Annotated in this window: 199 protein-coding genes and 8 tRNA genes (1 of these 207 cut by a window edge); 126 read left to right on the plus strand and 81 right to left on the minus strand. The window is 68.5% G+C overall.

Annotation, left to right across the window (positions count from 1 at the left end; translation table 11 throughout):
• From hslU to OZ403_RS15375, 5 genes are all read left to right on the plus strand, one after another.
• Window positions 1-1,186: the 3' portion of an ATP-dependent protease ATPase subunit HslU gene (gene hslU / locus OZ403_RS15355; protein ID WP_140790688.1), read on the plus strand. 212 nt of this gene lie to the left of the window's left edge; 1,186 of the gene's 1,398 nt are visible here — the last part of the coding sequence; the start codon falls outside the window, past its left edge; it ends in the stop codon at window positions 1,184-1,186.
• A gap of 37 nt (window positions 1,187-1,223) precedes the next feature.
• Entirely contained in the window at window positions 1,224-2,468 is a 1,245-nt protein-coding gene (locus OZ403_RS15360) for an acetylornithine transaminase (RefSeq protein ID WP_140790690.1), read from the plus strand.
• A gap of 109 nt (window positions 2,469-2,577) precedes the next feature.
• A complete protein-coding gene (locus OZ403_RS15365; RefSeq protein WP_268784513.1) occupies window positions 2,578-3,939 on the plus strand; it encodes a J domain-containing protein in 1,362 nt (453 codons plus the stop codon).
• Window positions 3,940-3,957: 18 nt separating this feature from the next.
• Window positions 3,958-5,799: a molecular chaperone DnaK gene (gene dnaK / locus OZ403_RS15370; RefSeq protein WP_140798201.1), complete on the plus strand. Its 1,842-nt coding sequence runs from the start codon at window positions 3,958-3,960 to the stop codon at window positions 5,797-5,799.
• Window positions 5,800-6,687: a hypothetical protein gene (locus tag OZ403_RS15375; RefSeq protein WP_268784514.1), complete on the plus strand. Its 888-nt coding sequence runs from the start codon at window positions 5,800-5,802 to the stop codon at window positions 6,685-6,687.
• A 3-nt stretch (window positions 6,688-6,690) separates the two neighbouring features.
• Here OZ403_RS15375 and OZ403_RS15380 read toward each other — a convergent pair whose 3' ends face one another.
• From OZ403_RS15380 to OZ403_RS15400, 5 genes are read right to left on the minus strand one after another with little or no spacing between them, the layout of a single operon-like run.
• Window positions 6,691-7,170, minus strand: coding sequence for an FAS1-like dehydratase domain-containing protein (locus OZ403_RS15380; RefSeq protein ID WP_140790698.1), 480 nt, complete (start codon window positions 7,168-7,170; stop codon window positions 6,691-6,693).
• A gap of 5 nt (window positions 7,171-7,175) precedes the next feature.
• Window positions 7,176-7,571, minus strand: coding sequence for a MaoC family dehydratase (locus OZ403_RS15385; protein WP_011553075.1), 396 nt, complete (start codon window positions 7,569-7,571; stop codon window positions 7,176-7,178).
• A gap of 39 nt (window positions 7,572-7,610) precedes the next feature.
• Entirely contained in the window at window positions 7,611-8,753 is a 1,143-nt protein-coding gene (locus tag OZ403_RS15390; protein ID WP_174258781.1) for an SDR family oxidoreductase, read from the minus strand.
• 23 nt (window positions 8,754-8,776) lie between these two features.
• Entirely contained in the window at window positions 8,777-9,373 is a 597-nt protein-coding gene (gene coaE / locus OZ403_RS15395; protein ID WP_140790702.1) for a dephospho-CoA kinase, read from the minus strand.
• Between the two features lie 10 nt (window positions 9,374-9,383).
• Window positions 9,384-9,851, minus strand: coding sequence for a hypothetical protein (locus OZ403_RS15400; protein ID WP_090492922.1), 468 nt, complete (start codon window positions 9,849-9,851; stop codon window positions 9,384-9,386).
• Window positions 9,852-10,014: 163 nt separating this feature from the next.
• Here OZ403_RS15400 and OZ403_RS15405 point away from each other — a divergent pair, with 163 nt between their 5' ends.
• From OZ403_RS15405 to OZ403_RS15430, 6 genes are all read left to right on the plus strand, one after another.
• Window positions 10,015-10,455: a cytochrome c family protein gene (locus OZ403_RS15405; protein ID WP_237078306.1), complete on the plus strand. Its 441-nt coding sequence runs from the start codon at window positions 10,015-10,017 to the stop codon at window positions 10,453-10,455.
• 4 nt (window positions 10,456-10,459) lie between these two features.
• The gene (yihA, locus tag OZ403_RS15410; RefSeq protein WP_268784515.1) at window positions 10,460-11,080 is read left to right on the plus strand and encodes a ribosome biogenesis GTP-binding protein YihA/YsxC; all 621 of its coding nucleotides are present in this window, start codon (window positions 10,460-10,462) and stop codon (window positions 11,078-11,080) included.
• Between the two features lie 35 nt (window positions 11,081-11,115).
• Entirely contained in the window at window positions 11,116-12,831 is a 1,716-nt protein-coding gene (locus OZ403_RS15415; protein WP_268784516.1) for a DUF6178 family protein, read from the plus strand.
• A 150-nt stretch (window positions 12,832-12,981) separates the two neighbouring features.
• Entirely contained in the window at window positions 12,982-14,262 is a 1,281-nt protein-coding gene (gene exoJ, locus OZ403_RS15420; RefSeq protein ID WP_140790710.1) for a spore coat polysaccharide polymerase ExoJ, read from the plus strand.
• The gene (exoK, locus tag OZ403_RS15425; protein WP_140790712.1) at window positions 14,252-15,406 is read left to right on the plus strand and encodes a spore coat polysaccharide biosynthesis glycosyltransferase ExoK; all 1,155 of its coding nucleotides are present in this window, start codon (window positions 14,252-14,254) and stop codon (window positions 15,404-15,406) included. Before exoJ ends, exoK begins: the two co-directional genes overlap by 11 nt.
• A 113-nt stretch (window positions 15,407-15,519) precedes the next feature.
• Window positions 15,520-16,194: a DUF4097 family beta strand repeat-containing protein gene (locus tag OZ403_RS15430; RefSeq protein WP_268784517.1), complete on the plus strand. Its 675-nt coding sequence runs from the start codon at window positions 15,520-15,522 to the stop codon at window positions 16,192-16,194.
• 99 nt (window positions 16,195-16,293) lie between these two features.
• On the opposite strand, the gene OZ403_RS15435 is transcribed toward OZ403_RS15430, so the two are convergent.
• From OZ403_RS15435 to OZ403_RS15450, 4 genes are read right to left on the minus strand one after another with little or no spacing between them, the layout of a single operon-like run.
• Window positions 16,294-17,385 (minus strand): quinone-dependent dihydroorotate dehydrogenase, encoded by a 1,092-nt coding sequence (locus OZ403_RS15435; protein ID WP_140874713.1) that lies wholly within the window; start codon window positions 17,383-17,385, stop codon window positions 16,294-16,296.
• Between the two features lie 8 nt (window positions 17,386-17,393).
• A complete protein-coding gene (locus OZ403_RS15440; RefSeq protein WP_140790716.1) occupies window positions 17,394-18,389 on the minus strand; it encodes an adenosine deaminase in 996 nt (331 codons plus the stop codon).
• 37 nt (window positions 18,390-18,426) lie between these two features.
• Entirely contained in the window at window positions 18,427-19,140 is a 714-nt protein-coding gene (locus OZ403_RS15445; RefSeq protein ID WP_268784518.1) for a Smr/MutS family protein, read from the minus strand.
• Between the two features lie 51 nt (window positions 19,141-19,191).
• Window positions 19,192-20,013 carry a TerB family tellurite resistance protein gene (locus tag OZ403_RS15450; RefSeq protein ID WP_140854350.1) on the minus strand — a complete coding sequence of 274 codons (822 nt, stop codon included), beginning with the start codon at window positions 20,011-20,013 and terminating at the stop codon, window positions 19,192-19,194.
• Window positions 20,014-20,066: 53 nt separating this feature from the next.
• On the opposite strand from OZ403_RS15450, the gene folD reads away from it, so the two are divergent.
• Complete coding sequence (gene folD / locus OZ403_RS15455; protein WP_268784874.1) at window positions 20,067-20,933, plus strand: bifunctional methylenetetrahydrofolate dehydrogenase/methenyltetrahydrofolate cyclohydrolase FolD; 867 nt, start codon at window positions 20,067-20,069, stop codon at window positions 20,931-20,933.
• Here folD and OZ403_RS15460 read toward each other — a convergent pair.
• Window positions 20,906-21,715: a class I SAM-dependent methyltransferase gene (locus tag OZ403_RS15460; RefSeq protein ID WP_268784519.1), complete on the minus strand. Its 810-nt coding sequence runs from the start codon at window positions 21,713-21,715 to the stop codon at window positions 20,906-20,908. The genes folD and OZ403_RS15460 overlap by 28 nt on opposite strands.
• A 182-nt stretch (window positions 21,716-21,897) precedes the next feature.
• On the opposite strand from OZ403_RS15460, the gene OZ403_RS15465 reads away from it, so the two are divergent.
• The 4 genes from OZ403_RS15465 (at window position 21,898) to OZ403_RS15480 (ending at window position 25,896) form a co-directional block, all read left to right on the plus strand.
• On the plus strand, window positions 21,898-22,848 hold the full coding sequence (locus OZ403_RS15465) for an ADP-ribosylglycohydrolase family protein (protein ID WP_268784520.1): 951 nt from the start codon (window positions 21,898-21,900) through the stop codon (window positions 22,846-22,848).
• A 93-nt stretch (window positions 22,849-22,941) separates the two neighbouring features.
• Window positions 22,942-23,520, plus strand: a complete 579-nt coding sequence (locus OZ403_RS15470; protein ID WP_268784521.1) for a carboxypeptidase-like regulatory domain-containing protein — start codon at window positions 22,942-22,944, stop codon at window positions 23,518-23,520.
• Window positions 23,521-24,099, plus strand: coding sequence for a carboxypeptidase-like regulatory domain-containing protein (locus OZ403_RS15475; RefSeq protein WP_268784522.1), 579 nt, complete (start codon window positions 23,521-23,523; stop codon window positions 24,097-24,099).
• A 273-nt stretch (window positions 24,100-24,372) separates the two neighbouring features.
• Window positions 24,373-25,896, plus strand: coding sequence for a sensor histidine kinase (locus OZ403_RS15480; RefSeq protein WP_140798213.1), 1,524 nt, complete (start codon window positions 24,373-24,375; stop codon window positions 25,894-25,896).
• Here the strand turns inward: OZ403_RS15480 and OZ403_RS15485 are convergent.
• The 3 genes from OZ403_RS15485 to metF form a co-directional block, all read right to left on the minus strand.
• A complete protein-coding gene (locus OZ403_RS15485; protein WP_140790733.1) occupies window positions 25,893-26,504 on the minus strand; it encodes a DUF2378 family protein in 612 nt (203 codons plus the stop codon). The two genes, OZ403_RS15480 and OZ403_RS15485, sit on opposite strands and share 4 nt — an antisense overlap.
• 259 nt (window positions 26,505-26,763) lie before the next feature.
• The gene (locus OZ403_RS15490) at window positions 26,764-27,186 is read right to left on the minus strand and encodes a hypothetical protein (RefSeq protein WP_140790735.1); all 423 of its coding nucleotides are present in this window, start codon (window positions 27,184-27,186) and stop codon (window positions 26,764-26,766) included.
• Window positions 27,183-28,055, minus strand: coding sequence for a methylenetetrahydrofolate reductase [NAD(P)H] (metF, locus tag OZ403_RS15495; protein WP_140790737.1), 873 nt, complete (start codon window positions 28,053-28,055; stop codon window positions 27,183-27,185). Before metF ends, OZ403_RS15490 begins: the two co-directional genes overlap by 4 nt.
• Window positions 28,056-28,151: 96 nt before the next feature.
• On the opposite strand from metF, the gene gcvT reads away from it, so the two are divergent.
• The 3 genes from gcvT to gcvP all read left to right on the plus strand — a co-directional run bounded on the left by gcvT (window position 28,152) and on the right by gcvP (window position 32,642).
• Complete coding sequence (gene gcvT / locus OZ403_RS15500) at window positions 28,152-29,234, plus strand: glycine cleavage system aminomethyltransferase GcvT (RefSeq protein WP_140790739.1); 1,083 nt, start codon at window positions 28,152-28,154, stop codon at window positions 29,232-29,234.
• A 30-nt stretch (window positions 29,235-29,264) separates the two neighbouring features.
• Complete coding sequence (gcvH, locus tag OZ403_RS15505; protein WP_140790741.1) at window positions 29,265-29,654, plus strand: glycine cleavage system protein GcvH; 390 nt, start codon at window positions 29,265-29,267, stop codon at window positions 29,652-29,654.
• Window positions 29,655-29,732: 78 nt separating this feature from the next.
• Entirely contained in the window at window positions 29,733-32,642 is a 2,910-nt protein-coding gene (gcvP, locus tag OZ403_RS15510) for an aminomethyl-transferring glycine dehydrogenase (RefSeq protein WP_140790743.1), read from the plus strand.
• A gap of 63 nt (window positions 32,643-32,705) precedes the next feature.
• Here gcvP and OZ403_RS15515 read toward each other — a convergent pair whose 3' ends face one another.
• From OZ403_RS15515 to OZ403_RS15525, 3 genes are all read right to left on the minus strand, one after another.
• Window positions 32,706-33,623, minus strand: coding sequence for a cation diffusion facilitator family transporter (locus OZ403_RS15515; RefSeq protein ID WP_140790745.1), 918 nt, complete (start codon window positions 33,621-33,623; stop codon window positions 32,706-32,708).
• 27 nt (window positions 33,624-33,650) lie between these two features.
• Complete coding sequence (locus OZ403_RS15520) at window positions 33,651-34,898, minus strand: energy transducer TonB (RefSeq protein ID WP_268784523.1); 1,248 nt, start codon at window positions 34,896-34,898, stop codon at window positions 33,651-33,653.
• 119 nt (window positions 34,899-35,017) lie between these two features.
• Window positions 35,018-37,000: a SpoIID/LytB domain-containing protein gene (locus OZ403_RS15525; RefSeq protein WP_328285531.1), complete on the minus strand. Its 1,983-nt coding sequence runs from the start codon at window positions 36,998-37,000 to the stop codon at window positions 35,018-35,020.
• 85 nt (window positions 37,001-37,085) lie between these two features.
• Here OZ403_RS15525 and OZ403_RS15530 point away from each other — a divergent pair, with 85 nt between their 5' ends.
• A complete protein-coding gene (locus tag OZ403_RS15530; RefSeq protein WP_268784524.1) occupies window positions 37,086-38,765 on the plus strand; it encodes a right-handed parallel beta-helix repeat-containing protein in 1,680 nt (559 codons plus the stop codon).
• Between the two features lie 72 nt (window positions 38,766-38,837).
• On the opposite strand, the gene OZ403_RS15535 is transcribed toward OZ403_RS15530, so the two are convergent.
• Window positions 38,838-38,909 (minus strand) — tRNA-Cys (locus OZ403_RS15535).
• Window positions 38,910-39,067: 158 nt separating this feature from the next.
• Here OZ403_RS15535 and OZ403_RS15540 point away from each other — a divergent pair.
• From OZ403_RS15540 to fdxA, 4 genes are all read left to right on the plus strand, one after another.
• On the plus strand, window positions 39,068-40,219 hold the full coding sequence (locus OZ403_RS15540; protein ID WP_268784525.1) for an acyl-CoA dehydrogenase family protein: 1,152 nt from the start codon (window positions 39,068-39,070) through the stop codon (window positions 40,217-40,219).
• A gap of 118 nt (window positions 40,220-40,337) precedes the next feature.
• Window positions 40,338-40,691 carry a rhodanese-like domain-containing protein gene (locus OZ403_RS15545; RefSeq protein WP_174260648.1) on the plus strand — a complete coding sequence of 118 codons (354 nt, stop codon included), beginning with the start codon at window positions 40,338-40,340 and terminating at the stop codon, window positions 40,689-40,691.
• A gap of 82 nt (window positions 40,692-40,773) precedes the next feature.
• On the plus strand, window positions 40,774-41,862 hold the full coding sequence (asd, locus tag OZ403_RS15550; protein ID WP_140798219.1) for an aspartate-semialdehyde dehydrogenase: 1,089 nt from the start codon (window positions 40,774-40,776) through the stop codon (window positions 41,860-41,862).
• A 111-nt stretch (window positions 41,863-41,973) separates the two neighbouring features.
• A complete protein-coding gene (fdxA, locus tag OZ403_RS15555) occupies window positions 41,974-42,309 on the plus strand; it encodes a ferredoxin FdxA (RefSeq protein ID WP_011553106.1) in 336 nt (111 codons plus the stop codon).
• 75 nt (window positions 42,310-42,384) lie between these two features.
• Here fdxA and OZ403_RS15560 read toward each other — a convergent pair whose 3' ends face one another.
• The gene (locus OZ403_RS15560; protein WP_268784526.1) at window positions 42,385-43,173 is read right to left on the minus strand and encodes a hypothetical protein; all 789 of its coding nucleotides are present in this window, start codon (window positions 43,171-43,173) and stop codon (window positions 42,385-42,387) included.
• Between the two features lie 130 nt (window positions 43,174-43,303).
• Window positions 43,304-44,353 carry a hypothetical protein gene (locus OZ403_RS15565; RefSeq protein ID WP_174258782.1) on the minus strand — a complete coding sequence of 350 codons (1,050 nt, stop codon included), beginning with the start codon at window positions 44,351-44,353 and terminating at the stop codon, window positions 43,304-43,306.
• Between the two features lie 148 nt (window positions 44,354-44,501).
• On the opposite strand from OZ403_RS15565, the gene OZ403_RS15570 reads away from it, so the two are divergent.
• Window positions 44,502-44,978, plus strand: a complete 477-nt coding sequence (locus tag OZ403_RS15570; protein ID WP_140790762.1) for a GNAT family N-acetyltransferase — start codon at window positions 44,502-44,504, stop codon at window positions 44,976-44,978.
• Between the two features lie 7 nt (window positions 44,979-44,985).
• Here the strand turns inward: OZ403_RS15570 and hrpB are convergent, their stop codons facing one another.
• From hrpB to OZ403_RS15590, 4 genes are all read right to left on the minus strand, one after another.
• Window positions 44,986-47,550, minus strand: coding sequence for an ATP-dependent helicase HrpB (hrpB, locus tag OZ403_RS15575; protein WP_140854381.1), 2,565 nt, complete (start codon window positions 47,548-47,550; stop codon window positions 44,986-44,988).
• Between the two features lie 13 nt (window positions 47,551-47,563).
• Window positions 47,564-48,949: a hypothetical protein gene (locus OZ403_RS15580; RefSeq protein ID WP_268784527.1), complete on the minus strand. Its 1,386-nt coding sequence runs from the start codon at window positions 48,947-48,949 to the stop codon at window positions 47,564-47,566.
• Window positions 48,950-49,020: 71 nt separating this feature from the next.
• Window positions 49,021-49,725 (minus strand): HAD family hydrolase, encoded by a 705-nt coding sequence (locus tag OZ403_RS15585; protein ID WP_140854383.1) that lies wholly within the window; start codon window positions 49,723-49,725, stop codon window positions 49,021-49,023.
• A gap of 53 nt (window positions 49,726-49,778) precedes the next feature.
• Window positions 49,779-50,312 (minus strand): HEAT repeat domain-containing protein, encoded by a 534-nt coding sequence (locus OZ403_RS15590; RefSeq protein ID WP_268784528.1) that lies wholly within the window; start codon window positions 50,310-50,312, stop codon window positions 49,779-49,781.
• A gap of 209 nt (window positions 50,313-50,521) precedes the next feature.
• Here OZ403_RS15590 and OZ403_RS15595 point away from each other — a divergent pair, with 209 nt between their 5' ends.
• The 29 genes from OZ403_RS15595 to OZ403_RS15735 all read left to right on the plus strand — a co-directional run bounded on the left by OZ403_RS15595 (window position 50,522) and on the right by OZ403_RS15735 (window position 75,795).
• On the plus strand, window positions 50,522-50,914 hold the full coding sequence (locus tag OZ403_RS15595) for a DsrE family protein (RefSeq protein WP_140790772.1): 393 nt from the start codon (window positions 50,522-50,524) through the stop codon (window positions 50,912-50,914).
• A gap of 218 nt (window positions 50,915-51,132) precedes the next feature.
• The gene (cglB, locus tag OZ403_RS15600; RefSeq protein ID WP_268784529.1) at window positions 51,133-52,383 is read left to right on the plus strand and encodes an adventurous gliding motility lipoprotein CglB; all 1,251 of its coding nucleotides are present in this window, start codon (window positions 51,133-51,135) and stop codon (window positions 52,381-52,383) included.
• 81 nt (window positions 52,384-52,464) lie between these two features.
• Window positions 52,465-53,466 (plus strand): ATP-grasp domain-containing protein, encoded by a 1,002-nt coding sequence (locus tag OZ403_RS15605; protein ID WP_268784530.1) that lies wholly within the window; start codon window positions 52,465-52,467, stop codon window positions 53,464-53,466.
• Window positions 53,467-53,528: 62 nt separating this feature from the next.
• Window positions 53,529-53,978: a hypothetical protein gene (locus OZ403_RS15610; protein WP_140790777.1), complete on the plus strand. Its 450-nt coding sequence runs from the start codon at window positions 53,529-53,531 to the stop codon at window positions 53,976-53,978.
• 6 nt (window positions 53,979-53,984) lie between these two features.
• Window positions 53,985-54,830 carry a 23S rRNA (guanosine(2251)-2'-O)-methyltransferase RlmB gene (gene rlmB, locus OZ403_RS15615; protein ID WP_140790778.1) on the plus strand — a complete coding sequence of 282 codons (846 nt, stop codon included), beginning with the start codon at window positions 53,985-53,987 and terminating at the stop codon, window positions 54,828-54,830.
• Window positions 54,831-54,962: 132 nt separating this feature from the next.
• Window positions 54,963-55,035, plus strand: a tRNA-Thr gene (locus OZ403_RS15620).
• Window positions 55,036-55,094: 59 nt separating this feature from the next.
• Window positions 55,095-55,178: transfer RNA gene (locus tag OZ403_RS15625), tRNA-Tyr, on the plus strand.
• A gap of 10 nt (window positions 55,179-55,188) precedes the next feature.
• Window positions 55,189-55,264 (plus strand) — tRNA-Gly (locus tag OZ403_RS15630).
• Window positions 55,265-55,289: 25 nt separating this feature from the next.
• Window positions 55,290-55,365 (plus strand) — tRNA-Thr (locus OZ403_RS15635).
• A 19-nt stretch (window positions 55,366-55,384) separates the two neighbouring features.
• Entirely contained in the window at window positions 55,385-56,575 is a 1,191-nt protein-coding gene (tuf, locus tag OZ403_RS15640) for an elongation factor Tu (RefSeq protein ID WP_140790779.1), read from the plus strand.
• 99 nt (window positions 56,576-56,674) lie between these two features.
• Entirely contained in the window at window positions 56,675-56,839 is a 165-nt protein-coding gene (rpmG, locus tag OZ403_RS15645; protein WP_011553120.1) for a 50S ribosomal protein L33, read from the plus strand.
• A gap of 23 nt (window positions 56,840-56,862) precedes the next feature.
• Window positions 56,863-56,938 (plus strand) — tRNA-Trp (locus OZ403_RS15650).
• A gap of 100 nt (window positions 56,939-57,038) precedes the next feature.
• Window positions 57,039-57,482 carry a preprotein translocase subunit SecE gene (gene secE, locus OZ403_RS15655; RefSeq protein ID WP_140790781.1) on the plus strand — a complete coding sequence of 148 codons (444 nt, stop codon included), beginning with the start codon at window positions 57,039-57,041 and terminating at the stop codon, window positions 57,480-57,482.
• Window positions 57,482-58,024, plus strand: a complete 543-nt coding sequence (nusG, locus tag OZ403_RS15660; RefSeq protein WP_090494984.1) for a transcription termination/antitermination protein NusG — start codon at window positions 57,482-57,484, stop codon at window positions 58,022-58,024. Before secE ends, nusG begins: the two co-directional genes overlap by 1 nt.
• Window positions 58,025-58,170: 146 nt before the next feature.
• Window positions 58,171-58,617: a 50S ribosomal protein L11 gene (gene rplK / locus OZ403_RS15665; protein ID WP_140790783.1), complete on the plus strand. Its 447-nt coding sequence runs from the start codon at window positions 58,171-58,173 to the stop codon at window positions 58,615-58,617.
• Window positions 58,618-58,653: 36 nt separating this feature from the next.
• Window positions 58,654-59,367: a 50S ribosomal protein L1 gene (rplA, locus tag OZ403_RS15670; RefSeq protein WP_140790785.1), complete on the plus strand. Its 714-nt coding sequence runs from the start codon at window positions 58,654-58,656 to the stop codon at window positions 59,365-59,367.
• Between the two features lie 396 nt (window positions 59,368-59,763).
• Entirely contained in the window at window positions 59,764-60,285 is a 522-nt protein-coding gene (rplJ, locus tag OZ403_RS15675; protein WP_140790787.1) for a 50S ribosomal protein L10, read from the plus strand.
• Window positions 60,286-60,387: 102 nt separating this feature from the next.
• Window positions 60,388-60,756, plus strand: coding sequence for a 50S ribosomal protein L7/L12 (gene rplL / locus OZ403_RS15680; RefSeq protein WP_011553126.1), 369 nt, complete (start codon window positions 60,388-60,390; stop codon window positions 60,754-60,756).
• 177 nt (window positions 60,757-60,933) lie between these two features.
• Entirely contained in the window at window positions 60,934-65,160 is a 4,227-nt protein-coding gene (gene rpoB / locus OZ403_RS15685) for a DNA-directed RNA polymerase subunit beta (protein ID WP_140790789.1), read from the plus strand.
• 135 nt (window positions 65,161-65,295) lie between these two features.
• Window positions 65,296-69,507, plus strand: a complete 4,212-nt coding sequence (rpoC, locus tag OZ403_RS15690; RefSeq protein ID WP_140790791.1) for a DNA-directed RNA polymerase subunit beta' — start codon at window positions 65,296-65,298, stop codon at window positions 69,505-69,507.
• 210 nt (window positions 69,508-69,717) lie between these two features.
• Window positions 69,718-70,245: a hypothetical protein gene (locus OZ403_RS15695; RefSeq protein ID WP_140790792.1), complete on the plus strand. Its 528-nt coding sequence runs from the start codon at window positions 69,718-69,720 to the stop codon at window positions 70,243-70,245.
• 172 nt (window positions 70,246-70,417) lie between these two features.
• Complete coding sequence (locus OZ403_RS15700) at window positions 70,418-70,768, plus strand: phasin family protein (RefSeq protein ID WP_140790794.1); 351 nt, start codon at window positions 70,418-70,420, stop codon at window positions 70,766-70,768.
• The gene (locus OZ403_RS15705) at window positions 70,765-71,505 is read left to right on the plus strand and encodes a lytic transglycosylase domain-containing protein (protein ID WP_011553131.1); all 741 of its coding nucleotides are present in this window, start codon (window positions 70,765-70,767) and stop codon (window positions 71,503-71,505) included. Before OZ403_RS15700 ends, OZ403_RS15705 begins: the two co-directional genes overlap by 4 nt.
• A gap of 129 nt (window positions 71,506-71,634) precedes the next feature.
• Entirely contained in the window at window positions 71,635-72,324 is a 690-nt protein-coding gene (locus tag OZ403_RS15710; RefSeq protein ID WP_418764019.1) for a hypothetical protein, read from the plus strand.
• A gap of 32 nt (window positions 72,325-72,356) precedes the next feature.
• Window positions 72,357-72,824 (plus strand): social motility and stimulation tgl protein, encoded by a 468-nt coding sequence (locus OZ403_RS15715; protein ID WP_140790797.1) that lies wholly within the window; start codon window positions 72,357-72,359, stop codon window positions 72,822-72,824.
• Between the two features lie 37 nt (window positions 72,825-72,861).
• Entirely contained in the window at window positions 72,862-73,623 is a 762-nt protein-coding gene (gene tgl, locus OZ403_RS15720) for a social motility TPR repeat lipoprotein Tgl (RefSeq protein ID WP_140790799.1), read from the plus strand.
• 22 nt (window positions 73,624-73,645) lie between these two features.
• Window positions 73,646-74,032 (plus strand): helix-turn-helix domain-containing protein, encoded by a 387-nt coding sequence (locus OZ403_RS15725; RefSeq protein WP_011553135.1) that lies wholly within the window; start codon window positions 73,646-73,648, stop codon window positions 74,030-74,032.
• Window positions 74,033-74,041: 9 nt separating this feature from the next.
• Window positions 74,042-74,776, plus strand: a complete 735-nt coding sequence (gene recO, locus OZ403_RS15730) for a DNA repair protein RecO (RefSeq protein ID WP_140790800.1) — start codon at window positions 74,042-74,044, stop codon at window positions 74,774-74,776.
• Entirely contained in the window at window positions 74,773-75,795 is a 1,023-nt protein-coding gene (locus tag OZ403_RS15735; protein WP_268784531.1) for a carbohydrate kinase family protein, read from the plus strand. Before recO ends, OZ403_RS15735 begins: the two co-directional genes overlap by 4 nt.
• 125 nt (window positions 75,796-75,920) lie before the next feature.
• Here the strand turns inward: OZ403_RS15735 and OZ403_RS15740 are convergent, their stop codons facing one another.
• Window positions 75,921-76,409: a GyrI-like domain-containing protein gene (locus tag OZ403_RS15740; protein WP_140874752.1), complete on the minus strand. Its 489-nt coding sequence runs from the start codon at window positions 76,407-76,409 to the stop codon at window positions 75,921-75,923.
• A gap of 54 nt (window positions 76,410-76,463) precedes the next feature.
• On the opposite strand from OZ403_RS15740, the gene OZ403_RS15745 reads away from it, so the two are divergent.
• The 5 genes from OZ403_RS15745 to OZ403_RS15765 all read left to right on the plus strand — a co-directional run bounded on the left by OZ403_RS15745 (window position 76,464) and on the right by OZ403_RS15765 (window position 86,075).
• The gene (locus tag OZ403_RS15745; RefSeq protein WP_268784532.1) at window positions 76,464-77,267 is read left to right on the plus strand and encodes a MerR family transcriptional regulator; all 804 of its coding nucleotides are present in this window, start codon (window positions 76,464-76,466) and stop codon (window positions 77,265-77,267) included.
• A 16-nt stretch (window positions 77,268-77,283) separates the two neighbouring features.
• Window positions 77,284-79,140, plus strand: coding sequence for an OPT family oligopeptide transporter (locus OZ403_RS15750; protein WP_174258784.1), 1,857 nt, complete (start codon window positions 77,284-77,286; stop codon window positions 79,138-79,140).
• A 15-nt stretch (window positions 79,141-79,155) separates the two neighbouring features.
• Window positions 79,156-82,980 carry a serine/threonine-protein kinase gene (locus OZ403_RS15755; RefSeq protein ID WP_268784533.1) on the plus strand — a complete coding sequence of 1,275 codons (3,825 nt, stop codon included), beginning with the start codon at window positions 79,156-79,158 and terminating at the stop codon, window positions 82,978-82,980.
• A 164-nt stretch (window positions 82,981-83,144) separates the two neighbouring features.
• Window positions 83,145-84,689: a hypothetical protein gene (locus OZ403_RS15760; RefSeq protein ID WP_268784534.1), complete on the plus strand. Its 1,545-nt coding sequence runs from the start codon at window positions 83,145-83,147 to the stop codon at window positions 84,687-84,689.
• 12 nt (window positions 84,690-84,701) lie between these two features.
• Window positions 84,702-86,075 carry a serine/threonine-protein kinase gene (locus tag OZ403_RS15765; RefSeq protein WP_268784535.1) on the plus strand — a complete coding sequence of 458 codons (1,374 nt, stop codon included), beginning with the start codon at window positions 84,702-84,704 and terminating at the stop codon, window positions 86,073-86,075.
• 3 nt (window positions 86,076-86,078) lie between these two features.
• On the opposite strand, the gene OZ403_RS15770 is transcribed toward OZ403_RS15765, so the two are convergent.
• On the minus strand, window positions 86,079-87,428 hold the full coding sequence (locus OZ403_RS15770) for a sigma 54-interacting transcriptional regulator (protein WP_174258785.1): 1,350 nt from the start codon (window positions 87,426-87,428) through the stop codon (window positions 86,079-86,081).
• A 459-nt stretch (window positions 87,429-87,887) separates the two neighbouring features.
• On the opposite strand from OZ403_RS15770, the gene OZ403_RS15775 reads away from it, so the two are divergent.
• Together OZ403_RS15775 and OZ403_RS15780 are read left to right on the plus strand one after the other, a co-directional pair.
• Window positions 87,888-88,283, plus strand: coding sequence for an MmcQ/YjbR family DNA-binding protein (locus tag OZ403_RS15775; protein ID WP_268784536.1), 396 nt, complete (start codon window positions 87,888-87,890; stop codon window positions 88,281-88,283).
• Between the two features lie 139 nt (window positions 88,284-88,422).
• Window positions 88,423-89,622, plus strand: coding sequence for a cyclic nucleotide-binding domain-containing protein (locus OZ403_RS15780; protein WP_140790818.1), 1,200 nt, complete (start codon window positions 88,423-88,425; stop codon window positions 89,620-89,622).
• 23 nt (window positions 89,623-89,645) lie between these two features.
• Here OZ403_RS15780 and OZ403_RS15785 read toward each other — a convergent pair whose 3' ends face one another.
• Window positions 89,646-90,818, minus strand: a complete 1,173-nt coding sequence (locus OZ403_RS15785) for a PAS domain-containing sensor histidine kinase (protein ID WP_140798231.1) — start codon at window positions 90,816-90,818, stop codon at window positions 89,646-89,648.
• A 225-nt stretch (window positions 90,819-91,043) separates the two neighbouring features.
• Between OZ403_RS15785 and OZ403_RS15790 the strand changes: the two genes are divergently transcribed.
• The 11 genes from OZ403_RS15790 (at window position 91,044) to polA (ending at window position 110,203) form a co-directional block, all read left to right on the plus strand.
• The gene (locus OZ403_RS15790; protein ID WP_268784876.1) at window positions 91,044-93,359 is read left to right on the plus strand and encodes a serine/threonine-protein kinase; all 2,316 of its coding nucleotides are present in this window, start codon (window positions 91,044-91,046) and stop codon (window positions 93,357-93,359) included.
• Between the two features lie 47 nt (window positions 93,360-93,406).
• Entirely contained in the window at window positions 93,407-94,399 is a 993-nt protein-coding gene (gene glyQ / locus OZ403_RS15795; protein WP_140790822.1) for a glycine--tRNA ligase subunit alpha, read from the plus strand.
• Complete coding sequence (gene glyS / locus OZ403_RS15800) at window positions 94,389-96,500, plus strand: glycine--tRNA ligase subunit beta (RefSeq protein ID WP_140854406.1); 2,112 nt, start codon at window positions 94,389-94,391, stop codon at window positions 96,498-96,500. Before glyQ ends, glyS begins: the two co-directional genes overlap by 11 nt.
• Before the next feature lie 137 nt (window positions 96,501-96,637).
• Window positions 96,638-98,116: a YncE family protein gene (locus tag OZ403_RS15805; protein WP_237078310.1), complete on the plus strand. Its 1,479-nt coding sequence runs from the start codon at window positions 96,638-96,640 to the stop codon at window positions 98,114-98,116.
• Window positions 98,113-100,179 (plus strand): hypothetical protein, encoded by a 2,067-nt coding sequence (locus OZ403_RS15810; RefSeq protein ID WP_268784537.1) that lies wholly within the window; start codon window positions 98,113-98,115, stop codon window positions 100,177-100,179. The genes OZ403_RS15805 and OZ403_RS15810 overlap by 4 nt, the downstream gene beginning before the upstream one ends.
• A 63-nt stretch (window positions 100,180-100,242) precedes the next feature.
• On the plus strand, window positions 100,243-101,121 hold the full coding sequence (locus OZ403_RS15815; protein WP_140798234.1) for an FHA domain-containing protein: 879 nt from the start codon (window positions 100,243-100,245) through the stop codon (window positions 101,119-101,121).
• Window positions 101,122-101,231: 110 nt separating this feature from the next.
• Window positions 101,232-101,768 (plus strand): A24 family peptidase, encoded by a 537-nt coding sequence (locus tag OZ403_RS15820; protein WP_140790832.1) that lies wholly within the window; start codon window positions 101,232-101,234, stop codon window positions 101,766-101,768.
• A 30-nt stretch (window positions 101,769-101,798) separates the two neighbouring features.
• Entirely contained in the window at window positions 101,799-103,247 is a 1,449-nt protein-coding gene (locus OZ403_RS15825; protein WP_140790834.1) for a type II and III secretion system protein family protein, read from the plus strand.
• 163 nt (window positions 103,248-103,410) lie between these two features.
• Complete coding sequence (locus tag OZ403_RS15830; RefSeq protein ID WP_268784538.1) at window positions 103,411-105,201, plus strand: ATPase, T2SS/T4P/T4SS family; 1,791 nt, start codon at window positions 103,411-103,413, stop codon at window positions 105,199-105,201.
• A gap of 7 nt (window positions 105,202-105,208) precedes the next feature.
• Window positions 105,209-107,431 (plus strand): FHA domain-containing protein, encoded by a 2,223-nt coding sequence (locus tag OZ403_RS15835; protein ID WP_268784539.1) that lies wholly within the window; start codon window positions 105,209-105,211, stop codon window positions 107,429-107,431.
• 45 nt (window positions 107,432-107,476) lie between these two features.
• Window positions 107,477-110,203, plus strand: coding sequence for a DNA polymerase I (gene polA / locus OZ403_RS15840; RefSeq protein WP_140790840.1), 2,727 nt, complete (start codon window positions 107,477-107,479; stop codon window positions 110,201-110,203).
• A 338-nt stretch (window positions 110,204-110,541) separates the two neighbouring features.
• On the opposite strand, the gene OZ403_RS15845 is transcribed toward polA, so the two are convergent.
• The 4 genes from OZ403_RS15845 to OZ403_RS15860 form a co-directional block, all read right to left on the minus strand.
• Window positions 110,542-111,084 carry a hypothetical protein gene (locus OZ403_RS15845; RefSeq protein WP_140790842.1) on the minus strand — a complete coding sequence of 181 codons (543 nt, stop codon included), beginning with the start codon at window positions 111,082-111,084 and terminating at the stop codon, window positions 110,542-110,544.
• A gap of 163 nt (window positions 111,085-111,247) precedes the next feature.
• A complete protein-coding gene (locus tag OZ403_RS15850; RefSeq protein ID WP_174258786.1) occupies window positions 111,248-112,447 on the minus strand; it encodes a peptidase MA family metallohydrolase in 1,200 nt (399 codons plus the stop codon).
• Between the two features lie 77 nt (window positions 112,448-112,524).
• Window positions 112,525-113,052: a DivIVA domain-containing protein gene (locus OZ403_RS15855; RefSeq protein ID WP_011553162.1), complete on the minus strand. Its 528-nt coding sequence runs from the start codon at window positions 113,050-113,052 to the stop codon at window positions 112,525-112,527.
• A gap of 105 nt (window positions 113,053-113,157) precedes the next feature.
• Window positions 113,158-113,676, minus strand: coding sequence for a HEAT repeat domain-containing protein (locus OZ403_RS15860; protein ID WP_140798238.1), 519 nt, complete (start codon window positions 113,674-113,676; stop codon window positions 113,158-113,160).
• A 102-nt stretch (window positions 113,677-113,778) separates the two neighbouring features.
• On the opposite strand from OZ403_RS15860, the gene OZ403_RS15865 reads away from it, so the two are divergent.
• Window positions 113,779-114,288, plus strand: coding sequence for a J domain-containing protein (locus OZ403_RS15865; protein WP_140790847.1), 510 nt, complete (start codon window positions 113,779-113,781; stop codon window positions 114,286-114,288).
• Here the strand turns inward: OZ403_RS15865 and OZ403_RS15870 are convergent.
• Window positions 114,222-115,214: a stage II sporulation protein M gene (locus tag OZ403_RS15870; RefSeq protein WP_268784540.1), complete on the minus strand. Its 993-nt coding sequence runs from the start codon at window positions 115,212-115,214 to the stop codon at window positions 114,222-114,224. The genes OZ403_RS15865 and OZ403_RS15870 overlap by 67 nt on opposite strands.
• A 1-nt stretch (window position 115,215) precedes the next feature.
• Window positions 115,216-115,980, minus strand: a complete 765-nt coding sequence (locus OZ403_RS15875) for an RDD family protein (protein ID WP_268784541.1) — start codon at window positions 115,978-115,980, stop codon at window positions 115,216-115,218.
• Between the two features lie 526 nt (window positions 115,981-116,506).
• Here OZ403_RS15875 and fruA point away from each other — a divergent pair.
• Window positions 116,507-117,196 carry a response regulator transcription factor FruA gene (fruA, locus tag OZ403_RS15880; protein ID WP_011553167.1) on the plus strand — a complete coding sequence of 230 codons (690 nt, stop codon included), beginning with the start codon at window positions 116,507-116,509 and terminating at the stop codon, window positions 117,194-117,196.
• Window positions 117,197-117,289: 93 nt separating this feature from the next.
• Here the strand turns inward: fruA and OZ403_RS15885 are convergent, their stop codons facing one another.
• On the minus strand, window positions 117,290-117,505 hold the full coding sequence (locus OZ403_RS15885) for an MbtH family protein (RefSeq protein WP_013939684.1): 216 nt from the start codon (window positions 117,503-117,505) through the stop codon (window positions 117,290-117,292).
• 111 nt (window positions 117,506-117,616) lie between these two features.
• Here OZ403_RS15885 and OZ403_RS15890 point away from each other — a divergent pair, with 111 nt between their 5' ends.
• On the plus strand, window positions 117,617-118,627 hold the full coding sequence (locus OZ403_RS15890) for an Lnb N-terminal periplasmic domain-containing protein (RefSeq protein WP_268784542.1): 1,011 nt from the start codon (window positions 117,617-117,619) through the stop codon (window positions 118,625-118,627).
• A 13-nt stretch (window positions 118,628-118,640) separates the two neighbouring features.
• Here the strand turns inward: OZ403_RS15890 and OZ403_RS15895 are convergent, their stop codons facing one another.
• From OZ403_RS15895 to OZ403_RS15905, 3 genes are all read right to left on the minus strand, one after another.
• Complete coding sequence (locus OZ403_RS15895) at window positions 118,641-119,360, minus strand: hypothetical protein (RefSeq protein ID WP_140790851.1); 720 nt, start codon at window positions 119,358-119,360, stop codon at window positions 118,641-118,643.
• 89 nt (window positions 119,361-119,449) lie between these two features.
• Window positions 119,450-120,406 carry a ketopantoate reductase family protein gene (locus tag OZ403_RS15900; protein WP_140790852.1) on the minus strand — a complete coding sequence of 319 codons (957 nt, stop codon included), beginning with the start codon at window positions 120,404-120,406 and terminating at the stop codon, window positions 119,450-119,452.
• Between the two features lie 152 nt (window positions 120,407-120,558).
• Window positions 120,559-121,881: a styrene monooxygenase/indole monooxygenase family protein gene (locus tag OZ403_RS15905; RefSeq protein WP_268784543.1), complete on the minus strand. Its 1,323-nt coding sequence runs from the start codon at window positions 121,879-121,881 to the stop codon at window positions 120,559-120,561.
• 212 nt (window positions 121,882-122,093) lie between these two features.
• Here OZ403_RS15905 and OZ403_RS15910 point away from each other — a divergent pair, with 212 nt between their 5' ends.
• Window positions 122,094-123,089 (plus strand): hypothetical protein, encoded by a 996-nt coding sequence (locus OZ403_RS15910; RefSeq protein ID WP_237081174.1) that lies wholly within the window; start codon window positions 122,094-122,096, stop codon window positions 123,087-123,089.
• Between the two features lie 10 nt (window positions 123,090-123,099).
• Here the strand turns inward: OZ403_RS15910 and OZ403_RS15915 are convergent, their stop codons facing one another.
• A complete protein-coding gene (locus tag OZ403_RS15915) occupies window positions 123,100-124,191 on the minus strand; it encodes a D-TA family PLP-dependent enzyme (protein WP_268784877.1) in 1,092 nt (363 codons plus the stop codon).
• 135 nt (window positions 124,192-124,326) lie between these two features.
• On the opposite strand from OZ403_RS15915, the gene OZ403_RS15920 reads away from it, so the two are divergent.
• Window positions 124,327-125,469: a winged helix DNA-binding domain-containing protein gene (locus OZ403_RS15920; protein WP_268784544.1), complete on the plus strand. Its 1,143-nt coding sequence runs from the start codon at window positions 124,327-124,329 to the stop codon at window positions 125,467-125,469.
• 9 nt (window positions 125,470-125,478) lie between these two features.
• Here OZ403_RS15920 and OZ403_RS15925 read toward each other — a convergent pair whose 3' ends face one another.
• The 4 genes from OZ403_RS15925 to OZ403_RS39715 all read right to left on the minus strand — a co-directional run bounded on the left by OZ403_RS15925 (window position 125,479) and on the right by OZ403_RS39715 (window position 127,388).
• Window positions 125,479-125,856, minus strand: a complete 378-nt coding sequence (locus OZ403_RS15925; RefSeq protein WP_140790856.1) for an ArsC/Spx/MgsR family protein — start codon at window positions 125,854-125,856, stop codon at window positions 125,479-125,481.
• Window positions 125,857-125,981: 125 nt separating this feature from the next.
• Window positions 125,982-126,668, minus strand: a complete 687-nt coding sequence (locus OZ403_RS15930) for a hypothetical protein (RefSeq protein WP_140790857.1) — start codon at window positions 126,666-126,668, stop codon at window positions 125,982-125,984.
• A 95-nt stretch (window positions 126,669-126,763) separates the two neighbouring features.
• Entirely contained in the window at window positions 126,764-126,928 is a 165-nt protein-coding gene (locus OZ403_RS39710; protein WP_140790858.1) for a PAN domain-containing protein, read from the minus strand.
• Window positions 126,906-127,388, minus strand: coding sequence for a PH domain-containing protein (locus tag OZ403_RS39715; RefSeq protein WP_442929781.1), 483 nt, complete (start codon window positions 127,386-127,388; stop codon window positions 126,906-126,908). The genes OZ403_RS39710 and OZ403_RS39715 overlap by 23 nt, the downstream gene beginning before the upstream one ends.
• 169 nt (window positions 127,389-127,557) lie before the next feature.
• Between OZ403_RS39715 and OZ403_RS15935 the strand changes: the two genes are divergently transcribed.
• Window positions 127,558-127,920 carry a hypothetical protein gene (locus OZ403_RS15935; RefSeq protein ID WP_237078313.1) on the plus strand — a complete coding sequence of 121 codons (363 nt, stop codon included), beginning with the start codon at window positions 127,558-127,560 and terminating at the stop codon, window positions 127,918-127,920.
• Between the two features lie 69 nt (window positions 127,921-127,989).
• Here OZ403_RS15935 and OZ403_RS15940 read toward each other — a convergent pair whose 3' ends face one another.
• Window positions 127,990-130,197: a prolyl oligopeptidase family serine peptidase gene (locus OZ403_RS15940; RefSeq protein ID WP_268784545.1), complete on the minus strand. Its 2,208-nt coding sequence runs from the start codon at window positions 130,195-130,197 to the stop codon at window positions 127,990-127,992.
• 153 nt (window positions 130,198-130,350) lie between these two features.
• A complete protein-coding gene (dacB, locus tag OZ403_RS15945; protein ID WP_140790861.1) occupies window positions 130,351-131,835 on the minus strand; it encodes a D-alanyl-D-alanine carboxypeptidase/D-alanyl-D-alanine endopeptidase in 1,485 nt (494 codons plus the stop codon).
• Window positions 131,836-131,984: 149 nt separating this feature from the next.
• Here dacB and rdgC point away from each other — a divergent pair, with 149 nt between their 5' ends.
• Both rdgC and OZ403_RS15955 read left to right on the plus strand, forming a co-directional pair.
• Window positions 131,985-132,629 carry a recombination-associated protein RdgC gene (rdgC, locus tag OZ403_RS15950; protein ID WP_011553181.1) on the plus strand — a complete coding sequence of 215 codons (645 nt, stop codon included), beginning with the start codon at window positions 131,985-131,987 and terminating at the stop codon, window positions 132,627-132,629.
• Window positions 132,616-133,305: a hypothetical protein gene (locus OZ403_RS15955; RefSeq protein WP_140798248.1), complete on the plus strand. Its 690-nt coding sequence runs from the start codon at window positions 132,616-132,618 to the stop codon at window positions 133,303-133,305. The genes rdgC and OZ403_RS15955 overlap by 14 nt, the downstream gene beginning before the upstream one ends.
• A 9-nt stretch (window positions 133,306-133,314) precedes the next feature.
• On the opposite strand, the gene OZ403_RS15960 is transcribed toward OZ403_RS15955, so the two are convergent.
• Window positions 133,315-134,019, minus strand: a complete 705-nt coding sequence (locus OZ403_RS15960; protein WP_268784546.1) for a TVP38/TMEM64 family protein — start codon at window positions 134,017-134,019, stop codon at window positions 133,315-133,317.
• Window positions 134,012-134,437: a GAF domain-containing protein gene (locus OZ403_RS15965; protein ID WP_140854423.1), complete on the minus strand. Its 426-nt coding sequence runs from the start codon at window positions 134,435-134,437 to the stop codon at window positions 134,012-134,014. Before OZ403_RS15965 ends, OZ403_RS15960 begins: the two co-directional genes overlap by 8 nt.
• A gap of 181 nt (window positions 134,438-134,618) precedes the next feature.
• Here OZ403_RS15965 and OZ403_RS15970 point away from each other — a divergent pair, with 181 nt between their 5' ends.
• Complete coding sequence (locus OZ403_RS15970; protein WP_140790865.1) at window positions 134,619-136,820, plus strand: hybrid sensor histidine kinase/response regulator; 2,202 nt, start codon at window positions 134,619-134,621, stop codon at window positions 136,818-136,820.
• Here OZ403_RS15970 and OZ403_RS15975 read toward each other — a convergent pair.
• Window positions 136,808-137,212, minus strand: coding sequence for a hypothetical protein (locus tag OZ403_RS15975; RefSeq protein ID WP_268784547.1), 405 nt, complete (start codon window positions 137,210-137,212; stop codon window positions 136,808-136,810). The genes OZ403_RS15970 and OZ403_RS15975 overlap by 13 nt on opposite strands.
• Window positions 137,213-137,503: 291 nt before the next feature.
• Between OZ403_RS15975 and OZ403_RS15980 the strand changes: the two genes are divergently transcribed.
• On the plus strand, window positions 137,504-139,804 hold the full coding sequence (locus OZ403_RS15980) for a PQQ-dependent sugar dehydrogenase (RefSeq protein WP_237078314.1): 2,301 nt from the start codon (window positions 137,504-137,506) through the stop codon (window positions 139,802-139,804).
• 43 nt (window positions 139,805-139,847) lie between these two features.
• Here OZ403_RS15980 and OZ403_RS15985 read toward each other — a convergent pair whose 3' ends face one another.
• A complete protein-coding gene (locus tag OZ403_RS15985) occupies window positions 139,848-141,131 on the minus strand; it encodes an endonuclease/exonuclease/phosphatase family protein (RefSeq protein ID WP_268784548.1) in 1,284 nt (427 codons plus the stop codon).
• A gap of 253 nt (window positions 141,132-141,384) precedes the next feature.
• Here OZ403_RS15985 and OZ403_RS15990 point away from each other — a divergent pair, with 253 nt between their 5' ends.
• Window positions 141,385-142,191, plus strand: a complete 807-nt coding sequence (locus tag OZ403_RS15990; protein ID WP_140790868.1) for a hypothetical protein — start codon at window positions 141,385-141,387, stop codon at window positions 142,189-142,191.
• A 4-nt stretch (window positions 142,192-142,195) separates the two neighbouring features.
• Here the strand turns inward: OZ403_RS15990 and OZ403_RS15995 are convergent, their stop codons facing one another.
• On the minus strand, window positions 142,196-142,987 hold the full coding sequence (locus tag OZ403_RS15995; RefSeq protein WP_140790869.1) for a hypothetical protein: 792 nt from the start codon (window positions 142,985-142,987) through the stop codon (window positions 142,196-142,198).
• 133 nt (window positions 142,988-143,120) lie between these two features.
• On the opposite strand from OZ403_RS15995, the gene OZ403_RS16000 reads away from it, so the two are divergent.
• Window positions 143,121-144,122: an AraC family transcriptional regulator gene (locus tag OZ403_RS16000; protein ID WP_237078315.1), complete on the plus strand. Its 1,002-nt coding sequence runs from the start codon at window positions 143,121-143,123 to the stop codon at window positions 144,120-144,122.
• Between the two features lie 30 nt (window positions 144,123-144,152).
• Here OZ403_RS16000 and xdhB read toward each other — a convergent pair whose 3' ends face one another.
• The 4 genes from xdhB to OZ403_RS16020 form a co-directional block, all read right to left on the minus strand.
• Entirely contained in the window at window positions 144,153-147,965 is a 3,813-nt protein-coding gene (gene xdhB, locus OZ403_RS16005; RefSeq protein ID WP_268784549.1) for a xanthine dehydrogenase molybdopterin binding subunit, read from the minus strand.
• 5 nt (window positions 147,966-147,970) lie between these two features.
• Complete coding sequence (gene xdhC, locus OZ403_RS16010; protein ID WP_268784550.1) at window positions 147,971-148,750, minus strand: xanthine dehydrogenase accessory protein XdhC; 780 nt, start codon at window positions 148,748-148,750, stop codon at window positions 147,971-147,973.
• A 261-nt stretch (window positions 148,751-149,011) separates the two neighbouring features.
• Complete coding sequence (locus OZ403_RS16015; RefSeq protein WP_268784551.1) at window positions 149,012-149,284, minus strand: PPC domain-containing protein; 273 nt, start codon at window positions 149,282-149,284, stop codon at window positions 149,012-149,014.
• Between the two features lie 43 nt (window positions 149,285-149,327).
• On the minus strand, window positions 149,328-150,035 hold the full coding sequence (locus tag OZ403_RS16020; protein WP_268784552.1) for a hypothetical protein: 708 nt from the start codon (window positions 150,033-150,035) through the stop codon (window positions 149,328-149,330).
• Between OZ403_RS16020 and OZ403_RS16025 the strand changes: the two genes are divergently transcribed.
• Window positions 150,028-150,420, plus strand: coding sequence for a hypothetical protein (locus OZ403_RS16025; RefSeq protein WP_237078318.1), 393 nt, complete (start codon window positions 150,028-150,030; stop codon window positions 150,418-150,420). The genes OZ403_RS16020 and OZ403_RS16025 overlap by 8 nt on opposite strands.
• A 16-nt stretch (window positions 150,421-150,436) precedes the next feature.
• Here OZ403_RS16025 and OZ403_RS16030 read toward each other — a convergent pair whose 3' ends face one another.
• The gene (locus OZ403_RS16030; RefSeq protein WP_140790873.1) at window positions 150,437-151,768 is read right to left on the minus strand and encodes a DUF418 domain-containing protein; all 1,332 of its coding nucleotides are present in this window, start codon (window positions 151,766-151,768) and stop codon (window positions 150,437-150,439) included.
• A 125-nt stretch (window positions 151,769-151,893) separates the two neighbouring features.
• Window positions 151,894-152,526 (minus strand): endonuclease III, encoded by a 633-nt coding sequence (nth, locus tag OZ403_RS16035; protein WP_140790874.1) that lies wholly within the window; start codon window positions 152,524-152,526, stop codon window positions 151,894-151,896.
• A gap of 486 nt (window positions 152,527-153,012) precedes the next feature.
• On the opposite strand from nth, the gene OZ403_RS16040 reads away from it, so the two are divergent.
• Complete coding sequence (locus OZ403_RS16040; protein WP_140874785.1) at window positions 153,013-154,353, plus strand: M6 family metalloprotease domain-containing protein; 1,341 nt, start codon at window positions 153,013-153,015, stop codon at window positions 154,351-154,353.
• Window positions 154,354-154,791: 438 nt separating this feature from the next.
• Here the strand turns inward: OZ403_RS16040 and OZ403_RS16045 are convergent, their stop codons facing one another.
• Window positions 154,792-155,679 carry a LysR family transcriptional regulator gene (locus tag OZ403_RS16045; protein ID WP_140798254.1) on the minus strand — a complete coding sequence of 296 codons (888 nt, stop codon included), beginning with the start codon at window positions 155,677-155,679 and terminating at the stop codon, window positions 154,792-154,794.
• 119 nt (window positions 155,680-155,798) lie between these two features.
• Between OZ403_RS16045 and OZ403_RS16050 the strand changes: the two genes are divergently transcribed.
• On the plus strand, window positions 155,799-156,203 hold the full coding sequence (locus tag OZ403_RS16050) for a RidA family protein (RefSeq protein WP_140790879.1): 405 nt from the start codon (window positions 155,799-155,801) through the stop codon (window positions 156,201-156,203).
• Between the two features lie 171 nt (window positions 156,204-156,374).
• On the opposite strand, the gene eutB is transcribed toward OZ403_RS16050, so the two are convergent.
• Entirely contained in the window at window positions 156,375-158,699 is a 2,325-nt protein-coding gene (eutB, locus tag OZ403_RS16055; protein WP_268784553.1) for an ethanolamine ammonia-lyase subunit EutB, read from the minus strand.
• A gap of 253 nt (window positions 158,700-158,952) precedes the next feature.
• Here eutB and OZ403_RS16060 point away from each other — a divergent pair, with 253 nt between their 5' ends.
• On the plus strand, window positions 158,953-159,846 hold the full coding sequence (locus OZ403_RS16060; RefSeq protein WP_002640507.1) for a 1,4-dihydroxy-2-naphthoyl-CoA synthase: 894 nt from the start codon (window positions 158,953-158,955) through the stop codon (window positions 159,844-159,846).
• Window positions 159,847-159,937: 91 nt separating this feature from the next.
• A complete protein-coding gene (locus OZ403_RS16065) occupies window positions 159,938-160,342 on the plus strand; it encodes a hypothetical protein (RefSeq protein WP_268784554.1) in 405 nt (134 codons plus the stop codon).
• A 16-nt stretch (window positions 160,343-160,358) separates the two neighbouring features.
• Here the strand turns inward: OZ403_RS16065 and trhA are convergent, their stop codons facing one another.
• The gene (gene trhA / locus OZ403_RS16070; RefSeq protein ID WP_174260044.1) at window positions 160,359-161,033 is read right to left on the minus strand and encodes a PAQR family membrane homeostasis protein TrhA; all 675 of its coding nucleotides are present in this window, start codon (window positions 161,031-161,033) and stop codon (window positions 160,359-160,361) included.
• Between the two features lie 199 nt (window positions 161,034-161,232).
• Window positions 161,233-161,451 carry a hypothetical protein gene (locus OZ403_RS16075; protein ID WP_328285532.1) on the minus strand — a complete coding sequence of 73 codons (219 nt, stop codon included), beginning with the start codon at window positions 161,449-161,451 and terminating at the stop codon, window positions 161,233-161,235.
• 14 nt (window positions 161,452-161,465) lie between these two features.
• Here OZ403_RS16075 and OZ403_RS16080 point away from each other — a divergent pair, with 14 nt between their 5' ends.
• From OZ403_RS16080 to OZ403_RS16095, 4 genes are all read left to right on the plus strand, one after another.
• A complete protein-coding gene (locus OZ403_RS16080) occupies window positions 161,466-162,464 on the plus strand; it encodes a hypothetical protein (protein ID WP_140790885.1) in 999 nt (332 codons plus the stop codon).
• Window positions 162,465-162,611: 147 nt separating this feature from the next.
• A complete protein-coding gene (locus tag OZ403_RS16085; protein WP_268784555.1) occupies window positions 162,612-165,923 on the plus strand; it encodes a C45 family autoproteolytic acyltransferase/hydolase in 3,312 nt (1,103 codons plus the stop codon).
• Between the two features lie 156 nt (window positions 165,924-166,079).
• Window positions 166,080-168,191 (plus strand): M13 family metallopeptidase, encoded by a 2,112-nt coding sequence (locus OZ403_RS16090; RefSeq protein ID WP_268784556.1) that lies wholly within the window; start codon window positions 166,080-166,082, stop codon window positions 168,189-168,191.
• A 53-nt stretch (window positions 168,192-168,244) separates the two neighbouring features.
• Window positions 168,245-168,469 carry a hypothetical protein gene (locus OZ403_RS16095; protein WP_140790891.1) on the plus strand — a complete coding sequence of 75 codons (225 nt, stop codon included), beginning with the start codon at window positions 168,245-168,247 and terminating at the stop codon, window positions 168,467-168,469.
• Window positions 168,470-168,493: 24 nt separating this feature from the next.
• Here the strand turns inward: OZ403_RS16095 and OZ403_RS16100 are convergent, their stop codons facing one another.
• Window positions 168,494-170,131 carry a fumarate hydratase gene (locus OZ403_RS16100; protein ID WP_174258790.1) on the minus strand — a complete coding sequence of 546 codons (1,638 nt, stop codon included), beginning with the start codon at window positions 170,129-170,131 and terminating at the stop codon, window positions 168,494-168,496.
• A 250-nt stretch (window positions 170,132-170,381) separates the two neighbouring features.
• On the opposite strand from OZ403_RS16100, the gene OZ403_RS16105 reads away from it, so the two are divergent.
• Window positions 170,382-171,695, plus strand: a complete 1,314-nt coding sequence (locus tag OZ403_RS16105) for an OmpA family protein (protein ID WP_261344620.1) — start codon at window positions 170,382-170,384, stop codon at window positions 171,693-171,695.
• A gap of 306 nt (window positions 171,696-172,001) precedes the next feature.
• The gene (locus tag OZ403_RS16110) at window positions 172,002-172,574 is read left to right on the plus strand and encodes a hypothetical protein (RefSeq protein ID WP_237078320.1); all 573 of its coding nucleotides are present in this window, start codon (window positions 172,002-172,004) and stop codon (window positions 172,572-172,574) included.
• Window positions 172,575-172,616: 42 nt separating this feature from the next.
• Here OZ403_RS16110 and OZ403_RS16115 read toward each other — a convergent pair whose 3' ends face one another.
• On the minus strand, window positions 172,617-174,275 hold the full coding sequence (locus tag OZ403_RS16115; RefSeq protein WP_140790897.1) for a M14 family metallopeptidase: 1,659 nt from the start codon (window positions 174,273-174,275) through the stop codon (window positions 172,617-172,619).
• Window positions 174,276-174,749: 474 nt separating this feature from the next.
• Window positions 174,750-175,481, minus strand: coding sequence for a DUF7873 family protein (locus OZ403_RS16120; protein ID WP_026114162.1), 732 nt, complete (start codon window positions 175,479-175,481; stop codon window positions 174,750-174,752).
• 238 nt (window positions 175,482-175,719) lie between these two features.
• Here OZ403_RS16120 and OZ403_RS16125 point away from each other — a divergent pair, with 238 nt between their 5' ends.
• Window positions 175,720-176,301, plus strand: a complete 582-nt coding sequence (locus tag OZ403_RS16125; RefSeq protein ID WP_140798262.1) for a hypothetical protein — start codon at window positions 175,720-175,722, stop codon at window positions 176,299-176,301.
• A 66-nt stretch (window positions 176,302-176,367) separates the two neighbouring features.
• Here the strand turns inward: OZ403_RS16125 and OZ403_RS16130 are convergent, their stop codons facing one another.
• The 3 genes from OZ403_RS16130 to OZ403_RS16140 form a co-directional block, all read right to left on the minus strand.
• Window positions 176,368-177,282 (minus strand): hypothetical protein, encoded by a 915-nt coding sequence (locus OZ403_RS16130; RefSeq protein WP_268784557.1) that lies wholly within the window; start codon window positions 177,280-177,282, stop codon window positions 176,368-176,370.
• A 69-nt stretch (window positions 177,283-177,351) separates the two neighbouring features.
• Complete coding sequence (locus tag OZ403_RS16135) at window positions 177,352-178,572, minus strand: J domain-containing protein (RefSeq protein WP_268784558.1); 1,221 nt, start codon at window positions 178,570-178,572, stop codon at window positions 177,352-177,354.
• A 92-nt stretch (window positions 178,573-178,664) separates the two neighbouring features.
• Window positions 178,665-179,504 (minus strand): hypothetical protein, encoded by an 840-nt coding sequence (locus tag OZ403_RS16140; RefSeq protein WP_268784559.1) that lies wholly within the window; start codon window positions 179,502-179,504, stop codon window positions 178,665-178,667.
• A 168-nt stretch (window positions 179,505-179,672) separates the two neighbouring features.
• Between OZ403_RS16140 and OZ403_RS16145 the strand changes: the two genes are divergently transcribed.
• On the plus strand, window positions 179,673-180,617 hold the full coding sequence (locus OZ403_RS16145; protein WP_140790901.1) for a DUF808 domain-containing protein: 945 nt from the start codon (window positions 179,673-179,675) through the stop codon (window positions 180,615-180,617).
• A 49-nt stretch (window positions 180,618-180,666) separates the two neighbouring features.
• On the opposite strand, the gene OZ403_RS16150 is transcribed toward OZ403_RS16145, so the two are convergent.
• Complete coding sequence (locus tag OZ403_RS16150; protein WP_268784560.1) at window positions 180,667-181,482, minus strand: alpha/beta fold hydrolase; 816 nt, start codon at window positions 181,480-181,482, stop codon at window positions 180,667-180,669.
• Window positions 181,479-182,525 carry an NADP-dependent oxidoreductase gene (locus OZ403_RS16155; RefSeq protein WP_140790905.1) on the minus strand — a complete coding sequence of 349 codons (1,047 nt, stop codon included), beginning with the start codon at window positions 182,523-182,525 and terminating at the stop codon, window positions 181,479-181,481. Before OZ403_RS16155 ends, OZ403_RS16150 begins: the two co-directional genes overlap by 4 nt.
• Window positions 182,526-182,770: 245 nt before the next feature.
• On the opposite strand from OZ403_RS16155, the gene hflK reads away from it, so the two are divergent.
• Together hflK and hflC are read left to right on the plus strand one after the other, a co-directional pair.
• Complete coding sequence (gene hflK, locus OZ403_RS16160) at window positions 182,771-183,748, plus strand: FtsH protease activity modulator HflK (protein ID WP_237080373.1); 978 nt, start codon at window positions 182,771-182,773, stop codon at window positions 183,746-183,748.
• A complete protein-coding gene (gene hflC / locus OZ403_RS16165; RefSeq protein WP_140790908.1) occupies window positions 183,745-184,683 on the plus strand; it encodes a protease modulator HflC in 939 nt (312 codons plus the stop codon). Before hflK ends, hflC begins: the two co-directional genes overlap by 4 nt.
• An 87-nt stretch (window positions 184,684-184,770) precedes the next feature.
• On the opposite strand, the gene OZ403_RS16170 is transcribed toward hflC, so the two are convergent.
• Window positions 184,771-185,205 (minus strand): hypothetical protein, encoded by a 435-nt coding sequence (locus OZ403_RS16170; RefSeq protein WP_268784561.1) that lies wholly within the window; start codon window positions 185,203-185,205, stop codon window positions 184,771-184,773.
• Between the two features lie 27 nt (window positions 185,206-185,232).
• Between OZ403_RS16170 and OZ403_RS39720 the strand changes: the two genes are divergently transcribed.
• Window positions 185,233-185,379 carry a hypothetical protein gene (locus OZ403_RS39720; protein ID WP_442929813.1) on the plus strand — a complete coding sequence of 49 codons (147 nt, stop codon included), beginning with the start codon at window positions 185,233-185,235 and terminating at the stop codon, window positions 185,377-185,379.
• Between the two features lie 68 nt (window positions 185,380-185,447).
• Here the strand turns inward: OZ403_RS39720 and OZ403_RS16175 are convergent, their stop codons facing one another.
• Both OZ403_RS16175 and OZ403_RS16180 read right to left on the minus strand, forming a co-directional pair.
• The gene (locus tag OZ403_RS16175; protein WP_268784562.1) at window positions 185,448-186,806 is read right to left on the minus strand and encodes a general secretion pathway protein GspE; all 1,359 of its coding nucleotides are present in this window, start codon (window positions 186,804-186,806) and stop codon (window positions 185,448-185,450) included.
• A 79-nt stretch (window positions 186,807-186,885) separates the two neighbouring features.
• Window positions 186,886-188,508: an LVIVD repeat-containing protein gene (locus OZ403_RS16180; RefSeq protein ID WP_140874814.1), complete on the minus strand. Its 1,623-nt coding sequence runs from the start codon at window positions 188,506-188,508 to the stop codon at window positions 186,886-186,888.
• A 524-nt stretch (window positions 188,509-189,032) separates the two neighbouring features.
• Here OZ403_RS16180 and OZ403_RS16185 point away from each other — a divergent pair.
• Together OZ403_RS16185 and OZ403_RS16190 are read left to right on the plus strand one after the other, a co-directional pair.
• A complete protein-coding gene (locus OZ403_RS16185; RefSeq protein ID WP_268784563.1) occupies window positions 189,033-189,944 on the plus strand; it encodes an endonuclease/exonuclease/phosphatase family protein in 912 nt (303 codons plus the stop codon).
• Between the two features lie 128 nt (window positions 189,945-190,072).
• The gene (locus OZ403_RS16190; protein ID WP_237078324.1) at window positions 190,073-190,612 is read left to right on the plus strand and encodes a hypothetical protein; all 540 of its coding nucleotides are present in this window, start codon (window positions 190,073-190,075) and stop codon (window positions 190,610-190,612) included.
• A 55-nt stretch (window positions 190,613-190,667) separates the two neighbouring features.
• Here the strand turns inward: OZ403_RS16190 and OZ403_RS16195 are convergent, their stop codons facing one another.
• On the minus strand, window positions 190,668-191,222 hold the full coding sequence (locus OZ403_RS16195) for a hypothetical protein (protein ID WP_140790920.1): 555 nt from the start codon (window positions 191,220-191,222) through the stop codon (window positions 190,668-190,670).
• Window positions 191,223-191,322: 100 nt separating this feature from the next.
• The gene (locus OZ403_RS16200; protein ID WP_237081892.1) at window positions 191,323-192,078 is read right to left on the minus strand and encodes a hypothetical protein; all 756 of its coding nucleotides are present in this window, start codon (window positions 192,076-192,078) and stop codon (window positions 191,323-191,325) included.
• 74 nt (window positions 192,079-192,152) lie between these two features.
• Here OZ403_RS16200 and OZ403_RS16205 point away from each other — a divergent pair, with 74 nt between their 5' ends.
• Both OZ403_RS16205 and OZ403_RS16210 read left to right on the plus strand, forming a co-directional pair.
• Window positions 192,153-192,461 carry a hypothetical protein gene (locus tag OZ403_RS16205; protein ID WP_140790922.1) on the plus strand — a complete coding sequence of 103 codons (309 nt, stop codon included), beginning with the start codon at window positions 192,153-192,155 and terminating at the stop codon, window positions 192,459-192,461.
• 225 nt (window positions 192,462-192,686) lie between these two features.
• Window positions 192,687-192,977 carry a hypothetical protein gene (locus OZ403_RS16210; protein ID WP_140790924.1) on the plus strand — a complete coding sequence of 97 codons (291 nt, stop codon included), beginning with the start codon at window positions 192,687-192,689 and terminating at the stop codon, window positions 192,975-192,977.
• On the opposite strand, the gene OZ403_RS16215 is transcribed toward OZ403_RS16210, so the two are convergent.
• The 4 genes from OZ403_RS16215 to hrpA all read right to left on the minus strand — a co-directional run bounded on the left by OZ403_RS16215 (window position 192,947) and on the right by hrpA (window position 198,625).
• Window positions 192,947-193,312, minus strand: coding sequence for a serine hydrolase domain-containing protein (locus OZ403_RS16215; protein ID WP_268784564.1), 366 nt, complete (start codon window positions 193,310-193,312; stop codon window positions 192,947-192,949). The two genes, OZ403_RS16210 and OZ403_RS16215, sit on opposite strands and share 31 nt — an antisense overlap.
• A gap of 123 nt (window positions 193,313-193,435) precedes the next feature.
• Complete coding sequence (locus OZ403_RS16220) at window positions 193,436-193,681, minus strand: hypothetical protein (RefSeq protein WP_174260046.1); 246 nt, start codon at window positions 193,679-193,681, stop codon at window positions 193,436-193,438.
• 285 nt (window positions 193,682-193,966) lie between these two features.
• A complete protein-coding gene (locus OZ403_RS16225) occupies window positions 193,967-194,623 on the minus strand; it encodes a DinB family protein (RefSeq protein ID WP_140790926.1) in 657 nt (218 codons plus the stop codon).
• Window positions 194,624-194,914: 291 nt separating this feature from the next.
• Window positions 194,915-198,625: an ATP-dependent RNA helicase HrpA gene (gene hrpA / locus OZ403_RS16230; RefSeq protein WP_268784565.1), complete on the minus strand. Its 3,711-nt coding sequence runs from the start codon at window positions 198,623-198,625 to the stop codon at window positions 194,915-194,917.
• A gap of 711 nt (window positions 198,626-199,336) precedes the next feature.
• On the opposite strand from hrpA, the gene OZ403_RS39725 reads away from it, so the two are divergent.
• Together OZ403_RS39725 and OZ403_RS39730 are read left to right on the plus strand one after the other, a co-directional pair.
• Entirely contained in the window at window positions 199,337-199,882 is a 546-nt protein-coding gene (locus OZ403_RS39725) for a helix-turn-helix domain-containing protein (protein WP_140874824.1), read from the plus strand.
• A complete protein-coding gene (locus OZ403_RS39730; RefSeq protein ID WP_140798274.1) occupies window positions 199,794-200,477 on the plus strand; it encodes an IS630 family transposase in 684 nt (227 codons plus the stop codon). Before OZ403_RS39725 ends, OZ403_RS39730 begins: the two co-directional genes overlap by 89 nt.
• On the opposite strand, the gene acpP is transcribed toward OZ403_RS39730, so the two are convergent.
• Window positions 200,467-200,835, minus strand: a complete 369-nt coding sequence (acpP, locus tag OZ403_RS39470; RefSeq protein ID WP_140790937.1) for an acyl carrier protein — start codon at window positions 200,833-200,835, stop codon at window positions 200,467-200,469. The genes OZ403_RS39730 and acpP overlap by 11 nt on opposite strands.
• A 103-nt stretch (window positions 200,836-200,938) precedes the next feature.
• On the opposite strand from acpP, the gene OZ403_RS16245 reads away from it, so the two are divergent.
• The 7 genes from OZ403_RS16245 to OZ403_RS16275 all read left to right on the plus strand — a co-directional run bounded on the left by OZ403_RS16245 (window position 200,939) and on the right by OZ403_RS16275 (window position 208,536).
• Entirely contained in the window at window positions 200,939-201,217 is a 279-nt protein-coding gene (locus tag OZ403_RS16245; protein WP_140790939.1) for a hypothetical protein, read from the plus strand.
• Window positions 201,218-201,585: 368 nt separating this feature from the next.
• Window positions 201,586-202,908 (plus strand): AHH domain-containing protein, encoded by a 1,323-nt coding sequence (locus OZ403_RS16250; RefSeq protein WP_268784566.1) that lies wholly within the window; start codon window positions 201,586-201,588, stop codon window positions 202,906-202,908.
• Window positions 202,909-202,911: 3 nt separating this feature from the next.
• On the plus strand, window positions 202,912-203,484 hold the full coding sequence (locus OZ403_RS16255) for an imm11 family protein (protein ID WP_174259279.1): 573 nt from the start codon (window positions 202,912-202,914) through the stop codon (window positions 203,482-203,484).
• 196 nt (window positions 203,485-203,680) lie between these two features.
• Entirely contained in the window at window positions 203,681-204,385 is a 705-nt protein-coding gene (locus OZ403_RS16260) for a hypothetical protein (RefSeq protein WP_140798276.1), read from the plus strand.
• A 185-nt stretch (window positions 204,386-204,570) separates the two neighbouring features.
• Window positions 204,571-205,434 (plus strand): DUF2381 family protein, encoded by an 864-nt coding sequence (locus OZ403_RS16265; RefSeq protein ID WP_268784567.1) that lies wholly within the window; start codon window positions 204,571-204,573, stop codon window positions 205,432-205,434.
• Window positions 205,431-207,224 (plus strand): serine/threonine protein kinase, encoded by a 1,794-nt coding sequence (locus OZ403_RS16270; RefSeq protein WP_140798278.1) that lies wholly within the window; start codon window positions 205,431-205,433, stop codon window positions 207,222-207,224. Before OZ403_RS16265 ends, OZ403_RS16270 begins: the two co-directional genes overlap by 4 nt.
• A 157-nt stretch (window positions 207,225-207,381) precedes the next feature.
• Window positions 207,382-208,536, plus strand: a complete 1,155-nt coding sequence (locus OZ403_RS16275; protein ID WP_268784878.1) for a serine/threonine protein kinase — start codon at window positions 207,382-207,384, stop codon at window positions 208,534-208,536.
• Window positions 208,537-208,675: 139 nt separating this feature from the next.
• Here OZ403_RS16275 and OZ403_RS16280 read toward each other — a convergent pair.
• Window positions 208,676-208,748: transfer RNA gene (locus OZ403_RS16280), tRNA-Glu, on the minus strand.
• A 23-nt stretch (window positions 208,749-208,771) separates the two neighbouring features.
• Window positions 208,772-208,844, minus strand: a tRNA-Lys gene (locus OZ403_RS16285).
• Between the two features lie 192 nt (window positions 208,845-209,036).
• Here OZ403_RS16285 and greB point away from each other — a divergent pair.
• From greB to OZ403_RS16310, 5 genes are all read left to right on the plus strand, one after another.
• Complete coding sequence (gene greB, locus OZ403_RS16290; protein WP_268784568.1) at window positions 209,037-209,567, plus strand: transcription elongation factor GreB; 531 nt, start codon at window positions 209,037-209,039, stop codon at window positions 209,565-209,567.
• Window positions 209,568-209,576: 9 nt separating this feature from the next.
• Entirely contained in the window at window positions 209,577-210,524 is a 948-nt protein-coding gene (locus OZ403_RS16295; protein WP_174258792.1) for a deacetylase, read from the plus strand.
• Between the two features lie 225 nt (window positions 210,525-210,749).
• On the plus strand, window positions 210,750-212,069 hold the full coding sequence (locus tag OZ403_RS16300; protein WP_268784569.1) for a PhoH family protein: 1,320 nt from the start codon (window positions 210,750-210,752) through the stop codon (window positions 212,067-212,069).
• A 15-nt stretch (window positions 212,070-212,084) separates the two neighbouring features.
• Window positions 212,085-212,390: an HP0495 family protein gene (locus tag OZ403_RS16305; RefSeq protein ID WP_140790954.1), complete on the plus strand. Its 306-nt coding sequence runs from the start codon at window positions 212,085-212,087 to the stop codon at window positions 212,388-212,390.
• Window positions 212,391-212,437: 47 nt separating this feature from the next.
• Window positions 212,438-213,199, plus strand: coding sequence for an SAM-dependent methyltransferase (locus OZ403_RS16310; RefSeq protein WP_140798279.1), 762 nt, complete (start codon window positions 212,438-212,440; stop codon window positions 213,197-213,199).
• Window positions 213,200-213,223: 24 nt separating this feature from the next.
• Here the strand turns inward: OZ403_RS16310 and OZ403_RS16315 are convergent, their stop codons facing one another.
• Window positions 213,224-214,315 (minus strand): diacylglycerol/lipid kinase family protein, encoded by a 1,092-nt coding sequence (locus OZ403_RS16315; protein WP_140798280.1) that lies wholly within the window; start codon window positions 214,313-214,315, stop codon window positions 213,224-213,226.
• 393 nt (window positions 214,316-214,708) lie between these two features.
• Between OZ403_RS16315 and dnaK (OZ403_RS16320) the strand changes: the two genes are divergently transcribed.
• The 6 genes from dnaK (OZ403_RS16320) to OZ403_RS16345 all read left to right on the plus strand — a co-directional run bounded on the left by dnaK (OZ403_RS16320) (window position 214,709) and on the right by OZ403_RS16345 (window position 223,592).
• On the plus strand, window positions 214,709-216,619 hold the full coding sequence (gene dnaK / locus OZ403_RS16320) for a molecular chaperone DnaK (protein ID WP_140790960.1): 1,911 nt from the start codon (window positions 214,709-214,711) through the stop codon (window positions 216,617-216,619).
• Between the two features lie 199 nt (window positions 216,620-216,818).
• Complete coding sequence (locus tag OZ403_RS16325; protein WP_268784570.1) at window positions 216,819-217,694, plus strand: hypothetical protein; 876 nt, start codon at window positions 216,819-216,821, stop codon at window positions 217,692-217,694.
• Window positions 217,694-218,104, plus strand: a complete 411-nt coding sequence (locus tag OZ403_RS16330) for a thiol-disulfide oxidoreductase DCC family protein (RefSeq protein ID WP_140798281.1) — start codon at window positions 217,694-217,696, stop codon at window positions 218,102-218,104. The genes OZ403_RS16325 and OZ403_RS16330 overlap by 1 nt, the downstream gene beginning before the upstream one ends.
• Window positions 218,105-218,154: 50 nt before the next feature.
• A complete protein-coding gene (locus tag OZ403_RS16335; RefSeq protein ID WP_268784571.1) occupies window positions 218,155-220,686 on the plus strand; it encodes an AAA family ATPase in 2,532 nt (843 codons plus the stop codon).
• A 49-nt stretch (window positions 220,687-220,735) separates the two neighbouring features.
• Window positions 220,736-223,018: a vWA domain-containing protein gene (locus OZ403_RS16340; RefSeq protein WP_268784572.1), complete on the plus strand. Its 2,283-nt coding sequence runs from the start codon at window positions 220,736-220,738 to the stop codon at window positions 223,016-223,018.
• A 16-nt stretch (window positions 223,019-223,034) separates the two neighbouring features.
• Window positions 223,035-223,592 carry a PspA/IM30 family protein gene (locus tag OZ403_RS16345; RefSeq protein ID WP_268784573.1) on the plus strand — a complete coding sequence of 186 codons (558 nt, stop codon included), beginning with the start codon at window positions 223,035-223,037 and terminating at the stop codon, window positions 223,590-223,592.
• A gap of 8 nt (window positions 223,593-223,600) precedes the next feature.
• On the opposite strand, the gene OZ403_RS16350 is transcribed toward OZ403_RS16345, so the two are convergent.
• Window positions 223,601-224,482, minus strand: coding sequence for a DNA integrity scanning protein DisA nucleotide-binding domain protein (locus OZ403_RS16350; protein ID WP_140790971.1), 882 nt, complete (start codon window positions 224,480-224,482; stop codon window positions 223,601-223,603).
• Between the two features lie 126 nt (window positions 224,483-224,608).
• On the opposite strand from OZ403_RS16350, the gene OZ403_RS16355 reads away from it, so the two are divergent.
• Window positions 224,609-224,971 carry a TraR/DksA family transcriptional regulator gene (locus OZ403_RS16355; protein WP_140790973.1) on the plus strand — a complete coding sequence of 121 codons (363 nt, stop codon included), beginning with the start codon at window positions 224,609-224,611 and terminating at the stop codon, window positions 224,969-224,971.
• A gap of 53 nt (window positions 224,972-225,024) precedes the next feature.
• Here OZ403_RS16355 and OZ403_RS16360 read toward each other — a convergent pair whose 3' ends face one another.
• Window positions 225,025-225,792 carry an FHA domain-containing protein gene (locus tag OZ403_RS16360; RefSeq protein ID WP_140790974.1) on the minus strand — a complete coding sequence of 256 codons (768 nt, stop codon included), beginning with the start codon at window positions 225,790-225,792 and terminating at the stop codon, window positions 225,025-225,027.
• A gap of 120 nt (window positions 225,793-225,912) precedes the next feature.
• Here OZ403_RS16360 and OZ403_RS16365 point away from each other — a divergent pair, with 120 nt between their 5' ends.
• The gene (locus OZ403_RS16365) at window positions 225,913-227,628 is read left to right on the plus strand and encodes a serine/threonine-protein kinase (protein ID WP_268784574.1); all 1,716 of its coding nucleotides are present in this window, start codon (window positions 225,913-225,915) and stop codon (window positions 227,626-227,628) included.
• Window positions 227,629-227,684: the final 56 nt, after the last annotated feature.

The raw sequence follows: 227,684 nt of genomic DNA on the forward strand, positions 1-227,684 counted from the left end.
GATTGCCCGCCGCCTGGCGAAGCTCGCCCAGGCGCCCTTCGTCAAGGTGGAGGCCTCCAAGTTCACCGAGGTCGGCTACGTCGGCCGTGACGTCGAGTCGATGATTCGCGACCTCGTCGAGGCCGCCATCGCGCTGGTCCGCGAGGAGGAGACCGAGAAGGTCGGCCCCCGCGCCGAGGAACTGGCCGAGGACCGCTTGATCGAGCTGATGCAGGGCGGCGGCGTGAAGTCGTCGTCCGCGACGCCGCCGTTCGGCTTCGCCCCACCGCCACCTCAACCGGCCCAGCGTGTCAGCGACACCGCGCGCGAGAAGTTCCGCGCCCAGCTCCGCGCCGGCACCCTGGATGACGTGGAGGTGGAGGTGGAGACCGCGGAGTCGTCGCCCACCTTCATGCGGGGCTTCTCCGGCCAGGGCATGGAGGAGATTGGCGTCAACCTCCAGGACCTCTTCAAGAACATGCCGGGCATGAACAAGACGCGCCGTCGTCGCGTGCGCGTGCCCGAGGCGCTTCAGCTCCTGCGCAAGGAAGAGGCCGCCAAGCTGGTGGACCCCGACCGCGTCCAGCGCGAGGCCGTGGTCCGCGCCGAGATGAACGGCATCATCTTCATCGACGAAATCGACAAGATTGCCAGCCGCGAGGGCGGCAAGGGTGGGGGAGGGCCGGACGTGTCCCGGGAGGGCGTCCAGCGGGACATTCTCCCCATCGTCGAGGGCTCCACCGTCAATACCAAGTATGGCGTCGTGAAGACGGACCACATGCTCTTCATCGCCGCTGGCGCCTTCCACGTCTCCAAGCCCAGCGACCTCATCCCGGAATTGCAGGGCCGCTTCCCCATCCGCGTGGAGCTGGAGCCCCTGACGGGCGAGGACCTGGTCCGAATCCTCCGTGAGCCGAAGAATTCACTCTTGCGACAGTACACGGCCCTGCTCAGCACTGAAGGTGTGCGTCTGTCCTTCACCGACGACGCGGTGACGGAGCTGGCGCGCATCGCCCAGCAGGCCAACGAGCGCACGGCGAACATCGGCGCCCGGCGGTTGCACACCATCCTGGAGCGACTGCTGGACGAGGTGTCCTTCTCCGCCAGTGAGATGGGCCCCCGGGATTTCCAGGTGGACGCAGCCTACGTGCGCGAGCGCCTGGCCGCCATCGTCCAGGACGAGGACCTGTCGCGCTACATCCTGTAGCGCGCTATATGCGGAGGGGCACCGTACCGCACGAAGGATGACTGCCTTGTCGCAATCCGAGCCGTCCCCCTCCGCATCGTCCGACTCCTCCACCGACGCCCTGGTCCAGAAGGCGAAGCGCCACCTGCTGCAGAACTACAAGCAGCCGCCCTTCGTCCTGGTTCGGGGCCAGGGAACTCGAGTCTGGGACACGGATGGCCGCGAGTACCTGGACCTGATTGGTGGCATCGCCACGTGCGCGCTGGGACACTGCCACCCGGACGTCGTGGCCGCCGCGAAGGCGCAGCTGGACTCACTGTGGCACGTCTCCAACGCGTTCTATTCGCAGCCCCAGATTGACCTGGCCGCGCAGCTCACCGAGTGGTCCGGCCTGTCGCGCGCGTTCTTCTGCAACTCGGGCGCGGAGGCGAACGAGGCGCTGCTCAAGCTGACGCGCAAGGTGATGAAGGACCGCGGCACGCCGGAGCGCTTCGAGGTCATCTCCTTCGACAGCAGCTTCCACGGCCGCACCCTGGCCACCGTCACCGCCACGGGCCAGACGAAGTACCAGAAGGGCTTCGAGCCGCTGCCCGCCGGCTTCACCCACGTGCCCTACGGCGACCTCGAAGCGGTGCGCAAGGCCGTGGGCCCGGCGACCGCCGCCATCCTCGTGGAGCCCATCCAAGGGGAGGGCGGGGTGCGAGTGGCGCCCCTGGGTTTCCTCGCCGGTCTGCGCGCGCTGTGTGACGAGCACGGGCTGCTGCTGCTGGTGGACGAAGTGCAGACGGGCATGGGCCGCACCGGCAAGCCGTTCGGCTTCATGCACGAGGGCATCGTCCCGGACGGCATCAGCGTGGCGAAGGCGCTGGGCAACGGCCTGCCCATTGGCGCCATGCTCTGCAAGGACGAGTTGGGCGCCAGCCTCACGCCGGGCACGCACGGCTCCACCTTCGGTGGCAACCCGGTGGCCGCGGCCGCCGCCAACGCCGTGGTGCGCATCCTCCGCCGTCCCGGCTTCCTGGACGAGGTCCAGGAGAAGGGCGCCTACCTCCTCGCCCGGGCGCGTGAGCTCCAGGGCCGGCTGCCCGCGGGCCGCATCCAGGCCGTGCGCGGCCAGGGGCTGCTGCTGGGCGTGGAGCTGGATCGCGAGGTGGCGCCCGTCATCGCCCAGCTGCGTGGGGAGGGGCTGCTGGTGAATGCCGCCGGCGACCGCACGCTGCGCTTCGCGCCGCCCTTCATCGTCACCGTGCGCGAGCTGGACGAAGGCCTGTCCATCCTCGAGCGCGTGCTCGCCGCCAACTGACCGGCGCGGCCGCGTTCCACCGCATGGGGGAAGGGTTCACGGGCGTTTGACGCCCTGCGTCCGGAACCCTAGTCTGGAAACTCCGGAAGTCTTTCCTCGGACCGCCACTGTGAGTGCGCCAAACACGATCATCGGGCTGGGGGCCCTGACGGATCACATTGCCACGGTGCCCCAACTGGATGCAGCGCGTCTCCAGCTCACCGCGGAAGAGGGCTCGGTGCTCCAGCTCGTGGGGCGCGTGGAGCGCATCGACCAGGTGCTGGCGCGCTCCAAGCTGGGCGAGCCGCGCACCATCGCCGTGCTGCTGGCGCTGCGGGCCAAGGGCGCCATCGTCCCCGCCCGGGTGGTGCCCCGGGGCGCGCCCGCGCCCGTGGTGGACGCGGCCATGGCCGAGCAGGTGGACCTGGAGCCGGAGCGGAAGAAGGAGATCATCGAGCTGGAGCGCTCGCTCGACGCGATGGACCACTTCGCCGTGCTGGGGCTGAAGCCCGGGGCTCCGGCGTCGGAGGTGAAGCAGGCGTACTACAACGCCTCGCGCCGCTTCCATCCGGACCGCTACTTCGGGAAGAACCTGGGCAGCTTCCGCGCCCGCATGGAGCGCATCTTCCGGCGCCTCACGGACGCGCACAACGTGCTCATGCAGCCCGACAAGCGCGAGGCCTACCTGCGCGCGAATCCGGCACTGGCTCAGGCCGAACGCGCCGCCGCGCCGCCGCCCCCCTCCGCGCCGCCTCCGTCCGCGCCTGCGCAGCAACTGCTGACGCCAGAGCCGCCGCCGGTGCATCAGGTTTCATCGCCACCCCCGGCGCCCCGTCCGCCCGTGGCGTCCAGCGGGCCTTCATCCATTCCGCCGCCGTCGCGTCCGCTGGCGCCACCGCCGGATGATGGCGCGTCCGAGGCGCGCCGGGCGGAGCGGCAGGCCCGGTTGGCCCGGCACCCCTACCTGGCGCGCACGGGCCGGCTGGCCGAGTTGATTGCCCGGGGCAAGGCCGCCATCGCCAGTGGCGACTGGGAGCGGGCCTATCACGACTTCCATCAGGTCCAGACGATGGACCCGAAGAACCGCGAAGTCGCGCTTCTCCTGGTCAAGGCGCGCCGGGGGCATGACTCGCAGCGGGCGACCATCGAAGTCGCTCGAGGGCGGGAGATGGAGCAGCACGGTGACACGCATGGCGCCATGTCGGCCTACCGGCTCGCCTGCTCCCTGGACGACCAGAACGCCGAGGCAGCCTGGCGCTGCGCCCGCCTGGGGCACCTGCTGGGGCAGGATGCCGCCGAAAGCCGAGGGCTGGCGCAGCGCGCCGTGGATCTGGACCCCGGCAAAGTCGAGCACCAACTGATGCTGGGAAAGGTGCTGTTGGACACCGGATCGAAGAAACTCGCGAAGCGGGCCTTCGAGGATGCGGCGAAGCTGGCCCCGGACAACGCGGAAGCGAAGGCCGCGCTCAAGAAGCTGCGCTGGACGTTCTAGGAGTAAGTACGGTTCCCCATGGCTGAGCCCGAACCCCTCATTGGCATCGACCTGGGAACGACGAACAGCATCGTCGCCACCGTCCAGGACGGCCAGCCCGTCGTCATCAAGAACCGCACGGGCCAGGGGCTCACGCCCTCCGTCGTGGCCATGGCGAAGAACGGCAAGCGGCTGGTGGGCAGCATCGCCAAGCGGCAGGCCATCACCAATCCGCAGGAGACGGTGTACGCGGCCAAGCGGCTCATCGGCCGGAAGTTCTCCTCGCACGAGGTGCAGGACTCGCTGCGCGCGCTGCCCTACGAGGTGGTGGCCGGGCAGCACGACGACTTGCGCATCTGCATGGGCGGCAAGGACCTGTCCGTCCCCGAAATCAGCGCCATGATTCTCCAGGAGCTGAAGGCGGACGCGGAGGCGCACTTCGGCCGGCCCGTCTCCAAGGCCGTCATCACGGTGCCGGCCTACTTCAACGACGCCCAACGCCAGGCCACCAAGGACGCGGGCCGCATCGCCGGGTTGGACGTGCTGCGCATCATCAACGAGCCCACGGCGGCGGCGCTGGCCTACGGCTTCGGCCGCACGGTGAACGGGCGCGTGGCGGTGCTGGACCTGGGTGGCGGCACCTTCGACGTGTCCGTGCTGGATATCTCCCAGGGCGTCTTCGACGTGGTGGGCACCGGCGGTGACACCTACCTGGGCGGCGAGGACTGGGACAACCGCATCATCGAGTGGCTCGTCTTCGGCTTCGCGAAGGAGCACGGCATCGACCTGCGCAAGGACCGCATGGCGTTGCAGCGGCTCAAGGACGCGGCGGAGAAGGCCAAGGTGGAGCTGTCCAGCGTGCGCGAGGCGGGGCTCAACCTGCCCTTCATCTGCACGCCGCCCGGCGGTGGTGCGGCGCTGCACCTGCAGGCCACGCTGAGCCGCGACAAGCTGGATGACCTGACGTCCGACCTGGCGGAGCGGGTGGTGGGACTCACCACCGAGGTGCTCGGCGAGGCGGGCGTGCGCGCCTCCGAGCTCAAGGAAGTCATCCTCGTGGGCGGCATGTCGCGCATGCCGAAAATCGTGGAGGCCGTGCGCGGCTACTTCCGCCGCGAGCCCTGCAAGGGCGTCCATCCGGACGAGGTGGTGGCGCTGGGCGCCGCGATTCAGGCCCACGCGCTGGTGCAGCCAGAGCACGAGCTGCTCTTGCTGGACGTGACGCCGCAGAGCCTGGGCGTGGCCATCGCCGGGGGCTCCGTGCGCCGGCTCATCCCGAAGAACACCACGGTGCCCACGTCGGCCACGGAGGTCTTCGCCACGTCGAAGGACCTCCAGCGCGTCGTGAAGATCATGGTGCTCCAGGGCGAGCACGACCTGGCGCACCAGAACGAGCTGCTGGGCGAGTTCGTCCTCACCGGCCTGCGGGAGGCGCCGCGGGGCCAGGTGGAGATCGACGTCACGTTCGACATCAACGCGGAGGGCATCGTCTCCGTGCACGCGAAGGACCGGGAGACGGGGCTTCGCCAGTCCATCACCGTCACCGCGTCCAGCGGCCTCACGGAGGAGGAGCTCCAGCGCATCATGGACGAGCAGCGCGGCTACCTCATCGCCGCGCGGGCGTCCGAGGAGCTGAAGACGCGGCGCGTGGAGCTGGACTCGCTGGCGCGCGACGTGGTGGACGCGCTGACGCGGGCGCGGCTGCTGCCGGGTGGGGGCGGTCTGGCGCCAGATGTGATGCCTCGCGCGGAGCAGGTGCTGGAGCACGCGCGCGCGGTCCGCGCGGGTGAGGATGTGGCGGCGCTGGGCCGCGCGTGTGAACTGCTCACGGGATGCCTGGCGCAGCTCAAGGGTCCGGCGCCCAGCGGCACGGGGCGGTAGATGAGCCGCCAGCGCGCGAACCAGCTCATCGAAGCAGGACTGTGGCTGCGCCTCAGTGGCGACACCCAGGGGGCGCAGCGTCTCTTCGAGCGCGCGCTGGAGCTGGATCCGACCAACACCCGCGCCCGGGAGTACCTGGCGGCCGCCGTGGGCGCGCCTTCGCGGGGCACGGCGACGCCGTTCGAGCGGCCTCCGGAGTTGGAGCCTTCGTTGGGGCGGCTGGCGCCCACCGACGCGGACCTGCCCGTCTCACCGGCGCTGGAAGGCGACTGGGGCGCATGGGCGGAAGGGCAGGGCGGCCCCGCGGAGGCCGGTGGCAGGTCGCCCCCGGTGCCCGTCGTCCTTCCGGAGGCGCTGGACGGCGGCACGCCGGCGGACGTGCTGGAGCTGCTGGCGCGCGACGTGGTCATCGAGTTCGACGAGCCCGTCAACCAGCCGAAGGGGGACACCGACGAGTACGGCATCCCCGAGGGCCACACCCAGGAGTTCGGTCTCCCCGCGGCGGAGAGCGAGCTGGACCTGCTTCTTCGCGGGGCCGAGGACCTGCTGGAGCTGGATGACCACTCCGGCGCGGTGGACCTGCTCTTCAAGGCGAAGGAGCTGGCGCCGTCGGACATCCGCGTGGAGTCGCTGCGCGCGCGCAGTGAGCGGATGCTGATGGCCCGGCTGGAGTCCAAGCTGGGCGACCTGGGCCGGGTGCCCGCGGTGCGCCTGCAGCCGGACGACATCATCTGGCTCAACCTGGACCACCGCGCCGGCTTCGTGCTGGCGCAGATTGATGGCTCAGTGAGCTACGAGGACCTCTTCTCGCTGTCGGGGATGACGCGCCTGGATACCGCGCGCATCCTCGTCCAGCTCATTGATGAAGGCGTCATCTCCGCGGGCTGACGGCTAGCCGCGGATGATGGCCGTCCACGTGCCCTTCACCACCAGGGTGCCGTGCTGGTTGCGCGACTCGCTGGTGACGATGACGAAGCCCATGCGGGCGCGCTCGTAGAGGTCCGCGATGCGGCCGGTGGTCGTCATCACGTCGCCGGGGCGCATGACGTCCAGGAACTCCAGGTCCTGTTCGCCATGCACCAGCATCTGCATGTTGATGTTCAGCGCGGGGTCCGCGATGGCGGCGCTGAAGGGGCGGATGGCGAAGACGACGGCGAAGCTGGGGAAGGCGATGAGGCCCCCGTGAGGCCCCGCCTTGGCGGTCTGCTCGTCGTAGAGGAGCGGGCTGACGTGCGCGGGGGGCTCGCCCGGCGTTCCGGCGCCCGGCTTCGCGCCGCCGACGGCGAGCGTGAACTCGCGCATCTTCTCCTCGCCCAGGGTGTAGCGGTACGGGCCGTACTCACGGCCGATGAATTGCTTGTCGAGGGCCATGGTCGTTACCCGATGAAGGCTTCGACGACGGCGCCCTTGAGGACGTCCTCGCCGCGCTGGTTGGTGGCGGAGACTTCCGCCGTGAGCCGCCCGTCCTGGACGGCGGTGACCCGGCCCTGGAAGGTAATCGTGTCCTCGGGCCGCACCGGGCGCGAGAAGCGCGCCTTCACGCGGCGGACCCGGCCCGGGTCCTCCACGAAACCGGCAATGGCTTCCACCACCCAGCCGAGGGTGCACAGCCCCTGGAGGATGTTGCCGTTGAGTCCGGCGGCGGAGCCCGCCTCCGGGTCGATGTGGATGGGGTTGTAATCCCCCGAAGCGCCCGCGTAGTAAATCGGCCGGTACCGGTCGCACTCGCGGACGTGCGTGAACGTGTCGCCTGGCTGGTAGGTGCGTGGCATGGGAACCGTGGATTTACCACGGCTGGCCGCCGCGCGTGTTCAGGGACGCTCCACGTCGGGTGCTGCGCCCTGATCCAACGGGTCGTCCTCGTCCGAGCCTTCACGGCGCTTGCGGTACTGGTCCCGCACGTAGGCCACGAGCTGATCCAGATAGGACGACAGGGGAGGGCACCGCACGCCGGTGCCGTCCAGCAGCTCCAGCGTGTTGTGGCAGTTGTAGATGGCCAGGTGGTTGACGTAGCTGATGGCGGCGCGCTGTGGGCGGGCCAGCTTCTCCAGCAGCGGAAGCCGCAGCATGACGTCTGCCGCCCGCGCGGAGAGGTTGAAGCGCGGCAGCTTCTTGTTCGACTTCTCCGCGATGAGCTCGTACACGCGGCGCGCGCTCATCGGGTTGGGGTCCACCAGGTGGAAGGTGTTGCCCTGGGCGCGCGGGTCCTTCGACAGGCGCCACACCGCCTCCACCACGTAGTCCACCGGCACCACGTTCAGCGGCGCCACGCCGTTGCCCGGCAGGGGCAGGGGCACCACCAGCGGCGAGGTGACCAGGAGGATGCCCAGGTAGTAGGGCCCCTCGAAGCGGTCGATTTCTCCCGTGCGGGAGTCGCCCACCACGCTGGAGGGCCGGAAGACGGTGATGGGCAGGGTGGCGCCCGCGCGCTGCACCAGCCGCTCCGCCTGGAACTTCGTCTCCTCGTAGGCGTTGCGGAAGCCTTGGCCCCGGTCCAGCTCGTCCTCGGCGATGACGCCCAGGCGGTCACCGGACACGTAGCAGGTGGAGAAGTAGTTGAAGCGCGTGAGCTTCCCGCAGTCCCGGGCCAGCTCCAGCATGTTGCGGGTGCCATCCACGTTCACCCGCCAGGCCGTCTCCTTGGCCACGCCCAGCTGGGCCACCGCCGCCAGGTGGAAGATGTCCGTCACCCGCTCGCACAGGCGCTGGTACTCCTCGCCCGACAGGCCCAGGTGCATGTCCACCACGTCGCCGGTGAGCAGCTCCACCTTGGCGCCCTTCACGCGGGCGGCGTGCTGCTGCGCTTCCTTGAACGACTTGGGCTGCACCAGCGCGTAGATGTGCCCCTTCGGGTCCTCGCGGGCGATGTGCTCCACCAGCCGCTTGCCGATGAACCCCGGGTAGCCGGTGAGGAAGTACGTTCCGGCCGTGGCCTTCTTGCGCGTCTCGCTCATGCGGCGCGCAGCATACCCGGCGCTCAGCCGCGCGCGAGCATGGCGCGCCACATCGCTTCAACCTGGGCGCGGGTGGAGGCCAGGTCCCCACTGTTGTCGATGACCCAGGTGGCATGGGCGCGCTTGTCGTCCAGGGGGAGCTGGGCGGCCAGCCGGGCGTCGGCGGCGTCGGAGTCCAGCCCGTCGCGCGACATCAGCCGGGCCTTCTGTAGCGCGCGGGGCACCCACACCACCGCCACGGCCTCCATCCAGGCGTGCATGCCGCTTTCGATGAGCAGGGGCACGTCATAGATGACGCGCGCCACGCCCCGTTCCTCCAGCGCCTGGAGCTTGTCCATGAAGGCCTGGCGCACCAGCGGGTGGGTGATGTCGTTGAGCGCGGCCCGCTCGGCGGGGTCCCCGAAGACGCGGGCGCCCAACTTCACCCGGTCCAGTCGGCCGTCCGGGCCCACCACGCCGGGGAAGCGCGCCGCCACCGCAGCCAGCCCAGGGGTGCCAGGTTCCACCACCTCGCGGGCAATCACGTCCGCGTCCAGCACCTCCGCGCCCAGCTCCCGCAGGACGCGCGTCACGGTGCTCTTCCCGGAGGCGATGCCCCCCGTCAGTCCGAAGACGTGCACGGGCGTGGCCCTACTTGGCGGCCTTCTGCGTGGTGAACGTCAACGACTGAACCGTCTTGCCGTCCTCGTTGAAGAAGATGGCCAGGCCCAGGCGGGGGTAGAGAAAGTAGGTGCGGAAGTCGTCCGTCAGCTTGCGCAGGTAGCAGGGCGTGGCGGGCGCGGCGCCGGAGGGGCAGGAGGGGCCGTAGCTGTTCTCCACCGTCTCCTTGTCGATGATGGGTCCGGGGAACACGTCGATGCGCTCCACCAGTTGCGTGTCCGGATCCACCTTGAACTGGGCCTGGGTGGTGCCCTTGATGGCCTCCTTGGCCAGGTAGGCGATGATCTCCTTGCCGTCCTGTTTGACGGTGCGCGAGGGCTCACCGAACTTCTTGATGATTTCGTCGCGCTTCGACACGCCCGGCTCGATGCCCTGCCAGGGCTTGGCGGCGGCGGGGACGGCGAAGGTGAGGACGGCGAGGACGGTCAGGATGCGCATACGGCTCCTCCCTGCTGGAACGGGCGGGCAAGGCTCTAGCAATCCCCTATGCCCGACGGAAGTTTCTGCCGGTCATTCAACCACGAGACGCCTTGCCCCGTCCGGGGGGCTCTGCTACTCCGGCTCCATGCGCGTTCCTGGCATCAGGATCCTCTCCCTTCTCGTGCTGGCCGCCGCTGGGGCGGCCGGGGGCGCCGACTTCGTAGGCCCGGACAGCTGCAAGGGCTGCCACCCCGAGGCCTACGACGCCTGGATGCAGTCGAAGCACGCCCGGGCGGAGAGTTCGCTCACCGAGCAGCAGAAGAAGGACGGGCGCTGCCTGTCCTGCCACTCGCCGGAGCAGGTCACCCAGGCGACGGTGAATGTCACCTGTGAGACGTGCCACGGCGGTGGGCAGTACTACTCGCCCGAGTACGTGATGAAGGACTCGGAGCTGGCGCGCCTGGTGGGCCTGGTGGACCCCTCTGAGAAGCAGTGCCGCTCCTGCCACGACGCTTCCTCGCCCTCCCTCCGGCCGTTCGACTTCAAGGAGTCGCTCAAGGCCATCGACCACTGGTCCGCCGAGCGCGCCCGCCGCGCCGCGGATCCGTCGGCCAAGAAATGATGTCGTGATCAAGGTCCTCGACGCACGCTTCGTCACCACCGCCGTGGAGCCCAAGGGCTACCCGACGGACCACATTGCGGAGGTGGCCTTCGTCGGCCGCTCCAACGTGGGCAAGTCTTCCATGATCAACGCGCTCACCGGCCGCAAGAAGCTGGTGCGCGTGTCCAACACGCCGGGGCGCACCCGGACACTGAACTTCTTCGACGTGGACCTGGAGCGCGACGGCGTCCGCCACCAGCTCCGCCTGGCCGACCTGCCGGGCTACGGCTTCGCCAAGGCCAGCAAGGCGGACAAGGCCCAGTGGGAGAAGATGATCACCACCTACCTGGAGAAGCGGCACCGCCTGGAGGCCGTGGTCAGCATCGTGGACGTGGAGGTGGGCCCCACGCCGGACGACCTCGCCACGCTCGACTATCTCCAGGCGCACAACCGCCGGGTGCTGGTGGTGGCCACCAAGGTGGACCGGCTCACCAAGGCCAAGCGCAAGCCTCGGCTGGTGGAGCTCTCCAAGCTGATGGACCTGCCGCTGGAGGTCATCCTCCCATTCTCCTCCACGGAGAAGCTGGGCGTGGACGAGGTCTGGGGCGCGCTGCTCGACACCTTCGGCAAGTCCACCCGCGTCTGAGGGCCGCCGGCATCATCCGGTAGCCGCCGCTCCCGGTGGGGTTCTGCTCCCGGGCCGGAGGGCGCTGTGGTAGGGACCGCGCCGTGTCCGAAAACGGCAAGGGAAATGGAAGCGACACGCAGCTGGCTCCCCGGGAGCTGCGTCAGCGGTTGATGAGGCTGTCCCCGCGTCAGCGGGTGGACGCCCTCCTGGATGTCGCGGAGGCCCGCGCGCTGGTGCGCTCGATGCCCGCCGAGGACCTCTACGTCACCATCCAGGAACTGGGGCTCGCGGATTCGACGGAGTTGGTGCAGCTCGCCTCGCCCGGCCAGTTCCGCGCCTTCGTGGACCTGGCCGGCTGGCGGCGGGACGCGCTGGACTCGCACGCCGTCCTCACCTGGCTGCGCGCCGCGCGGGGCGGGGTGGAGGACACGGGGGAGTTCCTGCGCAAGCTGCACGCGCTGGACCTGGAAGTGTTCGAAATCCTCCTGCGCGAGTTCATCGAGGTGCACGACCTGGAGGAGAACCCGGACGTCAACCCGCCGGGCGTGACGATGGAGACCCCGGAGGGGCGTTACCTCGTCGAAATCAAGGTGGAGGGCGTGGAGATGTCCGCCGTCCGCTCGCTCCTCAACGACCTCATCGCGGAGAACCCCTTCGAGGCCGTGCGCCTGTTGGAGGCCGTGCGCTGGGAGATTCCCAGTGAGTTGGAGGAGACGGCGTACCAGTTCCGCCGCGGCCGGCTCCAGGACATGGGCTTCCCGTCGCTGGAGGATGCGGTGTCCCTGTTCAGCCGCGTGGACGTGGCGCCCGCGCCCGTGTCCGCCGCCCGTCCGGGGTTGGCGCCCACCACGGGCCATGTGGACTACCTGGAGGCGGCCTTCCGCGGTCTGACGATGGTGGAGGCGGTGAACGCGGAGGATGAGCTGCGCGAGGTGGCCAGCGCCGCGCTGGTGGCGGACCTGGCGGACCCGGGGGATTTGGACGCCATCCGCCGCGCGAGCGAGACGGTGCGCGACTACCTGTCCCTGGCGCTCGAGCACCTGACGGGCGCGGACCCGGAGCGCGCCACGGACGTGCTGCGTGACACGCCCCTGCGGCGCATCTTCCAGACGGGCTTCTCGCTCACGCTTCAGCTCAAGTTCCGCGCGGACCGGCTGGCCAAGGCGCCGGGCGCCCTGGTCGAGGGTGTGCTGATGGTGCTTCCGGAGGAGGCGGCGGCCATCTCCGCGCTGCGCCAGAAGCGGCCCCGGCGGGCGCTGCGCGTGGAAGGCGCGGAGCCGGTGTCGTTCCGCTCCCGGCGCGAGCTGGCCGCCACCGAGGCGCTGCTGGGCCGCGCGGAGGCCCAGGTGCAGGTGTTCCGGGGTGTGCTGGGCGGCACCGAGGACTCGGCGCGTGAGGCCCTGGCTCGCTTCGGCGTGCCCCTGGAGACGCTGGGCCTGGAGCGCCTCCTGGCCGCGGTGGTGGCCATGGCGGTGCTGGAGGAGCGCGCGGACGCGCGTCCGGTGCCGCTGGGACGGGTGGTGGAGTTGGGGCAGCGCCTCTTCGAAGGTGCCCCGGAGGCGCCGCGCCTGCGCGCCTCCGCGGCCGAGCGCGCCCAGAAGGGCCTGGAGCCGGTGGTGGCGCCAGAGGCACATGCGGAGCTGCGCCGTCTGGTGACGCTGACCCTGTCGCGGCTGTTGGAGGAACTGGGCACGCCCTGGCTCCAGGACGGGCGGCTGGAGCCGGTGGCCTCGGCGGTTCTTCCGATGGAGAGCAGCCCCATCCCGTAGGAATTTCAGTCCGGGGCGGCCCGCACGTCCGGCGTGGCCGTCCCGTTCTAGAAGATTCAGGGCTTTGCCCAACGGGGCCCCTGGCATGTCCTCTGCTTTCGCCCAGGCACGCGTATTGGTGCGCGACGCAACTGCCGGGAGGTGGAGTGAATGGTGCTGGGAGAGCAGGGGCAGCGCCGTGACGTGTGGGCCTTCTATGCGCTGACCGCTTTCGCGGCGGTCATATACGCGGTGCCGGGGGAGTGGATCCCGGCGCTCGCACCGCTGCGCCTCGCGTTGGTGACGTCGGGGCTGGCGGCGGGACTCATGGTGATACGCCGGCTGGGGCGGGCGGAGCCGCTGTATGTGGACGGCTCGCGCGGTCTGGCGCTGATCGCCTTCTCCACGCTGGCGGTGGCGTCCGTCGGCTGGTCCGTGAATCCGGAGGTGACGACCACCACGGGCGTCGAGCTGCTGAAACTGACGGCCATCTACATCACCTTCGTCAACGTCATCACCACCGGCCGCCGGCTGGCGGTGGTGTGCGGGGCCCTGGTGCTGGCGTCGGTGGTGACGTCCATTGGGGCCATCAACTGGTATCTGGTGGGTGAGGACTTGGTGGAAGGCTTCCGCGCGCGCTGGGTGGGCGTCTACGCGGACCCGAACCACATGGCCATGAACCTGGCGCTGGTGGTGCCGCTGGCGGTGGCCTTCGTGGCGCGCAAGGGCAGCGGCTGGCTGTGGCGCCTGGCGTGTCTGACGGCGGCCATCCTGGCGGTGGCGGCCATCGTCGTCTCGCACTCGCGCGGCGGCTTCATCGGCCTTTCCGCGGCCATGGCGCTGTGGGCCATCCGCGAGAAGCGCCGCATCCAGGCCATTGTCGTGGGCTCGCTCTTCGTGATGGGCCTGCTCGTCTTCGCGCCGCAGAGCTTCTGGCAGCGCAACGAGACGGTGGCTGAGTTCCATGAGGACGCGTCCGCCATGGGCCGCGTCTACGCGTGGCAGGTGGCCAGCCGCATCAGCCTGGACAAGCCGCTGCTGGGCGTGGGCGCGGGCAGCTTCCGCTATGCGTGGCCCATGTACGCGCCTCCCGAGGCGCGCCGGGCGTACGTGGCCCACAACATCTTCCTGGACGTCATTGGCGAGCTGGGCTGGGTGGGCTTGCTGTTCTTCATGGTGTTCGCGGGTGGTGCCGCGGGCGGCGCCTTCGAGGCGTCGCGGGACAAGGAAGTGGGGTGGCTGGCGCGAGCCTTGTCCGCGTCAGTGGTGGGCTACCTCGTGTGTGACTTGTTCTCCGGCTACATCCTGTCCGCGCACTGCTACGTGCTCTTCGGCCTGGCGGCGGCGGCGCACCGGGTGGCGCGCGCGTCCGAGGCGGCGGACATGCAACGGGTTCCGGCTCCGAGCGAGCCGGTGGTGGCGACGTGGGAGGGGTCCGGACATGCGGCGTGAGGAGGCGCGGATGGGGCAGGAGCCCCTCCGCCTGGTTCAGTTCACCCGGTCTTTCCACATTGGAGGGACCGAGGTGCAGGTGCTGGAGCTGCTGCGGGGACTGCCGGCCAGCTACCGGTTGCAGGTGTCCGTGCTGGATGATTCGGGGCCGCTGATTGGCGCGGTGTGGAAGCTGGGTCACGCGCCCGCGGCCTTCCCGCTCAAGGGCTCCGTGGTGCAGCCGAACACGGCGTATCAGGTGTACCGCATGGCGCGCTGGCTCAAGGCGAACCGCGTGGAGCTGGTGCACGTGCATGACTTCTACTCCACGATGGTGGCCGTGCCGGCGGCGAAGCTCGCGGGCTCGAAGGTCATCGTGGGCCGGTTGGACCTGGCGCACTGGCAGGGGCGGGCGCGGCGCGCGGTGCAGTCTCAGCTGTGCCGCATTTCGGACCATGTGATTGGCAACGCGGAGGCCATCCGCCACCAGCTCATTACCGAGGAGGGCCTGCCGGCCTCTCGTGTGTCCGTCATCCACAACGGCTTGGACTTGCCGCGCTTCGAGTCCCGCAGGCGCGAAGGGCTGCGCGGCCCGCTCCCCGACACGGGGGACGCGCCGGTGGTGGTCCACGTGGCCAACATGAATCATCCGGTGAAGCGGCAGGAGGACCTGCTGCTCGCGGTGGCGCAGCTGCGCCATGCCGGCATCACGCTGCACGCCTTCCTGGTGGGAGATGGTCCGCGCCGGCCGGGCCTGGAGAAGCTGGCCGGTGAGCTGGGCGTGTCCGATACCGTGCACTTCCTGCGGCACCGCACGGACGTGCCCGCCATCTACGCCCGGGCGACCTTCGGCGTCCTCTGCTCCACCGCGGAGGGCATGTCCAACGCGGTGATGGAGGGCATGGCCGCGGGGCTGCCCATGGTGGTGACGCGCGTGGGTGGAAACACCGACCTGGTTCGCGATGGCGAACGCGGCCTCGTGGTGGACCCCGAGCGTCCCGCTCAGCTGGCCCAGGCCTTCCGTCAGCTTCTCGCGAATCCCGAGAAGGCGAGAAGCATGGGGCATGCGGCGCGGGACTTCGTGGCGCGCGAGCTCTCCCTGGAGAAGATGGTCCGGCGCCATGACGCGCTGTACCAGCGGATTGCCCGGGGCGCGGACGCCTGAGGCATGTCAGAGCGGTGTGGATACTGCGTCTCCACCGGGCGCAATGAGGGCGGGGCTGGGGCGTAGGGAAGGGTGCATCCCACACCTTCCGGAGCCCGCACATGGTCCTGCCCTTGCTGCTCATCCTCGCCGCCGCGCCGTCCACCCAGACGTGGACGTTCAACACGGACGGTACGCCTGAAGTTCACATCGGCAATGTTGATGGCGCGGTGCGCGTAGATGCGGTAGACGGGAATGACGTGGTAATCACGGTTGTTTGGGAAGGCGCGGAGAATTCCCGGAACGAAGTGGACGTGGAAGTCGTCCAAGAAAAGGGCGTCATCCGGGCGCGGGTTTGTTGCGGTCCGTGTGAACAAGAAACGCGGTCCTGCCGTCGGAGCGGGCCCGCGGTGAGGTTCACGGCGAAGGTGCCACGGCGGGCGCGTTTGGATTTGGCGACGGTGGGCGGTCCGGTGACGGTGGCGGGCGTGACGGGGCGGCAGACGCTGGCGACGGTCAACGGCAGTGTGGAGGTGAACGGTTCAGAGGAGCGGTTGGATGTCAGCACGGTGAACGGCACCGTGGCATTGGCACCGCGGAAGGTCGTGACTACTTCTGTGTCCTCGGTGGGTGGGGATGTCCGGCTGAAGCTGCCGGCCCAGGCGGATGTGAGGTTGGAATTCAATACTGTCGGTGGTCGTTTCAACGACAGTCCCGCGAGGTTGGGCGGCCGCGAGCAGACGTATGGCTCGGGCACCCATGCGGTGGATGTCAGCACGGTCGGCGGCTCGCTCACCGTGCAGCAATAGCTTTCGAGGCCCGTCAAGCACTGGGCCCGGGGCGCTCGCCGGTGAAACTCCAAGGCGCCGGCGAGCGCTCATTTTTTGTCCGCGAATTGATGCGATGCGTTAGTTGAGGGCGCCGGGCTTCCGGTGCTCGGCGCCGATGACGTCGCGGACCTGCTTATAGCCGTCGTGGGCGAGCAGGGTGGCCAGGGCGGGGAGGATGTGTCCCACCATGCCCGGCCCCTCGTAGATGAAGCCCGTGTACACCTGCACCACCGACGCGCCCGCGCGCAGCTTCTCGTAGACGTCCTGGGCGGTGAAGACGCCACCCACGCCGATGATGGGCAGCGCGCCCCCGCTGCGCAGCCAGGCACGGCGGATGACGGCGTTGGCGGGCTCGCGAACGGGCGCGCCGGACAGGCCGCCCGCTTCCTTCGCCAGGGGATGCTCGAAGGGCCGGGCCACGGTGGTGTTGGTGGCGATGAGGCCGGCGAGCTTCTGCGCCCGCGCGACATCCACCACCTCGTCCACGGCCTCGGGGGACAAATCCGGGGCAATCTTGAGGAACAGCGGCTTGCCCGGGGCCACGGTGGCCAGGCGCTCCTGCACCGCGCCCAAAAGCTGTCCCAACTGTTCGGGCTCCTGGAGCTTGCGCAGGCCCGGCGTGTTGGGGGACGAGGCGTTGACCACCACGTAGTCACCCAGGGGCGCCAGCGCGTCCACGCAGGCCACGTAGTCATCCACCGCCTGCTCCAGCGGCGTGTCCTTGTTCTTGCCGATGTTCACGCCCAGCGGCCCCGGGCGCCACGTCTGCATGCGCAGCCGCGCGGCGGCCCGGTCGGCGCCGTGGTTGTTGAAGCCCATGCGGTTGATGACCGCGCGGTGCTCCGGCAGGCGGAACAGGCGAGGGCTGGGGTTGCCGGGCTGGGGCCGGGGCGTGAGGGTGCCAATCTCCACCGCGGAGAAGCCGCAGGCGAAGAGGCCGTCCACGGCCTCCGCGTCCTTGTCCAGGCCGGCGGCCAGCGCCACGGGGTGGGCGAAGCGCAGGCCGGCCACCTCGACGGCCAGGCCGGGCGGGGCGCCCTCCAGGGCCTTCTCGCGCAGGGACTCGCACAAGTCCCGTGAGCGGCCCAGGTAATGGAGCCCCGCCATGCCGAGCCGGTGCGCGCGCTCCGCGGAGAGCTGGAAGAGGAGCGAGCGGGTGAGTCCGTACATGGCGTGGCTCACGCGGGAATGAACGAGGCCTCACGGGCCCAGGCGAGCGTCTGATCCACCTGCTCGGGCGTGAGGATGCCGTTCTGCTCGATGATGTCGATCTCCCGCCGCATGTCCGTCTCCAGCAGGTAGGGGCCGTCGGTGTTGATGGTGAACTTCACCTTGCGGTCCCAGAAGGTGCGGACGATGTGGCGCAGCTCCTCCACGCCCTCCACGGCCTTGGTGTGCAGGTTGGACGTAGGGCACAGCTCCAGGACGATGTCGCGCTCGCGCAGCACCTTCATCGCGTGCTCGTCGTAGGCGGCGCGGATGCCGTGGCCGATGCGGTGCGGCTGGAGCTTCTCCACCACGGCCATGACGCCCTCGGCGCCCGTGCCGCGCGTCTCACCGGTGTGCACCGTGCACTTGAGCCCGGCGCGGCGGGCGCGCGAGAAGAGCTCCTCGTACTGGGTGACGACCTCCGGCTTCAGCTCCATGGCGTTCGTCTCCGTGCCGGCCAGGTCGATGCCGTACACGCCGCGCGTGCGGTACTTGATGGCCTTGTCCACGATGATGCTGTTGAGCCGGTGGTCGAACTCGCGGGCCAGGCAGAAGATGAGGCCCATCTTCACGCCGTACTCCAGCACCGCGCGGTCCATGCCGCGCAGGGCGGCGTGGATGATGTGGTCCAGGTCCAGCTCGGAGTTCAGGTTGCGCTTCATCGGGTTGAAGCGCAGCTCCATCTGCGTCACGCGGCTGCCGCGGTACTCCTTGCCGATGACCTCGTAGACGGAGCGCTCGATCGCGCTGGGGGACGACTGGATCTTCTCCGTCCAGGTGTGGAGGATTTTCAGGTAGTCGTCCAGGCTTCCCACCTTGCCCGGACGGGAGGTGATGAGCTCCACGAAGTCGAAGTAGTTCTTCACCGGGAGCTTGAAGCCCTGCTGGTGGGCGATGGACCAGAGGATGTGGGGCGCCACAGCGCCACCCACGTGGATATGCAGGTCGATCAGATCGCGTGCCATGGCGGCATGTATGCACAGTGCCGGGCGCGCGTAAAGACTACCGCCGGAGCAACACGTACACCGCGCCGGTGCCTCCGTCCTGAGGCCGTGCGGAAGCGAACGCCAGCACCATCCGGCCAATCCGCTTCTCGGACAGCCATCCCTTGAGCCGCTCCTTCAGCACGGGAATCTGGTCCTTGGAGTTCAAACCGCGACCGTGCACGACGAGCACGCAGCGCTTCTTCGCGCGGCGACTGTCACCCAGGAACCGCTCCAGCGCGTCGCGCGCCTCGTTCTGCGTCTTCCCGTGCAGGTCCAGCTGTCCCTGGATGGCGAAGTCGCCCCGGCGCAGCGCGCGCAGCAGGTTCCGGTCGATGCCGGGGCCCGCGCCTTCGATGAACTCATCCGTGCCGGTGAAGTCGAAGTCGCCCTGGCCGGCGACCAGCTCGGAGAGCTGCGCGAGCGCCTCCGCGTTGTCATCGATGATTTCCGGCAGGCGCGGGTTGGGCGCGGGCGCTTCGCCCCGGTGGGTGAGCTGCTGCACGCCGTCCATGGCGGAGAAGAAGAGGGAGGCATCGTCCTCCTCGCGGACCTTGGGCGCCTTCGTGGCCCGGGGCGGGGGCGCCGCGACCTTGCGCTTCGCGACCTCCGCCGCGGCCTTCTCCTGCGCCTCCTTCTTCTCCTGGTCCTTCATTACCTGGATGGCGGACTTGAAGGGGTTGTTGCTGAAAGCCGCTTCCTTCTTCTTGGGGCCGTTGCGCTGCTGACTCATGGCGGAAAGTGCGTCCTCGTCGTGGGCGACTGTGAGGGATGTAATCCGGCGCTACAGCCCGCGCAGGCGCCGAATCTCTTCGTAGGCGTCGCGGACCTGCTGGAAGCGACGGGCGGCCTGCTCGGCGGCCTGACGGCCGAGGTGGGCGGATTTGTCGGGGTGGTGCTCCGCGGCGAGCTGCCGGAAGGCGCGCTTCACCTCGACGTCGGTGGCGTCCGGCGTCAGGCCCAGCGCGGCGTAGTGTTCATCCCCGGCGCCCAGGTGCAGGGCGATGATGGCCTGCTCGTCCGCCTCGGAGATGCCCAGGCCCTCGGCGACGCGGCGCAGGACCTCCCGTTCGGAGCGCTGCATTCCTCCGTCGGCCAGCGCCAGCTCGTAGAGCGTGTCCAGCAGCCGGTGCCGCTCGGCCGAGGGGAGCTGGGCATGGCAGGCGCTGACGGCCGCGTCCAGGTCGGGCGGGTGGGCCAGGAAGACCTTGAGGTGGCTCCGGACGACCTCCAGGGCTTCGGGTCCGTAGCCCAGGGTCGTCTGGAAGTAGCGCCGCACCACGCGCACCTCGTCGCGACGGACCTCGCCATCCGCGTGGGCCACCTCGACGAACACGGCGCACAGGTCGCTGGCGAACTGCTCGTAGGGCTCCTCCTGGCGAGGCACGAGCGCCGCCTCCGAGGTGGCGTCATGGGCGGAAGCGTAGGGGGCGTGGGAGAAGTCGGACAGCGCCTCCGGGTCTTCGGGCGGTAGGGCGTTCTGGGCGTCGTAGTATCGCCCCGCGAAGCCGCCCGCGATGAGCAGCAGGACAATGGCCCAGGGGCTGCCCACGAGCAGCCCCGCCATCAACCCCAGCATTGCTCCCAGAACTGTTCCTGCGCCCATGGCCGAGGTTCCGCTCCCTTTCCGGCGGGGGAGTTTCGCATAGAGTGGCACGGGTGAACGCCCAGTTGATTGATGGCAAGGCAGTTGCGGCGCGCGTGCGCGCGGAGGTCAAGGCGGAGGTCGACCGGCTCAAGCTCGAGCATGGCCTGACGCCGGGGCTGGCCGTGGTGCGCGTGGGGGAGGACCCCGCCTCCAAGGTCTACGTCAATGGGAAGAAGAAGGCCGCGGAGGAGGTGGGCTTCCGCTCCTGGGAGCTCCACCCGGACGAGGGCATCACCCAGGAGGCGCTGCTGGAGGTCATCCACCAGCTCAACGCGGACCCGGCGGTGCACGGCATCCTGGTACAGCTGCCGTTGCCCAAGCACATCGACCCGGACGTCATCATCTCCGCCGTGAAGCCGGAGAAGGACGTGGACGGCTTCCACCCGCTCAACGCCGGCAACCTGCTGCTGGGCCGGTCCACCACCCGGGCGTGCACGCCCTATGGGGTGATGCGGCTGCTGGAGGAGATTGGCTGCGACCCCGCGGGCAAGCGGGCGGTGGTGGTGGGGCGCAGCAACATCGTGGGCAAGCCCATGGCGCTGATGCTGCTCCAGAAGAACGCCACGGTGACCCTCTGCCACAGCAAGAGCGACCTGCGCCGTGAAGTGGAGGGCGCGGACATCCTGGTGGTGGCGGTGGGTGTGGCCGAACTGGTGAAGGGCGCGTGGATCAATCCCGGCGCGGTGGTGATTGACGTGGGGATGAATCGCAAGCCGGACGGCAAGCTCGTGGGCGACGTGGAGTTCGCGGCCGCCGCCGAGCGCGCGTCGTTCATCACCCCCGTGCCCGGTGGCGTGGGGCCCATGACCATCGCCATGCTGATGCGCAACACGCTCGACGCGGCCGTCCGCTACGGCCTGGTGCCTGTGGTCAGGTAGGCCGTGAGGGTGACGCGCTGGGGCCCCGGTCCCAGCTCCGCCTGCGCGTACTCGTGCATGGACCAGAGCAGCGGCTCCCACTGCGCGCCCAGCGCCCTGCGTGCCAGCACGACGGGCGCGCTGGAGCGGGTGGTGGCATCCACCATGGCCGCCGTGGACGGGTAGTCGATGGAGCCTTCCACTTCGTGCACCGTGACATCGGTGAAGCCCGCGCTGGACATCTCCCGCTGACAGGTGCCGGGGTCGGACAGGGGGATGGCGCCCGGTTGTGACGGCTTCGCGCCCATCTGCTCCCAGAGGCGCGTGTACACAGCGCGCAGCTCCTTCGATCGTTCGAAGGGCGTCCAACTGGACACGACGGCCCGGCCGCCCGGCTTCAGCACCCGGCGAAGCTCCTGGAAGCCACGTGCCCGGTCCGGGAAGAACATCAGGCCGAACATGGAGAAGGCGGCGTCGAACGCGTTTGCCTCGAAGGGCAGCGCCATGCCGTCACCCTCCAGGATGTCGATGTCGAGCTTCGCCTCCGCGGTCCGAGCGCGCAGGGCGGCGATCATCTCCGGGGAGAAATCCACCGCCGTGACGCGGGCGCCGTCGCGCGCGGCGAGCAGCGCGAGCGTGCCCGGCCCCGTGGCGACGTCCACGAGACGCATCCCTTGAGCCACGCCGGCCCGGAGCAGGGCATCCCTGGAGAACGTCTCGAAGGTGGGCATCAGCTCGCGCACGTACTCCGGCGCCACCAGGTTCCAGGCCTCGGGTTGGGCAAGGGGCGATACGGCGGACATGGGGGCTCCTGGACGTGGGGGCTCGGCATGGCCCGGTTCGCGTGGAAGCCTGCATGGCGGGGCCTGAAGGCGCAATTTTGTTGCGACAGCCATGGCCCCAGCCTTCAGCGGCGTGCGTCCGCTGTACGTGCGCTCGGGCGTTGTCCTAGCGTGTTTCGCCTCACCGTGGGGGAGGCAACACCATGCCGAGTCGCGAGGAACAGATCGCCGGGGGAATCTACGGATTGCTGGTGGGGGATGCCTTGGGCGTGCCCTACGAGTTCCACGCACCCGCGCGGATTCCACCGCCCGAGGACATCGACTTCCAGCCGCCCGAGGGCTTCCAGCGCGCGCATGACGGGGTTCCGCCGGGGACCTGGTCCGACGATGGCGCGCATGCGCTGTGCCTGCTGGACTCGTTGCTCTTCCATGGGCGATTGGACCCGGAAGACCTGGGCCGCCGCCTGGTGAACTGGCTGGAGTGGGGCTACCTCGCGGTGGACGGCCAGGTGTTCGACGTGGGCATCCAGACACGCACGGCCCTGGCCTCGGTCCACGCCGGGACGCCCGCGCTGATGGCCGGCCCCAAGGGCGAACGAGACAACGGCAATGGCTCGTTGATGCGCGTGCTGCCATTGGCGCTCTGGCATTCAGGCAATGACGCGAAGCTCGCCTCGGACGCGATGACACAGTCGCGTGTCACGCATGGACACATGCGCTCCCAGGTGTGCTGTGCGCTGTATTGCTTGTGGGCCCGCCGCATCCTCCAGGGCGCGCGTGCTTCGGATGCATGGATGGACGCGGTGGAGACGTTCCGCAATCTGTATCCCGAAGGCTTCGAGGCTCGCACCGAACTGGACACGCAGGTCCTTCCGCCGGGCTGGGAGGAGATTCGAGGCACGGGCACGGGCTACGTGGTGGATTGCCTCCGCTCCGCGCGCCAGTGCGTGGCCGAGCACGACACCTACGAGCAGGTGGTGAAGGCCGCGGTGCGCCTGGGCCGGGATACCGACACCACCGCGGCGGTGGCGGGAGGTATCGCCGGGCTCATCCACGGCGTGAATGGCATCCCCGCGCGTTGGCGTGAGTCGTTGCGCGGGGGCGTTTTGTTACATCCTGTGTTACAGAAGCTGCTCAAGTGCGCCGTGAGTTGAGTTTGCCCCGGCGCCGCAAAATGCAACCAAGGCTGATTTTCCCGGGGGGCGGTTGACTGCGGTTTATCGAAGGATGCCTCCAGCCGTGCGCTCGTGAAGGCGCTTCCTTGCGGCCGGCACACGCTGCGGGTGACGGCCGAGGGCTTCGAGCCCGTCTGGAAAGTGGTGCAGGTCGGCGCCGCATCGGCGGTGCCGCAGCAGCTCTCCGTGGAGCTGCGCGCCGGCGCCGCGGTGTCGGGCACGGTGGTGGACGCGCGCGGTGCCCCGGTGCCCAGACCTCGGTGGATGCGCGGGGGGCCTTCCAGATGGAGGACCTGCGCCGTCGGCGGGTCGCGGTGGCGGCCGTCCATGATGCCGCGTCGTCGTCCACCCGCTACGTCGACTTCTCTCAGGACGGCGCGGGCTCGGCGGTGGAGCTGGTGCTGGATGCAACGGGCGTGGTGCGTGGGCGTGTGGAGTTCGCCAGCGGCGAACCCGTGGGCGAAGCCGTCATCGTGGCCGAGCCTGCCAGCGCGCTGGTGCGCGGCCGCGTGGAGGGCACGCTGCGCGGCAAGCACGTCACCGTCGCGGACCCAGGCGGACGGACGGTTCGAGGTCCGAGGCCTGGTCCACGGGACATACAACCTGCGAGCCCTGGCGCCCGGCATCCCCCTGCACCAGCGGGTGTCGTGAATGGGAACGCCGGTCCGCGCGGAGACGGGCGGCTTCGAAGTGGTCGTGCGAATGCGCCGGGGCGGCAGCCTGTCCGGCCAGGTGCGCCTGGATGACGGCGCGGTGCCAGCCGCCTTCACCGTCACGCTGCGAGGCGGCTCCGGCACGTCGTTTGGCGGCGGCGATGGCCGCTTCCAGGTCAACGGCATCCCTGCGGGCGAGTACACCGTGTTCGTCTCCGGCCCCGGTTTCCTCACGAAGTCACTGCCCGCGCTGAAGGTGGCGGAGGACCAGGACACGAACCTGGGCGCGGTGGCCCTCTCGCGCGGACGCCGGCTCACCGGCCGAGTGGCGAGCGCGGCCGGGGCGCCAGTGCGGGCCACCGTCACCGTGTCGCAGCAACTGCGCGGCTGCGCGGTGGTGGTGGGCTCGGCGGCGGAGCTGGCGCACGGCCTGCAGCAGGTGAGCAGCGACGCGGAGGGGCGCTTCGTTTTGGAAGGCCTGCCCATCACCATCCTGCAGCTCGGAGCCGAGCACCCCGTGGAGGGCCGTTCCGCCTTTCGTGCGGGTGGAGGAGGGCGTCCCAGTGTCAGCCTGTGAGCGTGTCGCTGGCCCCTCTGGAGCAGCTGATGATGGTCACCATGCCCACCCCCTGACACATGCCACGGTTGTTCAACGCTTGTTCAATCCCTGTCGATGGAACGAGCGGGTGACGGTGTGTTTCACACCGTCATCAACGAGCCCCGAGGGCAAGTTGCATGTTTTTGCTGGAACAGTCTGCTTATTCCGACAAGTTTGGATTGCCAGGGGTATGTAAGGGGTTAGGATGGCGACTCATCCGGGGGGGCCGGAATGGCCGGGGTGAGTCACGCAATGATTGACCAGGATGTGGGCGCGCCTGTGCTTCGGGGGCGATTCGGCCATACACGCGGGGAGAACGTGCGGACGGAGGGTACCGTGTCAACGGAGACTTCCGGCAACATGGGGCTCACACGTGGGGTCGACGCGCTGGAGGTGCGGGTGGAAGCACTGCTCGGCGAGCACCTGGAGGCCGTGCGACGGCGGGTGGACTCTCGCTTCGCCGTGCTGATGGTGGGGCAGTGGCTGGTCGCCATCGCGGTGGCGGCGGTGCTGTCGCCCTTCGCCTGGCAGGGGACGTCGCGGGTGGTGCATCCCCATCTGCACGTGGCGGTGGTGCTGGGGGGCCTGCTGTCCGCCTTCCCGCTGGTGCTGGTGCGGCTGCGGGCCGGGGACGTTGTCACGCGGCACGTGGTGGCGGTAGCGCAGATGCTCTGGGCCGCGCTCTTCATCCACCTGACGGGCGGCCGCATCGAAACGCACTTCTATGTGTTCGGCTCGCTGGCCTTCCTGGCCTTCTACCGGGACCCGGCGGTGATGGCGACCGCCACCGTCACGGCGGTGCTGGAGCACTGCCTGCGCGGCATCTGGTGGCCGGAGTCCATCTTCGGCGTGTCGAACCCCGCGTGGTGGCGCTTCCTGGAGCACGCCTTCTGGATGGTGTTCGTCAACGGGGTGTTGGTGATTGCGTGCCGCGAGACGCTGGGGGAGATGCGGCGCGTGGCGGTGCAACAGGTGTTGCTGGAGGGCGCGTACGCGAACGAGCGCGTGGACCATGAGCATGCGCTGGCACGCGCGCGCCGGGAGATGAGCTCCTACCGCGAGCAGGCCGCGCGGGTGGAGAAGCTGGCGGCGGTGGGGCGGATGACGGCGACGGTGAGCCACGAGCTGCGCAACCCGCTGGCCGCGGCCCGCACCGCCAACGCCGTCGTCGTCCGTCACCTGCGCAAGCTGGACGTGACGCTGGCGGACCAGCGGCTCCAGCGCTTCCTGGAAATCATCGAGCGCGAACTGGCGGTGTGCTCGCGCATCTCCTCCGAGCTGCTGGACTTCGCCCGCGAGCGTCCGCTGGAGCTGCGGCCCTGCTCACTGCACGCGTTGATGGAGGAGGTCCTGGACGTGGTGCCGGGCCGCGAAGGCGTGCGCATCCAGAACAGCGTCCCGCTCTCGCTGGAGTCGCCCTGGGTTGACCGCGAGCTGCTGCGCAAGGTGCTCATCAACCTGGTGCAGAACGCGGTGGAGGCCATGCCCGAGGGCCGTCTGGGCCGGGTGGACGTGTTCGCGGAGGGCGGCGGTGGGCGTGCCTTCATCATCCGCGTGTCCGACAACGGCATGGGCATTCCGGAGGCGATGCAGGAGCGCATCTTCGAGCCGCTCTTCACGACGAAGCCCGCGGGCACTGGCCTGGGCCTGTCGGTGGTGGCCAGTACGGTGCGGCAGCACGGCGGCACCCTGCGCGTGGAGAGCCGGGAAGGGGAGGGCAGCGTCTTCACCCTCTGCCTCCCGGCGGGTTGCCCCGCCGCCGAAGTCGCCCTCTAGCTCCAGGACACCTCGTACTCGCCGTCCAGCAGGCCCGTGGCACGCCCGAGGATGTGCGTGTTGCGGGCGCCAATGGCGGCCAGCGCCGCGCGCAGCACGCCCTCGTGGTAGCTGTGCGGCATGAAGTCGCGGAACATGTTGATGCGGCCCTGGCGCTCGCCCAGCCACTCCACGTCCCGCTCGCCGTAGCTGACGGCGGTGCCGTAGCCGGACGGCAGGTTGCTGACGAGTCGGCGCGGGCAGCCACCGGACAAGGCCAGGAAGCTGCGCCCCACCACGGTGCTCAGGAAGTCCTGGGCGGACCGGGCGCCAATGGTCCGCATGGCCGCCTCGAAGCCGCCCAGCCGCGGCGCCAGCAGCCCCGCGGCGCTGAAGGACAGCCGCAGGAAGCTGCTGATGGGGTACAGGAAGAAGGGCACGAAGGCGCGCTCGCGCGAGGCCGCCAGGCACCGCGCCGCGGCGGCTTCCCCCGCCTCCTTCCGCACCACGTCCAGCGCCCCCAGGAAGAACATGCCCCGGGCCCGGTCCTTCTCCTCCGCGCGGCTCAGCCGCCGAGCCAGCTCCGTCAAAGGTTCAGGCGTTCCCCGCTCGACCTCAAACGCAATCATGGCCACCCCTGCGCTGGGAGGCGGCGCTCGACGTGCGCGCCTCCCTTGTGTGGCTACGAAAGTGAGGGAAACCGAGAAAGGGTGAAAGCCCGCACGGCTGCAACCCCGGGGCAGGGGGAGCGCCATTGGTGAACAGAGTGGGGGCCGCGTCAGAGGGAGCGCTGGGCTCCAGACGCCAGGAGGCGTGGCCGCGGGCGGTGTGGCCTGAACATCAATTCACGGCGGTTGGTCGACGCTCCAACCGCCGCGTTTTGAACGCTCAGGCCTGGAAGGCTTCACGCACGCCGTCGCGGCGCAGGGTGAAGAGCATCCACACGGCCACCGGGACGCCAATGACGCAGCCGGGAGACAGGATGTAGAGCGCGGTGATGCCGCCCACCGTGGCCAGGCCGTAGCCCTTCAGGTTGAGCGCACTGATGGCGCCCCAGGCGGACAGCACCCCACAGAGGATGCCCACGAGCAGCATCAGCGCCAGCGTGGGCGACAGCTCCAGCGTGGACGCCTCCGCGCCCGCGGGCACGAAGGGAGAGGTCACCTTCAGCGCGGCCAGCACGAAGCCCGCGATGTTGTAGATGACGTTCAGCACGCCCACGCACAGCAGGAAGAAGGCGGGCGGACGGATGATGTTGAGGACCTTGTTACGCGGATCGCTCGGGGGCAGGTGGATTCCAGGACCACTCATGAACGGGCTCGCAGTGCGCTCACGATCATCCGCGTCGCCGGGGACTTGTTGAGCGTGTAGAAGTGGATGCCAGGCACGCCGCGCGACAGCAGCTCCATGCACTGCACCGTCGCATGCGCCACGCCGAGCTGGGCCATGGCCTCCGGGTTGTCCTTCACCCGCTCGAGCTGCAACGCCAGGCGCATGGGCACGGTGGCTCCGCACAGGCGCGTGAATCGTTGGATCTGCTCGTAGTTGGTGATGGGCATGATGCCGGGGACGATGGGGACGTTGATGCCCGCGCGGCGCGCCCGCTCCACGAAGTCGAAGTAGAACGCGTTGTCGAAGAAGAGCTGCGTCACCACGAAGTCCAGGCCGGCATCCACCTTGGCCTTGAGATGACGCAGGTCGTCGTCACGGGAGGGCGTCTCCACGTGGCCCTCCGGATAGCATGCTCCCCCGAGGCAGAAGTTGAAATCCTCTTCTCGGATGAATCGCGCCATCTCCGACGCGTAGCGGAAACCCCCGGGCGCGGGCTCGAAGACTGTCTGGCCCTTGGGCGGGTCTCCGCGCAGCACCAGGATGTTGTCCACCTTCGCGGCCGACAGCCGCTCCAGCACGGTGCGCAGCTCCGCCGGGGAGTGGCCCCCGCATGTCAGGTGCGCCATCGCCTCGATGCCCGTCTCCTGCTTGATGCGCAGCACCAGCTCCACCGTCTTCGCCCGGGTGCTGCCTCCCGCGCCTTCCGTCACGGAGACGAAACCCGGCTGCAGGGTCGCCAGGTCTTCCAGCGCCTTGAGCAGGTTGGCCTCGCCCTCGTCCGTCCGGGGCGGGAAGAACTCGAAGGAGAAGCACGGGTCGGAAGGATTCAACCGATTACGAATCTTCATGTCGCCTCCAGTGTAGACGCTCCGCGTCGTCCTTGATCGGGCAAGTCTCGCGGCTATAGTCCGCGCCGTTTTCCACACCCCTCCAGGAGAATGAAGATGGCCCGGCAAACGCCCCTCAACGAGGCTCACCGCAAGCTGGGGGCCCGGATGGTCGACTTCGCTGGTTGGGACATGCCCGTCCAGTACAGCTCCGTCATCGGCGAGCATGAAGCCGTGCGCACCGGCGTTGGCCTGTTCGACGTCTCCCACATGGGCGAGGTGGAGTTCTCCGGCCCCGGCGCCCTGGACACGGTCAACGCGCTCATCTCCAACGACCTGGCCCGCATCGCGGACGGGCAGGCGGTGTATGCGGGCTTGCTCGACGAGCGGGGCACCTTCGTGGACGACGTGGTCGCCTACCGCTTCAGCCCCGAGCGCATCCTCATCTGCGTCAACTCCAGCAACCGCGAGAAGGACGTCGCGTGGATGAAGACGCACGCCAAGGGTGTGGCACCCGTGGACCGGAGCGACGACTACGCGCAGATTGCCGTGCAGGGCCCCAAGGCCACCGGCCTGGTCCAGCGCCTGACGAAGACGGACCTGTCGAAGATTGGCACCTACCGCTTCGCAGAGGGCGAGGTCGCCGGGGTGAAGTGCCTCATCTCCCGCACTGGCTACACCGGCGAGGACGGCTTCGAGCTGTACAGCGCGGCCGGGGACGCGGTGGCGCTGTGGGACGCGCTCCTCACCGAAGGCCAGCAGGACGGCGTGAAGCCGTGTGGCCTGGGCGCCCGTGACAGCCTTCGGACGGAGATGAAGTACGCGCTCTACGGCAACGACATCGACGACCAGCACACCGCGCTGGAGGCCGGGCTGGGGTGGATCGTCAAGCTCGACAAGGCGGCCTTCATCGGCAAGGAAGCGCTGGTGGCGCAGAAGGCCGCGGGCGTGAAGCGCAAGCTGGTGGGCTTCGAGCTGACCGGCAGCGGCATTCCGCGCCACGGCTACGCCATCCTCAAGGACGGCGCGCCGGTGGGGGAGGTGACCAGCGGCACCATGGGCCCCACCGTGAAGAAGGCCATTGGCATCGGCTACGTGCCCACCGAGCTGTCCGCGGAGGGCTCCACCTTCGACGTGGACATCCGCGGCCGCGCGGTGCCCGCCGTGGTGGTGAAGACCCCGTTCCACAAGAAGCCCTGAAGCATTCCCGTTCCAACCAGGAGCAACGACATGGCCGACAACATCCCCGGCGACCTGAAGTACACCCGTGAGCACGAGTGGGCCCGCGTCCAAGGCACCTCGGTGGTGGTGGGCGTCACGCAGCACGCGCAGGAGTCCCTGGGCGACGTGGTCTACGTGGAGCTGCCCAAGGTGGGCGCCACGGTGACGGAGGGCAAGCAGTTCGGCGTCATCGAGTCCACCAAGGCGGTGTCGGAGCTGTACTCGCCGCTGACGGGCAAGGTGGTGAAGGTGAACGACGGGCTGTCGGACAACCCCTCCACCGTGAACACCGACCCCTATGGTGCGGGCTGGATTGTGGAAATCGAGCCCTCGGACCCCAAGCAGGTGGACGGACTCCTGGACGCCGCCGCGTACACCGCCCTGCTCCAGAACAGCTGAGAGTGAAGGGACGGGGACTGGTTGTTAGGGACGGTCCTCGACTTCTCGACGCACGACTCGCCCGCGAGCCACAAAGCCATGTCCTTGAACTGGAAGTATCAGGAGCCGTTTGCCGGCCGTCACAATGGTCCGGATGACACCGAGCTGAAGCAGCTGCTGTCCGCGCTGGGCGTGGACTCGCTCGATGCCTTCATCGACCAGGCAGTTCCGCCCGCCATCCGCGCCAAGGAGCCGCTGAAGCTCGCGACCGCGCGCGGCGAGCACGAGCTGCTGGCGGCCTTGGAGTCCATCGCCGCGAAGAACCAGGTGTTCCGGTCCTTCATCGGCATGGGCTATCACGACACACACACGCCGAACGTCATCCTCCGCAACGTCTTCCAGAATCCGGGCTGGTACACCCAGTACACGCCCTACCAGGCGGAGATTGCGCAGGGCCGCCTGGAGGCGCTGCTCAACTTCCAGACACTGGTCATGGACCTGACGGGTCTGGAGGTAGCCAACGCCTCGCTGCTGGATGAAGGCACCGCCGCCGCCGAGGCCATGGCCCTGGCCGTGCACCTCAAGGGCGAGGAGTCCGGCGCGGCCTTCTTCGTCTCTGACGGCTGCCACCCGCAGACGGTGGACGTGGTGCGCACCCGCGCCCAGCCGCTGGGCGTGGAGGTGGTGGTGGGAGACCACCGCACGGTGGACCTGGGCTCGAAGAAGTTCGTGGGCGCGCTGGTGCAGTACCCGGCCACCGACGGCGCGGTGCATGACTACCGGGCCTTCGGCGAGCAGGTGCACGCCGCGGGCGGCCTGTTCGTGGTGGCCGCGGACCTGCTCAGCCTCACGCTGCTGACGCCGCCGGGGGAGTTCGGCGCGGACGTGGCGGTGGGCAGCGCCCAGCGCTTCGGCGTGCCCATGGGCTACGGCGGTCCGCACGCGGGCTACTTCGCCACGAAGAACGCGTACACCCGCGTCATGCCCGGGCGCATCATCGGCGTGTCCGAGGACGCGCAGGGCCGCCGCGCGCTGCGCATGGCGCTCCAGACGCGCGAGCAGCACATCCGCCGCGAGAAGGCGACGAGCAACATCTGCACCGCGCAGGTGCTGCTGGCCGTCATCGCCAGCATGTACGCCGTCTACCACGGCCCCTCCGGGCTGAAGGCCATCGCCGAGCGCGTGCACGGGCTCACGGTGCTGCTGGCGCGCGGCCTGGCGAAGCTGGGCCTCAAGCTGAAGCACGACCAGTACTTCGACACGCTGCGCGTGGAGCTGACGGCGCCGCACGTGCGCGCGGTGCTGGGGGCCGCCGAGGCGGCGCGGATGAACTTCCGCCGCATCGACGAGAAGACGCTGGGCGTGTCCCTGGACGAGACGACGCGGCCCGCGGACGTGGAGGACATCCTGGCGGCCTTCGCCACCGGCACCGGCAAGTCCTCCGCGCCGGTGCTGGCGGACCTGGTGGGAGACGGCGTGGAGAGCTCCGTGTCGCAGGGGCTGCGCCGCTCGAGCGCGTACCTCACGCACCCCGTCTTCAACAGCTACCACTCCGAGACGGAGATGCTGCGCTACATCCGGCGGCTCGAGGCGAAGGACCTGTCCCTCACGCACTCGATGATTCCGCTGGGCAGCTGCACCATGAAGCTCAACGCCACCGCGGAGATGATTCCGGTGACGTGGCCCCAGTTCGGGCGGCTGCACCCGTTCGCGCCCACCTCGCAGGCGGCCGGCTACAAGGTCATCTTCGAGCAGCTGGAGCAGATGCTGACGCAGGTGACGGGCTTCGCGGGTTGCTCGCTCCAGCCCAACGCTGGCAGCCAGGGTGAGTACGCGGGCCTGCTCGTCATCCGCGCGTACCACCAGAGCCGCGGCCAGGGGCACCGGGACGTGTGCCTGATTCCGTCCTCCGCACACGGCACCAACCCGGCCTCGGCGGTGATGGCCGGCTACAAGGTCGTCGTCACCAAGTGCGATGAGAACGGCAACATCGACCTGGACGATCTGCGCGCCAAGGCGGATGCGCACAAGGACGCGCTCGCCGCGCTGATGGTGACGTACCCGTCCACCCACGGCGTGTTCGAGGAGGAGATTCGCGAAATCTGCGCCATCGTCCACGAGCGCGGCGGCCAGGTGTACATGGACGGCGCCAACCTCAACGCGCAGGTGGGCCTCACGGCGCCCGGGTTGATTGGCGCGGACGTGTGCCACATCAACCTGCACAAGACGTTCTGTATCCCGCACGGCGGCGGCGGCCCGGGCATGGGCCCCATCTGCGTGGCCAGCCACCTGGTGAAGTTCCTGCCGGGGCACCCCGTCATCCAGACGGGCGGCTCGGAGGCCATTGGCGCCATCTCCGCGGCGCCGTGGGGCAGCGCGAGCATCCTGCTCATCTCCTGGATGTACATCGCGATGATGGGCGGCGAGGGCCTCACCCAGGCCACCAAGCTGGCCATCCTCAACGCCAACTACATCGCCGAGCGGCTCAACGCCCACTACCCGGTGCTGTACCGGGGCAAGCGGGGCAAGGTGGCGCACGAGTGCATCGTCGACCTGCGCCCGCTCAAGAAGACGGCGGGCGTGGAGGTGGAGGACGTGGCCAAGCGGCTCATGGACTACGGCTTTCACGCGCCCACCGTGTCCTTCCCGGTGGCGGGCACGCTCATGATTGAGCCGACGGAGAGCGAGTCCAAGGCGGAGTTGGACCGTTTCTGCGACGCGATGATCGCCATCCGTCAGGAGATTCGGGACATCGAGGAGGGCCGCATGCCCAAGGACAACAACGTCCTCAAGCACGCCCCTCACACCGCGCGTGTCGTCGCCGCGCCGGAGTGGAACCGTCCCTACTCGCGCGAGCAGGCCGTGTTCCCCACGCCGTGGGTCCGCGACAACAAGTTCTGGCCCTCCGTGGGCCGGCTCAACAGCGTGCTCGGTGACCGGAAGCTGGTCTGCTCGTGCCCGCCCATCGAGGACTACATGACGCCGGAGCCGAAGGCCGCCACGGCCTGACGCATCCCGCGCATCGGGTGAAGCCATGGGCCGTCTCCCTTGTCAGGGAGGCGGCCTTCGTCTTTACGCGGGCGTGGCCAGCGCGGCGCGGTCTGGCTCCACGTGGACCACCACGTCCACCACCTGCGGATAGGCGCTGTGCAGCGTGCGCTCCACCCGGTCCGCTACCTCATGGGCCTGCGCGGTGGTGAGCTGCGGGTCCACCTCGATTTTGAGGTCCACGTAGACGCTCTCCTCCATGCCGCGGCTGCGCACGTCGCGGCAGGAGCGCACGCCCGGCACGGACAGCGTGTGCCGCTTCACCTCGTCTGGGTCCAGGCGCGCCGTGTCGGAGAGGATGCCCACCGCCTGCCGGACGATGCCGTAGGCCACCCAGGCCACGAACACCATCACGGCCAGCGCAATCAGCCCATCCGCGCGCGGGTAGCCCAGCCACACCAGCAGCAGGGAGCCCAGCACCGCGAGGGTGACGTAGACGTCGGACATCGTGTGGCTCGCGTCCGCCAGCAGTAGGGAGCTCTTGTACTTGCGCCCGTAGTACCGCTCCACCCGCGTCACCACCATGTTCACCACCAGGGTGAAGGCCATGACGGCCGCCATGGTGCCCGTCACCTGCGGATGCTTGTCGTTGAGCACCGAGTCGAGCGCCATGCGCCCCAGCTCCAGCATGCCCACGCCAATCATCGCGCCAATGCCCAGCGACGCGAGCGCCTCGAACTTGCCGTGGCCGTAGGGATGGTCCTCGTCCGCCGGGCGTGACGCCACGCCCATGGCCACCAGCCCCAGCACGTTGGAGCCGCCGTCGATGAACGAGTGCAGCCCGTCCGCCGTTACCGCCGCGGACTGGCTGAGCATTCCGAAGATCAGCTTGGCGCTGGCCACCACCCAGTTGGCCACGAGGATGCCCAGCAGCACTTTGCGGACCTTCCGGTTCCGCTCCTGCTGCGCGAGGTTTCTGTCGGTGAGCGTCGTTGCTTCCACGGCGCCGCACGGTACTTCAGTGCGTGCTCAATTGGGCTGGCGGAACAGCCGCATCTTCGGGCCGCCGCCCATCTCCATGAAGAAGCCGAATTGGAACTTCACCTTGGAGTCGTCCGACAGCAGGCCGGGCGGCGGGTTGGGGAAGGGCTGCGCGCGTTTGAAAGAAGACACGGCCTCGAAGTCGAGGAAGTCGAGCCCGCTGCTCTTCTCCACCTGGATGTCCGTCACCTGGCCGCGCTCATCGAGCGTGATTTGCAGCAGCGTGTACCGGTCCCGCCCCGTGTAGATGCCACCGGTGGGGTCTCTCCGGCGCAGCTGCTCGTTGGGGTTCCAGTGCATGCCCACGCTCTGCTTCACGCGGTTGAAGAAGCTGGCGTACTTCCACTCACGCGTGTTGAGGAGGGTGCCATCGCCTTCCTCGGCGTCCTGCAGGTGGTCGTTGGGCGCGGCGCCCAGGACCTTGTCCATGACGGCGCGCGACGGCATCAGCGACGCCAGCCCCGGAGCGCCCGCGCGGCCCGTGGAGCCGGCTTCCTCGCCGCCGGTGCCGGGCTGGATGTTGAGGCGCTTGGAGTTGCCCACCACCTCGTCGCTCTCGTTCTGGTTGTTCACCTCCATGCCCGGACCCGGCGACGTCGGGTCCGTCTTCATCGCCACCTCGTTCTTCTTGCGGGCGTCGGGAATCTCGAAGGCGGGCTTCTGGCCACCCTGGGACACGGGCCGGTCGTCGTTGCCCATGCCGTTGTTGCCGGCCATGCGCGGCGGCGTCTGCGCGTCCGTATCCTGACCTTCTTGATTCTGAGGCGCCGTCCGCTGGGGCATGGCGTTCCGGTAGAAGGGCGTCTGCTCCCGAGCGCGCGTCTCCTTGTTCACGCGGTTGTTGCTCTCCGCGAGGTACTTCGCGTTCGGGTCCACTTCGTTGTTGCCGGGCGCGACGTCCACCACCTGACCCTTGGGCGTCTCGTCGGGCTTCTTCTCCTCCGGCTTCTTGTCCTGGGCCTTCGGACGCTCCGACGTCTGGGACTTCGTCTGGGGGGAGGCCTTGCCGCGGTTCTGCGCCCATTGGTCGGCGGTGAGCGGACGTACGGCCACGGAGGTGGGCCGCGTCACCGGCTTGCGGGCCTTCCCGTCGCCCTGGAACGAGCTCGTCAGCAGCAGGGTTCCCAGGTAGACGGCATGGAGGAGCAGGGCGAGCGCAATCGCCGCGGCGAAACGCACCGCGGACGACCCCTGCCGCCTCCTGCGGCGCCAGTTTGTTGGAGAACCCGTGCTCACGGCGGGATGATAAACCTCCGAACGGGCGGACTAGTCCCGTCGCGTTCGCGGCTGAACAGGTAAAAGGTCAGGTCGATTCGCGGGCCGCGCACGGGTTTGAAGGATAACCCCTCCCAGCCTCAATAGATGGGGGCCACCGCGGCACCGTTGAAGTAGTGACGGAGGATGTCCTGGTAGCGCTGCCCGGCCTCCGCCCGGCCGATGGCACCTGTCTGGCACATTCCTACGCCGTGGCCCCAGCCCCCGCCACGGAAAAGCCAGCCGGTGAGCCGGCCCTCGGCGTCCCGCTCGGCCTCCACCACCGCCATGCTGCTGTTGAGCATGCCGAACAGGCGGCGGATGTTGAGCTCGCCGCGCACCTGGGTGGCCCCCTTGTCGCCGGACACCGTTAGCACGGCCGCGCGGCCGGAGACGCCCCGGTCCGTCAGCGCCAGGGCCTGGACGCGCCCCACGCCCAGCCGCTTCAGGCGGGTGTCCACCTGCTCGGCCGTGAAGCGCTTCTCCCACCGGAACTTGCTGGGCTGCGCGAAGCTGGACAGCCGGCAGGCCGCCGGGAGGTTGGCGGTCGTCAGCCAGCGCTCCAGGCTGGCGGGCAGGGGATGGGCGCCCACGGGGCCAATGACGTCCGGGCGGCCACGCAGGCTGGGGTCCGGAGGCCCGCCCCACACCACGTCGTTGTCCTCGGTGTGGCCGCCGCAGACGGCGCTGTAGACGGAGTCCACCAGGCGGCCGTCCTCACTGAAGAGGCCCTCGCCCCGGGTGGCCTCCACCGCGGCGGTGGTGCTGGCGGCCTCACCGGTACGGCCCCGGTAGACGGCGCAGTGTTGCTCCGAGCACAGGAGGTAGGGGTCCGCCAGGTGCTTGATGCCCACCTTCGCCAGCACCTCGCCGCGCGCGGTGACGGCCTGGGCCTTGAGCGCCTCCGAGTGGGCGCGGGCGAAGATTTCCGCGGGGACCAGGCCCTTGAGCAGGTCCTCCAGGGGAACGACGTTCACCACCGCCAGTCGGCCCGAGCGGTCCACGACGAGCTGGAGCGCGCCCCGGAAGGTGCGGTCCTCGAAGCCGTGGAAGTCGTAGCCCACGCCGAATTCGACCTGGCGCACGTCGAAGCCCGCGCCGTCGGGCGTCTCCGCGTCCAGCCGGTCCTGGGCCATGCCCACGACGACGCCCGCCTCGTCGCGCACCTCCAGGATGGCCTTGGAGGGCGTGCGCACCTCCTCGAAGAGCGTCGTCTGGACGCCGTGGCTGCGCAGCAGCTCCGCCTGCTTGCGGCCGGCGGCGTCGGGCGTGAGGACCTCGTCCACCAGCAGCAGGGTGCGCCGGTTGTCGATGACCTTGCCGGCGATGCCGTAGACGGAGCCCAGGACCTGGGCCCGGACCGCGAGCCCCTTCTCTCGCCATGACTCCAGCGCCGCCTGGAGTCCCGCGCGGTCGGCCATGCGGAACTCGGCCAACTGCACGCGCGCAGACAGCACCGCCGGGCTCCCCTGCGTCACCCGGACCGTCCAGCGCGTGCCCGCGGCGGCGTCGAGCATCTTCTCGTCGGGCCCTCCGAAGCGCAGCCGCATCCGGCCTCGCGGAGAGAAGGTGACCTCGTTCCGGCCCTCCATCAGGCGCACGGGGACGCGAGGCTCACCCCCACGGAAGTCCAGGCGCTTGAGGTCCCCCGGCGTGGGAATCCCCTGGGCCAGCGGGTCCTCCTCAGGCGTCGCGGGTCCGTGCGCATGGGGCGGAGCTGCCGTGGAGGCTCCCCCGTGGGACGAGCCTGAAAGAGCCAGCTCCCCCTCCGTTGTGGAGACGCCGTGCCTCGTGGGCGCAGCGACTCCGTCCTGAGGCGAGGGGGACGTTCCGGGTGTGACCACGGCTGCCGGATGGGAGGTCGACGCGTCGGCGCCGTGGATGCCTGCTTCGCTTTCCTCGGGGCCTGATGGGGACGTGGCCTCGGACGATGACACGACGGCCGGCCCGGTCGCGGATGCACGGGGACTGTCAGCCGCGGGTTTCGAGGCCACGCAGGCGGAGAGCAGGACGGCGGCGAGAAGCTGTGTGACGGCGTGGCGCACGGGGGGCGACACCGTACAGTCGCACCTCCAGGCTGTCACGGACCGTTCGTCGTGCGCCCGCCGGGCAGGCTGGCTGGTACGTGTCGGGACTCGAGGGGATGAATAGCGCACAGGGCTTCCGGCGTTGCCCCTGCTCATGAAAATCCGACACGGCAACTGCCTGAGGCTGACGTTCCTGGCCACGAGCGTGCTCCTGCTGAGCTTGGCGGCCTGCTCGGGCTCCGACAGTGGAGGGACGCCCGTGCCCGTTCAGAGGTCGACCCCTCGCCCCGTGCCCATGCCCGCGCCTGGGCAGACGGAGTCGCCCACGCCCACTCGAACCTTTGCCACGCGTCCGCCCGTCGGCGTGCAGGCGGTGGCGGGGACTCCGGTGGCTGCGCTGCCGGAACACACGGACCACGTGAACATCGAGGACCCTTCGCCCCAACCGGCCGTCAACGCCACGGCGATGGTCGTCGCCGCAGAGGCGCCCGTCTACACCCGTGAGTGGGTGGTGAGCACGTCTGGCAACGACGCTGGGAATGGCAGCGCCGCGCAGCCGCTGCGCACGCTCAACAAGGCCATCGGCCTGGCCAGTCCGGGTGAGCTCATCCGTGTCCTGCCCGGCACCTACGCGGAGCGCGTCATCATCGGTGACAACGCGAAGCCGGGCACGGCCGACGCGAAAATCACGCTCCAGGGCGAGGGCAGCCCGCGCATCGTCCTGGGCCCCGGCGAGCACGGGCTGCTGCAGGTGCGCCAGCCGCATTGGATCATCGACGGCTTCGAAATCGATATGGAGGGCCAGACGCCCTTCGCCGTCACCTTTGAGGGCGACGTGACGGGCTCGATGCTCGTCAACTCGGACCTGCACGGCGGCACGGGCGGCGGCGCGGTGACGACGTTCAACAACGCCACCGGGCCCATCATCGAGAACAACCACATCCACGACTTCGTGAAGACCACCGACAACGAGGACTCGCACGGCGTCGTGGTGCAGCCCACGTCGCGCGACGTCACCGTGCGCAACAACGACATCCACGACAACTCGGGTGACTCCGTGCAGTGCCTGGGGCCCGAGGGCTTCAGCAACCTGCCGCCCGCGGAGAACCTGCTGGTGGAGAACAACCACTTCTACGGCAACCGCGAGAACGCCGTGGACATCAAGACGTGCTACGGGGTGACCATCCGCAACAACCGGATGCACCGCTTCCTCCCGACCACCACGGCGCGGGGGGACGTCGTCGTCATCCACTACTCCGCGAGCAACGTGCTGGTGGAGGACAACGAAATCTACGACGGCGCGAAGGGCATCGCGGTGGGCGGCACCCGTGAAGGCGCCGTGCCCACCGGTGTCGTCATCCGCCGCAATCGCGTGTACGACATGACCGAGGCCGGAGGCGGGGAGGGCACGGGCATCCGCCTGGAGAACTCGAAGGGCACCCGGGTGGTGAACAACACCGTCACCCGCGCGGCCACGGCGCTCATCATCGGCCATGGCACCGGCGGCCCCACCCAGTCCCCGGTGGTGCAGAACAACATCTTCGCGGAAGCCCCCATCGCGGTGAACATGGGCCCGATGGCCCCGGGGATGAAATTGGGCAACAACCTCTTCCCAGCGGGCGCCCAGTTCAAGAAGGACGGCAAGCCCGTGGACCTCACGGCCTACCAGTCCACCTCGGGAGATACCACCTCACGCCTCGGCTCGGCGGACCTCGGGGCGGCGTTCGCGCCGGGGCCCATGGCGCTGGACTCGGGCGCCGACGTCGGCATCCCGTTCTGCGGTGGGGGGCCGGACATCGGCGCGGTGGAGCTGGGCTGCTGACCCGTCCGCTCAGCCCCTGAAAAGGACAAGGCCCGATGCGGAGTGACTTCCGCACCGGGCCTTGTGTCTTTGAGGCGCCACCCGGATTCGAACCGGGGAATGAAGGTTTTGCAGACCTTTGCCTTACCACTTGGCTATGGCGCCGAGAGGATGGGGTCGGCTTTATACGCAGCCCGCCACCACGCGGTCAAGGATGCAACAGCTGCCTGCTGTGCATGCGTCCCGTTACCATGCCGTTACCAGAAGGTTCCACCCCGGGTGCGCGTGCGTACGGGCACCCGAAAGGACGAGGTGCTCGAAAGATGCTTCACGGCCAAGGGCTGTACCTGGAAGAGCATGACGCGTTTCGTCGCACCGTACGTGCGGTGGTGGAGAAGGAGATTCTTCCCTTCGTGAAGGAGTGGGAGGCCCGGGAGGCGTTCCCCCGGGAGCTCTTCACCCGCTTTGGCGAGCTGGGCTTCCTCGGCCTGAAGTATCCGGTGGAGTACGGGGGCTCGGCGGCGGGGGAGCTGTATGAGGCGGTGCTGCTGGAGGAGTTGGGGCGCTGCGGCTCGGGCGGTGTGTCCGCGGGGCTGGGGGCCCAGTTCACCATCTCCACGGGGCCCATCCATCAGTTCGGCACGGACGCGCAGAAGCACCGCTGGCTGGCCCCCGCCATCCGGGGCGAGAAGATTGGCGCGCTGGGCATCACCGAACCGGACGCGGGCTCGGACGTGGCGGGGCTGCGCACCACCGCTCGGCGCGAGGGCGACAGCTACGTCCTCAACGGCTCAAAGACGTACATCACCAACGGCGTGCGCGCGGACTTCGTGGTGCTGGCGGTGAAGACGGATCCGTCCGCGGGTCACAAGGGCCTGTCCATGGTGGTGGTGGAGAAGGGCACGCCGGGCTTCTCCGTGGGGCGCAAGCTGGACAAGCTTGGCTGGCGCGCCTCGGACACCGCGGAGCTGTACTTCGAGGACTGCCGCGTGCCCGCGGAGAACCTGCTCGGTGTGGAAGGGCAGGGCTTCGCGCAGATCATGGGCAACTTCCAGTGGGAGCGTCTGTCGCTCGCGTTGGGCGCGGTGGGAGCCATGGAGGACATGCTGGAGACGGTGCTGGCGCACGTGAAGTCACGGCGTGCCTTCGGCCAGTCGCTCCATCAGTTCCAGGTGGTGCGCCACAAGCTGGCGGAGCTCTTCACCGCGCGCGAGTCGGCGCGTCAGCTCACCTACCACGCGCTGCGCCTGCACGTGGCTGGCGAGTGGGCGGTGGCGCAGACGTCCATGGCGAAGAAGGTGGCCACCGAGACGTGTTGCCGCGTGGCGGATGAGTGCCTCCAGCTCCATGGCGGCGCGGGCTACATGATGGAGTACGACATCCAGCGCCACTGGCGTGACGCGCGGCTGGGGCCCATCGGCGGTGGCACCAGTGAGGTGATGAACGAAATCATCGCCAAGCAGCTCGGCCTGTAGGGCGGGGGCGCGGTGCGGCACGGCGCCCCGCCTGTCACGTGGAGGGCAGGCGGGGAGGCGGCGTGGGAAGAGGCCCTTGGCGCTCCGGGTTACCCGAAGAGACCCCGCGGAGGGCACCGTGGAGCCCATCATCGTCTGTGCCGAGCTTTACATGCGTCTGGGGGACGACGAAGTGCTCGTCCTCGACTGTCGCGACGCTGCCGATTGGGAGCGTTATGACCTGCACATCCCAGGGGCCTTGCGGATGACGTCCGCTGAAATCGCCCGCGACCACCACATGCTCCCGGATGACGAACTCATCGTCTTGTGTGGTTGCTCGCCGGACGGAAGGGACACGCGCCGTGTCTGTCGGCTGCTCCGGATGAAGGGCCGCGAGGCCGTCTGTCTCGACGGCGGACTGCTCGCGTGGGTCACAGGTGGCTTCCCCACGGAGCGGCACACCCGGGCGCCCGTCGCCGCGATGCACCGCTGAGCGCCTGGGTGGATGCGGTGCGTCGTCAAACGGTGTTATGGAGCGGGCGACATCCTCCTCAGGAGACTGGAGAAACGCCCCCATGGCCAGGCTTCGCGCGGCCCTCATCGGTGCCACTGGACTCGCCGGACAGCAATTCATCGCCGCCCTCAAGAATCACCCCTCCATCGAGCTGACGGGCCTCGCGGCCTCGCCTCGCTCGGCGGGCAAGACGTATGCGGAGGCGCTGAAAACGGCGAGTGGCATGACGGCCTGGTTCGTCCCGGAGCCGCTGCCCGCCGAGCTTGCCGGCATGAAGGTGGTGGCCGGTGACGCGCTCGAGGCCAAGGATTACGACCTGGTCTTCTCCGCCGTGGAGGCGGACGTGGCGCGCGAGTTGGAGCCTCGGCTGGCGAAGGACATCCCCGTCTTCTCCGCCGCCAGCGCGTTCCGATACGAAGAAGACGTCCCGTTGCTGATTCCCCCCGTCAACGCCGCGCACGCGCCCCTCATCCGGGAGCAGCAGCGCCGCCGTGGCTGGAAGGGCTTCATCGTCCCCATCCCCAACTGCACCACCACGGGCCTGGCGGTGACGCTGGCGCCGCTGGTGGAGCGCTTCGGGGTGAAGGCGGTGCTGATGACCAGCCTGCAGGCCATGTCCGGCGCTGGCCGCTCGCCGGGCGTCATCGGCATGGACATCCTCGACAACGTCATCCCCTACATCCCCAAGGAGGAGCACAAGGTCGAGGTGGAGACGAAGAAGATTCTCGGCGCGCTGCGTCCAGCGGGTGACGGCCTCACGCCGCATGACGTTCGGGTGTCCTGCACCTGCACCCGCGTGGCAGTGATGGAGGGCCACACCGAGTCCGTCTTCGTCTCATTGGACAAGAAGGCCACTGTGGCCGAAGTGACCCAGGCCCTGCGGGAGTGGAAGGGCGCCGAGCTGGCTCGGAACCTGCCGTCCGCCGCGCCGCGCTGGATTGAAGTGCTGGACGATCCCTTCCGACCCCAGCCCCGTTTGGACCGGGACACGCATGGCGGTATGGCCACCACCGTCGGACGCATCCGTGAGGATGGCGTCCTGGAGAACGGCTTCAAGTACGTGCTGGTGTCGCACAACACCAAGATGGGAGCCGCGCGAGGCGCCATCCTCGTGGCCGAGCTGCTGTTGGCCCAGGGCTTGTTGGGCTGAGCCCCGCTACCGGCGAAGGGGTGGCACAGATTCAGGGTGCCATCGTCAGCTCGAACCACTACTCTGCGCGCCCACGGACGCGCCTGGTTTCAACCGAGAGGAGACTTTTCAATGGCCTACGTCGTTGCCGACCCTTGCATCAAGTGCAAGTACACCGACTGTGTCGAGGTGTGCCCGGTCAACTGCTTTTACGAGGGTGCCAACTTCCTGGTCATCCACCCGGATGAGTGTATCGACTGCGGAGCTTGCGAGCCGGTGTGCCCCACCAAGGCCATCTTCCCGGAGACGGAGCTCCCGGAGCAGTGGAAGGAATACAAGGCGCTGAACGCCGACCTGTCCACCAAGTGGCCCAACATCGCGGAGAAGAAGTCCGCGCTGCCCGAGGCCGAGGAGTTCAAGTCGAAGGACGGCAAGCGCTCCCTGCTGGATCCGGCGCCGGGCTCGTAGCCCACACGGACCGTCGCGTGTCCCGGAAGGCCCTTTCGCCCAACGGCGAGAGGGCCTTCTCCGTTGCGGGTGGGACTACTCCGCGCGCAGGGAGCTCAGCTTCAACCCGCGCGATTCCAGGGCGTCGCGCAGCCGGCTCAGGTCTTCGGCCGCCACAGGGCGGTGCCGGCCCTGGATGCGCAGCGACACTTCGCGCGGGCCCGTGCGTTCGACCTCCACCGTGGCGTCCAGGTGTCCGCGCAGGCTCATGCTGAGCGCGGGCCGCTGGGACTTCACGAACACCTCGATGCGCTCGATGAGCGCCATCGCGGCCTCGGCGCGTGCGGCGGGGTTCACTTCCTCGGCGGGAGCGCGCGCGCCTCCCGCGCTCGCCGTCACGGCCGTGACGCTCTCCGAGCCAATCGGCTCCTGGAGAGGCCTCTTTTCATCCGGAGGCGGTGGCCCGGGAGCCGGCCGTGCTTCGGGCTGAACTGGAAGGGCGGGGCGCAGGTCCTTCGACAGCTCGCGGGCGATGAGGTCATGGAGCCGGTGTTCGGTGCGCTCCTGGCCCAGGGCCTGGGACTCGCTCCGGACGGTGCCCAGCCGCTGGACTTCGACATTCATCGCCTGCCGCTTGAGTCCCAGGCTCTCGGGGCTGGAGACAGCGCCGCGCTGTGCGGTGAGCACGGCCCCCGCGGCCCGGGCCAGCAGGGTGGGCGTGGGGCCCGTGCGCGCGGCGTTTCGGGGGCTTAGTCCCAAGCGTTGGGGCCTGGGTGGGGTGCTGCGTGCGTCCGCTTCGTCGAGCGCATTCTTGAAGCGCTCTCCGTCGGCGGATGACTTCGTCTGTCCGGAGCCGTTGGTGGGCTCGCGACTGTCGACCTTCATGGCATCCCTCGTGCGGTGGGCGCGGGGAGCAGAGCAGGGGGCGTGCCAGCCCCGGTGCTAGAAGAGCCTCAGTCCGTCCCCCCGGAAGCGGTACCGCCGGGTGGATGGGCGTCCAGACGTGGGATGCGCGTCAGCGTTGCGTACCGAAGGCGCCGGGCTGAATGGGCGCAAATCCGGTCAGGTCGTTGACGGCCAGGGGGCACGAGGCCACGGCGGCCGGGTCCGCCAGGGAGGGCGTCTTCGTCCAGTCCCGCTCGGGGAAGATCAGGGCGTCGCGCAGCTCGATGGACGTCAGGCCCTTCTTGTACTCCCAGAAACGGCCTCGCACGAGGACGCGGGAGCCCTTGAGCAGCTTGTTGAGGTCCGCGTACTGCGTGTCCTGCAGCTTCGCGGAGATCTCCACGCGCGGGCGCTTGGGCGCCTTGCCGAAGTTGAACTCGAAGCGCTCCGTCGTCGGCGCTTCGGGCTCCACCCACAACAGCCGGGCCAGCATGTACGGGGCTTCCGGCTCCTCGTCCTTCTTCAAGCGCTTCTTCTTCGGCTTCTCGAGCTTGAGGTCCACCAGCTCCAGCGCGCCGAAGGCAACCTCGTGGTCCAGGTAGTTCTCGCGGAAGAGGGCCTCGGCGGTGGACGCGCCCACGGAGGTGGCACGCTGGACTTCCTGGGCATAGCGCTCCCGCAGGGCGGGCAGGGTGACCAGGAAGCTGTCCAGGGGCTGCACACCGTTGGCGAGGAAGCGAAGCCTCCCCATGTCGATGGCCGGGTAGTAGGGCGCCAGGGCCTGCGCCGTCACCAGCCACTCCTGGGGCAGCTTCCGGTCGATGAGCACGCGCCGCACCATGGCGACGAGGAAGGCGTTGCCGGGAAAGCGCTGGTTGACGAGCTGGGTGTTGAGGGCGTTGACCAGCACCGGGTCCAGCATGAAGTTTTCGTCACGCTTGTGCAGCAGCACACCGGTTTCACCCATCAGGGTCAGCATGGCCCCGAGCACCTGTGCGCAGCCGGCATCCTGAGTGCCCTGCTTGAGCCCCTGGTTCAGCTTCGACCGGGCGAAGCGCTTGTCCAGGTCCTCCTCGCGGAAGACGGGGGCCTGACCATTGCCGAAGAACAGCTCTGGCTGGGCGGTGGCGGGCATGGCCGACAGGGCCAGGGCGAGTGCGAGCATTCGGTTGAAGCGCATGGCGCCTTGCAGCCTACCACGGCGCACGGACCCGCCGTGCGGCCCGACAGTGGCGGCAGGCAGGCGGGGCACAGGGCGCAACCCCGGCGTGCCACGGTGCTTTTTCCGCCTGTTGACCTCGCGGGCTTTTGTGTACCTTGCCCGCGACATGGCCTCTCCCACGGATACTTCCGCGCCCGTCACCATCACTCAGATTCAGAGTGAGGCGGAGCTCATGCAGGCGCTCGCCATCCGCGAGGTGGTGTTCATCGAGGAACAGGCGGTTCCCGAAGGCATCGAGCGCGACGCCGAGGACGCGCACGCCTATCACGTCATCGCCAACCAGGGCGGCCACGCCATTGGTACGGGTCGGCTGGTGATGTTGACGCAGCCTCCGGCCAACCAGGAAGGCACGTGGGGCCAGATTGGCCGCATGGCCGTCCTCCAGGCGCACCGCAAGGCGCGCGTGGGCTCCATGTTGCTGACGTCCCTTGAGGCAGAGGCGCGTCGGCGTGGCGTCAACGGCATCATGCTGCACGCCCAGCTCTACGCGCTGGAGTTCTACAAGAAGCACGGCTACCAGCCGGTCGGCGGCGTCTTCGAGGAAGCCGGCATGGAGCACCTGGAGATGCACAAGCGCTTCTGATGTCGCCTCAACGGCGCGGTGGCCGGGGGGCTGGCGGCTGAGCATGCCGCGGGTCCTCGGGCCATGAGTGCCGGGGGTACTTGCGGCACAGCTCCTTGCGGATTGCGGGGTAGTGCCGCTCCCAGAATCCCGCGAGGTCGGTCGTCACCTGAACCGCGCGCATGTTCGGCGCCAGCAGGTGCAGCACCAATGGGACGCGACCCGCGCAGACGTTGGGCCCCTGCGCCATACCGAAGAAGTCCTGGAGTCGCGACTCGACCCAGGGCGGCTTGCCGGGCTCGTAGTGGACCTTGACGCCGCGGCCTCCGGGCAGCGTCACCCGTTCCGGCGCATGCGTGGCCAGCAACCGCTGCTGCTCTGAGTTGAGCCGTGCGTAGAGCGCGTCCAGCAGGGACACCCCTTCCAGGTCCTTGAAGCTGCGCGCGTCCGAGCACAGCGACGCCAGCGCATCGCGCAGGAAGGTGTCATCGACGGTGGGGAACTTCGCCTCGGGGAAGGCCCCGGCCAGCAGGGCCACACGGGTGCGCCACTGCTCCAGGGCCTCCGGGTCCGCGAACTTACCAGGCCCCGCGGCCAGCGCGGCTTCCACGAGCACGCGCGCGGTGGCCTCCGAGGCGGGCGCGGGCGTGCGGGTCTCCTCCAGGACGAGGTTGCCGTAGGACAGGCGGGTGAGCCGCTCCACACGCCGGGCCTCAGCGTTCCACTGGAGGGTGTCCACCTCTTCCAGCGTGTCCGGGTAGAGGTCGAGCAGCCATTCCGGCTCCACGGCGCTGGCGAGCCGAACCATGGCACCCTTGCCGGGGCGTTCCTCGGCGTCGGCGGCCACCATGAGGTCGGCGTCCTGGACCACGCTCACGTCTGACAGCGTGGCCGTCCCGCCTCCGAACATCAGCAGCTCGGGCGCACGGGGCCGGCGCCGCCGGGCGACGCGGTCGGGGTAGCCGGCGAGCACGCTGAGCATCAGCGCTTGCTCCACGTCCTCGGGCCGCTGGGGCCGGGCGCCTTGGCCACGCACCGCGCGCCGCAGCTGCTTCTGGACCCGGTCCACGGACTGCACGGCGCCGGCCTCCAGGGAGAGGGAGTGCATGCGGCCCGACGCGAAGTTCGCGCGCTCGGCTTCGCGGAAGCGCTCGAACAGCTCCAGCAGGTCGGACGGCCCGCTGACGATGGCGGTCGGACGTCCTCCCTGGCCCAGGTTGGCGCGGGCCTCGCGGCGGATGTCGCGTTCGCCCATGAGGGCGGCGAGCACGGCGGCTTCGGCGCCCACGCCCCGGCGCTCACCCTCGACGATGATGCGCGCCTGCCGGGGGTGGACAGGGAAGCGCAGGAGCCGTTCGCCCACCTCCGTGACGGTGCCGGTGGGGTCGACCGCGCCCAGTCGGCGGAGCAGCGTCTCCGCGGCGTCCAGGGACGCGGCCGGGGGCGGCTCGAAGAAGGGGAAGGCGGCCAGGTCGGTGATGCCGGACGCGCGCAGGGAGAGGACGGTTTCGGCCAGGTCCGTGCGGCGAATCTCCGGGGCGTCCTGCTCCGGGCGGCCGTCGAAGTCGTGCTGGGTGTAGAGGCGCAGGCAGTGGCCCGCGCGCGTACGGCCCGCGCGGCCCGCGCGCTGGATGGCGGAGGCGCGGCTGACCTTGGACAGCTTGAGGGTGGGCAGGCCGGACCAGGGGGAGTGGGAGGCGACGCGCGCGAGCCCGGAGTCGATGACCACCGCCACGCCGTCGATGGTGACGGACGTCTCCGCGACGTTGGTGGAGAGGATGATCTTCCGCCGCGAGCTGCGCCGCACGGCGCGGTCCTGCTCAGCGGGGGACAGGTCGCCGTGGAGGGGGAGCACGTCGGCGCCGTGGCGTTCGGCGAACTCGGCGCATGCGTCGCGTGCGCGGCGGATTTCGCCGGCGCCGGGGAGGAAGACGAGCACGTCGCCATCCACGCCCTGGGTGAAGAGCCGCTTGATGCCGGAGAGCACCTGTTGGTCCAGATGGCGGTCATCGGGCGCGGGCAGGTACTCCACGCTTACATCGAAGCGTCGGCCCTCGGAGCGGAGCGAGGGACACCCGCCGAGGTAGGTCCGGATGGGCTCCGCCTCCAGCGTCGCGGACATGACGACGACCTTGAGGTCGGGGCGCGCCGTCTCCTGAAGGCGCCGCAGCAGGGCAAGGGAGATGTCCGCGGACAGGTGCCGCTCGTGGAATTCGTCGAGCACGACGATGCCCACGTCGCGAAGCTTCGGGTCGGAGAGCAACCGGCGGCCGAGCACGCCCTCGGTGACGAAGGACAGCCGCGTCTTCGCGCTGCGCACGTCCTCGAAGCGGACTTGGTAGCCCACGGACTCGCCCACGCGTTCGCCCAGTTCCTCGGACACGCGCTGTGCGGCGAGCCGCGTGGGAAGCCGGCGTGGCTGGAGGACGATGATTTCCTTCCCTTGACCGAGTCCGGCCTCCAGGAGCGCGCGAGGCACGCGCGTGGTCTTTCCCGCTCCAGGAGGTGCTTCCAGGACGAGCGACCGCGCGCCCCGCAGCGTGGAGACGATGTCCGGCAACAGGGGATCGATGGGAAGCGCGACGTCCGCCATGGCCCGGTGTCCTTTAAGGCGTGTCCGCGTCGGGAGTCGGTGGGGCGGACTGCGAGGAAGCCTTCTTCTTCCGGATGCGAGGCGCCTGTGCCTCACCCGAGGCCGGAGGTTCGGTGGCCTCGGCCGCGGCAGGCTCCGCTGCATCGGCCTTCTTGCGACCCCGTCGCGCGCCGCGTGGCGCGGTGGCCTCGGCGGTCGCCGCGGGCTGGCTGTCGTTCGTCACCGCTCCATCCGTGGCCTTGGGGGCCGCATCGTCCATGTCGGCCCGGGCCGCATCTTCCAAGGCGCCCTTGCCCGCGAGTTCCGCGCCCTCGGGAGCCGCCTCCGGTTGGGCAACAGCGCCATCGTGCGACTCAGAAGAGGTGCTCGCGGAGGCCACGCCGGTTTCTGCCGTAGAGGGCGAGCCCCCGTCCTTCAGCTCGGGGCCACCGACCGCGCCCGAGTCGCCACCGTTGTCCGAGCGCTGTGCGCCCGAGTCCTGGAGCGCCTCCGGGCTGGCTGCGCTGGCGGACGTATCACCACCCGGGGCGGCACTCTCCGTCGCCGTGTCGCCACGAGCCGCCGAAGGCGCCACGGAAGCAGGGCTGGAGATGTCGCCCCCTGCATCCAGGGCCGCGACCTCGGCGAGTTCGGCTTCGGTGGGCTCCATGGAGTCCGTCGGCTCATCGAAGCCACCCATCGCGTCGTCAGAGAGCGACAGTCCCCGTCCCGCGCGGCGCTTGGGTTTGAGGTTCAGCCCGGCGGCCTCGTAGACGGTGGGGGCGGGCACGAGCGCGGCTTCGGCCAGCAGGCGTGCCTGTCGCAGAGACTGCTCGAGCTTCCGGCCCAGCGACACGAGCTCCTCGCGAAGAAGGCTCTCCTGTTCCAGCGTCAGCGGCGACGGCTCATGGCTGGAGCGCCACGCGGTGTGGGCGCTCAGCACCTGCTCCATGACGGGCCGCACGAGCGCGAAGTCATCCCGGGCGAAGATGCGCGTCACATAAGCGCTCTTCGTGCGCCGCTCGTAGGACGTCGCGTACTCGAGGACGGCCTCGCGGGGGGCTCTCCGCAGCTGCGGGAACTTCAGATGAGGGAAGAGGGCCTCGATGACGGGCGCGCGGCTGCTGGCGGTGAAGGTGATGCCGGCGAGCAGCTTCTCCAGCACGTCCACCCACAGGCCCTGCTGGTGGAACGCATACTCCTCGCGAGCCTCTTCCAGCTCGGGCAGGTCCTTCACGCGGTCGAGCACGCCCTCGGTGGGCGCGCGCGCGGTGCGCACCAGTTCCAGGGCGGTGGTCAGCCAGCCCTTTTCGGCGTCGAGGCCGGGCCGGCCGGTGAGCATTTCCCCCGCCGTGGCGAGGCGGGCCTCGAAGGCTTCGGCGAAGCGGATGAGCTCGTACGATTCGAGCGTGGACGACATGCGGCGGCTCCTCGGAAGGGCGGCGGGAGATAGCACACCCGGCGCCGAGCACCGAGCGGTCGGGCAGGGCCTCAGCGCCCGCCGAGCAGAATCTCCAGGGCCTGGGGATGCGAGAAGTCAGGGAAGGCGACCGTGGCCCCTGCGTCGAGGAGGGCCTGCACGGAGAAGGTCCCAGTCCCCACGCCGATGCACTCGGCGCCGACGCCCTGGGCCGCATGGACGTCCTTGGGCGTATCGCCGATGACGACGACCCGGCATTCCTCCACGGGGACGCCCAGCTTCGCGGCGCCGGCCTTGGCGCCGCAGCGAATCAGCTCGGTGCGGTCCTCGTTGTCGCAGCCGAAGCCGCCGAAGTCGAACTGGTCGTAGATGCTCACGCGCTCCAGCTTCACGCGGGCGCCCTCACGGACGTTGCCCGTGCCCAGTCCCACCGCGAACCCGGACCGCGACCGGGCTTCCTTCACGGCCTCGCGCATGCCCGGAAAGACGCGGTAGCGCTGGTCATCCACCTTGTGGACCTCTTCAGCGAGGTGGGCGACGTAGGCGTCGATGACCGCGTCGATGGCCGCAGCCGAGTCCTCCACGCCGATGATGCGCATCGCCTTGCGGGCGATGGCCCGGTCGGTCATGCCGGACATCGGAAACGAGTCGCACGCGTCCCGCCGCCCGTGCAGCTTCTCGAATGCAGCTTCCATGGAGCGGCGCCCTGCGCCGCCAGTGGTGACCAGGGTTCCATCGATATCGAAGAGGAGGACGGTGGGACGCATGGCCTCCATCTAATGGAAGCCCCGGGCCGACGCGAGCCCGGAGTCAGGCGGACCGCGTTCCCTCAGGGCTCGACGAGCGTGAGTCCACGCTGGAGTGCCTCGCGGACCAGGGCGCGCTCCTCTATGGGGAGTCGGTCCTCCAGCGCCTGCCGGGCCTGCTGCCCACCCAGGCGTCCGAGCGCCACGGCCACGGCTTCCCGGACCAGTGACTCCGGGTCCTGCAGCCGGGTGATGAGCGTGGGGATGGCATCCAGCCCCAGACACCGGCGAAGGGCGTCCGCCGCGCTGGCCCGCACCACGGCTGGGGCCTTCTCGTCTTCGAGCACATCGCGGATGGTCACCGCGCCGCCTGACGGATCCACCAGCGCTAAGGAGGACACGGCGAGCGTCCGCCGCGCGGTAGGGGTGCCCTTGTCCACGACGAGCGCCGACAGGACAGGCGCCGCTCCCGGCCCCAGGCGCTTCCATGCGTCATCTGATGGGGCGCCAGTCCGCGTCGTCGCATCGAGAAGTGCGACCACCTGGGCATGGACGTCGGCGCCAGGCGAAGGCGCGCTGGTGACGAGGGCAGGCTCCGAACTGGCGGAAGCACCCATGCGGGCCAGTCCTCCGGACCCCGCGAGCAAGAAGCCTCCGAGCACCACGGGGCGCCAGGCGAGATGGCGGAGGGACCACGAGGAAACGGCGCCAGGACGTGGGGGGAGGGTGGTCGCCATGGGGGCTTCCCGGACAGAAGAGGGACGTTTCCAATTTATACGTCATTGGTGCCGCGACGGGATGCGAAGGCCGTTATGGTCGGCGCGTCATGGCCGGACGGGTCCTCTTCTTCCTTCAGCACGCCACGTACGAGCCGGCCTTCCAGGCCGCCACCATGGGAATCACCGCCGCCGCCATGGGCGACGAGGTGTACTTCGTCTTCGCTTTCGATGCGCTGCGCCAGCTCGTGGGTGGCGCCTACGGCCAGCCGTCGAGCGAGCGCGAGCACGAGGAGTTCACGCGCGCGGAGTCACTCGGGGTATTGGCGCCGCCGCACATGCTGGCGGAAGCGCGCACGCTGGGCGCTAGGCTGATCGCCTGTGACACCACAGTCCGCATTTGCGGTTACGAACCGGAGTCGCTGGAGGGCACCCTGGATGAAGTGATGGGGATGGCCTCGATTTGGCGACTGACTGCGGGTGCACGGGTGCTCACCCTGTAGTCGGTGGGCTTTGGCCCTACGTGCGCCGCTCTAGGCCGCCCAGGTATCGCTCTGGCTGTAACGTCGCAGTGGCATCCAAACGGCCAGGAATCAGTCCGCCGATGCTGTAGCGCCCGACGGGAATGACGCGATAACCTGTGGCCACGCCGTACCCCTTTGGAGAACCCGGCCGCGCGGGAAGTCCCGCGTCCCCCAGTAGCAGAAGGAATTCATTGCCTATGCGCTCCAAGCTGCCCCTCCTGAGTGCACTCTCCGTCGGTGCCTTCGTCCTGGCCTGTCAGACGTACGACTTCGAGCCGGTGGAGCCGCTGGCCATCGCGCAGACGACGAAGGAGGAGGTCATCAACGCCCGTCGGAGCAAGCCCAACATCATGTTGTTGGTGGATACCTCCGGGTCCATGACGTACCCGGTGAATCCGTCGCCTGCCTGCGACGTGGAGTTCCAAGGGAACATGGTTCCCTGTGGTGGCGAGGCGACGTGCAACGTCGATGTCTGCCCCACGCGTTGGACCGCGCTGCAGTCGGTTGTTCCGCAGTTCCTTGAGAACAGCGGTCGTTTCGTTCGTTTCGCGCTGACGACGTATCCCGAGACGCGGGGAGGACAGTCGATTCCGGATCTGTGTCGTGCCGCCACTGCTGGAGCCCTGCTCAAGACGCTGCCTGAGCAGGAAGACGACGATTCACTGCTGGTGCATGCCAATGAGATCAACACCCTGCTGCAGGGCATTCCCAATGGTGGAGCGGGCCGGCCTCTTGGCGGTACGCCGACAAGTGGAAGTCTGAACTTCGTGGGAGGGCTTGAGGGGCTCCAGGACACCAACCGGCAGAACTTCGTCATCCTCCTGACGGACGGTTTGCCGAACTGCAACGAGGGGAACCCCAACAGCGGTGCAAACACCGAGTTGTGCAAGTGCACCATCGAGAACAACCAGTGCCAGAGTGGCTACCTCCACCGTGGATGCCTGGACTCCGATGCCTCCGTGACTGCTGTGCGGGAACTTCGTGAGAAGGGCATTAAGACCATCGTCATTGGCTTCGGCGCGGAGACGGCGGTGGGGGATGGGCCGGCAGCGCTGGAAGCGATGGCGCGCGCTGGCGGCTTCGAGCGGACGTGCAATGCGGAGCGCCCATGTGGCGAGGGCGACACGTGCAACCCGACCACGGGTCTGTGCAACCGCTCCTTCTTCCAGGCCGGAAACCAGGCTGAGCTTGCGCGCGCGCTGGAGGACATCAGCCGGGCGGTCGTCCTCATTGAGCCTTGCCTGATTCCACTGGAAGGCCCCCAGCGCCCGACCGACCCCAAGCTGCTCGTGGTCTATGTGGAAGGCGAGCGGACCCCCTCGAGCGATAGTACGTGGACGCTGGAGGACCGCGGTGTGCTCTTCACGGGGCAGACCTGCGAGCGCATCCTCAATTCCACCCCGGAGGCGCCCGTGAAGATTGAAGTGCGGGCCATCCGTCAGCGCTAGTCCAGCGGTTCGCGGGGCGGCTTTACCCGACGAGGGGCGGGGATTATAGGTCCCTCTCTCCCCGGAACGGCCGCCCCGCTCATGAAAGCCACGATCCTCTCGCGCTCCGCTTCCATCCCGTCCACTCGGCGACTTGTCGAGGTGGCGCGCGCAAGAGGGCACCGGGTGCGGGTCCTCAACCCACTCCGCGTGCAGATGCACCTCGATGGGCGCAGCGCCACGCTCTACTACGGCCGCAAGAAGCTGGCGCCCACGGACGTCGTCCTCCCTCGCATCGCCCAGTCCATCAGCAACTATGGCTTGGCCGTGGTGAATCAGTTCGGCCTGGCGCGGGTCTCGCTCGTCAACCACGCGCAGGCCATCGCGCAGTCGCGCAACAAGATGCGCTCGCTGCAACTGCTCTCGGCGCACGGCATCGATATTCCGTCGACGGTAATGGCGCGCGACGCGGCTCACCTCAAGGAGATGGTGGGCTTGCTGGGCGGCGTGCCCGTCCTCGTCAAACTGCTGCAGGGGCAGGAGAAGCACGGCGTCATGGTGTGCGAGAGCCTCCAGTCGCTGGAGGCCGCGCTCGAGGCCGTCCTGGGGCTGGGGCACAATCTCGTGATGCAGGAGTACGTGAAGAGCACGGGCATCGACGTCCGTGTGCTCGTCGTGGGGGGACAAGCTGTGGCCGCGGTTCGTCGCCGCCCGCGCCCGGGGCGCTTGGCGCACACCCTGATCAAGGGGGCTCGGCTGGAGGCGCACGAACTGTCACCGGCCCAGCGAGCCACCGCGGAAAAGGCCACCCGGCTCATCGGGCTCGAAGTGGCGGCGGTGGACTTGCTCGACGTGCAGGGCCAACCCAAGGTCTTCGAGGTGAACAGCTCCCCCGCGCTTCCTGAAATGGAGGCGGTGACGGGCGTGGACCTGGCCTCGCTCATCATCATCCGCGCGGAAGCGCTCGTGGCGGGGGCGCCGCCCGTGTCCGTGCCGGACTTGTCGCCTCCGTCGGCCCTGCCCGCGTCATCTGAGCCCGCTCAGCTCCCCGTGGACCGGAAGGGCACGGGCCGCCGCGCCAGGACCGGCGAAGGCGGCGCGTGAAGAGAAAGACGGCCCCCGCCGTCTCAAGCGTGATACGCACCCCTCGCTTCTAGGAGACGCCCATGCTTCATCGCCGACGCCTTTCCTCCCTCGCCGCTCTGCTGGCGGCAGTGACCTGCTCCGCGCCCGTACTGGCCGCGGATGTGGATCCGGCCTCGCTGTATGAGGTCTCCACCGAAGGGACCTCGAGCCAGGTCAAGGCGGGGGAGAAGGGGACCTTTGTCCTCGCCATCAAGACGAAGGCGGGTGCCCATGTCTCCGACGAGGCACCGTTGAAGCTTGAGGTGAAGGGGAGTCAGCTGACCCCGGCCAAGGAGAAGCTGGTCCTGGCGGACTCCGTGGCGAAGAAGGCCGAGGGGCAGGCCTTCGCGGACCCCCGCTTCGAGGTCCCCTTCACGACGGCCGCCGCGGGCAAAGGCTCCGTGGACGCGAAGCTCGTCTTCTTCATCTGCACGGAGAAGCTCTGCGCACGTCAGCAGAAGACCTTCTCCCTTCCTGTCGAGGTCCTCTGAGTCCCCATGCGTGAGCGTTCTTCCAAGGGCGGCCGCGGTGAGCGCGGGAGCGAAGAATCCCCCCAGCGCGCCAGCCGGGGCGAGCGGGGAGGCGGCGAAGCCTCCCGTTTCGTCTACGGGGTGAATCCAGTCCTGGCGGCCCTTCGGGCCCGGCCGGACGAGGTGGAGCGCTTGTTCCTGGTGGAGGGGCAGCTCGGCGCCCGAGCGGCGGGAGAGCTACTCAGCCGGGCTCGCGAGTTCGGCATTCGCGTGGAGAAGGTGACGCGCGAGCGCCTGGGCGCGCTGGCGGAGGGCGGCGTTCACCAGGGCGTGGTGGTGGAGCTTCGAGGCTTCAAGTACGCGGAGCTGGAGGACCTTCTGGAGGCCGCGAAGGCCCAGGGACAGCCTCCGCTGGTGGTCGTGCTGGACGGAATCCAGGACCCGCACAACCTGGGAGCCATCATCCGCTCCGCGGATGCACTGGGGGCTCATGGCGTGGTGATTGCCAAGGACCGGGCGGTGCAGGTGACGGGCACCGTGGCCAAGGCGTCCGCCGGGGCCGTGGAGCACAGCCGCATCGCGCGGGTGGTGAACATCTCCCGGGCCCTGGAGGAACTGAAGGAAGCCGGCCTGTGGGTCGCCGCGGCGGACGTCGACGCCAAGGAGCCCATGTGGAGTGCCCGGTTGGATGGGCCGTTGGCGCTCGTCGTGGGGGCCGAGGGGGCAGGCGTCCGGGACGGAGTGCTCAAGCACTGCGACTTCCGCCTCCGGATTCCGATGGCGGGTCAGGTCGGTTCATTGAATGCGTCCGTTTCGGCCGGCATTCTGCTATACGAGGTCGCCCGCCAGCGGGGCACCGTCTCCGGCCGGTAGTTGAAGTTTGGGATCAATCTCCTTGACTTGGGCGAACGGGAATTCTAGAAGGGCGCCCCTCTCAGGGCGGTGACGGGTGGTTGACGGAGTCGCTGGGGCGGGGTAGGGCGGCAGTCGCAGTACCGGATGAGTGCCGGTGTAGCTCAGCTGGTAGAGCAACTGATTTGTAATCAGTAGGTCGCGGGTTCAAATCCCGCCGCCGGCCAGGTAGGACGGGGCCGCGGATGAGGGCCCGGGATGTGGTAGTAGGACAAGTGAATATCTGGAGGGATACCCAAGCGGCCAAAGGGAGCAGACTGTAAATCTGCCGGCTCTACGCCTTCGATGGTTCGAATCCATCTCCCTCCACTCGGCAATTGCGGGAATAGCTCAGTTGGTAGAGCGTCAGCCTTCCAAGCTGAATGTCGTGGGTTCGAATCCCATTTCCCGCTCCAAATGTTGTAGTCACAGCATCGCCAAGCCCTGATAGCTCAGTTGGCAGAGCGCATCCTTGGTAAGGATGAGGTCACCAGTTCAATCCTGGTTCAGGGCTCCATTTATTTTTGAGGAGTGTCATGGCCAAGGAGAAGTTCGAGCGTAACAAGCCCCACGTGAACATCGGCACGATCGGACACGTGGACCACGGCAAGACGTCGCTGACGGCCGCCATCACCAAGGTGCTGGCGAAGACGGGCGGCGCCACGTTTCTGGCGTACGATCTGATTGACAAGGCGCCGGAGGAGCGTGAGCGCGGTATCACGATCTCCACCTCGCACGTGGAATATCAGACGGCGAGCCGGCACTATGCCCACGTCGACTGTCCGGGCCACGCCGACTACGTGAAGAACATGATCACGGGCGCGGCGCAGATGGACGGCGCCATCCTGGTGGTGTCGGCGGCGGACGGCCCGATGCCGCAGACCCGTGAGCACATCCTGCTGGCGCGCCAGGTCGGTGTTCCGTACATCGTGGTCTTCCTGAACAAGGTGGACATGCTGGACGACCCCGAGCTGCGCGAGCTCGTGGAGATGGAAGTCCGCGACCTGCTGAAGAAGTACGAGTTCCCTGGCGACGACATCCCCATCGTCCCGGGCTCGGCGCTCAAGGCGCTCGAGGGTGACACCAGCGACATCGGCGAGCCGGCCATCCTGAAGCTGATGGAGGCGGTGGACAGCTACATTCCGACGCCGCAGCGCGCGACGGACAAGCCCTTCCTGATGCCGGTGGAGGACGTGTTCTCCATCTCCGGCCGCGGCACGGTGGCCACGGGCCGCGTCGAGCGCGGTATCATCAAGGTCGGCGAGGAAGTGGAAGTCGTCGGTCTGCGGCCGACGCAGAAGACGGTTGTCACGGGCGTGGAGATGTTCCGCAAGCTGCTGGACATGGGCATGGCGGGCGACAACATCGGCGCGCTGGTGCGCGGACTGAAGCGCGAGGACATGGAGCGCGGTCAGGTGCTGGCCAAGCCGGGCAGCATCACCCCGCACACCAAGTTCAAGGCGCAGATCTACGTGCTCTCGAAGGAAGAGGGTGGTCGTCACACCCCGTTCTTCAAGGGGTACCGGCCGCAGTTCTACTTCCGCACCACGGACGTGACGGGCACGGTGAAGCTGCCGGAGAACGTCGAAATGGTGATGCCGGGCGACAACATTGCCATCGAGGTGGACCTCATCACCCCTGTGGCCATGGAGAAGGAGCTGCGCTTCGCTGTTCGCGAGGGTGGCCGCACCGTGGGCGCTGGCGTCGTGGCGGAAGTCATCGAGTAATGCCGGGTCGGCCGCAAGGCCGCCGGGCTCACTGTCCCGATTCCGAGGGGAGGGCTGCGTTGTGGTAGCCTTCCCTTCTCGTATCTGGTGAGGTAGGTCATGCCGAAGGGCAATCGTTCCATCATTTCGCTCGAGTGCACTGTGTGCAAGGAGCGGAACTACACGACCACGAAGAACAAGCGGAAGAGCCAGGACAAGCTTGAGCTGAGCAAGTTCTGTCCTCGTTGCCGCAAGCACCAGGACCACAAGGAAGGTAAGGTCTAGGTCGGTAGTTCAGGGAAGGTTCTAGGCCAGTAGCTCCAACGGTAGAGCAGCGGTCTCCAAATCCGCGTGTTGGGGGTTCGAATCCCTCCTGGCCTGCCAACTCTCAGTAGTCGCGGGGCCCCCGGTACCTGGAGGTGCCGGGGGTTCCTGTGTTTTCGCAGTTCCGCGAATTCGCATCCGCAGTACCTCGTGAGGCACCATGGCGACGGCATCAGAGGCCAGCCAGCAGGCTAACCGCTCGGCGATGGATCCGAAGCGGCTCGTGGTCATCTTCTATCTTCTCGTCGGCATCGTCCTGGCCCTCTTCCTGGAGCGCCTGCTCGGGTTGCTGTGGGCGAGGTTCAGCTGGAGCGACCCGGTCCTCATCGAGGGCTTGGACTGGAAGGTCTCCACCCTGGTGAGCTACGTGCTGTCCGTGGGATTGGCCGTGGGCGCGTACTTCCACCCGCGCACCCATGCGCTGTCCATCGACGTCGCTTCGGAGTTGATGAAGGTCACCTGGCCCACCTGGTCGGAGACCAAGGCGTCGACCATGGCCGTGGTCGTGGCGTCCCTGGTCGCCGCCGTCATCCTCTTCTGCATCGATACCGCCGCCTACAACCTGATGGTGGAGTGGCTGCCGGCCGTGTGGGGGAAGCTGTAATGGCGATGAAATGGTACGTGGTCCACACCTACTCGAACTTCGAGAACCAGGCGAAGAAGAGCCTGGAAGAGAAGGTTCGTCTGGAGGGCCTTCAGGACCAGTTCGGTGAAATCCTGATTCCGATGGAACAGGTCGTCGAAATGGTGAAGGGCGAGAAGAAGACCTCTCGCCGCAAGTTCTTCCCCGGCTACATCTTCGTGCAGATGGAGCTGAACGACCGGACGCTCCACCTGGTGAAGAACACGCCGAAGATCACCGGCTTTCCGGGAACGGCGCAGCACCAGAACCCGCTGCCCATCTCCGACCAGGAGGTTGCGCGGCTGACGTCCCAGATCTCCGAAGGCACGCTCAAGCCGAAGCCCAAGGTACAGTTCGACGACGGCGACACGGTGCGCGTCATCGACGGTCCGTTCGCCAACTTCAACGGCACCGTGGAAGAGGTCAACGCCGAGAAGGGCAGGGTGAAGGTGCTGGTCAGCATCTTCGGCCGCGCCACCCCGGTGGAGCTCGACTTCATGCAGGTGGAGAAGACCACCGGCTAGCAGTTGATGCCACGCCGTGCACCCCTGTATGGAGTGCGCGGCGTTCGCATTTCTGGTCCCCGTATCGGGGCCGGACTCATGGGTGGGAGGGCTTCCCCGTCTGGTAGCCCGCTCGCACCACCCACTCGAAAGGCAGTTGTCGTTCGATGAAGAAGATCACAGGTCAGGTCAAGCTGCAGATTCCCGCCGGTAAGGCGAACCCCGCTCCGCCGATCGGCCCCGCGCTCGGTCAGCAGGGCGTGAACATCATGGAGTTCTGCAAGCAGTTCAACGCGAAGACCCAGGCGGAAGCCAAGGAAGGTCTCATCATCCCGGTGGTCATCACCGTGTATGCGGACCGCTCCTTCACCTTCATCCTGAAGACCCCGCCCGCCGCCGTCCTCATCAAGAAGGCCGCGGGTCTCCACACGGAGAAGAAGAAGGGTTCGGGCGCGAAGAAGCCGGGCAAGGAGAAGGTCGGGCAGATCACCCGCGCTCAGCTCGAGGAAATCGCGAAGAAGAAGATCCAGGACACCACCGCCGCGTCGCTCGAGGCCTGCATGAACACCATTGCTGGCACCGCACGCTCCATGGGCATCGACGTCGTCGGCTAGGCCGCCGCGCACCCACTCACGACAAGGATTTCTGTCATGGCTAAGACTGGGAAGAAGTTCCGTGCGGCCGCCGCTCTGGTTGACCGCGATAAGCGCTACGCCATCGGCGAGGGCTTTCAGCTCCTGAAGAAGACGGTGGAGGCTCGCTCCACCAAGTACGACCAGACGGTCGACGTCTCCATCAACCTGGGCGTGGACCCGAAGCACGCGGACCAGATGGTCCGTGGCGCCGTGGTGCTCCCGCACGGCACCGGCGCCACCGTGCGCGTGGCCGTGTTCGCCAAGGGCGAGAAGGCCACCGACGCGACCAACGCCGGCGCGGACGTGGTCGGCGCCGAGGACCTCCAGAAGCGCATCGAGGAGGGCTTCCTCGACTTCGACACCGTCATCGCCACCCCGGACATGATGGGTGTCGTCGGTCGCCTCGGTAAGGTGCTCGGTCCCCGTGGCCTGATGCCGAACCCGAAGGTCGGCACGGTGACCATGGACGTCGCGAAGGCCATTCGTGACGCCAAGGGTGGTAAGGTCGACTTCCGCGCCGAGAAGGCCGGTATCGTCCACGCGAAGCTGGGCAAGTCCTCCTTCGAGGTGGAGAAGCTCGAGGCCAACTTCAACGCCCTGGTGGACCTGGTGATGAAGCTGAAGCCGGCCGCCGCGAAGGGTGTGTACCTCCAGGGGATCGCCATCTCGTCCTCCATGGGCCCGGGCATCAAGCTCGACACCACGGAGATCAAGGTGCGCCACGGCTAATCGCCGCCCGGACGCACGGACAGGGGGGCGCAGCCCTGGCTTCGGGTCAGGGTTGTCACCTGTCTGACGTCACAGGTTCGAAAGTTCTGGATCTTTGCTGAAGCCGGGGGTATAGGCCCCCGGCTTTTGCAATTGGGGCGCCACGTCGTGAGGCGCGGCGTCCCGACACCTGGTTCATGACAGCAGGGACCTGGGTGGAGAGGGTGCATGTTCCGTTGGCAGCCGGGCAACCGGCCGGACGGCACCTTCGACCCCTGGTTCAAACGACCGCAAGGTCAGCCCTGCCGAGACTGGAGGTGCGGTGTGGTGCCTCTCGAGGCTCCTCTCGCTCTGCCACTTTGGCCCAGGCATCACGCCCGTCCTGAAAAGGCGGGCCCAGTAAGGAGGTGAGTCAAAGTGCTGAAGAGCGAGAAGGAAGAGATGATCAAGGAGCTCCACGAGAAGTTCTCGAGGACGACCTCCGCCGTCGTCGCCGAGTTCACCAAGGTGGACGTGGAGACGGTGACCAAGCTCCGCAAGAAGTTCCGCGAGGGCAACGTCGAGTACAAGGTCATCAAGAACACGCTGGCGCGCCGTGCCGCGCAGGGCACGTCCGTGTCGGTCATCGCTGATGACTTCACGGGCCCCGTGGCCCTGTGCATCAGCTACGGCGACGTGGTGGCTCCCGCGAAGATCCTGGTCGAGTTCACGAAGGACATCGAGGACAAGATCAAGATCCGCACCGCCGTCGTCGAAGGCCGCAAGGTCGACGTCGCTGGCGTGAAGGCCCTGGCGAAGCTGCCGGGTCTGCCCGAGCTTCGCGCGCAGCTGCTGGGCGTCATCAGCCAGCCCGCGAGCAAGCTGGTTCGGACCATCGCGGCTCCGGGTTCGCAGCTCGCCCGAGTCGTCCAGGCCAACGCGGACAAGGCGCAGGGCTGAGAAGCCCTCATCTGTTCGAGAAGTTTTTCTACCGCAACCTCTCCGGCCGGAACTCTCCAAAGGGGAGTTGGCCGTTAGTCGAAACCAGAAGGACACATTTCAATGGCTGACCTGAACGCGATTGTTGACCAGCTCTCCTCTCTGACCGTCCTCGAGGCGGCCGAGCTCGTGAAGCAGCTCGAGAGCAAGTGGGGCGTTTCCGCCGCCGCCGTGGCCGTTGCCGCGGGCCCGGCCGCCGCCGCCGCTCCTGTCGAGGAGAAGACGGAGTTCACGGTGGTGCTGGCCAACGCCGGCGCCAACAAGATCAACGTCATCAAGGAGATCCGCGCGATCACCGGCCTGGGCCTGAAGGAGGCCAAGGACCTGGTCGAGGGCGCTCCGAAGAACGTCAAGGAAGGCGTCAACAAGGACGACGCCAAGAAGATCAAGGACCAGCTCACCGCGGCTGGTGCGACCGTCGACATCAAGTAGTTTCTACAGGGACTGTCCGGTTTTCCGGGAAATTTCGGGCAGCCTCCTGACCGGATGTGCAGGCCGGCGCTCCCTGAGTGGGGGCGCCGGCTTTGCCCATTTGACCGTTGCAAATTTCCCGGCGCCGCCGCGCGTTACTGAAGTTTGCCCGCCCGAGCAGTCGTCCCCGGAGCCAGAATGCCGACGCAGATCCAGAACAATTTCCGCGTGCGGAAGACCTTCGCGAAGATCGCGAAGATCATCGACATTCCCAATCTTATCAACATCCAGAAGCAGTCCTACGAGAAGTTCCTCCAGGCGGACATTGCCGCCGACAAGCGCGAGGACCTCGGTCTTCAGGGCGTCTTCAAGTCGGTGTTCCCCATCCGCGACTTCAACGAGACCTCCTCGCTGGAGTTCGTGAGCTACCACCTGGAGCGCCCGAAGTACGACGTGGATGAGTGCCACCAGCGTGGCATGACGTATTCGGCGCCCATCAAGGTCGTCGTGCGCCTGGTCGTGTGGGACAAGGACGAGGAGACCGGCGCCCAGTCCATCCGCGACGTGAAGGAGCAGGAGGTCTACTTCGGCGAAATCCCGCTGATGACCCAGAACGGCACCTTCATCATCAACGGCACCGAGCGCGTCGTCGTCAGCCAACTGCACCGCAGCCCGGGCGCCTTCTTCGACCACGACAAGGGCAAGAGCCACTCGTCTGGCAAGCTGCTCTACAACGCCCGCATCATTCCCTACCGCGGTTCGTGGATCGACTTCGAGTTCGACCACAAGGACCTGCTGTACGTTCGCATCGACCGCCGCCGCAAGCTGCCGGCCACGGTGCTCATCCGCGCGCTCGGCGCCGTCCCGGACACCGCGAAGAAGAACCCGCTGGAGTTCAAGGGCTCCACCGAGGAAATCCTCAACTACTACTACGCGACGGAGACGATCTACCTCCACAGCGCGGAGGAGTTCGAGAAGAGCGTCGAACTCGAACTGCTGCCTGGTCAGCGCGCGACCCGTGACATCAAGACCAAGACGGGCGAGCTGATCGTCAAGAAGAACCGCAAGTTCACCCGCGCCGCCATCAAGAAGCTCGAAGCGGCGAAGATGAAGACGCTCCCGATCGATGCGGACGAGCTCTTCACCAAGGTGTCCGCCTACGACGTGGTCGAAGAGACCAACGGCGTGGTGCTCCTCGAGTGCAACGAGGAAGTCACCCAGGAGAAGGTCGACGAGCTCCTCAAGCACGGCATCAAGGAGTTCAAGGTCCTCTTCATCGACAACCTCAACGTGGGCCCGTACCTGCGTGAGACGTTGATGCTGGACAAGCTCGAGACCCCCGAGCAGTCCATCATGGAGATCTACCGCCGCCTGCGCCCTGGCGATCCGCCGACGCCGGAGACGGCCATCAACCTGTTCACCAACCTGTTCTTCAACCCGGAGCGCTACGACCTCTCCAAGGTCGGCCGCCTCAAGCTGAACTTCAAGTTCGGCCTCGAGGAGCCGCTCGACGGGCAGATCCTCACCAAGCGGGACATCCTCGAGGTGATCCGCTACCTGATCGATCTGAAGAACGGCAAGGGGACCATCGACGACATCGACCACCTGGGCAACCGCCGCGTCCGCGCGGTGGGCGAGCTGCTGGAGAACCAGTACCGCATCGGCCTGGTGCGCATGGAGCGGGCGATCAAGGAGCGCATGAGCCTCCAGGAGATCGAGACGCTCATGCCGCACGATCTCATCAACGCCAAGCCTGTCACGGCGGTCATCAAGGAGTTCTTCGGGTCCAGCCAGCTGTCGCAGTTCATGGACCAGACGAACCCCCTGTCCGAGGTCACGCACAAGCGGCGCCTTTCGGCGCTCGGGCCCGGTGGCCTCACCCGCGAGCGCGCCGGCTTCGAGGTGCGCGACGTGCACCCGACGCACTACGGCCGCATCTGCCCCATCGAGACGCCAGAAGGTCCGAACATCGGCCTCATCGCGTCGCTGTCCACCTACGCGCGCGTCAACGAGTTCGGCTTCGTGGAGACGCCGTACCGCAAGGTCGAGGCGGGCGTGGTGACGAACGACGTGGCCTTCTACTCCGCCCTTGAGGAGGAGAAGCACACGATCGCCCAGGCGAACGCGGAGACGGACAAGAAGGGCAAGTTCGCCAACGCGCTGGTGTCCAGCCGCCGGGGTGGTGAGTTCGTCCAGGCGCGCGCCGAGGACGTCGACCTGATGGACGTGTCCCCGAAGCAGCTGGTGTCGGTGGCCGCGTCGCTCATCCCGTTCCTGGAGAACGACGACGCCAACCGCGCGCTCATGGGCTCCAACATGCAGCGCCAGGCCGTTCCGCTGCTGCGCACCGCGGCGCCGCTGGTGGGCACGGGCATCGAGGCCATTGTCGCCCGCGACTCCGGCGTCACCTGCGTGGCCCGGCGCGACGGCATCGTGGAGAGCGTGGACGCCGGCCGCATCGTGGTGAAGGCGGACGTGCCGGCCTCGCTGAGCGATGTCACGAGCGAGGTCGACATCTACAACCTGCTCAAGTACCAGCGCTCCAACCAGAACACCTGCCTCAACCAGAAGCCCATCATCAGCAAGGGCGACCGGGTGACGAAGGGTGACGTCATCGCCGACGGTCCGGCGACGGAAACGGGCGAGCTGGCGCTGGGGCAGAACGTGGTCGTCGCGTTCATGCCGTGGCAGGGCTACAACTTCGAGGACTCCATCCTCATCAGCGAGCGCATCCTCAAGGACGACGTCTTCACGTCGATCCACATCGAGGAGTTCGAGTGCATCGCGCGCGACACCAAGCTGGGCAAGGAGGAGATCACCCGCGACATCCCGAACGTGGGTGAGGAGGCCCTCAAGGACCTCGACGAGAGCGGCATCATCCGCATCGGCGCCGAGGTGAAGCCCGGCGACGTGCTGGTGGGCAAGATCACCCCGAAGGGCGAAACGCAGCTGTCTCCCGAAGAGAAGCTGCTGCGCGCCATCTTCGGCGAGAAGGCCGGCGACGTGCGTGACAGCTCGCTGCGCGTCCCGCCGGGCGTGGTGGGCACCGTCATCAACGCCAAGGTGTTCAGCCGCAAGGGCGTGGAGAAGGACGAGCGCGCCAAGCAGATCGAGTCCATGGAGGAGGCGAAGCTCCTCAAGGACCAGAACGACGAGATCAAGGTCCTCCAGGACAGCGCGTTCGGCCGCATCCGCGGCCTGGTGCGCACCAAGGAGGTCCAGGGCAAGCTCGTGGACGACAAGGGGAAGATCCTCCTGAAGAAGGGGGACATCCTCGACGACGAGCTGCTGTCCACGGTGCCCTACAAGTACTGGGGTGAGATCTCCGTCGGCGACCCGCTGGACTCCCGCCTGCGCGACATCCTCCGCAACCTGGAGGAGACGAAGGAGGCCGTGAAGCTGGCCTTCGGCGAGAAGATCGCCCGCATCAAGAAGGGCGACGAGCTGCCGCCGGGCGTCATCAAGATGGTGAAGGTGTACGTCGCCATCAAGCGCAAGCTGGCCGTGGGCGACAAGATGGCCGGCCGCCACGGTAACAAGGGCGTCGTGTCCCGCATCCTCCCCGAGGAGGACATGCCGTACCTGGAGGACGGGCGTCCGGTGGACATCGTCCTCAACCCGCTGGGCGTGCCCTCGCGCATGAACATCGGGCAGATCCTCGAGACGCACCTGGGCTGGGCCGCCAAGGGCACCGGCGAAGCGCTGCAGCGCTACGTCGAGTCCAACTGGAGCTCGGACGCCATCAAGGAGCGCCTCAAGGTCATCTACAGCGACCCGGCGTTCGGCGAGTTCCTCGACAAGCTCGACGACGAGGAGATCAAGCAGCTGTGCCGCCGCTCCAAGCGGGGCATCCACGTCGCCACGCCCGTCTTCGACGGCGCGCAGGAGACGGAGATCCACGCCTTGCTGGACGAGGGTCAGCTGCCCCGCACGGGTCAGATGGTGCTCTTCGACGGGCGCACCGGTGAGCCGTTCGACCAGAACGTCACCGTGGGCGTCATGTACATGTTGAAGCTGCACCACCTGGTGGACGAGAAGATCCACGCCCGCTCCATCGGGCCCTACTCGCTCGTCACGCAGCAGCCCCTGGGCGGCAAGGCGCAGTTCGGCGGTCAGCGTCTGGGCGAGATGGAAGTCTGGGCGATGGAGGCCTACGGCGCGGCGTACACGCTGCAGGAGTTCCTCACCGTCAAGTCGGACGACGTGGTGGGCCGCACGCGCATGTACGAGGCCATCGTCAAGGGCGACAACGTCCTGGAGAGCGGCCTGCCCGAGTCGTTCAACGTGCTCCTCAAGGAACTCCAGTCGCTCGCGCTCGACGTGGAGCTGCTGGAGAGCGCCCCGCCGGAGCGGCAGCGCAGCTTCGGAGGCGACTTCCTCGGCGGTGGTGACGGCGAGGAGCGCAAGACGGGAACCGAGGCCTGATTGCACGGAGCGCCCGCCTGACCGGCCGCCCGCCGTCCCGAAAGGGGCGGGCGCGGCCGGAACGGGGCGGGGGCCCGAATCAGCTGGCGGCCCCCCTTGGAAGAGGGGGGCGCCCAACGAGATTTCGGAGGCAACGTGAAGGACATTTTCAACTTCTTCGAGAAGCCGAAGGACCCGCTGTCGTTCAACGCCATCCGCATTGCGCTGGCGTCGCCCGACAAGATTCGCCAGTGGTCCCATGGCGAGGTGAAGAAGCCGGAGACGATCAACTACCGCACGTTCAAGCCGGAGCGGGATGGGCTCTTCTGCGCCCGCATCTTCGGACCGGTGAAGGACTACGAGTGCAACTGCGGCAAGTACAAGCGCATGAAGCACCGCGGCGTGGTGTGCGAGAAGTGCGGCGTGGAGGTCATCCAGTCCAAGGTTCGCCGCGAGCGCCTGGGCCACATCACCCTGGCCACGCCGGTGGCCCACATCTGGTTCCTCAAGTCGCTGCCGAGCCGCATCGGCAACCTGCTCGACATCACGCTGAAGGAGCTGGAGAAGGTCCTCTACTGCGAGAGCTACATCGTCCTCGATCCGAAGGCGACGCCGCTGCAGAAGGGCGAGCTCATCAGCGAGGACAAGATGCACCGGCTCTACCAGGAGCACGGTGAGGACTCCTTCACCACGGGCATGGGCGGCGAGGCCGTCCGCGAGATGCTCAAGTCGCTGGACGTGGAGAAGCTGTCCGAAGAGCTGCGCAAGGACATGCGTGAGACCACCAGCGAGGCGAAGCGGAAGAAGTACGCCAAGCGCCTGAAGGTGGCCGAGGCGTTCCGCGTTTCCGGCAACAAGCCGGAGTGGATGATGCTGGACGTGATTCCGGTGATTCCGCCGGACCTGCGTCCGCTCGTTCCCCTGGACGGTGGCCGCTTCGCGACCTCCGACCTGAACGACCTGTACCGCCGCGTCATCAACCGCAACAACCGTCTGAAGCGCCTCCAGGAGCTGAACGCTCCGGACATCATCATCCGCAACGAGAAGCGGATGCTGCAGGAGGCCGTGGACGCGCTGTTCGACAACGGCCGTCGCGGCAAGACGATCACGGGCCCCAACAAGCGCCCGCTGAAGTCGCTGTCCGACATGCTCAAGGGCAAGCAGGGCCGGTTCCGCCAGAACCTGCTCGGCAAGCGCGTGGACTACTCGGGCCGCTCCGTCATCGTGGTGGGCCCCGAGCTGCGCCTGCACCAGTGCGGTCTGCCGAAGATCATGGCGCTCGAACTCTTCAAGCCGTTCATCTACAACAAGCTCGAAGAGAAGGGTTACGTCACCACCATCAAGTCCGCGAAGAAGATGGTGGAGAAGGAGCGTCCCGAGGTCTGGGACATCCTCGAGGACGTCATCCGCGAGCACCCGGTGCTCCTCAACCGCGCCCCCACGCTGCACCGTCTGGGCATGCAGGCCTTCGAGCCCGTGCTGATTGAAGGCAAGGCCATCCAGCTGCACCCGCTGGTGTGCGCCGCCTTCAACGCCGACTTCGACGGCGACCAGATGGCCGTGCACGTGCCGCTCTCCATCGAGGCTCAGATGGAGGCCCGCGTGCTGATGATGTCGACGAACAACATCCTCAGCCCCGCGAACGGCAAGCCCATCATCGTCCCGACGCAGGACATGGTGCTCGGCATCTACTACATGACCCGCGCCCGCGAATTCGCCAACGGCGAGGGCCGCGTGTTCGCCTCGCCGGACGAGGTGCGTGCCGCGTACGACCACGGCGAAGTGCACCTCCAGGCGAAGGTCGTCTGCCGCATCGACGGCAAGCGCAAGGAGACCACCGTCGGCCGCGTCCTCCTGTGGGAGGTCGTCCCGCGCGCGGTGGGCTTCGACGCCATCAACAAGGTGCTCGACAAGAAGTCGCTCGGCGGCCTCATCGACCTCTGCTACCGCCTCACGGGTGAGAAGGAGACGGTGCTCCTCGCGGACCGCGTGCGCAGCCTCGGCTACTACAACGCCACCCGCGCCGGTATCTCCATCGCGCTCAAGGACATGATCATCCCTGCGAAGAAGCAGGAGTTCCTGGACTTCGCGCGCAAGGAAGTGTCGGAGATCGAGAACCAGTACCTCGAGGGCCTCATCACCGACGGCGAGCGCTACAACAAGGTCATCGATATCTGGGCGGAGATCACCGAGAAGGTCGCCCAGGAGATGATGCAGCAGATCTCCCAGGAGGAGACGTCCGGGGACCGCGACGGCAAGCGCGAGACGCGCAAGCAGCCGTCCTTCAACCCCATCTACATCATGGCCGACTCGGGCGCGCGTGGTAGCGCTCAGCAGATCCGTCAGCTGGCGGGTATGCGTGGCCTGATGGCGAAGCCCTCCGGCGAAATCATCGAGACGCCCATCACGGCCAACTTCCGTGAAGGCCTCTCCGTGCTGCAGTACTTCATCTCCACGCACGGCGCTCGTAAGGGTCTGGCGGACACGGCGCTCAAGACGGCCAACTCCGGTTACCTCACCCGCCGTCTCGTGGACGTGGCGCAGGACGCCATCATCAACGAGTACGACTGCGGCACCATGGACGGCCTGTTCATCGGCGCCCTGGTGGAGGGCGGCGAGATCATCGAGCCGCTCGGCGAGCGCATCCTGGGCCGCGTGGCCCTGGACGACATCCTCGACCCCGTGACGGGCGAGGTGCTGGTGCGCGCCAACGAGGAGATCGACGAGGACCGCGTCCGCCGCATCGAGAACAGCGGCATGGACAAGGTGAAGATCCGCTCGGTGCTCACCTGCCAGGCCAAGCGCGGCATCTGCGTGGAGTGCTACGGCCGTGACCTGGCCCGCGGCCGCAAGGTGTCCGTGGGTGAGGCGGTCGGCGTCATCGCGGCGCAGTCCATCGGTGAGCCGGGTACCCAGCTCACGATGCGCACCTTCCACATCGGTGGTGCGGCGACGCGGCGCGCGGAGCAGTCCAGCCTGGAGAACCGCTACGCGGGTAGCGTGAAGTTCGCGGGCCTCACCACCGTGCAGAAGACGGACGGCACGCTGGTGGCCATGAACCGCAACGGCGAAATCGTCGTCGTGGACGACTCGGGCCGCGAGCGCGAGCGTTACCAGGTCATCTACGGTGCCCGCATCCTCGTGAAGGAAGGCCAGCGCATCGAGCCGGGCGTCCTCATGGCGGAGTGGGACCCGTTCGCGATTCCGCTGCTGACCGAGGTCGGCGGTGTCGTGCGCTACGAGGACATCATCGAAGGCGTGACGATGTCCGAGGCGCTGGACGAGGTGACCGGTCTGTCGCGCAAGACGGTCATCGAGTCCAAGGACCCGGAGGCGCGTCCGCGCGTCACCATCCGCGACGCCAACGGCAACGTGAAGGACCTGCCCAGCTCCCGCAACCCGGCGAGCTACTTCCTGCCGCAGGGCTCCATCATCACCGTCAACGACGGCGATGAGATCCACCCGGGCGAGGTCATCGCCAAGGTGCCGCGCGAGACGACGAAGACCAAGGACATCACGGGCGGTCTGCCTCGCGTGGCCGAGCTCTTCGAGGCGCGCAAGCCGAAGGACGCGGCGGCGATCGCGGAGATCGACGGCGTGGTGTCGTTCGGCAAGGACACCAAGGGCAAGCGCAAGCTCATCATCACCCCCGAGGTGAACGGTGAGCAGCGCACGGACCTGGCCAAGGAGTACCTGATCTCCAAGGGCAAGAACATCAGCGTCCACTCCGGCGACCGCGTGAAGGCCGGCGAGGCGATGATGGACGGCTCGGCCAACCCGCACGACATCCTCAAGGTGCTCGGAGAGAAGGAACTCGCGCGCTACCTGGTGGACGAAGTGCAGGAGGTCTACCGACTGCAGGGCGTGAAGATCAACGACAAGCACATCGAGACCATCGTGCGGCAGATGCTCCGCCGCGTGCGCGTCACCGATGTGGGTGACACCAACTTCCTGGTCGACGAGCAGGTCGAGAAGTGGGTGTTCGAGGAGGAGAACGAGAAGGTCATGTCGGAAGGCAAGCGTCCCGCCGTTGGCGAGCCGCTGCTGCTCGGCATCACCAAGGCCTCGCTCTCCACCGAGTCCTTCATCTCCGCGTCGTCCTTCCAGGAGACCACCAAGGTGCTCACCGAGGCCGCCATCAACGGCAAGGTGGACTACCTGCGCGGCCTCAAGGAGAACGTCATCATGGGCCGGCTCATCCCCGCCGGCACGGGTCTGCCGAACTACAAGCACCTGGACATCGCGGTGGAGAGCCCCACCGACGAGGTCAACGAGATGGAGGCCGCCCTGGCCGCCACTCACGGCGACACCGGCCCCCTGGGCGAGCCTTCCCGCCCGGTGGGCACGCAGACGACCGGCGCGGCCTAATCCGCGCCCCAGCCGTCCTCAAAGCGTTCGCTGAGAGACAACCGCCGCTCCCAGAGCTTTCTCTGGGGCGGCGGTTTTCCTTTGTTTATGGCTAATCGCGTTATGGGCTCGTCGTTGGCTTGACGCTTATGGCGCGCTGCGTTAGCTGTTGAACGTTGAAGTGACGCACCTGGTTACCGCCCGGCGAAAGCCGGGATAGGGGAGGACGGTATGGCCACGACGAAGACCGAGACCGAGGCGACGCAGAACGAAGTTCAGAGCTCCGAGGCCGCTGCAAAGAGCGGACTGGCGCAGAACGTGGAGAGCTTTCTGAAGGCCCAGCTTTCCCAGGCGCAGAAGCGCATCGAGGAACTGGAAGGCGAAGCGGGCAAGGTGGTGAAGACCTTGGAGTCCCGTGGGCAGGAGGCCGCCAAGGAGGCCCAGGCGCTGTGGACGAAGTTCCAGGCCGGTGAGCTGCTGACAGACCCCCGCGTGCAGGAGCTGAGCAAGCGCGCCAACGAGGCCAGCACCGAGCTGGGCCGGCGCGTGGACGCCGCGGGCACCGAGCTGCGCAAGCGCTTTGACGGTATCCAGACGCGCGTCGTCGAGGCCGTGGGCGTGGCCAGCCAGGCGCAGCTGAAGGACCTCAACAAGGAGCTGGCGAAGCTGTCCCGCAAGGTGGACTCGCTGCTGAAGCCGGTCCGCCGGGTGAACGGCGCGAAGCCCGCGAGCAGCCCCTCGTCCTCGCCGCGCGCCTGAAGTCCCGTCAAATCCCGACAGGCAGTGCGACCTCTCCCTTTCTCGGAGTGCGAAAGAGAAGGGGGAGGCACATCGCCGTCGTTCCCTTCACATCGGGGGTGTGCTTATTTCGGCCGTTCCCCGACCGGGTCGGGCCTGAACGTCTGGCCCGTACACCTCCCGGAGAGACCCCATGGACAACAAGCCCGAGGCCCCCCGAGAGAAGCACCCTGTGACGGAGACGTTCGAGCGTCTCTGGAGCCAGGCCCTGCTGGCGGTGAATACGGCCGAGGAAGAAGCCTCGCGGGCCGTTCAGCGCGTGGCCGCGGTGGCGGGTTGGAGCCAGGACGAGGTGAAGCGCCAGGCCCGGGAGTTCAGTGAGCGGCTGGTGGGCCACCGCAAGGACCTGGAGCACAACGTGGAAGAGCGGGTGCGCCAGGCCCTGACGAAGATGAAGCTGCCCCGCCGCGAGGAGCTGTCGGCGTTTGGAACCCGGCTGGACAAGCTGGCCGAGCGCATCCAGGCCCTGGAGCACCGGAAGTGAAAGCTCCCGCCCCCTCGGGCGGGAGGTCTTTCGGTACGCGGCTCTTCGAACGTCTCCACGCCTTCAGCTCGGGTTGTTCCCGGCTCCCGCTGCTCGCGGGGGCCGCGCTCGTCGTGTCCGCGCGGCTGGTGCCGTTGCTGGAAGAGCGGCCGGTGCAGCCCGTCGTCCCGGGCGTCGTGGCGGCGGAGGTCATCTCCCCCGAGGCGTCGCTCATCGACGCGGTGCTGGCGCGCCGGGCCCCGGACCTGGGCCTGACGCTGCGCCGGCAGCTCATCCAGGCCATCGCCGAGGAGGCTGGGCGGCTCGCGTATGATCCGCTGCTGATCCTGGCCATCATCGACGTGGAGTCGGACTTCACGGAAGATGCAGTGTCCGTGAAGGGCGCGCGCGGGTTGATGCAGATCAAACCCAGCACGCTGCACTTCCTGGCGGAGAAGGAAGGCCTGCGCCTGTCCCGCGAGGAAGTGACTGCGGACACCGCGCTTTGCGTGCGGCTGGGCATCCGTTACCTGCGCTCGCTGCAGGAGCGCTTCGGTGGGGACCTGGACCTGGCCCTGATGGCCTACAACGCCGGCCCCACCCGCATCCGCAACGCCATCAAGCAGGGCGAACTGGAGCGCTTCCGGCGCTATCCGCGCGCCGTCCGCCGGGACTTCCGGCGCTTCCGTGAGGGCCACGGGCTGGGCGGTGACTGGGCCCTGGCGCAGCGCGAGGTGCCTCCCGAGCCGATGCCCTGAGTGGGTGGGGTGAATCTCCGGGCAGTTGGGACGCTCCAACGGGGTGTACGCGCGCCTTGTTCCGTCCCGCCGGGTGCGCTAAGCGTTCCAAGTGCCCGGGACTGTTGGAGATTCTCAGGAGTGACCCGCATGAAGAACCCCCTGTTCCCCAGTGCCGCGCTTGCCGCCGCCCTGACCCTGGCCCCTTTCGGGGTGCACGCTGGCTCCGTCTTCCTCAACGGCGTCAAGATTGACGGCGTCACCAACCAGAAGTTCGAGAAGGCCACCGTCCGCATCGACGAGGCCGGCAACGTGCACATCGACGCGCCTGGCTACGCGGCCCGCGTGACGGCGGTGACGCCTCCAGCGCCCTCGGCCCAGGCTCCGACGCCCGGTGCCGCCGCTCCAGGGACGGCCGCCCCCGTCGCGAAGGCGCCTCCCGCGGCGCAGCAGGCGCCTGGCACACCGACGGCCCCCGGGCGCCTCACCCAGCGCTACTGGCTGGTGACGGAGCAGACGGTGCCGGGGATGACGGGGTACGACATCGACGTGTTCATCAACTCCACGTGGCTGCGCAAGCTGCGCGGCAACGAGGACCAGGTGGTGGTGGACATCACCCGCAACCTGCAGCCGGGGGCGAACAAGGTGACGTTCATCGCCCGGAAGGGGAATGCCGGGGACGCGCGCAGCAGTTCGCCTGCCCACGTGTTTCGGGTCATCATTGGCGAGGGGAACGAGGGCGGCGGGAACGTGATGATCGACAATCCCATCCTCCGCTTCCAGAAGACGGCGGCGGACACGCAGGATGCGACGCAGGAGTTCACCCTCACCACGCGCTGATTGGTGCGGGGCTTCGGGTAACGGAGACAACCGTGTTCAACCTCGACGAGCGCTACCGCGGGCTGCCCGCCACGCGGGAACAAATCCTGGCGCTGCATACCTCCCTCAACACGCCGCACGTGGCCATTCCGGGCAAGCAGGCAGGTCCGGCGCAGGCCTTCGTCGTGGGCCTCCGGGGAGGGCAGGGGACCGCGGCTGTCTTCGTGTACCTGTATCTTGCGGAGGCTGCGGACTGCGCGGTGTACCTGTCCGGCCGGCGCAACGTGTCAGCGGATGAGTACCGCGACGACGAGGGGGACGCGCTGGCCTTCGTGGAGTCGCTCGGGTTCATGATGGACGACGCCAACTGGCGCGCGATGGCCCCCGAGCAGCAGGACGAGCAGCTCAAGACGTTGCCGGTGTTCTTCAAGGACCCGACGCTCGTGCCCGCCGTTGTGGCGCGCGCCGAGGAGAAGAAGAACGTCACCACCACCCTGGGCCGCTTCCTGGCCGCCTTCTGAGTCACCGCCCCCTCACCCTCGTCGAGAGCCGCTCCCCATGTTCCGCCTTTCCACCGCGTCCTGTTCGCTCGCGCTGCTGCTGGTGTCCTCCGGTTGCTCCCACACGCCCACGGAGAAGGAGAAGCGGAGCGCCGAGATTCACTACGACCTGGCGTTGCAGGCCCAGCAGGCCGGCGAGCTCCAGGAGGCGCTGCGCGAGCTGCAGCTGTCGCTGAAGAACGACCCGGACTACCCCGATGCGAACAACGCCATGGGCATCCTGCTGCACCTGGCGTTCCGCCGTCCCGACGAGGCCGTCAAGCACTACACCAAGGCGCTGGAGGTTCGCCCCGACTTCTCCGAGGCGCGCACCAACCTCGCCAACGTGCACCTGGACCAGGGCCGCTACGACGACGCCATCAAACTCTATGAGTTGGTCCTCAACGACATGCTCTACCCGACGCCCTTCATCGCCCAGGGAAACCTGGGGTGGGCGTACTACAAGAAGGGCGAGCCGGAGCGCGCGGTGGAGAGCATCAAGGCCGCGGTGACGACCAACCCCAACTTCTGTTTGGGCTACAAGAACCTGGGTCTCATCTACGACGAGACGGGGCGCACCTCCGAGGCGTGCCGCCAGTTCACGCACTACCGCGAGAATTGCCCGGACGTGGCGGAAGCGTACATGCGTGAGGGCGTCTGCCAGGCGAAGCTGGGGCAGGTCGATGCGGCGAAGGCAGCCTTCGCCACCTGTGAGACCAAGGCGAAAGCTGGTGAACAGGTGCTGAAGGACGACTGCCGGAGGCTGCTGGAAAAGCTCTAGCGCGTTGGGTATCTGGGGACCCGTGGACCACGTCGATTTCGGCAAATACCTGAGCCAGCAGCGAGAACTCCGAGGGCTCTCGCGTGACGACGTCGCGCGGGAGACCAAGATTCCTCCCACACTCATCACCGCGCTCGAGGCCGGTCAGGTGGAACGGCTGCCCTCGCGCATCTTCGTGGTGAACTACATCCGCGCGTACGCGCAGGTCATCGGCATGTCTCCGGAAGAGGCCGTGCTGCGCTACGAGGAGGTGGACAAGTCCGTCCCGGCGCCATCTCCCGTGCAGTTGGAGCAGGAGCGGCGCAAGCGGGCCTACGTGGGGCTGTCCGTGCTGCTGGCGGCCCTGCTCCTGGGCGTGTACCTGTTCCTGGTGCTGAGCGGAAAGCTTCCCAATCCGCTCGCGCGTTGAAGCATCTCCATGGAGCGATACGACGACGACGCGCTCGTGCTGTCCTCGGTGGACTATGGCGAGTCCGACCGGCTCGTCACCTTGCTGACGCGCGAGCATGGGAAGCTGACGGCCTTCGCTGCGGGCGCACGCAAGAGCAAGCGGCGCTTCGCCGGCGCGCTGGAGCCGTTCATGCGGCTTCGCGTGCACATCGTCGAGACGCGCGGCAGCACGGTGCGGCTGGACGGCACGGACATCGTCGCGGGCTTCTATGCGGCGCGCGAGGACCTGTCCCTGATTGCCCGGGCCCTGTACGCGGTGGAGCTGTGCCGCGAGCTGACGCGGGACCATGAGCCGCAGCCGGAGCTGTTCGCCCTGCTGGAGTCGTACCTGACGCGACTGGATGCGAAGGAGGCCGGGCCCACGTCGCTCTTGGCTTTCGAGCTGTCCGCGCTGGCGCACGCGGGGTTGATGCCTCGGTTTGATTCGTGCTCGCTGTGTGGCGGCGCTCCGGGCGAGCGTCCTCGTTTCGACCAGGCCCATGGCGGCGCGGTGTGTGAGCCGTGTGGAGCCCGTGCGCGAGAGTCCGTGGCGGTGCCGCTGGCGCTGCTGTCGGGCCTGCGCGCGCTCCAGGAAGGGGCGCGCACGCCGCTGCCGCCGGACCTGCGCGCGCGTGCTCGCGGCCTGCTCAATGTCTTCATTGCCCATCACCTGGGTCGCCGCCTCAAGAGCGTGGACTTCATGGCCCAGGTGGGCCTGGATTGACGAAGTTCGGAAGCGAGGGGCTCATGCCGCCGCTGGATGTCGTGTGCTTTGGCGAGACGTTGGTTGACTTCCTCCCGGCGGCTCCAGGGCACCGCGTGCGTGACGTACCCGCGTGGCATCCGTGCCCCGGTGGCTCGCCGGCGAATGTCGCGGTGGGGCTGGCCCGGTTGGGGCTGCGTCCGGCCATGCTGGGCGTGGTGGGCGCGGATGAGTTCGGGCACTTCCTTCGCGAGCGATTGGCGGCGGAAGGCGTGGACGTGAGTCACCTGCGCCAGACGGCGGAGGCCCGCACCGGGCTGGTGTTCATCTCCCTGGATGGGAAGGGCGAGCGCAGCTTCACCTTCTTCCGGACACGCTCCGCTGAGTTCCTGCTGGGACAGGCGGATGTCGACGCGGCGTTCCTGTCGGGGGCGAAGGCAGTGCACTGTGGCTCCAACTCGCTCCAGTGGCCGGAGGCGCAGGAGGCCGCGGTGCGGATGCTGGGGCTGGCGCGCGACGCGGGGCTCATCGTGAGCTGTGACCCCAACTTGCGGCTGCATGCGTGGGAGGACACGTCTCTCCTGAAGGGCCTGCTGACGCGGATGCTACCGCTGTGCACCGTGGTGAAGCTCTCCGAGGAGGAGATTGGCTTCGTCACGGGGACGGAGGTGCCCCACGAAGCGCTGACGCGACTGGCCGCGATGGGCGTGCCGCTGCCCGTGGTGACGCTGGGCGAGCGTGGCGCGCTGCTGCTGTGGAAGGGGGAGCGCATCCACGTCGAGGCGCCGCAGACGCGCGTTGTCGACACCACCGGTGCTGGCGATGGTTTCGTCGCGGGCCTGTTGCAGGGGTTGGTGCGCTGGTACGGCGGCGCTGAGGGGCTGCGCGATGCGACAGGTGAGGAGTTGGTGGCGCTGGCCACGTTCGCGTGTGAGGTCGGGGCCCGTGTCGTGGAGAAGCTCGGTGCGGTGGATGGGCTTCCCCGGGCGGAAGTGCTGGCTCAGGTCATGCCGTCGCGCCCGGACAGTTCTCGCGCGTAGCGCCGTTACGGTGGTGTCGTCGCGTCCGACGAACAATCGTCTGTTGTCGTGCACACGGTTTGACGCGGGCACTTGCTCGGTGCCCGCGCCCGCGCTCCTCGTTGGCGGAGCCTGGGAGAAGTCGCTCAGGGCGTCAGGGGCGTGAGCAGTTCGTAATCGAAGCGCTGGTACGGCGGCGTCACGGGCTGTCGACGCTGGTCGTATCGCTCCAGCACGTAGGCGGCAGGGTCTGAGCGCCTGCTTTCCGCCTGAAGCCAAGTCGCCAGCCGGCCGTAGGCCGCGTTGATGGCGTCCGCCGTGCCCTGCACCGGCGTCATGGCGTAGTCGCGCGCGGGAATCGTCAGGGCCTTCAGGCCTTCTGGGACCGCGTCGAGGCCTCGGACCTCGGTGGTGACCCAGTACTGGTAGAAGGGGTCATCGCCCGGTTGCTCGTGGTCGCTGCCCGGCACGCAGCCATGGAACACGTCGCGGTCGACCACTCCGGACAGTCCATCCAAGCGAGTGAGGAGTTCCAGCCACGCCAGCGGGACGCGGTGGCTCAGTTCGCTGCGCCGGCCGACCACCTTGATGCCCACCAGCTTGATTTCACCTCGGGAGACGATGGAAACGTTCATGGTTTCCGAACCCTCCACCTTGAAGCTGGTTCAACCTCAAGGGAAAGCCGCCGGATGCTGACGATTTCCCAGTTCGCGGACCGCTGTGGCCTGGCACCGAGCGCGCTGCGCTTCTATGAGCGCAAGGGCCTGCTGCTGCCCTCCGCACGGCGCGCGAATGGCTACCGCGCCTATTCTCCCGGGCAGGTCGGCGAAGCACGCTTCATCAGTAGCCTGCGCGCCGCGGGCATCTCCCTCTCCGCCATCCGTGAGTTCCTCCGAAAGGACGCACGGACGCGCGAGACGATGCTCATGTCGTGGAGGCAGGACCTGTCCGCGCGGCTGCTCTCGCTCCAACTGGCTGACCAGTACCTCCGGGGGCTCGGCGCGTCGTCGGGGCCGCGGGTCCATCTGGAGCACTGGGCCGAGCCGTCCGTGCTCGCGTGGTTCCCCGTCACTGCTCCGCCCGGGCCCCTGGCGTTCCGCGCCGCGGTGCCGGGGTGGAAGAAGGAACTCGAGCGCCGCGGCATCCCCGTGCTGACGAGTGGTTACGTCCGCACGCTCGACGTGGTGGATGGGCAGCTCCTGGGCGAGGTGGGCTTCCGCATCAAACCCCGCAGGCGGCTGCCTCTCGGGAGCCGGCTGCAGGAGATGGCGCCGACCCTGTTCGCGACGCTGGAGTGCGCCGTCCGCGATGACCAGGCCGCGCATCGTGTGTTCCGCTTCCTGGCCGAATTGGGATTCCGTCCCGATGGGCTTCACCTGGAGCGCTACCTGCCCGGTGTCGCCGACCGGTACCTCCTGATGCTGGGCGTACAGCGCCTGCGTCCCGTGGTGACGAATGGGGAAGGGGGCTCGTCCCCAATGGCCTCGGAATGAAAAGATGGAACGGCCCATGTCTCAGCCCGTCCCCCAAGCTGCCTCCGAGGAAGTGACACCGGCGCAGGCACCGCTGACGCTGCTGCGAATCCCGGGGGATTCCCCCGAGGCCCTGGACACCTTCTGGCTGCGCGAGGTCTTCCAGGGGGACCGGGTGCCGCAGCTCACCCTGCGGGCGGTGCTGCTCGGAAGTGGCATTGGTGCCATCACCTGCGCGACCAACCTCTACGCGGGCCTGAAGATGGCCGTGGCCTTTCCCGTGGCCATCACCGCCGCGTTGCTCGCGCACACGGCACACGGAGCGATGCGGCGCGTGGCGCCGGGCGTCGCGGGTGCTCCGCTTTCGCCGCTGGAGACGTGCTCCGCGCAGGCCGTGGCTTCGTCCGCGGGCTATGCGACAGGCGGCGCCCTGGTGTCCGTTCAGGGCGCGTGGTTGCTCACGACGGGCAGTCATCCCCCCGGGTGGGCGTTGCTCGCGTGGACCTTCCTCCTGTCCGCGCTGGGCGTGCTCTTCGCGGTGCCCCTCAAGCGCAAGTTGGTGGACCATGAGCAGCTTCCGTTCGCCACGGGCACGGCCGCGGCGGCGACCATCCGTGCTCTTCACACCACGGGCGCGTCGTCCCGTCCGCGGCTGTCGATGTTGGGTCTGGGCGGAGGTGTCGCCGCGCTCGTCACCCTGGTGAGGGATGGGCTGGGCCGCCTGCCCTACGTGTTTCCTTTCCCCGGAACGCTGAGCGGGATGTCACTGGAGCGCCTGGGCTTCGGCTTCGAGACGAGTCTGCTTCCGCTGGGCGCGGGCGCGCTGCTGGGACTGCGGCTCACGGCGTCCTGGTTCCTGGGCGCGCTGCTCATCCACGGAGTCGTGGCACCGCGCGTGTTCGCTTCGGGGCTGCTGCTTCCAGATGGAGACTTCCTCGCCTGGAGTCTCTGGCCCGGGACGGCGGCGCTCACCACCGCGTCGTTGTTGCACTTCGCGCTGGAGGGCCGCGTCCTGGGGCGCGCATTGAAGGGACTCTTCAAACGTCCCTCCGTGGCGCCCCATCCGGTGGACGCGCTTCAGGTGCCGGGACGCTGGCTGCTGGCGGGCCTGGTCGTGTTGATGCCCGCCACGCTCGCCGTGGCCAAGGTGGGCTTTGGCGTTCCGCTGCCACACGCCGCGCTCGCGGTGGCGTTGTCATTCGTGCTGTGTCTCATCGCCTGCCGCGTCACGGGGGAGACGGACGTCACGCCCGTGGGCCCGCTGGGACAGGTGACGCAGATGACCTATGGCGTGCTGCTGCCGCGCAACGTGGAGGCGAACCTCGCCACCGCGGGCATCACCGTCAACGCGGCGTCGTCCGCGGCGGACCTCCTCAGTGACGTGAAGACGGGACACCTGCTGGGGGCCCATCCCCGCCGCGTGTTCCTGGCGCAGCTCGTGGGTTGCGCGGTGGGGGCCGCCGCGGTGGTGCCGCTGTTCTTCCTGTTGGTGCCGGACCGTTCGGCGCTGGGGGGCGAGCGCTTCCCCGCACCCGCCGCCACGGTCACCGCCAGCATCGCCCAGGTGCTAGCTTCGGGCCTCTCGGGGTTGGAGCCGGGCACGCGCGCGGCGCTCGGTTGGGCCGCGCTCGCCGCAGCTGTCCTCACACTGACGGAGCGACTGCTTCCCGAACGGGTGCGGCACTGGGTGCCGTCGCCCCTGGGAATGGGCCTGGCCTGCCTGTTGCCGGCGTCCACCGCGCTGGGGTTCTTGCTGGGCGGGGTGGCGGCGGCCTTGGCCCGCAGGGCGAATCCAGGGGCCCAGGAGGGGCGGGTGGTGACGCTGGCCGCCGGCCTCATCGCGGGCGAAGGGTTGATGGGGGTTGTCATCGTCCTGAGCCAGGCGCTCTGGTAACGTTCGTTTCACCCCATGCGCTGTCCGGTCTGCCACCGCCGTCTCGCCACCGGCGCGGTGTGTCCTGTGCATGGCCAGCGCGCTTCGTCGCCTGGCCCTGACGCGGAGCCCTTCCCGCTCCCGGACGTGCCAGGTTTGAGCCCCGCGGCCTTGCTGGGCTCGGGCGGCTTCTCACACGTCTTCACCGCCTACCGCGAGGAGGATGGCCGTGAGGTCGCGCTCAAGGTGGGACGGCCGCCTCACCGCGACCGCTTCGCCCGGGAGGCCGCCGCGCTCCGCCGCATCGGCGCGCCGACGACGCCCACGCTTCACCACTCGGGGGTTGTCCGAGGGCGGCCGTTCCTCGTCATGGAGCGGCTGCATGGCCAGACGCTCGCCGCGTGGATGGCGGCGTTGCCGGGCTCGGGCGCGGCGTCCGTGCCCAGCGTGCGCGAATTGCTCAGTGGCCTCTGCGCCGCCTTGGAGCGCGTCCATGCCGCGGGCGTGGCCCACCGCGACCTCAAGCCGGAGAACATCTTCCTGCGTGAGGGTGGGGCGCTCAGCCTGCTGGACCTCGGGCTCGCGCGCTTCCTGGACGCACCTGACGACGGAGAGCGCCCGGAGCCCGAGGGCTTGACGCTCGTGGGGCAGCGGCTGGGCACGCCGTATTACATGGCACCTGAGCAGTGCCTGGACGCGCGGGAGGCCGGCGCCGCCGCGGATGTCTACGCACTGGGCGTCCTCTTGTACGAGTTGCTCACCGGCGCGCCGCCTTTCATCGGTGGCGCCGAGGAGATTCGCCACGGGCACGTCAGCCTTCGCCCAGCCCGGGTGTCGGAGCGCGCGACCGCGCCGACGGCGCTCGACGCGGTGCTGTCGCGGTGTCTGGCGAAGGCGCCCTCCGAACGTTTCTCGCGGGCTTCGGATGTGCTCGCCGCTTTCGATGCCGCGTGCAGCCAGTCCCTGTCCATGGCTCCGCCGGAGGGCGCGCCCGCCGCAGTGCCCACGTCGTCCGGGCCGGGGGCCGGCGAGCGGTGGGTCGCGCTGCTGGGCGTCCGCGCGGACATACCGGTCGATGTGCTTCGGCTGACCTTCGAGCCTCAGGGCGGCACGCTCGCGCGCGTCCGCGCACGGGGCTATCTGGTCGCGTTCTCCGAGTCCCTGTCCGCCGAGGCCAACCTTCGCGCGGGCGCACTGGTGGCGCGCAAGCTGATGGAGGAGGGCAAGGCCGCCACCGTCCTGCACCTGTCGCGGCTGCACGTTCTTCCGGGCGCCACGACCACGCGGGTCGCGGGGCCTGCCTTGGAGTCCGCGGGAGACTGGTGGTCGGAAGACCTCGCCCTGGGAGAAGCGCGCGTCACTGCCTCCGCCGCGGCGAGGTTGGGGCCGGGCGCCACGGAGCACTCGCCCGATGGCGCGCGCCTGCGATTGCACGACGGGGGCGCGGCCACGTCCTCTGCGGATGCACCGCCCCTGTCCGGCCGCGATGCCGTCCTGGCGGCGCTGGAGGCCGAGGCATCACGCTGCATCGAGGAGGGTGTCCCAGGGCTGTGCGTCCTCACGGGTGACGTGGGGCACGGCACGTCCCGCGTCCTGGAGGCACTGGCCACCCGGCTGGAGGCCGCGGGGCGGTGTCTCGTGGTGCGGCTCCGCGCGCCCGCTCCGGACGCCGCGTCCTCGGAGTCGCTGCTGGACGCGCTGCGGGCCACCGCCGAGCCGGCCCGCGTTGTCCAGGCACCAACGCTTCCACTCGCGGATGAGCGACACTCAGCCGCGCGCTGCCTCGCCGAGGGACTCCAGCGACAGGCCCAGGCAGCCCCTCGCGTGTTGCTCGTCGACGACGCGCACCTGGCGGACCCCACCAGCCTGGATGCACTGGAGGTCGCCACCTTGGCGGGTGTGCGTGCACCGCTCTGGGTCTGCGTCGCCGCGAGACCCGCGTTGCTCGGGTTGCGACCGCACCTGGGCGAGCGCAGCGCCCGTGTCGCGCGAATCGCACTGCCGCCGCTGACGCCCGAGGCGAGCCGTTCCCTGTTGCTGCATCTGCTGCGCCCCGCCGAGCACGTCCCCGAGCCGGTGCTGGCGCGGTTGGAACAGCTGGCGCAGGGCGTCCCCTTGTCGTTGGTGGAACTCGCGGGCGCGCTGCGGGCCGCGGGGGCACTGCGGGCGTCTCCAGGAGGCGGGTGGTACATCGCGCCGGACGCGTTGCTGGACGTCTCCGTGACGCCGCTCTTCGAGCGACTCGCCGCGCGGGCGTTGGCCGGGCTCCCCGCGGCACACCGAATCCTGGCGCGGCTGTGCGCGGTGCTGGGCACGGAAGTGGAGGTGGCCCGTGTGGATGCCGCCCTGCGACACCTGGAGCCGAGCGAGGAGATGGCGCGCGTGACGTCGCTCGACGCGGGGGCCGGACTCCATCGGCTGGCGCGCTCGGGGCTGTTGCGGCCCACGGCTCCGGGCCACTTCGCCTTCCGTCACCCCTTGCTGCGCGAGGCGCTGGAGGCGTTGCTGCCGGCTTCCTCGCGTCGCGTCCTCCACGCCGCGGCGCTGCGTGCCACGCCCCGGGACGGGATGGCCGAGCGCCGTCGCTGGGCCCACCATGCCGCGGCCTGTGGTGCTCATGCGGAGGCCATCACCGCGTTCCTCTCGCTCGCGGAGTCCGCGCGCCGTGCGCACCTGTCCGTCGAGGCGGAGCAGCACTACACGCGCGCGCTCGCGTTGTTGCCGGAGGGAGATGTGGAGCGCCGGGCCCTGGCGTTGTCGGGGCGTGGGCGCGTCCGTCACCGGCTTCAGCGCTTCCGGGAGGGGCTGGCGGACCTGGGCGCGGCGCGGGCACTGGCCGTGGCCCGCGGTGACGAGGCCCAGCAGGTGGAGTTGCTGCTGGAGGAAGCCACCGCCCGCGACTGGATGGAGGACGTGGAGGGCTCGTCGGCCTGTACACGTGAGGCTTTGGAACGCATCGAGCGGCTGGATGAGCCTCGCCTGTCCCTGCGCTGCTCGCTGGCCCGGGGCAGGCTCCACGTCCGGCTGGGGGAGTGGGGCGCCGCCGTGCGCGTTCTGACCGGCGTGGTGGAAGGCGCGGAGCGGGCGAAAGACCACGAGACGCTCGTGGTGTCGCTGGCGCTGCTGGGCTCGGCGCTCACGTTCCTGGACCAGACCGACGAAGCCGCGACCCGCTTCGACATGGCACTGCTGCGCTGCGAGCAGGCCGGGGACGCGCTGCACCGGGCCGCTACGCTCATCAACCGTGTGCTGCTGTGGTTGCGCCTGGGGAATGTGGCTCGGATGGAAGAGGACCTGCGCCGCGCGATGGCGCTGGGCCGCGAGCTGGGCCATGCGCAAGTGGAGCGCTGGTCCACCTTCAACCTCGCCGAGGTGCTCTACATGCAAGGACGTCTGGAGGAGGCGCTGCCGCTGGCCCGGCGTGTTCACGAACTGGGCGTGCGTTTCTTCCGTGAGCACCCCGTCCCGGTGGATGCGTTGCTGCTCGCGCGCATGGCCGCCGCGCTGGGCGACCTGGAGGAGGCGACGCGGCAGCTCCGGTGGATTGACTCCCACTGTCCGCCCGAATCGCTGCCGCCCACCGCCGTCATCCGGAGGCTGGTGGAGCTACAGGTCCAGGACGCACGGGGCGGCGGGTCGGCGCGGGAGGCGTGGCTGGCCCTGGCGGACGACGCGGACACCCTGGCTTCGGCGGATGAGAAGGCGGAGATTCTCCTCCAGGCGGCCCGGGGTGCGCTCCAGGCGGGACGTGCCGACGAGGCTCGCTCCTGGGTGGTCCGGGCCGAGCGCGCGGTGGAGGAGGGCGCTCCCCTGTGGCGGGCCCGCCTGGAGTCCCTGCGGGCTGCCCTTTCCGACGTGTAGCGAGAAATGTCACTGTCCGGCGGCGGTGTGACGTGAAGCGCTACGCGAATGCCGCCTGCAGATCTGCTCTCATGGCACCTCATACAACCTCCCAGGCTGGCTCGGCACATGCTTGCTGGGAGGAGGCAGCTCTCCTTCCTTCCGTCGTTCTTGGAGGACGTCTCATGGCCCTTGGTTCGCCTCGCCTGTTGGCGGTTTCCTCGCTCGTGTTTTTCGCCCTGTCGGGCTGCGGAACCGGGCCCCATGAAGAGGAGACGCCCAGGGTAGGGGCGCAGGCGTCGGAGATTCGCATCGCCAACTCGCTCACGACGCAGGCGCTGGTGCTCAACGCCATCTCCACCAACGCCGACTCCAACCAATTGCTGGGGACCTCGGCGCTCGTGCAGCTGTTCCATCCCACGCTGGGCGACGCGAACACGCGCCGGCGGCTGCATGACCCCAATGCGCAGCGGTTCATGGAGTACCTGGTGGGCTGCGCGCTGACGGTCGAACAGGAGATTGCCTATTACGACCCGCGATATCCCAGCCCCGGTGTCCGGAAATGGCTTGGACAGGCGGGGCTCTGCCCCGATTGGGCCGACTCCCCACCGACCCGGAGCTGCCTGGAGCGTGTCTCCGCCTGTGTGCTGGCGCGCAACAACGCGGAGGGACGGCGCGTGGAGCTGTCCATGCGCGGCGAGCACCAGTTCGACTCGTCGGGACCCAACATCTACACGCTGGATGCGAAGACGCGCCCAGCCGCACACGTCCCCATCACGGGCGATGCGCTGGCCAGCTTCGGGGACTGTGTCCTGGGCGAATCAGGCGAGCAGCGTGACTGCGGTTGGACGCCGGATGGCATTGGCGGCTGCACGCCTTCCACGACCGTCGTGGTGGGCGCGGGCGGTCCGCTGTCCTGCGCGGGGCCGTCTCCCACACTGGGCTCCAGTGTGAATGGGCCCGCTGTCCTGCGCGTGTGCGAGGGCATCGCGGGGTGTGACCATTTCGACGCGCGCAACCTGGGCGAGGCGACAGGGACCTGCGCGGGGTCGCCCGCCGTGCCGGTGGTCTCCTTCACCTGCCCGGCCGGGGGCTACTACAGCGTGATGACCGCGCCGGCTTCGAGCACGACCGTGGAATGGCTGGCGAACGTCGAGGCGCATCCGGACTCCGCGTCCACCTATGGCCTGTCCGAGCAGCAGGTCTATTCCGTGCGCGAGGGCGCATTCTACGGAAACATCTTCCTGCCGAAAGAGCTGGGGGCGGAGGTGGACGTCGTGGAAATTGGTGAGGGGGACAAGAAGCAGTACGTGGTGGTGGGCGCCGACGTCATCGTGCGCGGCTCCATCTACCGGAAGATGTTCTCCTGCTACGACCCGGCCTGGTCGAGCGGGGCGGCGTACGCGGCGAACCGCGTCTGCGCGCTGCCCTCGTCGGGCGCCAACTGCGCCGCGCGCGTGACGGGGCCCTGCTTCACGTCCCTCAGTTCGCCCGTGGCCGGTAAGTGCGCGATCCAGGACGGGCCCCTCACGCCGGGGGATGGCGACTACGAGGCGTGCCGCGACCAGGCCAACGTGCTGTGGACGCAGTCGGTGACCACCTACCTCCATGCCCCGTGCGATACGGTGGCGAAGGAGCAGCGCACCCAGTCCTGCGGGCGTGCATCGGTGCCCGTCAAACCGCTGCCTCCGGTGGAGGAGCTGCCCTTTCCCTTCCCTCGGAAGAAGTAGGCCTTCTGCCGCATGGCGTCGGGTGACGAAGAGGCCCTCTATGGCGAGGAGCTGGGTGTTGGCGCCCTGGTATCGGACTGGCTGGTGGAGCAGGTCCATTACCGGGGGCCTGTCTCCACGCTCTACCGTGCCCGACATGTCCGCACGGGTGCGCCCGCGGCGCTGAAGGTCCTGCTCCCGCAGCCCTCGGACGTCGCCCTGCGGCGCTTCCATCGGGAGGCGGAGACGCTCCAGCGGTTGCGCCATCCGCACATCGTCGACGTGCTTGGTTACGGCACGCTCGCGGACGGGCGGCCCTTCATCGCGATGGAGTGGTTGGAGGGGAGGGACCTCGCGGCGGAGCTGGCTTCGCGCGGGCCGCTGTCGCCGGGAGAGGCGCTGGAGGTGCTGGAGCAGGTGGGCGGCGCGCTGCGCACCGCGCACCAGGCCGGTGTCGTGCACCGGGACTTGAAGGCCCAGAACGTGGTGCGCATGAGCACGGGCGGTGGAGCGCCGCGCGTGAAGCTGGTGGACTTCGGCGTCGCGAAGGGGCTGACGCCGGATGCGCCGGGCGCGTCCACGCTCACGCTGACGGGCGTCTCCCTGGGAACGCCGTTGTCCATGGCGCCCGAGCAGATTCGCGGCGAGCCGCCCGACGCCCGCACGGACCTGTACGCGATGGGCGTGCTGCTCTTCCAACTCGTCACCGGGCAGCCGCCCTTCCAGGGCGCCACCCGGCACGAGGTGGAGGACCTGCACCTGAATGCGCCGCCTCCTCGGCCCAGTGAGCGCGCCCCGGTGCCTGCCGCGCTGGATGCCGTGGTGCTGCGCAGCATGGGGAAGCGGCGCGAGGACCGATACCCGGACATCGATGCCTGGATCGACGCGCTCCGGCGCGCGGTGAAGGGCAGTCCCACGGAGGACCAGCCCACGCTCGCCGTGGCGCTGTACGCGGAAGCCCGGCTCCACGGCGCGGTGGAACCTTCGTCCTTGGAGCGGCTGGATGTGTTGCTGGAGCGCGTGGGGGGAGCCGCGCGCGCCGCGGGGCTGGACGTGCGGCTGGAGGGGAGCGGTTGCCTGCTGGCCTTCGCGCCGCTGCCGCCGGAAGCAGGGGCGGAGCAGGCCGCGCGAGCGCGAGTGCTGCACGCCGCGCTGGCCCTGGTGGAGTTCGTGGCGGCGAGCGAGGCGCCGCGCCCGGTGGACCTGGCCATCACCGTTCACGTCGCGGAGCTGCCTCGCGAGGACGGCGGCGGCGGGTTGTTGCACCTGCCGGGCTGGGTCGCGGAGCCACCAGGAACGGAACTGGTGGCGACCGCGCGTGCGCTCGAGGGCCTGGAAACGGCCTTCCTGGCGACACCCGTGTCCGCCGCGGGACTGGGGTGCTGGCGCGTCAGCCGCCCGCGGTGAGGCTCACGGCTTGATGCCGTGGCGTCGCAGCAGGCGGTAGAGGTGGACGCGGTCCATGCCAGCGGTGACGGCGGCCTGGGCCACCTTGCCCTGGTGCTTCTCCAGGAGCGCGCGCAGGTAGCGGCGCTCGAAGTCGTCGACGACGTGACGGCGTTGGTCGGCGTACGGCTGCGAGGGGTCCACCTCGGGTGGGCCGGAGCGGTGGGCCTCTTCCTCGGAGAGCTCTACTGCTTCCTCGAAGACGAGGCAGCGCTCCAGGTAGTTGCGCAGCTCGCGCACGTTGCCGGGCCACGCCGCGTGCCGCAGCCTGGCCAGGAAGTCCTGCGTGCGCAGCGCGGCCGTGCGCTCGCGGTCCGCGCCGAGCAGGTCGAGGATGCCTTCCACCAACATGGGCAGGTCCTCCGGACGCTGACGCAGTGGCGGAAGCAGCAAGCGCAGCACCGCGAGCCGGAAGAAGAGGTCGGAGCGGAACCGGCCCGCGTTGACCTCCGCGCGGAGGTCCCGGTGCGTGGCGGCGATGAGGCGCACGTTCACCGGCTGATACGTGTTGCTGCCCACGCGGCGAATCTCGCGGTTCTCCAGCACGCGCAGCAGCTTGGGCTGCAGCTCCGGAGGCAGCTCGCCAATCTCGTCCAGGAAGACGGTGCCTCCGTCGGCTTCCTCGAAGACGCCCGCGCGCCGCTGGACGGCGCCGGTGAACGCGCCCTTCTCGTGGCCGAACAGCTCGCTCTCCAGCAGGTGCGCGGGGATGGCGCCGCAGTCCACGATGAGGAAGGGGGCGTCACGCCGGGGACTGGCCTGGTGGATGGCCAGCGCGGCCTGGCTCTTGCCGGTGCCCGTCTCGCCTTCGAGCAGCACCGTCACGTCGCGGCCCGCCGCGCGCTCCATCATCGCGAAGCAGCCCCGCATGGCCACGGAAGCGCCCACCAGCGTGCCGAAGCGCGAGTTCTCCGACAGCGGCAGGCGGTTGTTCTCCGCGCTGAAGTCGAAGCGCAGCACCACGCGGCCCAGGCGCAACAGGCTGCCACTGCGCAGCACGCCCTCCACCACCTGCACGCCGTCGACGATGACGCCGTTGAGGCTGTCCAGGTCCTTCACCTGGGGGCCCCGAGGCCCGATGCGCACCTCGCAGTGGAACCGGGACACCGTGGAGTCCTCCACGGCGAAGTCGTTCAGCGGGTGCGAGCCCACCGAGCAGGTGTCACCCGTGGACTCCCACGTCGTCCCCATGTTCGGGCCTTCCGCTACCGTGAGCCGGAACCGGCGCACCGTGGAGGCGTCATAGCCCCGGCGTGCGTGCTCGTAGGGCAGCGTGACGTGCAGCGGCGTGTCACTCCCACCTTCGACTTCCATCCTCCATTGCGATTCGCCCTTCACGTCCGGCGAGGAGGGTGCGGCCCGAGCCCGATCCAGTGCAGACATGGAAGTCAAGATATCACGGGGGCCGACATCCGAACGGTTCTCTCCCGGGCTCATTTTTTTGGGGGGGTGGTTGTTGGCCGCCCGCTCTGGGAGCGAGGCAGGTCCCGCGCGAAGGCGCGGCGTCTCCGGGATTACCGCTAGTCGAGGCTGTTTGGACCTTCTCGGCTGAGAGGTGCTGTGTCACAGCGGACTCGGAGTGTCGCGGACCCCACATGTCGGCGCGGGCGGTCGTGCTGATGAAATGACAGACATGACAGCGCGGGTCATCACGTCGCCACATCCGCCCGGGGATGAAATCATGTCTGTCATTTCACGGGGCGGTTCGTTCGCGGTGTTTCAGCACGGCGCGCTACCTGCCGTGTTTGCCTGGGCCTCTGGTAGGAATGCGCCATGGCGACACGGGGTAGGCGCCGCGCGATGCGCGGTGGTGGTACGCAAGGGCTGACATTCGACGCGGTGCGCGCGCTGGTGCTGGCCCTACCGGGGATGGAGGAGGGCACATCCTTCGGGACGCCCGCGTTCCGCGTGCGCAAGAAGTTCATCGCCCGCTTCCACGAGGATGGTGAGTCGCTGGTGGTGAAGGTGGAGCCCGGCGTGCGGGACGACCTCATGCAGGCCGAGCCGGACAGTTGCTACATCACCGAACATTACGCGGGGTACCCCGAGTACCTGCTCGTGCGCGTTGCCGCGGCGCGTCCGGCGCTGGTCCGCCAGCTGTTGGAGGACGCGTGGCGGAGGAATGCCTCCCAGCGGCAACTGGGGGAGCGGGCGCGGGACGCGGACTGACGCCTGCGTTTTCGCGGCAGGCGTTGGCAGGCCCGGCATTCAATGCGAGGCTCTGGGCGAAGAGGGGGCAGGCCGGGAAGGGGCGCAACGCTTTGGCAGCACCCCTGCTGGCCGGTCTCACCGGAACGGGAGACCCGACATGTCAGAGTCAGCAGGTGGCCAGGGCGAGGGGAGCGGGCGACTGCGCACGCCCGTGGAGGGTGCCCTCCGCGCGGTGCGCTCTCTGGTCGAGTTGGAGGACACGGACCGGGCGGCACAGCTCTACGAGGAGCTGGGCGATGCGCAGCGCGAGCGCATCCGTCACGAAGCTGAACGGGGACCGGCGAAGGAGCGCCGTGGCTTCGTCGAGGTGCTGCGGCGCGCGCGGGACTTCCTGGGAGCGGCACGGCTGATGGATGGTCAGGGCGAGGACGCCACCGCCGGGGACCTCTACTTCCAGAGTGGCAAGTACATGGCCGCCGCGGAGAGCTACCTCCGCGCGGGTGAGGCCGAGCGCGCCGCCGCCGCCTTCGAGCGAGGTGGTGCGCTGGAGCGCGCGCTGGCCATCTATCGGGAGATGGGCTCGCGCGAAGCCATGGCGCAGTGCCTGGTGCGCCTGGACCGTCCCTTCGAGGCGGCCACGCTCTACCAGGAGCTGGGGCAGGCGCACGCGGAGGTGGAGGCGCTCGGAGGCGTGCGCGCGGAGGACCCGCGCTTCGTGGAGGCGGTGCTGCGCATCTGCCAGTTGCTGGACGCGGAGGGCTTCACGCACCGGGCGCTGGCGGTGCTCGCGGACGCGGTGAGCAGCTCGGAGGAAGCGCGCGGGGACCCGGCGCTGGTGACGGAGAAGGCCCGGCTGCTGCGCCGCATGGGGATGGAGGCGGAAGCGGAGGCCATGCTCATCCGCCGTTCCGGAGGCGCGTCGGCGCCCGCGGCGAACGGGTACCGGTTCCTCAAGGACATCCCCATCTTCGGTGAGCTTTCCCTGGAGGACATGAAGGACCTCTACCGGCTGGCGCGTCAGGTCGTCATCGCGCCCGGCGCCGTATTGCTGGAGAAGGGCGCGCCCGGCGTGGGGCTCTTCGTCCTGATGGACGGCTCCGTGGACGTCTTCAGCGGACCCGAGGAGGACGCCCGGCACCTCAACACGTTGGGGCCAGGGGCGTACCTGGGGGAAATCTCCCTGGTGCAGGACGGGCCCGTGTCCGCCCATGTCCGTGCGCGGACCTCCGTGCGGGCGCTGCGCATCAGCCGTGTCGACTTCGAACGCTTCGTGGATACGCACGAGGCGGCGGCGCTGCGCATCTACCGCCTCTTCACCCAGAACCTCGCGGGCCGGGTGCGTGCGCTGAGCACCTGACAGGGACGTCCCATGGCGTGTGTCTACGTGGGGCCGAGCGGGAGCCGGACGCTGAACGTGCTCCCTTTTTCCGGCACGCTGGACACCTGGATGTCGCCCCCGTGCGCCGAAACGACCTGGTGGGTGATGAAGAGGCCGAGCCCCAGGCCACTGTAGTTGCGGCCGGACACGGCTCGCATGAACCGGTCAAAGACGTGGGGCAGCGCTTCCGGTGCGATGCCGATGCCCTCGTCGCGAACGTTCAGCAGCGCCATGCCGCCTTCCGCGCGCAGGCTGACGTGAATCGGCTTGCCCCCTCCGTACTTGAGCGCGTTGGAGAGGAGGTTGGTCATCACCTGCTCCACCCGGCGGATGTCCCATTCGCCTTGCACGGGCTCCGGCGCGTCCAGTTCCACGATGCTTCCGAGCTGGCTGGCTTGTGGCAGGTAGCGGGCGATGACCTCTCGAAGCAGCGTCGCGAGGTCCGCGGGCACGCGCTCCAGGGTCAGCTGGCCCACGCTGATGCGTGACACGTCAAGCAGGTCGTCCACCAGCTCCACCAGCTTGCGCACCTGGCGGACGGCGACGTCGAGGTCGCGCTCCACGCGCTCGCTCGGCAGCATGCCTCCCGGGGCGCTGCCGACGGCGCGGCGCATGGCCGTCAGCTTCAGTTGCAGCGGGGTGAGTGGGGTGCGCAGCTCGTGGGACGCCACGGACAGGAAGTCGTCACGGATGCGAAGCGCCTCCCGTAGGCGCTCCATCTCCCGTTGCTCCTGGGCCTGGTAGCGGGCGGTAAAGTCGCGCGTCACCTTGCCGAAGCCGCGCAGCTGCCCTGTTTCGTCATACAGCGCCGTGATGACGACGTTGGCCCAGAAGCGGCTGCCGTCCTTGCGGACGCGCCAGCCGTCCTCCTCGAAGCGGCCCTCACGCGTCGCCACGTCGAGCCCGTGCCGCGGCCGGTTCCGCGCCACGGCTTCGGGCGGATAGAAGCGGCTGAAGTGCTGCCCCAGGATTTCGTCCGCGCGGTAGCCCTTGATGCGCTCGGCGCCCGGGTTCCAGCTCGCTACGTACCCATCCAGGTCGAGCGTCAGGATGGCATGGTCAGTGACGCTCTCAATCAACAGCCGGAGCTGGTCCGCGGTGTCCTGCTTGGATTCGCCTTGCCCGGAGTATGCGACGCGCCTGGCACGTCCGGGGCAGCCGTTGGTGTCTTCCATGAGCCTCCTGATCTGACTTGCTGGTATGAGAACACGCCCCCTTCCGTCACGGGGAATCGCGCGATGTGGCCATCGGCCATTGGACACTCCGGCCGGCGTACGGGCTGGCGGCCAGCCGGTGCCAGTCCCGGACGCGGTGTGCCGGAGCCCCCCTCCAACCCGTCGAGGAAGGGGTCGTCACGAAGGTCGACTCGGACCCATGCGGGGGATAACATGCCGCGCCGAATGTCCATGCAGGGTGGCGCCGGTGACGATCCCGATCGGGGGCGGCGCATCGGGAAATACGAAATCCTCACGCGCCTCTCGATAGGGGGGATGGCGGAGCTGTTCCTGGCCTACACCTCGGGGCCTGGGGGATTTCGCAAGTTCGTCGCGGTGAAGCAGATTCTCCCGGACATCAAGAAGGACGAGCAATTCGTCCAGATGTTCCTGGACGAGGCGCGCATCACCGCGGCCTTCTCGCACGCGAACATCGGTCAGGTGTTCGACCTGGGCGAGGAGGGCGGCGAGCTGTACCTTGCCATGGAGTTCCTGCCCGGGCAGAACCTGGAGCAGGTGGTGAAGGCCTCCACGCGCCAGGGCTACCCGTTGCCGCTCGGCTTCGTCGGGCGGGTGATTCGCGATACCTGCCTGGGCCTGCACTACGCGCACCACTTCACGGACCCGTCGGGCCGGCCCGCGGTGGTGGTGCACCGCGACGTGTCTCCGAAGAACGTGATGCTCACCTACGACGGCGTCGTGAAGGTGATCGACTTCGGCATCGCCAAGGCGCGCGGACGGTTGGGCCGCACGCAGGTGGGGACGGTGAAGGGGACCAGTGGCTACATGTCCCCGGAGCAGGTGCGAGGCGTGGCCACCCTGGATGGCCGCAGTGACTTGTTCTCCGTGGGCGTCATGCTGCACGAACTGCTGAGTGGCCAGCGGTTGTTCAGCGGGCCGCACGAAGCGGCGGTGATGATGCAGATCGTGGAGGCCGACGTGCCTCCGCTGCGCGGCATCAACCCGGACGTCCCCGAAGCCTTGGAAGCCGTGGTGACGCGAGCGCTGTCCCGGGACGTGTCCCAGCGCTTCACCAACTGCCGGGAGATGGCGCGCGCCATTGAGGCGGCGCTCGGCTCGGAGCTCTTCGACGAGGACGGCATGACCGCCGTCATGGGCGACCTCTTCGCCGACAAGCGCCAGAAGACGCGCACGTTGTTGGAGCTGGCCAGCCGCGCGGAGGATGCCCGCGTCAGCGAGGCGGCGGGTGCCCTCCAGCAGGAGGACAGCGCCGACTCCGCCCCCACGTCGCAGGTGTCGGCCCCGCGCGTCCGGCCTGGTTCGCCCTCGGCTCGGCCCTCGAGCGCGCCCAAGCCCGTGCCCCAGCGCCGTCCGGCGGAGGGCGGCGTGGCTTTGCGTGGCCCCTCAGTCGCCGGCAACGGGAGCGCACCCAAGCCTGCCCCCCAGCGCCGGACCAGTGATGCGGCCCCTCTATCTTCGCGCACGCCGCGCGGAGGTCAGGACAGCGCGCCGGCCGCGCGTACACCTCGGCCGCGGCCCACTGCCCGGCAGGAGGCCCCGGCCGAGTCCGAATCCTTCGACGAGCCGAGCGATCTCCAGACGCAGCGCTTCCGTTCCCGGCCCCAGCGGCCCGGCGCGGACGGTGAGCGGGCCTCCGGACGGTCGGCGCGCCCCGAGACGTCCCGGGCCTCGGACACGCCGGTGGAGACGCCCGCCGCCCGTCCGCCGTCGCGCTGGGCCAGTCGGCTCTTCCTGCTCTTCCTGCTGGGAGGCCTCGGTTGGGCTGCGACGCTGCCCGCCGTGCGCGCGCAGCTCCTGCCGGGCCTCGAAGCCGCCAAGGCGTGGGTGAGCGCGGAGCTGAATCCGCCGCCGGCGGAGGACCCCGCGAACCAGCCCTGGCCACCGCGGCAGGCGGGCCCGCCGCCGGGCTTCCGTCGGGCCGAGCAGGAATCGGCACCTTCCGAGCCTTCCCAGGCTGTCGCCCAGGCCGAGCAGGCCGCTGGTGGCGAGGAGGCGGTGGAAGGCGCGCCTGAAGCCAAGGCTCCGACGAAGGCCCCGCCCGGGCGGAAAGCGAAGGAAGGCGCCTCTTCGCCGGCGCGGTGGGCGGCCACCCCCAAGGCAGAGGCCGAACCTGTCAGTGCCAAGGCCGCGCCGCCCGCGCAGGCCAACCCACCTCCGCGTGAGCCGGCGCCTCGCGTGGCGGAGGCCCATCCAGCGGCCGAGCCCGTCACCACGGTGACGCAGGATCCCGAGGGAATGGCGGAGGTGTTGGACACCAGCACGGCGAAGGGGGCCGCGAAGGCGGGCCTGGGGTGGATGACCCTCTACACGGTGCCGCGGGCGGCCGTGTTCGACGGCGCCACGGAGCTGGGCACCACGCCGCTGAAGAAATTCCCGCTGCCCGTGGGGGTCTACCGCCTGCGCGTGGTGGACCCGACGGGGGTGGAGTCGGTGAGCCGGCTCCTGTCGGCTCCCATCAAGCCGGGCGAGGAGACGAAGATTCAAATCCGGCTGGCGGATCTCCCACCGTACAAGGAGTGAGCGCCGTCCTTGACGCTCCGGACCCCCGTCACTAGGGTCCGCGCGCTATGTATTTTCAGGACCTTATCTTCACGCTCCAGAAGCACTGGGCCGACCAGGGGTGCATCAACACGCAGCCCTACGATGTCGAGGTCGGCGCGGGCACGATGGCCCCGTACACCTTCCTGCGTGCCCTGGGCCCGGAACCCTGGAACGTGGCGTATGTGCAGCCCTCGCGGCGTCCCGCGGACGGCCGGTTCGGAGAGAATCCCAACCGCCTGTTCCAGCACCACCAGTTCCAGGTCATCCTCAAGCCGGCGCCGAAGAACGTCCAGGAGCTGTACCTGGAGTCGCTGCGGAAGATTGGCATCGACCCGTTGGAGCACGACATCCGGTTCGTCGAGGACGACTGGGAGTCGCCCACGCTCGGCGCCTGGGGCCTGGGCTGGGAAGTGTGGTGTGACGGAATGGAGGTGACGCAGTTCACCTACTTCCAGCAGTGCGGTGGCTTCGACTGCAAGCCCGTCTCCGCGGAGCTCACCTACGGGTTGGAGCGCATCTGCATGTACCTGCAGAACGTGGAGAACGTCTTCGACATCGAATGGGTCAAGGGCGTGAAGTACCGCGAGGTGTTCCACCCCAACGAGGTGGAGATGAGTAAGTACGCGCTCCAGGAGTCGGACGCGCAGATGCTCTTCGCGCTCTTCGACGCGTACGAGAAGGAGTGCAAGCGCCTCATCGAGCGCCAGTTGCCGCTGCCCGCGTACGACTTCGCGCTGAAGTGCTCGCACGCGTTCAACCTGCTGGACGCGCGCGGCGCCATCTCCGTCACGGAGCGCGCCAACTTCATCAAGCGCGTGCGCGACAACGCCAGGCTGTGCGCGGAGGGCTACCTCCAGATGCGTGAGCGGCTGGGCTACCCGCTGCTCAAGTCGCCGTGGACGGTGGGTGAGCAGCTCCCGGTGCTGGAGGGCAAGCCGGCCAGCGACTACTGGAAGACGGTCGTCCTCAACAAGCCCGTGGAGAAGAAGCAGAAGGCGGAGGTGGCCCATGGCGCGTGACCTGCTCCTGGAAGTGGGCGCGGAAGAGATTCCGGCGTCGTTCATCGGCCCCGCGCTGGACGACCTGAAGCGCATCATCACCGAGCGCATGGCGGACGCCCGCCTGAAGCACGGCGAGGTGCGGACCTTCGGCACGCCGAGGCGGCTCGCGGTGTGGGTGAGGGACGTGGCGGACGCGGGCGAGGACATCACCAAGGAGGTCCTGGGCCCCAGCGCCAAGGCGGCCTTCGACGCGCAGGGCAAGCCCACCAAGGCGGCGGAGAAGTTCGCCGAGAGCCTCAAGCTCACGGTGGACCAGCTGGGCCGCGCCACCACCGCCAAGGGCGAGTACCTCTCCGCGCGTGTGGAGGAGAAGGGCCGCCCGGCGGCGGACATCCTGAAGGACACGCTGCACGCGGCGGTGCACGGCATCAACTTCCGCAAGTCCATGCGCTGGGGTGACGTGGACACGTCCTTCGCGCGCCCGGTGCAGTGGCTGGTGGCGCTGCTGGGAAGCGACGTGCTGCCCGTGGTGTTCGGTGACGTGACGAGCGGCCGGACCACGCGGGGGCACCGCTTCCTGTCGCCCGACGCCATCGAGCTGAAGGCTCCGGCGGACTATGAGGCTGCGCTGGAGAAGGCGCACGTGGTGGCGGACATCACGAAGCGCCGCGCGCAGCTGGTGGAGAAGGTGAAGGCGGCTGCGAGCAAGGCCGGCGCCCAGCTGCTGGAGGACGAGTCGCTGGTGGACCAGGTGACGAACCTGGTCGAGCTGCCCAGCCCGGTGGTGGGCACCTTCGAGGAGCGCCACCTGGACCTGCCTCCGGAGGTGCTGGTGCAGGAGATGAAGAGCCACCAGCGCTACTTCTCGCTGGTGGACAGCGCGGGCAAGCTGCAGCCGAAGTTCATCGCCGTGTCCAACACGCCGGTGCGCGACGAGCAGCTCAGCCTGCGCGGCTACCAGCGCGTGCTGCGCGCGCGACTGGCGGACGGCCGCTTCTTCTTCGACGAGGACCGGAAGACGCCGCTCATCGACCGCGTGGAGAAGCTGGGCCGCGTGGTGTGGCAGGGGCAGCTGGGGAGCTACCTGGAGAAGGTGGAGCGCTTCCGCACGCTGGCGGTGTGGCTGGGCCAGCAGACGGGGCGGGCAGGGGAGGCGGCCACCATCGAGCGCGCCGCCACCCTGGCCAAGGCGGACCTCGTCACCGGCATGGTGGGCGAGTTCCCGGAACTCCAGGGCGTCATGGGCCGCGAGTACGCCCGCGCGGGTGGTGAGACGGACGCCGTGGCCCTGGCCATCGCGGAGCACTACCTGCCGCGTGGCGCCGAGGACGCGCTGCCCACGCAGGACGCGGGCGCGCTCATCGGCATCGCGGACAGGCTGGACTCGCTGTGCGGCATCTTCGCCATCGGCAAGGCGCCCACGGGCGCGGCGGACCCGTTCGCCCTGCGCCGCGCGTGCATCGCCATCATCCGGCTGGTGCTGGGGCGGGGCTACCGCTTCAGCCTGTCGGCCGCGGTGGACGAGTCGCTCCGGTTGCTGGCTCCGAAGATTGCCAACGCCAAGCGCAAGGCCGGCGAGCCCGCGCCGCGTGAGCAGGTGCTGGAGTTCTTCCGCGGCCGCCTCAAGGCGCTGTGGGGTGAGCAGCACCGCACGGACGTCGTGGAGGCGGTGCTGTCCGCCGGCTTCGACGACCTGGTGGCCGCGCAGAAGCGCCTGGAGGCCCTGAGCCACATCGTGGGCCGGGCGGACTTCCAGCCCCTGGCCGTGGCCTTCAAGCGCGTGGTCAACATCGTGGAGAAGCAGGGCCGCGACGTGCAGGGGGGGGAGACCAACCCCCAGAAGCTGGTGGACGAGCCGGAGCGGAACCTCCACACCGCCTTCACTCAGGCCCGGAGCACGGTGTCGGGGTTGGTGCGCGCGGATGACTTCTCCGGTGCTCTCCGGGAAATCACGGGCCTGAAGCCCGCCGTGGACACCTTCTTCGACAAGGTGATGGTCATGGCCGAGGACAAGGCCCTGAGGGAAAACCGCATCCGCCTACTCGTGGAGATTGGCGCCCTGTTCAACCAGGTGGCCGACTTCTCGAAGATCCAGGCTGAAACGGCCGCCGCGGCCTGATGCGTGGCCTGCCTGCCCTCCGGGGGATGAAGCACCCCGGGGGGCACGGCTGCGTCGGGCGCAAGGCGCATGGGAATGGCGCGCCGCGTTTCCGGTTGCCCGGGGGGAGACCCCTTCCTACACTCCGCCCCCCTCTGATGCGCGCCTACCTTCTTACCTCCGCGCTGCTCCTCGTGTCCTGCAACGTCGGCACCGAGAGCAAGCCCCCTCCGTCCACCCGGCTCGTGTACCCGAGCGGTCTTGCCTTCTGGCGCCCCGAAGCGGGTCCGTCCACCAACGGATACCTCTACGTGGCGAGCGCCAACTTCGACAAGTGCTACGACTCGGGTTCAGTCGTCGCGCTGGATTTGGACGCCGTGGGGGTGCGGCCCTTCGGCACGGACTTCGACCCGGGGGAGTCGCTGCCCAACGACGTCACGTCGCTTGGCATCGGCGCCCAGTCCTACGTGCAGATTCAAAGCTTCGCCGGGGAGATGGCCATGTGGAGCCCTCCGGGGCGGCCGCCGCGGCTGTTCGTCCCGTCGCGGGCGGAGGGCAGTCTGCTTCACGCCATCGACGTGGGCGATGACGGCCTTAGCCTGAGCTGCGTGCAGGGCGGCGCGCGCGACTGCCGCGTCAACGCGCTGTCGCTGCTGGATGTCCCAGGCGCCTCCAACGGATTGCCTTCGGCTCCGGGGCCGCTGGGTGTCAGCGTCGCCGGCAACGGCGAGGACGCTCGCGTCTGGGTGACGCACACGGAACTGGCCGGGCCGCCGACGACCTTCACCGAAGCGGACCTGGCGGGCTACGTGCTTCACCTCCCCGCGGCGAACCCCACGCGCGACGCGCTGAACACCAGCGAGTTCGTGACGCTGGGGACCAATGACCGGCTCTCCGGCGTCGCGCACGCGACGGCCATTGGCAGCCGGTATGTGTACGCCTCGGGGCGCAACTCTTCCTCCACGCAGTTGGGGGCGCTGCCGGCGCGCTTCATCCTGCGGCTGGTGGACCGGACCGTCGCGGGCCGCGTGCTGGAGACCGACCTGGAGCTGTCGTACTCGGTGCGTGAGGCGCGCGGCGTGGCGGTGGTCCCGTCGGCCACGCGCGTGCCCGACCCGGCATCGCCCGAGCTCACCGTCGTGGACGAACGCGTCTACCTGCTGGCGCGCGGTCCGGACACGTTGCTCATCCTGGACGTCCTGAACGCGGCGGGCACGGCGCCCGATGCGGGGACGACCCCCAGCGTGCGCATCGTGTCGGCGCTGCCGGTGCCCGCGGGCGCCAGCGAACTGGAAGTCATTCCTCGCGGCCCAGGCCGCGGCAACCTGGTGGCGGTGACGGGCAGCGGCGACGAAGCCGTGGCCATCTTCGACGAAGAAGTGGGGCAGCTCGTCGCCCAGGTGCAGGTGGGCGACAACGACCCGAACCAGCCCAGCCAGCCCTTTGGCCTGGCCGCGGATGTCCGCGGCAACAGCGCTCGCATCTTCACCAGCACCTTTGGTGACGGCCGCGTGGCCATCATCGACATTCCCGACCTCGACCGGCCGCAGAACGCCCGGTTGGTGGCGCGGCTCGGCGCCCGGCAGGGAAGAGACCCGCGCCAGGGCACCAGCCTGTGCCAGGAGACCTCACCGTGAAGCGCGGTACCCTTGCTCTGCTCCTCGCGAGCGCCGGCCTGACCGGCAGTTGCTCCTCGACCGACGTGACGACGGGCTTCGCTGGCCTGTCCGGCACCTTCGACGTGACGCTGGCCAACAACTTCGTCTTCGTCACGTCGTCGGACCGGGACGAATTGCGCGTGCTCGACCTGGCGTCGAACCCCCGCACCTTCGTGCCCGCGCCCAACCCACTGGAGGCGCTGTCCATCCCCGTGCTGGACCGGCCGGACGCGCTCACGCGCGACGTGGCGTACAACGCGGAAGGTAACGACGTCCCGGGGCCGTACATCTACGCGCGCAGCTCGGGTTCGTCGGAGGTTTCGGTGGTGGCGTCGGCGCGCGACCAGCTCCGGCAGGTCGCCCGGCTCCAGGCGGCGAGCATCGTCACTGCCTTCGCGGCGCGCTCGCCCGCCGAGGGCAGTGGCGGACCCAGCACGCTGTACTACGCCATCCAGGATCCCGACGGCATCTTCAGCGCGGACACCGGCGGTGCCCGGGTGATGCGGCAGGAACTCCCGGGGCCAGACGCAATGCAGGCCGCGGAGCCCGCGCCGATTCCCGAACCGGTGACGGTGTTCTGTCTCCAGCCCGGTGAGTCCATCCTGGCCATGACGATGCTGGCCGGCCAGGGCCAGTTCGCGGTGGCCACGCGGCAGGCGTCGGGCCGGTCGGGCCGCACGCTGCTCGTCACCGATTCAGGGCCGATCGCGGACTGCCTTCAGCCTTCCGCGCCCACCCATGATTTGTCCGAGGGCTTCGGCAACGTGCCGGTGCGGCTCCTGGTGAGCCACCCCCGGATCGTCATCCCCAACGTCGAGGCCATCAACGCGGGCCGCTACATCTTCGGCGTCCGTGACGAGGCCTCTTGCTCCGCCGCGCGCGAGTGTTCCGGAGTGCTCGCGGTGGACACCGAGTCATCCCCCCCCGGGCAGACGGCGCGGGACCTCAGCGGTGCGCCGATGCTGCCCATCTTCCCCGCGGGCGGCTTGCCGACGGGACTGGCCCTGGTTCCGGACGCGCCGCTTCGCATCGTGCTCGACGATGGCTCGACGCCCCCCCTCACGGTGCCGCTCCTGGGCGTCATGCCGTCCTCCAACGGCTACATCTCGTTGTTCTCCGCGAGCGACCTGCGCCAGTTCGACCTGTCGGGGGCGAGCGCACGCTCCTCGGTGGCGCTGCTGGACAGCAACGAGCAGCCGGTCGTCATCGAGACGGCGGACCTGGTGACGGTGACCCAGGACCAGACGCTCCAGTCGACGGTGCTCTATGAGGGCTCCGTTCCGAACGGCTTCTACCGGATCATCTACCAGGGCGCGTTGCCTGGGCTGAGCGGCCTGCCTCGGGACCTCTCCACCCCGCGGCTCTTCGAGGCCGAGGCCAGTGCGGCCGCTTCGGCGCGGGCCGGGGACATCATCGTCCTGGAGGGCCCGGATGTCCTGTGCGCCGTCGACCTGCCCATCGCGTCGGTGGAGCCCGTTGCGGGGACCACCCGGGTGCGCTTCGCCATCGCGGACTCGCAGGAGATTCCGACGGACTGTGCCAGCCTGACGCGTTTCACTGTTCGTGCGGGTGGAGACCAGCCCTTCGTCCTCTTCAACGAGGCGGGCACCTTCCTGTCCCGCGATGTGACGGGGGGTTCGAGCTACAGCATCCCCACGGAGTACTTCTTCCACGCCGACACCTTCTACTTCGACGACGACTCCAACCCTCAAACGCCGCCAGTGCCGAACCTGTCCAAGTTCCCCCAGCCGCCGCCGCCGCTGCGCATCCGGGTGGCGGCCGTGGGCCGCGAGGTGCGTCGGGGAGACCGCTACGCGGTGACAGTGATTTCCGGCATCCGCAACTACATCTTCACCCCGGACTCCACGGCGGGGACGGGGCTGGCCTTCTACACGCTGCCAGGGCCTGTGGTGGCCGCCCAGGACCGCAGCGCGAAGATGGCCTACATCGCCTACCCCTCGGCGGATGGCATCCTCCAGGTCGGCTTCGAGGGGCTCACCGACAACCGGGCACAGTCATTGGCACTGGTTCCCTTCGAGTAACTGGGCGGGAGTGGAGGCCTCTGCTATCGTCCGGGGCTTCCTGGTTCACGCGAGTCAAGACCGATGATCGATCAGAACTCCCGTCCTGCCCGCAAGGTTGGCATCGCCGACCACCTGTGGGAGGCGTTCGAAGACATGGCCCAGCAGATGGGCTCGGATCGCGATGCCCTGATCAACCAGGCGCTCTTCATGTTCGCGCGCCTGAACGGCTTCCTCGAGGTGAAGTCCCGCTCCGAGGCCGCCGTGGCACCCGTGGCCGCAGCCGCCGCTGCGCCGGTGAAGCCCGTTCAGGCCGCCGCCGCCGCGCCGCCGCGTCCGTCCGCGCCTCCGGTGCTGGCGCCCGCGCCCCGTCCGGAGCCCACGCCCGCGCCCGCGCGTCCTCCCGTGCGCGCCACGCCGGAAGAGCGGGCCTCCGCCAATGGCCTGGACAATGACCCGGTGCGCCGCGAGGTGGCCGAGCGCGTCCTGGAGACCGCCGCGGAGCTGGAGCGCCTCATCAAGGGCAAGAACAGCGAGCCGCCCCCGCCCGCCGACGACATGGTGGAGGAGGACGAGGAGCCGCTGCCCGAGGCCGAGGATCCGGGCCTCATGGACGAGGAGCCGCCCCCCGATGATGTCGAGGAAGAGCCCGCCGACGACCTCGCCGAGGAGGAGGAGGAGTCCGGCGCGCTGTACCTGGTGACCGAGTCCGGTGATCAGGAGCAGATCGTCAAGGAGCGCTTCGTCATCGGCCGTGGCAAGCACTGCGACTTCGTCATCAACTCCGGCAAGGTCTCCCGTGAGCACGCTGTCATCGTCCACGAGGGCGACGACTGGATCATCGAAGACCTGGGCTCGTCCAACGGCACCTGGTTCAACAAGCAGCGCATCAAGCGCCGCAAGATTGAAGACGGGGACGAGTATTTCATCTGCAGCGAGAAAATCCGTCTCTTGGTCCGATAATGAGGTGACCCAGGCCCCGTCCCGCGGGGCTTCTGGTTGTTCGCCAATTGACGGGCTCCAGGCGTCCCTGGTTTGATACCGGACGCCTGCCACGAAGAGGACAGGCGCTGATGACGCCTGTTCAAATCGCGTTGTGGACGGTTCTTGGAGTGGCCCTCGTGATCTCCGTGGTGACGGATGTGCTTCGCCGCGAGATCCTCGACGCGGTCACCTACCCGCTGATGGTGGTGGGCCTGGGCGTGCGCCTGGCCACCGAAGGGGTGGGGGACCTGGAGCATGGGCTCATCAGTGGTGTGGTATCGGGGGTAGGGCTCGCGTTGATGCTGCTGCCAGCGGCGCTTCGCGGGCGGATGGGGTGGGGCGACGTGAAGTTGATGGGCGGGGTCGGAGCCGTGCTGGGCTTCCCGGCGGTGCTCGCGGCTGCGGCCTTCATCTCACTGGTGGGCGCGCTTCAAGCGGTGGTGACACTGCTCTGGCAAGGCGCGGTTTGGGACACGCTGGCGGCAGTGGTGCGCCGGTGGGCGGTGCGGGTGCGTTTGGCCAGCGCGGACGCGCAGCCGGCGCCCCAGCGCCACATTCCCTATGGAGTGGCCATCGCGCTCGGCACCGTCTGGGCGCTGTGGTGGCAGCACGGAACGTTGGGTTAGCTCGGACTTCTGGAAGAGGGGACACGGACGATGTTCACACGCATCACGCATGCCGCGGCGCTAGGCGCCCTCATCGCACTGGTGGCGGGCGGCAGCGCCCTGGCGCAGGATGGCACCACCGTCAGCCTCGGCGTGGGTTCCCAGAAGGTGATCACCATCCCTGGCCTCAGCCGCGTGGCGCTCGGTGATCCGAGCGTCGCCGAGGTGAAGACGCTCGGCTCTGGCCAGCTGCTCATCACCGGTCAGGCTGAAGGCAAGACGACGCTGCTCGTCTGGAAGTCCTCGGGCCAGCGCGTCAGCTACCTGGTGGCGGTGCGCAAGCAGGACCCCAACGAGGTCATCTCCGAAATCAAGCGCCTGCTGGGTGAGATTGAAGGTGTCTCCGTCCGCATGGTGGGTGATCGCATCTACCTGGACGGTCAGGCCTACACCACGCAGGACGCCGACCGCATCGAGCAGGTGGTGGGCCTCTACCCGAACGTGAAGTCGTTCGTGAAGATTGCCCCCAACGCCAAGAAGCTGGTGGCCCAGAACCTCAACGCGGCCTTCCAGAAGGCGGGCCTGAAGAACGTCCAGGCCAACGTGGTGGGCGCCACCATCTTCCTGGAGGGCTCCGTGGAGAGCCAGCAGGACCTCCAGAAGGCGGAGCTCATCACCAAGGCCATCGGTGAGAAGGTGGAGAACCTCCTCGTCGTCGGCATCAAGCGGATGATCCTCTCCGAGGTCCAGTTCGTCGAAATCCGCCGCAACAGCCGCGACCGCTACGGCATCCGCTACCCGACGGACATCACCGGTACCGCGACGGCCATCGCCAGCATCTCCCAGGAGCTCTTCCCGGGCACCTTCGGCTCGGGCGTGTCCACGCTCACCCTCAACGCGGGCGCGGACTTCTCCTTCGGCTTCCAGGGCAACGACGGTTACGGCCGCCTGCTCGCGCAGCCCAAGCTGGTGTGCGCCAGCGGTGAGAAGGCGGAGTTCCTCGCCGGTGGTGAGGTTCCCATCCCGCTCATCACGAACAACCAGTTCACGGTGGAGTTCAAGAAGTACGGCGTCATCCTGAACCTGCGCCCCACCGCGGACCGCAACGGCAACATCCAGACGGAGATCGAGGCGGAGGCCTCCGAAATCGACACCTCCGTGGCGGTGTCCTTCGGTGGTTCGTCCTCCATCCCTGGCTTCCGGACCCGCAAGGTGAAGACGAACGTCACCGTGCGCCACGGTGAGACCATCGTCCTGTCCGGCGTGTTCAGCCACGACGAGCAGAAGTCCGTGTCGAAGCTCCCCGGCCTGGGTCACATTCCGATTATCGGTGAGCTCTTCAAGAGCCGCGGTTTCGACTCGACCAAGCGCGAGCTGGTCATCTTCGTCACCCCGCGCATCGTCAACCCGGACTCCGACAAGGTCCGCACCATCATCGAGGACGTGAAGAGCCGCTACAAGCAGGCCCGGTCCGAGGTGAACTTCAACATCTTCGACTGAGGCGGGCGCCCCGGGCGCCGCCTGAGACGGGCCTTTGGGGTCCACGGCACGGGCCGGCTTCTTCCCTTTCGGGGGCGGTTGCCGGCCCGTCGCCTTGCGGGCAAGCATGCAACCCGGTTCTCACGCTTTGAGGACGAAGGGGGGCTTGCTAGCATCCGTCCCCATGTTTCTCATCACCCTCGCGGAAAAGGGCGGCGGGACCGAGCAGCGCGAGTATCACAAGAATGAAGTCACCATCGGCCGTCTGCCGGGCAATGACATCATCCTCGCGAAGGGCAACGTCTCCAAGTACCACTCGCGAATCGTTGCCAAGGACGGGAAGTTCATCATCGTGGACATGAAGTCCACGAATGGCACGTTCGTGAACGGCAAGAAGATTGCCGCGCCCCAGGTTCTCAAGCCGACCGACCAGGTCTACATCGGCGACTACATTCTCAACGTCGAGGCGCTCGAGGACGAGGGCCCGGTGATGACCCGCGCGGGTCAGCCCGAAGAGGAGTACGACGACGAGCAGGGCGAGGCGCCCTACGAGGACGAGGAAGGGGCTTACGAAGAAGACGAGCCCTACGAGGAGGAGGAAGAAGAAGAAGCGCCGCCTCCCGCGCCCGCACCCAAGGGCATGCCGGCGTCGCTGGCGTCCGCCCTGGCGAAGAACAAGCGCAAGGTGGATCCGCGTCAGGAGCGCTACACCCGGCTCCAGAAGGAAATCCATGACCGGCTCATCGAGTACCTCGATCTGCGCCGCATGGACATGGACCGGCTCGGCGACGATGAGCTGTGGCGCCGCACCGAGAAGGCCATCCGCGACATCATCGACCAGATGGAAGCGGACGGAGAGCTTCCGGAGGACGTGGACCGCGAGGAACTGCTCACTGACGTCATCAACGAGGCGCTGGGGCTCGGGCCCCTCGAGGCGTTCCTCGCGTCGGATGACATCAGCGAGATCATGGTGAACCACGCCAACCAGATCTACATCGAGCGCAAGGGCAAGCTGACCCTGTCGGAGAAGACGTTCTCCTCCAACCAGGCGGTGCTCGGCGTCATCGAGCGCATCGTGGCGCCCATCGGCCGCCGCATCGACGAGTCCAGCCCGCTGGTGGACGCGCGCCTCAAGGACGGCAGCCGCGTCAACGCCATCATCCCTCCGCTGGCGCTGAAGGGGCCCTGCATCACCATCCGCAAGTTCAAGAAGGACTCGCTGAAGATCGCGGACCTCATCAAGTACAAGACCGTCACGGCTCAGATGGCCGAGTTCCTGGAGATGTGCGTCAAGGCCCGGCGCAACATCGTCATCTCCGGCGGCACCGGTTCCGGGAAGACGACGACGCTGAACATCATCAGCTCCTTCATCCCGGAGGGTGAGCGCATCATCACCGTGGAGGACGCCGCCGAGCTGCAGCTGCCGCAGGACCACTGGGTGCAGTTGGAGAGCCGGCCGCCCAACCTGGAAGGCAAGGGCGCCATCACCATCCGCGAGCTGGTGAAGAACTGCCTGCGCATGCGGCCCGACCGCATCGTCGTGGGTGAGTGCCGTTCCGGTGAGACGCTGGACATGCTCCAGGCCATGAACACCGGCCACGACGGTTCGCTCACCACGCTCCATGCGAATACGCCGCGAGACGCCATCGCCCGCTTGGAGACGATGGTGCTCATGTCCGGCATGGACCTGCCGGTGAAGGCCATCCGTGAGCAGATCGCCAGCGCGGTGCACATGATCGTGCAGCAGACGCGCTTCTCCGACGGCACGCGGAAGATCTGCTACATCACCGAGGTGTCCGGCATGGAGGTCGACATCGTGACCCTCCAGGACATCTTCTATTTCAAACAGGATGGCTTCACGGAGGACCACAAGGTCCGTGGCCGCTACGTCGCCTCCGGCTTCGTGCCGAAGTTCTACGACGAGCTGCAGCGTAAGGGCATCCCCGTCAACATGAGCATCTTCCGCGAGGACTGACGCGCCCATGGCCACCCTGGTCGTCCGTCACCCTGACGGCACTGAGAACGAATTCGCCATCACGGGCGAGCTGAAGATTGGCCGCCAGCAGGGCAGTGACATCCTCATCACCGAAGGGGGCGTGTCGCGTACGCATGCGCGCGTCTTCGACGAAGGCGGCACCGTCTTCATCGAGGACGTGGGCAGCGCCAACGGCACGTTCGTCGACGGCCAGCGCATCATGGAACCCACGGCCCTGACGCCGCAGTCGGAGGTCCTCCTCGGGGACTACGTGCTGCGTCTCAAGGCGGCCGCGGCGCGGGGCTCTGGGGCCCGGCGCGCGGCGGCCAGGCCCGCGGCGGGGGGCGATGAGCCCATGCCGGTGGGCGGTGAGGGCGGCGGTGCACGCGCCACCCGGGCCATGCCCAGCATCAAGAAGGGTCCGGGCGCGGCGAAGAGCGAGCCCGGCGCGGCGCTGGCGAAGCGGCCCGCGCGGCCGGCACGTCCCGCCCCCGGTGGCGGCGCACGTCCGGCGCCGGCGGGTGGCCCGGTGCTTCGCGGCATGGTCGGTCCCTGGGCCGGCCAGACGTATCCGCTCAAGGGCAAGGTGCTCGTGGGGCGGCAGCCGCCCGCCGGCATCATGCTGGATGACGACTCGGTGAGCCGTCGCCACGCGGAGCTGGAAGCGACCAGCTCGGGCGTGACGGTGCGGGACCTGGGCAGCGCCAACGGGACGCTGCTCAACGGCGAGCCGTTGGACCAGACGCCGGTCCCGCTCGAGCCGGGGGATCAGCTCCAGTTCGGCGTGGTGGAGATGACCTTCGAGCCCGAACCGTCCGCGGCGCCCGTGCGCCGGGGCGCGGGGCGTGGGGCTGTGGACGAGGATCCCGCCGCCAAGCGCAAGAAGCTCATCATGGTGGCGGCCGGGCTGGTGGGCGTGCTGCTGATGGTGGGCATGGTGTCCTCCATCCTGAACCCCACGTCGGTGGACGTTCAGGGGCCGGGAGCGGCCGCGCAGATGGATCCGACGCAGAAGATCCAGGAGTTGCTGAGCGAGTGCCGCTCGTACGCATCCAGCGAGTTGGGCGCCCCCAACTGGGAGAAGGCCCACGAGGTCTGCACCCAGGCGTTGGACCTGGACCCTATCCACCCGGAGGCGAACACGCTCATCCGGCGCATCAAGCTGGAGAAGGAGTCCTTCGAGTACTACTCGCAGGGCGAGCGGCTCCTGCAGCGCCTCAAGCCGGAAGAGGCCCTGGAGTCGTTCCGGAAGATCCAGAGGGAGAGCGAGTACTTCCGCCGCGCCCGCGCCAAGGCGCGCGAGGCCGCCGAGGCGGTGACGAAGCGCGCACAGGAGGACTGCAAGCTGTACCTGCGCGACTCGCAGTGGAGCGCCGCCGTGTCACGCTGCGAGGTGTTCATGGCGGTGTGGTGCCAGTCGAAGCCGCGCGAGGACCTGCAGCCGCCCCTGGGCTTCACGCTGAAGCTGGAGGGCCGCCTGCGCCGCGACGAGTGGCGGCCGAAGGATCCGATGTTCGTGAAGTTCCTCATCGCGCGGCAGAAGATGGACGCCAACGCGGCGCCCTGGGAGTGTCCGGTGGCGGAGGTGCTGGCCGGTGACGAGCGGGCCGTGGACCCGCGCACGTTCGTCATGGAGGCGGCGAAGAAGCGCTTCCCCAACAAGCTGATGCAGGCCGCGCTCCTGGACTACTGGGGTGGCCGTGGCAGCGAGGCGTTGGCCACCATGCAGAAGCTGCGCGCCAACTACGAGGCCGCGCAGTACCACGCCCAGGCGGACGAGCTGATGAAGATCATGTCCACCGTGGATCAGCTCTTCAAGGTGGGCCAGAGCTACCTGGCCGCCGAGGATCCGGAGAAGGCCGCGGAGCCCTTCCGCGAGGCGCTGGCCACGGACAAGGCGGTGATGTTGGAACTGGCGGAGTCCAAGCCGTCCTTCTACCGGCGCAACATCCTCCAGGACATCGCGGAGAAGTCGTACCAGCGCGGCAAGCACTGGGCCGACCGAGAGGACCGCCGCCGCGCCTGCCGCGTGTGGAAGCTGGGCTTCAGCTTCTACGCGGGCAATCCGAACCTGAACAAGGCGGCGGCCTTCTGCTCCTCCCGGGCCCTGGAGGCCTTCCGCGCGGCGTCGAGCTGCGGCGACATGGCGGTGGCGCTGGACTACGCCGTCAAGGGCGATGGTGTGGAGGAGATGGTCGTCGCGAAGCAGGGGGAGCTGGGCTGCAAGTAGCACGCGTCGTGGACAGGGCCGGGCGGGCGCGCTAGGCACGGGGGCATGGTCGACACCAGCCCTTCGCGCTCAGCGCCCACCCTGGTCCTCATCGACGCGTCCGGCTTCATCTTCCGCGCCTACCACGCCATCCCTCCGCTCACGACGAGCAAGGGTGTGCAGACCAACGCCGTGCTGGGCTTCACGCGCATGGTGCTCAAGGCCCTGCGTGAGCTGAAGCCCACCCACGTGGCGCTCGCCTTCGACAAGGAGAGCCGCACCGAGCGCCAGAAGATTGATCCAACGTACAAGGCGAACCGCGAGGGGCCCCCGGAGGACCTGGTTCCCCAGTTCGCCCTCATCCGCCGCGTGGTGGAAGCCATCAACGTGCCCGTGCTGGAGGTGGCCGGCTGGGAAGCCGACGACGTCATCGGCACGCTGGCCGTGAAGGCGAAGCAGGAGGGCTTCTGCGTCCAGGTCGTCACCGGCGACAAGGACTTCGTGCAGATTGTCGACGACGACGTGCGCCTGTACGACCCGATGAAGGACGTGCACACGCTGCCCGCGGACGTGAAGGCGCGCCTGGGCATCGAGCCAGGGCAGATGCGGGACTATCTGGCCCTCATTGGCGACGCGGTGGACAACGTCCCCAAGGTGCCGGGCATCGGCCCGAAGACGGCCACCGAGCTCATCCAGCAGTTCGGTGACGTGGAGACGCTGCTCTCGCGCCTGGATGAGGTGAAGAAGCCGAAGATCCGGGAGAACATCGCCTCGCACCGCGAGAGCCTCCTGCGCGCCAAGGTGCTCGTCACCTTCAAGACGGACCTGTCGCTGGACGTGCGCATGGCGGACCTGGCCCGCCGGCCGGTGGACGCGCAGCGCTCGCGCGAGCTGTTCACCGAGCTGGAGTTCTTCGCCCTCCTCAAGGAACTGCCCCAGCAGGACGGTGTCGCCGGGGCGCCCGAGGAGGTGAAGGAGAAGCCCGCGCCGCTGGCGGTGACGCCGCGGCTGGTGGGCGCGGACGCGGAACTCGCCCAGCTGGCTGGCGCCGTGCGCGAGGCGGGCGCCGTCACCCTGATTCCCGCCTACGAGGGCTCGCCTTTCGGCGCGAAGCTGGTGGGCCTGGGCGCGGCGCTGCCGGACGGGCAGACGGCGTATGTGCCGCTGCGGCACGCGCAGCTCGGCGTCACCCAGGTGCGGCCGGAGGCCTTCACCGCGGCCTTCCGCGAGGTGCTGGAGGACGCGGCGGTGAAGAAGGGCGGGCATGACCTCAAGGCGCTCAGCCTGGTGCTGGCCAACGACGGCATCACCCTGCACGGCGCGCACGACGACGTGGAGCTGCTCAGCTACCTGCTCAACCCGTCCCGCCGCGAGCACGCGCTGGTGGACCTGTCGCGCGAGCGGCTGAACACGGAGCTTCCACCCCTGCCGCCCGCCGCGGAGGGCAAGCGCGGCAAGAAGGACCGCGCGCTGGCGGACCACACGGTGGAGGAGGTGGCCACCGGCTTCGCCATCCGCGCCGAGGCCGCGCGCCGGCTGGCGCCCGAGCTGTGGAAGGAGCTGGAGGCGGCGAAGCTGGCGGCGCTGGCTCGCGACATGGAGCTGCCGTTGTTGCCGCTGCTGGCGCAGATGGAGCGCCGGGGCGTGCTGCTGGACACCGCCGAGCTGTCGCGCACCTCGGTGAAGGTGGACGCCGCCGTCGAGGCGCAGGTGAAGGAGGTCTACCGGCACGCGGGCCGCGAGTTCAACATCGGCTCCAATCCGCAGCTGGTGGAGGTGCTCTTCACGGAGCTGAAGCTGCCCATCATCAAGCGGGGCAAGACGGGCCCGTCCGCGGACCAGGAGGTGCTGGAGAAGCTGTCCGAGGAGCACCCGCTGCCGGGCGCCATCATCGAGTACCGCAGCCTGTCCAAGCTGAAGAGCACCTACCTGGACACGTTGCCCACGCTGGTGGCCGCCGACGGGCGCATTCACACCACCTACCACCAGGCGGCCACCGCCACCGGGCGCCTGTCCTCCACCGACCCGAACCTCCAGAACATCCCCGTCCGCACCGACCTGGGCCGGGAGATTCGCCGCGCCTTCGTGGCCGCGGAAGGGCACCAGCTGGTGAGCGCGGACTACAGCCAGGTGGAGCTGCGGCTGCTGGCGCACATCGCGGATGACCCCGTGCTCATCGAGGCCTTCCTCCATGACGAGGACATCCACACCCGCACCGCGGCCGAGGTGTTCGGCGTGGCCAAGGAGCAGGTGGATCGCGAGCAGCGCCGTGTCGCGAAGATGGTGAACTTCGGCATCGCCTACGGCCTGTCACCGCACGGCCTGGCGGCGCGGCTGGGCATTGCCCAGGACGTGGCCCGCGACATCATCGCGCGGTACTTCACGCGCTACGCCGGCATCCGGCGCTACCTGGAGGAGACAGTCGATAGGGCGCGCAAGACGGGCTACGTGGAGACGCTCTACGGCCGCCGCCGCTACATGGCGGACCTGAACTCGAAGAACCGCGGCGTGGCCCAGGCCGCCGAGCGCGCCGCCATCAACATGCCCATCCAGGGCACCGCCGCGGACCTCATCAAGAAGGCCATGCTGGCGGTGGACGAGGCGTTGACGGCCCAGAAGCTGCGCACGCGGATGCTGTTGCAGGTCCACGACGAACTCCTCTTCGAGGCGCCCGACGCGGAAGTGGAGCAGGTGAAGGCGCTGGCGGTGAAGGCCATGTCCTCGGTGGCCGACCTGAAGGTGCCGCTCAAGGTGGACGTGGGCGCGGGGCGCAGCTGGGCGGACGCGCACTGACGCGCGGGCAGGGCGGCGCGGCGCGAGGCGAAAAAACACGGGAGGAGCGCCCACCCCCGTAGGCGCCCCTCCCGCATGCTCCACCCGCGGCCCCCACAGCCGCTGCTGCACTCACTGCGACAAATGCGCCGACCCGTCCGACCGGCGAGTCGCGTGGACCCCCATCCACGCGTCTTGCCAGCGGCTCGCGGTGCGCGCTCACCACTCCCCAGCGGGAGCGCGCCTTCCCACAAAGCGCGCCATGGGCCCCCACCCAGGCACACTCCCTCCCGCCGGTCTCGGACGCGCCCGTTTCCGGGCACGTCAAGTCGAACGGGCCGGCCAACCCCTGCACGCCCTCAGTGCATTGCCGTACGTCCATCTCCCGTGTCCGGGGACACGCGCCGCGTCCGGGAAGGACGCTCGAAGTATTCGACGACCAGCCCACCGAAAGGCACCCGCGGGCCATCCGCGCGCGGGTCCTTCATCCGTTGGAGGAGCGCCACCGCGGAGTCCACGGCTTCGTCCACGGCGCGGTTGATGCGCTCGCGCTCCCAATCCCCGCCACCGAGCACCTCGGAGGCATCCACCAGGCAGCGCCGCAGCGCCGCGAATTCGTCATAGAGCGAGCGGGCGCCCCGGTGCGCCGACAAGCGCAGCACCGCGCGCGTGCGGCTCCAGGGGCTGGACTCCTCGCCCGCCAGCGTCCGGCCCAACTCGCGGATGAAGGGCTCCACCAGGTTGTCCAACTGGGTGGGCGCGCCCTGCGACGCGTCCGAATCGGGCGCCGCCAGCACCATCCGTCGCCACAGCGCGGAGATTCGATCCGGCTGCTGACGGAAGAACCGCGCCAGCACGGCTGCCTTACGTCCACGCTCGCTCATGTCCAGTGCCTTCCGCATCGCGTACGGAAGCCAAAGCAATCCATCGGCCAACGCCCCAGGGATAGGTCTCCCCAGTGAAATCAGCCATTTGCCTTGAAGGGATGGGCAGGCAGAGGAGCAGCACGCCCGTAGAAACTACAGGCCCCGCCCTGTAGTCATGTCAGGACGGAAAGGGCGGCGTTCAGTGGAGGGTGGGCTTCGGCGGCCGGCCGCCGGGGCCGTCCTCGTCGTCCAGTTCACCCGGAAGGTCGCCAATGGCGCTGTCCGCGGGCGCCTCGCCGTCCTGGGCCTCCAGGTGGGCTTCCGTGCCCTGTGAGCCCGCGGGCCAGTCCGGCCAGGTGGAGTCCCCGGCACTCACGGCGGTGCCCTGCGCCTGGGCCTGTGCGGCCTGGGCGGCCAGCAGACGCAGCGCGGCGTCCTCCGCAGCATCCTGGGCGGCCATTTCCGCCAGCTTCGCGGCGCGCTGCTGGCGGCGGCGGGCATAGGCGGCCACGCAGAGGAAGGACGCGCCCAGCCAGACGAGCGCGGAGCTGGTGGTGAGTGGGAGCCAGCCGTAGCGCGCGGCCAGGCCTTCACGCCAGTCCGTCTCCTCCACCAACAGCGAGGTGCGGAAGGCCTTGCCGAAGGCCGTCTCGAAGGGCTCCCCGCGCGCCACGCCGTCCACGAGGGCGGCCATGGCCTGGGGGCCGAACTTCGCCGACAGGTGCGCGACGAAGGCGGCGCTCTGCGCGTAGGCGATTTCCACGTCCGACGGCACGTCCGGCCAGGCCCGGTCGAGGTGCTCGAAGTGGAACACGCGCTCCTGGGTGACGGCCCGGAAGAGGGCGGAGTAGTGCGTCAGGGAGTAGCGCTCCCCGGTGACGTACTGCGCGACGCCTTCCTGGAACCAGCGGGGCCACGACGGGGCCAGCTGTCCCAGGGCCACGTGCGCCAGCTCGTGCCGGAGTGTCTGCTGGCCCTCCGGCTCGTGGAGGCTGAGCGCGTCCAGCAGGATGATTTGATGGGCGGGGTAGGCCAGCGCCACGGCCCAGCCCGGGGGCTTGCCGCCGGGCAGCGCCAGGGCCTCGAACTCCGTGCGGCCCACGCCCAGGCGAATCTCGGTGACGCCCGGCCAGTCCTTGCCGAGGATGGTGCCGAACCGGTCGCGGACGCCTTCAATCTGCCGGGACAGCTCGTGCGCGGCGGCGGTGGCGGCGGCGGTGTGGAGGATGCGGAAGCGCTTCGTCGTCACGTCCCCGCTGACCTGGGGCGGACGCGTCAGGGGCACCAGCGCGGCGTCATTCACGACATCATGGGCGTGGGTGCCATGAGGGCCGCCCGGCTCCTGGGCCCAGGCCCCGGGAGCGGCGAGCAGCAGGAGCAGGACAAGCAGGTGGCGCATGTGCGGCGGCCTCACGTTCCCACTGACATAACAGCCTCGCCCCAGGTTGCAGCAACCTCACCGTGCGGCGCGGCGCGTCAGGAGTCGCCGTTGGCCTTCTTCTGGGACAGATACGCCACGTTGTCCTCGACGCGCGCGTAGTCGCGGTCCGCGAACGTGGGGCTCTTGAAGGTCTCCAGCAGCTTCTGGTGGGCATCCAACACGGAGCGAACCTGAGACTCGAACTGGGTGCGCTGGCGCTTCAGCTCGTTGATGTCCTCTACCACCTGCACCAGCCGCTGGTGGGCGCCGTGGACGATCTTCTCCGCCTGATGCTCGGCGTCCGCGATGATGATTTCCGCTTCCTTCTTCGCGGCGTCCTTCAGGTCCTCGCTGATGCGCTGGGCGGTGACCATGGTCTCCTGGAGGGTGCGCTCCCGTTCCTGGTGCTGCTCCACCTTGAACTGGGTGCGCTTCACTTCCTCCTTGAGCGCGATGTTCTCCTTCACCACCTCCTCGAATTCACCGGCGATGAGCTCGAGGTAGGCCTCCACCTCACGGCGAGAGAAGCCGCGCAGGGCCGTTTCGAACCGCTTCTGCCGGATGTCGAGCGGAGTGATTTTCATGACGCCGCAGTGTAGCGCAGGGGCGTCACATCTCCAGGAATCGGCCCTTGACCTGGGCGCCGTCACTGGCGGGTGGTGCCCGCATGGCTGCCCGGCGGGCGGGCGTCAGCGGCGCGTCGCGTCCCACTGAGACACGACGGTGCGCGCGGCGTTCTGCACCCCCGCGGTGAGCCGCGAGTCGACGGCGGCGTCCTGGACGGCCCGGCGCGCGGTGGGCGTGCGCTGGAAGACGAGCCCGTTGAGTGCCTGGATTTTCAGCGCGTCCGGCAGCCGGGGGTGGCGCACCACGTTGGCCAGAATCTCCTCCGCCCGGGGGTGCTGGAACAGCGTGACGGCCCTCAGCGCCGCCTGCTGGATGCGGGGATTGGGGTCCCACAGGAGCGTGGCCAGCGCGTCCAGGGCGCGGGCATCTCCCAGCAGCGCCAGGTCTTCGATGGCGATGGCCCGAATCTCCTCCGGCGCGGGCCGCACCGCCCCCAGAAGGCCCCGCAGGAGGGCTGCGTCGTCCGTCGCGGGCGCCGGGGCGGCCTCCACCGGGGGCGTGGGCGCCGGCCCCGAGGGGGCCGGGGCCTGGGCACGAGCGGCGGTGGCAAGGAGCAGGCCAGCGAGAAGCAGGGGACGCATGGAGGCCCTTCTAACCCGGGCCGAAGAGATTTTCTTGACGCGATCTCCCATCGTGGGACCTTCCCCGCGCTACAGGCGTGTTGCAAACGGGAGCAAGGTTCGATGAACGCGGCGGCAGCGAACTGGCAGACACTGGAAAACGTCGATGTGGAGTGCACCCACTGCGGCATCCGGATGACCCAGCAGCCGGGGACCCGGGTCCGCTACTTCCGGTGTTCCGGGTGCCACCGCTGGGTGTCCAGCGTGTACTCCGACGTCTTCCGGGCGGACGCGAAGGTGCGCACGCATCCCGTGAAGGACACCGGCGCCCAGGACGAGCAGTTCATCGAGGTCAAGGACCGGCTGGACCGGTGGCTGTCCGCGCTGGAAGAGCAGGACCCGTACCGGCTGCTGGGTGTGTCTCCGCTGGACTCGGCCGACACGGTCCGCGCGCGCTATCACGCCCTGGCCATGGAGCAGCACCCGGACCGCGGCGGCTCCGCTGAGAAGATGCGCGAGCTGAACGCGGCCTATGAGCGCATCCTCCGTCACCGCCAGCGCAAGCGTCAGGAGGCGCTGTCGGCCGGAACGTCCGTGGCCTCCGCGTCCGTCCTTCCCGCGCGCAGCAGGTAGGCCCAGAAGAGCGCCCCCAGGACCAGGCCCAGCCCCGCCTTCAGCCAGGTGGGGAACAAGTCCCCTGGGGAGACGTAGCCCTCCACCACGCCGATGAGGGCGAGGAAGGGCGCGCAGCCCAGCACCAGCTTCACCGCTTCCCGTCCGCGCACCGCCAGCGCCTGTCCCCGGGGCAGCTCCCCCGGGTCGATGAGCGCCTGGCCCACCATCAGTCCCGCCCCGCCGGCGATGACCAGGATGGACAGCTCCACCGGGCCGTGCGCGGCGATGAAGTCCAGCAATCCCCCCAGCATGCCCTCGCGGGCGCACAGCGCGCTGATGGCGCCGATATGCACCCCGTTGTTCACCAGCAGGAACAGCGTGCCCAGGCCGCCGGTGAGGCCCAGGGCGAAGGTGACAATGGTGACGGTGAGGTTGTTGGTCGCGATGCCGGACGCCACCGAGTTGGGCGGCGCCACCGACAGGATGTCATCCGTCCACATGCGGCCCTGAGCCACGTAGTGGCGCACGCCGGAGGGCACCAGCAGTTCGGCGCCCCGGGGCTCCCACAGCACCACCAGGGCGCCCAGCAGGATGCCCAGGATGAACAGCACGGCGCTGGCGCCCACGAAGCCACGCTCGCGGCGCAAGGTGGCGGGGAACTCGCGGCGGAAGAAGTCCCGCACCGCGGGCCAGCGCTCGCGCGGCGGCTGGTAGATGGACGCGTAGGCCTGGCCACACAACTGGTTGAGGAAGCGGTGGACGTCCGTGCCGGCGTAGAAGGTCTGCGCGTGCGCCAGGTCGGCGGACGCGCGGCGGTACAGCGTGTCCAGCGTGCGCAGCTCGCCCAGCTTCAGCGTGCCGGAGCGCTGCTTCGCCAGCAGGGCCTGGAGCGCATCCCAGTCCGTGCGGCGTTGGGCCACGTAGGCGGGCAGGGGCGTGGCCATGTCAGCGCGCTCCCTGGACGCGGGCGCGAAGGAAGGCCTCGGTGCTCTCCGCGGACGCCAGCACCGCCGCGCGTGCTTCCGCGTCGTCAGGCCCCACGCGCTCCACCAGCCGCGCGCCCAGCCGCTGCCGCACCTCCGGCGCCAGCCCCGGCGCGCGCGACAGGAAGGACAGCACCAACTCCACGTCCTCCGGAGACAGGGGCCGCGCGCCGGTGCCCTGTGGCAGTGGCACGGACGCGGCCGGAGCGGCGGTGTACTTGTCCAGGTCGATGCGCTCCTCGCGTACCAGCAGCGTGCCGGCCAGCAGGTCTCCCAGGCGCCGGTGCTGGCGGGTGAGCAGCATGCTGACGCAGGCCGCGGCGTACAGCATGGGCAGGAAGTCCACCGCGCGGCAGAGGTTGCGCACCGCGCTCTCGTAGACACCCACGGGCGAGCCGTCTGTCCGCACCACCCGGATGCCCAGCACGCGCTTGCCCACCGTCTGGCCGTGGAAGAAGACCTCGCTCACCGTCCAGTACAGCCACTGCGTGGCGAAGACGCCCACCACCAGCAGCGTCTGCCCCACGCCCGACAGCGCCTGGAAGACGCCGAGCACGTCCGACACCAGCAACGTGAAGGCGAAGTAGGCCACCAGCCAGAAGAAGAACAGCAGGCTCGCGTCCACCAACCACGCGAGGCAGCGGTAGCCGATGCCCGCGATGGGAAGCGTGAGCGCCACGCGCTCGGGCGTGGCCACGTCGAGATGGGGTGTCGGAGCGGAGTGCATGCGGGGTAGGCAGCATACACGTCTGCCTTCCTCCCACGCCTCCATGTCGCACCCCCTTTTCTGCTTGGACTTGCGGGATTTTCAGGGCCCAGACGCATGTGTCACGGTTGACAGTCCGCGCCGTGCGGGAGGGGGCTTTCATCAACTTGTGGACGCCCGGGCGTGTCCGGCTCCGGACAGCGATGACGAACCAACGGATGAAACCCCTGTAACGGGCTCTGATTCATGCACACTGGACACTCCCGTTAGGGCTGGTTCGCGTCTGCGCTTTCCCAGTGATAGGGTTTCTGCGTTGGACCATGAACCTGGGCCGAAGGAGGTGCGGCCCGCAGGGATGTCAGGAGTAGCTGAAAGTCAAAAACAGTCAGGAGTCGAGTCGTACATCGGTAGGTCGACTCCGGAGTGGCTCAGCGGACGCGCTCGTTCTTCCCTGTCATGCAACCCACTGGCCCAGGTGGTACCGGAGCCGGCTGTGGTCAGTTGTCTGTTCATGCAGTTTTCGCCATGACGGCTGGGGGGCCTTCGCATGGCAACCAATCAAGCAGCGATTCGTGTATCGATTCTCGAAGGACCGTGGGCGGCCTGGCAGGGCCTGGCCGACGGGCTCCGTGGTGAAGGCGTGCAGGTCTCCTCGGTGACGAGGGACGTGCGCCTGTTCCTCGACAGCCTGGGGACAGACCCGCCGCAGGTCGCGGTGATGGACGTGGAGGGTGACAGCGAGGCCGCCGTGGGCTGCTCCGTCACGGAAGGCATCAATCTCCTGCGGGAGGCGCGCAAGCGTCGGCTGGAGGTGCGGATGCTGCTGCTCTCCGCGGTGAGCACACCGGAAATCATCTCGCAGTGCTTCGACGAGGGGGCCTCCGGCTACCTGTTCCGCGCGGGCCTGGGCACGACGGCGGTGGCGTCCGCCATCAACTCCCTGGTCCGAGGCGAGCGACTGTTCCCGGTGCAGCTCCTGAGGAACGACTTCGAGCATCCACCGGTGACGTCACCCACCGCGAGCGTGCTGCTGGCGCTCACGCAACGCGAGCGCGAGGTGCTGGCGTATGTCGCGGGCGGCGCGGACAACCTGAAGATTGCCGCGCACCTGCAAATCGCCGAGCGCACCGTGAAGTCTCACGTCACGCAGCTCTACCGGAAGCTGGGCGCGGAGAACCGCACGCAGTTGGCGCTGAGGGCGTGCCACCTGGGCGTCCGGCCGCCGCCGGACCTCTAGGCGTCGCTGTCGTTCCGCTCATGCAGCACGCCCCCCGGACCTTGGCGCCGTTGCCAGGGGTCGCGAGGGGCGTGCGCACGGACGGTGCCGTGACTACGACTTCAGCTCTTCCATCTTCTTGCGGAGGCTCAGCGGACGCATGTCCGTCCAGACCTCCTTGATGTACTCCAGGCACTCGGCCTTGAGGCCCTGCTTGCCTGCATCCTTCCAGCCGAGCGCGTTCTCGCGGTCGGCCGGCCAGATGGAGTACTGCTCCTCGTGGTTCACCACGACCTTGTAGACGGTCGTGTCCTCTCGCTCATCCGCCATGGATATCTCTCCTGGAACGGGGCGTATTCTGGCCACAATCCAGGAAAAGGGGTCAAGACACGGAAGGCGTGGGTGCGGTCGGCGTCTGAAGCCCGCATATACTCGCCTGCCATGCAAAGTGTCTTCCGTGTCATCACCGCGCTCTTCCTCGCGCTGGGCGTCACCTGGGCGGCGCTGGCCCTGGCGCTGACGGGGGCGGGCCCCGAGGGCGCGCATGGGGGCCGAGCGCTGGGGGCCGTGCTGCTCGCGGCGGGCGCGGTGGTGGCCTGGCGGCGCCATTCCCAACGGGCCGCCCTGTCCGTCATCGGCGCCGGGTGTGTGGCCATCTGGGGGTGGACCCAGACGGTACGGCCCGCGACGCAGGCGGACTGGGCGCCGGACCTGACGCGCTCCGCCCGGGCGGTGGTGGAGGGCCCCCATGTGACGTTGCATGACGTGCGTGACTTCCGCTACCGCACCACGTCGGATTGGGATGCGTCGTGGTACTCGGCCACGTACGACACGCGTGAGCTCACGGGCGCGTGGTTCATCGTGGAGCCCTTCTCCGGCGTCTGGGGCGCGGCCCACACCATGGTGAGCTTCGGCTTCGCGGATGGGCGCTACCTCGTCTTCTCCGTGGAGGTCCGCCGCGAGAAGGGGGAGACGTTCTCCGCGCTGGGCGGCCTGTTCCGCCAGTTCGAGCTCACCTATGTCGTGGGGGACGAGCGGGACCTGGTGCAGCTGCGCTCCAACCACCGCAAGGACGACGTCTACCTCTACCCGGTGGATGCGTCGAAGGAGCGCATCACCCGCTTCTTCCTCGACATGGTGGCGCGGATGAACGCGCTGCACGAGAAGCCGGAGTTCTACGACACGCTCACCAACAACTGCACCACCAACCTGGTGCGGCACCTGGAGAAGGTGAGCCAGAGTCAGGTGCCCTACGACCACCGCACCTTGCTGCCGGCGTTCTCGGACGCCCTGGCGTATGAGCTGGAGCTCATCGACCGGGACGCGCCGCTGGAGCAGGTGCGCAAGCGCTACCACATCAACGCACGCGCGCAGGCGGCGGACGGGCGCCCGGACTTCTCGCGGCGCATCCGCGAGCCGCTGGCCGCCGCCACCGCCGGCACCGTGCCGTGACACGCCAGGCCCCTTACGGGGTGTGGCGTGCCTTCAGGTGCTTGTCGTAGTGCTGTTGCAGCGCGACGAAGTAACCGCGCTCCTCCCAGAGCGCGGCGATGAGGCGCTCCGTCAAGGTCTTCACCTCGGCGCTCTCGCCCGGCTCGGGCGTCCGGGGGCCGAGGGCGTCGGAGCTGAAGAAGGCGCGAGTGGCCTCGGCCATGAGCAGGCGGCTGCCCGCGAAGAGCCGGCGCAGGGCCTGATTGACGGGGCGCGGGTCCAACTCCGCGCAGGCGGCGACGATGGCGTCGTGAATCTTCCAGGGCAGCGGGCCCTCCATGTCCTCGGGCCTCAGGTCGCCACGGTCCAGGGCATGGTTGAGCAGATAGCCGTGATGCAGCGCTGATGACGCCACGTCCACGCAGTCCTTCACCCACAAGACGAAGAAGAACTTGCGGAACACCTTGCGCACCGGGAAGAGCGCCAGGCCCTTCATGTAGCTCATCAGTCGGCCGCCCGCCGTCCGGCCGATGTGTGAGCCGGCGAGGACCTCCACCGCCCGGGCCGGCCTGGGGAGGCCGTGCTCGGAGAGGATGGTGAGGACCATGCTCTCGCGGGCCTGCCGGAGCGCGTAGTCGTCCAGGAAGGGGACAGGGATGAGCGGCGTCAGGCCGGACACGACGGCGAGAAAGGCCACGCGGCCCAATACGGGGGGCAGCTCGTTCTCGGAAGGACGGGGCTTCGGCTCGGTCATATGACGTTCATATGCCCATCGGGTCCGGCGATTGCGCGGGCCCTGAAGGCGGGAACGGTGTTGGCTGGCCTCCAGCCGGGCGTCGTGGCTCAGGCCTTTCGTTCACCCTGGGCGTGCGGCATCAGCAGCACATAGAGGGTGCTCATTACCGGCGTGGGGACGCCCCGCGCGCGGCCCCGGCGCACCACCGAGCCCTGGAGGTATTCGACCTCCAGCGGCTTGCCGTTCTCCAGGTCGCCCAGCATGGATGGGCGCATGTGGGCGGGCAGCCCGTCCATGTACTGCACCAGGGCGTCCGGCGTGCGCGTGGTGGTGACGCCCTCCGCGGCGGCGACGCTGAGCACCTCGGCGGCAGCCTGCCGGAACACCTCGCGGAAGGCTGGATTGTCCCGGAGGGCGCCCACGGGCAGCCGGGACGCGGTGCTGAACGCGGACATGCAGGCGAGGAAGGACAGCTTGTCCCAGAGCGCTCCGCGCGCATCCGCCACGGCCTCCACGGTGATGCCCGCGCCGGCCAGCGCGTCCCGCAGGGACTGTGCCCGGTCGGAGATGCGCGAGGTGTCACCGAACACTTCTCCGAGCACGATTCGGTGGTTCGTTCCGGTCTGGGTGATGACGCCGGGCTCGCTGATGGCGGTGGAGATGTACGTGGTGCCGCCCAGGACGGCGGCTTCGCCCACTGCGGCGGCCACTTCGGAGGGGATGTCCACGCCGTTCTGCAAGGTGAGCACGAAGGGCGCCGTTTCGCCCGGCGCCGGTGCGCCTCGCGCGGAGAGCAACGTCTTCACCGCGGGGAGCACGGAAGCGACGTCGTAGTTCTTCACCGCGAGGACCACGACGTCCACGGGGCCGAAGCGCTGGACGTCATCGTCGGCCTTGACCGCGACGGTGAAGTCTCCTTCGGCGCCGTGGATGGTGAGCCCGTGTTCCTGCATGGCGCGCAGGTGCGCTCCGCGCGCGAGGAACGTCACGTCATGCCCGGCGCGGACCAGCTTCGCGCCGAAGAAACCACCGACGCCTCCAGAGCCCAAGATGGCGAATCGCATGGCGCGGAAGATAACCGCACATCCCCAGCGGGGCAGGGTTGAATCACGCGCTCGCACTCCGCGAATCAGCGAGCAAGACAGCTGTGTTGGAGCACAGTCGCACGACGAGGCGGCCGTCTGGCGCCGCCACGTTGTGACGACTTCAACGGCACTCAGCGCGTCAGCGACACAGTGACCTTCGGCTCCTCGGGAGGCGGGTGCCACGCCAGGGGGCTGGGAGGCGGCGCGGCCTCTCGGACGAGCGGGCGGTGCCTCGCGATGAACGCCGCCGTGCTCTCCGGGCTGGCACATGCGGAGAGGATGAGCTCGGGCGTCACGAAGGCGGTGGCGATGGCGTCCGCGACCCGGGCGTCCTTGCTGCCAGCGGCCAGCAGGTCGATGACGTGCGGAGGCGGCGGCTGCAACAGCGCGTTGGTCCAATGCGTCGCCGGCGCGGTGGCGGCCCAAGAGCCCGCTTCGGCCTGCCGACAGAAGACCTCGTCGAAGGGACGGTTCTCCGCCAGCGCGGTGACGATGTGCTCCGCCAGCGCGAAGGCGGAAGCAGACCCCGCGTTGGCGCCCTGACCCGCGACGGGGTCATTCGTCACGTGCGTGTCGCCCACCGCCATGACGAAGCGGCCGTTGGAGAGGGGCGCCCAGCCCTGGCGCACCGTCGGCGTGAAGGAACCTTGCAGGTAGTCCATGGGACCTCGCACGCCGAAGCTCGACGGATCCACGCGCTCGTAGGTGGTGGGTGCGAAGCGGCGCAGGAAGTCCATCAGCATCGCCTCGAAGGCGCGCGGGTCTTCGTCGTAGCGCTGCGTGCTGAGCCGTGACAGCTCACTGCCGGGCAGCGCCTCGATGAGCACGCTGGGCACGCGCCCGTTCGCGGTGACGACCTGAGACTCGAAGATTTCGCCCTGACCGGGAATCAGGTTGGCATTCATCCCAATCGGCTCCTGCATGCGCACGCCCTTGAGCAGCGCGGCGAAGAGCATGCGCGGCGGCTGCGTGTGCGGCGACAGCTCGGGCACGCGGGGGAACAGGCGCGTCAGGCCATTGCGCCCGGTGGCGACCACCATCAGCGCGTGTTGCTGCGCCAGGCGCTCCAGTACGTCGGCGTCCACGGGAAGCACCTCCAGCTTGCCGCCGCGCGCGACGAAGTCCTCCGCGAGGCGCGGCTGGTACTGCCGGTAGTCCACGAAGATGGAGGGGGAATCCAGGCGGCCCCGAAGGCTGAATGGGTGGGGCCCGCCGTTCACATGGATGCCGATATAGAACATGTCGGCGTTGGGGCCGCTCCAGTGGTCCACGCCCAGGACGCGCTCACGCATGCGCGTGGGGGCATGGTGCGCCACCGTGTTGAGCAGACGGGAATCCCGTAGCCTGCTCGGCTCCTGCTCCGTGTAGATCGTCACGGGCACACCGTGGGACAGCAGCTTCAGACCCAGGTGAAGTCCCGCGGTGCCGGCGCCAACAATTCCAATGCGCTCCATATGACTCTCCTCCGTGTTCCCTGCCGTCATGGCTGTGTCGGGATGGACCCCCCAAGGGCCAGGGGCGTTCCTTAACACAACACAAACGGAGATCTTCAGACAGGACGTACTTGATAGCCGAGAAAAAGAGAGGCGCATTGCGTCATGCCTTGATGGGCAGACGTAGACGTCGGGTTGGGAACAGCAGGCGCAAGGCTTTACAGTGGGACGCAATGGCCCAGTTCCTCGATGTGGCGTTGAAGGTAGGAGACCTGACCGAGTTCACCGCGGATGCGGTGCTGTTCAAATACGCACAGAGCTTCTATGGCGCGACGGGTCAAGCAGCGCGGCGGCTGGAGCTGGCGGGCGTTCCCTTGGCGCAGCTCACGCTCGCGCCCGGTGCGAACCGCCTCGTGGAGACGCGGGGGACGCTGACCTCGCCACGGGCGCTCTTCCTGGGCACCGTTCGCCTGGGCGAGTTCGGCTACCACGAGATTCGGCAGTTCGCGGTGCGTGCGCTGGTGGCGCTGGAGAACCACTCGGGCCTCGCGCATGTCGCGGGCACCGTCCATGGTCCCAACTATGGATTGGATGAGGACGAAGCCGTGCTCGCCTTCGTGGGCGGGCTCGTCGAAGCCTTCCAGCGTGGCTCCGGCCCCCAATCCCTGGCGCGCTTCACGGTGGTGGAGCGGGACGCTCGCCGTGCGCAAAGACTGGTCAAGGCATTCACGCGCGGCTTGAGCGCAACGCCTGGCGTGGAGCCGCTTCCGGACGGTGGCTTCCGGGTTCGGCGAATGTCAGCCGTGACGCAGGCGCCGCCCCTGGCGACGGCGGGCACCGTGTCCATGGCAAAGCCTCACGCCTTCGTGGCCATGCCTTTCGCACCCGAGTTGGAGGACACGTACCATTACGGCATCCAGGGGCCGGTGAAGGCCGCGGGAATGCTGTGCGAGCGCGTGGACCAGGAGCTGTTCGACGGCCCCATCATCCAGCGCATCCGCGAGCGCATCGAGACGGCGAAGGTGGTGATTGCCGACCTGTCCCTGGCCAATCCGAACGTGTACCTGGAGGTCGGCTATGCGTGGGGTCGGGGCCGGCCCACGCTGCTGTTGGTGCGTGACGTGAAGGAGCTCCGCTTCGACGTCGCGTCCTATCGCTGCATCGTCTATCGCAACATTCGCGAGCTGGAGCAGTTGCTGACGAAGGAACTCCAGCGCATGGACGACTGAGTGGCGCGCGTCACCAGCCGCGTGCGGTGATGGCGTGCGTGCCGGCCCAGGTGCCCTGGCGCAGCAGGTGCAACCGGTCGTGCAGGTTGACGGAGGCACAGGCGTGGTTGGGCACCACGCGCACGCGCTCGCCCACGCGGGGCCGCCAGGAGGTGCTGGAAAGGTCCAGCAGGCCGTGCTCCTCGGACAGGCCTCGCACCACCACCTCGGGCCGGTCGAGCAGGGCGCCGTAGACGCCCGTGTCGGTGAAGCCTTCCTCCTTGGCCAGGGCCTTGGAGCCCGCGTCGATGACTGCCTGGCCCGGCACGGTGGTGCTCACCACCGTGGCCAGCACGGAGTAGGCACATTCCTCCCACGGGCATGCACCCACCGATACGGCGTTGCGGTCATTGAAGATGTTGATGCCCGGGCGAATCTCCGTGAGCCCGGCGACTTCATGCGAGCGCCACAGCGTCGGCGTGGAGCCGCCGCTCACGGTTTCGGGCCGCAGTCCCGAGTCCGTCAGGGCCTCGATGAAGGCCGCCAGCCGCTCGGACTGTGCGCGCATCGCAGAGCCCAGCTTCTCCTGGGGAAGGCGCAGGTGTCCGGCGTAGAAGGTGATGCCCCGGTACTCCAGGCCACTGCCGAACGCCACGTTACCGGCCAGGGCGATGGCGTCCCCGGTGGACTGGAGGCCCACGCGCCGCATGCCCAGGTCCAGCTCCACCAACACGCCCACCGTACGGCCCGCCCTCCGGGCCGCGCGGCTCAGCATCTCCAGCGCCTCGCCCGAGTCCAGGGCCACGGTGAGCCGGACGTGTGGTGGTAGCGCCATGAGCCGGGCGAGCCTGTCGTCGCCCACGGGAGGATAGGCGAGCAGGATGTCGTCGCAGACGGTGGCCATGACCTCCGCCTCGCGGACGGTGGCCACGGTGACGCCCTGGGCTCCGGCGGCGAGCTGGAGCGCGGCGAACTCCGGTGTCTTGTGCGTCTTCGTGTGGGGCCGCCACCGCAGGCCGTGCTGGCGGGTGTACATGGCCACTCGCTTCAGGTTGGCGTCCACACGGTCCAGGTCCACGAGGGCGGCGGGTGTCGTCATCATGTCGAGCCGGTCCACATTCATGCCGTGCAATGTGGCACTCCGGTGTGCCGGGCTCCAGGAGTACCGGGCATGTTCGCCCTTCGTTCGTGAAGTGCTACACCTCCGCGACTCGCGCGGCGCCACGACCCGCCAGGTGCACCCCGCGAGCGAGGCCACATGCCAGATTCCCCGTTGACCCTCAGGGCCCTCAACCGCGCGACCTTGGCGCGGCAGATGTTGCTGGCGCGTGAGCAGACGTCCGTGCTCGGCGCGGTGGAGAAGCTCCTGGCGCTTCAGGCCCAACAGGCGAAGCCGCCGTTCATCGGCCTGTGGTCGCGTGTCGCGGGCTTCGAGCGAGACGCGCTCCAGGTGCTGCTCCAGCGCAAGGAGGTGGTCCGCGCCACGTTGATGCGCGGCACGTTGCACCTGGCGAGCGCGGAGGACTATCGGCACCTGCGAGCCAGCTTCACACCGCTGCTCGAAGCCTCTGTGGCGTCGGTGCTGCGCGAGCGCGCGAAGGGGCTGGACGTCGCGCCGCTCGTCAAGGAGGCGCGCGCCTTCTTCGATGAAGCGCCGCGCACCTTCGAGGCGCTGCGCGACCACCTGGTGGCCCGGCATCCCCAGAACGACGAACGCGCCATGGGCTTCGCGGTGCGGATGTTCCTACCCCTCATCCAGGTCCCCACGGAGACGGAGTGGGGCTACCCCGGCACCACGGACTTCGCGGTCGCGGAGTCCTGGCTGGGCGCACCGCTGCGCGCCGAAGCGGACCTTCCCACGCTGGTGCAGCGCTACCTCGCGGCCTTCGGTCCCGCATCGGTGACGGATGCCCAGACCTGGTCCGGCCTCAAGGGCCTGAAGTCCACCTTCGAGGCGCTTCGGCCTTCGCTGCGCACGTTCCGGGACGAGAAGGGGCGGGAGCTGTTCGACCTGCCCAAGGCACCCCGGCCGGACGAGGACACGGCCGCACCCGCGCGCTTCCTCCCGGAGTTCGACAGCCTGGTGCTCGGCCATGAGGACCGGGCCCGGCTGGTGGATGACGCGTACCGCTCCAAGCTCATCACCAAGAATCTGCGAGTCCCCGCCACCTTCCTCGTGGACGGCTTCATCGCCGGGACGTGGACGGTGGAGCACAAGCGCGCGGCGGCTACGCTCGTCGTCGAGCCCTTTGCGCCCATCAAGAAGAAGGACCGTGACGCCCTGGTGAAGGAGGGCGAGGCGCTCCTGCGTTTCATGGAGCCCGAAGCCCGCACGTTCGAGGTCCGCGGGCAACTTGAGCATGATGTCCCCCCGGAAGCGGACGAAGCTCACTCGGCCTGAAGCCCCCGCTCAGGTGCCCGAGCCGCGCTCCGCGGCGAGCACCCTCTCCAGCGCCTCCGGGCTCCGCCCCACCACAGTCGTCCCGTCGCTGGCGGTAACGATGGGCCGCTGAATCAGCTCTGGGTGCTGGACCATGGCTGCAATCCAGTCGGCACGGTGTGTCGCGTCTCTGGGCAGCATCTCCAGCGTGGCCTCGGTCGCCGCGGCCTCACCCATGCGCACCAGCTCCCAGGGCTCTAGCTCGAGCCTCCCGAGTACGGCCTCCAGCTCCGCAGCGGTGGGGGGCGACTCCAGGTAGCGGCGGACGACGTAGGCTGCACCGGACGCATCCAGCGCGGCCATCGCGGCGCGGCACTTTGAACAGGCAGGGTTGATCCAGAGCTCCATCCGGCCAGTCTCGCACGCTGCGAAGCCGCCCGTCCGCACTCTTGCCGGGCTGTCAGTGCTGCGGCAGGCAGAAGCGAGGCGCGCCCCCGCTTCGCCTGCCCGTGGAGGTGCCCACGCGCCCCGCATCACCCCGCGGGCGGCGGGCCCACGCACTTGCCGCTGACCTTGTTCCCCCAGCCGGTGGTGCTCGCCTCTCCCTCGTAGGTGCTCCCATCCCCTCTCAGCTCGAGATGGACGGTGCCGGACGTGCCCTCACGACTGACCCAGGTTCCATCGAAGGCCTGGCCCGTGACCTTGCCGTTGATGGCGCCGGGCGATGTCGTTCCGGAATAGGTGCCACTGGCGCTCTCGCCAATCTGGACCAATTGCATGGTCCCGAAGATGTTGTCCGACCAGGTGCCGGAGAATCCCCAGCAGCCGGCAGGGGTGGGGGCCCCCGGCGTCGGGCCTCCCGGGGCAGAAGCGGGTGCACAGGCCGCCCCGACCGCCTCTTCAAAGGCGGCGAAATCGCGTCCGCCGATTGGCTGGCTCCAGTCGGGTGGCCGGATGGCCCGAACTCCCGGGCGGTTGACATATTGGTAGATGTAGAACTGGCCGCCGTTCTCACCCGGGCCATTGCAGTTGATGATGCTGACGACCGACTCCTCGACGATGAGTTTTCCCGTCGCATCGCGCGACTCGGGCTGGCGAAACTGCTGAATGACCGCGGCGGCATTCGCGCTTCCTCCGAAGAGGACCAGCGACGACAGCAAGGCCCGCACGCTGAGGAACTCCAGGTGGGGGCGCGCCGCTTTGGACTGATTCGAATTCATTCTCAGCTCTCCAGTGGTGGTGCGGCGTCGATTGGCCGCACGCCGCCGGAGTTTGTGTACGTCGCGCCTGTGACGGGAGGCACGGCGCTCTTGAGCTAGCAGCGGGACGCCGGGCCCTGTACTCCAGACCGCTGGTGGGGCCAGGCATGGCAGCGCGCGTCCTGCTGACACGCGGCCGCACACGCAGTGGCGTTCTGCGTTGAGGCCTTGAGGAAGCGCTCGCCTGGCACGCAGGCTTCACGTGGCTCGCGTGAACACATGCCTGTGGCTCACCGGATAGGCCCGCGTGCGGACGAGCTCGCGGAGGGAGCGCGGCGCGGCCATCCAGCGAAGGACCGAGACCGGAGACGTCTTGTCCGTCGAGATGAGGGCGACGCTGCCGATGCCGAGGAGTCGGTCCAGCAGGCTCTGCGCGACTTGCGTATCACCGACATTCCGGAGGTCGATCTCCCCCACGGTTTTGGAGAGGGCTCCGGCCTCGAAGTATAGGACGGATAGGAGCCCTGTTGAGGGCGGCGGGCTGGTGAAGAGGTGCCAAGAAGGGCCGCTGGAGGGTGACACGCGGGCTGTGCGCCGGGCCGGAGCAGAGGCTGTGCCGCCCCTCGGGGCACATGCCGCCCAAGCAGCCCATCCAGGCGGCAGGCCGCAGGGGCGTGGGCTTCCAGGTAACTCCACGGGTTCAAATCCTGTCTCCCCTGCCATGAATGGCCCAGGACTCATGTCGCGACCGGGCGCCGAGTCCAAGGAGTGGCGGGGACGCTACCGCTGGGGCGTGGTGCGCACGCTGGCCCGGGAGAACCAACTGCGCCGCCTCTGCAGCGTGCCGTGCTTTTCCGCTTTTCCACGGACTAGACTGCCCATGCAGCTTGCTCAGGAAAGGTGGTTTCGCATGCGTGGTTCACTGAAGCGGTTCGCGCTGCACGGTGCCGTGTTGCTGGCCGTCGCAGGGCTCACGGGCTGTGGCGTGGTGGACGAAGAAGGCGTGGCGTCCGACGGCGTGAGCGAAGAGGCGGCGCTCAACACGGGGTGCTGCACGGCGCTGACGGGGACGACCCAGGCTTTCTGTGACTCGATTCCCCAGACGCCGGGGCGCTGTAATGAAGTCAACCAGGGCAGCTCCTGCATCTGGACGTGCACGGGCTGCTGCCAGGCGCTTCCGGGGACGGCGCAGAGCTTCTGCGACTCGATTCCCCAGACGGAAGGGCGCTGCAACCAGGTGTGGGGCGGCACGGCCTGTACCTGGACCTGCTGATTCGCCGTGCAGCACCGCATCCACCGCCGCGCCAGCGTCCGGGCGGCGGTGGATGCAGGCCTCACGCGGCTACTGCGGCTTGGGCGCCGCGACCTTCTTCGCCGGGGGCTGGTACTTCATGCCCAGGGCGTTGAACACGAACGAGTACACGTCGACTTCCTCCTCGATGCGCGCGTTCAGCGGCGTGCCGGCGCCGTGGCCCGTCTCCGCGTTGGCACGAAGCAGGATGGGGTTCTTCGCCTTGGTGGCCTCCTGCATCCGGGCCACCATCTTCCGCGAGTGGAACGGGTCCACGCGCGGATCGTTCGCGCCGGACGTGAAGAGCACGGAGGGGTAGGCCGTGCCGTCCTTCACGTTGTGGAGCGGCGAGTACGCGTGCAGCGCCTTGAACTGCTCCGGGTTCTTCACGGTGCCGTACTCGGTGATGTTGAACTGGCCGTTGGGCGTCAGCTCCACCCGGAGCATGTCGTAGATGCCCACGCGCGCCACGACGGCGCCGTACATCTCCGGGTGCTGGGTGACGGCCGCGCCCATCAGGAGGCCGCCGTTGCTGCCACCCTGGATGGCCAGCTTCTTCGGCTGCGTGTACTTCTGGTCCACCAGCAGCTTCGCGGCGGCGTGGAAGTCGTCGAAGACGTTCTGCTTGTTCGTGAGCGAGCCCTCGGCGTGCCACTTCTCGCCGAACTCCGAGCCGCCGCGCAGGTTGGCCACCGCGAACACGCCGCCCTGTTCCAGCCAGAAACCGGCCAGCGAGTTGTAGCTCGGGCTGATGGAGATGTTGAAGCCGCCGTAGCCCGTCAGCAGCGCCGGGTTGTTGCCGTTGAGCTTGGTGCCCTTCTTCTTGAGGATGCTGACGGGAACCTTGGTGCCGTCCTTGGACGTGGCGAACGCGCGCACCACTTCCACGTCGCTCAGGTCCAGCGGCGACGTGCGGGCCAGCGCCGTCTTCTTCACCGTGTTGTCCTTCGCCGAGTACCGGTACCAGGCCATCGGCTGGGTGAAGCTGGTGTTGATGAAGAGCACGTCGTCATCGCCCTGGCTCACGAGCCCGCCCACGGAGGACACGGGCAGGGTGGGCACCATCCCCATCGCCTTGCCCTTCAGGTCCACCATGCGCAGCTGCGAAGGCCCGCCGAGCTGCTCGCTCACGTAGAGCCGCGACTTCGTGGGGAAGAAGCCCTGGATGCTGGCCTCGCCCTCCGGCACCACCACCGTGGCCTTGTCCAGCGTGGGCGTGGCCAGCGGCAGCCGCAGCACCTTGCCGCGCGGCGCGTCCTTGCGGCTGAGCAGGTACATGGCGCCGTCGTGGCCAAAGCGCGCGCGGATGACCTTGTCCTCGAACTTCGACACCTGCGCCCACTTCCCGGCGGCGTCGCGCAGGTACAGCATGTACTCGCCGCCGTCGCCGTTGGCCACGACGGCGGAGATGTGCTGGCCGTCGTGAGACGTGTCCAGCTCCGTCATCGCGATGCGTGGGAAGTCCTTGCCCAGCACATACGTGTCCTTCTCCGTGGGCGTGCCGAGCTGGTGGAAGTAGACCTGCTGGAAGAAGTCACGGTCCGCCTCGGGACGCTCCTCGCCGCGCGGGTAGCGCGTGTAGAAGTAGCCCTTGCCGTCCGCCGTCCACGTCAGGCTGCCACCCGCGGTGCCTCCATTCACGCGGGGTACGGTCTCATTTGGCAGCGGCTTGCCGGTGGCCACGTCATAGACGGTGACGTCGCCGCTCTCGGTGCCGTTCTTCGACATCGACACGGCGATCTTCTTGCCGTCCAGCGTGGGGACGTACCAGTCGATGGTGGTGTGGCCCGAGGGGTCCACCACCATGGGGTCCACCAGCACGCGCTCCTTGGACGTGTCATCCACCGAGCCGAGCACGACCAGGAAGGACTGCTGCTTGGGCGGCTGGGCCTTCATGGCGAACAGCGTGCCGCCGGCCTCGTGCAGCCCGCCGTAGCCAGGGGACTTCCAGCTCAGCAGCTCGGAGACGCGCTGGCGGATGGCCTCGCGTCCGGACAGCTTGTCCAGGAGGGCGCGGGTGTACGCGTTCTGCGCGTCGTTCCACTGCTTCACCTGCGCGTCGGACGAGTCCTCCAGCCACTGGTACGGGTCCTTCACCGCCGTGCCGTGGTAGGTGTCCACCGTCTCCTTCTTCGGCGACGCGGGCGCCTTGGAGGCGGCCTTGCGGGGCGCCGTCGCGGCCGGCGCGGGGGCGGGGGCGGCTGGCGCAGCCAGCGGCAGGGTCAGCACCGCCGCCGTCAATGCGGTCTTCAGCTTCACGGTTCACCTCGGGGTTGGGAAACGCGCACGCAGCCTGCCACGTCCCTTGGGACGGGAAACGGCTTCGTTGCGTTGGGAATGCCGCCGTGCGCCGGGTGTTCGCCCGCACCTCCGCCGTGCAACCGTTGGGAATGAGACGGTGCGTCCTGGCGGTCAGCGCAGCGGCAGTGTGACCAACCCCGCGGCGAACCGGTCGAACGCCTCATTGGCGGGCAGTGCGGTGCCGTCGTCCATGTTCCCCAGCATCAGCGCGAAGACGACGCGTGGGTGCCGCGCGTCTCCCGGCCGGTCCACCACCCCCACGAAGCACCGCTGACCGGACAGCGTGCCCGTCTTCGCGCGGATGTGGCCCGCGGTGTCGGCGGTGACGGGGCGGGCCGCGAGCGTGCCGTCCTGGCCGGCCACGGGAAGGCTGTCCAGCAGCGCGGTGCCATAGGCTTCACGCAGGCTGGTGAAGATGACGCGCACCAGTCCCCGCGCGGTGGCCAGGTTGTACCGGGACAGGCCACTGCCATCCACCGGGCGCAAGTCACGCGAGGGGATGCCTCGGCGGGTCAGCTCCTCCGTCAGCGCGGTGCGCAGGGCGCCATAGCTCTCCGTGCCCGTGAGCTCGCGCGCGAAGCGCAGGCCCAGGCGCTCCGCGTACAGGTTGAGGGATTCCTTGTTCGTCACCTTCACCAGCTCGGACAGCGGCGGGCTGACCAGGGTGACCAGGGGCGCGGGCACGGACGGTTGCCGCGGCGTGGGCGCCTCCAGCGTCATGGGCAGTCGGGGGATGCCGCGCGTGAGCAGGGCCGCCTCCACGCAGGCGGAGAAGAGCTGCTCGGGTTCGTCGACCGACAGCCTCACCGCGGCGGAGCGGGGGCAGGTGTCCGCGGTGGAGCGCCACAGGCAGCGCACGCCGGGCCCGCCACGCTGGCGCACGCAGGCCAGGGAGGGGCGCTCCGCGTTCGTGTCCACGCCCACCACGGCCGTCAGCGTCGCGAAGGCGGGGGTCACCTGGATGGTGGCGGGCTGCGCGCAGTCCGCGCCCGCCGCCCGGGACAGCGCCACGTCCACCACGTTCTCCCGGAAGACGAAGGCCGTTGGCGCCGCGCTGTAGGCATACGCGGCGTCATCCCAGGCCCAGCCGGGGCCGAAGGGGAACTCCGCCTCCTTCGCGCCGCGCACGCGCACCTGCCCGCGCCACTGGCGGATGCCGCGCGCCTGGAGGGCATCCGCCACCTGCTCACACGCCAGCGCCGTCTCGGGGAAGCGCCATGAGCCCAGGGACGGGTCCCCCGTCGGGTCCACCACGATGTCGCCCAGGAAGAGCCCGCCATCCAGCGTGCCCTCCAGGGCCACCGGCGTCTGGAAGCGGAAGTCCGCGCCCAGCGCGGAGAGGACCGACGCGGTGGAGACGACCTTGAGCGTGGAGGCGGGCAGGAGCCGGACGTGCTCGCGGTGGGTGAAGAGTGGCTCGCCCGTCTGTGCGTCCACCACGTAGGCGCTGGCCAGGGCGCCTTCGGCCTCCAGGGTGTCGAAGAGCGCGCGGGCCAGGGAGGGAAGGGTGTCGCCCTCGGGCCGCGTCTCGCGGAAGCAGCCGGAGAGTACCAGGGGGGCCACGAGCAGCAGCAAGGCGGACAGGACGCGGCGCATGTCGCCCGGCACGCTACCGCCGCGGGGCGGACCTGTCATGCGGCCGGGGACAGGCTGCCTGGAAAGTGAGCGCGGCCACGAGGAAGGCGCCGTCAGCCACGCCGAGTGCCTTGACGGCACGGCGCTCGCACCCCATCCTGCCGCGCCCCATGCCTGTCCTTCGTGGTGCTGTCACGCTGTCGCGCTTCCGGGTCGAACCGGCGAAGGAAGCGCCTTCGGATGTCAAACGCTGGCTGACGCGCGGCCTCAAGGCGCACGCGTTCGAGCCCATCGACCGCCGCTCCGAAGAAGAGCGCGCCGTCGGCTTCGTGGAACTGGAGAACGAGGAGTCCAGCGAGTTCTCCGCTGGCCGTCTCTACTATGGCGAGTACGCCCTGTTCGCCTTCCGCATCGACACCATCAAGGTGCCGGCCGCGGCGCTCAAGGCGGAGCTGGCGAAGTGGGCCGCCGCCTTCGAGAAGGAGAATGGCCGCCCGCCCAGCCGGGGCGAGAAGACGCAGAGCCGCGGTGAAATCCGCCAGATGCTCCGCACCCGCGCCACGCCCCGCACGTCGACGGTGGACGTGAGCTGGAACCTGAAGACGCAGCAGGTGCAGATCTGGTCCGCGTCGCGCAAGGTGGTGGACGAAATCACCGTCGCGCTGGAGGGCGGGCTGAACGTGAAGTTCTTCGGCATGACGCCGTCGGCCATGGCGCAGACGGCGGGCATCGATGAGTCCCTGCTGGGGCCCACCACGGAGCTGATTGGCATGGACCTGCCGGCGACGGCGGAGGTGGCACATGGCGAGGCGTGACGAGGCGCGGGCCGAAGCGGCCTTCATGCGCGGTGATGTCGGCGTGGACGGCGGCGCCACCGAGGAGACGAAGGACGAGGCCGAAGTCGAAAAGGGCAAAGCGCAAGATCAGCTGCTGCGTGGCCGCGCCTATCTGGGCCGCGAGTTCCTCACGTGGCTCCTGTGGCGCACCGAGGCCGGCGGGCCGCTCGTCGAGGTGGAGGGTGAAGGCGTCAGCGTCCTCTTCATGGGCCGCGTGGTGCTGCGCGGCGTGTCCGGTGAGGTGACGGAGATGAGCGCCAAGGGCACCCTGGCGCCGTACTCCGAGCAGGTGAAGCACTCGCTGGACCGCGGGCTGCTGGTGGCCCAGGCCCGCCTGCGCTTCACCCAGGGCGAGAGGGAGTTCGAGGCCACGGTGGACTCCGAGTTCCTCGACATCCGCGCGGGCAAGCTGCCGGCGCTGATGAGCGAGGAGGAGGATGACCAGCTCTCCGAGCGGCTCTTCCTGATGGAACAGCTGGCCGCCATGGTGGACGCGCTGGTGCAGGACTACCTGTCGGTGCGCGCCAGCAAGGGCTGGAGCAAGACGGTCGTCCCCGCGATGAAGGAGTGGATGCGCGGCGACGAGAAGGGTGCGGACGCGCTCGCCAAGGCCGCCCGCGCCCGGGGCCGTGACGCTCGCACGGCGCGGAGCTGAGCGGGCCGTCTAGCGTGTCGCGGGGGCCGGATGCGGTGGTGTCCTTCGCCGCATCCAGGCCAGCGCCAGGCCGGGCAGCAGCACCATGCCCGCGAAGAGCAGCAGGAACGACTCCAGCCGCGCGGCGCTGGCGCCCAGCGCGGCATAGGTCACCGACACGCCCAGGTTGGCCAGGGCGCTCACGGTGAGGAACGTTCGGGGGCGCATGCGACTGGTGCCCGCGAAGAGCACGGACGTCTCCGCCAGCACCGGCACCGCGCGGAAGGCGAGCAGGAACCAGGGCCCCATCCGTTCGGCGGCGCGGGTCAGCCGGTCCAACTCGGCGTCACCCGCCATACGCCGCAGCGCCGCCGTTCCGGCCCGCGCGCCCAAGCCATAGCCCACCGCGCAGCCCGCCATCATCCCCAGCCAGGACGTGGCCGCGCCGACCCAGAAGCCCAGCAGTCCCCCTGCGGCGGTGCCCACCAGGCTGGAGGGCACCGGCAGCACGGCATCACCGGCCAGCAGTCCCCCGAGCAGCAGCGCCACCTGCCAGGATGGTGGCCGCGTGGCCAGGAAGTGTCCGGCCGCCGCCTCCAGGCTGTCCCCGAACCAGGCGAAGGGCAGCAGGATGGCGGCCAGCAGCAGCCCGCTGAAGGCCGCCCAGCCCATGACGGCGCGACTGGACAGCCGGCCTTCGCCCGCCGCCGTCAGGCCCGGCGTGGGCTCAGCCATCCGCGATGGGGAGCCGGGATGCCGCGGCCATCAGGGACGTCTCGCGCTCGGCGGCCAGCGAGCCTTCCTCGGTGAATGCGATGCCCACCACCGCGCGCACACGGCCTGTCGCATCGAGCACCGGAATCGCCACCGCCGCGCGCGCGTCCACCGCCTTCGCGCCCGGCTTGATGTCGCTGGACGTGTCCTCCTTCAGGTTGCACGTCTGCACGGGTTGCTTGCGCACCTGGGCGAGCCCCGCCATTCCCTTGCCGTGCGGCACGTGCTGGACGGCCGTCATCAACGGCGGCGGAATGTTGAGGGCGGCCACGAGGAAGAGGTCGTCTCCCCGCTGAAGGTGGACGGTGCCCGCGATGGCTCCGTGCTCGCTGGCGAACGACTCCAGCCACGACTGGTAGGACGCGTTCTTTTCGTTCATGGCGCGGAAAACTGTGCGCCCCGGCTTCGCCCGCAGTCAACGCGCCGCGGCCTCAAGTCGACGTTCGAACCCATCCTCCGTGAGACTGTTCAGCCCACGTCACTCCAATGTACTGGAGGGCACCCCGTACTCCCGCCCGTGCAGGATGTGGCGCGATGCTCCGCTGGAAGGCCGCAGGTCGATGAAGCCGCGCTCGCTTCGCTTCTATCTCGGGTTGCTCGCGCTCGGCCTGCTGGTGCCGCTCGTGCTCTTCGCGGCGGGGGCGGTGAACCGCTTCGCGGCGTCGCAGCGCGAGGCCCGGGCCCAGGGCATGCGTGAGACGGCCCGCGCGTTGGCGCTCGTCGTGGAACGCGAGCTGGGGCAGTCCGTCCGGGCGCTGGAGGTGCTGTCGCATTCGGCCCCGCTGGCGCAAGGCGACCTGAAGACCTTCCATGCCACCTGCCAGGCCGTGGTGGAGTCCCAGGCACAGTGGGGCTCGCTCGTCCTGCTGGATGTGGAGGGCCGGACGATGTTCACCACGGACCAGCCCTTCGGAACCGACCTGGCGGCGCTCGTGGATGAACGGCACTTCGTGCGCGAGGTCGTGAAGACGGGACGCGCGGTCATCTCCGACTTCCCCTACCAGCGCTTCCAGGGGCCGCCCACCGTGGTGGTCGCGATGCCGGTGCGGCGCCAGGGCGTGCTCGCGGGCGTGCTGGTGGCGACGTACGCCATGCAGCACTTCGACAAGCTCTGGGACGAACAGCGCATCCAGGGGGACTGGGTGGGCACGCTGGTGGACGAGGAGGGCGTCATCCTCTCGCGCAGCCGGGGCCGCGCCCGGTTCGTCGGAACGAAGGCCCGGCCCGAATACATCGAGAACATCCGCGTGGGCCGCGAGGGCTTCTTCGCGTCGCAGACGGTGGATGGGATGAAGTCGTTCGCGGCCTACGCGCGTTTGCAGTTGGTGCCTTGGACGGTGTCGTTCTCGGGGCCTCGCGAGGTGTTCACCGCGTCGGTGAACCAATCCCTGGTCGCGTTGCTCATCGCGGGGCTGGGGTGCTGTGTCATCGCCACCGCCTGGGCCGCCTGGGTGAGCCGCCGCATGACGCGTCCGCTCCGCGCCCTGGCCCGAGCGGCCCGGGAGCGCCCGGACTCTGCGGATGCCTTCACCAACGTGGGGCCCACGGGCATCTCCGAACTGGAGGACCTGCGGGCGACGCTCGCGCTCACCGCGGCCATGGTGATGGAACGCGAGGGCGCGCTGCGGACGAAGATGACAGAGGCCGAGGCGGCCAACCTCGCCAAGGACCAGTTCCTGGCCATGCTGGGCCATGAGCTGCGCAATCCGCTGTCCGCCATCACCAGCGGCGTGAAGGTGCTGTCGGTGACGGAGGACGCCGCCAGCCGCGAGCGGGCGCGCGCCCTGGTGGAGCGGCAGGCCTTCCACCTGGCGCGACTGGTGGATGACCTGCTCGATGTGGAGCGGGTCAGCAGTGGCCGCATCCTGCTCCAGAAGCAGACCATGGACTTGTCGGAGTGTGTGCGGCGCGCCGTCGCTGCGCTGGAGTCCTCCGGACGGACGCAGGCGCACCAGGTGGAGGTAGAGGCCCCGCGGGCCTGGCTGGAGGGGGACGCGAGCCGCCTGGAGCAGGTCGTGACGAACCTCGTGTCCAACGCGCTCAAGTACACGCCGCCCGGCGGTCGCATCCGCGTGGTGACGCGGGAGGAGCCCGGCCACGTGGTGCTGGAGGTGTCCGACACCGGAGATGGCCTGTCACCTGAGCTCCAGGATCGCGTGTTCGAGCTCTTCTTCCAGGCGGAGCGCACCCTGGACCGCGCGCAGGGAGGTCTGGGCATTGGCCTCACGCTGGTGAAGCGGTTGGTGGAGCTGCATGGCGGCTCCGTGCGCGCGCAGAGTGACGGGCTGGCGAAGGGCAGCACCTTCACGGTGCGGCTGCCGCGCGGCCAGGTCGAACAGGCGCCTCGGCTTCAAGACGCTCCCATGGCGCCGGCCTCCGGACGCCACGTGTTGCTGGTGGATGACCACACCGACAGCCGGCAACTCGTCCGCGAGTTGCTCGAACTGGAGGGGCACACCGTCAGCGAAGCGGAGGACGGTCCCTCGGGTCTGGCGCGGGCGCGTGAGCTGCGTCCCGAGGTCGTGTTGCTGGACATCGGCCTGCCCGGGCTCGACGGCTACGAGGTGGCGCGCGCGCTCCGCTCGACGGACGAGGGGCGCGACCTGCTGCTCATCGCCGTGACGGGCTACGGCCTGGAAGAGGACCGGCGCCGCGCGCTGGAGGCGGGCTTCGACGAGCACCTGGTGAAGCCGGTGGACCTCACGCGTCTGCGTGAGTTGCTGCGGCCGAGGAAGCGAGCCGCGCCGGCTCACTCCACGTAGCCGGGACAGTTCTGGACCGCGGGCTGGCACAGCTGCAACACGCGCGCTGCGTCCGTGAAGGTCTGCTTCCGGGCCTGGAGGTAACAACCCGCGGGGTCTTCGTCGGGCGCGGCGAACTGACACAGCTGGACGGCCTGGCTTTGCGTGAGGGAGCCTTCATCCTGGGCGCGCACGAAGCAGTCGGCGGGCGTGGATGAACGGGCGCCGCGGCAGAGCTGCGTGGCCAGGGAGTCGTCGAGTCCGCCGTCGGTCGCGCGCTGGTAGCAGGACAGTTGCGGCACGACGCCCTGGGCGGCCGCGGCCGCGGGCACTCCCAAGAGGCCGAGCACGGCGGTGAGCGCAGCGCCCGCGAACGGACGAAAGAATTGGGATGTCCCACTGCCTGTCTTCATGAGGCCTCCTTTCCGAGCAATCTAGGCGCCTCCGCGCGGTGAGGCCGGCCCCCGCACGGCCGTCCGCCCCGGGACAATGCGGCAAGGGAAGGGGTCGTTCCGCCGCCTGTCCTATGCGGGAAGATTGTCGGATGACGCGCCGTGTCCGGGGGGAGACGTCCACGGAACGATGCGCGGGCCTACTTCACGACGACTGCCACCCACGCGGTCCGGCATCCGGCAGAGGACGCCTTGGACGCGAGGTCCAGTCCCCTGGCGTTCCACGCCTTCCCGAACCACCACAGCAGCGCCATGAAACAACGACGACCGTCTCTCTTGATGCTGCTGGGCGTTGTGGCGCTCGCGATGGGCCTGCTCGGCATTTCGCTCGCATGTCCTGGCTCCTCGGGAGACCGTTCCGGTCGCCCTGGGGACGAAGATGAAATCATCGACCCCCCATCCGAAGGGGGGCCGGGCACGGACGGAGACGGGAGCACTCCGATGGTGCCAGATGGTGGGGGCCCGGATTCCCAGGTGCCCTTCGGGCTGGACGCGCGCCCCGCGAACCCTACGTGTGTAGCGCCTCCCCGGCCCCCGGACCCCGCGGGGGCCACCATCTCGCGCGCGTTCCCGGACGTGAGCTTCACCCAGCCCTTGTTCGCCCTCCAGGCGCCGGGGGACAGCCGCCGCATCTACGTGGTGGAGCGAGGGGGACGGGTGCGCGTGTTCGACAAGGACGCCACGCCGCCCGTCAGCTCCGTGTTCGTCGACATCTCCAGGCAGGTGATCGTGGAGCATGACGAGACGGGCTTGCTCGGGATGGCCTTCCACCCGGCGTTCGCCACCAATGGCCAGGTGTTCCTCTCCTATGTCGGAAACACCGCCATGGGTGGTCTACGCTCGTTCATCGTCCGTTACCGCAGCCCGGATGGTGGGGCCACCCTGGACCCGGCGAGCGCGGAGGTCGTGCTCGAACAGGACCAGCCCTTCTCCACCCACAACGGCGGCCATCTCGCGTTCGGACCGGATGGCTTCCTCTACTTCGCCTACGGTGACGGCGGCGGACGCCTGGACCCGAACCGGACGGCCCAGAATCCGGAGCTCCTGCTGGGGAAGATGCTGCGGCTCGACGTGGACAGCGCGCGGCCCTATGCCATTCCGCCGACCAACCCCTACGCCACCGCCGGCGGGCGAAAGGAAATCTACGCCACCGGCTTCCGCAACCCGTGGCGCTGGAGCTTCGACCGGAGCACGGGCGCGCTCTGGCTGGGCGACGTGGGCGAAAAGCTCCTCGAGGAGATCAACCGCGTCGAGCTGGGAGGCAACTACGGCTGGAGCATCCTGGAGGGCACCGAGTGCGCGCGCGGTAGCGGCTGCCGCGCCACCGGGTTGACGCCGCCCGTGGCCGTCTATGGCCGCACCGAAGGCGTCTCCGTCACCGGCGGCTACGTGTACCGCGGCACCGCCGTGCCGGCGCTCGCGGGCAAGTACGTCTTCGGTGACTTTGGCTCGGGCCGCATCTGGACGTTGCCAGGAGACGCCCTGCCGGGTGCGGCCGCGGTGCCCCAATTACTCGTCACCACGGCGCTCAGCATCTCCTCGTTCGCCGAGCTCAACGACGGCGAGCTGCTGGTGGTGGACTTCACGGGGGGAGGACTGCACCGCATCCACGCGTCTCTGCCTCCCGCACCGGGTGGCGAGGCGTTCCCCACACTGCTGTCCGCCACGGGCTGCGCGGACCCGACGAACCCGAACCTCCCCTCGGCGGGCCTCATCCCGTATGGCGTGAATGCCCCGCTGTGGTCGGACGGCGCGCAGAAGGAGCGGTTCATGGGCGTTCCAGACGGGGCGGTGATGACGGTGGGGCCGGAGGGCGTGCTGGACGCGCCCCCCGGCACCGTGACGGTGAAGACGTTCCTCCTGGGCGGGAAGCGTGTGGAGACGCGCCTCTTCATGCGCCATCCGGACGGCGTCTGGGCGGGCTACTCGTACGAGTGGAATGATGCGGGTACCGACGCGACGTTGCTGGAGACGGGCAAGGTGAAGACGGTGGGGGCGCAGACGTGGACGTACCCCAGCCGGGGTGAATGCATGCAGTGTCACACCGCCGCCGCGGGCTTCGTGCTGGGCCTGGAGGTCGCGCAGCTCAACGGGGATTACACCTACCCGGGCGGGCGCATCGCGTCGCAGCTCCGGACCCTGGAGCATATTGGCGTGCTGAAATTGCCGGCCCCGGTGGAGCAGCTGCCTCGGATGCCTGCCTACGCCGGACCGGAGCCCGTGGAGGCACGCGCGCGGGCCTATCTGCACGCCAACTGCGCCGTCTGTCACCGGCCCAATGGCCTGGGCCGCGGTGTGTCGGACCTGCGCTACTCCACGCCGCTCGCCGCAGCGAAGATTTGTGGTGTGGCGCCAGAGCACGGTGAGCTGGGCGTGGCCGGAGCGATGCTGGTCGCGCCGGGAGACCCGTCGAAGTCGGTCCTGTCGCGGCGCATGCACTCGCTGTCGACGACACGCATGCCGCCGCTGGCCAGCGCGGTGAAGGACATCGAGGGCACGGGGCTCGTGGACGCGTGGATTACGTCCCTGCCCGCGTGTCCCGCGGGGCCCTGAGGCCTCGCGGGACGGGAGCGCCAGCAGCTGTGCGGCTGGCGCCTCAGGTGGGCCGCTGGACGGTGTCGGGAGCGGGCTTGCCGTCCTTCAACCCTGGCGTCCGCACGTCGTAGTGGGCCACCACGGGTTGGTGGTCGGAGGACTCGGTGCTGCGGTCCACCTCGAAGAGGCGGGGGACCAGTCCAGGGCTGGCGTAGATGTTGTCGAAGCGCTTGCCCGTCGCGGGCACCACGCCATTCTCATCCGGCAGCGAGGTGAGGGTGGCGCTGTCCGCGATGTCCTGGAGCCGCAGCCATTGCTCGCTGCCGCGTTGCACCCGGCCGGAGCGCAGCTCGGCGCACGCCTGCTTCGGCGTCATGAGCGAGCCATCCGGCAGGCGCACCTGTGCGGTGGTGGCATGGGCGATGGTCTCCGGCATGCTCTGCTCCAGCACGTGGAGCTCGTGCCGCAACCGCGGGTCGGCGATGTTGCCCACCCCTTCGTCCCCCACGCTGGCGTGGGGCTCGCCGTAGCGCACCTCGTATTCCTCCACCGTGTCGGTGTCGTCGTACGTCCTGAGGTGGGCCATCAGCCAGGAGCCGCCTGTCTTGATGGCGGTGTTGGCGTTGAAGTCCCCCAGCACCACCGCGTGCATGACCTCACGGTGCTGCAGCAACGCGTTGAGCTGGCGGAGGTTGCGGGCGTTGATGCCGGAGTCGCCCAGGGTGTGGTGCACGTTGTAGAGCACCACCGGGTGACCCTCCACCTCCAGGCGCACGTACAGCGCGCCCCGGTCCTCGGGTATCTCGCAGGGGTCTCCGCCACGGCGCATGATGGCCGCGTCCCGCTCCGCGTCGGGCGTGGCGTACGTGAAGTGCGCCGCGTCCACCAGCGGGTGCCGGGTGAGGAAGGCCTTTCCGTTCACCAGCCGCGCGCCGGGGCCGCCGTCATGCCCCTGGTACGCCAGGTGGAAGCCGTAGCGCTCCGCCAGGAGCACGGCGATGGGGACGTTGGCCTCCTGCAGGCCCAGCACGTCCGGCAGCCGTCCCCGGGCCTCCAGGTTGTCGAAGTAGTCCAGCAGCGCCTGTCGGCGCTGCCCACCGAGCAGGATGTTGTACGTCATCACCGTGAGCCCTGGCCCGCGCGGCGAGCGCACCGCGGGGTTGCGGACCACCAGCGTGCGGCCGTCGCCCAGCGCTCGCTCCGTATTGGGCAGGGACACAGCGGCGAAGTCCGGAAGCGTCACGGTGGTCTCCCGGCGCGGAAGGGCGCCCTCGTGCCCGTGCGCAATCCGGCCAATCAGGGGGCCGACCCCCGGCAGGTGCTCCAGCATCTCCGGAACCTTCATCGGGGCTCCTTCCGCGGGAGCGGCTGCGCGGGTTGAGGGCGGAAGGTGTCTTCGTGAAAGGCAACTGGCGCCACAGGTCCTCCTCGATGCCCTCAAGGTCTGTGCTCGCCCTCCCCATGACCAGGGGGCTCCCAGGGAATGGAGGGCTGGCCGGGCTGCTCCGTTCGGATGGAGGGCGGCCAGGCCTCCGGGCGCGCCGTCCCGGGCTTGGATACCGAGGAAGCCCGGGCGCGCTTGTGGTTGAATACCGGACATGCGGCGATTGGTGTTCCTGGCGGTGATGGCTCCTCTCCTGGTGGCGTGTGCCACGACCGGCCAGGTGGTGCCCCGAAGCGCCTCCTGTGAGAAGGGCAAGCTGTGGGCGTGCAACGAATGGGGAGAGCAGCTCCTCCAGGACGGAGACCGAAGCCAGGCGGAGACGGCCTTCTCCAAGGCGTGTGACGGTGGCTCGACGCAGGGGTGTCTGGCCCTGGGGCGCCTGCGCATGGCGGACGGCAACCTCGCGGGCGCCGAGGCGCCGTTCGTCACGGTGTACGAGACGGACAGTGAGGAGGGCGCCCTGGCGCTCGCGGACCTCTACGACGCGCGCGGTGGCGAGGCCCACGCTCGGGCAGCGGCCAAGCTCCGGAGGGAGGCACCGGCGCTGGACAAACCGGCCTTCGACTTCGCCATGCAGTACCGGGTGGGGGCCTGGCGGCCGACGGCGGACCTCGCCCTCAACATCCAGCCCATGGCCTTCCTGGAACGGCGACTCAACATCGGCTCGAACCTGGCCTACACGAGCCGGGGCATCTCCGAGTTCAACGGCTTCGTCGGCTACCAGCACTTCGTCAATGCCTGGGTGGTGCCCTACGGCCGGTTGATGATGGGCACGGCGACACGCGCATCACGCGACCCGGGCTTCAACGTCGGCGCGGAGGTGGGCACGCGGCTGGCCTTGGGGTACTTCGGCCACGTCAACGTCGCGGCCGGCATGTCCCGGGCGAGCGGCAACTACATGTCCGTGGGCGTGGGCCTCAACGGCCTCTTCGTGCTGCTGATGCTGCTGCACGCACCTTGACGCTTCAGCGCGTGGGCCGCCCGAGCACGTACGTGATGGCGGCCTTGCCCGGGGCCTTCGCCTCGCCCACCTCCCAGGTGTAGCCCTCGCGCGCCAGGGCCTCCGTCATGCGCCGGAGCTCGTCGGGCTGATGCGTCCTCAGCGCGGACACCAACCCGTCCCAGCAGATGATGAGCGGCGCCACCGGCACCACGTAGGTGAGCAGCAGCCGCAGCGGCGTCAGCGGCTTCACCAAGGGCGTGAAGAGCAGCACCAGCAGGGGCACCAGCAACATCGACAGGAGGGCCGGGGGCGTGCGGCGCACCGTCTCGAACGCGGCGATGGGAACGCCGCGAGCCTGGGCGTCCTCGAGCACGGCGCGGGCCTCGTCCGGCCGGAAGTGGTGCAGGGCGTTGAAGAGGGTGCGCATGCCCCGCAGGTCGGCCGGGACCTGGAGCGCGTCCACCGAGCGCTCCAGGTACTGCACGCCCTCTGCCCGCGCCCGCTCGGCGGCCTGGGCATTGGGGAACTTGTCGGTGAGCACCACGCGCGCATCGATGCCGTGCTTCTCCGCGAGCAGTTGTCGCAGGCGGGGCAGGGGGCCCCGGCCGCCGGAGCCCAGGTCCACCAGCTCCTGGCCCTGCGCCGCGTTCAGTCCGCGCGCCAGGATTTCCGCGGCCGCGTCGAAGATGCCCATGCGCGTGCTGATGGTGTGGAGGTAGTCGGTCGTCAAGTCCCTCAGCGCGTCGGGGAACCACGTCTGGTCGGTGAACTCGAAGAGGTGCAGCCGGGGGAGCAGCGAAGGCGTGTCGTCCATGGTCCGAGCGTGCAGGCCCCTCGCCGTCCGCGCACTGACGGATGGCGACAGAACGGCTTGCTGTCCACGCCAACGCGCCATTAGCGTCCCGTTCGTGGCGCAGTCGCCTCCGTCCTCATCCTCCGAGCCATCCTTGTCCGCGCGCATGGCGCGGCAGGCGCTCCGGCTCGCGGCGACGCTGGGCCTGCCGGTGGAGGCGCTCTGCCGGGAGGCGGGCTTCCGGATGGAGGACCTGGACGACCCGGAGCTGCGCATCCCCTACGCCGCGCTGGACGGCCTGCTGGAGCGGGCGGCGGAGCTGTCCGGGGACGCGAACCTGGGGCTGCACATCGCCCGCGTGGACGTGGTGGACCTGGATGACCCGGCCACCTTCGTCGTCCTCACTTGCGCGACGCTGCGGGACGCCATGGAGCGGGGCTGCCGCTACCAGCGCGTCTGGGGAGACGGAGAGCGCTTCCTGATGGAGGAGACGGAGCGCGGAGTTCGCATGCGCTTCACGCCCGTGGGCGCGCCCCGGCCCGCGCACCGGCACCTGGTGGACGCGGCGCTGGTGCAGTTCGCCACCGGAGTGAGGGCCTTCACGGGCGTGGACGTCCGGCCGCTCGTCGTGCGCTTCACCCACACCGCGCCCGCGGACCGCCGCGAGCACGAGGCCCTCTTCGGGTGCCCGCTGGAGTTCGGCGCGCCCTTCAATGCCATCGAGTTCTCCCACGAGGACGCCCAGCGGCCCTTCATCCACGCGAACGCGCTGCTCAACGCCATGTTCCAACGTCAGGCCCAGCGCGCGTTGGAGCGGCTGCCGGACGTGTCCACGACCACCGAGCGCGTCCGGGAGCAAGTCCGGCGCGAACTGGCCGGCGGGGACTTCTCCTTCGTGGCCGTCGCCCGGGCCCTGCGGCAGCCGCCGCGGACGCTCCAGCGCCGGCTCGCGGGCGAGGGGCAGAGCTACGCGGCGATTGTCGAAGCCCTGCGCCGCGAGCTGTCTGAGTCCTATCTCCAGCGCCGCATGTCCATCGCCGAGGTGTCCTTCCTCCTCGGCTACGCGGACCCGGTGGCCTTCCACCGCGCCTTCAAGCGCTGGTGGGGTGTGAGCCCGGAAGGCTTCCGGAGGGCGCGGCTCCAGGCCCCACGCTGAGCCTGGACCGCCGTTCGTCCGAGCGGCGTCTCAGGCCGCCTCGCGCCCGCCCTCCGCCGCCGCGCGCGCCAGCCGCTTCTGGATGGCGAGGAACAGCGCCTCGTGTGTGGCAGGGGACGCCAGCTCCACGTCGCCACCGGCCTGGCCGAACGCTGCCACCGCCTCTCGCAGGGCCTCACGCGCGGACATGGCCAGCATCAGCGGCGGCTCGCCCACGGCCTTGCTGCCGTGGATGGTGTTGTGCTGGTGCGCCCGCTCCAGCAGCCGCACCCGGAAGTCGATGGGCGCGTCGCTGAAGGCCGGCACCGCGTAGGTGCTTGCGGAGTGCGTGAGCAGCCGGCCATTCGCGTCCCAGCGAAGCTCCTCGCCCGTGAGCCAGCCCAGGCCCTGGACGAAGCCGCCTTCAATCTGCCCGCGGTCCACTGCGGGGTTGAGCGAATCGCCCACGTCCTCCAGCAGGTCCACGCGCAGCACGCGCTTGACGCCCGTGTGGCCGTCCACCTCCACCTCGCACACCGCCGCGCCGTAGGCGAAGTAGAGGAAGGGGCGTCCGCGGCCCTTGGCCTTGTCGTAGCCGATGCCCGGCGTCTGGTAGTAGCCCGTCGAGGACAGTCCCACCCGGGACAGGTACGCCGCCTCCACCACGTCCGCGAAGGGCAGGGCGAGCTCGGGCTCACCGCGCAGGCCCACCTTCCCGTCGCCGAACATCAGGGCATCCGGCGCCACGCTGCGCCCGTGCCGGTCCGACAGCAGCCGCACGGCCACCGGGGCCAGCCGCTCCCTCAGGGTGACGCAGGCCACGCGCACGGCGGCGCCGTTCAGGTCGGAGCCGCTGGAGGCCGCGGTGGCGGAGGTGTTGGGCACCTTGTCCGTCGCCGTCTTCGCCATCCGCACTGCGTCCGCCGTGACGCCCAGCTCGCGCATGACCACGCCCAGCACCTTGGTGTGCAGGCCCTGGCCCATCTCCGTGCCGCCGTGGGACACCATGACCGAGCCGTCCCGGTACACATGCACCAACGCGCCGGCCTGGTTGAGGAAGGTGGCGGTGAAGGAGATGCCGAACTTCATCGGGGTGATGGCGAGTCCCCGCTTGATGAAGGGGGATTGGGCGTTGAACGCCGCCACGTCGCGTTGCCGGCGCTCGAACTCCGACGACTTCTTGAGCTCCTCCCAGACGCGGAGGATTCGCTCGTCCTCCAGCTCCTGGCCGTAGTGCGTGGTGTTCGTCTCCCCGGTGCCGCGGTAGAGGTTGCGCTCGCGGACCTCGTCCGCCGGCACCCCCACGGCCCGGGCCACGCGGGCCAGGACCTCCTCCGTCACCAGCATGCCCTGCGGACCACCGAAGCCGCGGAAGGCGGTGTTGGAGACGAGGTGTGTCTTCGCCACCCGCCCGGAGTACGCCAGCGCAGGCACGTAGTACGCGTTGTCCAGGTGGAACAGCGCGCGGTCCAGGATGGACTCGGACAGGTCCAGCGACCAGCCGCCGTTGGATACCAGCTGGACGCGGAGGGCCAGCAGCCGCCCCTGGTCGTCGAAGCCCACCTCGTAGGAGGCATGGAACGGGTGGCGCTTGCCCGTCACCGCCATGTCCACGTCGCGGTCCAGCATCCACCGCACCGAGCGTCCCGTGTGCCACGCGGCCAGCGCGACGAACGCGGCGGGCGCGTTGCCCTGCGTCTCCTTTCCGCCGAAGCCGCCGCCCATGCGTGGTGACTGCACCACCACGCGGCTGCGCGGCAGGTGCAGCACGTGGGAGATGATGGCCTGCACCTCGGACGGGTGCTGGGTGGAGGACACGACGGTGATGTCGCCGTCGTCACCGCGCTCGGCGAAGGCGGCCTGCGTCTCCAGGTAGAAATGCTCCTGCCCGCCAATGGCCAGCGTGCCCGACAGGCGGTGGGGGCTGCTGTCCAGCGCGGCGTCCACGTCACCCCGGCGGATGACGTGCGGCTCGGTGTGGTAGCTGCTCCGCGCCACGGCGTCCTCCAACGTGAGGATGGCGGGCAGGGGCTCGTACTCCACCTCCACGGCGCGTGCGCCCGCGCGGCAGGCCTCCACGGACTCGCCCACGACCAGCGCGACAATCTGCCCGTGGAAGAGCACTTCGCGGTCGGCCAGCAGTGGCTCATCGTGGCGGATGGGGCCGGTGTCGTTCATGCCGGGGATGTCCTCGGCCATGAGCACCTTCACCACGCCGGGCACCTTGCGCGCCGCGGTGGGATCTCTCTTGAGGATGCGGGCGTGCGCATGGGGCGAGCACACCGGCCAGACCTCCAGCATGGGCCGCTTCTGCGCCATGTCGTCCACGTACCGCGCGCTGCCCGTCACGTGGCCCAGCGCGCTCTCGTGCCGCAGCGCGCGTCCCGCGTCCGCGGGGGCCTGGGCCTCACCCGCGTCGAAGCCCGGCGCGGCGTCCAGGGCCGGGCTGTGCGAGCCGGAGAAGAACTTCTCCAGCAGGCCCGCCACCAGTCCCCGCCGGTACTCCGCGCTGCCGCGCAGGTCGCTGATGGGCGTGATTTCCTCCGCGAGCACGGGCAGCGCTCGCGCCACCGTCTCGGCCGTCCAGGGCTGCCCGGTGAGCTCCGCCTCCGCGCGGCGCGCACGCACTGGCGTGGCCGCGACGCCGCCGTAGCCCAGGCGCGCCAGCGTCACCACGCCGCCCGCGTCCAGCTCCACGCGGAAGCCCGCGGCGACGATGCTGATGTCCAGCTCGCGCCGCTTGGACACCTTGAAGGAGTCGGAGAGCCGCCGGCCGCCCTCGGGTACGGCGGCGTGGGGGATGATGATGTGGCGGACGACCTCGTCCGATTGGAGCGCCGTCTTTCGGTAGGCGAGGAAGAAGTCGGACAACGCCACCGTGCGCTCGCCCCGCACCGAGCCCAGGACGAGCGAGGCATCCAGGGCGAGCAATACCGGCGCCATGTCGCCAATGGGCGACGCGGTCACCAGGTTGCCCGCAAGCGTGGCGCGCTGGCGAATCTGCCGGGAGGCGAAGACGTTGAGCATCTTCTTCACCTCGGGCAGCTCGTCACCCAGGGCCTCTTCCAGCGCCACCAGTGAGGCCGCGCCGCCCACGTACCAGCCATCCTCCCCACGGTGGACCGCGCGCAGGGACTCCACGCCCTCGGTGGAGATGAGGAAGGGGTAGCGGCGGGCCTTCTTGGTGATGTCCACGCCCAACTCAGTGGCGCCCGCCACCAGGTGGGCCTCCGGGTGCTTCGCGCGCAGGTCGAGCAACTCCTCCCACGACGTGGGGCGCAGGAAGGTCTGTCCACCGGCCTCGTAGCGCAGCGGGGACAGGGGGTCGGCGGGACCTTCGAGCGGCGCGGAGGGAATCGCCGTGGCGGGCGCCGGTCCTTCGTCGCGCTGGGCCAGCGCCTCCATCATCGCGTCGCGAATGGGGCGGTAGCCGGTGCAGCGACAGAGGTTGCCACAGAGCTGGTCCGCCACGGCTGACGGGGTACATACGTCCTTGCGGGAGTACGCCTCCGCCATGGAGACGATGAAGCCCGGCGTGCAGAAGCCACACTGCGAACCGTAGTGCTTCACCATGGCCTGCTGCACCGGGTGGGGCTTCTCGCAGCTGCCCACGCCTTCCACCGTCACCAGCTCACGGCCGGCCACCATGGGCACCAGGGCGATGCAGGCGTTGAAGGCGCGCAGGCACCGGTTGCCCTGGGCGTCCCGATCCACCAGGGCCACGGTGCACGCGCCGCAGTCGCCCTCGGCGCAGCCCTGCTTGGTGCCGGTGAGGCCGCGGGCACGCAGGAAGTCGAGCAGCGTGGTGTTGGGGGAGACGCCATCGACGCGGACCGTCGCGCCATTGAGCTGAAACTCGAACATGTTGCTCACTCTCCTGACGAGCCCCCGCGCAGGCGGGGCGTCTCCGAGGGCGGGGCCTCGGCGGTAGTTTCGGTGTCTGCGCCCTGGTGATGGAGCTGAAGGAGTCCAGCGGCGATGCTCACCGCGACTTCCTGAGGCGACTTGCCGCCAATCTCCAGCCCCATGGGGCAGCGCACGCGGGCCAGCTGCGCCGCTGTCGCGCCCCGGGCCTCCAGGCGCTGACGGAAGCGGGCCCACTTGGTGTTGCTTCCAATGAGGCCCACGTAGCGCGCGGGCTTCTCCAAGGCGAAGGCGATGATGTCCTGGTCCAGGTCATGCCGGTGCGTCATCACCGCGATGTACGTGCGGCGCGCGTCCCAGACAGCGCGCGAGGCGAAGACGTCCCACGGCTCCTCGTGGCGGATGACCGAAGCGGGGATGCGCTCGCCGTGGACCCATTCGGGGCGCTCGTCGACGAGGTGGACCTGGAAGGGGGTGCCGTCCAACGTGCGGCACAGGGCCTGACCCACGTGGCCGGCGCCGAAGAGGTACAGGCGCGGGCCGTGGTTCAACGGCTCCATGAAGACGTCCACCACGCCGCCACAGCATTGGCCGAGCTTCGAGCCCAGCGGATACCGGTACGCACGGGGTTCCCCTTTCTCCAGGCAGGCGCGGGCGTCCGCGAGGACGAGCTGCTCCAGGTGGCCACCGCCCACGGTGCCGTGGAACGTCCCGTCCGCGCGGACGAGCAGCTTCGCGCCGGGCCTGGCGGGGGTACTTCCCTGACACACCGTCACGGTCGCCACGGCGAACGGAACATCGTCCCGCGACCACTCCGCCAGCTGGCGGATCCAATCCCACATTGTCCGGCAGAGTCTGCCACAGGCCGGGCCGCCCACGTCACGTCCATGAAACGGAGTCCGGTTCAAAACCCGTAGCGCACCTGGCGGTCGGGCAGTCGGCGGGCCCGCATTTCCTTGAATTCAGCGACCAGGCGGCCCTTGAGTCCGGTGCGGTAGCGCACGTTGTGGCCTCCGCCCGCTGTTGTGCGGCGACGGGGAAAGTGCTCACTGCTCGCGCAGGGAGAAACTCCAGGCCGTCTCACGCGTCAGGAAGGGCTGCTGAGACTTGAGCTCCGCGAAATACGTCCCGGACGATGGGGCCGTGAAGGTCTGGTTCCCCGTTCCCGCCTCGTACGGCAGGGGGACCTGCGCGCCATGGGGATCAAGGATCCGGATGGTCGTTCTGCCGCCGCTCACGACGTAGGTCCGGCCCGCCTCCAACTCGAAGGAAAGGACGTCCACGTCCGAGCCCAGCTCGAAGACGCCGGCCACGTTCACGGGAACGGTCTGCGGCGTAGCGTGTTCGGCGTCGTCGCCGTGGTCATCCGTGCTCGCCTGGTCCAACTTGAACGTGAAGGCGTAGGGAATGGACCTCGAGCTGACGATGAACGTGACGAGCCCCGAAGCCGGCGTATGGACGTGCCACAAGCCGTCCTCGACCTTCAGCATGTAGAGGGGGGGCGCCGGAAGTGCGCGTCGTCAGCGTACATGCCCGGGTGCAGGACAGCCGGTAGAACACATCTGCGTCGAGCGGAACCGAGATGGCGTCCAGGTCCGTCTCCTTGTGGATGAGCCCGGTGACGGTTTCCCCCACATCCGCGCGGGTGGCCGTTTGGGGGGTACCGCCATGGTCATCCGTCCCCAGGTCGTCGACCCTCACCTCGATGTCGCTCCCCCAGGATGCATTCGGCAGCAGATGCACGTAGTACGTCCCCGTCGACGCAGCTTCATGGACGATTCGGTTCCACTGTGTCTCCGCCAGCGTCTTGCCGTCCGCGTCCGTGAGCCTGAAGCGCCGCTCATAGACGGCGGGGAGGAAGCGGATGTCGTAGATGTGCCCCGCTGTGGCGAAGAAGGAGAAGACGTCCACGTCGTTGGGGCCGTGGAGTCGTACGGCCATGGGGATGCCCGCCGTCAGCGGAGTTGCCCCCTGAAGCGCATTGGCGTGGTCATCCTGGCCCAGGTCGTCCAACTGGCACTGGGTGGCCAAGGTCGCGTCGAAGCTGCTGTAGAATGCGCAGATGCGCATTCGCTGCTCCGCTGAGCGGACGTGCAAAGGCAGCAACCTTCGCTTCGGCCTCCAGGGGAACTACCACTGGAACCCAGCGGGCCCCATCGACCTCTGGTCGGGGGTGGCACTTGGCTACGATACGAGCTCGTTTTCGGTACCCGCGGCTGAAGTCACCTACTCAGGGCCCGACGTCACGCTCCAGGCTGGGTTCGACAAGAACTTCGGCGGGAACTTCTGGGCCGGGCTCTTCGTCACTGGCACTGGTGGCGAGTACGACAAGCTGGATGTACGCCTGCTCAACGGCTCGGGGAGCGAAAGCCTCCGCGAGCGCGCCTTCCATCTCTGGATCGGCTTCGGTTTCCGGGTGAGGGTGGCCGTTCCTCACCCGGCGGTCACGAACTGACGCCAGGTCGAGCCCGTCACGCCGTCAGGGGCGCGGGCGGCGTGTCGGACACGGCGCGCCGCATGGGCTGTGCCTTCCCGTACGTCAACGAGCGCCACGCCCACTCCACTGGACCAAAGCGGAAGCGTGACAGCCACAGGTGGCTCCACAGGACCTGGACGCAGAAGATGCCGACGCAGATGACGACACACGCGAAGGGGCCCCGCTTGCCCACCTGTCCCAGGCCATAGCCGTAGAAGATGAGCAGGCTGATGACCGTCTGCGACAGGTAGTTCGTCAGCGCCATGCGTCCCGCGGGCGCGAGCAGTCCCAGCGCCCGCTGCCAGGTGGCGCGCTGGAAGAGCAGGGTGATGCCCGCCAGATACACGCCCGCGAGCCCCACCTGTGCCAGGTTGCGCAGCGGCGCCAGCCCCAGGGGCAGCCACACGGGCATCGTCTCCGGCGTGAGCACCTTCTTCTGCATGAGCACCGTCACCACGACGCCGGGCACGGAGCCCACCACCGCGGCCACCAGCCCCCAGCCGAGCAGGCGGCGAAAGAAACCCAGGTGGGCGGGGACGTCCTGGAAGATGCCGCGCCGTCCCGCCCAGAGTCCGAGCGCGAAGCGGCCCAGACAGGTCAGCAGTCCGGCCAGCATCATCGTGAAGAACTCGTCGCGGTAGAACCCGGCGCTGGTCTTCGTCACGTCCCACCAGCTTCCCCCGGTGATGGCCGTCAGCATCCGCGTGTGAATGGCGGTGGACTTCTCGCGAGCCGCGGCCATGACCGCGGCACCGGCCTCGGGTGAGTCCGCCAGGAGCTGCGGCAGCCGCCAGAGGAGGGTCATGAGCAGCGGCCACACCAGGACGAGCACCGCCGCGATGATGAGCAGCGTCCGGTCCGAACGCCGCCGTAGGAGCAGCAGGCCGAAGCCCATCAGCGCGTACGAGGAGAGGATGTCGCCGTACCAGAGCAGGAACAGGTGCAGGACCCCCACCACCAGCAAGACCGTCAGCCGCCTCGCGTAGAGCGGGACGAAGCCGCCACCTCGCGCTTCGGCCCGGCCGAGCTGAACCGCGAAGCCCAGGCCGAAGAGGAAGGCGAAGAGGGTCATGAACTTCCCAGAGACCAGCACCTCGAAGGCATACCGGGTGATGGTGTCCAGGAGCGAGGCATTGGCGATGGACGCCTCGAATTGTTCCCGGGACAGGAACACCCTGCCGCTGAACCACATCTGCACGTTGGAGATGAGAATGCCGAAGAGCGCGAAGCCACGCAGCGCGTCGAGCAGCTCCAGGCGCTCACCTGCCTCGACCGGGCGGGCTTCGGCGAGCGGCGCGGATGCAACGGAGGAAGGGACGTTGGGCATGATGACTGAACAACGTCATACAGCCACATCGATTGCGAATTCCTCCGTTTTTGATGCGTGTCTTTTCGCGTCCCAGGAGCGGACGCGAAAAGGCATTCATATCCCACAAGCGGACAGGGATGCGGTTACACGCCGATACGCGGGCACACATCCTTCACGATGCAGTCGTCGCATTTCGGCTTCTTTGCGGTGCAGGTGTAACGCCCATGGAGGACGGTGGCGGGGCCGAAGAAGGTCCACTGATCCTGGGGCACCAGCTTCATCAGGTCTTCTTCAATCGCCTCGGCTTTGTCTTTCTTCGTCAGGCCCAGGCGCTGGCTGACGCGCGCCACGTGGGTGTCGACGATGATGCCGGAGGGGAGATTGAAGGCGGTGTTGAGGACGACGTTGGCCGTCTTCCGCGCCACGCCCGGGAGCGTCACCAGTTCGTCGATGGTGCGGGGGACCTCACCGCCGAACTTGTCGAGGAGCGCGCGGCTCATGGCCTGCACGGACTTCGTCTTCTGCTTGAAGAAGCCGGTGGGCTTGAGGTCCTCCTCCAGCGCGGCGGTGTCCGCGTCGGCGAAGGCCTGCGGCCCCGGGTACTTGGGGAAGACAGTGGCGGTGACACGGTTGACGCGCTCGTCGGTGCACTGCGCGGCCAGGATGGTGGCGACGAGCAGCTCGAAGGGCGTGGACCAGTTGAGTTCGTAGCGCGCATCCGGATGGGTTTCCCGAAGGCGCTCGAGGAAGAGGGCGGCTTTCTCGGCGGGATTCATGGTGGCGTGAGTGAGCACCACCCTACCTGGAGCGTCTGACATGTGCCACGAGCGTTTGGGCGCCGCCCAGCAGGCGCCTGGTCGAGAAAAAGCCGAATACGTAGAGGTCGCGGTGCTTCTGTTCCGCACTGGACAAGTGAGGGGGGCGTGGCTCCCAGGCCGGCAGTCGTTCCAAACATCTTCCCTCTTCAGCCCTGTTCACAGGACCACTTCATGAGTCCGAGTGCAACGACAGTTCTGTGCACAGCCCTTTGCGCGCTCCATGTCGTCCGCTGGTTCGAGTCATGCGTTGCTTCGAAGACACACCATCTCGCCGAGAAGGTTCTGGCACTGACTGTGCAGTTCAAACAGGCACCAGGATGAGACAGTAGGACAAGAAGTGTCTTGGTGTCGGGCCTGGCGAAAGGGGTGGGGCGTATGTGCAGCGGTCATTCACCTATCGAGCGGCTTTGCCGCGTTCCTCCAAGTCCAGAGCTCCGGAGCAGGATGAAGGAGCGTTTCCAGGGTATCCAGGCCGTATCGGAAAGCCTCTTCGGCCGACGGCTCCTCCTTCGTGAGACGCACGCCATGGGGTTGAACGACGGCCTTATCATCCCAGGCTCGTATTTCCCGCTGGGCACCGGGCCGAATCGCGTCCGCAACTTCGCCCTTGAGCGCCAGCCACTTCGGGGGCAAGTGCGCGTCATCGTCGTTCTCGTCGACTTCGAAGACAGGCCCATGAATCGAAGCCGGCAGCAATTCGAGGACCTTTTCTTCTCACAAGGCAAGAGCCCGACAGGAAGTGTGCGGGAGTATTTCGCCGAGGCGAGTCATGGGCTCGTCGACATCGTGGGGCAGGTCGTCGGTCCGTATCGCATGCCTCTGAAGCTGGCCCAGTACGCTGGGGGCGGTTCGGGCACTGACAATCCGGAGCCTAACGCGCGGACCATGGCGAGGCATGCCGCCGAAGCCGCGGCCAGCGTGGACTTCGCGCCCTACGACAACGATGGAAACGGCTTCGTCGACGCGTTCATCGTGGTCCACTCAGGCGGTGGCGCCGAGCAGACCGGCAGCGCTGGCGACATCTGGTCGCACAAGTGGGTTCTTTTCGGCGGGGAACACAATGCGCAGGGGGCCAAGATCTTCGGGTATTTGACCATCCCGGAGGATGCGAGGATCGGCGTTTGTTGCCATGAAATCGGGCACCTCGTGTTCGGCTGGCCGGACCTGTACGACGCGGATGGCACCTCGGAAGGGCTCGGGAACTGGTGTTTGATGGCGGGTGGAAGCTGGAACAACAACGGCGATGTCCCGGCCCATCCATCCGCTTGGTGCAAGGCCAGGCAGGGATGGGTCTCCATCGTCAATTACACCGCCAACAGGAGCGTGAACTTCACCGACGTCAAGACGGAGCACTCGGTGCACAGGCTTTGGAAGAACGGGGTGCCGGGCTCCGAGTACTTCCTGGTCGAGAACCGCCAGCAGAACCAGTACGACAGATTCCTGCCTGGTTCGGGACTGCTCGTGTATCACGTGGATGAGTCCATTCCGGACAATACGAACGAAGTCCATCCTCGAGTTCGCTTGGTTCAGGCGGATGCCTTGGAGGATTTGGACCGTGCCGTCAACCGGGGCGACGACGGGGATCCATTCCCTGGTAGCTCTGGTAATTCGCGCTTTGAATTCGGCACCCGTCCGAGTTCCCGTGCGTATTCCGGGCGTGACAGTTGCGTGTCCATTTCCGACATCAGCCCTTCCGGGATGTCAATGACGGCTCATGTCGAAGTCAGCAGGGCGCAGAAAACAAGAGACGTCCTGCAGCAGCTTGTCAATGACTGGCCTGAGTGAGCGCGCAGTGCTGGCCGCGAGGGGCGACGCTTATGGTGCAGATTCAGGAGAACTGGGCCGATGTGAGGGGGCAGGTCCTCTCATGGCGGCCGCAGAGTGACGTTCCACACCATGGTCTTCTCGAACTCGCCGTCACACACGTGCAGGCCGTCGAGGGCTTCGCCAATCTCTTGAGAGGCATCGAGGGCTCGTCGATTCGAGTCTACGTCCCGGCGGAGCCGGGCCAGTCCCGCGAATTGGCGGCAGGAGACTCGGTCTCCTGCCGCATCCGCAAGTCTCAGCACGCTCGGTACTTCTCGCGCCCAGGAGGCTTGGAGGTCCTCCGCCTCCCGGATTCCTGAGACACGTCTCTCAATCCATGGTGGCGAGGGCGCCCCGAGTCAGTAGGCGATGTCGCTGGCGTACTCACTCGGGGCGAAGGTGGGGCGGCTTCGCGCGCTATTGCTCGACCAGCAGGTCGATGAAGCGCCGCACCTTGGCTGGCAGGTGACGCTTGCTCGGGTAGAACGCCATGATCCGGACGACCTCCGTCTCGCATGACGGCAGCAGCGCCTTGAGGCGTCCACGCGCGAGGTCTTCGTCGACCAGAAAGCTGGGAAGAAAGGCGATGCCCAGTCCCGCGACAGCCGCGTCCCGGATGGCCTCGCCACTGTCGAGTCGTAGGCGGCTTCGACCCTCCACCGTCACATAGGCGCCATCCTTCGGGCGCAGTCGCCAGCGCTGTCGTCGCCCCCGGCTACTGAAGAGCAGGCAATCATGCGTCGCGAGCTCCTCCAGCGTCTGGGGTTCGCCGCGCGCGGCCAGGTACGAGGGGGCGGCGCAGACGAACACCCGATGTTGCGCCACGAGCCGGGACACCAGTCGCGTATCGGTGCTGGTTACATTGATGCGCACGGCCAGGTCGTAACCTTCCTCGATGATGTCCGCGACGCGATCGGTGAAGCTCACCTCCACCTGCACGTCGGGCCAGGTCTGCAGATATTTCTTCAGCACGGGCAGGACATGCAGTCTGCCGAATGCGTCGGGCACGGTGAGCCGCAAGACGCCCCGGGGCGTGCCCGTGCGATCTCCGACGCTGGCTTCCGCTTCATCCAAAGCCGCCAGGACTTGTTGGCAATGCTCATGGAAGACACGGCCATCGTCGGTGAGACTCAGGTGGCGCGTCGTGCGATTGAGCAGACGCACCCCAAGGCGGGATTCCAGCCGGGCCAGGGCCTTGCCAGCCGCCGAGCGCGTCAGCCCGATGGCCCGGCCACCGCTGACGAAACTGCCCGCGTCCACGACGGCCATGAAGGCGAAGATCTCATCCAGATGGGCGCGTTTCATGGCGGGCGCTCGATTGTAGCCCTCGCATCGCTGGAGTGGGGAACGCCGTTCGTCAGTGGGCTCGGTATACGCGTTCGGCAATCGCTTCTTCCCTCACGCCCGCTCATTGGAGAGCCCCCATGCCTGTCACCCTGATGAACCCCGAAGGAATGATGAAGCCCGACGTGTACCGACAGGTGGCGATCGCCACCGGAAGCCGGCAGGTGCACATCGCAGGTCAGGTCGCGTACGGTGCGGATGGGCAGCTCGTCGCTCGGGGTGACCTGGCTGGACAGGTGGCGCAGGCCTACCGCAACGTCGCCATCGCTCTCGCGGCGGCCGGGGCGACGTTCAGCGACGTCGTTCGACTGACAATCTACGTGGTCGACTGGAAGCACGAGCGGATGCCCGACTTTCTGGCCGGCATCGAGCAGATCTCCAAGGAGTTGAACATCGTGCCGGCGCCGGCCTCGTTGATTGGCGTCTCCGTGCTCTTCGAGCCGGACGTCCTCGTTGAGATTGAAGCCACCGCGGTCGTGGGCTGACCCACGCTGTACCCCGCGCATGAGCGCCCCACGGCCGATGAACCGAGGGACGCTCGGTGGCAGGACTGCATCCACAACTGGCAGCACGACGCGGCGTTTGATGGCTCGCAGCCGGTGTGAGTGGCCACTACCCGGGGCGGAGCGTCTGACTCACGTCGCTGCCCCCGGACGTCACCCGCCCTGGGGCGTCAGTTGCTGAAGCAGCCGCACTGTCTCCGGCGCGGCCAGCGCGGGCGCATACGCAGTGAGCGCGACCCCGGACACCACGCGGGTGATGTTGTGGTCCACCTTGCCGGGCTGCGACCAGACGGCTCCGGGAGGCGCGGTGATGTACGCGGAGAAGGTGTGGTGGCCGGTGCCGGGCCGCTCGCCAATGACGTGGATGAGGGCCCGGTGCCGGGCCGCGTCCTCCAGGCCCGCGTACAGCGCTTCGCCCACCCGGTACCCCGCGCGCACGCGCCCGGACGTGAGCACCAGGTGCTCCGGAGCAGGCTGGTACCCCTCGGCAATCAACGCCGCGCGCAGTGCCTCCAGATAAGGCGCGAGCTGTCCCTCGTCCATGATGGCCAGCGCGTTGAGCCCGTCGGACACCATCAACTGCACGTCATACCGTCCCGCATGGCGTGCCCTCAGCGCGCGCACCGCCTCCAGGGACGCGGCGTCGAGCTGCTCGCCCGTCTCCGGGTGGAGGATGTACTCCGTCCGATCTTGCGACTTCGACTCCAGCCGCACTCCCTCTGGCATGGCGTTGATGAAGGCGGGCGTCAGCTCCGTCCACAGGCTCTTCTTCGAGTCCGCGTAGACACGGCGCATCTCCGCGTCCAGCGCGGGCTCCAGGTCCCACGGGTGCGTGCCGTGCCCGCGCGCCATGGGCACGCCGCGCGCACGAATCGCCGACAACTGCTGCTCCGCGTCCGCCCGGATGTCCGGCTCCGGCCGGGTGTCGCCCTTCGCGCGCAGGTACTGGAGATAGACCCAGACCGGGTCTCCGAAGTGGCGAGTGGGCTTGCCCTCCACGTCGATGACGCCCAGGCGCTGGAAGAAGGCCCACATCCGGTCATCCACCTTGTAGCCGAACTGCTCGCGGATGCGGACGTGGTCCTGGAACCCGGTGGTGAGGTAGCCCAGCATCGGGTCGTTCTTCGTGGGCAGCGCCATGAGGTACGCCGGATTCGCCGGCATGATGCGCTCGATGCACCAGTCCAGGTCGTCCAGCGACACGTCCATGTGAAGCGTGGAGCAGACGTCCAGTCCAATGGTGAGCCCGTGCAGCTTGCCCATGGCGATGTCTTCCAGGCAGCAGCGCACCAGTTGCTCGCGGGTGCGGAACACCTCCGGACCGATGAAGCCCGCAACGTCGTTGAGGTGCACCCATGGCGCCGCGCCCTGCCGCGCCCGGGACACGCGTTGGGACAGGGCCCTCGCGAAGCCGTACTTGCGCGACTCGTGGAGGACCATGTCGTAGCCGTGGCCGTGGCCGTTGGTGAAGTCCGCGCCCTGGCCCGTCTCGAAGTAGAGCCCGTAGGGCCCGGCGCGCCCGTCCGCGTAGGCGAGCATCTTCTCCACGGAGATGTCGAAGGTCGCGTTGGCGCTGTCGCTGCCAGCGATGCTCTGGAACCAGACGCCCGTGGTGCCGGGCTGCCGCCGCTCCACCTCCGCCTGCACGTCGATGTGGGACAGCACGCAGTGGGGCAGCACGTCCGTCAGTCCGAAGGTCACCAGCACCTCGAGCAGGGCGGACTCGATGGCGGCCACGGACTCCGGCGTGGAGGACACCGGGTTGCATCCCAGCACCACGTCACCCACCGCGTATGAGAAGCCGTCGAACACCTGCCAGCGGATGTCGTCCACGTTGTCAGTGGGCGAGTTGGGCTGGATGCGCGCCCCCATGTAGCCCCGCGCGCCCACCTTGCTGCCCGGTAGCGGGTTGAACACCTTGCTTCCCAGCGCGATGAGCTCCGCGTCACTCATCAGCTTGACGACGCAGCCAATGGCGTCGCTGCCCAGCCCGGGGCTGATGGCATGAATGGCCGCCTCGTCGGACTCCAGCAGGAACCGCCTCAGCCGTCCCAACGTCCAGTCCGCCGTAAGCGCCGCGGCCTGCGGGTCCTCGGCCTCCAGGCTCAGCGCGTGCAACGCATCCTGGTGCAAAGGGTATCGCCGCACGTCCGCCAGCCGCGTGTGCCCCAAGAGCCTGCGCGCATTCGCACGCGAGTTCTCATCCGCGGCGGCGACGCCCACGAGCGCGTCGCCTTCCTTGAAGGTATTGGCCGCGCCCAGCACCTGCTTGTAGAGCGTGTCGTCGAAGCCGCCCCGGAGCCGCTGGACGTAGCCGAAGACGTCCTCGCCCGACTTCACGTCTGGGATGTAGACGCCTCCCGGCGTGGGGGTGGACGTCGGTTTTCTCCGGCAGCCCAGGACGGAGGCGGCCGCGCCTCCCACCATCGCGGTCAGCACTGCGCGTCGGTGCAGCAGGAACCTCGGGTCCAGGTGCATGGTTCTCCCTCGCTCAGGACTCGCATGGCGGAAGGGAACACCCGTCTTCCCGCCGCGCACAAGCAGGGCCCGGGTGGTGCCGCGTGTCGCTGTAGGACGCCCAACGGAGAGCTCCGGCCGGAGTCTGAGCACTTCCGCGAGGTTCGGACAGATGGCGCCCGTGCGGGCTGCGCGCGCATCCCTGGACGGGTGCTGCCGCTGCGCCTAGGGTCCGCGCGCATCCACTTCTCTTCCCCCCCCGAGTGAGAACACCATGGTCTCGGACATCTTCAATCCGGCGCGCTGGAAGGCCGTCGAGGGCTTCAAGTTCAAGGACATCACCTTCCACCGCGCGGTCGACCAGGGCACGGTCCGCATCGCGTTCAACCGCCCCGAGGTCCGCAACGCCTTCCGGCCCCGCACCGTGGATGAGCTGTCCCGCGCGCTGGAGGCCACGCGCTTCATGACGGACGTGGGGTGCGTGCTGATCACGGGCAATGGGCCGTCGCCCAAGGATGGCGGCTGGGCCTTCTGCTCCGGCGGAGACCAGCGCATCCGCGGCAAGGACGGCTACAAGTACGAGGGCGAGGAGGGAGAGTCCGACCCCGCGCGCCTGGGCCGCCTCCACATCCTGGAGGTCCAGCGGCAGATTCGTTTCCTGCCCAAGGCCGTCATCGCCGTGGTGCCGGGCTGGGCCGTGGGCGGTGGGCACAGCCTCCACGTCGTCTGTGACATGACCATCGCCAGCAAGGAGCACGCGGTGTTCAAGCAGACGGACGCGGACGTGGCGTCGTTCGACGCGGGCTACGGTTCAGCGCTGCTGGCTCGGCAGATTGGTCAGAAGCGGGCGCGGGAGATCTTCTTCGTGGGCGCCAACTACTCGGCGGAGGAGGCCTTCCAGATGGGCATGGTCAACGCCGTGGTGCCCCATGCGCAGCTGGAGGAGTTCGCGCTGGAGTGGGCGGCGGAGATCAACACGAAGAGCCCCACGGCCATCAAGATGTTGAAGTACGCGTTCAACCTGCCCGACGACGGACTGGTGGGCCAGCAGCTCTTCGCGGGCGAGGCCACGCGCCTGGCCTACGGCACCGACGAGGCGCAGGAAGGCCGCGACGCCTTCGTCCAGAAGCGCAAGCGCGACTTCAAGCGCTTCCCCTGGTCGTACTGAACCCGCGGACGCCGAGGCGGCGCGGACGCCCTGGGAATACCCATCCAGGGTGATGGTCGGTGGAAGGGGCCTCGTGTTCTAGGCCTCTTCCATGCCGAACCTCTCCGCGTCCCTCCTCATCGTGCTCGTGAGCCTGTCGCTGGGCTGCGCCAGCGGCGCCACGGGCGCTGTCAGCCGTCGCGAAGCCTCCACGCCCGCCACGGCGTGTCTCGACACCATCTCGTGTTGCCTCCAACGTCATCCGGCGCAGCCTGAGTTGTGCGGCCTCTCCGCCTCGGAAGCCGTCGTGTACCTGGCGGAAATCCAGGCCGTGGCGAAGGAGCACGAGGCGAGTCGGGACGTCGGCGCGAAGGCGGGATGGAAGCGGCGCTGCGTGGACACCCATGCCCGGTGCAAGGACGCGGGGAGGGGACGATGGGTGGGAGACTGCTACGCCTGTTTCGTCCGCTGTGAGCGCGAGCGGGAATGGCCCTACGACAGCTGCCACCGGCGATAGCGCCGTCACACCGGCGTCAGGCGCTGCCGACGATGTCCAGGATGACGGCGTAGTGCACGCCCGCCGCGGCCACGACGAGCAGGTGGAAGATTTCGTGGTAGCCGAAGACGGTGGGAATCGGGTCGGGCCAGCGGCGCGCATAGATGACCGCGCCCACGGTGTAGAGCACGCCGCCCAGCACGAGCCACGCGACGCGCCCGGAGCCAATCACCTCGGGTAGCCGCAGCATCACCGGCGCGGCCACGGCGCCCAGCGCGACGTAGAGCGCGGAGCGCAGCCCTCGCGAGGTGTGCACGCCCAGGAGCGTGAGGCCCGCGCCCGTCAGCGCGGCGATCCACATCAACCAGAGCAGATACAGGCTGGTGTCACCCGTGGTGTCCAGCGTGGCCATGGGCGTGAATGAGCCCGCGATGAGGATGTAGATGGCCGCGTGGTCGAAGCGCTGGATGCGCCGGTACGCGTCCATGCCCCAGGTGAAGCGGTGGTAGGTGGCGCTCACGCCGAACATCAGCACCAGGCTGCCACCGAACACGAGGTCGGCCAGGTACTGGGGGCCGCGCACCGGCATCAGCGCTAGTTGGATGCACCCGAGCAGCGCCGCCACGAAGGCCACGGCGTGGGAGATGCCTCGGAGCCGGGGCTTGACGCTCTCGATGAGGAGCAAGGTGTCAGTGCCATCTGGGGACGCCATGACCTGCTCGTAATCATCGCACGTCACCCTCGCGTCAGCGCGCGGTACATCCCGTCCAGCTTCTGACGCCCCGAGCGCCCGAGCGTCCAGCGGCGTACGGCCGCGGGTGCGAACCGGAAGACACCACCGCCGGTTCGCGGCCAGGCATATGCTCCGCGTCAGAACGCTGGTTTCATCACCACGGAATCTGACGAGCGCGTCACCGGGCCATGGAACACGGCCTCGAGGTTGTTCCCATCCGGGGCCAGGACGAACCCCGGTCGACGAACAGTTCGTCGGCGGAGATGTGGTGTGGACTCTCGCTGAAGAAGGGCACGCCCAACACGACCAGCACCGCGCGATAGAATTGCTTGCTGGCATCGAGGTCCTGGAGGCACAGATGGACGTGATCGAACAGCCGGCCCTTGTGGAACTCCATGTTGCTCCTTCACGGTGGTATGGCTCACGGACGTCGAGCGGTGCGCGGGGAGGCGCGAGGCTGACATGAAACCTCACATGCTGACCTTCTTTTGCGAGCTGGAGGCGGAGCCTCTGCGTGAGCTATTCGCCACTCCTGGCGTCGAGGAGGACCTGGTGGCGCTGGATGCCGGGGTGAGCCTGGGCCTGCTCGATCTGGGGCCGGAGCGGGCCCAGGTGGTCCAGCGGCTGAACCGGATGGGCATTCCCGTCACGGCGTGGCTGCTGCTGCCCACCGACGAGGGCTACTGGTTCCATGCGGGCAATGTGGCGCAGGCCACGGCGCGCTACGAGGCCTTCCAGGCGTGGACGGCCGAGCACCACTTGACGTGGGAGGGCGTGGGGCTGGACATCGAGCCGGACATCCGCGAGCTGCGACGGTGGATGGAGGGCGGGTGGCGGCAACTGGGCGAAATCCTGCCCAGGCTCGTGCAGGGGCACCGCATCCGGGACGCGAGGGCAGGGTACGCGCGGCTGATGGAGCGCATCCGCGCGGACGGCTACCGGGTGGATGCCTACCAGTTCCCCATCATCGTGGACGAGCGGGAGTCGCGCTCCACGCTGGTGCAGCGGCTGGCGGGGGTGCTCGACCTGCCGGCGGACCGCGAGGTCCTCATGCTCTACACCAGCTTCCTGCGGCCCCATGGCCCCTCCGTGCTCTGGAGCTACGGGCCCGGAAGTCAGTCCCTGGCGGTGGGCGTCACTGGCGGGGGCGTGGAGCTCCCCGGCGCCTTCGCCGCGAAGCCCCTGGATTGGACGGAGTTCTCACGCGACCTGCGTCTGGCGGTGCGCTGGACGCATGACCTCCACGTCTTCAGCCTGGAGGGCTGCGTCCAACAGGGCTTCCTGAACCGGCTCCGTACCTTCGACTGGGATGCGCCGGTCACCCCGCCAGCGACCGCGGCGCGCCACGTGGACACCGTGCGGCGCGCGGCCCGGCTGCTGCTCCGCACGAGCGCCTGGGTCCTTCGCTGAGGGACGGACATGCGGACAGCGCGGTAGCCGCCGTGCGTCATCGCCGTGTCGTGGTTCATCGCGATTGACGCTCGGGGAGGGCGGGGGTGTCATGCGCCCCGGCCACCTCTACCCGTCGCCCGGTATCCCTTCCGGGCTGGGAGCCTCATGTCCGCCTTTCGCATGACGTCCAAGCTGCTTGGCGCGCTGCTGCTGTCCGCGAGCACGCTCCATGCGGCACCCTCATGGGCCGCCGCGCCCGCCTCCACGCCCGTCGCTGTGCCCAACGGGAACTTCGAGATTGCAGGCGGCTCCGGCTCGCTCCCTGCCTTCTGGAAGTCCCGAGGGCAGGGGAAGGCGTCCGGCAGCGCCGCGGCGAAGGTGGAGGGCGCTCGCGGCCTGGCCATCGAGAACCCGGTGGGCGGCGCCGAGACAACGGTGGAGTCCGAGGCGATGAAGCTCCAGGTGGGCCAGCTCTATCGGCTCAGCGCCTGGGTGCGCACGCGAGGCGTCCAGACGGACCCGCAGGCGCGCTACCCCACGGCGCACGGCGCCTGCCTGTCGATGAAGAGCTTCCCCTTCACCAACTGCTCACCCGCGCCCGCAGCGGAAGCGGGAGGCCGCGCGTCGGTGCTCTTCTTCGCCACCCAGTCCTCGGACCGGGTGCAGCTCCACCTGGGCCGCAACGGCAAGGCCACGGGCACCGCCTGGTTCGACGACGTCCGCATCGAGAAGGTGGAGGACATCACCGCCTACATCCCGCTGGAGTCGGTGCGCTGGGCCGGCAAGGGCTTTCGCTATGACGAGGGCGGGTGGATCTACGTCCACATCGAGGGCGAGCCCTACGAGCGGGGCCACCAGTTCGGCCAGCTGGTGCCGCAGGAAATCGTCCGCTACATGGAGAAGCTCGGCATCGAGAAGGACAAGACGGATGCCTCCAAGGGGTGGAACCACCAGCGGCTGCTCGCGGACGCGCTCTTCCTGCGCAAGTACGACGCGGAGTTCCTGGAGGAGATGAAGGGCATCGCGGACGGCGCCAACAAGGCGGGCGCGAAGTTCAAGGACCGCGAGCTGGACCTGCTGGACATCGTCACGCTCAACTCCGCCGTGGACGCGGGGCAGCTCGCCGAGGCGAACCGGGCCACGGGCACGCCGCTCACCGGTCGCACCTTCCTCAAGGCGGAGGAGGACGCGGAGCGGGCGGGGAAGGGGGACCATTGCTCCTCCTTCGTGGCCACGAAGTCCGCCACCCCGGATGGCCGCGCCATCATGGGGCAGATTTTCATGTGGGGCGGCTACACGGGCGTGCACTGGGATGTGGTGCTGGACGTGAAGCCCACCAAGGGCCACCGCTTCGTGATGCAGACCTTCCCGGGTGGCATCCACAGCGGCTCGGACTGGTACGTCAATGCCGCCGGCATCGTCATTGGCGAGACGACGGTGGGGCAGTCGCCGTTCGACATGAATGGCACGCCCCAGAGCAACCGCATCCGCAAGGCCGCGCAGTACGCGTCGTCCATCGACGACGTCGCCCGCATCATGAAGGACGGCAACAACGGCCTCTACACCAACGACTGGACGTTGGCGGACACGAAGACGGACGAGGGCGCGTGTCTGCTGCTGGGGACGAAGAAGACGCGCCTGTGGCGCACCGGCGGCAAGGGGCAGGCCGGGGACACGCCGGGCAACCTCAAGGACTTCATCTGGGCCAACAACAACAACCGGGATTTGGAGGTGCGCAAGGAGTACGTGCCCAACCCGGACAACGCCCCGGTGGACCTGTCCTTCAACACCTGGAACCGCGACATCGCCTTCTGGGAGTACTACGCGAAGCACGGCAAGAAGGGCTTCGACCTGGACACCGCCATCCGGATGATGGCCTCCAGCCCCATCAACCGGCCCCACGCGTGTGACGGCAAGGTCACCACGTCGGAGATGGCCCAGAAGCTGATGTTCCTGGCCCACTACGGCAAGACGACGCTGCGCGAGAAGATGGTGGGGGGCCGGTGGATTCCCGACCTGCCTGGCGCCACGCCGCACCTGTCGCTGGGCTACACGGCCTTCAGCCCCGTCGTCGTCGCGGAGAAGCTGGAGGCCGCTCGCAAGGGCTGGACGGCTCCCGCCGAGCCCGCCGCCCTCAAGCGCGACGTGTCGAAGGTGAAGGACGCGTTCGTCTTTGGCAGGCCCCTGCTGTGGGCCAACACCGTGTTTCCCGCGACGGATGGGGAGAACTGGCTGGTCAGCGGCACCGCCGCGTATTGGAAGCTGCTCAAGGACTTGCCGGCCGACGGAGACACGTCCGACAAGGCCTTCGAGTACCAGCGCAACGCGCTGGCCGACCTCAACGCGCGCTACCTCTTCACCACCTCGCGCGAGGCGGACGTGGTGCCGGCCTCCGCGAAGACGGACTACGGCCGCTACGGCGCCTACATGCTGCCGCGCATCAAGGGCACGTTCCTGCTGCACCAGCTCCGGCTGCTGCTGGGCAACGCCCACTTCTCCAAGGCGATGAACGCCCTGCATGGCCGCTACGCCAACAAGAACGTCACCACCGCGGACTTCAAGCGCGCGGTGCTGGAGGCCACCGGCAGGGACGTGGGCCTCTTCGTGTCGCAGTGGGTGGAGCAGACCGGACTGCCGCAGCCGCGCATCCGTGCCAGCGCCGCGCAGGTGAAGGACGGCTACGAGGTGACGCTGAAGGTGGAGCAGCCCGGCTCGCGCCCCTGGCACTTCGTTGCGATGGTGGAGGTGCGCACCGCGAAGGGCGCCACGCTGGAGCGCGTGGAGGTGAAGGGCCTCAACGAGACGTTCACCTTCCGCACTGCGGAGCCGCCCGTCCGCGTGGTGTTCAACGCCGGCAATGACATCCCGGTGCCGCGCGAGCACCACCAGACGCTGTCGAACCAGCTCGACGCCTGGGAGAAGCTGCTCCTGGTGCACGGCACGGCGCGCCAGACGGAGTCCATGCGCACGCTGGCGCTGGGCTACCGGGAGGTGCTGGCGGACGCGTTCGTGGAGTACCTGATGCCCATCAAGCCGGACGCCGAGGTGACGGACGCGGAGCTGGCGGACCGGGACCTGGTCCTCTTCGGCGGCGCGGAGGACAACGCGCTGCTGGCGCGGCTGGCGACCGAGAAGAAGCTCCCCGTGGAGCTGGGGCGGCGCTACTTCCGCTGGCAGGGCAAGACGTACGGCCGCCCGGATGATGGCCTGGCCGTGGCGCTGCCGAACCCCTGGAACCCGAAGCGGTCGATGTACCTGTTCGTTTCCAACAGTGGACTTCAGCTCTGGCACATGACGCGCGCCTACCAGCGCGGCCTGCCGGGCTGGGCCCTGTACCGGGGCGCCGAGGTGAGCGCCAAGGGCTTCCACGACGTGGACGCGCTGGCCCAGGACGTCGCGGTGACGCCCGCTGCCCCGCCCGCCGCGCCAGCGCCCACGCCTGTACCGGCGCCGGTGCTGGGCCAGCCGCAGCGTTAGCGCACGCTGCGAGGGGCCCCACCGCGGGGAATGTGCGGGTGGGGCCCGCTCCAAGGAATAGGGGACGGGCCCGGGTGTTTTTCCCGCCTGCCCGGAGGGACGACGACCCTCCGCGTCTGGCAGCATTCGCCGCCCCTCATTCCTCTCGGAGCCGCATTGAGCCCCCTGAAGACCTTCTCCCGCCGTGCCTGGGCCCGCAGCGCCTTGGGCACCCTGCTCCTCACCGGCTGTGCCACCACGCAGCAGCCGGCCCCCTCCGATGACGCGCCCCCTCCGGCTGTGTCCGCCGCCCAGGCCGCTTCCACGGAAGCCGTGCGTTCGCTGGGCGTGGAGCTGAAGCACCTGGACCGCGATGTCCGGCCGCAGGACGACTTCTACACCTTCGTCAACGGCAACTGGCTGAAGACGACGTCCATCCCCGCGGACCGCGCCCGGTACGGCACCATCATCGAGTTGGTGGACAAGGCCGAGCTGGCCATGCGCGCCATCATCGAGGAGTCCGCCACGGCGAAGGAGCGCCACCCGGGCTCCACCGCGCAGAAGGTGGGTGACCTCTACAACAGCTTCATGGACACCCAGCACATCGAGTCGCTGGGCCTGAAGCCGGTGCGCGACGAGCTGGAGCGCGTGAAGGCCGTGAAGCGCGCGGACGCGCTGCCGGAGCTGTTCGCGACGCTGCTGCGCGAAGGCGTGCCGGTGCCGTTCGGCATCTTCGTGGGCCAGGACCAGAAGCAGGCCACGCGTTACACCGTCTACGCCACGCAGCTGGGCCTGGGCCTGCCGGACCGGGACTACTACACCAAGCAGGAGCCGCGCTTCGTCGAGGTCCGCGCCGCGTACGTGGCCTATATCGAGAAGCTGCTCACGCTGGCCGGTGAGAAGAACGCGAAGAAGGCCGCCCAGGACGTGATGGCGTTCGAGACGGCGCTGGCCGCGAAGCAGTGGGACCGGGCACGCAACCGCGACCGCGAGAAGACGTACAACCCCAAGACGGTCGCGGAGCTGGACGCGCTGACGCCGGGCTTCTCCTGGGGCCGCTTCCTCAAGGCGTCCGGTGCGGAGGCCACGCCCTCCGTCATCGTCCGTCAGCCGGACTACCTGGAGGCCCTGGGCGGGTTGCTGAAGTCCACGCCGCTGCCGGTCATCAAGCAGTACCTGGCGCTAAAGGTGCTGGACACCCGCGCGCCGCTGCTCAGCAGCGCCTTCGATCAGGCGCACTTCGAGTTCCGCGGAAAGACGCTCCAGGGCCTGGAGGAGAACCGCCCGCGTTGGAAGCGCGGCGTGGCCCAGGTGAACGAGGTCGTCGGCGAGGCCGTGGGCCAGCTCTATGTGGAGCGCCACTTCAGCCCCGACTCCAAGAAGCGCATGCAGGAGCTGGTGGCCAACCTGCGCGAGGCCTTCCGCAAGGGCATTGACGGACTGGACTGGATGAGCCCCGCCACCAAGGCGCAGGCCCAGGCCAAGCTGGAGAAGTTCGGCGTGAAGATCGGCTACCCGGACAAGTGGCGGGATTATTCGTCGTTGGACATCGTCGCCGGTGATTTGGTGGGCAACGTCCGCCGGGGCGAGCTGTTCGATCACCAGCGTGCGGTGGGCAAGCTGGGCAAGCCCATCGACCGCGAGGAGTGGGGCATGACGCCGCAGACGGTGAATGCCTACTACAGCTCCACGATGAACGAGATTGTCTTCCCGGCCGCCATCCTCCAGCCGCCGTTCTTCGACCCGGAGGCGGACGACGCGACGAACTACGGCGCCATCGGCGGCGTCATCGGCCACGAGTTCAGCCACGGCTTCGACGACCAGGGCAGCCGCTCCGACGGCGACGGCAACTTGCGTGACTGGTGGACGCCCGAGGACAAGACGGGCTTCGAGCAGCGCACCAACATGCTGGTGAATCAGTACAACGGCTTCAGCCCGCTGGAGGCCATGAACGTCAACGGCAAGCTCACGCTGGGTGAGAACATCGGTGACCTGAGCGGCCTCACCGTGGCGTACCAGGCCTACAAGCTGTCCACCCAGGGCAAGACGCCACCCGTCATCGACGGCTTCTCCGGCGACCAGCGCTTCTTCCTGGGCTGGGGGCAGATCTGGCGCGGCCTGTACCGGGACGATGCCATGCGGCAGATGCTGCTGACCGACCCCCACTCGCCGCCGCGGTACCGCGTCAACGGCGTGGTCCGGAACATGCCGGAGTTCTACGAGGCCTTCGGCGTGAAGGAGGGGGACGCCAACTGGCTGCCGCCCGAGCAGCGCGTCAAGATCTGGTAGCCCCGCGGTATGGGGCCGGTGGACAGCGGCCACGGGCTGTTTAGGCTGGATGCGTGAACGCTCTCGCCGTCCGGCTCGTCTGTGGCCTGCTGTTCTCCGTGTTGGTGTTGGGGGCCATCGTGAAGCCCCCTGACAACTTCAGTCAGGGGCTGGGAATGCTGCTCCCAGCCACCATGCTGTTGGGCGTGGCCCTCAAGGGGCCGCGGCGCTCCATCATCCCGAAGCGCCGCGCCTCCGCCACGGCGGCTCCCAAGGTCGGGGAGCCGCCTCGGCCCTGAGCGTCAGGGGAGGGTGGCTCCCGTTCAGGCCTTCTTCGCCGCCGACGGCTTGTTGATGTTGGCGAAGAAGTCGTTGCCCTTGTCGTCCACGACGATGAAGGCCGGGAAGTCCACCACTTCAATCTTCCAGACGGCCTCCATGCCCAGCTCGGCGTACTCGAGCACCTCCACCTTGGTGATGCAGTCCTTGGCCAGCCGCGCCGCCGGGCCGCCAATGGAGCCCAGGTAGAAGCCACCGTGCTTCTTGCAGGCCTCGGTGACGGCGGTGGAGCGGTTGCCCTTGGCCAGCATCACGAAGCTGCCGCCCGCGGCCTGGAACTGGTCCACGTACGCGTCCATGCGGCCGGCCGTCGTCGGGCCGAAGGAGCCCGAGGCATAGCCTTCCGGCGTCTTCGCCGGGCCCGCGTAGTAGACCATGTAGTCCTTGAGGTACTGGGGCATGCCGTTGCCGGCGTCCAGCACCTCCTTGATCTTCGCGTGGGCGATGTCGCGCGCCACCACCAGGGGGCCGCTGAGCGACAGGCGCGTCTTGATGGGGTAGCGCGACAGCTCTGCGCGAATCTCGCTCATGGGGCGGTTGAGGTCGATCTTCACCACCTCGCCGCCCAGCTCCCCGTCCGTCGTCTCCGGCAGGTACTTCGCCGGGTCGGCCTCCAACTGCTCCAGGAAGATGCCGTCCTGGGTGATCTTCCCCAGGATCTGCCGGTCCGCCGAGCACGACACCGCGATGGCCACCGGGCAGGACGCGCCGTGGCGGGGCAGGCGGATGACGCGCACGTCGTGGCAGAAGTACTTGCCGCCGAACTGCGCGCCAATGCCGGTGCGCTGCGTGAGCTTGAGGATCTCCTGCTCCAGCGCCACGTCGCGGAAGCCGCGGCCCAGCTTGTTGCCCTCGGTGGGGAGCGAATCCAGGTAGCGCGCGGAGGCGTACTTGGCCGTCTTCAGCGCGTATTCGGCGGAGGTGCCACCAATGACGATGGCCAGGTGGTACGGCGGACAGGCCGCGGTGCCCAGCGAGCGGATCTTCGCGTCCACGAAGTTCAGCAGGCTCTGCGGATTGAGCAGCGCCTTCGTCTCCTGGAACAGGTAGCTCTTGTTGGCGGAGCCGCCGCCCTTCGCCATGAAGAGGAACTTGTAGGCGTCACCGTCCGTCGCGTAGAGCTCGATCTGCGCGGGCAGGTTGTTGCCGGTGTTGACCTCTTTGTACATGTCCAGCGGCGCCATCTGGGAGTAGCGCAGGTTCGACGTCTGGTACGTCTCGAACACGCCGCGGGAGATGGCCTCCTCGTCATTGCCGCCGGTGATGACGTACTGGCCCTTCTTGCCCATGACGATGGCGGTGCCCGTGTCCTGGCAGGAGGGCAGCACGCCGCCGGCGGCGATGTTGGCGTTCTTCAGCAGCTCCAGCGCCACGAAGCGGTCGTTGGACGACGCCTCGGGGTCCTCGAGGATGTGGGAGAGCTGCTTCAGGTGTCCGGGGCGCAGCAGGTGCGCGATGTCGCGCATGGCCTCGCGGGTGAGCAGGGTGAGCGCCTCGGGCGCGACCTGGAGGAAGGTGCGGCCGCCGGCTTCGAAGGTGGAGACGTGGTCCTTGGAGAGCAGCCGGTATGGCGTCTCGTCCTTGCCCAGCGGCAGCATGTCCTGGAACTGGAAGTCGGTCATACCCGTAGGCGTAGCGCTGATGCGGCCCTCGTGGGTAGCTGGAACTCGTGGCGCGAGAAAACCTCCCAGCATGGGAGCTACAAGTCCCTTCACTCCAGATACAGCCTGATACATGGATAGAGGAGGGAAGGTGGGCGAGGGTTGGCTGGTCGTCAGCCCGGGTGGCGGACAACTCGCGGAGCCGCCAGGTTGTGCGATGCTGTGAGCCCCCGTGGCCGCCATCTCCGTTCAAGTTCCCCTTCTTGTTTTCATGGCCCTGCTCGCCGCCTCCGCGCGCGCGGCGGAGCCGTCCGCCGTGGAGCAGCGGGCGCGCGAGGACCTGGACCGTCAGCTCCAGGAGATGGTGAAGACGCCGCCGCCGGAGATCGTCATCTCCTTCGAGGGCCTTCCCGGAGCGGGCACGTCGCGCGGCTACAAGCTGGTGGAGGCGGACTTCCTCGTCAACGGCCAGCCCCTGGCCATCCCCGGCCTGGACAAGCTCAACGGCCCCGGGCTGCACCGGCTCGCGGTGCTCACGGTGGAGGAAGGCTCCTACACGCTCGTCTCGCACGTCACCTACGCCAACGAGTCCTGGAACCTCTTCAGTGAGGAGAGCGGCTTCCTCTGGAAGCTGACGGCGTCGGTGACGGTGCAGGTGCAGCGCGGCCTGCGGGCGCGGGTGCGGGTGCTGCCCGCCATCAACCCCACCGCGCCGGACCCCCGGCTGAAGCTGAAGCTGTCCCATGACGTGAAGGCGGAGATGACGGCCGCCATGGCGGACGTGGCCATTCCTGACGTGCCGGATGCGGGTGCGCCCGTGGCCGCGGTGGCGCAGGCTCCCGCGAAGCCGCCCCCGCCCCCCGTGACGACCCCCATCTCGCCGTCGCCGCCCGTGGTGGCCGCGCCGGTGAAGACGGTGGAGGCGCCGGAACAGGGGCCGGTGGCGCCCGCGAAGCTGCTGCTGAAGGTGCTCGCGGGGAAGCGGCCCGCCGCGGCCACCGTGTACGTGAAGTCCGTCAGCGGGGCGCCGCAGCGGGTGATGGTGGACCGCAAGGCGCGCAAGCCGGTGGAGGTCCTGTTGCCGCCCGGGGAGTACCGGCTGGACGTCCTGTCCCAGGGCTACCTGGCGCAGACGCGACAGGTGACGCTCTCCCGGGAGGCGGTGCCCACGGTGTCCTTCACCCTGGCGAAGGCACCGGTGTCGAAGTCCCAGAAGGTCCGCCTGAAGAATGAGGTCGTGGAGCTGCCGCGCATGCCGCGCTTCGCGGAGAAGCAGGCCGCGCCACGCAAGGGAACGACCGCGGGACTGGCCCTGCTGATGGACATGTTCGTGCGGGACGAGAAGCTCCGGCTCCGCATTGAAGGCCACACCGACAACCGCGAACGCCCCGCGGCGGCCGCCCGCAAGACGCTGTCCGAAGCCCGCGCCGCAGCCGTGGCCAAGGCCCTGGTCGACGCGGGACTGGACGCGTCGCGCATCGAAACCGTGGGCCTGGGCGACACCCGGCCCAAGGCGCCGAACCTGTTGCCTCGTGGGCGCGAGCTGAACCGCCGCGTGGAGTTCGTGCTGCTGCGCAAGGAGTAGGTGGACAGGTCGGCCCATCAGGGCGGACTGCCGGGCTGTTCGGACGCGGCACCGGAGGGGGGGGATTCCATCTCCGCCGACAACCGAGTCTCGGGCCGCGCACTTGCGGCGCGTCGCGGAGCGACAAGATGGGCTTGGGTTCACCCGAACGGAATCCCCAACATGAGACGAGGTGCCGGGAAATGCGTTCGATACGGCACAGTTCGCGGGCCCACCGCGGGGTGATGGGTTCTGAATAGAGCCTCGGTGCACGCGTCTGTCCTCATGAACACGACGGCGGGCCCTGAGCTCACGAGGACGCACCCCATGAACCGCATCGCTTCCGCGCTGGTTGCAGCCCTTCTCCTCACTGGCAGTGCCCAGGCCCAGGGTTACGGCCCCCGTCCCACGCGCGTGGAGCGGGGCGAGCTGCGCGATGACCGCCGCGACCTGGAGGACCTGCGGAAGCTGCTGTCCCGCTTCGACGCCGCGTGGAGCAGCCGGAGCGAACGGCAGATGGCGAACGTGGAGGTCAGCCTGCGCAAGCTCCTCCGTGCCGAACTGGCGGAGAGCGAGCGGGAGCTGTCCAAGGACAGGGCACAGTCGCGGCGGACCCGGCGGGATGCGCGCGTGGCTCAGTGGGGCGGTCCCCGGGCGGCCATGTGGGGCCGTGCCTCCGCAGTCGAAGCGCGGAACGACCTGCGCGCCGAGCACGCCGCGCTGCGGACACGGAAGGCCATTGCCCGTGAGCTCGACGAAATCGAGGGACTGCGGCAGCCCGGGGCCTTGAGCTACAAGCGCACGCTCATCCTGGAGCTCATCCAGGTGGCGGAGCGGGAGCTGAACCAGACCCGGCGGGAAGTCCGCGACGACCGGCGCCCCTCCGGCCGGCGCTATTGAGCGCCTGCCGCAAGGCCCCGCCCGCCAGGTCCGGCGGCGGGGCTACTCCGCTTTCTTCGGCGCGGTGGCGGAATCCACCACGCGGTGCACCGGGTACAGCTCACCCGTGGTGATGGCGCCATCGAGGAACTGCCAGCGGCAGAAGCCATCATCGGAGTGGGGCTCCAGCAGGTACACGGCGAGCGTGCCGGCGCGCTGGGCCGTGGGCACGTAGAGCGTCCCCGCGGGGAACTCGTGCGTGGTGCGCTCGGGGGCCACCGTGAGGACCGTCTCGAAGCGCACCGGCTTGGGCTTCTGGCTGAGCGGCACCTCGGCCTCGCCGGGCGGCGGCACATTCGCCGCCACGTCGGGGCTGAACGTCTCCTCGCGCCGGGCCACGCGGTAGCTGTCCACCGTGAACGGCCGGGACTTCGGCAGCCGCTCGAACTGGATGCCATGGCCCTCCAGCCGTGACGCGAGCTCCGGGGGGGCCAGATAGGCCTCGGGGGTGCTCACGGACTGGGTGGGAACGAAGGTCCGGTGGTGCGGCATCGCGTAGGTGCGCTTGCGCTTTCCGGGGTAGCGCCGCGCGGCGATGCTCGCCTCGTCGAACGCGAGGATGTTCGCCGTGTCCCCGGGCCGTGCGTATGCGGGGTACTCGAAGGCCAGGGCGCCCTTGTCGTCGCGCGTGGCCACGCCGTAGTTGATGCCGACGAGCGCCTCCACGTCGGGAGATTTGCCCCGCGCGATGATGTCCGCCTGCGTCTCGTCGGTGATGGCGCGGTAGGTGGCGGCGTTCCGGGCCGCGTCGCGGAAGAGCTCCAGCAGCCACGCGCGCATCACCGCGCAGCGGCGCGGGAAGTCGATGTAGCTGTACGTCTCCAGCAGCACGTCCAGCCGGCCGAGCAGGCCCCGGTAGTGGCTGCCAAAGCGCGGCAGCGCCGGGTACGTGTGCCAGCCCGAGCGCGGGTCGCCTTCGTCCTTGTAGTTGCCGTACCAGAAGCTGTCGAAGCCATGGCGGCCCTGCACGGCCTTGGCGACGCGCTCCAACATGCCCCGGTTGTAGGCGCGCAGCTTGGAGAAGAGCGGCTCGTTCGAATGGGACGTGTCGAACGTCAGGTCGAAGGCGTGGATGCTGCCGTCCGTGGTGTGGCAGTCGATGAAGACATGGGGCCACCAGGTCTGGTGCAGCGCGGCCATGGCGCGCGTCTCCGGGGCCTCCTGCTTCGTGCTGTCCCGGTTGAGGTTCCAGCCTTCGCCCGTGTAGCGGGTGCCCACGCCGCCCTCGGGGTTCACCTGTCCCTCGAGGTCCTTGAGGTTGAGCTTCCGGTTGTTCGGGCTGATGCGGTCGTTGCCGTCGGGGTTGAAGTTGGGCACCAGCACCAGGCACACCTTGTCGAGCAGCGTCTGCCCGAGCCGGGTGAGCGTGAGGTCCCGCGCGAGCGCGAGCAGGGCCTCCTTGCCTTCGACTTCGCCCGCGTGGATGTTGGCCTCCACCATCACCACGACCTTCTTCTGCTTGCGCGCCTGCTCGGGCGTGAAGCAGCCGCGGTCGCTCACCACCAGGGCCACTAGGGGCTGGCCTTCGCCGCTCTGGCCGAAGTCCACCCTGCGGGCGAGCTTCGTGCGGCGGCAGAGCTCGTCCACGAAGGCCAGCACGTCGGAGTGAAGGGACGTTTGCGTGTAGTTCGACGCTTCAGCGCGGGTCAGCAGCCGGTTCATGGGGGGCATCCGAGCGCTCCCGCCCAGGCGCGTCAAGTCCCGCCGCGCCGCTGGAAAAGAGTGAGCCCGAGCAGGGTGTCCTCCTGCCCGGGCTCGGGGTGCTGCCATGGATGAGACCCGCACGTTTAAGTTCCTGCCTGCGGTTGAGACCTCGGGTCCTGCGATTGAACGACCGCCGCGCAAGGGGAAATGGAGCGGCGGGCTGGAATTGCACCAGCATCACGAGGGAGGGGGCGGGAACGGTTGATCGGGCCTGCGACAGCGAATGCTGAGTCTGGAGTGAGAATTTGAGTTTGGGGTGCTTCGCGCGCTCGTGATGCCGCCTGCCTCTACCGTGATTGGGCTACCCCGCCGCAGGTGGTGCTGAATGGCGGGGGCAGGGCTCGAACCTGCACTGGGGACGGCCGGAGAACGCTCGGCGTGAGGCTGCTGCTGAGTTTGAGTCTGGACTCCAAAAGGTCTGCGGCCGTGAGCCTAGCCGAACAGGTAGCCGAGGAGGGCCTCGCCGGCCTTCATTTCCTCCACCTCGACGGCGTTCGCCTCTTCGCGGGCGAACTTGACGGCCTGCTGCAATTTCTCCACGCGCTCCAGCAGGTCATTCATGCGCGTGGCGGGGAGCGCCCCCGAGAACTTCACCGTCTTCCAGTAACCGACGACGATGTCCTCGTAATAGACCTCCACCTGGGCCGGGTGCTTCTCGGTGGCCTCGGACTTCACGTGGTTGCGGGGAACCTTCTTCGTCTTCGCCGTCTGCACGGGCTCGGTGGCCCACAGGCCCTGCGCCGGGTCGGGAACCCACGACTCCGACGGGTCCAGTGTGGGCAGCTTCTTCACGAAGGTGTGAAGGTCCACGAGCTGCTTCTCGAGGAAGAGAAGATAGGTGGCGGGAACACCCTTCAGCAGGACCCGGCCATCCACGCGCACGTCCGCCTTCGCGTGACAGTTGGTGAGGTCCTTGGTGGCGGTGACGTCGAAGAGCCGGGTGAGAATCTCTTGCGTCTTCTTGAGGACGTCTTGCGTTCGTACCTGCACGCGGGTGGATTCGGGGGGGAAGCGCTCACCCTCCTCGTCGCGGGGCTGATACGTGCGGGAGATGCCGCTGAGCAACTGCGGCTTCTGGAGGTCGTGATGGGCCTGGGTCAGCTCTTGCTGGGAGCGGTTCTTGACGCCCTTCTCGACGGCGATGATCTGGTTCAGCTTCGGCATGACGCCCCTGACGCAGCTTGGCGTCTCGCCCTGACATGCCATGTGGGATTCAGGCCTGTAGGGGGGACTCAAGAGGAGTCAGCTCGCCGCCGGGAGTGCGCTCCGTCCGCAGCTGGCCCGGGGATCCGGACGCCTGGGCCTCGTCCGTCGCAGTGTGTGCGTCCATGGGGGTGAGCCCTCATGCATGACGTCAGCACAGCGCCGCGCCCGGAAGGTCGCGCGGAAGGAGACACGCGTCATGACGGAGCAAGAGGCCTACGTGAAGCAGATGGATGCGGAGAAGCGGAGGCTCGACGCCCGGATTGCCGAAACGGAGGCGCAGGCAGACGTCCGCCAGGCTAGCGACGAGCTCAAGGACATGTCCGGCATTCGCCGCGTCTTCGACACGTTCCGCATCAAGCTGGATGAGCTGAGCAAGCGGCAGACGCAGAACTTCGACCAGGGCAAGGCCGAGCTCCGGAAGTCCTACGACGACACCAACCAGGCCGTCATCGAGATGGAATCCAAGATGGCGCTCGTCCGTGCCGGCTACGAGCGCAAGCGGGAGGCGGAGCTTCGAGCGCTTGGCGCGCAGGTGGATGGTTGGGAGGCGTCCGCCACGCAGTCCCGGGCCGAGGACTCACGGCTCACGCGGCAGGAACTCCAGTTCATCCGTCGCTCGCTCCATGACACGGAGTCCGCGCTGCGCCGGTTGATGAGCAGCCACGGCGAGAACTGGTCGAAGCTGAAGAAGGACTACGAGGACTCGTGGCGCGAGCTGCGGGAGCGCTCCGACAAGATTCGGGGGGGCGCGGACGTGCAGCCGTCCTCTCGCGCCTGAACCTGGACGGTACGTGGTCCGGACCGGGGGCGGTCCGGCCTCGCGCCGGGGATTGCGTACGCTGCGTCAGAACGCGCGGTTCACCGCGTAGCCGCAAATCTTGTGCTCGGCCTTGTACGTGTTGGGGCCGGGGATGCCGTCGATGGGGCCCGTATAGCCGAAGCTCCGGCCCACCGTCTGGACGCGCGTCCAATAGACCTTCCCGGGGATGCCGTCCTCCTGCGCGGACGTGCGGGGGCCGCCGCGGCGGTTCAGCTCGCGCGCGGTGATGCGCACGCGGGCCTTCTCCGTGTTGGGCCCGGTAACGCCGTCAATGGGCCCCGTGTAGCCGTAGTCGCGCCGGGCAACCGTCTGGATGCGCTTGTAGTAGATGGGGCCGGGGATGCCGTCGTACTCCGTGGTCGTCTGCGGCAGGCCGCCACTTGTCGGAGGAGGCGCGCCGCCGCCCGCGATGCGCCCGCCCGCGTAGTCCATGGACCAGCCGAGGTAGCGCGCGCCCGTCGCGGCCGAATAGCCGTGGACGCTGTTGACGCCGATGGCATCACCCCAGGACTGCGCCAGCTTGCGCGTGGCCATGAACACGGTGCCGCCACCGCCATTCAAGTCCGCGCCGACGTGGCCGTCCGCGCCAATGTCCCACCAGTGAAACGCACCCGTGGGCGCCTGGGTCGGGTCCATGGAGATGATGCGTGATGCGCGGAACGCCTCGATGGCGGAGGGCCGCGCCGAGGACTCCGGCAACTGGCCGAAGCGCCACATCAACGAACCACACCACTGGTCCCACGTGCCTCCGTCCCGCTTGGGATTGGCGGCGGCGAAGGCCCGCGCCCTGTCATAGATGGGCGAGTTCAGCTCGGACGTCTCGGTTTCGAGCGCGTCAGGATTGAGCGTCTCCGTGTCCTCGATGGCTCCACCACACGCACCAAGCACGATGGCCGCTGACACAAGCGCGGTGCTCCACGTCATCCTGTTCGTCTTCATCCCATGGCTCCTGTCATGGCCGTTCAACGCGAGGTTGTCGGCGGGAGCATGGTTGGAGTTTCCAGGAAACTAAGTTTTGCCTGTGCCTGGAGTTTTCCTGCGAACGTACTCCCAAGCTTCGATGAGCCTGCGCGTTTCCTCCTGCGCCAGGGCCTGCAGTTTGGGGCCGAGCTGCGCGACCTTGTCCGGATGGTACTGGGCCACCAGCGACAAATAGGCTCGCCGTGCATCCGCGAGCGGAGTGCCGGGCGTGATTCCCAGCACCTCCCATGCAGAAGCCACCGGTTCCGGTTCAGGTGCGCGAGGCGCTTCGGTGCGAGGTTCCGGTTCCGGCTCCACGTCTGGCGTGTCGTCCGCGTCGTCGGCTTCCTCGGCCTCCGCTGCTTCCTCCTCTTCGGGGGGCTCGGCGGGAGGCGCGGGCCGGTCGAAGCCCACGCCGCAGGTGGTGCACAGGAGCCGCTCCTGGGGCTCTCCGGATGCGGAGGGAACCACGCGTGTGTCGAAGCAGTCCCCACACACGATGTTGCGGCACGACTCACAGCGCGCGGCGGAGGGAGCGTCATCCAGGTCCTGGCCGCACCGGAGACAGTCGTCTGGCAGGGGGGCCTCTTCGCCACACCGCACGCAGTGGGCCCACGCGCGGTCCAGGCGGTGCTCGCACTCCGTGCACTCCAGGTCGCCGCCGCTCGCGGGCTCCCAGTGCTTCGTTTCTCCGCACCACGGGCAGTAAGGCATCAGCCACGCCAGCTTCCCGGTGCAGTCATCCGCGTCGCAGTCGAACTCGATCCGGTAGCCCTGGGCCACGGGCTCGGGCGCGTTGGCCTCGTCGAAGGACTCGCCACATGCCCAGCAGTGATTGAAGAGCGGGTGCGAGGGTGCCTCGCACGCCACGCAGACGGGGTTGCCGTGCTCGGCCTTCCATTCGACTTCGTCGCCGCAGCCGGGGCAGAAGCCCATGGCCTGCGTGACGTCCGGGTGCTGGCAGGATGACCTCGCCGCGTGGGCGGCTCGCTCGCGCTGTCCTGGCGGGGCGGGGAACGGGGGCTTGATGCCTTGCTCCGTCAGGTGCTCCCACCAGCAGGCGCGGCAGACGCGGCCCCGGGCCTTCCGGTTCTCGTGGCCGGGCGCCACCGGGCGTTGCCGGAAGTCACCGGCCTCCAGGACCTGCGTGCTCAGGCACACCTGGCAGACCGTGTCGCCGCAAACCTCGCAGCTTCCCGCGAGGCGGCGGACGCCCAGGCCCAGGATGCCGGCGGTCAGCACCTCCCTGCAGCAGGGGCAGGCTCGCATGGACTCCTCTCGCGGGATGGCCGGGCCGGGTGGGGCTCGGGTGGCGGGTGGGCCTCACGCATGCCCCATTCAGCCGGCCAGGTCCAGCGCGCTTACTCGCAGCCGATGCGCCGCGGGCCCACGGCGAGCTCGTCCATCCACCAGTCGGTGGGCACGGAGAGCCCCTGGTAGAGGAACACGCCGGCCTCGAGCACGGTGAAGTCGCTGACCTTCTCGCGCACCGGCCGCTCCTGGGTGGGCGGGTCGGAGAAGACGAATGTCTCTGGCCACTGGAGCTCGGTGCCATTGAGCCAGACGCGCGGCTCGGCGGCCTCCGGTTGCGTGCCATTGGCACCGTCGAAGAGCCATTCCAGACACGCCCATTCGTCGAGCACGAGCGGGGTGTCCGACACCTGCACCCATTCGGGGAAGCCCGGCGGCTCGGGTGGGTGCCAGATGGACATGTATCGCTGCCGGTAAGTGGCGACCTCGTACCAGTCGAGCGTGTCCATGGCTCCGCCCGTCTGGCCGGGCCTGGGGTAGCGGGCATTGAAGAGGCCTGCGTGCGACATGGGGCGCGCGGGGGACGTGTAGATGTAGGCGCGGCCCCACAGCACCGGGCCGAAGTGGGCGGGCAACTCGAAGCGGAGCGTCTTCTTGGGCCCCCCTTGGCTTCCCTCCGTTCCGCCAACGAGCTGACGGGCATGCAGGGCATACCGGCCCCGGTACGCGCGGGTGTCGTCCACGAGCAGCTTGCCGCTGAGCTCGTCGCGGTAGGGCGTCCAGCCGTCGGGGAGGTGGCCTTCCTCGAAGTCCCAGCAGAGCGCTCCGGGGGACTCACAGGCGTGAAGGGGCCGGTCCCCGGCCTGCCTCGCGGGAGGCGGGTGGGCGCAGGCAGTCGCCAGGAACACCAGCATCAGCCGGGGAACCCACCCGCGGCGTCGAGCTCGCATGTCACGACCCAGTTCGGTGAATCCAGGGAAAATAGGATGGCGGCGGGGTGGGGGACAAGCCGGGGGAGGTGACTATCGAAGCCGCGTGGACGCGCTTAATCCAGGCTATATCCAGGGTTTGGGACGTCTTCGCGACGCGCCCGTGCCCTCTACAACAGGACGATCCACGTGGCCGGAAGCAGCCTCCTCACCCTGATTGATGACATTGCCAGCCTGCTGGACGACATCGCGGCGATGACGAAGGTCGCGACCCGGAAGACCGCTGGCGTGCTCGGGGATGACCTCGCCCTCAATGCCCAGCAGGTCTCCGGCGTCAAAGCCGACCGCGAGCTGCCCGTCGTCTGGGCTGTCGCCAAGGGCTCGATGGTCAACAAGGCGATTCTGGTGCCCGCGGCGCTGGCCATCAGCGCGCTGGCGCCCTGGGCCATCACCCCGCTGCTGATGCTGGGTGGCGCCTTCCTGTGCTTCGAGGGCTTCGAGAAGGTGGCCCACAAGTTCCTGCACGGCAAGGAGGAGCAGGCGGCGCAGAAGCAGGAGCGCGTCAATGCGGTGGCGGACCCGTCGGTGGACCTGGTCGCCATGGAGAAGGACAAGATCAAGGGCGCCATCCGCACCGACTTCATCTTGTCCGCCGAAATCGTCGTCATCTCGCTCGGAACGCTCACCGCCGCGTCTTTCGGGATGCAGGTCGCGGTGCTGACGGGCATCGCCATCCTCATGACGGTGGGCGTGTACGGCCTGGTCGCGGGCATCGTGAAGCTCGATGACGCGGGCCTCTACCTGATGCAGGCGGAGGGCGGGTTCAAGCGGAGCCTGGGCCGGGGCATCCTGGCCACCGCGCCGTACCTGATGAAGGGGCTTGGCATCGTGGGCACGGCCGCCATGTTCATGGTGGGCGGCGGCATCCTCACGCACGGCATCGCGCCCCTGCATCACTTCATCGGGCACGCGGGCGCCGCGGCTGCGGCGGTGCCAGGCGTTGGCGGACTGCTGGGCGCGCTCGTGCCGTCGCTGATGGACGCGGTGGTCGGCATCATCGCGGGTGGCCTCATCGTGCTGCTGGTGATGGGCGCCACGCGGGCCGTCCAGTCGGTGCGGGCCAAGCCGAGCTGAGCCAGGTCGCCCCTGCGTGCCCGGGTGCTCCGGGCACGCAGGCGGCGCTTCACGCGCGTCCGCTCCAGGCCTGGACGTGGCGCAGGATGGCGGCGTTCACATCCCGGGCATGGGTAATGGGCCCCATGTGGCCCACGCCTGGGAACACTTGCAGCTCCGCGCGAGGCAGCACCCGGGCCAGCGTGTCGAGCACCCGCCGCTCGAAGGTGGGCGTGCGCTCTCCACCCAGCAGGAGCGTGGGCACGGCAATCGTCGCGTACGTCTCACGCGTCGTCTTGTCCGACGAGAGGCTGACGACCTCCTGGAAGACCTTCCAGCCCACCTTGAGGAAGGCCTGCTGCGTGTCCGCGTTGAGCGCGTCCCACGCGCCGGGCCCGTTCCATCCCGACACGAACGCGGACAGCCAGGCCTCGCCGGTGCCTTCGAAGGTGGACGGCAGGTCGGGCGCCCCTTCCCAGTCGTCCGGTTCGAGCACGCCGAAAGACACCGGCTCGAAGACGGCCAGCGACTTCACCGCCTGGGGACGTGACAGCGCGAGCTGCATCGCGAGGAAACCGCCGTAGGAGTGGCCCACGAAGTGCGCCGGCTGCTCCAGTCGCGCCGCCAAGGCCTCCAGCGCCGCCAGGTCCTGTCGAAAGTGGAAGGGCGTTCCCGCGGGCCACTCGCTGGAGCCGCCGTAGCCAATCAGGTCCGGAATGACGGCCCGGTGGGTCGTGGCCAGGGTGTCGCCCAGCTTCCGCCACTGGCGGCCGGAGAATCCGCCGCTGTGCACGAGGACCACCCGTTCTCCGGCGCTGCCCACGTCGCGATAGGCGAGCGTCTGTCCGTCCACCTCCAACATCTTCGTTGCCGTGTCGGTCGTCATGCCGTTTCGTCCACCTTCACCACGAGCTTGCCGAAGTTGCGGCCTTCCAGCAGCCCGAAGAAGGCCTCGGGCGCGTTGTCGAGCCCGTTGACGATGTCCTCGCGGTAGCGCACGCGTCCCTCGCGAACCCACGCGCCCATCTCCCGGTAGAAATCCGGAAGCTGGCTGACGAACTCCGACTGGATGAAGCCTCGCAGCGTCAGGCTCTTGGAGAGCACGTCGCGCATGACGAGGGGCAGCCGGTTCGGTCCCTCGAAGGGGCCCGTGCTGTTGTACCAGGCGATGAGGCCGCAGACGGGGACTCGCGCGAACGGATTGAGGAGCGGGAAGACGGCGTCCCAGACCGCGCCGCCCACGTTCTCGAAGTACACGTCCACGCCCTTGGGGCAGGCTTCCTTCAAACGCTCGGCGAAGTCCGGAGCGCGGTGGTCCACGACAGCGTCGAAGCCAAGCTCGTCACGCACGTACGCGCACTTCTCCGGTCCTCCCGCGATGCCCACCGCGCGAGCCCCCTTGATCCTGGCCAACTGCCCCACCGTCGCGCCGACAGGCCCGCTGGCCGCGGCGACGACCACCGTCTCGCCCGGCTGAGGCCGTCCAATCGTGAAGAGGCCCGAGTAGGCGGTGAATCCCGGCATGCCGAGCACGCCCAGCGCGGTGGAGACAGGGGCGGCGGCCGGGTCGAGCTTGCGCAGACCTTCACCCTTGGACAGCGAATAGGTCTGCCAGCCCGAGTAGGAGAGGACGATGTCGCCTTCCGCGTAGCCCGGATGCCGGGAGCGGACGACGCGGGCGACGGTGCCGCCGACGATGACCTCGCCCAGGTCCAAAGGACGGGCGTACGACTTCGCGGTGCTCATCCGGCCTCGCATGTACGGGTCCAGCGACAGGTACTGGACCTTCAGCAGGAGTTCACCTTCGCCGGGCTCCGGCACGGAGACGTCCTCGATGCGGAAGTTCTCCCGGGTGGGCCGGCCTTCGGGCCGGGATGCGAGCACGATTCGTCGGTTGGTCAGGTCACTCAACGGATTCCTCCCTGGCAAGTGCGGCTTCCCTAATGACCGTGCTGTGGAGCGTCAATCGAAGTGACGTGCCCATACCGGTCAAGCGCGTGAGCGCTGCGCACGGTGCCCGGCTGGCTGGAATTCTCGTGGAGCCCCTTGCATGAGCAGCCTGTACGGGGGAAGACGGATGGATGGCATGGAATCCTCGCGTCATGAACTCCGACCCACGAGGGCGGGATCCGTCAGACGTCCTACGTGAGCTGCGGCGGCAGCTGGGGCCTGGGATGGGGCGCCGCCTCCTGTTCGCGGTGCTCGGCCTGTTCCTGCTGGTGGGGCTGATGACCAGCTACGCCCAGGTGGAGCCGGACGAAGTGGGCGTCATCCTCCGGCTGGGGCGCTTCGTGGGAACGGTGGAGCCGGGCCCGCATTTCCGGGTGCCCTTCTGGGTGGACCGCATCGTGAAGGTCCCGGTGCAGCGTCAGCTCAAGGCGGAGTTCGGTTTCCGCACGGAGGCCTCCCGCTCGCGCGCGGGCTCAGCCTATGCGGCGGAGTCATCGGACATGAAGCGCGAGTCGCTCATGCTCACCGGTGACCTCAACGTCGCGGTGGTGGAGTGGATCGTCCAGTACAAGATCAAGGACCCGTACCAGTACCTCTTCAAGGTGAAGAACGTGGAGAGCATGCTCCGGGACATCTCCGAGGCCTCGATGCGGGCCGTCGTGGGAGACCACTCGGTGAACGAGGTCCTCACCACGGGCCGCCAGGCGGTGGCCACCCAGGCCAAGCTGCTGCTCCAGGACCTGGCGGACCGCTACGAGACGGGCGTGGACATCCAGCAGGTGGTCCTCCAGGACGTGAACCCGCCCGACCCCGTGAAGCCGTCCTTCAACGAGGTGAACCAGGCCATCCAGGAGAAGGAGCGCGTCATCAACGAGGCCTACGCCGAACTGAACCGCGTCATCCCCCGCGCGAAGGGCGAGGCCGAGGAGGCGCTGCGCAGCGCCGAGGGCTACGCCATTGAACGTGTGAACCGCGCCAAGGGTGAGGCGGACCGCTTCGCTCGCGTCTACGAGGAGTACCGCAAGGCGCCGGACGTCACCCGCCGCCGCATGTACCTGGAGACCGTGAGCCAGGTGCTCCGGAGCGCCGGGCAGAAGGTCGTCCTGGATGAGTCCGTCAAGGGGCTCACGCCGCTGTTGAACATGCAGGCGACCGACCCCGCGGTGTCCGGGAGCGCGAGCCAGACGGAGGGCCGCCGATGAGCCGCCTTGTCATTCCCCTTGGCGTATTGGCCGTCCTGGTCGTCGTGGTCGGCTTCTCCGCGACCTACACCCTGAGCGAGCACGAGCAGGCCGTCATCACCCGGTTCGGCGAGCCGAAGGGCTCGTCCGTCGTGGACCCGGGGCTCCACTTCAAGATGCCCTTTGTCGACACGGTGAACCGCTTCGACAAGCGGTGGCTGGACTGGCGCGGTGACCCGAACCAGATTCCCACCAAGGACAAGAAGTACATCTGGGTGGACACCTTCGGACGCTGGCGCATCGTGGACCCGCTGCGCTTCTTCCAGCGCCTGCGCGACGAGCGCAACGCGCAGTCCCGGCTCGACGACATCATCGATGGTGAGACGCGCAACACCATCGCGTCGTTCGCGCTGATTGAAGCGGTCCGCTCCACCAACCGCCCCTTCGAGGACGACGAGTACACCGCCGAATCGGAGCGGGCCGAGTCGCTGGAGCAGGTCGCCCAGGGCCGGGACAAGCTCACTCGCCAGATTCGGCTGCGGGCCGCGGAGATCGTCAAGGAGTTCGGGGTGGAGCTGGTCGACGTGCAGATCCGCCGCATCAACTACGTGGACGAGGTCCAGGTAAAGGTGTTCGAGCGGATGATCTCCGAGCGCAAGCGCATCGCCGAGCGCTCCCGCTCGGAGGGCATGGGCCGCGCGGCGGAGGTCCGGGGTCAGCGTGAGCGTGACTTGAAGGAGATCCGCTCGGCGGCCTACCGCAAGGCCCAGGACATCACCGGCGCGGCGGACGCCGAGGCGACGAAAATCTACGCGGAGGCCTTCGGCCGGGACCCGGAGTTCTACCAGTTCATGCGGACGCTGGAGGCCTACCCGGATGTCGTGGACGCCTCCACGTCGCTGTTCCTGGGCGGCGACTCCGAGTTCTACCGGTACCTGCGCAGCTCCAAGAAGTAGACGGGAAGGGCGGGGCGTCAACGGCATCCTGGCCGCTGATGCCCCGCTTCCGTGCCGTACGGAGAGGGCCTGGACTGCCTGGACCGCTTACGGCACGTAGGGACAGTCGAAATAGATGTCGTCAGAGACGCTGTCCCCCATGAACTGGCGGACCTCGAATCGCACGTGCGCCACGGTTCCCGGTGTGCATCTGCCGAAAGCCATCGCGGTCATCGTGATGTCATCGCCGAGCATCATTTCGTCGGTGTAGTGCGGAAACGGGCTGCTGATGCCGCCGCAGTCAGTGATGGTGGCCGTCAGTGGCGTCAAGGCCTGCTCTCGGTGCTGGAGCGGCGTGTCATCCTCCGTGCCGAGAGGCTCCGGCAGTCCACCCAGCTGTCGCTGGTGGGCGGTGTCCCACTCGCCATAGAAACGCGCTTGCTGGTGCTCATCGGCTCGGCCTGCCATGACGAGTCGCAATACCCGGAAGGTGACCGCTTCGACCTGACGCGGACGGGCCCGTAGAACCTGCCCTTCGGGCATGGCGTCCACTTCTGTCTGGGCGCACAACTGGCGCGCACGGAGGGGCCGGTGGCGTTGGAGGCGCTGCTGGACCGCTGTGGCGCGCTGGAGCGCGGCCCCAGTCCGATGACGTGGCATCGCACGCTGGTGGTACGAGGACCGGTCACGCTCCCAGTCATGTCGCGCCCCGCATGATGCGGGGTGAGTCTTCTCAGTGGGTCGGCGTGCGTCGGGCTCCCGGGTCGCGAGACGCCGTCCGCAAATCAGCGCCGCGCCTTCTGCCCGGCGTTGGTGGTCTCCGCCACGAGGCACATCACGGAGTAGAGGTTCATCGTGTAGAGGCTGTTCTCCGGCTCCAGGTCCGCCGCCTTCTGGAACAGCGCCGTGGCGCGGTCGTAGTCGCGCTGATGGTTCAGGAGAATCATCCCCAGCCGGTTGTAGAGCGGCGCGGGGGACGACAGCAGGCCGATACCTCGCTCCAGCAGCTCAATGGCCTCGGCCCACCGACCCGCCTGTTCCAGCCGGATGACACGCTGGAGCACGTCCTCGTTCGCGTCCTCCTGCTTGGGCGGCGGTGCCGGACGCACCGGGGCCACGGCGGACTCGGAGACTGGCTGCGCCCTGGGACGAGGAGGCACCGTCGCCTGCGTCACCGGTGCGGCGGGGGGCTGGGCCATCTGCGCCGTGCCAACGTCTCGGACAGGGGCTGCGCCTCGCACAGTGGGCGGGGGAAGTTCATACAGCTTCGTGACGCCGCGCTCCTCCAGTGACGCGAAGAGGGCGTGCAGCTCCACTTCCGTGAGCTGGGTGATGAGCGCCAGCTCCGCCAGCGACGTGTGTCCGTCCACCAGCGATAGGACATACGCCTCGAAGGGGCTGAGCTTCAGGTTCGCCACGCTCAAGCCCCCGACGATGAAGGGCCGCGCATGGGTGCCTCCTGTGGGCGGCTGGAACGAGGCGACACGTGTGGCTTCCGCCTGCGGTGCGCGCGGCGTGCCCGAGGTTCCACGGCGCTCCGGCTGGGTCAGCAGCGCCCGGACCAACGACACATTGTCCCGGGGCGGCAGGTCCTCCACGTGACGCACGAGCAGCAACTCACAGCGCTCGCACTGGAAGTCGCCCACCTGCGTGGGGGCGCCGCAGTGAGGGCACGCGTCGTCCTCGGGTGGGTGCTCGAATGCGAGCGCATCCGCATAGTAGTGCTTGCGGATGGCCGCTCGGATGGACCTGCGCACCGCGACGAACGGCAACACCTGGGTGACGCCCACCGTCCGGACGATTTCCTCCAGGGCCCGCTGTCGCTGGGGCTCGGCAATGGCCACGTACAGCGTGCCCTGTGCCAGGCGCAGGGGCATGAAGTCGAAGCCCTCCGCGAGCCGCACCGGCACCTTTTCGAGCAACGCGGGCGCCACCGTGGCCTGCGCCAGCTTCTCCGTCGAGACGAAGCGCGTCTGGAGCTCCTGGGCCAGCAGCCGCAGCACCGGCGTCTCGTCCACGCCCAGCCGCACCAGGCACTCCCCGAGCTTCTGGCCTGTCTCCTGCTGATGCGCGAGCGCACGGGACAACAGCTCTGGCGTCAGCACGCCGTCCAGCACCAGCCGCTCTCCGAGTCTCCGCGTCATGAACCGGGATTCAAGTCGCTGCGCCGGCTTCGCGTCCACCGGCATCGTGGGTGAGGGCGCCTGATGCGTGCTGCCGGGTTCAGAGCTCGTTGAAGACGAGCAGGCCGCGGGTGGTGTCCACCACGTACACGTGGCCATCTCCAGGGACGCGGATGCCAATGGCGCCCTCGAGCAGGTTGTCGGTCCGGCCGGGGTCTGATTCGCGGAAGGTGTTGAAGTAGGCGACCTCGCGCGGCTGGGTGGGGTTGCCGACGTCCAGCACGCGCAATCCCTCATGGTAGTAGGCGATGTAGAGCCGCTGACCCTTGAGGATCATGTTGTGGATGGAGGTCTGGGGGCGCAGTTGGTACCTGCCGATGAGCGGGATGGCGGTGGGGTCCGTCACGTCCAGGACGCGCAGGTGGGCGCCTTGGTATTCGCCTCCCTCGAAGGCGATGGTCTTTCCCGCGAAGGTGCCCACCGCGCCCGCGTGGCTGGTCGTGAAGCTGTTGTCGGTGTCGAACGCGTAGTGGCCCAGCTCCCGTGGGTTCGTCGGGTCCTTCACGTCGAAGACGATGTACCCCGCGAAGAAGTGATTGACGTAGAGCCGGTCCTGATAGGCGAAGGAGTCGTGCGCCGAGGGCGTCAAGGACGTCGTACTGGACGCCTGGAAGCGGCTGAGCAGTTGGGGGTTGAGCGGCGTGGAGATGTCGAAGATGAGCGTCTCGCCGTGCGGCGCGGGGCCTGGAGACACGGCATACAGCCGGTTGCCGTCCACGAAGAGGGTGTGGACGTCCAGAGTTGCTCCGCCGGGTGCGTTGCGCACCAGGATGGGGTCCGCGGGGTTGGAGATGTCGAAGACCAGGACGCCCGCGCTCCTGCTGGCGATGTAGAGCGCGTCCTCCTTCGTCCATGCCGCGTTCCAGTACGAGTCGCCCGGCAGGGAGATTTCCTTCTTTCGGATGGGATTGCTCGGGTCGCTGACATCGAAGACCGTGAGCCCGCCGGGCGCATCGGTGCGGTCGTGGTTGATGGCCACGACGTAGGCGTGCTCCCGGTGGACGTAGACATCCACTGGCCGCCCCATGGAGATGGCCTGCTCCGAGATGAGGCGAAGGCCGCCTGACGCCTCGGCTTCATTCCGGCCCCAGGTCATCCGCGCGGCCTCGAAGGTGCCCCAGGAGGAGACCTTGCCATTGGAGCAGCGGACGAAGCAGCCTGTTACCAATCCCGGCTGGGGAGCGTCGCAGCCCGCGAAGGCGAGGTCCCGCTCCACGCCTCGCTGGGTGAACCGTGTCGCGATATGGAATTCGCCATTCAATTGCTGGCGCGTGAGCGCGTGGCCGTCCAGCGTTCCCGTGCTCCCGTCCTGGGGAACCCGAATGCCGGCGAAGTCCGGGAAGCCGGCGGCGTGGCGCATGTCAATCTGGTAGATGCCATGCGCGTCCAGGTTGGCGAGTGACGCGAGGTCGCACTGCGACACGTCGAAGTGGGAGGGATTGTCGCAGTCAATGGCGGTGCCCTGGGGCACGGTGAAGGAGCAGGGCGCGTACTCGCCACGGTCGACCCAGTCCGTTGGCTCGACCAATGGCGTGTACGTCCCGTCCCAGGGTTCTTCGGGAGGCGGCGGTGGTTCCTCCGGCGCCGACGTGTCAGAGCAGCCAATACACAGCCCGATAATGCCGAGGACGAGGGCATGAAGACGCAGTGACGTGAAAGGCATGGCGCGAGCCTCCTGGCGCGGCGTGGTCCGCGAGGAGTGTAGGCGCTCAGGTCAGACACGGCGAGGCATGCGCCGGACGTCATGCCTTGGTGTTCACTAGACAAGGGGTGTTTGGGTTTTGAAGCGTTTTGTTTATTCTGTGCGTTTGTCTTGGACACCCGCGCGTTGCCCCTCATTCGCCCAGGCGAACCGCGATGAGCGCGATGGCCAGGAGGGGCAGGGCGCCCTGGACGATGCTGGCCTTGAGGAAGCGGCGGTTGCTGGGTCCCTTGGCAGCGGCGAAGCTCGCCCGTGCCGCCGCGAGCGAGGTCGAGGATTGGGCTCACTCAGAAGGTGCTTGAGCGCATCTGTGCAAGCACCGCATCCGGCCGCCTGGTTGGCCTGGGCCATGAGGCGGTTGCTCCATCAAGGCGTTCACTCCCTCTGTTGCTCTGCGCCCGTTTGAGGGAGCGGTGCGGTGTTGACGCCGCCATGGGTGGAATCTCTGGGGCGCTGCTTCGTTCAGTTGCGCGATGCACCGGTCCTTGAAATGCAACGATGCACGCGACGCCGCGGCGGAGGCGCCTGGCGCCAGAGAAGGCGTCTGGCCGCCTGGCTACCTCCAGCGGCTGCGCATCGCGCCGCCGTGGGCGCTTCTCCTTCTCACGTTCCTGACGGGGTGCCCGCTCGCGGAGAACTACACCGATGAGGCCGGCCCCCGGTACAGCGGCGACCATCGGGGGCCTGGCACCGTCTCCACCGAGGTGCCCGCTTCCATCACCGTGGTGACGTTCAACCTGGCCTTCTCCGAACAGGTCACCGAGGCCATCACCGCGCTCTCAAGACCTCCGCTCGCGGGGGCGGATGTCATCGCGATGCAGGAGATGGACGCTGCGTCCGTCGACCGAATCGCAAGTGAGCTGGGGTTGGCCTACGTCTACTACCCTGCCTCCGTGCAGGTGGACGACGACGACTTCGGGAACGCGCTGTTGAGCCGGTGGCCCATCGTCGCGGACCGGAAAGTCCACCTTCCTCATGACGACCCGTACCATCAGCGCCGCCGCATCGCGGTCCTCGCGACGTTGGACATCGGTGGGACCCTGGTTCAAACGGCCTCCGTGCACAACGCCACGCCCATCGTCGGGCTCGGCGGGCGACTGGACCAGGCGGAGACCATCATCGACGCGATGGAGGGAACGGGACCGGTGCAGGTCATCGCCGGCGACTTCAATACCTCGGACCCGGGAAGCCTGAGGCAGATGGTGAAGCTGTTTTCCGAGCGGGAGTTCCAATGGGCCTCGAAAGGCGTGGGGGACACGGTGGACTCCGTGATTGGCGGCCTCCCACTCGACTTCGTCTTCGCCCAGGGGCTCGCTCCGCTGGAGCGCGGCGCTGACCGGCGTCCCTCGGGGAGCGACCACCATCCAGTTTGGGTTCGGTTCGCATGGCCCCCATGATGCGGGGATTCGGCACACGGGCACTATGGGTGAGCGGGACACTCGTTCTTGCGCCTGGCTGTCTGAGCGGTGCTCGGAACATCGGCGCCGCGACAACCCCCGTTGGGACGACAGAGGTCGGCGTTTCATTGAACGCGCTGGCCTTCGAGCATGGGCGGGAGCAGGCGTACCTCCCCAGCCCCGAGCTCACCTTCCGCAAGGGCGCTGGAAAGAACTGGGATTGGGGCGGCCGCCTCACGTTACTGGGTCTGGAGCTTGGAACACGGCACCGGCTCATCGAGCAGTCCCGGTGGACGTGGTCCGTCGCTCCGAGCGCGGGAATCTGGTACGTGCCCGTCACCAACAACTACACGGAGCCCGTCAACCTCCGGCTCGGAGCGCAGACCCTGCTCGACTATCGGCTGAGCCGCGCGTGGACTCTGACCGGTGGCGCATCGCTGACAGGCGCCTTCGCGGGACCGCTCACCGCCTTTCAAGGGCGGTTCAATGGATCGAACCTGCTGCTCTCACCGGGGGGCTCCCTGGGGGTCGGGTTTCGCTTGAGTCCCTCCTTCGAAGTGCGAGCAGAGGGGGGCCTCGAGTTTCCTCTGAACATCAGGGGTGGGAGCCGCCCGCCCACCGGCCATGCCGGGCTGACGTTCCGCTGGAGCCGTGCCGACCGTCGATGACGGTGCGCGCACCACCAGGGCCTCTCGGAGAAGCCCTGGCGGCACGAGATTCAACTCACTGCATGTTGGTGACGATCTGCGTCTGACACGTGACCGGGTCGATGAACGACTGGGCCGCGTCGACGGTGCAGACGGCGCCGCCGTAGGTACCGAAGAAGACCTGCGCGTTGCAGGCTCCGGCGACGTCAGTGACCTCCACCCGCCAGACACAGGTCTTCGAGCCGGCCGGATTCGTCGGGTCGACCGTGTAGTAGTACTGCTGGACAACCATCGGGGCGGGGGCGCTGACCTGGAACCCACCATAGGTGCCGGTGGGCACGGGGTGGGTGTTCCAGATGCCATTGAGCGTGCCCGTCAGGATCTGGAGGCCCAGGTGGAGGTCGACGCCAGTCTGGTTGAAGACGAAGAAGTCTTCAATGGCAGGGCCGACGGCCTCCACCGAGGGGCCCTTCCGCACGGGTACCTGCACCGCACCCTCACGGAGGCTGACGTACTCGCCACGCTGGGTGAGGGAGTCGGGAAAGTCGAGCTCGATCTGCCCGGCGAAAGCGATCGACGGGGTGAGAGACAGCAGCGAGCCAGCCAGGAAACGCTTCACGTTCCTCGTCATGGACTACTCCTGTGTTGTTTGTGCGGGGTTGGCCGAAGCCAATTTCTTACTAGCACTGGTCTTGATTTAAATTCAAACATAAACTGGCAAATCTGGCAATTCAGTGAATATGGATGATTGCGGCCCGGGCGTGGCGCACGTCATGGGATGTCAGACTAAGGGGTTTCCGCTGGGGCAAGACAGACTTGCGTCGCGGCATGTGCGCCGCATGCCCTGTTAGTTCCATGGGGCATGATGGCTTGTATGTACTGTGATTGGTCGCCTCGAAGGGCAACTTCCCCGTCAGGACGAGTCCCACCGCTGAGCCATGCCGGACACGGCCGGGCTCTCCCGGGCCGTGCCCGCCCTTGTCGCTCAGCGGGATGCTGAAGCGGACGCCCACGGAGGCGTAGATGAAGGTCAGGTACGGAGCGATGTGGAGGCCGGTGGTGGGCAGGTGGTCCTTCGTGCCCGTCTGGTGAAAGACGCCCAACTCTACTCCGCTGAAGAGGAGGGTGCCCTGGATGCCGCCGGAAAGCCTGGCATGGCCGTCGGTCATCCACTGGCCCTGACCGAAGACGCCCAGGGCGCCGATGTCGTCCACGGCGTTGAAGGTGGCCTCCAGGCCCAGACCGAAGTGTGGATTGTCCACGAGGCGTTCGATGCTGACGAGAGGCCCGATGGTGAGCCACTGCTCGTCCTTGGGGAGAGAGGGGTCGGCCTGGACTGCCAGGGGGACGAAGACGAGGAGAAGGGCAGGGATGAGACGTGGGAACATGGCGTTGCGGATTGCAACGCGGATGCCTTGGGTCGTGCGCTTGGAGGACGCGGCGGCGGCCTGTGCAGCGGGGTACACGGTGCGCAGGGCGTGGCGCATCGGGTTGCCCCGGGGCGCCCGGTTCGCTCTACCAACTCGCGGACGGCCCCACCTTCCAGCACAACGGCGACACCATGATTGCCGGCGTCATCTACAACCAGGAGGCGTTCGACTGGATTCGCGGCAACACCCTGGGAGGAGACCCGCGCTTCGATGAGGGCGACGTCATCACCGGGTCCCTTCCGCCGCAGGGGCAGATGGCGTCGATGTCGGCGTTCCCGGAACGCGCCATCGTGCTCAATCACATGGACTGGCCAGTGCCCGGTGACGCGTGCGGCGCCCTGCCGGTCTGGGACAACCCCACGCCGCCCACGCCGTCGATGTACATGGGCTACGAGAACTTCCAGACGGCCTTTCCTCGAGTGGAGACCCAGGCTTGCTGACCCCGCTGAAACCCAGCGACGCTCTCTTCAAAAGTCTGCTGCTGCTCGACTTCCAGTGGGCGTTGAGCGACCGCGCCCTCGCGCCCACGGTGCCTCCAACTGCCGCTCCGTAGTCTTTCCGTTCCCTGGAGGAAACTCACTTCACGCAGGGTGGACACGCCCAGCCCTGTCTCGATATGGTTTCAATTGCACCTGCGAAACATGTCTCACGACAAGGAGCCCCAAATGGCGCTGTCTCGTTGGGTCGTTGGAATCTCCGCGCTGCTTCTCAGCGCTTGCGGTGGACCGGCCGAATCGGAGGCGGAGGCCGGGCTTCCCGTGGGCGACATGAGCACGGTGGAGCAGCGCGCGGAGGAGCCCGGTGGTGGAGCGAGATATGGCCAGCACCGGACCTACTACCGCGAGGCGGCCAAGGTGAACTGGGCGGGGGCGTGGCACGCCGACTGCTCGGGGTACATCTCGCAGTCGGGGCAGGTGACTGCGTATTACACGGACGCCTTCTTCATCTGCTCGTAATGGGAGAGTGCGTAGCGAACGAAGTTCTTTGCTTCGTAGAGACGCATGTCCGTGCGCTGGGCGGCTAGTCCCGAGGTGTGGCTGAGCAGGTGTCGTAGCGTCACCTGGCCCTTGAGTCCCTCTTTCCATTCCGGGAACCAGGTCGAGACGGGCGTGTCTACCGAGGGAATCTTTCCTTCGTCGATGAGCATGCCGATGGCCATCGACACCACGCTCTTCGTCGCCGACATGCTCTCGATGAGGTGGCTCTCTCCACCGAAATACCACTCGCCCACGATGTTGCCGCGGTACATGACTACCAGGGCCGAGGTGCCGGCCTCCTCCGCGGCCTTCACCAACGCCGCCCTCCAGCCGAGCCTTGCACGCGTTTATTCGGCACTGCTCCACCAGCGCGTCGTAACCTGGGAGCTTGCGCACCGGCTCCAGCGCCTTGGCCTTGCGCATGCCGCCCGGGTCGGTCAGTCCGTGTGGCGCACCGCGAGCTCTCCCCAGGCGTACGAAGTGCTCGTGTCACCCGCGCGTGCCGCAATGAGGGCCGCGGACCACGCGACCTCCGGGAACCGGTGTTCCTGCTCCCAGGTCTGCTTCAACCGTTCGTGCGCCTTCGCGTGTGCCCACTCGAGCGTCTCCTCCCAGGCCAGGTTGATGGCGTAGGTGACCTCCGGCGGTGGGGCTGGAGCGATTTTTCGCGAGGGTCCGGCCATCAGATGGGTCACTGTGGGCTTCGGTGACTCAGTGATGGGCGGGGCGGAGTTCGACGTAGGGGGAGGGATGGTCGCACAAGCCAGCAGGGGGCAAAGCGAGTGAGGCTGAATTAGGGACGTCCTGCAGGAGCAGGGGCACCACTCCGTGCACGTTGGCTCCAGCAGTCCGGTGCGCCCTCGCGCGGTCGAGCGCCCCTTGCCCCGTTGTTCCACCGCCGCATGGCAAGGAGGGCACGCATTGAAGGGGCCGCCTCCGCTGAGCGCCCCGCGCCCCATCAGCCGTGTCTACGGGCTGGCCACCACCGGGGCTCCCGCCTTGGACTCCTGGCCGGACAGGAGCATGGCCTCGTGGAGCGCCTCGGCCATGTCGAAGTAGGGAATCTTGGGCTCCAGCCCCAGGCCGCGCGCGTACTGCGACAGCGCGCCCCGGTGGTGTGCCGTGTGGTCGAGCATGAGCTCGAAGACCTGGGCCGCCGTGAACCACGGAGGAAAGAGGGGATTGGGGAGCAGGGGCGCCTGCGTGAGCTCCTCCATCGTCCTGGCGCCGAACATCGCGCTGGCGGAGTCCATCGACCGGTCGAACAACTCCGCCGCCTTCTTGAGCGAGCGGCCCGCCTCCTGCAGTTCGGGAGTGTCGTTCCGCTCCTGGGGGCTGGTGTTGGCGCTCTGCGCCCAGGACATGTCGACGAAGCCCCGCTGGCGCTGCGACATCGTGGACCAACCCTCGAACGTGCCGAACAGACCCGAGAGGAAGTACTCGATGGCCGCCGCCGCGTGCAGCACTTGGCCCGCGGCGGTCATGCTCTCTTGAGTCAGTCGGAAGCTGGCGTCCCCATCCCTGAAACATTCCAAGGTGCGGTGGAAGTACTCCCGGTGCTTGCGGAGCTTCTGGACGAAAGGGTGGGATGTGGCTGGGCTCGCGGGGGTCTGGGAGGCATCCATGAACAGCTCCGTGGTGGCATCGGAAAGCGCCTATCGCTCCTCCGGATGCGCCCCTGAATCATGACGTGCCTCTCTGACGGGAAAATGGCGTCTTCCGGGGACTGTGCACCTGGGTGATCAACTTCCTGAACATGACGGGCGCGTGGTGTAGCCCCCTGAAGAGTCGGACAGGCTCGTTCCGGCCGGAGTCACCGGGGAGCGCGGGCCGTACTCCCGGCCGGCGGTGGGCAGTCGGGCGGCAGCACCTTGAGGACGCCGATGCTCTCGTCGCGGACGCACCGCCACCCGCTTCTAGCGCAGCGCCGCGAGGGCCGCGCCGACCTTCGCCACCGTCACCGACACGGGCGTCGTCACCTCCGGAGCGAAGATGGCCACGCGGAGCTCCTCGAAGGTCCACCGCAGATCCTGCGCCGCCTCCTGGTCACGCACGGTGGCGCGCCTGGCGAGGAAGGTCTCCCACAGGGGGGTGAAGGGCGCGGCCTTCCCTGCGTCCTTGCCGGGGTTCGCCACCGCACGCGACAGCCGTGCCTGGGCCGCGCAGAGGTAGCGCGGGTAGTTCAGCAGGCGCACGAAGGGAATCCACTCGATGAGGTTCGCGGGGAACAGGTGCCCGAGCTGCGAGCGGATGTCCCGCACGGCCGCCGCGCCGCTCGGCCCCTTTGATGCCGCCTTGAGTGCAGCGAGCGTCGCGGCGAGCTCCGAGGAGGTGACAACGACGGCGTTCGCCCAGTCCCGGGCCGCATGCTCGATGCGCGGTGAGCCCTCACGGACCAGCGCCTCGAAGGCCGCCTTCGTGCGGGGCAGCGGCGCACCCGGTGCGAGCTTGAACGCATCGTCGACGCTGCGTGCCAGGACGAGCGCCCGGAAGGCGTCGGCCTGGCCCCGCGCGGGCGGCGCGCCGTCCAGGGACGGGAAGGGCAGCGGCATGCGCGCGGCGCTGACGGCCACGTGTCCGCGCGCGGCGAGCATCAGGAGCCGGCGGACCCCCGTGCGCGTGGCCGCCTCGGCGGCGGAGGATGTCTCGAGCAGCACCAGGTCCACGGCAGCGCCCCGGTCGACGAGCGCGGGGTAGCTGCGGACCTCAATCCCGCCGACCCGCCGGGTGACCACGGGGGGCAGCTCGCCGAAGGTCCAGGCCGTCAGCCCCTTGCGCTCCCAGTCCGAAGGCGGTGCCGCGCTGCGCAGCGCCGCCCGTGCATGTCCCCCGTGCTGCTTGAGCAGCGCGTCGGCGTCGCGGCTCCGCGCGAGCTCCTTTCCCCGCTCGTCGAGCACCCGGAGCGTGATGCGCAGGTACGGCGCCACGGCATCCGCCCGGAGGGACTCCTCCGTCACGTCCACGCCGCACAGGCGGGACACCGCGCGTGCGAGCGCTGGAATCATCGGCCCGCGGAAGGGCACAAGTTCCTTCTCGAGACGGTCGACCAGGGCCGGCACCGGCCCCAGCTGCTTGCGCTGGGCGCGGGGGACCTGCTCGAGCAGGGCGGTGAATTTCTCCCGCTGCCACCCGGGGATGGTCCAGTCGAGCTCACCCGGGACCAGCTGGGCGAGCAGCAGCAGTGGCACGCTCAGGGTGATGCCGTCGTCCTCGGCCGCGGGATCGAAGGTGTACGTCACCGGCACGGACGCGCCGTGCAGGGTGATGGCGTCCGGGTAGTGCGCCGGGGACAGGTCCGGGTCGTGCGAGAGGGCGTCCTCCATCGAGAGCACGAGCACGTCGGGGTCGGCCGCCTCGGCCTTTCGGCGCCAGACCTCGAAGCCCGCTCCGTCCGTCACGTCCGCCGGGAGGCGCTGGTCGAAGAACGTCAGCAGCGCCTCGCTGTCGAGTAGCTCGCTGCGCCGGGCCTTGTCCCGCAGGCGCGCCACGAGTTCGAGCACCTGACGGTTCTTCTCCTGGAACGCCCCCCGGGTGCGGTACTCGCCGCGCACCAGGGCGTGCTCGATGAACATCAGCCGTGCCCGGGCGGGGTCCATGCTGGCCAGGGCCACGGGGCGCTCCTTGAAGACTGGAAGCCCGAAGAGGGTCGCGTTCTCCTTCACGACGGCGCGCGCGGACTTCTCCGACCAGTGCGGTTCGGAGTAGCTGCGCTTGAGCAGGTGGGGGGCCGCCGCCGCGAGCCACTCCGGGTCGAGCTTCGCCACGGTGCGCGCGAACAGCTGGGATGTCTCCACGAGCTCGAACGCCATCACCCAGGCAGGGGGCTTTTTCGCGAGCGCCGACGAGGGGTGAACCATGAAGCGCGTCTGCTTCGCGCCCGTAAAGTGGCGCTGCTCCGGATGCCACTGGCCGATGCGGGACAGGAGCCCGGTGAGGAGCGCCTGGTGCAGGAGGTCCCCGCGCGCCGGGGCGCCCCGGCCCTTGCGCGGCAGGCGCAGCTCGCGGACGGTCTCCTCGAGCTGGCGCTGGACGTCCCGCCACTCGCGCACCCGCAGGAAGGACAGGAAGTTGTCCCGGCACACGCGCCGCAGATGGGACGTCCCCCGGCCCTCGGCCTCGCGCACGAACGCCCACAGCTTGAGGAGCCCCATGAAGTCCGAGTGCTCGTCACGGAAGCGCCGGTGCAACTCGTCCGCCTTCTGCGCGAGCTCGCGTGGCCGCTCGCGCGGGTCCTGCAGGTTGAGCGCCGCGGCGACGATGAGCACCTCGTCCAGGCACCCGTACTCGGCGCCGGCGAGAATCATCCGCGCGATGCGCGGGTCCACCGGGAAGCGCGCGAGCTGGTGCCCGAGCGGCGTCAAGGTGCGCTCCTTGCCCTCAATGGCCCCGAGCTCCTCGAGCACCCGCCAGCCCTCGGCGATGGCCCTCGGCTGGGGCGGGTCGAGGAAGGGGAAGTCCTCGACGTCGCCGAGGCCGAGGGACTTCATCCGCAGGATGACCCCCGCGAGCCCGGTGCGCTTGATTTCCGGGTCGGTGAAGGCGGGCCGCGTGGTGAAGCTCGCCTCGTCGTAGAGGCGCACGCAGATTCCCTCGCGCACGCGGCCGCAGCGCCCCTTGCGCTGGTCGGCGCTGGCCTGGGAGACCGGCTCGATGTGCAGGCGCGTGGTGCCCGAGCGCGGCTCGTAGCGCGACAGGCGCGCCACACCCGTGTCCACGACGTACACGATTCCCGGGATGGTGACCGACGTCTCCGCGACGTTGGTGGCGAGGATGACCCGGCGCTCGGGGATGGTGGCGAAGACGCGCGACTGCTCGGCGGCCGACAGGCGCGCATACAGGGGCTGCACCACCGTGCCGCGGAGCTCGCGCGCGTTCAGGGCATTCTCGGCCTCGCGGATTTCCCGCTCCCCGGGGAGGAACACGAGGACGTCCCCGTCCGGGTCGAGCGAGAGCACGTTCGCCACCGCATCGGCGACGGAGTCTGCGAGCTCGGTGTCCTCGGGAGGCGGCTCGTAGAGCACGTCCACCGGAAAGGTACGGCCCTCCACCTGGATGACCGGCGCCCCCCCGAAGAACTGCGAGAAGCGCTCGGTCTCGATGGTGGCCGAACTCACCACCACCTTGAGGTCGGGGCGCCTGGGGAGGATGCGCTTGAGCCACCCGAGCAGGAAGTCGATGGTGAGGCTGCGCTCGTGGGCCTCGTCGAGCACGATGGTATCGTAGCGGCGCAGGAGCGGGTCGCTGTGAATCTGCGCGAGCAGGACCCCGTCGGTCATGAACTTCACGGCCGTCTGCCGGGACGAGCGGTCCTCGAAGCGAATCTGGTAGCCGACGTCCGTGCCCAGCTCCGTGCCGAGCTCGCGTGCCACGCGCGCCGCCACGCTCGTCGCGGCGATGCGCCGGGGCTGGGTGACGCCAATCTGGCGCGGGCGGCCGCGCCCCATGGCGAGCAGGACTTTGGGCAGCTGCGTCGTCTTCCCCGAGCCGGTGGCCCCCGCGACAATGACCACCTGATGGGCGGTGATCGCCGCGGTGATGTCCTCCACCCGGCTCGAGATGGGGAGCTCGGGGGGGAAGTGCAGGGTGGGCAAGCCGCCGGGGGTGGGGACGGGTGAGTCGCCGGACATGGCAGCATGGCCTATCACTGAAGCACACGCTCCGCCCCTGCCGAATCGTGTGGGCGCCTGCGCGCCCGGCGTTCCTGGAGGGATTCTCCCTGCACGCCGATACGCACCTGCTCTTCACCGGGCTGGAGCTGCTCCGTCGGCTGGCCAGCCTGGTTCCTCTACCGAGGACGAACCTCACCCGCTTCCATGGCGTGCTTGCCCCGGGGGCGAGAGTCCGGCCATTTCTGGTCTCCGCAGCGGCGGCGCTGGGCGAGGAGGAGGCACCCGGTTCAGATGCGGCAGCTGGGGCCATGTGCCGGAAGCATCAGTGCGCCCGGAGGCTGGATGGGGCAGGGTTGCTGCACAAGACGTTCGCAGAGGACGCCTTCTGCGGCCCGAGGTGAGAAGGAATGCGGCGGGTGCTGGGGTACCTCACCCAGGGCAGCGTCATCCGGCGCAGTCTTCGCCACCTGCGGCTGCCCTTTTCAGCATGAAGGTGTGGATGCGGTGCGCGGCCACCGACCGCGCGGTCGTCCAGTTCCGGGGGATGGCCCCTCAGGCGCCCCGCGGGTAGCCGTGTCCGCGGGGCTCTCCAAGGTGCTCACTGACGTTCCGGTGAGGAGCGGTTGCCTGGAGGCCCTGGCCAGCGTGTCCTCGCTCTCTGGTGCCTACGCGCGCCTAGTCCTCTGACCGGGAGGAGATTAACGAGCGGTCCGTACGTGTTCTCCTGTCATGAGGACGCACGCTCGAAATCGAGGGCTGAAGCTGAAGCAGGCGGACAGGGCAGCGCTGGAGGCGCTGACACACCGGGGGCGCGAGTCGGTGCGAGTATTGAGGCGAGCGCGAGTGCTGCAGTTGCTGTCCGAGGGCTGGACGGTAGTGGGAGCAGCCGAGGCGGTAGGCGTCACGCAAACCACGGCGCGCACCGTCCGTCGCCGCTACCAGCAGGAAGGCTTGGTGGGAGCGCTGCATGAGAGGCCACGGCCCGGAGCGGCGCGGCTTCTGACGGAGAGGCAGGCCAGCGAGGTAGTCGCCATGGTGTGTGCGCCGCCGCCGGAGGGCCGCGGCCGCTGGACGGTGCGCCTCATTGCCCAGGAGGCGGTGCGCAGGGGCTTCGTTGCGAAGGTTGGGCGGGAGACCGTGCGCGAACTGCTCCTGCGTCATGACTTGAAGCCTTGGCGGGAAAAAAATGTGGTGCGTGCCCAAACTGGACACCCAGTACATCGAGCACAGGGAGGACGTTCTGGAGTTGTACGCGCGGCCACTGTGCCCGGCTGAGCCCGTCGTCTGCTTCGATGAGAGGCCCGTGCAACTACTGGAGTGGGTACGTCCTGCTTCGCCGGCCTGCCCTGGACGAGAGGCACGCCAGGAATACGCCTACTTCCGCTGTGGCACCGCCAATCTCTTCTGCGCTGTGGCGCCCAAAGCGGGCTGGCACTTCGTGAAGGCCACGCCCAACAGAAAGAGCGAGGCATTCGCCGAAGCGCGGCGAGACATTGCCAGTCACTACCCGGACGCAGAAACCATTCACCTGGTGCTCGACAACCTCAGCACCCACTCCTGCCGCGCCCTGGAGGTACGATACGGGAGGCGGGCAGGCCGTCGACTCTGGCGCCGTTTCACGGTGCATTTCACGCCTGTGCACGGCAGTTGGCTCAATCAGGTGGAGGTAGCGATTTCGCTACTCTCTCGTCATTGCCTGGGCAAGCGACGCATCCCAACCCTCGACAAGCTCGACCAAGAAACAGACGCATGGGAGCGATGGGCCAACCTCCAGCGGCTGCGAATCCGCTGGAGGTCACTGTCCCAAAGGCCCGAGAGAGGTTCGGCTACGACCCACCAAACTTCTCCCGGTCAGAGGACTAGCCTCTGACCGCCCCTAGAACGTACTTGCAAGCATCTCCGACGGTATTGATGAGCTCTGTATGTTCATCGGGAATTGAAATGTCAAATTCCCTCTCCAGAGCCATGAAGAACTCAGCTAGGTCAAGCCAGTCCATTCCCAGGTCGTCGACGAGCGAGGCTCCGTCGGTAACTTGGGAACTCTCGGCTCCGGATTGCTCCAGTACGATTCTTTTTACACTCGAGCAGATAGTTAAAGTACTGGCGGCATCCTGCGCGGGCGATAGTTGAATAGTGGTGGATTGGCTATGTGAGGCCAGTCCCTCGGTTGAGACCAGCAGTGCGGCGAGAAGGCCAAGCGTTGCGTAACGAATAGCGGGGTGGCGCATGTGACTCCTAGGCTTTGGGAGGCTGTCATCTTTGTGTGGTCCGAATTTGTGGTCAAGGATTTATGGTGGTGCTGGTTGTGTTTAATGTTTGTGCTAATTTTCGCTGGTTGTGCTGCTCGCGCTTCCCGCGTCCGGCTCGGAGGTTATCAGCGTCGAGCGCGCTCAGCTCTTCCCGGATGGAGGTACGGCAGCCGTCGAGGTTGAGGGCGGCTGCTGGCTGTCGGAGAGCCGATGCATTCGAACCGCGTCGGAGATTGCGCGGCTGCGCGCCGAGAACGAATCGTTACGCCAGCAGGCGGGGGACGTGTCCTTCACGGTCGCCGTCGTGGCCCTGCTTGCCGGGCTTGGGGCCGGGTTCGCCGTTGCGAGGCTCGCGAACTGATAGTGGGCGGCTGTGGAATCGGCGCGGTCGGTCTGGGACCTCGCGACGCCGTGAACTGCGTACTCACCGCAGCCGCCCGGCCGCCTTCATACAGAAGCGACAGTGAATGGTAAAGTGGGTCCGCCGAAGTGCCTCGGGACCCGTGGGGAGGGTGCGGCTTGGCGGTCGCCGGTTGCGCCCTTCGGCGGTGCCCATCGGCGCGCTGCTCGCCGTGATTTCATGCTGCCCAGTCCTGGACGACGTAGATGCCGGTGATGCAGTAGACCTTCAAGGTTTCCATGGTCTCGTAGGACCATAGAGATTGTCAGACTTGGCTGGTATGTGGCCTTTAGCTTGCCGATGTGCTGGCGGGCTGACCCGGGGGCTACATGCGAGCTTTAGGAATTGCTGCACTGTTGCTGCTTGCGAGCGGGTGCGCGTCGACTCGTGTCGTGCATCTGCACACTGGGGGCGGAGATCCAATCACCTTCACTCCAGTTGAGTCCGACCCTGTCGAGATAGGCAAAGACGAGTTCAAGCGTGCTGTCGCGCAGCTCGTGCTCGACATGAGGCTCGACGTCGCCTTCAGGGAGGTTGAAGAGGACGGTCGCCGCTCGTTACTCGCATCATCTGAGGGGCTCGTTGACGGCGCACAAGGCAGGTCTGTCCCCTCGGCATACGAGCGCATTTGCCAGCGGCAAGACGAGCCCCATAGCTGCCTGAGCATGCTTGCCGGTGGGTTTTCGCTGGGGCCTTCCGAGCGGCGAATGCTCGCGCTCTACTTCGCGCTCGACACGGTGTGGGCGGGCGTCGAGGACGCGATTCGCGACATGGTGAACCCTGCCGCGCTGCGAGCGATGGTGACAAGCATGATTGGGGTGGCGCTCGTGATGCTGGTCGCGCCTGAGCCGATTACGAAGGTCATCGCGATTGCCCTGACGGCCTCGCTGATTGCCTACCTTGGGACGGGGCCGGTGTGGAATCTCGGGCAAGGGTTTCTGCGCTTGCTCGACGAGTCCCGGGATGCGGCGGGCTTCGCGGACCTGGAGCGGGCCGGGCATCGCTTCGGAAAGGTGCTGGGGGACAACGGGGCCCGCGTCCTGGTGATCGTCGCGCTGTCAGCGCTGGGGGGGAAGAGCGCGATGGCGTCACAGGGACCGAAGATGCCGGGCTTCGCTCAGGCGGCTTCCCGGGCGCAGCTTGAAGGGGGCTTCCAGCTATCGGGCGCCCTGGCCGGGGAGGTTCAGGCGATCTCGATTTCGTCGGCTGGGGTGCTGAACGTGACGCTCGCACCGACAGCGGTTGCCGCGGTCGCGATGGGCGCAGGCGAAGGCACTGCCCCTGCCGTGGGAGTCGGAGGGCGGATTCAGGGCGACCCTGATGGCGAAATTCACCATATTTGCACTGACAAGAATGATAAATCCGACAGGACAGGTGGCCCGTGGACTCCTGTCTTTAGGGACTTCTTTAAGCAGGCAGGGTTGAGTTTGGATGACACCGCAAACCTGGTTCGCATCAGAGGCCACAAGGGCTCTCACACGCGCGAGTACCATCAGGAAGTGCTGAACCGAATCAGCATTGCGATGAAGGGATGCAGAGACACCGCGCAGTGCCGGAGTAGGTTGGTCAACGAGTTGAGCAAAATTGCTCGTGACCTTACGACGGCGGGAACTAAGATGCGGAAGCTCATTCTGAAAGACCCGGGAGTATGATTCATGGAACGACGATTCTTCGGCCTCGACTTCGATGTGTATGTGCCGGGTCGTTGGTATCTCGCTGAACCCACCAGTCCAGCGGGGCAGACAGTTCCAAATATCTGGGCGTTCGTCGAAGGAAGGCCAGTGGCTCCCCCTGAGTTGCTGCGAGTCCCATTGTCCCGACCGGGGAGGCCGCTCGACTTCGACAAGACGACCGTTGGAGGAACGCCGATTGTTGGCGCGCGTGTGGCCTACGTGTTCCGTGAGATGGCGCCCGATGACGTTCAGCTATTCCCCGTCGTGGTTGAGGGGCAACGCGAGCCGTACTACCTACTGAACGTCGCTCGCACCGTTCGCTGTATTGACGACGCGGCGTGTGAAGAGGTTCAGCGCTTTACGGAAGAGGACGGAGACCCGGAGCGACTTGGCGAATACCGTTCCGTTTCGGGGCTGCGGATTGATAAGTCGAAGGTCCGTGACGCCCGCGTCTTTCGGCTCTGGGGCTATCACATCCCCATCATTGTCGACGAAGAGGTCAAGGCTGCGCTCGAAGCGAATGGCATCGTCGGGGGCAAGTTCGAAGAGGTCTGAACCACCCATCGCAGTCCTCATGTCGCCTCGGCGCTACCGTGAGCGGTGCTGGGGTGAGCTGCTCTTGAAGGGGGCTCTGGCAGAGGATGGCTGCCCGTGGCAGGCAGAGGCTTTGCTAGATGAACCCACTGCGCGCGGCTTCCTGGTGGTCTGAGGCGGTTGAATTGCCAAGCCGGGCGCAAGTAGCCTCCCGGGCATGCGCGCTCTCCGATTGCTGCCCGTTGCTGGTGTGGTCCTGATTCTGGCCTGCAGCGAACCGGCGGGGAAGGCACTGGCGAAGCAGCCCACGGCTGCGGAGGTGCTGGGCGTCAAACCCGACTTCACTCCCCGCTACGAGATCATCAACATGGATCGCCTTGACATTGCAGGGGTCCCCCGCCTGCTCGTGAGGGTGCGCGTGCCCCGTGGGCTTTCTCGGGAGGATCTGGAATCAAACGTCCGACATGCGCTGCTCAAGTCTTACGACAGCGTGCCCGTGAGGCTCGGGGCAGTCAGCGTGGCTGCGTATGGCTCGGAGCGGATGAACATGGGGGCCGACGCCGCAATCGGTGAGTTTGCCCCTGGTGGGCAGTGGAGCGCAGCCGATCCGGGCGTGCCACTTTCCGAGTGGCAGGCGAAGATCAGCCTGGATGATTCCTATTTCAATCAGAGGTCGTATTTCGCAAAGGGGACGCGCGCCACCCTCGTCTTTTCATCCGAGTTCTCGGACACCATCAGTCTGTCGCGCAAGGCAGATCGGTGGCTCGCTGAGGACCTCTTGGCGGAGCTGAAGCCCGGCGTCTCGGTGGTCGTGGTCGGGTATGAGGACTTCGGCAAGGCCGGCGTGCGCTACGAGGTGGAGACGGCCAACAAGCCGAAGCGGAAGGGGTGGGTCCACAGCTTCGCGTTGAAGGCCGAATAAGCCCATCCTTTGAGAGAAGTGGATGACCCGCTACTTTGAGGCACCGAGTCCCAAGGCGGGACCAACAAGCCAAGAGTGAGGCAAGGGGGACCGCTCACCGCACGGGGCGTGCTGGCCTGTAGGAAATAGGCCCACTGCGCGAGTATCTGCGATGGTAGCTTCCTGCTCTGGGAGGTCATGCGCCTTTGATCCAACCGGTCAGATTGGCCCTTACGCTCGTTCTCGCGTGGGAGGCTGCGACGCCAGCCATGGCGGCACAAGAGGAACGCGCGAAGCGGGACCGAGCGGTGTCCGTTGCAAACAGCCCCGCAGATGCTCTTCCTGTCGTCCGCGTTGCGCATGACACGCCGACGCTCTTCCTGTTTCCGGCTCCCATCAACCGGAAGACCCTGACCTTCGACGAGTCGCGGATTCGCGTCCTCGATGCCGGTGAGCGGTCGGTCATTGTTCAGCCCGTGGCGAACCTCCCTGAAGGCGAGCGCTACGAAGTCGGGGTCTTCTTCGCGGATGGCCGGGCTCCTGCGCGAGCTGCCTTCTCACTGATCACGGACCAGACCGAAGTGGACACGCGGATCGACGTGCAACGTCCCGAGTTGACGGACATTGCGTGCCCGGTAGACGTGCCGCGAACACCTCGACCCGAAGACTTCGTGCTGCTGGGGTTTGTCGACAAGGAAGGCGTAACGGCGACACTGATTAAGCCGTATGACGACGCGTCCCAAGGATTCTCCATAGTTTCAGCTATCGCTTATCGTGGGCAGGGATGGGTGTTGGTCGATGCGACAATACGAAATCATCCTGGGCGGTCAATTTGGGAGCCGCGAGAGGCCGTGTTGACGGGACGTGCTGGCTTGCCGCTGCGCGCTCGGCTTGTGACAGTGGAAGCGGGGGAGATCGTTCCAGGTGGAAGTGGGCGCATTCTCGCGGTTGCTGAAGTAAATCAGTTGAGCGCGAGCCCGGTCTTCACGTTGGAGATGGTAGGGGATGGACGCATGCTCACGATTCCCAATGTGAGGCTGCCGAAGGTCGCCTCTGGGGGAACTCCATGAACGTGATTTCGATGTTCCCGGCATCTGGCATGACCATCGATGGTTGGAGTGTTGTCAGGGAGCTTGGAAACGGAGGGTTTGCAGTCGTCTACCTCGTCGAGAAGCACGGTCGTAAATGCGCGCTCAAGTTGGCGCGTCATCGTGATTCGAGCGGGGACGACAAGCAAACACATGCGAGGACGCTTCGGGAGCTTTCGGCGCTCCTTCTCCTAGACCATCCGAATATCGTCAATCATCGAGGGTATGGGTACTCCGAGCCGGGGAATGTCTATCTTGCGCTTGAGTACATCGATGGGTGGACCCTTGCCGAATGGGCGGAGCGTAAACACCCCACGGTTCAAGAGGTCTTGCAGGTCTTCGATAAGATTTCCGCCGCGCTTTCGTACATGCACGGCCGTGGCGTTCTGCATCGGGATTTGAAGCTGTCCAACGTTTTGATCCGGAAGAGCGATGGCGAGCCGGTCATTATCGACTTTAGCTGTGCAAGCTACTCGTTGGCTGAAGAGCTGACGGATTGGGGCTTGCCTCCGGGGACGGATCGCTTTCGCGCGCCGGAGCAGTTCGCATGGCTTCGGGAGCACAAGGCCGAACAGCGCGCGAAGTACGCCTTCCGTGTCGCGGACGAGATTTTCGCGGTCGGCGCCATGCTCTATGAGTTACTGACTGACCCGCGACCGACGGAAGTCCAAGCGCGAGTTACGCTCAACAGCACCGTCATGAAGCCGCCTCCCGCGCGTGCGTTGAACGAGCGTGTTCCAGAAGCTCTGAACGACCTCGTTGATTGCATCCTGTCGCGTGACCCGGCCAAGCGTCCCGTCGACACCGAGGCGCTACGTCGCGAACTGGGCGAACTCCTGGCCTATTCGAGCGCGGAGTTCCTGTCCCCGGTGCATCCTCCGTCCGAACAGCGGCAGCAGGATGCGCCGGAACAGGTGCTGCCTCCCGTGGAGGTTCCGGACCCGCGAGAACCCCTTGATCGTGGTCCTGGGCGTGCTGGAAGGGGGCTCCTGGCGGGTTTGGCTACGCTCGTCGTGCTAGCTGTGGCCGGGGGATTCTGGCTCAGCCTCGGAGAAGCGACGCAGTCTCGGGAGTCGCAGGTTGCTAGTGCGTCACCCCCTCCCAGTTCCCCGCATTCCGCGCCGCTCCCATCGGCCGCCCCTGCTATGTCACCTCCTAGCCCCCCTCCTGTGCTGCTGACGGGGCAAGTAACTGCCGCTCCGAAGGAAGGTTCAACCGTGAAGACGACTCCGTCACCCGAAGTCCCACCCCAAGGACGCCAGTCACGCGGGAGGACGAAAGCCGCCGCTGCTGCCGACTGCGCGACGATGACGCTCGTTGCGGCGCTCGCGGCGGGTTGCCCTGGGGCGCAGATTCGGCCCGAAGCGTTCACCTGTCCGGCTGGTGCGGAAGAGGTGATGCGGGAGGATCTGCGTTGGAAGGTGAATCAGAGTTTTGTCCTCACCTTGGATTCCCGACATGCGACAGACGACGACGTTTGGTTCACGGCTGGCGCGGATGTGGTGGGGGTTGTTCCAAAGGGCATTCCGTCGGGGCAAAGAGCGTTCGCTCCCCCAGGAACGCGCTTCTATGGCAAGGCATACTTCCTTTCCGACCGATTGGGCCGCTCGGAGGGGCCTGCATTGGTCATCCGCTACGACCGAGTGAAATTGCCAGGACAGGACGAGCGCCCCGTTTGCTTCGTCGTAGAGAACCCTTCTAAGGGGTATTCGGATGGCAGGGTGAAGGCGAACAACTTTGGGGGCGGCTACGTCGTGGACCGGTGGCCCTGAACGCCCCTGGGAGAACGTAATAGGTAGGAGGTGTCAATTTCGGCCCGAACAAGCCGTTTTGACCCCATGACCCGTGAGGGCGTTCCCTCGATCAGATGCCGCAGGTAGCGTTTTCCTCGTCGCATTGGTTGCGAGTTCGCACACGAGGGGCAACGGCATGTCGAAGGCAATCGAGTTCAAGATTCCGCGAGGGGCAATCCTCTTCTCGGCGGACGGGGTCGGCTACGAGTTCCGCGAGGACTTGGGGCCAACGCACCACGGGATGTCCCTGTTCGTAGCGCGGCTGCGGTCTGCGTCCGGGGCGCCTCGTGGGAAGGTGCTGCTCAAAGCGGTTCCGGCTCCATCGGAAACGGAAGGCGCTCGGGTCATGCGTGCGCGAGCGAAGCTCGACGAACAGGTTCGCCTTGCGACGTTCCTCAAGCATCCGGCCATCCTCAAGGTGCATGGACTGCACAAGGTCGAGGGCTACTGGTACGTCAGCACGGAGCACCCGGATGGCCACTCCCTGAACGAACTGCTGACGCTCGTCGGTGAGAGTAGGCGATGGTTCTCGCCGCTCTTTGTGCTCTACGTCGGCGCTCAGGTCGCGGCGGCCCTTGATCACGCGCACTCCGCGAAGGACGGGCAGGGCTGGTCGCTGAACATCGTTCATCGGGCCGTCGACGTTGAGCACATCTTCGTCAACTGGGACGGGACGGTTCAGCTCGCCGACTTCGGCCTCGCGCTGTCCGACTTGCCGGGCCGAGTGGCCTCGTCGGCGCGCGGCCCCTTAGGGGACCACTTCTATTCGTCGCCAGAAATGCTCCTCGGGGGGAGTGTCGACGCGCGCTCCGACCTCTTCACGCTGGGCGTCGTGCTGCTCGAACTGGCGACGGGGAAGAACCTGCTCTTCTGCCCGGACGACATCACGCCCGAAGTCATGGCCTCGCTGCCCACGAAGAAGCGTCGGCGGGTGGCTCGGGCGGTCAAGCGGGCCACGCTTGCGGGGGCGCCGCCGTTGGTGTCTGACGCGATTTGGCGCGCGGCGACGCTGACGGCTGCGGACGTAGACGCGATGACTGAGGGGCTTCCCCAGGGGCTACGCGTGACGCTGAACCGGCTCCTTCGGGATGCGCCTCGTGAGCGCTACCAGTCGGCAGGGGAGTTGGCGGCCCACCTGACGGCCTGGCTTGGCGGCACCTTCACGAAGGCCGACGCCGCAGCCGAGGTGAAGTCTCGAGCTGCTCAGGCAGAAGCGGCGCTGGATTCGATGGCGACCCTGCCGCCTCGTGGTCGCGGCAAGCGCAAGCCGGATGACGTGACGACGGCGTGATTGAGGTGCTTCTGGGCCAGTCGACGCAGTCGGGAAACAGGATGCGTTGGCCCGCGAAGGAACAACAAAGGAACAACACGGAGCGGCCAAAAACGAACGGGGTTGGACAGTTCGCACTGTCCAACCCCGCGTTTTTACATGTCCCCGACGGGATTCGAACCCGTGTTACCGGCTTGAAAGGCCAGCGTCCTGGGCCTCTAGACGACGGGGACAGCACACCTTCACTTCAACCACATGAGTCGCGGGGGGCTCGAACCCCCGACCCTCGGCTTAAAAGGCCGGTGCTCTACCAGCTGAGCTAGCGACTCGCACTATTCTTTTTTAAATTTTTCGCCACCACCCCGGAAGCCCCCGGGGCAGGCGCTTCCTACCAGCACTCAGCGACGCTTTCCACTGGCGAGCGCATGGGGCCGTTTCTGACAGCGCCCCGACCGCTTTCCGGTGAACGTCCGGGCCAGCGCCCTTCGCCCCGCGTCACCCCGTGGCGATATACAGGAGCCATGTCCCAGGACGTACATCCGGATGAACAGGAGACCGAGGACGACGCCGAGCGGGCTCCGTTCCGCCGCTACCTCACCCGGGCGGGCGCCGAGCGCCTGCACCGCGAACTCGTCCACCTTCTCAACGAGGAGCGCCCCAAGGTGACGGCCGAGGTCTCCGCTGCCGCCGCTCAGGGCGACCGCTCCGAGAACGCCGAGTACATCTACGGGAAGAAGCGTCTGCGTGAAATCGACCGCCGCCTCCGTTTCCTCCAGAAGCGCCTGGACACCGCCACCATCGTCACGCCCGCCGAGCAGACCGACCGCTCCCGCGTCTTCTTCGGGGCGACGGTGAGCCTGGAGGACGAGGACGGCGGCCGCAGCACCTACCAGATCGTCGGTTCCGACGAGATTGACGCCTCGGGCGGGCGCATCAGCGTCGAATCCCCCATGGGGCGGGCACTCATTCGCAAGGCCGTGGGAGACTCGGTCGAGGTGCGGCGGCCACGCGGGGACATCGAACTCACGGTGGTGGACATCCGCTACGAATAGGTGGAAGCCATGCCTCGGATTCAGCCCGTCAACCCCCGCTACCGTCGCATCTATCAGGCGCTGAGCGGGCCGGACCTGGCCGTTTCCGAGAGCGCGGGGATGACCCTGGAAGACCTGGGGCTGGGCAGCGCCGAAGCCTCCCGCGCGGACCTCGTCTTCGGCACCTACAGCCCCCAGGGCCTGGAGCGGGCCCTGCGTGCCTATGGGCTGTTCCAGCGCGTCGAGGAGCGGGTAGGGCCGCTGGAGCTTCGCGTCGTGTGCACGGACCCGTACCGGCCACGCATCATCCTTTGGAGCAGGCGGTTCTATGTCCCCGTGGCGGACCTGGACCTGCGGCGGACGACCGGGGCCGAGGTGGGGTTCGGTGACGCGCTCGCCGCCACGCCGCTGCTGTACCTGGACTCGCTGTTGCTCCAGAACCCGGGGCGCGCCTTCGACTGGAACCGGCCGCCGCTGCCCGGGCAGAACCACCCCGGGCTCAAGCTCGCCGGCCACATCCTGGACGTGCTCCTGCTGATGGCCCGCCGTATCGGCACCGAGGCCCTGGCCCTCACTCCTTCCACCTTCGCCGCCGCTTGCGTCTATGACCGCCGCTTCCTCTTCGTGGATGGCGCCGCGCAGGGCCGCTTCCTCGCGCTTCGTCAGGCGGGGCGGCACCTGCCGCGCTGGCTCCATGCGTGGGCGGTGGAGCTGCATTGCATGCGGGACCAGCACGGAGAGGCCGTGACCTTCAAACCTTCGCCCATGGTGTCTCCGCTGAGCTCGCGGCTGGGGCAGCACTTCGATGCGAACGCGTGGGATGACGCGCTCCAACTGGAGGCCCGGCGGCAGCTCACGCTGGATGAGGAGACGCTCCAGCGGCGCTTTCCCTGGGAGCGGATGCCCCCGGGGCCGCCGCCCGAGCGGGTGGCGGAGCTGCTCGGATATGATCCGCTCGCGCCTGTCGTGGCGCACTGAACGGACGGCCGCTCGTGCTACAGGGCTGATCCATGGTGACTCGCCGAAAGGCGCCATGCGGACCGCCGTCATCCCCGGCGTCTGGGGCGTGGGGTTTCGGACAGCCGCACGTCCTGGCGACAAGCAGGCTGTTTCCCCTGAAGCCGGTGCCTATAGTGGTCAGGAGACTCACCGTCGCACGGTCCCTCGCGGTCGCAGCCGAACCTTCAGGTCGCGCAACCCACGATGCGTAAGAACTTCATTCTCGACACCAACGTCCTTCTTCACGATCCCCGCAGCATCTACGGCTTCAAAGACAACAACGTCATCATCCCCATCTACGTCATCGAGGAGATCGACCAGTTCAAGCGCGACCTCTCCGAGCTGGGCCGCAACGCGCGCCTGGTGGCGCGCTACCTGGATTCGTTCCGCGCCGAGGGCTCCCTGAAGGAAGGGGTGCCTCTGCCGCACGGTGGCTTGTTGCGGGTGAGCTTCACCGAACGTGCGCTGCCTCCGTCCATGGCGGACAGCAACCTGATGGACAACCGCATCCTCGGGGTGGCGCTCGACCTGATGAAGGCGGAGCCGGACACGCAGGCCGTCTTCATCACCAAGGACACCAACCTCCGCATCCGCGCGGACGCCCTGGGCCTCATTGCCCAGGACTACGACACCGAGCGGGTGGAAATCACGGAGCTGTACACCGGCTTCGCCGAGCGACTGGTCCCCAAGGACCTGGTGGACCAGATGTACCGCCAGGGCGCCGAGGTGGAGCTGCCGGACGACGAGTCCCTGTTCGCCAACCAGGTGGTGCTCCTCAAGGACGAGACGAACCCGTCCCACACCGCCATGGGCCGCTTCAACGGGTCCAAGGGCCGCCTGGTGCCCCTGGTGCGGCAGATCAAGGACGGGACGTGGGGCGTCCGCCCGCGCAACATGGAGCAGGCCTTCTGCCTGGACCTGCTGCTCAACGACGACATCAAGCTGGTCACCATCGTCGGCAAGGCGGGCACGGGCAAGACGCTGCTCGCCATCGCCGCGGGCCTGCAGAAGGTGACGGAGGAGGGGCTCTACCAGAAGCTGCTGGTCAGCCGTCCCATCTTCCCGTTGGGCCGGGACATCGGGTATCTGCCCGGCAGCGTCGAGGAGAAGCTGAACCCCTGGATGCAGCCCATCTTCGACAACGTGGAGTTCCTGATGAACCTCAGCCGAGCGGACAAGAAGGCCGGGCGCGGCTACCACGAACTGCTGGACCTGGGGCTGATGGAGATTGAGCCGCTCACGTACATCCGCGGCCGCAGCCTGCCCAATCAGTTCATCATCGTGGACGAGGCGCAGAACCTCACGCCGCACGAGGTGAAGACCATCATCACCCGCGTGGGCGACAACACGAAGATCATCCTGACGGGAGACCCGTTCCAGATCGACAACCCGTACGTGGACGCGACGAACAACGGCCTGGTCCACGTGGTCAACCGCTTCAAGAGCGAGAAGATCGCGGCGCACATCACCATGTCGAAGGGTGAGCGCAGCGCCCTGGCCGAGCTCGCCGCCAACCTGCTGTAGCCGCTGGTACGAGACATGACGAAGGAAGACGCAGGAAGCCCTCCCGCCGGCGAAGGGGAGAAGAAGCCCCTCATCGAGTTCCCCTCCGTCTACACCTTCAAGGTGATGGGCGCGCAGGGGGCCGGCTTCGTGGACCATGTCCGTGAGCTGTTCAAGCGGCTCCTGGGCACGGAACTCTCGCCGGACTCCATCCACGAGCAGCCCAGCAGCAAGGGCAAGTACGTCTCCCTGAGCGTGTCCGTGTACCTGTTGTCCGAGGAGCAGCGGCGCGCCATCTACGACGGGCTCCACAAGGACGAGCGGGTCATCTACTACTTGTAGGGGACCGTGGCTGGAAGTCTCTGGAGGAGGCGGGTATATGGGGAGCCATGAGCCCGCCTGAGCCCTTCCCGCTGTATCACCCCGCGGATGTCCGGCGCGCCTTCAGCTCGGATGACGCAACGCGGCGCTTCGCGAAGGTGGCCCAGCTGGAGCCCGGCTCGCGCGTGCTGGTGCTCGGCTGTGGCCCCGACGGAAGCGCCGCGCTGCTGTTGGCCCGGGAGATGGGCTGTACCGTCGTCGCGGCCGACACCGACGACGCCCTCCTCAACCCGGTGCGTGAGCGCGTGCGGGCGCAGGGGCTGGCGGAGCAGATTGAAGTCCGCCGCGTGTCGCTGGACGCGCTGGGCCTGTCCGACGGGGATTTCAACGGCATCCTCATCCAGGGCCGCGTGCTCTACCCGTTGAAGGCCACGCTGGCGAACATGCGCGGTCTGCTGTCGAAGCGCGGGCGGCTGGGCTTCACGTTCCCCGCGCGGGTGGGGCGCTTTGCTCCCAAGGCTACGCTCGACTTCTGGGAGCGCCGCGTCTCCGGGCCGCTGCTGTTGCCGCGCGAGCTGCTGCAGGTGGTGGAGGGCGCCGGCTACGAGCCCGAGTCCGCCGAAGCGCTCCATGACGCGGAGCTGGACGCGCACTACCGGGACATCGAGTCGTTCCTGTCGTCCATCCCCGGCGCGCAGCCCGCCGCGCTCCGCGAGGAGCTGGCGCTGCACCGCGAGAGCAACGGCAAGGCCAGTGTCAGCTACGCCTTCGTGGTGGGCCGCCGCAAGGAGCAGGGCGAGAAGCCCCCGGCGTCCCGCGACCGCGGGTAGCCGAGGGCGGCACCCGGCGGGCTCTCAGTTCAGCGCGCCGGTGAAGTCCACCAACTCGACGGACTCCGGGGCCACGGACATGTGGACCTGCTCGCGGTAGCCCGCCGCATCGCCACCCACCTGGAAAGGCATGGGGTTGGCGAAGCGGATGGTGACCTCTCGGGCGTGGAAGTCCATCAGGCCTTCGGGGAACCAACGACCATTCCACAGCTTGGGCAGGTGGGTGAGCACCTGCGTGGGCGTCACCTGGCCCAGCCGCAGCTGCATGTAGCCCTGGCGCTGGCCCGCGAAGGGGAACATGCGGAAGCCGTAGCCGTAGTAGGGCATGGTGCCCGCCGCCGCCATCATCAGCCGGCCGCGGAAGAGGGTGGCGCCCGGGGCTAGCGGCTCGCCCATCGCGCTGCCATCCGGCCCCAGCCGGTAGGCCTCGGAGGCGCCATTGACGACCTCACACTCCACCCAGTGGGAGTGGGTGAGATAGTGAGGCACCGTCTTGCAGGCCACCGCGGAGAAGTACCCGCCGCTGCCGCTGAGGACGCTCTTGAAGAAGCCCTTGCCCAGGTGCTCCTTCACCCAGATGTAGTCGTTGAGCACCTTGCCATCCACGCCCAGCCCGGCGAAGGGCGCGCGCTGCCCGTCCACCATCAGCAGGTCCATGGGGCGGTAGCCCGGAACCTCGCCCGTGCGGGCGCGCAGCACGTCATTGAGGATGCCATCGCCCCGGGTGCCGGAGGCGTTGACGTAGGCGGCCAGGCCATTGCCGGTGCCCAGCTTGAGGACGCCGAAGCGAGGCGCCGTCTTCCCCGCGAAGCGGCCGCGCGGGCCGACCTGGTGGAGGACCTCGTTCACGAAGCCCATGAAGGTACCGTCACCGCCGCCCGTGAAGACCATGGGGTAGCCACGCTCCAGCACCGTCTGGATGATGCGGCGGGAGTCCAGCGGCGAGCGGGAGAGGAACAGGTCCTGCTCCGGCACGACGTGGGACAGGGACTTCACCACCCGAGCGTCGACCTTCCGGGCATTGGCGTTCAGCAGGACCGCGACCTTGGGCTCCGCGGTGACGTCCGATGTGGGCGCACGGCGGAGATCGGGAGAGCGGAGGGGCTGGACCAGCATGAGGGCGGCTCCGAAGGTTGCGCCGGTGGGGGACCGGGCGGCGACACCCGAACCCAGTGCACATTCCTCGCCAAGCCCTGACGCAGGGCGTCAGCAGGCGAGCAGGCTTGAGATTCCAAGGGGTTGAATCGTTCCCTGCTGTCCAAAAGCCCGCCCGGTTGCTACCTCGGGGTGACGGCGGTGTAGAGCGCGTTACGCACCCGTGGCGTGCGGGTGTCACGACTGTGACGCGGTGCGTGTGGGCCTGCGCACTGCGCTACGCAGCGGGGAGTGCCACCTTCAGGTGTGCGGCCCGGTGGTCCCTCGCGTTTGACAGCGAGGGGTGGGTGGTTACGTTGGGCGTACATCAGAAGTTTTCAGAGAAAACGCAGTCTTTTCCGGAGGATAGGAACCGTGGGCAAGATTATCGGGATCGACCTGGGCACCACGAACAGTGTGGTCGCGATCATGGAGGGTCGCGAGCCCAAGGTGATCGTCAACGAGGAAGGCAGCCGCATCACGCCCTCGGTGGTCGCGTTCACGAAGGACGGGGAGCGTCTGGTCGGTCAGGTGGCGAAGCGCCAGTCCATCACCAACCCGGAGCGGACCATCTACTCCAGCAAGCGCTTCATGGGCCGGCGGCACGACGAGGTATCCGAGGAGGCCACGCTGGTCCCCTACAAGGTCGCCCGGGGGCCCAACGGCGATGCGCGCGTGGACATCGACGGCAAGCAGTACAGCGCGCCGGAGATCAGCGCGCAGGTGCTGCTGAAGCTGAAGCGCGCGGCGGAGAACTACCTGGGTGAGAAGGTGACGGAGGCGGTCATCACCGTCCCCGCGTACTTCAACGACGCCCAGCGCCAGGCCACCAAGGACGCGGGTGAAATCGCGGGCCTCACCGTGCGCCGCATCGTGAACGAGCCGACCGCCGCGGCGCTCGCGTACGGTCTGGACAAGAAGAAGGACGAGAAGATCGCCGTCTACGACTTCGGCGGTGGCACGTTCGACGTGTCCATCCTCGAGGTGGGCGAGAACGTGGTCGACGTGCTCGCGACCAACGGTGACACGCACCTGGGCGGTGACAACATCGACCTGCGGATCATGGACTGGCTGATCACCGAGTTCAAGAAGGACACCGGGCTCGACGTCAGCAAGGACAAGATGGTCCTCCAGCGCCTGAAGGAGGCGGCGGAGAAGGCGAAGATCGAGCTGTCCGCCGCGATGGAGACGGACGTCAACCTGCCGTTCCTCACCGCGGACGCGACGGGGCCGAAGCACCTCAACGTCAAGCTCACGCGCGCCAAGTTCGAGGCGATGATCGACGACCTCATCGAGCGCTCGCTGGAGCCCTGCCGCAAGTGTCTCAAGGACGCGGGCGTGGAGCCGAAGGACCTCAACGAGATCGTCCTCGTCGGCGGCACCACGCGCATCCCGAAGGTGCAGGAGGCCGTGAAGCGCCTGTTCGGCAAGGAGCCGAACCGCTCGGTGAACCCGGACGAAGTCGTTGCGGTGGGCGCCGCGGTGCAGGCCGGCGTGCTCTCCGGCGAGGTGAAGGACATCCTCCTGCTGGACGTGACGCCGCTGAGCCTGGGCGTGGAGACGCTGGGCGGGGTGATGACGAAGCTCATCGAGCGCAACACCACCATCCCCACGCGCAAGTCGGAGACCTTCTCCACGGCCGCGGACGGCCAGACGCAGGTGGAGATCCACGTCCTCCAGGGCGAGCGTGAGATGGCGGGCGACAACCGCAGCCTCGGCCGCTTCCACCTGACGGGCATGCCGCCGGCGCCGCGTGGCGTGCCGCAGATCGAGGTGACGTTCGACATCGACGCGAACGGCATCCTCAACGTCAGCGCCAAGGACAAGGCCACGGGTAAGGAGCAGAAGGTCACCATCACCCACTCGTCCGGCCTTGCGAAGGACGAGGTGGAGAAGATGGTCGCCGACGCCCGCTCCAACGAGGCGGCCGACAAGACCCGCCGCGAGCTGGTGGAGATGAAGAACCAGGCGGAGAGCCAGTCCTACGCGGCCGAGAAGCTGCTGAAGGAGAACAAGGACAAGCTGTCCGCGGACACGGCGAAGGCGCTCGAGGACGCGGTGGCGGAGCTCAACAAGGTCCGCGACGGCCAGGACAAGGACGCCATCAAGGCGGCGCTCGATGCGCTCCAGGCCGCCAGCTACAAGGCCGCCGAGGAGATGTACCGCGCCACGGGCGGCGCGCCGGGCGCCGAGGGCGCTCCGGGTGCCGGTCCTTCCGCGGCGCCGGGCTCGCAGGCCAGCGCCAAGAAGGACGACGTGGTGGACGCCGAGTTCCGCCAGTCGTAGTGGCGGAGCGATGAGCCGCTGAAGTGACGCAAAGGGCCGGTGCTCCCACGCGAGTGGGGGGCCGGCCTTCTGCTTTGCGGGGCGGAGGGGTGTTCCGAAAGGGAGGATGGGCGTGCGGGAAGCGGGACGTCGGGCCGTGCCAAGGGGTTGATGGGACTGGGGCGAGGACTGGCGGCAGGGGTGCAGGGGCTGGCGTTCCATGTCCCGCATCCAGTCGTCACCGTCCTTCCTCCCGCCGGGTACCGCTCCCTCCGAGGGCGCCGCTGCGCCGGCGGTCGTTCCTCCTCCCACGCGCACGGCGCAGTGCCGGCCGGCCTCCGCCGTGGCGTCCTCGACGGTGGAGCCCTACCGGGGGCCTCCCACGGGGCATCCACCGGCGCTGTCTGTGCCTGGGCCGCGCTCGGGGCCCCGCACGGGCGCCGACAACCAGTTCGACTTCGGCGTGGGTGGCGCGTTTCCGCCCAAGCCCACGGGCAACCTGATGGAGCAGGTGCGGCAGGGGGCGCTCACGGCCGCTCAATCCGAAGCCGCGGCTGCCAGCCGGTTGATGGGGGATAGTGCCGCCGTGGATGGTTATGCGCGCATCCACCTGGACCACCTGAAGCCCAGTCCGCCCATCCCCGGCGCGCCCACGTCCTTGACGGACTACGCCAGCAGCATTCCGGACGTGGCGCCCGCCCAGGCCTACGCCTACTTCGTCCGTCACCCATCTGCGGTGTTCGAGGCCGCCGGCATCCGCGTCCGCCCGGCGACCGCGGCACTCGTGGATGGGGCGAAGTTGTTCCTGGAGGAAAAGGGTTTTCTGCCCGTGTGGGCGCCCATCACCGTGCGCCTGGAGCCGGGCGCGAACACGCTGCACATCACCACGCTGGATGGGCACCCGCTGCGCGGCACGAATCGCTTCGTCTTCGCCGAGGACGGCGCGGGGGGCACGCAGGTGCGTCAGTACTCGGCCTTCCAGGGCAGCTCGCCCGCGACGTCGGTGGGCATGTCGCTGATGGACCCCATCGAGCGGCAGCACGACATCTGGCGCGCGGTGCATGCGCACCTGCATGACACACTGAGGCCTCGCTGATGGCGCCCGTGCTGCGGACGACGCCTCCCGGGCATGACGTGATTCTCTATGACGGGCACTGTCGCCTGTGCGGTGGGGCGGCCCGGCAGCTCCAGCGGCTGCTGGGCGGGACGGGGACGCGCCTGCGCTCGTTTCGGGAGGACGGGGTGCTGGCATCCTTCCCGGGTGTCACGGAGGACCGCTGTGAGCGGGCCCTGCAGCTGGTCCTACCGGATGGGGCTGTGGTGGAGGGGCTGGAGGCCATTGTCCTGGCGCTGGGCCGACGGCCGCTGGGACGGCTGCTCCGCGTGTACTACGTGCCGGGCCTGCGGCAGCTCCTGGATGCGCTCTACCGCGTCGTGGCCCGCTTTCGATTCCGCATCGCGGGACGTCAGTGTCCGGACGGGGCGTGCGCGGTCCACTTCAAATAGGACGCGCGTGGCGGATAGCATGGCGTTTCCCCGCCACCTCGGGTTCGTCCGTGCAATCTCCACCGTCCACATACCTCCAGGCCGCGCGCGCCTTCCGGCACTTCTTCACCGAGCTCCGGGACGCCTACCTGGAGCGAGAGACGCTCTTCACGCAGCTGGAGCTGGCGCTCCTGGGGCGCGAGCACGTCCTGGTGGTGGGGCCCCCCGGAACGGCCAAGAGCGCCATCACCAGCGCCGTCCTGGGGCGCATCATCGACGAGCGTACGGGCTTGCCGTCGCTCTTCTCCAAGCAGCTGGCCGAGTCCACCGTGCAGACGGACCTCATCGGCCCGGTGGACTTCAAGGTGCTCACGGAGACGGGACGCACCGAGTACCTCACCGACGAAGGCATGCTGGGCTCCGAGCACGCCTTCCTGGACGAGGTCTTCGACGGCCGGGACATGCTGCTGCGCTCCATCCTCAACGTGCTGCACGAGCGGGAGCTGAAGCACGGACGCCGGGTGACGACGGGGCGCATCGAGTGCGTCGTCATGACGAGCAACCGGTATCTCTCCGAGGTACTGGCGCGCTCGCCGGAACTGCTCCTGGCCTTCGCGGACCGGCTGAGCTTCATCTGCTTCGTGCCCAAGTCGTTCGCTCGCCGGGAGAGCCGGGCGGCCATGCTGCAACGCTTCTCCCATGGCGCTCGGCCGGATTTGCGCGCGCAGCTGTCGTTGCAGCAGGTGGACCTGCTGCAGGACGCCGTGACGAAGGTGGTGGTGCCCAGCCACGTCATGGAGGGCGTGGAGCTGCTGGCGGATGCGCTGGAGCGCGCGCTGGCGGCCCAGGTGGCGAAGCTGCCGGACTACGTGCCGACGAAGTACTTCTCTCAGCGCTCAGTGGTGAAGGCGCTGTGGGCGCTGAAGGCCGCGGTGGTGAGGGACCAGATATACCGGCGCCCTGAGCGGGCGTTGGAGGCCACTGTCGAGGACCTGGATTCGCTGCGCTGGTTCTTCCTCCTGGGCGGTCCGCCAGCGGGGGAGACGGAGGCGCTGCTCAAGTCCGTGGTGGACCCTCGGGAGCGGGCGCAGCTCGAAATCGTCCGCCTGGAGCAGCGCGCCTTCGACGAAGCGCTGGCCAAGGTACGGCAGGAGCTGGGGGGCGGCGTGGAGCGCGAGGCGCAAGCGCTCGGGTCCTCCGAAGAGGTGAGTTCCGTCGAGTCCGTGAGCCGTAACTGGCAGCCCGGCGTCGTCTCCACCACCGCGCGGGCCTTGTTGGCCAAGCTGGTGCCCGGGCCTCGCCATGTGCAGAACCGGATGCCGTTGGTTGCTGCGGCGCGGGCCCTGGTGGCGGCGCAGGAGCAGCGGCTGGCGCGCGGCATGGCGGGGCACGGTGAGGGGCGGGGCGGCATCGCGCTGCTGACGTCGTTCGGCGACGTGCTGACGCTCTGTCGCGGCGTCCCCGAGCTGCGGCCGGTCTACGGGGCGTTGTGCGACGCCACGGCCCGCTTCCTGGAAGGGGCCCAGGAGATGATTGCCCTGTCCGCGGAGAGCGTGGACTTCGAGGACGGGCTCAAGCTGGAGGGCCTGGTCGGGCTGGCGGACAACCTGGAGGAAGAGCTTTCCCTGACGGCGGAGCTGGCGGGGCAGTTGTCAGAGGGCGCACCCGCCACATTGGAACGCCTGCGCACGGCCGAGGCTGAGGTCCGGAGCCGGGTCGTGTCCGCGCTGCGCCGGCGCGCGGTGTTCTCGTTTCAGGGCAACCTGGCCCGGGGACGTCGGGAGCCGCTTGAAGCGCTGGCGGGAGATTCGCGCCGCCTGACGCAGCTGGAGAACGCCCTGGCCGTCCTGGACCCCACGCAACAGGGCCTCAAGCAGGAGCTGCTGCTCCCGCTGGGCATTGCCTACGCCCGGGAGGTGCTGTCCTCCACGCCCTTCGAACGCATCGAGCAGTACGGGCGCGCGGTACAGTCGGTGGCGGAGAACCTCCGGCGCGAGGGTGTGTCCATCGACGCGGTGTTCGCCGAGTGCCGGGAGATTATCGAGTCCCGGCTGCGTGAGCATGCCCATGTCCTCACGCGCGAGGTGCCCAGCCCGCCGCCCGCGTCCACGTCGGTCCTCAATGGGGATGCCTACGTCTTCTACCGGGGCGACTTCGCGGCGAGGGCGCCTGATGGAGAGCTGGCCGCGCTGCTGGGGTTGGATGGGCAGCTGGCCGCGAACCACGGTGGCGCCGCGCCCGGCTTCCTGTCGGAGGCCGTACGTTCGGCGGTGGCCCAGGCGGAGCTCGGGTTCGTCCAGACGCGCGTCAAATACCTGCGGAGCTGGCTGACCCAGCTGCTCACGTCGCTTCCACCGCCCGAATCCATGACGGAGCGCGCGGATGCCGAGCGCACCGTGGACCGGCTGGTGCGCAGCCGCTTCCCGATGCTCGCGTTGAAGGAAGGCGAGTTGCTTCGGCTACGGGGTGTCCTCGCGCTACTGGGCACCATGCCCGGTGACCTGGGGGAGGGGGCTCGAAAGCTGGAGGGACAGCTGCGCGGCATCGACGAGGACTTCGGGCGCTTCAGCCGGCAGGTGCTGGCTCGGCGGTCCTCGCCATGAACCGGCTCTTCCTCGGGCGACAGGTTGAAGCGGAGAGGGGACGCTGAGCGTGTTGGCCCAGCGCCTCGCGGACCTCCGGCAGCGGCTGGATGCGCTCCACCAGCCCGCGCCCGCTCGCGGCGGTTGGCGGGCGTGGACGCTGCTGGGGCGCCGTGCTCGCGGGCCCGAGGATGTCGCGCTGCCAATGCTGGCCTCGCTGGACCGGGACCTGGACCGGGTGGGCGTGCACACGTCGGCGGACGCACGGCTCCTCAAGGAGCTGGGCCTGCGGAAGGGCAGGGCGGGGACACTGGCGCAGGGGCTGCTCGACAGGGCCCATCAAGCGCTCGAAGAGGTGGAGCAGTGCCTGGTGCTCGTGGAGCGGGCCTGGCGCACGGGTGAGCCGATCCCCGGCGCGGTCGCGGTGCTGGAGAAGGGCTTCGTCCAGCTGGCGCGGGTGGTGAAGGTGGCGGACCTCTTCGCACGTCCTCCTTCGTCGGAGCCGGAGGATGACGACGTTGCGCTGGAAATCTACGGGCGCACCGACGGGCGCACCACGCGTCATGCGCCCGCCAGTGCTCGCCTGGCCGTGGCGGAGTTCTTCGCGGAGCGAGCCCGGGCCAACGCCACCGACGTCATGCAGAAGCGACGGGACCTGGACCTGGCGCACGAGCTGCTTATCCGCCTGGGCGCGGACCACGACCGCGAGCGAGGCATGGTGCTGCGGCGTCAGGTAGCCGAAGCCCGCGAGCGGGTGCGGGCCGTTCCGGCCGTGCGTTCCATGGATGAGCTGCTGCGGCACGTGCGCCATACGGCTCGGCGCGAGCCTCAGGTGGCCTACCGCTCGCTGAAGGGGCTCTACGAGCGGGCCTTGGAGGCGGGGGACGCGGCGCTGGCGGACGTGGCCCGTGCGGCGCTGACGCCGCTGTTGCCGGCACCTCCTCAGCTGTCGTCGCTGATGGAGCGCGCGGAGCTCGATGGCCTGTCGCACTGGTTCGGCGAGACGCCCACCGCGCCTGACGAAGTCCCGGGCCCACCGAAGGCCGATGAGCTGCTGACGGACCTGGCCTTCTCACTGAAGCCCGAGCAGCTCTCCACGTTCGAGCTGGCGGCGGGCTGTGCCCGCTACTTCGACGTGGAGGACTCGCTGTCGGAGGAAATCGTCCTGGCGGATACGCGCACCGCGCGGGCGGTGCCTCGGCGCGTCCCGTACCCGACGCAGACGATGACCTACGAGACGACGGGCAGCCTCCACGAGGTGAACAACTTCGTTCTGACGGACCCGCGGATGCTGCTGAGCGACCTGGCTGCCAGTCACCAGTTGGTGCGCGCGTACCTGGACGATGAGCCGCCTCCGCGCCCCCGGAAGGTGAAGCGCACCGCGGTGCGGGTCTACGTCTGCGACGCGTCGGGCTCCATGCACGGCGCGCGTGCCCGCTTCCGGGATGCCATTGTCATCGCGGAGCTCAACAACCTGCGCGTCAAGGCCCGCCGAGGCGAGCACTTCGACCCGCTGTACTTCAGCTTCTTCAACGACGTGCCCACCGAGCTGGCGCGCGTGGACTCCGCGATGGAGGCCACCCGGCAGCTGGAGAAGCTCTTCCGCGATTCACCCGCGGAGGGGCAGACGGACATCACGCTCGCGCTGATGTCCGCGTTCGACTCCATCCGCGCCGCGCAGGGGAGGGACCCTTACCTCGCTCGGGCCACCGTGGTGCTCATCACCGACGGCGAGGACCGCGTGGACCTGGAGCTCATCCGCCGCACGCGCGCGCCCATGGACGCGCTGGACATCGCGTTGAGCTTCGTGTCCCTGGGCGAGGAAAACCTGGACCTCCGCTTCCTCGTCCGTGAGCAACGAGCCGCCGGAGGCCGCGCCTTCTACCACCACCTCTCCGACGAGGAGATTCTGTGGGCGCGCACGGAGTTCGACACGCCCTGGCGCACGTTGCTGCCGCGTGACGTGCCGGCGTCCGGTGATGCGCTGGAACAGCTCACGCCGCACCTGGAGGCGCTGGAGGCTGTCGCCGCCGGTCGGGCTGCGCCGCAGACCGTGGCGGTGGACGCTTCGTTCGATGCGCTCTTCCCGGAGAAGCCCGCGCTGCCCCCCGGGGCCGAGCCGCCCGGTGCTGACATCGCGCACCGCGTGGCGGACATCCTGGGCGCGCTCGTGGAGGCGGCCTCGCTGGCCCCCGCGGACCGCCGCGCGGCGGAGAGCCTGCTGCTGCTTCAACACCTGCTGGGTGTGTACGGATTGACCCCGGCGCGCTACCTGTCCGCGCTGTCCGTGGGTGGGCAGGCCACGCAGGAGGCGTTGCAGCGCGTGCGGCTGTTGTGCCGGCCCTTCGGGTAGGCTGCGCCCCACGCCCATGTTCTTCGGCCTGCTGAGGAGACGAAAGAAGGAGCCGTCACGCCTGGCGGACCCGCTGGCTGCTTTCGACCAGCTCATCGAGAACCTGGAGCGCCAGGCCGCCGAGGTCCGCAAGTCCGCGGCCACGCTGCTGGCGCTCAAGGCGGACCTGGTGCGCGCGGAGGAGCGCTATGCGCGCCGGTTGCTGGAGCTCACCTCGCGGCGGGCCACCGCGAAGGAGCGCGGTGACGCCCGGGCGGTACGCGTGCTGGAGAAGGACCAGGCGCAGGCGGAGGACCTCCTGGCCAGCACGGGTGATTCGCTGGAGCGGGCTGAGTCGGACGGGCGGTTGTTGCTGGAGGCCGCGAGCGAGCTGGGCGACCGCGTGGTGGAGCTGCGCCGCGAGCGGGAGAGCGCGTCCGCGCGGCTCACCGTGGGAGGGCTCGTCACCGAGGCCCTGCGCGAGCGCGTGGCCCGTTTCGACCAGGCGCTGGTGGTGGACGCGGCTCGGGATGAAATCGAGCGAGCGCACGCGCTGGCGGACATCTACCGCGAGGAGAAGTCGCAGGAGGAATGAGCGCGGCTTCAGGTCCGGCGCGCCGTCTGGTGCAGCTCCAGGACGATGTTGCCACCCTTGAAGAGCCGCACCGCGCCGGACGTCTGGCTCACGACCAGGGCGATGCAGCCCGTGGTGGACGTCATGCCAGCGGCGGCCGCGTGCCGCGCGCCCAACCCGAGCGGAATCTTCACGGCCTCATCCGCCGCGGACAGGTAGCGCCCCGCGGCCAGGACGACACCGTCCTCGCGGATGACGAAGGCACCGTCGAGCACGGAGAAGTTCTTGATGGCCTCGCGAATCTTCGGGTCGAGCACGTTCCGTTCCGCCTCGGAGAGGCCCTGGAACGGGTTGATGGTCATCTGCCGGCTCTTCTCCAGCACGGTGTTGTGGGCGCCAATGGTGATGATGGTGCCAATGGGGTGGCCCTCGAAGCCTTCCTGGCCAATCTGCAGCGCCAACTGGATGAGGGCGTCCACCACCTGGGAGTTGAACTCGTCGCCCAGCTTCACGCCTTCAATGGCGACGCGGTCATCGAGCGAGCCGCCGATGCGCATCTGCATCAGCGTGTCCGGCGCGCGGCCCACCTTGCCCGTCATGCACAGGACCAGGTCGCCTTCCTTGAAGGCTCCCTGGGACAGCGCGGACACGAGCGCCACTTTCACACGCTCGGTGCGGGAGTAGTCGTACGCGGGGATGACGAGCGCGCGGACCTTCTTGGCGAGGTGCTCCTCCGCCAGCTTGGGCATCGTGACGGCGTAGACGAGCTTCTTGCGAGCAGGCCGGCCGCGAAACTCTTCAGCGGGAATGGGCGTGTCGCAGATATAGAGGAAGTGATCGACTTCGTTCTTGCCGGCCAACGAGAGAGCCGAGCGCAGGAACTCCCGATCAAACTTCGTGTTCTCGGTCAAACGTCCCTCCCTTCACCCTCGGTCATACCCAGGTCAGCTTGACACTGGAAACCGCATGAATAAAGCTTTCGGGCCCTTTTTTTGGGGTGCAGGGCCCCAAAACCTCGCTGAACTGGAGCGAAGGCTGTGAACCAGAAAGATCTCAAGCGTTACAAGAAGATGCTCGAGGACAGCAAGGCGAGCCTGCTCGAGAGCGCCAAGAAGACCCTGGTGGAGGAGTCCAGTTTCGACACGGACGACCTTCCCGATGAGATCGACCTGGCGTCTTCCGAGTATGCGCAGTCAATGGTCTTCCGTTTGCGGGACCGGGAGAAGTTCCTGTTGCAGAAGATCGAAAAGGCGCTGGTCCGCATCGAGGACGGCACCTTCGGTATCTGCGAGCGGTGCGAAGAGGACATCTCGCCCAAGCGCCTGGATGCGCGCCCGGTGACGACCCTTTGCATCCGCTGCAAGGAAGAGCAGGAGAAGAAGGAGAAGTCCTACGGCTAAGCGCCGAGGCAGTGAGGGCCGCGCGGGGGATACCCCGTGCGGCCCTTGGCATTTCAGGCCGTGGGCGCTTGGATTTCCACGCGCAGCAGCTGACGGCCAATGAGGAAGTGGTCCCCGTTGTCCACGAAGGTGGGGCCCGACAGGCGGATGAAGGTGCCGTTGGACGAGCCCACGTCTCGGACCTGCAGCCGGTCCTGCCGCACCTGCAGCACGGCGTGCCGCCCGGACACGAAGCCGTCCGTGGGGAAGGTGAGGTCGCCTTGCTCGCGGCCCAGGAGATTGTCGCCTTCGCGCAGGGGGAAGGCGCCGCCTCGCAGGCCTCCCTCCAGCAGTTGCACCAGCCGCAGCCGGTAGCCGGGATCCGGTGAACCCCAGACCTGGGTTCCGCCCGGTCCGGTGGCCGCGGTGGGAATGGGCTCCAGCACCAGCCGCTGGCGTCCCAGTCGCAGCTCGCCGCCAGGGGACAGCTCTCGCTCCTGGCGCAGGCGGACGAAGACGCCGTTGGCGCCGCCTACGTCCTCCACGGCCAGCCGGATGCCGGAGAAGAAGAACCGGACCTGGAGCGGCATGATGAAGGGGTCGTCCGTGAGCGAGATGTCCGCCTGCTGGCCGCAGGTGAGGGTGTCGCGCTGCATGCGGACGACGGACTCGGGGCCGCCATCGGCGCGCACCACGCGGATGGAGACCTGCGGGCGCGAAGCGACGCTGGCGACGGCCATCACCATCGTTCCGGAGCGCAGCGGCGAGCCGCACGCCCGGCAGACGGAGGCGTCCCGAGGGTTTTCGGTGTCACAGCGGGGGCAGTATTCCATCGCGTCCATGGAGGGCTAGGGGTTTTACCAGGGCCGGGGGCCGGTTGCTCGACTTGCGTTGCACGCGGCTTGCCCCCCACCCGAGCGGCGTGATGAAGTCGGTGTCCCACCCCTTTGGGGATCGTTTCCTTGCACTGCCCCTCCTGCGGCGCTGACGCCCAAGAATCTTCCCGTTTCTGTCCCGCCTGTGGCGCGACCCTCGTGCGTACGCCCGATGCGGACGAGTACGTCGGCAAGACGATTGCCTACAAGTACCGGGTCGAAGCCCTCATTGGCGAGGGCGGCATGGGCAAGGTGTTCCGCGCCCGGCAGCTCTCCCTGGACAAGGTGGTGGTGCTGAAGGTGCTGCGGCACACGCTCCTGTCGGACGAGCGCACCGTGGCGCGCTTCCAGCGCGAGGCCAAGGCCGCCAGCCGCCTCAACCACCCCAACTCCATCAGCGTGCTCGACTTCGGCCAGGCCGAGGACGGGGCCTTGTTCATCGCCATGGAGTACGTGGCGGGGCAGGACCTGCACCAGATTCTCAGCCGCGAGTGGCCCCTGAACGAGGGGCGCGTGGTGCGCATCGTCAGCCAGGTGCTGAGCGCGTTGTCGGACGCGCACGGCGCCGGCGTCATCCACCGCGACCTCAAGCCCGAGAACATCATGGTGGAGCCGCGGCGCAACGAGCCCGACTTCGTCAAGGTGTTGGACTTCGGCATCGCGAAGATCACCGACTCCACAGACGACGGTCCGGCGCTCACCCGCGCGGGCTTCGTGTGCGGCACCCCCGAATACATGTCGCCCGAGCAGGCGCGGGGCTCGCAGCTCGACCACCGCTCGGACCTGTACGCGGTGGGCGTCATCCTCTACCAGTTGATGACGGGCTTGCTGCCCTTCGAGTCGGACTCGGCGGTGGGCTTCGCCACCAAGCACCTGACCGAGGAGCCGCCGCCGCCCACGCGCCGCCGGCCGGACGCGCGAATCTCTCCGGCCATGGAGCGGCTCATCCTCCGGGCGCTGTCCAAGAACCCGGCGGACCGGCCCGCCAGCGCCGAGGCCTTCAAGGCCGAGCTGCAGGCCGTGGACAAGGAACGCCGCCGGATGGACTCGGCGCCGCGGCGCGCGGCCAACTCGTCGGCGGTGCTGGCGCCGTTGCCGCGCAAGTCCGCCGCCGGTCCGCAGAGTGATGTCCGGGATTCCACGCTGACCGGGTGGGGCAACGAAGTGACCATGGAGGCCACGGTGCGCGCCCTGCCGGGTGTGCTCGAGCCGTTGCCCGCGAACGCCGACGCGAGGGCCGCCACGCGTGAGCACACGGACTCGCTGGTCCACACGCAGCCGGGTGCCGGCGGCAGCAGCGGGGTGGCGTTCTTCTTCAAGTCGCTGACCATCCTGCTGGTGGTCGCCGCGCTGGGCTTCTTCGCCTACTACTTCTTCACGGGCGCGGGCAGCGGAGGCGTGCAGGACCTGCCCTACGCGCTGCCCACGAATGCGCCGGTGCCAGCGGGGGCCAACAACTCCGCCGTGGGCGCGAGCCCCGACGTGCCGCTCTACGACCGGGCCATTGTCTCGGGCGCGCGTAACGTCGAGCGCGCGCTGGAGCTGGCGCGAGAGGGTGACAAGGCACTGCAGCGCGCGGACGTGGGGCTTGCGGCGACGAAGTACCGCGAGGCCTTCAGCCGCAGTGGTGACCCGGAGCTGGCCCTGAAGCTGGGCGAGGTCTACTGGCACCGGCAGAACCCGGACAAGGAAGAGGCCCGGGGTTGGTGGAATCGTCACCTGCGCGAGCAGCCCTCCTCCAAGGCGCGTGCCCTCATCGAGCAGCGCCTGAGCGGCACCTTGGCGCAGCCCACGTCGCCCTGACGGGTGAGCCCCGAGGGGCGGTGTCGGCCTGCCGCCCTGGGACACGAAGCTTCATG

The sequence above is a fragment of the Myxococcus sp. NMCA1 genome, from assembly GCF_026810205.1.
GTDB lineage: Bacteria > Myxococcota > Myxococcia > Myxococcales > Myxococcaceae > Myxococcus > Myxococcus xanthus_A.

Bases quoted from the DNA above. Each gene is read 5' to 3' on its own strand.
- OZ403_RS15360 (WP_140790690.1), top strand. From the start codon at position 1,224: ATGACTGCCTTGTCGCAATCCGAGCCGTCCCCCTCCGCATCGTCCGAC.
- dnaK (WP_140798201.1), top strand. From the start codon at position 3,958: ATGGCTGAGCCCGAACCCCTCATTGGCATCGACCTGGGAACGACGAAC.
- OZ403_RS15375 (WP_268784514.1), top strand. From the start codon at position 5,800: ATGAGCCGCCAGCGCGCGAACCAGCTCATCGAAGCAGGACTGTGGCTG.
- OZ403_RS15380 (WP_140790698.1), bottom strand. From the start codon at position 7,170: ATGGCCCTCGACAAGCAATTCATCGGCCGTGAGTACGGCCCGTACCGC.
- OZ403_RS15385 (WP_011553075.1), bottom strand. From the start codon at position 7,571: ATGCCACGCACCTACCAGCCAGGCGACACGTTCACGCACGTCCGCGAG.
- OZ403_RS15390 (WP_174258781.1), bottom strand. From the start codon at position 8,753: ATGAGCGAGACGCGCAAGAAGGCCACGGCCGGAACGTACTTCCTCACC.
- OZ403_RS15400 (WP_090492922.1), bottom strand. From the start codon at position 9,851: ATGCGCATCCTGACCGTCCTCGCCGTCCTCACCTTCGCCGTCCCCGCC.
- exoJ (WP_140790710.1), top strand. From the start codon at position 12,982: ATGGTGCTGGGAGAGCAGGGGCAGCGCCGTGACGTGTGGGCCTTCTAT.
- exoK (WP_140790712.1), top strand. From the start codon at position 14,252: ATGCGGCGTGAGGAGGCGCGGATGGGGCAGGAGCCCCTCCGCCTGGTT.
- OZ403_RS15435 (WP_140874713.1), bottom strand. From the start codon at position 17,385: ATGTACGGACTCACCCGCTCGCTCCTCTTCCAGCTCTCCGCGGAGCGC.
- OZ403_RS15440 (WP_140790716.1), bottom strand. From the start codon at position 18,389: ATGGCACGCGATCTGATCGACCTGCATATCCACGTGGGTGGCGCTGTG.
- OZ403_RS15445 (WP_268784518.1), bottom strand. From the start codon at position 19,140: ATGAGTCAGCAGCGCAACGGCCCCAAGAAGAAGGAAGCGGCTTTCAGC.
- OZ403_RS15450 (WP_140854350.1), bottom strand. From the start codon at position 20,013: ATGGGCGCAGGAACAGTTCTGGGAGCAATGCTGGGGTTGATGGCGGGG.
- OZ403_RS15460 (WP_268784519.1), bottom strand. From the start codon at position 21,715: ATGTCCGCCGTATCGCCCCTTGCCCAACCCGAGGCCTGGAACCTGGTG.
- OZ403_RS15465 (WP_268784520.1), top strand. From the start codon at position 21,898: ATGCCGAGTCGCGAGGAACAGATCGCCGGGGGAATCTACGGATTGCTG.
- OZ403_RS15475 (WP_268784522.1), top strand. From the start codon at position 23,521: ATGGGAACGCCGGTCCGCGCGGAGACGGGCGGCTTCGAAGTGGTCGTG.
- OZ403_RS15480 (WP_140798213.1), top strand. From the start codon at position 24,373: ATGATTGACCAGGATGTGGGCGCGCCTGTGCTTCGGGGGCGATTCGGC.
- OZ403_RS15485 (WP_140790733.1), bottom strand. From the start codon at position 26,504: ATGATTGCGTTTGAGGTCGAGCGGGGAACGCCTGAACCTTTGACGGAG.
- OZ403_RS15490 (WP_140790735.1), bottom strand. From the start codon at position 27,186: ATGAGTGGTCCTGGAATCCACCTGCCCCCGAGCGATCCGCGTAACAAG.
- metF (WP_140790737.1), bottom strand. From the start codon at position 28,055: ATGAAGATTCGTAATCGGTTGAATCCTTCCGACCCGTGCTTCTCCTTC.
- gcvT (WP_140790739.1), top strand. From the start codon at position 28,152: ATGGCCCGGCAAACGCCCCTCAACGAGGCTCACCGCAAGCTGGGGGCC.
- gcvH (WP_140790741.1), top strand. From the start codon at position 29,265: ATGGCCGACAACATCCCCGGCGACCTGAAGTACACCCGTGAGCACGAG.
- gcvP (WP_140790743.1), top strand. From the start codon at position 29,733: ATGTCCTTGAACTGGAAGTATCAGGAGCCGTTTGCCGGCCGTCACAAT.
- OZ403_RS15540 (WP_268784525.1), top strand. From the start codon at position 39,068: ATGCTTCACGGCCAAGGGCTGTACCTGGAAGAGCATGACGCGTTTCGT.
- asd (WP_140798219.1), top strand. From the start codon at position 40,774: ATGGCCAGGCTTCGCGCGGCCCTCATCGGTGCCACTGGACTCGCCGGA.
- fdxA (WP_011553106.1), top strand. From the start codon at position 41,974: ATGGCCTACGTCGTTGCCGACCCTTGCATCAAGTGCAAGTACACCGAC.
- OZ403_RS15560 (WP_268784526.1), bottom strand. From the start codon at position 43,173: ATGAAGGTCGACAGTCGCGAGCCCACCAACGGCTCCGGACAGACGAAG.
- OZ403_RS15565 (WP_174258782.1), bottom strand. From the start codon at position 44,353: ATGCGCTTCAACCGAATGCTCGCACTCGCCCTGGCCCTGTCGGCCATG.
- OZ403_RS15570 (WP_140790762.1), top strand. From the start codon at position 44,502: ATGGCCTCTCCCACGGATACTTCCGCGCCCGTCACCATCACTCAGATT.
- hrpB (WP_140854381.1), bottom strand. From the start codon at position 47,550: ATGGCGGACGTCGCGCTTCCCATCGATCCCCTGTTGCCGGACATCGTC.
- OZ403_RS15580 (WP_268784527.1), bottom strand. From the start codon at position 48,949: ATGTCGTCCACGCTCGAATCGTACGAGCTCATCCGCTTCGCCGAAGCC.
- OZ403_RS15585 (WP_140854383.1), bottom strand. From the start codon at position 49,725: ATGGAGGCCATGCGTCCCACCGTCCTCCTCTTCGATATCGATGGAACC.
- OZ403_RS15590 (WP_268784528.1), bottom strand. From the start codon at position 50,312: ATGGGTGCTTCCGCCAGTTCGGAGCCTGCCCTCGTCACCAGCGCGCCT.
- OZ403_RS15595 (WP_140790772.1), top strand. From the start codon at position 50,522: ATGGCCGGACGGGTCCTCTTCTTCCTTCAGCACGCCACGTACGAGCCG.
- cglB (WP_268784529.1), top strand. From the start codon at position 51,133: ATGCGCTCCAAGCTGCCCCTCCTGAGTGCACTCTCCGTCGGTGCCTTC.
- OZ403_RS15605 (WP_268784530.1), top strand. From the start codon at position 52,465: ATGAAAGCCACGATCCTCTCGCGCTCCGCTTCCATCCCGTCCACTCGG.
- OZ403_RS15610 (WP_140790777.1), top strand. From the start codon at position 53,529: ATGCTTCATCGCCGACGCCTTTCCTCCCTCGCCGCTCTGCTGGCGGCA.
- rlmB (WP_140790778.1), top strand. From the start codon at position 53,985: ATGCGTGAGCGTTCTTCCAAGGGCGGCCGCGGTGAGCGCGGGAGCGAA.
- tuf (WP_140790779.1), top strand. From the start codon at position 55,385: ATGGCCAAGGAGAAGTTCGAGCGTAACAAGCCCCACGTGAACATCGGC.
- rpmG (WP_011553120.1), top strand. From the start codon at position 56,675: ATGCCGAAGGGCAATCGTTCCATCATTTCGCTCGAGTGCACTGTGTGC.
- secE (WP_140790781.1), top strand. From the start codon at position 57,039: ATGGCGACGGCATCAGAGGCCAGCCAGCAGGCTAACCGCTCGGCGATG.
- nusG (WP_090494984.1), top strand. From the start codon at position 57,482: ATGGCGATGAAATGGTACGTGGTCCACACCTACTCGAACTTCGAGAAC.
- rplK (WP_140790783.1), top strand. From the start codon at position 58,171: ATGAAGAAGATCACAGGTCAGGTCAAGCTGCAGATTCCCGCCGGTAAG.
- rplA (WP_140790785.1), top strand. From the start codon at position 58,654: ATGGCTAAGACTGGGAAGAAGTTCCGTGCGGCCGCCGCTCTGGTTGAC.
- rplL (WP_011553126.1), top strand. From the start codon at position 60,388: ATGGCTGACCTGAACGCGATTGTTGACCAGCTCTCCTCTCTGACCGTC.
- rpoB (WP_140790789.1), top strand. From the start codon at position 60,934: ATGCCGACGCAGATCCAGAACAATTTCCGCGTGCGGAAGACCTTCGCG.
- OZ403_RS15695 (WP_140790792.1), top strand. From the start codon at position 69,718: ATGGCCACGACGAAGACCGAGACCGAGGCGACGCAGAACGAAGTTCAG.
- OZ403_RS15700 (WP_140790794.1), top strand. From the start codon at position 70,418: ATGGACAACAAGCCCGAGGCCCCCCGAGAGAAGCACCCTGTGACGGAG.
- OZ403_RS15710 (WP_418764019.1), top strand. From the start codon at position 71,635: ATGAAGAACCCCCTGTTCCCCAGTGCCGCGCTTGCCGCCGCCCTGACC.
- tgl (WP_140790799.1), top strand. From the start codon at position 72,862: ATGTTCCGCCTTTCCACCGCGTCCTGTTCGCTCGCGCTGCTGCTGGTG.
- recO (WP_140790800.1), top strand. From the start codon at position 74,042: ATGGAGCGATACGACGACGACGCGCTCGTGCTGTCCTCGGTGGACTAT.
- OZ403_RS15740 (WP_140874752.1), bottom strand. From the start codon at position 76,409: ATGAACGTTTCCATCGTCTCCCGAGGTGAAATCAAGCTGGTGGGCATC.
- OZ403_RS15745 (WP_268784532.1), top strand. From the start codon at position 76,464: ATGCTGACGATTTCCCAGTTCGCGGACCGCTGTGGCCTGGCACCGAGC.
- OZ403_RS15750 (WP_174258784.1), top strand. From the start codon at position 77,284: ATGTCTCAGCCCGTCCCCCAAGCTGCCTCCGAGGAAGTGACACCGGCG.
- OZ403_RS15755 (WP_268784533.1), top strand. From the start codon at position 79,156: ATGCGCTGTCCGGTCTGCCACCGCCGTCTCGCCACCGGCGCGGTGTGT.
- OZ403_RS15760 (WP_268784534.1), top strand. From the start codon at position 83,145: ATGGCCCTTGGTTCGCCTCGCCTGTTGGCGGTTTCCTCGCTCGTGTTT.
- OZ403_RS15765 (WP_268784535.1), top strand. From the start codon at position 84,702: ATGGCGTCGGGTGACGAAGAGGCCCTCTATGGCGAGGAGCTGGGTGTT.
- OZ403_RS15770 (WP_174258785.1), bottom strand. From the start codon at position 87,428: ATGGAAGTCGAAGGTGGGAGTGACACGCCGCTGCACGTCACGCTGCCC.
- OZ403_RS15775 (WP_268784536.1), top strand. From the start codon at position 87,888: ATGGCGACACGGGGTAGGCGCCGCGCGATGCGCGGTGGTGGTACGCAA.
- OZ403_RS15780 (WP_140790818.1), top strand. From the start codon at position 88,423: ATGTCAGAGTCAGCAGGTGGCCAGGGCGAGGGGAGCGGGCGACTGCGC.
- OZ403_RS15785 (WP_140798231.1), bottom strand. From the start codon at position 90,818: ATGGAAGACACCAACGGCTGCCCCGGACGTGCCAGGCGCGTCGCATAC.
- OZ403_RS15790 (WP_268784876.1), top strand. From the start codon at position 91,044: ATGTCCATGCAGGGTGGCGCCGGTGACGATCCCGATCGGGGGCGGCGC.
- glyQ (WP_140790822.1), top strand. From the start codon at position 93,407: ATGTATTTTCAGGACCTTATCTTCACGCTCCAGAAGCACTGGGCCGAC.
- glyS (WP_140854406.1), top strand. From the start codon at position 94,389: ATGGCGCGTGACCTGCTCCTGGAAGTGGGCGCGGAAGAGATTCCGGCG.
- OZ403_RS15805 (WP_237078310.1), top strand. From the start codon at position 96,638: ATGCGCGCCTACCTTCTTACCTCCGCGCTGCTCCTCGTGTCCTGCAAC.
- OZ403_RS15815 (WP_140798234.1), top strand. From the start codon at position 100,243: ATGATCGATCAGAACTCCCGTCCTGCCCGCAAGGTTGGCATCGCCGAC.
- OZ403_RS15820 (WP_140790832.1), top strand. From the start codon at position 101,232: ATGACGCCTGTTCAAATCGCGTTGTGGACGGTTCTTGGAGTGGCCCTC.
- OZ403_RS15825 (WP_140790834.1), top strand. From the start codon at position 101,799: ATGTTCACACGCATCACGCATGCCGCGGCGCTAGGCGCCCTCATCGCA.
- OZ403_RS15830 (WP_268784538.1), top strand. From the start codon at position 103,411: ATGTTTCTCATCACCCTCGCGGAAAAGGGCGGCGGGACCGAGCAGCGC.
- OZ403_RS15835 (WP_268784539.1), top strand. From the start codon at position 105,209: ATGGCCACCCTGGTCGTCCGTCACCCTGACGGCACTGAGAACGAATTC.
- polA (WP_140790840.1), top strand. From the start codon at position 107,477: ATGGTCGACACCAGCCCTTCGCGCTCAGCGCCCACCCTGGTCCTCATC.
- OZ403_RS15845 (WP_140790842.1), bottom strand. From the start codon at position 111,084: ATGCGGAAGGCACTGGACATGAGCGAGCGTGGACGTAAGGCAGCCGTG.
- OZ403_RS15850 (WP_174258786.1), bottom strand. From the start codon at position 112,447: ATGCGCCACCTGCTTGTCCTGCTCCTGCTGCTCGCCGCTCCCGGGGCC.
- OZ403_RS15855 (WP_011553162.1), bottom strand. From the start codon at position 113,052: ATGAAAATCACTCCGCTCGACATCCGGCAGAAGCGGTTCGAAACGGCC.
- OZ403_RS15860 (WP_140798238.1), bottom strand. From the start codon at position 113,676: ATGCGTCCCCTGCTTCTCGCTGGCCTGCTCCTTGCCACCGCCGCTCGT.
- OZ403_RS15865 (WP_140790847.1), top strand. From the start codon at position 113,779: ATGAACGCGGCGGCAGCGAACTGGCAGACACTGGAAAACGTCGATGTG.
- OZ403_RS15870 (WP_268784540.1), bottom strand. From the start codon at position 115,214: ATGGCCACGCCCCTGCCCGCCTACGTGGCCCAACGCCGCACGGACTGG.
- OZ403_RS15875 (WP_268784541.1), bottom strand. From the start codon at position 115,980: ATGCACTCCGCTCCGACACCCCATCTCGACGTGGCCACGCCCGAGCGC.
- fruA (WP_011553167.1), top strand. From the start codon at position 116,507: ATGGCAACCAATCAAGCAGCGATTCGTGTATCGATTCTCGAAGGACCG.
- OZ403_RS15885 (WP_013939684.1), bottom strand. From the start codon at position 117,505: ATGGCGGATGAGCGAGAGGACACGACCGTCTACAAGGTCGTGGTGAAC.
- OZ403_RS15890 (WP_268784542.1), top strand. From the start codon at position 117,617: ATGCAAAGTGTCTTCCGTGTCATCACCGCGCTCTTCCTCGCGCTGGGC.
- OZ403_RS15895 (WP_140790851.1), bottom strand. From the start codon at position 119,360: ATGACCGAGCCGAAGCCCCGTCCTTCCGAGAACGAGCTGCCCCCCGTA.
- OZ403_RS15900 (WP_140790852.1), bottom strand. From the start codon at position 120,406: ATGCGATTCGCCATCTTGGGCTCTGGAGGCGTCGGTGGTTTCTTCGGC.
- OZ403_RS15905 (WP_268784543.1), bottom strand. From the start codon at position 121,881: ATGGAGCGCATTGGAATTGTTGGCGCCGGCACCGCGGGACTTCACCTG.
- OZ403_RS15910 (WP_237081174.1), top strand. From the start codon at position 122,094: ATGGCCCAGTTCCTCGATGTGGCGTTGAAGGTAGGAGACCTGACCGAG.
- OZ403_RS15915 (WP_268784877.1), bottom strand. From the start codon at position 124,191: ATGAATGTGGACCGGCTCGACATGATGACGACACCCGCCGCCCTCGTG.
- OZ403_RS15920 (WP_268784544.1), top strand. From the start codon at position 124,327: ATGCCAGATTCCCCGTTGACCCTCAGGGCCCTCAACCGCGCGACCTTG.
- OZ403_RS15925 (WP_140790856.1), bottom strand. From the start codon at position 125,856: ATGGAGCTCTGGATCAACCCTGCCTGTTCAAAGTGCCGCGCCGCGATG.
- OZ403_RS15930 (WP_140790857.1), bottom strand. From the start codon at position 126,668: ATGAATTCGAATCAGTCCAAAGCGGCGCGCCCCCACCTGGAGTTCCTC.
- OZ403_RS39710 (WP_140790858.1), bottom strand. From the start codon at position 126,928: ATGTGTTCACGCGAGCCACGTGAAGCCTGCGTGCCAGGCGAGCGCTTC.
- OZ403_RS39715 (WP_442929781.1), bottom strand. From the start codon at position 127,388: ATGAGTCCTGGGCCATTCATGGCAGGGGAGACAGGATTTGAACCCGTG.
- OZ403_RS15935 (WP_237078313.1), top strand. From the start codon at position 127,558: ATGCGTGGTTCACTGAAGCGGTTCGCGCTGCACGGTGCCGTGTTGCTG.
- dacB (WP_140790861.1), bottom strand. From the start codon at position 131,835: ATGCGCCGCGTCCTGTCCGCCTTGCTGCTGCTCGTGGCCCCCCTGGTA.
- rdgC (WP_011553181.1), top strand. From the start codon at position 131,985: ATGCCTGTCCTTCGTGGTGCTGTCACGCTGTCGCGCTTCCGGGTCGAA.
- OZ403_RS15955 (WP_140798248.1), top strand. From the start codon at position 132,616: ATGGCGAGGCGTGACGAGGCGCGGGCCGAAGCGGCCTTCATGCGCGGT.
- OZ403_RS15960 (WP_268784546.1), bottom strand. From the start codon at position 134,019: ATGGCTGAGCCCACGCCGGGCCTGACGGCGGCGGGCGAAGGCCGGCTG.
- OZ403_RS15965 (WP_140854423.1), bottom strand. From the start codon at position 134,437: ATGAACGAAAAGAACGCGTCCTACCAGTCGTGGCTGGAGTCGTTCGCC.
- OZ403_RS15970 (WP_140790865.1), top strand. From the start codon at position 134,619: ATGAAGCCGCGCTCGCTTCGCTTCTATCTCGGGTTGCTCGCGCTCGGC.
- OZ403_RS15975 (WP_268784547.1), bottom strand. From the start codon at position 137,212: ATGAAGACAGGCAGTGGGACATCCCAATTCTTTCGTCCGTTCGCGGGC.
- OZ403_RS15980 (WP_237078314.1), top strand. From the start codon at position 137,504: ATGAAACAACGACGACCGTCTCTCTTGATGCTGCTGGGCGTTGTGGCG.
- OZ403_RS15985 (WP_268784548.1), bottom strand. From the start codon at position 141,131: ATGAAGGTTCCGGAGATGCTGGAGCACCTGCCGGGGGTCGGCCCCCTG.
- OZ403_RS15990 (WP_140790868.1), top strand. From the start codon at position 141,385: ATGCGGCGATTGGTGTTCCTGGCGGTGATGGCTCCTCTCCTGGTGGCG.
- OZ403_RS15995 (WP_140790869.1), bottom strand. From the start codon at position 142,987: ATGGACGACACGCCTTCGCTGCTCCCCCGGCTGCACCTCTTCGAGTTC.
- xdhB (WP_268784549.1), bottom strand. From the start codon at position 147,965: ATGTTCGAGTTTCAGCTCAATGGCGCGACGGTCCGCGTCGATGGCGTC.
- OZ403_RS16025 (WP_237078318.1), top strand. From the start codon at position 150,028: ATGCGCATTCGCTGCTCCGCTGAGCGGACGTGCAAAGGCAGCAACCTT.
- OZ403_RS16020 (WP_268784552.1), bottom strand. From the start codon at position 150,035: ATGCGCATCTGCGCATTCTACAGCAGCTTCGACGCGACCTTGGCCACC.
- OZ403_RS16030 (WP_140790873.1), bottom strand. From the start codon at position 151,768: ATGCCCAACGTCCCTTCCTCCGTTGCATCCGCGCCGCTCGCCGAAGCC.
- nth (WP_140790874.1), bottom strand. From the start codon at position 152,526: ATGAATCCCGCCGAGAAAGCCGCCCTCTTCCTCGAGCGCCTTCGGGAA.
- OZ403_RS16040 (WP_140874785.1), top strand. From the start codon at position 153,013: ATGAAGGAGCGTTTCCAGGGTATCCAGGCCGTATCGGAAAGCCTCTTC.
- OZ403_RS16045 (WP_140798254.1), bottom strand. From the start codon at position 155,679: ATGAAACGCGCCCATCTGGATGAGATCTTCGCCTTCATGGCCGTCGTG.
- OZ403_RS16050 (WP_140790879.1), top strand. From the start codon at position 155,799: ATGCCTGTCACCCTGATGAACCCCGAAGGAATGATGAAGCCCGACGTG.
- eutB (WP_268784553.1), bottom strand. From the start codon at position 158,699: ATGCACCTGGACCCGAGGTTCCTGCTGCACCGACGCGCAGTGCTGACC.
- OZ403_RS16060 (WP_002640507.1), top strand. From the start codon at position 158,953: ATGGTCTCGGACATCTTCAATCCGGCGCGCTGGAAGGCCGTCGAGGGC.
- OZ403_RS16065 (WP_268784554.1), top strand. From the start codon at position 159,938: ATGCCGAACCTCTCCGCGTCCCTCCTCATCGTGCTCGTGAGCCTGTCG.
- trhA (WP_174260044.1), bottom strand. From the start codon at position 161,033: ATGGCGTCCCCAGATGGCACTGACACCTTGCTCCTCATCGAGAGCGTC.
- OZ403_RS16075 (WP_328285532.1), bottom strand. From the start codon at position 161,451: ATGGAGTTCCACAAGGGCCGGCTGTTCGATCACGTCCATCTGTGCCTC.
- OZ403_RS16085 (WP_268784555.1), top strand. From the start codon at position 162,612: ATGTCCGCCTTTCGCATGACGTCCAAGCTGCTTGGCGCGCTGCTGCTG.
- OZ403_RS16100 (WP_174258790.1), bottom strand. From the start codon at position 170,131: ATGACCGACTTCCAGTTCCAGGACATGCTGCCGCTGGGCAAGGACGAG.
- OZ403_RS16105 (WP_261344620.1), top strand. From the start codon at position 170,382: ATGGCCCTGCTCGCCGCCTCCGCGCGCGCGGCGGAGCCGTCCGCCGTG.
- OZ403_RS16110 (WP_237078320.1), top strand. From the start codon at position 172,002: ATGAACCGCATCGCTTCCGCGCTGGTTGCAGCCCTTCTCCTCACTGGC.
- OZ403_RS16115 (WP_140790897.1), bottom strand. From the start codon at position 174,275: ATGAACCGGCTGCTGACCCGCGCTGAAGCGTCGAACTACACGCAAACG.
- OZ403_RS16120 (WP_026114162.1), bottom strand. From the start codon at position 175,481: ATGCCGAAGCTGAACCAGATCATCGCCGTCGAGAAGGGCGTCAAGAAC.
- OZ403_RS16125 (WP_140798262.1), top strand. From the start codon at position 175,720: ATGACGGAGCAAGAGGCCTACGTGAAGCAGATGGATGCGGAGAAGCGG.
- OZ403_RS16130 (WP_268784557.1), bottom strand. From the start codon at position 177,282: ATGAAGACGAACAGGATGACGTGGAGCACCGCGCTTGTGTCAGCGGCC.
- OZ403_RS16135 (WP_268784558.1), bottom strand. From the start codon at position 178,572: ATGCGAGCCTGCCCCTGCTGCAGGGAGGTGCTGACCGCCGGCATCCTG.
- OZ403_RS16140 (WP_268784559.1), bottom strand. From the start codon at position 179,504: ATGCGAGCTCGACGCCGCGGGTGGGTTCCCCGGCTGATGCTGGTGTTC.
- OZ403_RS16150 (WP_268784560.1), bottom strand. From the start codon at position 181,482: ATGACGACCGACACGGCAACGAAGATGTTGGAGGTGGACGGACAGACG.
- hflK (WP_237080373.1), top strand. From the start codon at position 182,771: ATGGGGCGCCGCCTCCTGTTCGCGGTGCTCGGCCTGTTCCTGCTGGTG.
- hflC (WP_140790908.1), top strand. From the start codon at position 183,745: ATGAGCCGCCTTGTCATTCCCCTTGGCGTATTGGCCGTCCTGGTCGTC.
- OZ403_RS16170 (WP_268784561.1), bottom strand. From the start codon at position 185,205: ATGCCCGAAGGGCAGGTTCTACGGGCCCGTCCGCGTCAGGTCGAAGCG.
- OZ403_RS16175 (WP_268784562.1), bottom strand. From the start codon at position 186,806: ATGACGCGGAGACTCGGAGAGCGGCTGGTGCTGGACGGCGTGCTGACG.
- OZ403_RS16180 (WP_140874814.1), bottom strand. From the start codon at position 188,508: ATGCCTTTCACGTCACTGCGTCTTCATGCCCTCGTCCTCGGCATTATC.
- OZ403_RS16195 (WP_140790920.1), bottom strand. From the start codon at position 191,222: ATGACGAGGAACGTGAAGCGTTTCCTGGCTGGCTCGCTGCTGTCTCTC.
- OZ403_RS16200 (WP_237081892.1), bottom strand. From the start codon at position 192,078: ATGCGCCACGCCCTGCGCACCGTGTACCCCGCTGCACAGGCCGCCGCC.
- OZ403_RS16205 (WP_140790922.1), top strand. From the start codon at position 192,153: ATGATTGCCGGCGTCATCTACAACCAGGAGGCGTTCGACTGGATTCGC.
- OZ403_RS16210 (WP_140790924.1), top strand. From the start codon at position 192,687: ATGGCGCTGTCTCGTTGGGTCGTTGGAATCTCCGCGCTGCTTCTCAGC.
- OZ403_RS16220 (WP_174260046.1), bottom strand. From the start codon at position 193,681: ATGGCCGGACCCTCGCGAAAAATCGCTCCAGCCCCACCGCCGGAGGTC.
- OZ403_RS16225 (WP_140790926.1), bottom strand. From the start codon at position 194,623: ATGGATGCCTCCCAGACCCCCGCGAGCCCAGCCACATCCCACCCTTTC.
- hrpA (WP_268784565.1), bottom strand. From the start codon at position 198,625: ATGTCCGGCGACTCACCCGTCCCCACCCCCGGCGGCTTGCCCACCCTG.
- OZ403_RS39725 (WP_140874824.1), top strand. From the start codon at position 199,337: ATGAGGACGCACGCTCGAAATCGAGGGCTGAAGCTGAAGCAGGCGGAC.
- OZ403_RS39730 (WP_140798274.1), top strand. From the start codon at position 199,794: ATGTGGTGCGTGCCCAAACTGGACACCCAGTACATCGAGCACAGGGAG.
- acpP (WP_140790937.1), bottom strand. From the start codon at position 200,835: ATGCGCCACCCCGCTATTCGTTACGCAACGCTTGGCCTTCTCGCCGCA.
- OZ403_RS16250 (WP_268784566.1), top strand. From the start codon at position 201,586: ATGCGAGCTTTAGGAATTGCTGCACTGTTGCTGCTTGCGAGCGGGTGC.
- OZ403_RS16255 (WP_174259279.1), top strand. From the start codon at position 202,912: ATGGAACGACGATTCTTCGGCCTCGACTTCGATGTGTATGTGCCGGGT.
- OZ403_RS16260 (WP_140798276.1), top strand. From the start codon at position 203,681: ATGCGCGCTCTCCGATTGCTGCCCGTTGCTGGTGTGGTCCTGATTCTG.
- OZ403_RS16270 (WP_140798278.1), top strand. From the start codon at position 205,431: ATGAACGTGATTTCGATGTTCCCGGCATCTGGCATGACCATCGATGGT.
- OZ403_RS16275 (WP_268784878.1), top strand. From the start codon at position 207,382: ATGTCGAAGGCAATCGAGTTCAAGATTCCGCGAGGGGCAATCCTCTTC.
- greB (WP_268784568.1), top strand. From the start codon at position 209,037: ATGTCCCAGGACGTACATCCGGATGAACAGGAGACCGAGGACGACGCC.
- OZ403_RS16295 (WP_174258792.1), top strand. From the start codon at position 209,577: ATGCCTCGGATTCAGCCCGTCAACCCCCGCTACCGTCGCATCTATCAG.
- OZ403_RS16300 (WP_268784569.1), top strand. From the start codon at position 210,750: ATGCGTAAGAACTTCATTCTCGACACCAACGTCCTTCTTCACGATCCC.
- OZ403_RS16305 (WP_140790954.1), top strand. From the start codon at position 212,085: ATGACGAAGGAAGACGCAGGAAGCCCTCCCGCCGGCGAAGGGGAGAAG.
- OZ403_RS16310 (WP_140798279.1), top strand. From the start codon at position 212,438: ATGAGCCCGCCTGAGCCCTTCCCGCTGTATCACCCCGCGGATGTCCGG.
- OZ403_RS16315 (WP_140798280.1), bottom strand. From the start codon at position 214,315: ATGCTGGTCCAGCCCCTCCGCTCTCCCGATCTCCGCCGTGCGCCCACA.
- OZ403_RS16325 (WP_268784570.1), top strand. From the start codon at position 216,819: ATGTCCCGCATCCAGTCGTCACCGTCCTTCCTCCCGCCGGGTACCGCT.
- OZ403_RS16330 (WP_140798281.1), top strand. From the start codon at position 217,694: ATGGCGCCCGTGCTGCGGACGACGCCTCCCGGGCATGACGTGATTCTC.
- OZ403_RS16345 (WP_268784573.1), top strand. From the start codon at position 223,035: ATGTTCTTCGGCCTGCTGAGGAGACGAAAGAAGGAGCCGTCACGCCTG.
- OZ403_RS16360 (WP_140790974.1), bottom strand. From the start codon at position 225,792: ATGGACGCGATGGAATACTGCCCCCGCTGTGACACCGAAAACCCTCGG.